A 227,695-nucleotide genomic window follows, 5' to 3' on the forward strand; every position below is an offset into this window, starting at 1 on the left:
CGTACCGTTCGTCAGACGCCTGCTGTCAATCGAAAGTTCGAAAGGGCCGAAGCTCAGAAATTTCCGATTCTCATCGCCCATGGGATATTTTCTGGCCGGTGCCGGTTCTCGAGGTTTAACCCATCTTATTGCATCTCTCGTTCGCGTCGCCAATTGGCCGGCTTTGACCGAAGGTTTGCCTGAACGACTAGCAAAGGCGCGTCGCAGCTGTGAATCCTTTTTCGCTTTAAGGCGCTTTCTCGGTGACGGCTTTTGGGCGGTAGCCTAAGTCATATCAGGCTATCCTGGCTTGTTGATCTTTGCCTTCCCGCGTCCTTTTGCAGATGACGGTGAAATTTTGCTGTCCACCCGTATTCTGTTTCGTATATTCTTGGCTTGGACGCGGCAGGGTTTCTTGTTGACCTTCAGGAACATCAATACGAAAGCCGCGCGGGATCGAATTTTGCGGGCGTGGCTTTAACATGCTTCGACGGAATGATCGCCCAGCACCCGAAGTTGTCCACGTTGGAGCATTCAAGCTCTTCCCGTCTCAACGCCTGCTGATGAGGGACACTGAGGTCGTCAAGCTGGGCGGCCGCTCGTTCGACATCTTGCTCGCTTTGGCGGACAGACCTGGCGAAGTCGTTACCCAGAAAGAGTTGATCGCGAAGGTTTGGCCAGACGTTTTTGTCGAAAACGTCAGTCTTCGCGTTCATGTTGCGGCGCTGCGTAAAGCGCTGGACTGTGATGGTACGCGTTGCCTCGCGACCGTGCCCGGCCGCGGTTATTGCCTTGTCGCCCCGATCGTGCGGGAAACGATCGAGGAATTGCCCGAGTCGGTTCCCGCTATTGAGCCCGCATATCCATTGCCCCCGCCACTCGCCCGAATGGTGGGCCGGGATGAGGACGTCCGCGCGATCTGCGAAGAACTGCTTGCACGCAGGTTCGTGACCGTCGTTGGAGCGGGAGGAGTAGGAAAGACCACAACTGTCCTATCCGCCGCGCATGAGCTCCTTGACGAATTTCTTGGCGCGGTGTGCCTTGTCGAACTCAGTCCTGTCAATTCCCCGCAGTTTCTGGCGTCAGCGATCACGTCCGCCTTTCGTCTTCCAGTTCGGGCGCAAGATCCGATACCGGAACTGGCCACGCATCTCCGCGGCAAGCGCGTCTTGCTCGTCCTCGATAGTTGCGAGCACCTCATCGCGGAAGCGGCCAGGGTCGCGGAGCGGCTCTTTCGAGAAGCCTCGGACCTTTACATCCTGGCGACGAGCCGCGAAGCGTTGCGGGTGGAGGGCGAGCACATTTACCCGTTGCCTCCACTGATCAGCCCGCCAGAGGATGAGAAACTCACCGCTGCCGAAGCTCTTGCGTATCCGGCCGTGCAATTGTTCGTCAATCGCATCGTAAGTGCCGGGTTCAGCAAGGGGCTTGTCGACGAGGACGCACGGATCGTGAGCGGGATGTGCCGCCAGCTCGGCGGCATCGCGCTCGCGATCGAGCTCGCCGCCGGACGTGTCGCAGCCTACGGCATTCGCGATACCGCATCGCTTCTCAACGGCCAGTTCGCGTTGCTCTGGCCCGGCCGGCGGACCGCGCCGCCTCGTCAGCAAACGCTGAACGCGACGCTTGACTGGAGCTACGATCTGCTTTCGGACGACGAAAGAAGGGTATTCCGGCAGTTATCCGTCTTTACAGGCGGGTTCACGCTCGACGCCGCCTGCGGCGTGGTGACCGGTGACGGGCCGGGAAGCTTGGAGTTTCACCGAATCGTCGCGAGTTTGGTCGCGAAGTCTCTCGCCTCCGCCGATCCCGGCGCGTCGAAGCGTTATCGTCTGCTGGACATGACCCGGACCTATGCCGGGTCAAAGCTGCAGCAGGCAGGCGAGAGCCTCGATTTGTGCCGGCGACACGCTACCTACTACCGCGATCTGCTGGCGCAAGCGGCGCGTGAAAACCAGGACCCTCGGGCGCTGGCGGCGGAAATCGAGAATATTCGCGCGGCGCTCAGTTGGTCGTTCAAGCCCTCGGGCGATTCCGAGTTGGGCGTGCAATTGGCTGCGTTATCCGCGACGACCTGGCTCGGTTTGGGCCTTCTCACCGAGTGCCATGATTGGATGAGGACAGCATACCAGCTCCTCGACGACACGCCCGCACCACTGCCGCAGCATCTGGGAATCTGCATGGCACTCGCGAGCACGCTGCTGTTCACCGCGAGCGATATCGGCGAATTCAAACCCGTCTGGAACAAGGCCTTCGGCCTTGCCGTGAGCCTCGGCGACGTCGAAAGCCAGATGAGTTGCCATCTTGCCTTGTGGGCCCTCCAGATTCGTGTACCGCATTACGCCGACTGTCTTGCGGTAGCCGAAGATTGTCTGCGCACGGCCGAGCGCGCCGACAATTCAGGCGCGATCGGTCAAGCAGAATGGATGCTGGGACAATCGAATCTGCACCTCGGACGGCCGGAAGAGGCAATGAGCCACTATCAGCGCTTCATTACGGTGGATACAGAAGCGTCGCGGTTGGCCATGATGAAGCAAACTGGCTATGACAGACGCTCGGACGCTCTCGGTAATCTTTCGTTTCTTTGGTGGCTGACCGGATCACCCGAACAGGCCCTGCGCATTGGTAGCGAAGCGGTATCCGTGGCCCGATCGCTGGAGTTCCCGCTGCCAATCGCGGTCGCCGGCATGTGGAACGGCCTCACTCATTATTTCATCGAGTCCGATATCGACAAGATCGAAGCCGACATGGTTGATCTGGTTGAGCATGCGCGGACGCACGGGATAGTTCAGTTCCAGGGGTTTGGGCTGTCGATACTGGGTCTTTGCCAGGCGCGACGCGGCCAACTCGATGAGGCACGCCGGCTCGTCGAAGAAGGCTTGCGATTGCAGGACGCATCGCACATCCGTGTATTCCATCCTGCCATAAGGAGCGAACTTGCAGAGGCGGCCGCAAATCTGGGCCGGCTGGAAGTCGCCGAATCGATTCTTCAGCAGAACGACAGAGACGACGTCAACGATCCCGAACATTGGTGGACGCCCGAAATCTTGCGGGTAAAGAGTGTGGTGGCCGAAGCGACCGGGCGGATGGATGATGGTGTTGATCTTTGTCGGCGGGCCGCTGCGCTCGCACGCCGTCGGGGAGCGCTTTCATTTGAGCTGCGCGCCGCAACAACGCTAGGCCGAATGAGCGCGCCTCACCCGCATGAGGCGCTGGAATTGCTTGACTCTGTCTATGGGAGGTTTGCGGAGGGATTCCATACTCCCGATCTCCTGAAGGCGAAGCGATTGATCGATGAGCTTAAAATGTCAGGCGATCGCCCAGGCTTGCAGTACTCGACTTGAGTCGTTTCAGCGCGGCTGGTTCTCGGGGCTTATCCCGTCTTATTGCATCTCTCGTTCGCGTCGCCAATTGGCCGGGCTTTGGCCAAAGGCTTGCCTGAACAACTTGCAAAGGTGCGCCTGATCCGAAAATCCCGCGCTCAGGGCTATTTCGCTCAGCGAAGCCGCACTGGTCACCATGAGGTTGCAAGCTTTCTCCAGGCGCCTCTTGACGACGTAGGCATGCGGTGGTTCGCCAAACGTCAGCTTGAACGACCGCGAGAAATGAGCCGGGCTTCGCCGCGCAACTGCGCTCAGATCCCGGGTATGAATCGTGCGATGCAAATTCTTGTCGATAAAGGCCCGCACCCGGGCGATCTGCCAGCCCGTCAGCCCCGCCGTTGCCGACGGTTTCGCGCCCGAATGGCGTTCGATTTCGGATTGCAAGATGGTCGAGGCTGCAGCAAGCGACGCCTTCGCAGCCTCGCGATCATGCTCCAGCTCACGCCTTACCACCTCAAGGAGCTGTGCCAGGCTGCTTGCCAGGTAGCCGAATGCCGAGTCGGTCGACGAAATATCGGGTGTCGCTTGAGATCCGTCCATGGCGCATCCTCCTGATCAAACGAAGGATGCCCCAGACCACCCGTTATGGCTTGTTAAGTTACGTTCTGAATTATTAATTGGGGTAAAAAGAACGGCCAAATAACAGCAATTTCAGATCTTTACGAGGGCGCCTCATGCAGCCGGGCCCGCATACGAAGTGACGCTCGCAGCGCGCGAGCGCCGTAGACGAAACAAGAATGCACAGGTGAATGGCCGTGCCGGCAGCAGCAGAAAGGCAAGACAGGGCGCCGGCCTTCACCCCGGAGGGACAAGGCGGCGCCCATATCACGCCTTCATTCCTTCCCGACAACGCTCAACGCGTGAGATTGACCTTTGCAAGGTCGATCAGTTGTGTCGCCCGGCCGTCGAGAACGGCCTTCATCATATACATTCCGAAATGATAGGCCTGATCCAGAGTCGTCTTCGGCGGCATGGCGAGTTCCTGGCGGGCGCTCACAACGTCGACCAATACTGGCCCCTTGTGCTCGAGCGCGGCCTGGATGGCTGCGTTCAACTCCTGTGGCTTCTCCACACGGATGCCACGAATACCGACCGCTTCGGCCATGCGCGCGAAGTTCGGATTCTTGAGGTCGCAGCCGGTGTCCAGGAAGCCGTTCGCCTTCATCTCCATTTCGACAAAACCGAGCGTGCCGTTGTTGAGGACGATGACCTTCACCGGAAGCCCCATCTGGGTCAGCGTGATGAAATCTCCCATCATCATGCTGAAGCCGCCGTCACCCGACATCGAAATGACCTGGCGACCTGGAAACGCCGTTTGGGCGCCGATGGCTTGCAGCATCGCGTTGGCCATCGATCCATGATTGAACGAGCCGACGATGCGCCTTCGGCCGTTGACCTTGAGATAGCGCGCGGTCCAGATGATCGGCGTCCCCACGTCGCACGTGAATATCGCATCATCAGCCGCCAGGTCGCTGACCAGGCGGGTGACATACTGGGGATGGATGATGTTGCTGTTCGGACCGCTCTCCGCGAGCGCATCGAGTTCGCTGCGTGCTTCCTTGTAGTGAGTCAGCGCACGTTTGAGATGACCTGAATCAGTCTTCTCCTTGATCACCGGCAACACGGCCTCCACGGTGTCCTTCACCGTGCCGAGCAGGCCGAGGTGCAGCGAGCAGCGATTGCCGAGCGCTTCGGGCCGCACGTCAATTTGGGCGATTTTTGCCTTTTCGGGATAAAACGCCCGATAGGGAAAATCCGTCCCCAACATCAGCAGGGCGTCACAATCCTTCATGGCCGCATAGCCGGACGCAAAGCCGACGAGACCGGTCGTTCCGACATCGTAAGGGTTGTCGTACTCGATAAACTCCTTGCCGCGGAAAGCGTGCACGATCGGCGCCTTCAGTTTTCGCGCCAACTCGACGACCTCGTCGTGCGCGCCCGCGCATCCGGCCCCGCAGAACAAGGTCACCCGCGAAGCTCCATTGAGAAAATTCGCCAGCCGATCGATGTCGATGGCGTCCGGTCGCAAGACAGGTGCGGCAGGCAAAAGCCATTCGGGGACCTCGGCGTCGATTTTCATGAGTGCGACGTCGCCCGGCAACGCGACGACGGCCACGCCGCGTTTGGCGACGGCGACGCGAATGGCGCGCTTGAGGATCTGTGGCAGTTGCCGGGACTGGAAACGAGTTCGACGTAGTGACTGCAATCCTTGAAGAGACTTTCCGGATGCGTTGCCTGGAAATAGTCGATGCCGATTTCGCTGCTGGGAATGTGAGCCGCGATCGCCAGCACAGGCACGCCGTTGCGCTGGCAATCGAACAGACCGTTGATCAGATGCAGGTTGCCAGGGCCGCAACTGCCGGCGCATACGGCAAGGCTACCGGTCAGATGGGCCTCCGCGCCGGCCGCGAAAGCCGCGGCTTCTTCGTGCCGCATGTGAATCCAGTCGATCGATTTCCTGCGCCGCATCGCGTCGGTAAACCCATTGAGGGAATCGCCAACGACACCATAGACGCGCTTGACTCCCGCTTTTTCGAGAGCCTCGACAAGATATTCTGAAGCGGCTTTGCTCACGACCGTTCTCCTTGAAATGTCTTTCAGAGGGCCTCCACGAACAGAGGGGCTGTCGGTTCGCGGAGGCCCTCCTCGGCGTAACGGGGAGGACACGCTACGCCGTTCGTCATTTGTGCACGTGATCTTCGAGTATTTTGAGATCCGTGACCGAATAAGCGAGCGAACAGCGGAAGCCGGATTCGATGCGTCTCGGTGCAAGCGCGTGCAGCTCCTCACCTTTCGCCTCGGGAAGATAGATCTCACCCTCCCCCACCCAGCCGTTGACGACAGTCAGACTGTCAGTGATCGACATCACCAACTCGTCGACTGCCGGCTTGTCCTGGAATCCGGTGGCGAGTCTCGGAAAGTATCGCAACATGACCGTCGGGCGGCTGAACAGCGACAATCCATTTTCGATCGGCTTGCGCAAGGTGATGCGAGCTTCGGCGAGCCGCTCGCCGTGTGCGGAAAGGCTCGCGCCAAATCTGCCGCCGGGCACGACCGGCGCTGCGGCTGCGCCCGCGGCGGCAAAGGTGCGCGTTTGGAAAATGCTGCCCATCTTCTTGGGGAAGCCTTGCGTCCACCCCCGCGCCAACGCGGCATCGTTATCGACATAGATGTAAGGGCACCACATGACGGGCTGGCCGCGGTAGATCGCATCGAGCAGCACGAACGCCTCGCGATATTGGTAACGGGCCGGGTCGAGAAACTCGTCATCCTGAGCGGTGAATTGCCAGTCCAGGAACATCATGACGGCATGACCGTTCGACTTTGGATCGGGCGAAAGGCCGTGCGGCAGTGTCGCCGCGGCCGCAGCAGGGTCCGCCCAGAACTCGACTCCTACGACGTCGCCCGAGTAGTGCCAGGGCGGCGACGCAGCCAGTGCTGCCTGGCCGAACGGCGACTTGGGAACGATGAAGCCCTTGAGCATTTCAATTCCTGCGCGTCTCGCTCATTTGCGGGAAAGTTTATCAAGGCCGGCCGCAATTGATTTCACCGGCTTGCGTCAGCTTGTCTATTCTTGCGGTGCCGGCCTCCAATGACGCGTTGCCGGTTTCAGTGGGTTATGAGGCCGGAGCTAGACAGCCAGATTCGCCAATATCTCGTTGCAGGAAACGGAAAAGGAGAATGCGAATCGATAGCCGCGTCCGACCTTGATCGGGCCCAGCATGTCGAGATCTTCGCCGTGCACTTCGGGAAAGATCAGTTCCGCCGAGCCGATCCATCCGTTGGTGATCATGACGTTGTCCATGATGCACAGGACCAGTTCGTCCACGACCGGTTTGTCGTGGGCGCCGGCGCAGAGCCGCGGAAAATATCGCCGGGTCACGACAGGTCGATCGAACAGACCATCGAGCCGATCCACCTCTTCGCGCAATGTTAACCGGGCGTCTGCAAGCCGCTGCCCATGGGCAGAGACGCAACCGGCAAGTCGACCATTGCGGCCGAGAGGTGGCGATGCTGCACTTTGGGCAGCAAAAGTCCGGGTCTGGTGAACGACGCCAAGCTTTCTTGGATACCCCTGGACCCAGCCCATCATGATCGCCGCGTCGTTGTCGGTGTAGGCGTATGGGCACCAGGCTATCTGCGAACCGCGCCACGTGGCGTCAAGCAGAACGAGGAACTCGCGGCTCTGGTAGCGCGCGGGATCAAGATATTCGTCACCGTTTGCCGTAAATTGGCAATCGGCGAAAATCGCGACAGAGCGTCCATTGCTCCGCGCATCCAGCTCAACCTCTTGGGGAAGCATGGTGGCGGACACTTCCGGATCGCTCCAGAACTCCACCGCCAGCACATCGGCTGCGTAGTGCCATGGCGGCGGGGGAGTTAAAGCCGCGGTCCCCCGCGGCGACCGCGGGACCGCAAAACCCTTGAGCATGAGACGATCCTATGCACCGGCGATCACTCGCTAAGCCGTCAAAATTGCGCTGAAAAATCTTAGGCTCGCCGGAATACCGATCTTGTCGTTCCATGCCGTAAATTGGCGAATACTGCCCGCACAAGTTGCGACAAAATCACACCGGCACGGCGCAGCCGGAAAGCAAAGGCCGCTCGCTTCGATGGGCAACGGGCAGTGATCATTCCAGGTGTTCGCGGCGCAGCCGGAGCGGAAAACGATTGAAGCAGTTTTGAACAAGCACTCGCACGACCGTTCCTCCTATACCCGTGCGAGTCCCGCACGCCAGTTTGGAGAAACGACGATGGTAAAATTCCTGATGACCGCCGCACTCGCGGGCAGTCTCGCTGGTCTGACCTCCATCGCCGAGGCACGCTCGGTCTATGACGGGTCTTGGGACCTTCTCTTCGTGACGCAACGTGGCACGTGCGACCCGAACTACAGTTTTACGGTCATCATCAACGACGGAATCGTCACGCATCCGAACCTTGTCAGGCTCAAAGGTTATGTCGCGTCCTCGGGCGCGGTACGTGCCTCCGTAACGGTCCAGGACAAGTACGCTTCCGGCTCCGGCAGGCTCTCTGACAAAACCGGGCGCGGCACCTGGCGGGGATACTCGGGCACCGCGCGCTGCTCAGGTTATTGGACCGCTCAGCGGAACTGATGATTTTGGGAGACCCGCAGCGGTGGAAATTGACGAATGGATGGCTCAATTATCTCTGCGCTCGCCGCCCTGACCGGAGCAGTCGTCGGCAGCTTGACGAGCGGCATCGCAAACTGGATCAACCATCGGAGCCAGCTCCGCGCCCAATGGCTTAATCATGAAAGGAATCGCCGGCAGATCCTCTACAAGGATTTCATTGAGGAGGCTTCCAAGTGCCACATCGATGCGCTACAGCACAATGAAGCGGACATTCCCGGTCTGGTCGGTCTCTATGCGAAGCTGAGCAGGATGAGGGTCTTGTCTTCCCCGCAAGTGATCGAAAATGCCGAGATAGTTACACGAAAAATTCTGGATACCTATCTGGAGCCCGAAAAGAGCTTTTTCGAACTGCGAGAAATGGCTATCGATGGCACCATTGATTTGTTGCGCGGCTTCAGCTCTGCCTGCCACGATGAATTTGAAGACATAAAGACGCGACAGCTTTAGCGTCGCGCCAGATCGGCCACCACATGCGGGACCAGCCGCCCCACCCGGTCATGACCGGAAGCTAGCGCACGTAGTTCTTCAGGATGCGGAGGTCCGTCACCGAATACGACATTCCAAGCCGGTAGCCACGTCCGACCCGTTTCGGAGCGAGCGAATGCAGGTCCTCACCCTGGACCTCGGGGATCCTGAGTTCGGCCGACCCTGCCCAAACGTCCACGACCGCAAGATCGTCGGTGAGCGACATCGTCAGCTCATCCACCGCAGGTTTTTCCTGCAGACCCGCCGAGAGCTGGGGGAAATAGCGGCGCATCACCGTCGGGCGATTGAATATAGCGGCCGGGTTTTCGGCCTTTTCCTCCAGCTGAATACGCGCCGTCACGAGCCGTTCGCCATGAGCGGCGAGGCTTCCGCCGAAGCGGCTGCCCTTCGCGAGCGGAGCGGCCGCGGCGCTCGGCGCGGAGAAGCTTCGCGTCTGGAAGACGCTGCCCAGCTTCTTCGGAAAGCCCTGGGCCCAGCCGCGCGCGATCGCGGCGTCATTGTCAACGAAGATGTAGGGACAATAGTTGATTGGCTTGCCGTCGAAGACAGCTTCCACCAAAACAAATGCTTCCCGGTATTGATACCGGGCGGGGTCCGTGTGCTCGTCGTTGGAGCCCGTGAATTGCCAATCGAGAAACCAGACAAATGAGCGCCCGTTCGACTTTGCGTCAGACGAAACACCTGGCGGGAGGAGAGCCGTCACGGCTTCAGAATCGGCCCAGTACTCGACGACAAGACAGTCGCTGGAATAGTGCCACGGGGGAAGACTTACGAGAGGCGACAATCCCTGTGGCGTAAGAGGAACGGAAAATCCCTTCAGCATTGGACACCTCGATATTGGACGCTGGCCGATCTCGTAGAGGTTTTTGCCGCAAACCATCGCTGCGTTGACGCGATACCGAGCTCTGGACATGGCTCAGTTCTCCAGGGAACCGTTGGAGATCGCGACGTCGCAGATTTGCCTGATCTCAATCGCTTCCATGAGAATAGCGCCGAGACCGCTGCGAGATTGGATTGCAGTGCTGTCGTTTGTAGATGCGAAGCACGGCCTTTCCGCGTCGCTTCCACAAGCGAAATTCGACAGTGCGCCCGCGAGCTACCGCCATCGCGGCGGCTCGATCACGGATGTCAACATCGGCACAAACCCAGCTTCCTCAAGCTCGAAAGATTCTTACAGCACCGCGTTGTCCGCAGCCGCCATGCTGTCGTGGCCATCGGTGCTCTTGGCAGCGCTTCAGATCGAAGATCTCCGCCTGTCCCTCTTCCGTCGTCTCTTCCCGCATCTGTTCCAGAAGGTCGCCGTCTCGGGTGTCTGCGTCGCCTAGGTCACCGGACACGAGTCTTCGCGTCACTGCGCCGGCTTTGCCAGTTCTTCGAGAATGTTGATCTTCGGCTCATCTCCGACGATGAGATCGCCGGGGCGCATGTCGGCCGGGCAGGCACCCAGCCATTTGCCCTCGCGGCCACCGCTATATTCGCCTTCGCCTTTGAGTGCCGGTTCAAGACGAGTCCTGACTTCGATGCGATAGGCGGCGTCACCTGCAAAGGTTATCTTGGCGCGCGATATGGTCTTGAAGTCGGCCACGGCGGCTTCGCAGACCAGCTCCCGCGTGAACTGTGGCGAGTAGAACGCGAAGAAAAGCGGAGGATCGCAGGCATCGTAGAGAGCGGCGAGCGTCTCGTCCGTGGTGGTATCGATGCACATCCTGGCGGGATTCTGCTTCAGCGGGGATTGCGACGCCTTCACGTCGTTAGAATACCAGCGCAACTCCCAGAGGCCTGGCTTTCGCCTCACCAGCTCGTCGGCTTGCGCAATTTCCGCCGAAAAGGCGAGCAGCATGACTGCGAGCCAACGCATTTTGTGTTTGCGAGCTTCGTGCGAGGTGCGGTGAGACGGCGCAAAAAAAGAAATGAATGGTGCCCAGGGGCGGCTTTTTATATATCCGACAAAATTGATTTTTATAGATTTTTAATGAGCGGCGACATAACGATACCAACGCCGGTACCAACTTTTTCGAACTGCGACCCTGTAGTGCGCAGCCGCAGTGACAAACTTCGTTGATCAGCCGCACAGCGCGATCGACGGCCCGCAACAGGGCGAAATCATCAACTTAGCCGACCGCCGCGCGATGAATTCGCGCGACGCCTAAGTCAAGTTGTTGATGGATTTAGGGCCCGACGCAATTTTGGAACACTTTGAGGCACTCAACAGAGCGCCCTCGCGGCAAAGCGAATTGCCTTATCTCGTCATGCCCGTGCATCATGACGTACGTCCCGTGGTCAAGCAGCTCGCGGATTGCCGCGATGAGAGCAGCCTAATTTTTTGGCCTCGAAAGCTGGGATTCCCAACTCGTGGTGGCGTCCTCGATTCGGCGTTTCTTGGACTCGCACAGGCCGATTCGCAAGGTAACTTGAACGTCAGCAAATTCGGGCCACGGTTGGCGAGCCGGCGATTGTATCAACATCGCCAGAACGCCAAGAAGATGGCGTTTGTCGGAACATTCACGTAGCGCCAACTCAGCGCCGCGATCGAGAGTGGGTTGGCGCCGTATATTTTCGACACCCCAGAGGAGGCATCCGCGCATTTCGCATCCGTACGGGAGTCGGCCGGGACATTGTCAGTTGGTCCAAAGCGCGTCTTCGTGCCTAAAATTCCGGGTATCGATTGATTCAGATCAAGCCCGCCGTTGGCGAATGCCGCGTCTATCGGCCGATGAGCTCAACCGTATCCTCACTGCGTGCCGCTCCGCCTGGGCGCCCCGAAGAAGGCTTACTGGTCGCCCTGAGTTTTGCCGCGGGCTATGTCGACTCCTACACCTGGATCATCCACGGTGTTTTGGCCAACGTGCAGACGGCCAACCTGGTGTTCTTGTGGGTGAATGCCACGGCGGGGCAATGGCAGCAAGCATTCCAATTCGTCCCACCGCTGTTCGCCTTCATGATCGGGGTCGTAATCGCCTCACGGCTTCAGCGAGCAGCCGGTGCTCGAGCCGGCCAGCTTAGCCTGCTTGTCGAGGTCGCGATGCTGATCCTAATCAGCGTCCTGCACAACCGTGTACCGGAGGTTGTGGGCACACTTGGCATCTCAATGGTCGCCGCCATGCAGGCATCGATTTTCACCAAGGTCGAAGGCTCGGTCTACAGTTCAGTTATGATCACAGGTAATTTGCGCCAGGCGATAGACGGAGCTTTCGCGCTTGTAGCCGGAGATCCGCAACACGGGCTGCTGCGAAAATCCTGCATCTACATGGGCGTTTGCACCATGTTCGGAACAGGGGCGGCTGCCGGCGCCTTCGTGACGGAACGGGTGCCAACGCTCACCCTCATCGTTCCGATTGCGGCGTTGCTGCTGGTCCTGTTGATCTGCGCAAGATGGCGCTCGGTTGAAAATAGCGTAGGGCTGATCAGGAGGCGACGGTGACACTGAACCCGCCTGGATTGTTTCCGCCCGCCCAGTGGCTCGCAGAATACCGCGCTTCCTGGCTGGGCCCGGACATTGTCGCAGGTGTAACCCTTGCTGCCTATGCGATCCCGGTCTCGCTCGCTTATGCGACGCTCGCGGGCTTGCCGCCGCAGATCGGGATCTATGGCTATATGCTCGGCGGCATTGGCTACGCGTTGCTCGGCTCATCCCGGCAACTCGCAGCGGGCCCGACCTCTGCGATCTCGCTGATGATCGCGGCAGCAGTCGGGCCGCTGGCCGCAGGAGATGCGGTCCGCTATGGGCAAATTGCCAGCCTCGCTGCCTTTGCGGTCGCGCTGCTCTGCCTGATCGCATGGCTGTTCAGGCTTAGCATGCTGGTCCGCCTCATCAGCGACAGTATCCTCGTAGGCTTTAAGGCCGGCGCAGGGCTCACCATCGTCATGACACAACTGCCAAGCCTGTTTGGGGTCGCGGGCGGCGGCCGCAATTTCTTCGATCGAGCGGTCAAGCTTGCCGGGCAGCTCGGCGATATGCACGTGATCGTAGTGGCGATTGGCCTTGCAGCTATCGCGCTGTTGCTGCTTGGCGCACGTTTCTTGCCGGGAAAACCGGCCGGGCTCGCTGTTGTCGTCTTGTCTATCCTTATTGCGACAGTCTTCGGGCTGCCAGGATTGGGCGTTGCCGTCACCGGAGAAATACCGAAAGGGCTGCCGAGCGTTGCGATGCCTACCTTTGGCTTGCTGGAATTCGACGAACTGTTTCCGCTGGCCGCTGGCGTCCTCTTGCTCGCCTATGTCGAAGGAGTTTCCGCGGCACGAAGCTTTGCTGCCAAGCATGGCTGTCCACTCGACGTGCGGCAGGAATTCTTGGGACTTGGTGCGGCCAATCTGGCGGTGTCGCTCGGTCATGGCTATCCGGTCGCGGGCGGGCTGTCGCAATCCGCCGTGAATGACCAAGCTGGCGCGAAAACGCCGCTCGCGCTCGTCATCTGCTCGATCACGCTCGCGGTCTGCCTGGTGTTCCTGACCGGTCTGTTGACGAATCTGCCCAAGGCGGTGCTGGGGGCCATCGTCTTCACGGCGGTCTACAAGCTTGTCGATGTTGCGGCGCTCGTCCGCATGTGGCGAATCAGCCGGATCGATTTCTATGCCGCCGCTATCGCGCTGCTCTCGGTACTGCTGCTCGGCATTTTGCAGGGCATTTTGCTGGCAGCTCTCGCCTCGATCTTCCTACTGCTGGCGCGCGCCTCGCAGCCGAATGTCGCGATCCTAGGCCGATTGCCGGGAACCGGCCGCTATGCCGACCGAGCCCGGAATCCGGATGTCGAGCCGCTCGTGGGCATTATCGCATTTCGTCCTGAAGCCTCGCTGCTTTATATCAATGCCGAAACCATCATGGAGACAGTTCTAGCAAGAGTTCGTGCGGTGCCGGACGTTAAACTCGTCGTCTGCGGCCTCTCCTCTTCGCCGTTCATCGATTTGGCGGGCGCTAAGATGTTGCACGACCTTCATTCGGAGCTCGCCTCGATTAACATCGCCTTCCAGATCGTCGGCGCGCGCGGGCAGGTCCGCGACGTCCTGCAAGCAGATGGTCTCGCGGAAAAGACCGACAGCGCCAACTGGACCAGGCGAATGGATAGTTTGCTTGGTGATCTGAAGCTCAGTTGATTTTGCTGGGAGGTATGCCGCGCGATCGATTGCCTGCGCTTACGCAGCGCTGCTCTCTGATCCAGGATGTACTTGCCAGCGGTTTCTCCGTCGCATGAATTTGGTGAAGATGGAAAATTCGACGAATCTGGTCTCAACGCCACCGCCCCGACCACAGGTAAACTTTGCGACCTTGCCAAACCTTCGACCGGACCGAGGTCGATTGGTCGCAGCGGCGCGAGCGTCGATGGCTTCAGGCCTCTGCCTGTTTGTAGGTTGGTGCTGGACAATCAGGGGGCCGGCTTAACGGCCAGTCTTGGCGCCTTTGCTGCGCTCTACGGCAGCGAACGCCCCTACCGCAACCGCGCGTTGCGACGGGCGTTAGTACAGCCACTTCGGACGTCAACCAGTTGCTTGTAGCACGTGCCTCGACACGATGATTGGCTGCGAAGTCGGACTGGCCGTCCTGCTCGCTCGAAACTCGATTGATCCAGATCAAGTTCTGAGACGATTGGCAAATAAGACTGACCGCGTTGTGGCCCATGATGAGAAGCCACCATGAACCCGATTGTAACTTCAAGGTCTCTGGCAAGAAGTATCGATGGCGTTTACCGCGACGGCAGTTCTAGCCTCGTTAGAGCGCAACTAACGAGAAGATTGTTGCATGTCGACGAGCTGAGCAGCTCTAGTGAAAACATGTATGCCTTCGAAAGCGGCGATATTTCTTCATATGAGCACGCCGCGCGTCTCTATTCCGAGACAGCCAGGAAGACTACCAACCAGAAAACGAATACGTTTGTTGTGATCGCTTCACTCTGCGTAACCTCAATACCCGCAATGATGCGGACGTTACTTTGAATTGCCCAGTCTTGCATCATTGCCTCGGTCAGATCAGTACGCCGCATCTCGCGTGAGCCTAGGACAAGCAATCTCGACGTTCCTCAAAGCTGGAGTGAACCAATGGCTGGGCTTCGCCGGTTCTGGCATCGGCGGACTGATGACTGCGGGCGCTGGTGTAGCAGCATGGATTGCCGCCCAAAGAAGAAGGCGCAGTCAGGACCGAGCCCCCCTTTCCGGCGATCTGCGTAAGCTGATAGCTGCGGTGGTTTCGAAAGTCGGGGTTGCCGGTTTGGTTGCAGTTCGGTTTGGCGCTGCGGGTTTCTTCAGTTGTGAAGTGATACGCCGCCGTGGGACTGCTAAGCACAATCCCTGTCAGAGACATTGTTCAACGACCAACATCGCCTCACGGGTCCGCCGAACGCTTCGACCCCGGCTCGCGCGCTTCAATTTACAGGCTGTGCAAATTCGATCCTGATGCCGGTCAGATTGGCTGCAACTTCCAGGCCCGCCCTGATGCCCCGCAGTGTGATAATCACACCCTTGCCATTCACCAACTTCACGCCGCCGCCTCCCGCGACCCAAGCCCCGCCAAGGCCAACCGCAGAATAGGTCCCGCCAAAGTCGGGCAATCGGTGCAGATTAGAGGCCTTCCCATAGAGCCGCGTGGAGGATACACCGGCCGTCAGACCTAAGCTCAGACCGGAGACCCTAAAACGATAGTCTCGCCCATGATAACTTAGCACCCCGCGACCGAATCCGGCTCCGACAATCAAGCCACCTTTCAGGAACTCGACCTGAACGTGACCTGTAGTGGCGTGAGATGGCCTCGTCAGGCCAACGGAGGCCAGCAGCATCACAAAAGCAATTTTTATGAAGTATTTGCCCATCGGAATCTCTCGCTGTTATTGCCGGCTCGTAACGTCGACCTTCTTCCAGGTCTGGTCCGGATCAAACGCCGTCATGCGTTTGGCGTAGTCATAAGTCCATCTTCCCAAGTCCTTTTCGTAGACAGTGCCGGTGTGATTGACCATGAAAGTCATGACGCCGGAATTGCCGTATTCCGCTGGATAGGCGATCAGCGCGAAGCCGCCGATCATCTTGCCGTTGACCACGTAGTTGAGAGCACCGCCAGGTGCGCCCGATCCTTGCGCCTTCAGGATTCGATAGTGATAGCCGTGATAGGGCGCGCCCTTCCCTTCGAGCTTGTATCCCTCGCTTGAGGCCTCTGCCGCAAGTTCGCCGAGCGGGCTGGCGTCAAGATCATCTTGCCAGAACAAGCCGTCTTTCTTGCCGGGACTGCTGACAATGCGTTGGGCGTAAACACCGGCGCCTTGACCGCGATCTTTCTCGGCGTATTCGTTCTGGGCGTCTACAAAAGCGAGGCAAGTCTGGATCGTATCCAGCTCGTTGCGGCCGATGCGGCGATAGAGAATCTCGAGACGGCCGACCTTGGTATCAAACTCCCAGCCGCTTTTTGTGTTGTACAGTGGAATCGGAAACGGGAAGTCGTCGTCCCCGACGATGAGGGTGGCTTTCTTGTTTCCTTCCGCCTTGATCGAATGCTTGGCGTCGTAGGCGCTCGTGAAGCGTTGCCGCATTTCGGCGTCAGCAACCTCGTCACCCGACGAGACGATGTCCTCGGCGTCATAGCCGAGCACCTTGAAGATCGCCCGGTTCGTGCCACTCTTGACCGCATCGGCGAGCGCAGCCGCAGCTTGTTGGGGCGAAGAAAACGACTCCTGCGCCTGGGAGGCTTGGGTCAGGATAGCCAGAGCCATGATCGCGGGAACGGCGGCTCGATAGGTGAGCGTGATCATGGGTGCACCTCCGCGGGAATCCTCGCGCCGCCGGCAAGCCAGTCGCTGTAGCTGCGGAAGGTAAGACCAAGCTTTTCGTAATGGACTCGGAGGAATCCATCGTTACCGCGGGCCACAGCCGCCGGCATCACATTCTCGACCTCTTGCGCTATCACGCCGACATAGGCCTTGTGACTACCGATATAGCTGAAGCGGTAATAGCCGAGGCCATTTTCGAGATGGCCGAGCAGGACCACATCGTGTTTCAAGGCGAGGTCAGAACGCCGCCCGCCTCCGCCGCGACCACCGCCGCCACCGCGGAATCCTCCACCACCGCCTCCACCACGAAAACCGCCTCCTCCCCCGCCTCCACGGAAACCGCCGCCGCCAGCGCTGGCGAAGCTTGCCCGGCCGCGCGCTGAGGCCGCAGTCGCCGCTCTGCCCGAGGATACATTGAGGCCACCTCCCCCGCCGCCTCGCGACCGGTTGGCCGCGGCGGCGCGGTTGCCGCTTCCACCTTGCTTGGCTCGGTTGCCCGCGCTGCCGCGATTTCCGCCACGATCCGCCGTGTTCGCTCGATTGCCGCCTCTATCACCACGATTGCCGGCACGGTCGCTGACATTGCCGCCGCGATCGCTGGCGCCCGGACGGTCCCTTCCAGGGTTGAGCACTTGCTGGCCGCCTTTACCGCGGAAATCCATCCGGTTACTGGCCCCGGCGCGAAGGTTGTTGTTGCCGAAGCGCTGCTGAACGTTGGCGTTGTTGTAGCGAACGCCTTGGCGGTGCGCCGTATTGTGCTGCCAAACGTTGGTGGTGCGATGGTTCACATAGACGTTGCGGTTGCCCCAGTTGCAGCCGCCGCCCCAGTAATTGCCCCAGCGGCCGATCGCCCAGGCCGTACCGAAGGCGATGCCCGCCGCGATCGCACCGGCACCGATATAGGCTGGATAGCCGAAATAATAGGGGGGATACGCCGCATAGGGCCACGCGCCATAAACCGTCGCGGGCTCGTAGTAGGGAACATACAACGCGTTCGGATCGGTCGGTTCGATGACGATGACTTGCTTATTCTCCTGTTGCGTGACGATGACCTTCTGCTGCTTGTTCGAGGATAGTTTGTTGTTGCCTCGCGCCTTTTCGCGCAGCCGCTGGATTGCGTCCATGAGGTCCGCCTGCTGCGCAAGCATGGCGTCGCCGAGACTCTTCGTCCAGTCGAGCTTGTCGCTCATCGTATCGAGCACGGAGGGCGTCGCAGTCAGCGCCTTAACGCTGTCGTCCCACGATTTCTTGTCGACTTCCCCCTTGAAAGCGTCTCCCTTGAGATCCTTTTTCTCCTTGATCCAGCGGTCCGCCTCCACGACTTCGAGCGGATAGGTCGCCGCCGCCAACATGTTGGCAAGGAGAGCGTCGGGATAGAGCGCAATCGGGGCGACCAGCGCCTCAAGCTGTTCGGGCTTCAGCAAGGCCTGGTCGGATGTCGGTGCTGCCGTAGGTGATGCCACCGAGGTGGGCTGCTGAGCAGCAGCACCGACAGCAGTTGCGACCACGATTGCCAATGCCAACAACACACTTCCGCGTTGCACCATAGTTCTTCTCCCTTAAGACACATGGCTGCAGCCAACACCGGCGACAGGGCAGAGCTTTGATCAAGATCAAGGGTCGGCCGTCATGCCCATTTCACGCTTTCTGGTTCACACTCTGGCTTCGACCTGATCTTTCGCGGCAGAACCAGCCGGACGGTCGTGCCGACGCCAGAGCCGCTCGTGAGCTCGAGCTGTCCTTCGAGGCGGTCGACCACCATGCTGTGCACGATGTGCAGACCGAGGCCGGTCGCGCCTTCGTGGCGGCGGGTGCTGAAGAACGGATCGAAAGCGTGGCGCCGGATTTGCGGACTCATGCCACATCCGTCGTCGGAAACCACGATCTCGATATCGCCTTCTCCGACCGGGCCTGCCCTGACGGTGATCGTCCCTTTCCCGCCATTCGGAAATGCGTGCATGATCGAATTAAGAACAAGGTTTCTCACCACCAATCCATAAGGGCCCGGCAGGCTGTCGATGACAAGATTCGGCTCGCAGCTGACGTCGAACATAAGTCCCTGCTTGCGCGCTTCTGGTAGCAATGCGACCAGGGCCTGTTCGGAGAGTTCACCGACGTCAAAGCATCGCCGTTCCAGATCGCTGCGGTCAGCGGCGACCTGCTTGAACGACTGTACCAGTTCGGACGCTCGAACAAGGTTTGCGACAAGCTGGAGCGCGGCGTCGCGTACCCCGCCGAGAAATTCGTTCAAGGCCGATCGCCTGATTTCGCCCCGTTCAACTTGGCTGGCAAAGACCTCGTATCGGCGCTGCAGTGAAGATGCGACTGTCAGGCTGATTCCGACGGGACCGTTGATCTCGTGTGCGACGCCCGCAACCAGCCGTCCGAGCCCGGCGAGTTTTTCCGCCTCGATCAGGGACGCCTGCGTTTCGCGCAGGTGCCGTAGCGTTGTTTCCGCGATCTCTCGCGCGCGGCACATCTCCTGTTCGCTCCGCCTACGCGCAGTAGTTTCCTCGGCAGCAACGTTGACGGCAACGATCTCGCCGCTTGGTGAGCGCAGCGGATGCCAATAGGTGGTCCAGAAACGCTCTTCAGATTGACCGGTTCGCTGCCCCGCCACCTCGATGCCGGTGACCGGCTCGCCTGTTTCCATAATCGAGCGGACGATTTGCTCGACGCTGTCGGCGAGCGCCGGAACGCAATCGCGTACCGACCTCCCAAGGTGATCCTCAACGGAGATCCCGCAGATTTCGGTCAACCGTTGGTTGATCTGGAGGTAACGGCAGTCCGGTGAAAGGCAGGCAAGACCGATCGGCGCTGTGTCATAAATGAGCTGCAACGCCGGCTGCGGAAAAAGGAGCACCTCAGATTTGAGAACAGCCGGCTGGCTGACCGTGGTCGTTGCCACTGAATGCCTCGCTCTCAATACCTAGCCGCCACCTCCAGAATCGTGATCATCGAAAAGTCACCCGCGCCTTGTGCGTCGCGGCTAACATCTCGTGACCACTTGTCCGTAGGCATTGGTCACCTGGACACAGCCGGGTCTGGTCGCATAGTAGGTCGCCCCGGCCGCAGCCGCGGCCGCCGCCGTGCCATAGACGGCGCGGCGTGTGGTCCTCCGGGCGACGCCGGCATAGCTCATCGGCGTGAGCGGGCGCCCGATCCGCGCTTCAGCGGCCGAAACAAGGCCGCGCTTCACATCCGCACTGCCATTCCAGAGAAGCGCTCCAGCGAACAAGGTCACGGCGGCGGCAATGAGGATCGTTCGATGCATCGAGAGGTTCATTTCTTTGCTCCTGCGGCTGTGCCCGGGGGGATTTCGTCAAATTCCGTCATGACGTCTTAATCGAGACCCACCTTTGTTGCGCCTTCCGGCGCATTAAAGGTGAAGGCATCGGCGTCCGCGATCGGATCGGTCTTCCAATCTTTGATCCGGAGCGTGTATTGCGGCGCGCCCGCGAGCGTCTTGCTGGTGATTACATATTTCCGCGGAATGGGCTGTGCCCCAACCTGAATCCAGATCTGCCAGTCCGTGTCGTACCCGCGAAACGCAAGGTGTTCGCATTCAACTCCGTCGACGACACCCTGGCCGATATGCTCGCTTTCCTCGACACCTGACGTCATTTCGTCAAAGGCGTTGGAGAGCAATAAGTCCATCCCTGGAAGTGCCCCGCCGGTCTTGTCCTGAATGGCCTCTATCAGGTGATCAACCGTGCCTGGAATATCCGCCTGCACATACGCCTTGGCATTGTTGCCGTAGAGCGACACGGTCTTGCCGTCAAAAACTAACTCGACATCGGCGTAGCCGCCGGTCCGTCTTACGCGAAACTTGTCGGGCCGCGTCATTTTCAACTGCCCGGAACTCGTGAACTGGATCTTCTGTAGTTCGGGCGTAAGAACTTCGATGTCGCTATCGAAGCTCGCTGTGATTGATTTCTGGGCGGCGGTATAATCCGCCATGGCCTTGAGCAGAGCTCCGGAATCATCAGCTCGCGCGTCGGAGCACGCCGCCGCTGCCAGTACGACGACTGAACCAGTCGTTGCGAGAGCGCCGATCACGGTACGAAAATTTTTTACGTTCATGTCGATCCTCCTTAGGTCGCGCTCGCAATCTGCGAGGTGCCACACCATCAAGGCTTGATATAAGTCAAAGGTTCATGCCACAGGACCTGCGAACCGCCGGCCTGCTCAGAGCCGGCAGCGGTGGTACTTCACAACCATGCCCTCGACGCCCGGGAATACACGGGCGATGTTGTCGTCATCGACAACTTGCAGTACGAACTGGACGTTGGACAACATGATGTCGGTCGCGCAACCGGCGATTAGATTGAGACTCTGCCCATCTTCCTTGCGAGACTTGATCGTGCATTTGACGAACTTGCCCCTGAGCCGATCCCGCTCGATGATGAATCCACCACCGTAAACACCCGGGAATTCAGTGAAATCGATCTGACTGGCGCGCCCTCTCCGCACGAACACCTTTTTGCAGTTTTCTGCATCAGATGCCCAGGCGCCGGTTAGCTCAACGGCGGCGGCGAGTTCGGGCAGGATGAGGCTTACGATCATCGCAACCCACGACGCCTTTCGAAAACCTGTCATGCGTCGTTCCTTCGAAACGAGATGAAGCGCATCAGTGTCCGCTCAGCACCAACGTCTTGATCGGCAGCAGCAGTGCCTGGATCCGCAGCAGTAAGGCATGCACGAGCCCTACGGCATCGACCGCGTGCAGGATGAAGCCTTTGAACGCGCCGGTTTCCTTCGACGCGATGATCTCGTGATTGCTGGTATAAGCGTTGACGATGCAGCTGCTGCCAGCCGTCACATCAGCCAGGCCACTCTTCTCGAGAGGCTCCAGGAAGACCAGAATCGTTCCGGGCTTCGCGGCGCTCGCATCGATGAGCTGCTCACCGCCACGGAACTGCCCGGCCGCGATGTAATCCTGCACGCTCGTGATGACCATCGGGATGATGGTCCAAGGCAACGAAGTGCACGCGGCTTCCGCGACCATTCCAGGCTTTAGCACCTGCGCCTCGATCTGTCCGAATCCAGCCTGCAGTCCTCGCTGGCCCGCTCCTTCCGGAATCAAGATGCCGGCCGGCCTCATCAACGGGTTTACGACGTCGCCGGGCCGGAGCAAGAATTGCTCGACCCGCCCGTCGACACCGGCACGTATGCTGGTCTTGTCCAGCTCGACCTGAGCCTGCGCGAGTTCGGCCTCCGCGCTGGACTTTGATGCCGGCAGCAGCGTCGATAACTGGATCTCTGCTGACTGCTTCGAGGCGGCGGCAGCGTCGACGGCGCTCTGCCGGCCATCAGCGAGGACCTGCAGTTTCTCGATATCGCGCTGCGGTACGATACCAGGGCTGCGCCGCTGCAATTCGCTCTTCACGTCCAGCTCGTCCTTGGCCTGCTTGTAATCGCTGTTGGCCTGCTGGAGCTGGGCTTCAGCCTTGACGATATCGACCTTCGCATTGACGAGTTGGGCGTCGACTTCGATCACCTTACGCTTTGCGGTCTCGACGGCAGCCCGCTGCTTCGAGCTGTCGAGCGTGAACAGCACGTCGCCCTTCTTGACGGGCCCGCTGAAGTCGACCTTTACTTCGGCGACACGGCCCGAGCCTTCGGGCACGATTGGAACCGTCCGAAAGAACAGCGCCGCCGATGTCGTCGACGGGTGGAAATAGAAGATCATGGTGATAAGCAAGACCGTCAGCATCACGCATCCGGTGATGCCCCACCGAAGCTCGTACCACATCGAGAAGAGTGTAATCTCGGTGCCGATCCGCTTTCCCTGTACATAGCGACGATAAAGATAGTCCGGCAGCAGGGTAAACATTGAACAGAGCATCAGCTCAAACATGACTACCGACCTCCTTCGCGTGGGCGCTCATCTGCTTGGGAGGGACATTCGCAGCTTGGTTGGATGCCAGAGCCGCTTGCGCGGCCGCAGCTTCATGCCCCGTCGCGCCGGCGCCTTCGGAATCCGCGATCTTCTCGACCGAGTCGGCGATGCTGGTCAGTGGCGTGCTGAAGTCAGGCAGGTCGATCAGAGCGAGTAGGAGTCCCGCGATCCAGAAGATGTGGATGTGGGTGAAGAGCGCGATCAGGCCAAGAACGGCGACGATCTCGAGTTGCAGTTTTTGTCCCTTGTGCGCCATCCGCTCCGGCAGCGAGTGCAAGCGCAGGTAGACGTTGCCAACACCGAGTATTGCCAAGATCAGAAAGATACCCATCACGATCATCAGGACATCCGTCTCGCCGGGCTTGACGACATAGAACGGCATATGGTGCGGCATCATCGGATGGAGCTGGTCGGTCACTGCATCTCTCCCGCCAACGGACTACCCCGTTGCGCGGGACGGTGCGACCTAGCGCCAGACGAGGCTTGATCTGGATCAAAGGTAGATGTCTTCGCGCGGCCGTAGCTTCAGAGGGCAGGAATGGTGAATTGCCCGAAGTTCAGGAGCTGCCATGCCCAACAAAATCGATGAACTGCTGCCGACCGCAAAGGAAATCCAGAAGCAGGCCGCCATCAAGGAGGCGGAAAAGGCCGACCAACAAGCCCGGCTTATAGCTGCGGCCGAGGCGGAAGAACGGGCATTGATCGAAAGCCTAAGCAAGCCCTCAGGCCTTTCGGAGGACGATAAAATCAGGCTGGCCGCCACCGTCATCCAGCGCGCGGTGCGAAATGGCCTCAGCGAGGTCCAAGTGTACCGCTTTCCTAACTCGCTATGCACGGACCGCGGCCGCGCCGTCAATCAGCAGGAGCCGGGCTGGGAGAAGACGCTTACGGGGATTCCGAGGGAGATCTTCCAGCTCTGGTCCGACTACCTGAAGCCCCGAGGCTATCGCATCAGATACCAGATCGTCGATTTCCCTGGGGGCATGCCCGGAGACATTAGTATCGTCATCGTCTGGGGCAACTGATGTCGGGCGAGGAAGAGGCCCCGTCGCGGATGAAATATAAGATTTACGAGAAAGAGCTACGCAAGCTCCAGGTCGAGCTCTGCCGCCTGCAGGAATGGGTGAAGGAGAAGAAGTTCCGAGTCATTATCCTGTTCGAAGGACGCGATGCCGCCGGCAAGGGCGGCACGATCAAGGCGCTCACCGAGAAGGTCAGCCCGCGCGTATTCAGAGTGGTGGCCCTGCCGACCCCTTCCGACCGCGAAAAGAGCCAGATGTTCGTGCAACGTTATATGCAGCATTTCCCGGCTGGCGGCGAAATCGTCCTTTTTGACCGCAGCTGGTACAATCGCGCCGGCGTCGAGTACGTCATGGGATTTTGTTCACCGGAGGAGCACCGGCGCTTCCTCGCGCTTTGCCCGCAGATCGAAAAATACATCGTCGATGCAGGCATTATCCTCATCAAGTTCTGGCTCGAAGTTGGCAAGGAAGAGCAGGAACGGCGATTCAAGGCGAGGATCGACGATCCATTGAGGCAATGGAAGCTTAGTCCGATGGATACCGAGTCCTATCGGCGCTGGTACGATTATTCACGTGCTCGCGATCTTATGTTCAAGGCCACGCACTCAAAGCACGCGCCGTGGACCATCGTCCGATCCGACGACAAACGCCGCGCGCGTCTGAACTGCATCGCGCACGTGTTAAAGACGATTCCTCACAAGAAGGTCTCGCGCGCCAAGGTGCGGTTACCCAAACGGTCCGGCAAAGGCCGCTATGATGACCAAGCAGGCCTGCGCCGGATGAACTTCGTGGTAGAGCGCTATTGATGCCCCCGAGCCCGATCTCCGTTTCGCTCACTGGAGCGCAATAGTGACTCCGCCTACGGCAGCCGACACTTCGACGCCGACCTTGCCGCCAGCCAGCTCCAGGACGACGCCCTTCTCATTCTGCAAAGCCACGCCGCCGGCACCTGCCGCCAGCGCCCCGCCGGCACCAATCACGCTGTAGTGCCCCTGAATGTCGCTCGGACTACGGAGATTCAGCGCCCTGCCGACGAAATTCGTCGTAGACGCACCGATCGAAAATCCGACGCTCATCCCCGAAACTTGAAATGGATAGCGATGGCCACGAAAATGCAATACGCCGTGACCACCGCCGACACCCACGATGAAGCCGCCTTTTGTAAAGACGACACGGACCTGGCCGGTTTCCGCCCTTGACGGCGACGCTGTGCCGGCCGCCAAAAGTACGAGTAAAGCTGCTCCGAGTCCGGTCAGATAACTTCTCATGGGTGTTCCTCCAGGTTTGACGTCAGTCCGGGGTCGAACGGGATTGATCCAGCGTGATCACCACTTTGGTGATATTGGCGGACACTTCGAGGCCGCCCTTGAAGCCCTGCAAACTGATGGTGACGCCCTTATCGTTCCTGAGCTGCACGCCGCCAAAGCCGCCGACGAGGGCTCCGCCCGCGCCGACCACACTATAGGTTCCGGAAAAATCGCTGAGTTCTTTCATGTAAGCGGCGCGTCCGACGAACTTGTTGATCGAAGCGCCCGCCGTGAGGCCGAGGCTCAGCCCCTGGACCGTGAACGGATAGTTGCGGTGACGGAAGGTCAGAACCCCCTTACCGCCGCCGGCGCCGACGACGAATCCTGCTTTGGCGACGGTGACGCGGACGGTCCCTGTGATGGCATGCGATGGCGCTGCCGCGCCGACAGCAACGGCGAGCATCACCCAGGCGATCCGTCTCGCAAGCCGTTTCCTCATGTGTGCCGATCTGCCGCTAACTCCAACTCCACAATGAAAAGGAGAGTCGGATTCGCCTCGAGATAGAGGAATGAGCCATGCATAGTTCATCTCTTCCCTCATTCCGCTGCTGGCCGAAATCTGGCCGCTGGCGGACGGCGATCACCGAATTTGGCTAATGCCTCAGGATGCACGAGCTTCAGACCCTGCACGGCGTTGTAGCCGTGGATCTCCTTCACATCGAGCTTACGCATGAAGTCGATGGTCTCCTGGGTAATGACCTGACCGGGTACCATGATCGGAAAACCGGGCGGATAGGGAATGACGAAGCTGGCGGAGACCAGATCGGGACCATTCTTCAGGCGCCGGTCGATCTCGGGATCGTTCAGGCGGATATACTCGCATCCCGCTGCATCGTAGGCCGCAAAGAAACCGCTGCGGATATCACCTTCATTGGTTTTCTCGCCGGCGTCGCCGCGGAAGCCGTCATGGAAATGAGAGAAGTTCGGCAGATCGGGCACGTCTGTCATCAGGCTCTTGACCCGCGCGTCGAAGGCCTTGATCGCATTCGCGCCGCCTTGGGCGAGATCGCACTCGACCTCGCTGCAAATCTCTGCCAACACCCGAATGAGGTGGGCTACGTCGCTCCGGGTATTGTTGATGTTGGACTGGATCAGCACGGAATTGCGCGAGGTCTTGTTGACCTGGATTCCGTACCGCGTGGCCAGAAGGCCCTTGAACTGCGTGCCATCGAACGCGGCAGTACCGCAAACCAGCGTCAGGCGCGTCGGGTCTAAACAGAATTCGTCTTCCTTCAGGCTGCGCAGGACCTGGCTCCAATTGGCGCCTTGCGCGAGGTAGTCGGTGAAGCCGCTCGAACGATATTCCGCTGGCACCATTTTGTCGGCGCCAAGCACGCTGAAATACTTGGAGATCAGCGAATTGGAAGCGACGGCCTTGCGGATCGCGAAGGCGATCTCGATGGCGTTGGCGACGAGGCCATAGCCTTCCAGTTCCATCTGCCGGCGCGCGACGTCAAGGCTCGCGATTAGCTGCTGGTTTGGGCTTGTCGAGGCATGAGTGAATACAGCCTCCTTGAATTGCGCCTCCACGGTGTGGAAATCCACGTCCTTGACGAACAGCATTGAGCCCTGACGGATCGCGGACATCGATTTATGCGTGGAATTGGTCTGATAGACGCGTAGCCGAATCTGGCGCGGGTCCGGCAACAGCCTCGTGTTCAGCAACGTTTCATTGGATGGATTGTCACCGAGCGAGGCACGATGCTTCTCGTAAGTCTCGATCGATTTGGGATCGTTCATCCATGCTTCGATGTCGTGCGCCGCACCCATGGCGGTACGCGGCCGTAGGAACGGCGAAAAGCGCGCGAAGCCGAACCACGCTTCGTCCCACAGGAAGATCAGGTCGGGCTTGATCGCGAGGCACTCCTCCATCACCCGGCGCGTATTGTAGATGTGGCCATCGAAGGTGCAGTTGGTCAGATCGACCATCTTGACCCGGTTCAATCGGTTTTCGGCTTTCAGATTCAGGAGAGCCTGCTTGATGGTCTTGAGCGGGACCGCGCCGTACATCGAATATTCCGTCATCGGGAATGCTTCTACGTAGAGCGGCTGCGCACCCGAGAGCACCATGCCGTAGTGGTGCGACTTGTGGCAGTTGCGATCGACGATCACGATGTCACCTGGTGACAGCAACGCTTGCACCGCCATCTTGTTGGACGTCGATGTTCCGTTGGTGACAAAGTAGACCTGGTCGGCGCCGAAGGCGCGAGCAGCCTTGTCCTGCGCCCTTTTTATGTTACCCGTGGGCTCGAGAAGGCTGTCGAGGCCGCCTGTGGTGGCACTGCTCTCGGCAAGGAACAGGTTCGGGCCGTAAAATTCGCCCATGTCGCGGATCCAGTCCGACCTGAATACGGACTTGCCGCGCGCGATGGGGAGCGCATGGAATGTCCCAATCGGGCGCTGGGCATATTTCTTGAGGTTGTCGAAGAATGGCGTCTCGTAGCGGTCCTGCACGCCTTCGAGGATCGCAAGATGCAGTTCGAGCAATTCCTCCACCGAATAGAAGATGCGGCGCGCGACATTGGCCTCCGGGTTACCTGCCAACTCCTCTACATTCCGGTTTGAAACCAGATAGATATCGAGCTCGGGTCGTATTCGCTTCAATGTCTTGGCCAGCGCCAGCGCAGAGTCGGACGTCTCCTTTTGATCCATCGAAGCCATGAGCGCGCGCAGCACCGGTGCATCGTGCCGGGAACGCAGCCCAAAACCCTCGTTGACGACGACGGCGCCGAGGTCCGGATTGAGCATGGCGGCGCAGAACGCGTCCTCGAAACTGCCGACGAAGACTGGCTCGTGGACGAAAGCATCAACCGAACGCCGCAACTTGCGCCACTCGGCAGCCAAATGTGACCAACTGGCCGCAGGCAAACCGGTGACGACCAGCGTCTCAAAATACGGACGGCGTGTCGTGGTTTCACCGAACCCTGGCGGCAGCAATTCCGGCATCTCGGCCTCGGCATCGGGATGCACGTCCCAATCGCCGGCATGCTGCCGGAACGACCGCGTGTTCAACGCTTGCGAGATCCGCGTTGTCAGCGCCAGTAAACCGACCGTGTCGCTCGCAGCCGCCCGCTCCCTCAACTCCGCCATCAGGCGCGAGCCCGGATAAGCGTGAAACTCCTCGATGACCGCGACCTGAGATAGCAACTCTTCGAAGCTAGCGCGATCCGTCGAACCTGCAGACCATGATTTGGCCGCCTCCACCAACGAGCGCCAATCGTCGGCCCTCGCGCCGGGGCCGGAAAAGAACTGGTCGATCCGCCGTTCCTGTGAAGCTTGCGCCATTGCCGTCTCCCAATCTGCGATTTCGGGCGACGGTAGTTGGCGCCATGCGATCCGAGTCTTGATCTAGATCAAGTCGAGCAAATCGGTGCCTATCGCTCCTCGCGGTATTTGAGTCGACATGCGGAGCCGGATGACGACTGACGAAGATTTAGTGTCGCACCGCTAACCGCCGGCTGGCAAGGTGATTTCAAAGGTCGAGCCGCGAGAATCCGAATTGGCAAGCCGCAACTTGCCGCTATGATTCTCGAGAACTGTGCGACAAATGGCGAGCCCGAGACCCATGCCCGCCGGTTTGGTCGTGAAGAATGGATCGAATATGCGATCGCGGTCTTCGAGAAATATCCCGGTGCCGGAATCTTGAACGGACAGCAAGACGGTTGAATTTGCAGCGCGGCGCGCCGCAAGCCGCAAAAACCTCTCTTCAGGAGCAATCTGATTCATGGCCTCAATAGCGTTCTTGACCAAGTTCAAGACCACCTGTTGCAATTGCGTAGGATCAGCAAGGACTGGCGGAAGATCATCCTCCAAATCGGTTGCCACGGAGATTTCATTGATCTGCAGATCATGCTGCACCAACCTGAGCACCTGTCGGGCCACATCCTCGACGCGCATCATCTTTCGTTGATCGACTAGCGTCTTTGTGGACAGCGCGCGAATAGCAGAGATGACTGCACCTACCCGATGGCTGGTAGTCTCAATATCATCGAGAATGTTCTCCAGATCGGCCAGGACAGGAGGCTCCGCACGAAGCTGACTGAGCGCGGCGCTGGCATTTAACGCGATCGCAGCAAGTGGAGTTCTAAGCTCATGAGCCATTGCGGCCGTGGCCGCCTCGACGCTCATGAGCCGGTTGCCCCGCTCGCGCCTCTGCAAGGTGAGCGCGTTGGCTAGACGGGAATAGAGAAACGTCATTTCGGTGAGCAATACGCCCAATAACATGCAGCTTGCAACGAGCGAGAAGCACCGCGCGGCGTACCAACCGATAGAGAAGCGAACCGCGCTGACGACCGCGGCCAACAGAAAATTGGGTATCCAGGCGAGCAACGTGACCATGAGCCAAAGATCGAGGATAGTGCGCTGGCGGAAAAGCAATGCCGCCAGTGCGGTCCCTGCCAGTGCACACAGCATCAAGTTGACCTGAATAGCCAATCGAGTCTGAAGCGTCACGCTTTCCCTGTAGAGTTCCGGCAGATATTCGGTAGCCTGCGTCACGCACCATGTCAGTCCCGCCATCAACACGAACGACAAGATTATTGTGAACGCAGCCTTGGTCTTGGCCGACCCGCGCGTCGGCGCAAATTTCCAATCCGCATCCTTCGATAACGCGTAAGCGAGCACCGCCGCCAGATACGTCGAATGCCAGAGCACGAAGAACCAGGCTGCGCTGTTGTGGCCGTCCCCAATCAGGCCGGCCGGGGCATATGCCCCCGGGAATGCCAATGTTTGTAGAAAAGCAAACGAGCCACTAAACAGGTAACCGCAAGAGAGCACCAGGAGAGAGGGATGCGGCTGTATCGCGTATTGGGTAAACAACAGGCTTGCCGTGATAAGATCCGCCACGCAGAGAACGCTCTGCAGGACCGGGACGAAGCTGTCGACGCGAGCCGCCTGAATGTGGGCAAACGGCGCAATGACCACGGCGACTACCGACAGGAAAATCACGACGCCTAGCGCCGTTTTCCGCTGTGCTGTGGTGGCGGGCATCGCGGCAATCACGATCGGAAATTCAGAATCCGATTCTCTGGCGATCCCCCCCGCTCCGTTCTCCGACATCAGGCCTGCCCTCTTAGGTCGACAGGATTAAGGTGCACCGAAGGTCCTCGGTTAAGCAAGGATTCGCAGAGCCTAATCTTAGTCGGTGGCCAGACCCCCGTGCTTGGCGTCGCCGTCCCCTATGCCGTCAGCAATGTGGTGCTGACGATGCTGGGTCGCCTGATCGTAACTCTGACGTTAGCGACTTGATCACACGCCGAGCACTTGATCTGGATCAAGCGAGGTGCCTCCGATCCGCTGAAGCCTTTCGCGATCATTGGCCCTTATTCGGCGATCGAAGTCCGGGTGGAAAAAATGATTCGATCCTTCTGCAGGTCCGCCGCCATCGTGGCGGCCGTGGCGCTCGCCCTACCCGGCGCTGGCCGAAGCGCCGACGATCCAACGCTGCGACCGATTCAGGAGGAAGTCTGGGCGCTACCCCTGATCCTTCCCACGATCGCCTATGTGGTTCGTCCGGTCGGGCCGGGGCCCTTTCCGCTGGCCGTGATGAATCACGGCGTGTCCCTCAACCCGCGTGATCGCAGCTTCTTCCCGTTGGTCGAGTTCCGCGATGCCGCGATGTGGTTTGCACGCCGAGGCTACATGGTCGTGGCGCCAAGCGGCTCTGGATACGGCGCAGGCGCCCTCGACATGCCAGAGCGCGGGCTGTTTTCCGTATTCTATTCGAAGATCGGAAGCTGCAATAACCCGAACTTCAGGGATGCGGGAATGGCCACCGCCTTGCTCGATCAGTGGATCATCGACTACATGACCGATCAGAAATTGGCCGCTCCCAATAGCTCTATTGTCATCGGCCAGTCGGCGGGAGGCTGGGGTACCATCGCCTTGTCGAGCCAAAACCTGCCTTCGGTGAAGGCGCTGATAGTATTTGCCGGCGGCCGCGGCGGCCGCGTCGGCGGCAAGCCCAACAACAATTGCGCACCGGATAAACTGGTCGACGCGACAGGCGGATTCGGCCGCACCGCACGGACACCGATGCTGTGGATCTATATCGAGAACGACACGTTCTTCGGACCTGACTTATCCAGGCGAATGTTCGACGCTTACACCGGCGCCGGTGGCAATGCCGAATACCACCTGATGCCGCCTTTCGGCAGCGAGGGGCATTTTTTCATCGATTCACCCGATGCGATTCCACAATGGTCGCCTTTAGTCAGTCAATTTCTCGACGCGCGTCGTGAGCGCGACGGAGGTGGCTGATGCGGGATTGTTGCCATCAGAAGTCCATTTCCTCGATAATCGTGGCGTTGCTGAGCCTGCCGATGTCAAACTTCGTCGCCCATGGGCAACAGGGCACGCCCGCAGAACCCGTCGGCGTGGAAACAAAGATGGAATTTTCCCTCCGCGGTCAACGCGATGCGCGCGCAATCAAATACGGCGACTGGCGAAAATTCTGCTTCCAGACACCCGGTGCCAAAACGGTGTGCCGCACCACCATCAGCGGCAAGTGGGAGACCGGCCAATCGGCGGTCCGGGTCGACTTTATCGAGCGTGAAGGCGAAGACGCAGCCCGTTTACAGCTCTTCCTGCCGGTGGGGCTTTATCTTCAGGCCGCCGCTAGGCTCACGGTCGACCAGGGCAAACCTTTTCGAATTCCCTTTGTGTGGTGCCTCACTAACACCTGCATCGCCGGGGATCGAGCCAATCCGGCGCTGATCCGGCAAATGGAAACGGGGCAGCAATTGAAGCTTGAAGTGGCGGACACAAACTTACTGAGCGTCAGCACGATGCTCCCGTTAAGCCAGTTTGCCTCGGTCCGCAAGGCAGCCGCAAGTCGCATCTTCAAGCAGGAAGTCGACGAATAATCCGCCCCTCGTTATGCAATGCCAACGGATGCCCGCTCGATGGGCTCGATCAGAGATTTGGCCGCGAACGGCTTGGTGAGATAGGCGAGGCAGCCGGACTCGATCGCAGCCATTCGCGTGACCGGATTGTCCTTGCCCGTGATGTAAATGACCGGCAGAGAAATTCCAGCCGCCTTTAAACGATGGCGGAGTTCGATCCCGGACGCACCATTGAGGTTGATGTCGAGGACGATGCAAGTCGCCTTTGCGAAATCGTCGTTCTTTTGAAACGCCTCGGCCGAAGAAAACGATATGCTGTCGTAGCCATGCTCTCTCAGGAGCCGTTGGACACCTCTGAGCATTCCCGGGTCGTCGTCGACCACAAAGACGAGCTTTCGCTTCGACAAGTGCGCTGGTCCTGTTCTGCCGACGTGCACCCGCCTGCACGGCCCCGGCTTCCACGCCAACCAAATCGTAGTCGATTCGTTCCGCCATCAAACAGGCGATCCTGGAATCATTCTTTTGGTTCATCTACATTACGCCAAACTGAATTCCAATTGTTCTCTGGGACAATAAGGAAGTGGCTCGTGGCGGCCACTATTCCCGCAACCGTGAAATGAGGATCAAGAAGGCCTCAACTATTGCGGCCTTCGACGTCAGCGCTCGCCAGAATGCCGAGCCGTTCGGCCAAGGACACGAGTTCGGCAACGGACTGCACCTTCATTTTCTCCATGACGCGGTGACGGTGAGCCTTGATGGTGCGCTCTGTTGCACCCAATAGTTGCCCGATCTGCTTATTAATCTTGCCCTGCACGACGCAATCCAGAACCTGGCGTTCGCGCGGCGTCAGTGTCGCGAGCAATTCATGAAGTGCGTCGAACTTGCGTTTCGCATCGCGCGAGGTCTCGTAGTGAGCCATTGCCTGCTCGATAGCGCGCAGCAACTGCCCTGACGATACCGGTTTGGTCAGAAAATCCTCCGCGCCCGCCTTGATGGCCCGCACGGTCGTCGGTACGTCGACATAGCCTGTGAGGAAAACGATCGGCAAGATCGAACCAACCAGTGCGAGGCGATCCTGAAGCTCGGACCCGTTCAGATCCGGCATCCGCACATCCAGCAGAATGCAGCCCGGTTTGTTTTCATCGGGCAGATTGTCGAGCAATTGCTGGGCTGATGGATAGGTTGCGACAGCATAACCAGCTTGCCTCAGGCGCCGCTCGACGGCAGTCCGAAACGACGAGTCATCATCGACGACATGAACCGTTTGCGCCAACTTCCCCTCCCAGTGCGTACCCAGCGGCACTAATCGCCGAAATACTAAATCGCCCTTCGGGATGGTTTCCTTCCCCGATCTCCTCGCCTTTGTAAGCGTGAATATTAGTTGATGCGATGAACAGCCCTATTCGTGTCGCCTACGGCTTGATGGTGAAGAAAGAATCAAGAATTTTGTCCCGTTTTTCAGCTTCCGACCCGAGTCCGAAACCAAAACATTTGTTGCGGAGTCACTGCTCAACTGAATTCATCCGATCATCTGAGGAACGATCTGATTTCGCGAAGACTAGCATGCGAGCGTATCGGTTAAAATGTGCACCCTATGGTATATGCGCCAGTCTAGCTGACCCTTCTGACGTCGCGCCCGTCTATCGCTTCTTTGAGCGCATCGCCCTTCGGACCATGTCCTTTGGGACAATGTCCTTTGGGACAATGTCCCTTGAGGCAATAGTTCAATTCAACCTCGTGGCGTAAGACAAACATCGGAGGAGTAAGCCGTCGCGTCAGGGTCCAACTGACTTATGTCAGACGCACTTACCCATGGAAAAATATTGTTGGCGAAACAGGGGGATGATCCATGTTTCTCAATCTCAACGCCACTCCCTCGAACAAGCCCAGATTTCTCGGCGAACTTAGCAATGTGTCGCCGGCCGAGATCGCGCTCAGCGAATTCAAGTACCGCGCAGGTGCGGAAGTATTCGGGGAGGCGGAGCCAGCCGAATACATCTATCAGGTAATCGACGGCGCAGTTCGTTCTTACAAGCTTCTCTCAGACGGCCGGCGACAAATTGGCGCATTCCACCTGGTCGACGACATATTCGGCCTCGAGAATGGCGGTGTACATCGGTTCACTGCCGAAGCGATTGTCGACACCAGCGTGCGACTGGTGAAGCGCGTAAGCCTTGCCCATGTCGCCGAAAGCGATGTGAGTGTCGCTCGAGATCTCCTCAATATGACGGCCACCAATCTGAAGCACGCTGAAGACCACATGCTGCTGCTTGGGCGAAAGACCTCTCTTGAACGCGTGGCAGCGTTCCTGTTGGAGATGGATCACCGCCTGACGGCAACAGGTGTCATGGCGCTGCCAATGTGCCGCCGCGACATCGCGGACTATCTCGGGCTTACGCTGGAAACGGTATCGCGCGCTCTTTCGATCCTTCAAAGCCAGGGCATTCTCGGCTTCCTGGGTCAGACCCAGCGTCAGATTGTCCTGCTGGACCGGCCGAAACTTGCCGAATTGGACCTCTAGCTGGTCACGATGACGCAAGGGACGCGGGCAGACCGACGGTCTTGCGCAGCACTTCGAAGATGACCGCGGTCGACCAGCCGAATAGCAGGACGCCATTCATCGCGGTCATCGGCCCCAACAGACGCCATCGGGCCACTGGCGTGATGTCGCCATAACCGAGCGTGGTATAATTCACGAAAGCGAAATAGGCGAGATCGGCGTCTCCAGGCGTGACATTGAGCACAGCATAGGAAGCCGACCAGACGAAAACTTCCAGAGTGTGCGCAAGCATCAGCAACAGCACTGTTGCAATCATCACACCGACCAGATGCAACGATGGAAAGATGCGGCGCTTTGCCGCCGAACTCCGTGCCACCCGGATGGTAGCGACGGTGAGCCAAGCGTGAATGACGATGTTGATTAAACCTATGAACAGACCCGTAACGACTTGAAGTACCATAGTTGCCACTCATTGCTGTCGCGCTGGAAACAGCCGGTAATATTGCCAATCGTCGAGATTCTGTGATCGGCGCGGCGCCAGGCAGCTACCGAACCCACAAACGGAAATATCCGGAGAACGCGGGATCCATCGCATGTCCGACGCCGGGACGGTAACCGGCCTTCAAGTTTCCCTTCCTGCTGTGCCTCCATCTATGCAGCTCGCGATGGCCCGAGCGGCAAGTCCGGATCGCCCGGGCATGACGCGGCGGGCCATAGCCGTGCCGCATACAACGTCCGCCCCGCGTCAGCCCAACCCTTGATGCAAATCAAGGTCCGGCGCTTCCACCACCTCACGGTGTTCGCGATAGGAGAATCACAGGCAGATACGGAGCCGTCCCGATGAAGGCCGTTTCAGCAAAAGAAGCCATTGCGATGATTCCGAACGGCGCGACTATCATGATCGGCGGCTTCATGGGCGTGGGCACGCCGGAACGGCTGCTTGACGAGTTAGTACGACAGCAGAAAAGGGAGCTCGTCCTCATCGCCAATGATGCCGCCATTCCCGGCCGCGGCATCGGAAAGCTGTTCGATGCATCCTTGGTCGCGACCATCACCGCAAGCCATATCGGCCTGAATCCGAAGGTGCAGGCGCAGATGATGGAGAAGAGGATTGCAGTCAATCTCGTGCCGCAAGGGACGCTGGTGGAGCGGATCCGGGCTGGTGGCAGTGGACTCGGCGGCGTGCTGACGCCGACCGGCACTGGGACGATTGTTGAAGAAGGCAAGCAGAAGATCGAGGTCGAAGGCAGGCAATTCCTGCTCGAGACGGCGCTGCGCTCGCAATTCGCTCTGGTGCATGCCTTTCTCGCCGACTACCTCGGCAACCTCTCCTACGCGCTCACCGCGCGCAACTTCAATCCGGTCATGGCGATGGCGGCCGATACCGTCATCGTCACCGCCGAACATATCGTTCCGGTCGGAGTGATCTCCCCAGATCACGTGATGACGCCCGCGCCGCTGGTCGATTACCTGATTACCAACGTATGAGTGAAGCCATGGACCCACAAGCAATTATCGCGAAACGCGTGGCGCTCGAGCTCCGCCCGGGAAACCTGATCAATCTCGGCATCGGCATTCCGACCCTGGTCGCGAACTATGTACCGCCGGGACTCAACGTATTCTTTCAGTCGGAGAACGGTTTGATCGGCACCGGGCCGATTCCCGAGCAAGGCATGGCGCATCCATTACTCACCGATGCCGGCGGCCGACCGATCAGTGCACTTCCAGGCGCATCGACCTTCGACAGCGTGATGTCATTCGCCCTGATCCGCGGCGGCCATGTCGATATTACGGTACTCGGCGGGCTGCAAGTCGACGCCAAGGGACATCTCGCCAACTGGATGATTCCCGGCAAGATGGTCCCAGGTATGGGCGGCGCGATGGACCTCGTGAGCGGCGCCAAGCGCGTCATCGTCGCCATGCAGCACGCAGCAAAGGGCAAGTCGAAAATCGTCGAAAAGTGCTGGCTGCCGTTAACGTCGATGCGGCCGGTCGATCTAGTCGTCACCGACATGGCGGTGATAGGCTTTCAGGGCGGTCGGATTACGCTGATCGAAACCGCGCCCGGCGTCAGCGTCGCGGAGGTAATCGCGGTGACGGAAGCCGACTTCGCTATCCCCGACAAGGTTCCGGAAATGAAAATCTGACGTCGGTACGAAGGGCACGAACATGCGCGTATTCAGCGGGTTTGACGAGATAAAATCGGCCGTCGGCACCGAAATCGGCGTCAGCGATTGGATCGAGATCACCCGCGACCGCATCAATAAGTTTGCGGAAGCCACCTGCGATGAGCAGTGGATCCATGTCGACCAGGAACGCGCGAAACAGGAACTGCCGGGCGGCAAGAACATTGCACACGGGCTTCTCTCGCTCAGCCTGGCGCCAATGTTCATTCGATCGGTCATGGGTCTCAAGAGATTGAAAGGCACGCTGAACTATGGTGCGGACCGCGTACGCTATCTCGCTCCCGTTCCCGCCGGCTCCCGGCTGCGGGGACGCATCACAATCGCCGAAGCAGAGGACGTGCCGCCCGACAGGTTGCGCGTCAGCTATCACCTCGAGATCGAGATCGAAGGCGGCAAGCGCCCCGCCTGTGTCGCCGACCTGATCGCGCTGCATCTGCGCTGAACGTCTTCAGTCGATGATGTGGTAACCGCCGTCGATATACATGACGCTGCCGGTGATGAGCTTGGCACCCTCCAGGGCCAGAAACGCTGTCGCAGCACCGACATCGTCGATGCTCACCAAGCTGCGCGTCGGCGCCTTCGACTGTGCTTTGTCCATCAGCTCGTCAAATTCGGGAATCCCGGACGCCGCACGCGTGGCGAGCGGCCCCGGCGAGATCGCGTGAACGCGGATGCCCTTCGGTCCGACTTCGGCAGCGATATAGCGGACGGCGGCTTCCAGCGCCGCCTTGGCGACACCCATGACATTATAATTCTGCACGACCATCTGGCTGCCATAGTAGGTCATGGTAAACATTGTGCCGCCGCGTTTCATCAACGGCTCGGCCAGATGCGCCATGCGCATGAACGACCAGCACGATACATCCATCGTTTTCTGGAACCCATCACGCGGGACGTCAATGACACGGCCGTGCAGCGCCTCCTTTGGCGAAAAGGCAATCGAATGCAGCAGGAAGTCGAGCTGACCCCACTCCTTCTTGATGTGTTCGAAAACCTGCTCCATTTGTCCGTCAACATTGACATCGAGCGGCAAGAAGATCGGCGCCTCAAGCGCTTTAGCAAGCGGTTCTACGTGTTTCTTCGCGCGCTCATTCAGGTATGTCACCGCGAGATCCGCCCCTAGCGCACGGAACGCCTTGGCGCAGCCCCATGCAATCGACTGGTCGTTGGCGATGCCTACGATCAGGCCCTTGCGTCCCTTGAGCGCAACTTTCGTCTCGGGGAATACCGGAATATTCATGACGCTCTACCTCTGGCCGGGTGGGATGGGCGCTGACTCCACAAAAGCGACAGGGTGTGCTGCGCAATCATCAACTCTTCGTCGGTCGGCACGACATAGACCGGCGTGGTGTCGGGACGCGATATCCGCAATGAATGGCGGTGATTTTCCGACGGATCGAGCGCAACGCCGAGCCACCCGAGCCGATCGGCAATACGCGCGCGGATGCCGTCCGAATTCTCACCAATGCCAGCCGTGAAGACGAAGGCGTCGACTCCCTGCAAGGCGGCGGCGAGCATTCCGGCGCTGAGCGCGACGCGATAAGCGAAATACTCAACGGCGAAGGCCGCCTCGGGCTCTTTGCTCGTCTGCAGCTCGCGCATGTCATTGCTGATGCCCGAAAGCCCCTTTAATCCGCAATCGCGATAAAGAAAATTCTGCAGTTCGGCCGGTGCCATGCCCTTGACCGAGATAAGATAGAGGAGCACGCCAGGATCGATCTGCCCGGGCCGCGTGCCCATCGGAAGTCCGTCGAGGGCCGTAAAGCCCATGGTGCTTTCAATGCTGCGCCCGCCGAGCAACGCGCACATCGATGCGCCGCTGCCGAGATGGGCGACGATGACCCGGCCGGTCGCGATGTCCGGCGCGACTTTGGGCAGCGTCGTGGCGATGTATTCGTACGATAGCCCATGAAAGCCATAGCGGCGCACGCCATCCTCATGTAGCTGGCACGGGATCGCGTAAAAATCGGCTATATCATCATGGTGGCGATGAAATGCGGTGTCGAAGCAGGCAACCTGAGGAAGGCTCGGAAACTTTTCAAGCAGCGCACGGATCGGCGCCAGATTGTGCGGCTGATGCAGCGGCGCCAGTGCCGCATAGCGCTCAAGCCGTCCAACGACGCTGTGATCGATCAGCACCGGCCGATCGTAATCAGGACCGCCATGCACGACCCGGTGTCCGACCGCCAGTGGCGTGATCCGTTGTTCGTCCCGCAACCAGTCGGCCGCCACCTGTAGCGCGGCCGGAACGTCCCCGACCGACTCGATCGGATAGACTCGTTCGGCCAGCTTCTCTCCAGAACTGCCGGTTGCGCGCAAGTGCGGCCGGCTGCCAATGCCGTCCACCTGTCCCTTGATCCGTCGCCGCAACCGGCCATCACCATCGACCGCAAAGACCTGGAACTTCACACTTGAAGAGCCCGCATTGACGATCAGGATGGTGTCCATGGTGGTCATGCAGATACCGCCGCTGCCCGGCGCCGCGCGTCGGCATAGAGGGCCGCGACCGCGCAGGAAGCAACACGGGCCCGGAGCGAGTCCGCGCGCGACGTCAGCACGATCGGCACACGCGCGCCCAGCACGATACCGGCGCCGTCCGCCTTGGCAAAATAAGCAAGATTTTTGGCAAGCATGTTGCCGCTCTCGAGGTCGGGCACAACGAGGATCTGTGCACGGCCCGCAACCTCCGACTTGATGCCTTTGATCCTGGCTGCTTCGACGTCCACGGCGTTGTCGAAGGCAAGCGGCCCATCCAGAAGTCCACCCGTGATCTGACCGCGATCCGCCATCTTGCAAAGCGCCGCAGCCTCGATCGTCGAAGGAATTTTTGCCGTGACCGTTTCTACGGCGGACAGGATCGCAACCTTGGGCAACGTGCCGAAGCCGGCTTGCGTGAACAGATCGACCGCGTTTTGGATGATGTCGCGCTTGCAATCAAGGTCGGGAAAAATGTTGATCGCGGCGTCGGTGACGAAGATTGTATCTGCGTAGGCCGGGACATCCATCACGAATACATGGCTGATGCGACGCTCCGTGCGCAATCCGGTCTTGGCGGTCACGCTGCGCATCAACTCGTCGGTGTGCAGGCTGCCCTTCATCAGCATTTCGCCCTTGGCTTCGTGAATCAGTTCGACGGCCCTGGCGGCGGCCGCCTCGCTATGAGGCGCATCGACTATTTCGTAGCTACCGATGTCGAAGCCATGTTTGGCCGCGACATCCCTGATTTTCGCGGCTGGTCCGACCAGTGTCGGTTTGATCAGACCTGCGCCCTCGGCTTCAACCACGCCACGCAATGAACTCTCGTCGCAGGGGTGCACGACGATGGTGGTTGCCGGCGGTATGGCCTTTGCCGCGGCGATCAGGCGGTCATACTTGCTGTGAAGTCTTCCCTCGGTCACGCTAGCTGCTTGCACACTCATCGTTTAACTCCTTGACCTCGAGAGAGGGTCATGACGCCTTGGCTCGCGGACTGAACGACATCCCGCCCGCCTGCGGGTCTCCTTCGCTCATTCCAAACAGCTGCGTAACGCGTTCGAGGCGGGTGGCGGTTTCACCGGAAATTTCGCCGACGACCGAGAGCACCTCACGGATCGCGGCAATGGCAGCGCGACGCAGTTCCATGTCATCCGGCAGCATTTTTGGAATCGCAGTCAGGCTTGCCTCCTGGTCGAGGATCAGCATGAAGAATTGTTCGCGCACCAGGGTCTTGAACTGCGAAAGTGTGAGGCGTGACGCTTCATCTTCCTTTCGCATCCGGCGTAACGCCTCGAGGCTTCGCTCGTCGAACATGCCACGCGTCATGCCGACATAGAGCAATGCGCGAATCCAGCATTCCCTGAGACCGCCACTTCCAATTCCTGCCTTCAGTTCGGCAATGCGCGCGTCGAGAAGCTTGCGATGCTCGGCGGACATTTCGGGTACTGGCGACGGGTCGGCATTCGGATCGATACCGACCGCAGCCTGCAGCGCGGGCGAGCCATATATCGAAAGGAAGAGCGACTCGCTCATGGCCTCCTGGGTATCCCGCCACTTGTCGAGGACATTAACGATGGTTTCGGAGACGATCTGCTGGGCCTTGAGGAACGGATTGTCCTTGGCGGCCGGCTTCCTGTGCTCACGGACGGCCTCAGCCTCCGTTGCCACCGCCTTCATCACGGGCGTGTCGCGGCCGAAGGCCTCATATCCCGCGCGCAACGGATGCAAATTGCGCATCCACTCTGCAGGATGCAATGCAGCGAGGGCGCGAACCCAGGGTTGGACAAAACTGCGGTAGTTGGAAAGATTGATTTCCGACACGCGCTTGGCGGTGGCGAACCGTCGCTCGTCGTCGAGCGAATTACCTCCCATTGCGCGGAGATCGTCGAGCGTACGCTGCTCGCAGCGCATGATCCAGTTGCCGCCGACCAGATCGGCATGAGCGTTGTCCGCTGACTTTGCTGTGAAGGTCGCCTCATAGAGGCCAGGCGGCAGTACATCGATCAGGTCGATATTGCTGGAAAACTCGGCGTGCTCCTTCTTCGCGACGCCTCCGGATACGAAGATGCCGAGATGTCCGACGGTTTCATGAACCGTATAGACGATCATCTGGCCATAATACCTGATCTCGTCGACGTTGCGATAGAGTTGGAGGATCCAGCCCAGAGCCTGCTGCGGGGGCGTGATGTTGTCGCCCTTGGAGCAGAACACCAAGATTGGCGAGCGGATCTTGCGGAGATCGACAACTTCTCCGTCGGAGGTCTTGATGCGGCCGGCGGCAAGATTATTGCCGACGAACAATTCGTCGACAATGAATTGAATCTCTTCGGCGTTCAGATTGACATGCCCGCCCCACCAGCGCTCGAATTCGAGATAGCGCTCGGCCTCGGTATCCACTTTGGAATATACATTGTATTGCTTGCTCCAGAGCGTATTCGACGGGTTCATGTTCTCGAAATTCTGCACAAGCCAGGCGCCGTCGAACTTGCCGCCGCCGAGATCACTGGTCAGCGCCGTCAGCCAGCTTCCGCCCAAGAGCCCGCCGGAATAACGCATCGGATTCTTGCCGCGAACGCCGGCCCAGTAGGACAACGGCGCGCCGGCAATGATCATCGGACCGAACAATTCAGGCCGCAGCGATGCCAGGATCATCACGGCCCAGCCCGCCTGGCAGTTCCCAATCACACAAGGTTTTCCGTCGGCGTCCGGATGCAATGCAATGACTTTTTCGATGAAGGTACCTTCAGCCCGCGCGACGTCCCCGATGGTCTGTCCAGGCACCGGTTCCGGCGTGAAGCCGATGAAGTAACAGGGATGGCCGGCTTTCATCGCGACGCCGATTTCGCTGTCCGCCTTGAAACCGCCGATTCCCGGACCATGTCCAGCGCGCGGATCTACGACAACGAAGGGACGACGAGTAAGATCAATCTCTACGCCGCTCGGCGGCTTGACGCGTACCAGTCCATAATTCACCGGCCGTTCGAGATTTCTGCCGTCGGCGATCAGTTCGATCTCATAGTCGAGAACATGCGGGACGGTTTCGGTCAGGTGGTCGCGGTACTGCTCGCCACGCCGGCGCATGACATCCATGAACAGGATGCTGCGTTGTCTGGTGTCCACCAGATATTCCAGGGCAGATGCAAACAAGCCGGGCATCGCGTTGTCAGGAATTGACGACTTTTCCATCATGACTTTTCATCCTCACGCCTGCTCACCCTCAAACCTGACCACTGGACGATGATCGCGCGCGGACGTGGACCCTTGATTTAGGTCAAGGCTTCACCTCGGCGTTCGCTTGACGCGGCATGACGACGTCGGCGGAATCGTCATGGCCCCAGGCCATCAGCAAGTCCCAGGCGACCGCCAGGATGATCGGACCGACAAACAAGCCGACGATTCCATGTGCGAGCGTCCCGCCCAAGACACCCACAAAGATCACGAGTACGGGCGTGGACAGGCCGCGTCCCATCAGAAGCGGCTTGAGGGCGTTGTCGGAGAAGCCAACCAGCACCAGATAGATCGTGATCAGGATTGCGGAACCCATATCCTTGGCCGTCCAGACCCAGATGATGACGGGCAGGAAAATGGGCGCTGATCCGATCTGCACGATACCGAGCACGAGCACCGCAAAAGCCAGCACACCGGCGTGGGGCACACCAGCGATTTTCAGCCCTATTCCGGCAAGCAGCGACTGGAGCACAGCAACCCCGATAACGCCCTGCGCCACCGTGCGGATCGTCGCACCGGCCAACGCCAAGAAATCAGCGCCCTGCCGCGGGACAATCCGGGTCAGCATGGTCCTGACTGAAGCTACGATCCGCGGTCCCGACGGGAGCAGGAAGCCTGCTATCACGACCGAAGCGAGGAATTTGAGCGTGCCAGTGCCAGCGCTGCCCGCGATCGCCAGGATCGTTCCCGCCATCGGTTTCAAATGCGGCGCCAGCTCGCGGATGGCGACCGCAAGATTCTCCGAGGCTTTTTTCCAGAGATCATGCAGTGGCACACCGACCAGCGGCCAATTACGGACGCCCTCGGGCGGTGAAGGAATCGCGATGTCTCCAGTCGTCAATTCATCTGAAATATTTCGCAACCCGTCGACCAGACCAATACCAAGCCAGGTCGCGGGCCCGAGAAACACCGTCAGCATCGCAATGGTCATGACGATGGCCGCTACCCTTGGCCGATGGCCGAGATGTGCAGACAGCCAATCAAATGCGGGATTCAGTGCCACAGCCAGCACCGCGGCCCATGCCAGAACCGGAATGAACGGACGCAAGAGGACGAATGACCAGTAGATGAGGAAGGCCAGCAGTCCGAGGCGAATAGCGGTCCGGATCACGTCGTCGCCGGATCCGTCCTGTTGCAACATTCTCGAATGTGTGTCGCCTGCGTCCATTGCTCTCGCTGGCCTCTCGGTCCGGGGCATCGAACCGTATTGGCAAGCCTGCTCTGCCGGGCTTGATCCAGATCAAGCAATGCAAAATGCCACGCGGCTCATCTCACCGACCGAAAGTCTTGCTTGGAGGTAGGCCCGATGACGCCCGCCAACTATACTGTTCGCGAGCAGCTGCGCGATGGCCGGCCGCTTCTGATCCGTGCGCTGGAGCCGAACGACGAAGGTGACATGCTCGCTGCAATCGACCGCACCAGCGCCGAGTCGCTGCAGCGCCGTTTCTTCGTCACCAAGCGCGGGTTTTCGGATAAAGAAAGAGCGTTCTTTATGAACACAGACTTCGTCAATCACGTCGCACTGGTTGCCGTGATCGACGAGGACAGCGGACCTGCGATCGTCGGCGGCGGTCGCTACGTCGTGACCGGACCTGGCGAGGCTGAGGTCGCCTTTGTCGTGGTCGACGCCTTTCAGGGGCAAGGCATCGGCGCGCTGCTCACCCGACATCTCACGGGACTGGCGCGGGCCGCAGGACTCAAGGAACTCGTTGCCGACGTGCTGCCGGAAAACATGGCTATGCGCAAAGTACTCGGCAAATTCGGCTTCCGGACCGCGCGTAGCCTGGACCCGCAGGTGGTCCATCTGACGCTGCCTCTCGTCTGAATGGAACTAGTGTCGTCCAAGCAATGAGCGGCGATAGAGGTCCCGCCGCGCTTCCTTAAGGCACACAAAACTGCCGTGATGGCCGCTTCCATAAAGCTTCTGGCCGCTCAAATAATATTTGCGCTTCTTGAAATCGAGCCAAACGACCGTATCCGCGAGACAATGCAGTCGCGCCTGATCTTCGTATCGAAACAGGGTCATCGCTCGTGCGTCGGTCGACGACAGCACGACCATGAAGGCGACCGCAACGCCTAGCGGCCGGATCGCTTCACGGCTTGAATATGCCGCCGGATGGTGCCGCCCCTCAGCCTGGCTGAGGCTGAAGGTCCCGATCTTCAAAATTCCCATACCGTAGCCTCGACGATCATAAGGAGCATCGCGAGCTCCGGATAGTGGACGAGAAACTGCTCCATCGAGGTCAACATTGAGGGAGCTGCAGTTATGTCATCAGCATGACCAGCACCATTCCCCATATGGTCAACAGCGTATTCCCAACCGCGTAAGTAACGGTATAGCCGAGCCCTGGGATCTGGCTCTTGGCACGGTCGTTGATCATGCCAAGGGAAGCGGTCGTGGTCCGCGCGCCGGAACAGCATCCGAGCACGATCGCGTCATGGAAGCGGAACACGTATTTTCCGACATACATAGCCAAGATCAGCGGTACCGTCGTCACTGCAACGCCCCAGAGGAACAGGCTGAATCCCAGTTTCTGGAGCCCTGCGACAAATCCCGGTCCGGAGGCAATGCCGACCACCGCGATGAACATGTTCAGACCGACCGAGTTCATAAACCACACGGTGGACGACGGAATTCGTCCAAAGGTCGGATGCACCGAACGCAGCCAACCGAAGAATAGCCCCGATATCAGCGCGCCGCCGGAAGTGGATAACGTGAGCGGCACGCTGCCGACCTTGTAGACCAGAGCGCCGACCAGGGCGCCGATGGCGATGGCTGCACCGATGAAGGCGACGTCGGCAACATCGGTCGCGCGGTCCGGGCGGCCCAGCATTTTCGTCGCGGCTGCTGTATCCGGCGTGCGTCCGACAAGGGTGACGATGTCACCACGGTTCAGTTTGGTCCCCGGCAGGATCGGAATGTCGGTGGCGATTGCTCCCCGAGTAATCTTACGCAGGAAGATACCGCGCGCCGACGGTGTTTTTGCCAATTCTTCCAGCGTCTTTCCGTCAACCTCCTTGCTGGTCACATAGACATCGACACCTTCGATCGGCACCGCCAACAGCTCACGATCGTCGACCTCTTCAGCCTGCTCGCCGATCAGTCTCACGAGCACGTCGCGCCGGCCCGCGACCGCCACGATATCGCCCGCATGGATCACTGTATCCGCCAGCGCCTCCTTGATCACGCCGTCCTGGCGAAGCCGCTGAATGAACACCCGCTGATCTGGAATCAGCGCCTCCGCCTCCTGTACCGTCTTGCCGACAGCCGGTCCTCTCTCACGGACACGGTAAGCCCGCAATTCGAACTGGTGCCAGGCTGTGCCGGGGCCACCCGTTTGCTTCTTGCCTCCGTGCTCCTCCTCGTAGCGCTTGCATGCGGCTTCCAGGTCGATCCCGAGCAACGCCGGGCCGAGTAACGCAAGGACGATAGCGGACCCGACCGTGCCAAAGATGTAGGTGACGGCATATGCGACCGGCATCGCGTCGAGCAGTTTCTTGCTTTCATCTGCCGGCAGACCGAGGCGATTGATGGCGTCTGTCGCAAGGCCCATCGATGCCGAGATCGTTTGCGATCCAGCATAGAGCCCGGTCGCCGAGCCGACGTCGTAACCGGCTATCTTCGCACCAAAGTAGGCGGCGCCGAGGCAGAACACGCAAACCACGGCCGCAAATATCGCCTGTGGAACACCATCCTGCGCGATACCGCGCACGAACTGCGGCCCCACTCCGTAGCCGATCGCGAACAGGAACATCAGGAAGAAGACCGGCTTGAGCGGACCAGAGATCGTGATCCCGATCTGGCCGATGATCACAGCGGCTATTAGCGTCGCGGTGACAGCACCAAGGCCAAGGCCTTTATAAGTGAACGAACCGAAATAATAGCCCAAGCCCAGGGAAAGGAAGATCGCGATTTCCGGATAGGTGCGAAGCGTCTGGAAGAACCAATCGATCATGATTTCACCCGTTCTTGCTCTGCTAAAGCATCGACACACAGCGGACCGAAAAACCAGCGACGAAACCTGAGGCTGGATCGGTCGATATCAGGCAACGCTTCACCGGCTGCCTCTTGATCTATGTCAAGCGCTTTCCGCGCCCCGCAGCTTCAAATTTCTGATCCGACGAAAAAGGAAATCGCCGCGTTGCGCCCTGGGACAACGAGTGGCGGGCGATCCGCGATGGCTCGGAGTGGAAGTTGGAGTGCTTGAGATAGATCAAAGGGGCCGGCTGGCCCCCGTGACGGGATCAGAAGGCGAAGGAGCCCGGTCGAGCTCCAATCCAACAGATTGCACAACTCGGGAGCGTTAGATGGCCGATATCCTCACTTTGAAGAAATTCGAGGCGCTGAGCCCGTTCGAGATCAAAGACGAATTGATCAACCTGGCGAAGGCTACGTCCAAGAGGACGCAGAGCGCTTTCTTGAACGCTGGCCGCGGCAATCCAAACTGGATAGCCACAACACCGCGGGAAGGCTTTTTCCTTCTGGGGCAGTTCGCCATCACCGAGAGCAAGCGTGTGATGAACCATTCGGCGGGCGTAGGCGGCATGCCACAAGCCAACGGCATCGCCGGACGATTTGAGGCGTGGCTCACAGAGCACGCGAACATGCCCGGGGCGAGTTTCCTCTCAGCGATGCTCCCGTTTGCCGTTAAGAAATTCAGCTTCGAGCCCGATGCGTTTGTACACGAACTCGTCGATTCTATCATCGGCGACAACTATCCGGTGCCCGATCGCATGCTGGTGCACAACGAACGCATCGTGCATGAATATCTGATGTGGGCTATGTGCGGCCAGCCGCGGCCCGCCGGCAAGTTCGATATCTACGCGGTTGAGGGCGGTACGGCCGCGATGTGCTATATCTTCAAGTCCCTGAAGGCCAACCGGTTGCTATTGCCGGGCGACACCATCGCGCTGGGTACACCGATCTTCACGCCGTACATCGAGATGACGCACCTCGAGGACTACGACCTCAAGGTCGTCCAGATCAGGGCGCCGCAGGAAAACCGCTTTCAATTCGCCGATGAGGAAATCAAGAAGCTGGAGGATCCGAAGATCAAGGCGTTCTTCGTTGTCAATCCCGCCAATCCCTCGGGCATGGGGCTGAGCCCCGAAACGATCATCAAGCTGACCAACCTGGTCAAGACCAAGCGTCCCGACTTGATGCTGCTGACTGACGATGTCTATGGAACATTCGTGCATGGCTTCAGGTCGCTGCTCGGCGAACTCCCGCACAATACGATCGGCGTCTATTCCTATTCGAAGTATTTCGGCTGCACTGGATGGCGGCTTGGCACTATCGCAATTCATGAGGACAACATCTTCGACAAGATGATAGCCAAGCTGCCCGACGCCGCCGTGAAGGCGCTCGACAAACGTTACGGCCCCCTGACCCTGGAGCCGCGCAAGCTCAAGATCATTGATCGCATCGTCGCCGACAGTCGGGATGTAGCGCTCAATCACACCGCGGGCCTGTCGCTACCGCAGCAGGTGATGATGACGCTGTTCTCGCTTGTGGAAATGATGGACGATCAGAAGGCTTATCAAGCCGCGTGCATGGAAATCGTACATAAGCGTTTGGGGGCGTTGCTCGACGGCCTCGGCCTGGCCGATAAACTAAACCCGAATCCTAACTACGACGCCTATTACGGGCTGATTGATTTCGAGTTCTGGGCGCGAAAGAACATCGGCGATGCTGCGGTCGACCACCTGAAGAAACATGTCCATCCGCTGGACTTGGCGTTTCGGCTAGCCGAAGCCCACGGGATCGTGCTGCTGAACGGCGGCGGATTCGACGCCCCGGAATGGTCGCTCCGTGTTTCGTTGGCAAACCTGCCGGACGACGTCTACGACGACATCGGACGCGGCGTTCGAGCAATTGCACGAGGCTACCGAGATACATACGAGGCCTCACACGGGAACGGCGGAGCCAGCCGCCGATAGACCGCAAGGCCGCGCCTGATCTTGTGCGCCAGATTTAGAGACGGCTCGTTTGTCCGGCAATGCGGGCCGTCTCGTTGCTCTTGGCACGTCGGGCACAGTACTGGGCGGGAGGACAAGCATGCCGATCATATCGAACACCGTACTAAGACTTTCATCCAGTACAGACACAGCGCCATTGCGGGCCAAATGGCATTGGATAGTAGCCCTTGGCCTCATCTATCTCATCGCAGGATCTGTTGCACTGGGCAGCGTCGTATTGGCGACGGTCGCTAGTGTTTTTCTTGTTGGCATCATGATGATTGTGGCCGGCATTGCCGAGATCATCAACGCTTTCCAGCTCAAAGGCTGGAGCAAGTTCCTGATCTGGATCCTGCTCGGCGCCCTCTACGTCTTTGCAGGTTTTGCGACTTTTGAAAATCCGCTGCTTGCGGCTGCCGTGCTCACGCTGGTCCTGGGCATGGCCATGATCGCTTCCGGCCTGGTGCGGATATTCCTCGCCCTCAGTATGAAGCGCGAAAGCCCTTGGGTATGGCTCCTGCTGTCGAGCCTTGTGACCATGCTGCTCGGATTTTTGATCATCGCACACTGGCCAGTTAGTGGCGTTTACGCGCTCGGCATATTTCTGGGCGTCGACCTGATGATAGCGGGCGCGACGTGGGTCAGTCTCGGTCTTGCTCTGCGTCGCGGCAACGCCCGTCTGCCAGCGCGCGCTCGAACGGCGGGATGATTTGGTTTTCGAGATCGTCCCGCCGCCCTGGCGGTTGCGATGCTTGGTCATTGGCTTGGTGAACAAGCGCCTGCTGATCTGCCGATGGCTGCCGCGATAGGCAACGCAAACCGGCGCGTATCAGGGATGAGCCGCTTCGCAGACAAGGCTGCCTCGATCCTCTCCGTGATTTTTTCTTGATAGGTGCGGCATCGGGGTCGGGCTTGATCCAGATCAATACTGCTGGGAACCAGCCATGGTGCGGCTAGCATGCGGCACGTGCGATCAGGCCAGCGCGGCAGCTCTTGCAAGACGGCCTGCACTCCGACGAGGCGGCCCCTTGCGGTTCAACCCTCCATAAAGCAGGGTCGCCTCGTTGGATGAGCGTCACTTCTCCTCGGTACCGGTCGTGCGAAAGAGAAGCGATCCCGGCACGGGTGGGAACCGGGGTCGCTGGCTACGTCGCTACGTTCAATGTCGGGGGTCGACAAGCAAACGCACGCGTTATTCAACACGAACCTTGCCGGCTGGCGCAATTGTCCCAAGGTGCAATATGTGTCTAGCGTAGTCAGCCGCTGGCATCTGCAACCTGGTCTAAGAGCGGCGCCTTCAGCGGACACCTTGACGCAAATCAATTCAAGCAGCCGTGGGTTCAGCATTGGAGTTGAACCAGGCCACGGAGAACGCTCATGACGAAACTTGGTCTAGTTACTATTGCGTTCATTCTTTCATGCCTGCTCCCGCGGGATGGCGCAAACGCCGCAGACGGATGCGGTGCCGGCCTGTATCGGGACCAGCACGGCCGGTGTCATTTCTACCAAGCCGCAAGTCGTGAGAGACACACCTGTGAGGTCGGCTTCATCTGGCGCAACGGGCGTTGTCGGCAGAACGTTGGAAACGATCCCTTTGTCTCGACGTGGCCCAATGCTCCGCGCTGATGTCAGCCTGGCGATGCGAGGACTGCTCGTCGGATAAGGCAATCACTGTGGTTATCCGCGCTTCTCCTGGCCTCTTAAGGCTTCCAGAAGTTGGTCGGCCAAGAAGGGCTTGATCAAGACTGAGATACCTTGCGCCGAAATCAAGTCCACAGTTAGCGATCTGGTGTCGCCGGTCATCACAGTGGCCGGCACGTTCCGGCCAAGGGCGGCTCGCAGCTGCTTAATGGTCTCCATACCATCCGGTGAGCCACGAAGGTTGTAATCACACAGCAGCACATCCGGGTGGAGGCCCTCCTCTTTGACCAGAGTCAAAGCTTGCGTCGCCGTTGCAACAATGGTGGCCTCAACCCCTCTCAACTTCAACAGTCTCCCGAGCGCCGAGCGGACGGACGCCTCGTCCTCGATTACGAGAACGCTGCCCAGCAAGGCACCGTTATAAGGGCGCACCGGCGACGCGGTTTCCGGCACCTTGACACCGGATCCACCGCGCGGAACCTCAATGAAAAACCGCGTACCCTTCCCAACGGTTGAGCGAACCTCGACCCTGTGATCGAGGACTTCTCCGAGCCGCTTCACGATCGCAAGGCCCAACCCAAAGCCGCCCCGATCGGCGCCGCCGCCCCCCTGATAGTACTCATCGAATATGTGTGGGAGCTGATCTTCGGTGATACCGACGCCACTGTCCCAGACTTCGATGCGAACATTGTCGCCGGCCCGCCGGCATCCAAGCAGAATTCGTCCTCCGTCAGCGTACCGGACCGCATTCGACAACAGGTTCCGGATCATCTCCGCAAGCATACGCCTATCGCTGCGGACGATGAGTTCGGAACGGACGACGCGCAGTCGGAGCCCTCCTGCCTGCGCAGTGACGCCGACGTCTCCAACGAGCGGCTCGAAGATTTCGTTCAGCGAAAACTCGCTCACGGATGGACGCAGGTTTCCGGTTTCCAGGCTGTTCACGTCGAGCAGGCTCGATAGGATGCTGGTCATGGTGTCCAGCGACTGACCGATGCCTGCGACGAGCTTGCGTGCCTCGCCGCTTCGGTGGTGGTGCTCAAGCGCTGCCTGCAGAATTTTCAGAGTCTGCAATGGCTGTCGCAAGTCATGACTTGCGGCGGCCAGAAAGCTCGATTTGGTTCGATCGGCCAGTTCTGCTGTTTTCCGCGCGAGCGAAAGCTCCTCGTCAAGACGTTTGCGCTCGGTGACATCCGTGGTGAGCCCATTGATGCGCGCGGGCTTTCCGGCAGAATCGAACTGGGTGATCGCAATCTGTTCCAGCCAGACTTCACCCCCATCCGGCCGACAGTAGCGGAATGCGATCGAATGCGAAGGCCGGTCCGGACGAGCACCGTCGAAGTGGGATGCCGCACGCGGTTGGTCTTCAGGATGTATATGTTTCAGCCATTCAGTCCCGCGGAGAACCTGTTGCGAGTTGAGACCGAGGATCCCAGTTGCATTTTGGCTGAACCGTACTTCATCGGTAGACAACTCCCAATCGAAGGCCATAACGCCGCCCGCCCGCAGCGCCTCCTGCAATCGGGCCTCCCTCTCCAGAATCGCACTTTCATGCAGCCGCCGCTCGCTAAACAAGGCCGCAAGAACCAGGGCGCCCAGCGAGGTCGCCAGGATGGTAACCTGGGCCCCGAGCACGCGCTCCGCTACTGAGAGGTGCAAGTCCCCGAAAACGCCGATTGCGAAGATGGTCGTCCAGACAATCGTGATCGCAATGAAGAACGTGGCAACCGCGGTGAACGCTGAACGAAGGCGAGCCGCGATCCAGAGCAGAAGTGGGCAGAGCGCGCCGATCGCCAGCTCCGCGGTCCAGGGCTCATTGGGTAAGAAAACCAGCAACGCACTCAGAAGGGCCACTACAGCAAGCGCCACGACGCCTTCTACGATCTCGCGCCGCGGCGGGACGTTGCGCACCAACGATGCCAGCCCAATCGCAAGCGGCGCCGTCGTGATGATTCCGATCGCGTCAGACGAAAACCAGTGAAACCAGATCACCGGCGGTGACGCCGTTGACCCGTGAAACAGCGCAAAACCTATCGTACCGGCAATTCCGGAGAGGCTCGTTGCCGCAACAGTCACGCCGAATAATGCCAGCACCTTTCGCAGTTCGTTCAACTCGAAGGGAGAGCCGAAAAAGCGATGGATCAGGCCTGCGATGATGACGGCGTCAGCCGCGTTCGCGGCAGCAAAGAACAGAGAGCTCCAGATGTTGCGATCGCCCAGCAAATTGGCCGCAATCGTTGCAGCCACTACCCCGACCACGACGGGCCAGCGAGCCGCCGAACCAAGAGCGATCAAAATCCCCGAAGACACTCCCGCAGCGGGCCAGAACACGGCGACACCATCGGCTGGCTCCAGCAAGAAGAGGCTCAAACGTGCGGCGACAAAATAGGCCAGCGCTACTCCGACGGTCGAAATAACGTTTGCCCCGCTTGCGAGCGGGTGGCGACCCAAAACGACCGTTTGCTTTGCGGCAGTGCCCAACGTCTTCTCCGCTCGTCTGGGCCAAAATCCCTGACGCACGAGCCTTTTGCCGCGGGATCGCTGATGCGGCGGTTCTAGCGACTATAAGCTCTCATTTCCGCTCAAACCATGATGTTGCGGTGCATTGATCTTCTTGTGGTACTTTTCAGACGTGGCGGAGCTGACGATGTCCACCTTCGGCGCTATGTGGAAGTCTGACTGACTTATGGACCGTCAGGTCTGACCATGACCCGAACTGGACATTGAGCGGGACCAGCTTTTGACACCGTTTGTGTCCATTTTTCATTCATTGCCCGGTCGCAAAGTGCTAGGCTTTAACCACGTGGTCTTTCGGGCGCACATACGGCGGAGTGTGTTCCCCATGTTTTTCGGTGCTGCAGCGGTTGTGTATCACCCCGTCGCGCGCGAACCGGATCATTCCGTCGTCATGCGATGGGCTTTGTATTGAGTTAATCCGATGCAAACGTGGGTTCGAACTCTCGTTGCGATTGTCTTGGCGCTCGCTTCATTGAGCGCAGTCTCTGAGCGAGTGCGCGAACAAGGCGTGACCGAAACTGAGATTCGCATCGGCAATCTCATGCCTTACAGCGGGAATTTGCAGGTCTTCGGATCGATCGGAAAAGCCGAAGCAGCATATTTCGAGATGATCAACGAGCGCGGCGGGATTAATGGCCGACAGGTGCGCTTTATCTCATATGATGACAAATCCAGTCCGGTGACAGCCCTAGAGCTTACACGCCGTCTTGTCGAGGAAGACAACGTCTCGTTGGTATTCGGATCCTTCGGAACCCCGGGCAACTTTGCCGTTCGTCGATACTTGAATGAGAGGCAGGTCCCTCAACTCTTCATCGCCTCGGGAGACGATCATCTGAGCGATCCATCATTGTTTCCGTGGACAATGGGCTGGCAGCCCTCGTTTCGAGAAGAGGGGCGCATCTACGCCAACTACATACAGGCGTCCTACCCTGGAAAGAGGATTGTAGCTCTTTGGCAGAACGATCAAGTCGGTCGAGAAACTATAAGGGGGTTGGAAGACGGTCTTGGTAACCTCGCCAATATGATCAGGGTCGATATCGCGTACGACGTCGCAGATGAGCATCTGGACACGCACGTATCGATCTTGAAGCAATCAGGAGCCGAGGTTTTTGTATTTGCAGGCGCGCCCGCAAACGCGGCCAAGGTCATTCGAATAGCGGCGGGTTTCAATTGGCACCCCGTGTTCATTCTAAGCCACGTGGCGTCATCGATAGCGATGGCGCTAGAGCCGGCGGGCTTGGACAATGCTTCCGGCGTGATTACAGCCGCCTTCCTGAAGGATGCAAATGATCCGGCCTGGAAAGGTCAACAAGCCTCAAGGGACTGGCAGTCATTTGTTGACAGATATAATCGGGCCGGAGGCAAGGACGACGGCGCCGCTGTCTTCGGCTATGCGGCCGCCGAGACATTGGAGCAAGTGCTCAAGCAGTGCGGCAATGACCTATCTCGCGAGAACATCATGAAACAGGCAGCGGCCCTCAAAGACTACCAAGGCTCCATTTTGCTGCCTGGGATCAAAATCAATACTGGCCCATGGAATTTTCGGCCGATCAAGCACCTGCGACTAGTTCAATTCGACGGCCGCATGTGGCAACCAATCGGTGATGTCCTCGAAACGGCTTTCTCCAACGTCGACAGGTAACCGAGTCCGGCAAAACAATTGGCCTCGCTCTGTTTGGGCGATACCCAGCTTAAACCGGACGCCATGGCGTAGGTTGTCACGCCGTGTGGTTCAACACGGACAAGCGGATTGCGCAGGAGCTGTGTATCAAGGCAAGCGTGATCGCTAATCAACGCAGCAAGCTATGCGATGCCTTCAATTCGCTTCGCAAGCTAAACTCGTGGCCATGACCGACCGGCTACCTTTTGCTCGATCAAGCATATGGGACGGCTGCGCGTCTTTCACGCTCGCCGCCCACACGCCGCTCAATACTGATATTGGTTCGGGCACACATATTGCCCGTACGTATCGTAATAGCATCCGTTATTGTAGTTGTTGTTGTAGTAGCCGTAGGCTCCTGCCGCAGCGGCGGCTCCCACAGCGGCAGCACCGTAGCCCAAACCCGGGCGGTAATAGCCACCCCCGTAACCTGGGTAACCCGCGACCGGGCGGCCGGGGCGACCTGCTATCGGACGGCCGGGGCGTCCGGCGATTGGACGGCCTGCTATCGGATGCGAGGGGCGTGCCGCATAGCGACCGCCGCCACCATGAATCCTTCCAGCGCCGCCGTGGATGCGTCCGGCATGCATACCGCCACCACGGAAGCCGCCGCCGTGAAATCCGCCGCCTCCACCACGGCCGCCTCCACCACGACGCGCATAGGCATCATCAGGGATCAAGCTTGTGGTAAGTAGAACGACTGCTGCTAGCGCAGCGAGAATATAGCGTAGCATGACAGTAACCTCCTTGCAGAGCGCCCCGCATGGGAAATTTAGGATCTGCCAGCGCGGAAGGTTGATCTAGATCAATGGAACCCATCAGTCGCGGAAACGGAATCGATTTTGGCTTTTCCGTCGATGCGCGCGGTTCGACCGACGCCACGGTGGCCACCAGCGCCCGGCGCATTTTTTGACCCGTCGAGCGGTCGGCATATTCACTGACAAACGAGCACGGGGGTTTTCGCGTGCGCCATCACCTTGTTTGTCACACTGCCGATTAGAAGCATGGAAAGCCCGCTGCGCCCATGCGACGACATAACAATGAGATCGCAGCCTTTGTCCTCGGCTGCCGCGATAATGGCTTGATGGGGTTGTCCGCTCTCCACTTGAATCGTCTTGCAGGAAACACCAACTTCCTTGGCCGCATTTGCAGCGCGATCCAAAGCGCTCGTGGCCTGTTCGTTGCGCAGCTCAGCATATTTTGCGACTGCCTCAACGAAGCGGCCTGTCATTTCTGAAAACGGTTCCACAGCGAAGATTACAGAGACCTTGGCTCCAAGAGATTTCGCCAGGGCCAACCCGTGCGTCACTCCGTGCTCCGCTAGCTCCGACCCATCTGTCGGAATAAGGATATGCCGGTACATGCTTCACCTCCCGATTGTCTGGACGTATCGCTACCTTCCGGATGCAACCTTGCCCGCGTTTTGAATAGAGTCTTGAGATAGATCAATCGATCGGCCCATTGTGCTGCGACCAACTGGTGGATTGGGCCCAGGCTCACGCGCGCGGCTCTTTCGATGCCAGCTTGGTTTCCCGACCGATTGGCGCCGACCGCCGCCCATCTATCAAGTCTGCCTCTTCACGATCTCAAACCCCTTAGCCTGCAATTCTAGCAGTATGCCCTGTGCCAAGTGCACGCACTCTTCGGGTTTGATCCAATGCGGACTTCTCCAATCGGAATCGTCTTCCTTTGGGTAACTGGTGAATGCTGAGCGAATGGCTGCTTCGATTACGTCTACGGGTTTGTCCGACATCCGCATCCCTCACGCGTTGAGCCAACTAGTCAAATCGCAGAAAGGGCACAAGAAACATGCCCCGACCAACATTCACCCGGCCGCTATCCCAAGAGAAAGATGGCACCGGCATCAATCGTTTGATCTGGGTCAAGGGTCGTCGCAGGAGTGCGCGACTCTTCAGAAAACGATGCCGACCTCATCGCTTGCACAAGTTATCGATCAAAAGATTCCAAGCGGGCACGAAAATAAATCCAAATGCCGGGATCGACACCGCCCCGATAAGCAATCCAACAACCCCCGATAGGAGGGCCATAACTGTCCATTTCACTGGACCGGCCGCGAATGGCAGCGCATGAGCAGCTGCATCGGCACCGGAGCTGATTGCTTGGCTGACCGAATGCACGCCGTATGCATCGAGACCATGTACCATGATGCCGCCCCCAACCCATATCATAGCAGCAGTCCCGGCCGCGCCGAGAAACGTCAGAAAGCCGGGCATACCGAGAACAAGGGCGCGTCCGAATGTATGGCTTACTCGACCAACAATAGAGCCGTTGCTGTTCTTCGTAAGAGCCACGCCAACATCGTCGGCCTTCACGATCAACGCGACCACGCCATAAACCGCAACGGTGATGCCAATTCCTACGAGCGCCAACACAATTGCCTGCATCAAGATGCTCTCATCGGAAACGGTCCCCAGCGTTATCGCCATGATCTCTGCTGAGAGGATGAAGTCGGTCCTGATTGCGCCCGCGACTTTCTCGACCTCAAGCGTATGCTGGCTCAGCACCACCGTTCCTAGCTGGGTTTCATGGGAGCTAGCCTGATGGGGGATAATGGCTTCGAAGATCTTTTCCGTCCCTTCGTAGCAGAGGTAAGCACCACCGAACATGAGAAGCGGCGTGATCATCCAAGGGAAAAAATAACTCAGAGTCAAAGTGGCAGGAAGCAGGAGAATAAGCTTGTTTCGAAGCGATCCTGCCGCAATCTTACCCACGATTGGCAATTCGCGCTTGGCATCGAATCCGAGGATATAGCGCGGCGTGATTGCCGTGTCGTCGACGACGACTCCCGCCGCCTTGATCCCCGCTTTGGCAGCTAGGGCCGCGGCATCGTCGAGTGAGGCAGCCGCCAGCTTTGCGATAGCCACCATATCATCGAAAAGAGCGATCAATCCAATGCTCAAAGCTTCGGCTCCCTTCAGAACACCAGCGAAGCGAAAATGAGAACTGCAAAACAGAGTTCTCATCGCAGCCTGGGTACCTTTCGTAATGCTGCGACACTCAAACCGGCGCGCCACACAATTGAAATCGAAAATACAAAACATAGCGGCTAATGAAATCGGGCGCTTGCTAATCTGGCGTCGCGACGATCAAACGCGACGCCGCGAGAGGCGATTGCAGGGCAATCGCAGTCAGCGCATTTGATCGCAGGCGTCTTTGAGAAAATGATCGAAAGCCTCGATACGAATGAGGCCGAGTCGTGGATATTCCATATCGGTCACGACGTAGAGTGCGACGGTCAGGGTTCCCGCAAATAGCACCATGTGTATCCAGCTAAGTCCTGAGCTCGCGGCCATACCGAATCCGGCGAGCAGTGAGCATCCAAGACCGAGGCCAAACAACATAAAGTAGATGATCTGTGGCGGATGCTTTTCGGCGGCACCGGCACGCTGACGTGCAACCTCGAAGAGGCTATTCAGCGCCGGAAGCGACAAAGCACATGCAGGACGGTAGTTCGGTTGCGGGCAAGCCGCTACCGCCGCGTCCCATAACTGGTTCTTGAGTTCGAGCACCTTGTTTTCCTGCTGGTCCGAAAAATCTTCCGCCTGCGGGAGCAGCTGGAAATCATGCGCCATTCGATACAGATCGACCCGAGCGCGGACATATTCTTTGAGGCTGCTCTGCAACCTGGATCCGTCGTCCCCGCCGAAAAGGGCTAACCGGTCATACGCCGTGGTGGCCGCGGTCGCTTCCTGAATGACCAACTGTCGGCGATCATCGAAGCGTTGCAGCGCGCCGGCGATGGTGAAAGCCAGCAGCAGACCCATCAAGCCAAATATCGCGCCCTCGGCAGTCGCCAATCCCCCTGCCCCCTCGGGGCCGTTCCGTTTGCGATACTGCAGTCCGACATGCCGGCCCAACCGCAGCAAGATGAGTGAACCGACAAAAAATACGGCAGCAATGGCAACGGCAAATAACATGAAGATCATGGTTCGCGATTCCGTGTAACTGGAATGATGGGCGCGCGGAAAAACCTCTCCGTTCGGGGTTTCCAGGGCGCGCTTTTGGAACCACGCTCGATGAAGCCGACGATCCAGACAGCAGGCGAGGTACTCGCGCCCGCGGAGCCCGAACGGTCGTCAGTCGACAACGTGATATCCGCCATCAACGTAAATCGTATCTCCGGTGATCAGCCGAGCCGCGTCATGAGCTAGGAATGCCGTTGCCGCACCGACATCCTCGATGGTTACGAGGCTGCGCGCGGGAGCTTTCGCCTTGGCCTTTTCCAGCAATTTATCAAACTCGGGTATGCCAGACGCAGCTCGTGTCGCAAGCGGTCCTGGCGAGATGGCATGTACGCGAATGCCTTTTGGACCGAGTTCGGCAGATACGTATTTGACCGCACTTTCTAAGGCAGCTTTCGCTACGCCCATAATGTTGTAATTCTTCACCACCGTCTGGCTTCCATAATAAGTCATGGTGAATAGGGTGCCACCCTTCTTCATCAAAGGCTCAGCAAGTTTGGCCATCCGAAGGAACGTCCAACAAGAGACCTGCATGGTGGTCGAAAAGCCTTCTAAAGACACGTCGATAACCCGACCATGCAGCGCATCCTGTGGAGCGAATGCAATCGAATGCACGACGAAGTCGAGCTTGCCCCGCTCCTTTGATATTTTATCGAATACGGCCTCCATTTGCCCGGGGACACGGACATCGAGCGGCATCACGATCGAGGACTCTAGCGCTTGAGCCAAAGGGGCTACGTGCTTCTTAGCTTTGTCGTTCAGATAGGTCACGGCCAGATCGGCGCCGAAGGCGCGGAAAGCGGCGGCACATCCCCAGGCGATCGACCGCTCGTTCGCGATCCCCACAACTAGTCCCTTTTTTCCATCCAGCAACTTCGCCTTGACCGCTGGTATGAGACGGGCCTTGCCGTTTGTCGAGCCGTCCATCGGCTCGCCGCGTGCGTAGCGTTCTGCGGCGTCTTTCAAGAGCGCGAACGCCTGACGACGGTCTTTAGCTTCCGCAGTCCTGGCGACCTCCCGATCATTGACCTTCAACTGGCCTTCGCCCCACGGAGCCACGCTGATCTCGAACCGATCTTTCCCAAGGGTTGTAAAGAACTGCTGGATGGTCGCGCCTTTCCCAACGGGCATGTCCTTGTTGGGCTCCCAATTGACTTTCGCAAGCGGCATGACGATTCCTGTGCGGGTTGTTGAATTTTGTAGGTACTACTTTTTGTCCGGGGGCGACGCGCCGAACGTTGCCCGATAAATTGCCCAGTAAAAGGCGCCGACAAAGCCGGCTCCCCCGACGATATTGCCCAGCGTTACCGGGACGAGATTGTGGATGATCCCGGACGCCGTGACAGGCGACGCGTCAAAATTCGCCGGAACGTGGCCTGTCTGGATGAGCAGCCATGCCAAAGGCAGGAAATACATGTTGGCAACGCAATGCTCGAATCCAGCGGCTATGAAGGCTGAGACCGGCAGCACAACAGCAACCATTTTGTCGGTGACCGAGCGGCCCGCATAGGCAAGCCAGACCGCCGCGCATACGAGCACGTTGCAGAGTACGCCCTTGAAAAAAAGCGTCGCCACATCGGGACGGATTTTCCCGACGGCCGTATTCAAAGTCGACAGCGCGATGCGACCATCGTTCATATCGAGATGATGCGAAAAGAAGACCAGAACAATGAGCCCAAGCGCCCCAAACAAGTTACCGAACCAGACGATAGTCCAGTTACGCAGCATCGTGCGCGTCGACACCTTTCCGCTTGCCCATGCCATCACGATCAGATTATTTCCTGTAAACAGTTCGGCGCCTCCGACAAGGACGAGTGTCAATCCGAGAGTGAAAACAAGTCCGCCGACGACGCGTGTCGTCGCGAAGCTAAGCGTCGCGTCGCTAGCAACGATAGTGTAGTAGAGCGCGCCGAAACCGACGCCGCCGCCTGCCACGATCGCCAGCATGAAGGAGGCCAGAAAGGGTAGATTGGCCTTCTTCACTCCAACCTTTTCGACGGCCTCCTTGATTTCGGCAGGACTGTAAGCCTGCAGATTGAAGATAGGCGGCTGTGGCGCGGTTGCCGGTTCGGCCATCTGTTGCCCTCGCTCACGGACCGTTCGACGCGCTACCCGCCTGCGCCGCCAGTGGCCAGAAGTCCGACGATCTGCGCGGCTATCACCTTCACCAGCGTCATCGAGGGGAAGATCATGGCGTAGCCGATATCGGGTCGTTCCGTCGGCGCCATCTTGGTTGAATAGACCAGGATGGCGGGATTTCCGGTGGCCCCAGACGCAACGCCGACCAGGTCGTCATAGGGAATCTTCATGACGTAGTAGCCGACCACCAGAACGACAAACACGGTCGTCAGCAGCACAGCCACGCCGATGAACAGCATCGTGAAACCCGATTCAGCCACAGTACGGACGAAGGGTTGCCCGGCGTTGACACCTACGGTGGCCAGGAACATCGCAAGACCGAAGTTTCGAAGAACGATGTTCGCCGGCAACGGCATCGTCCAAAGCAGAGGACCCGTACGGCGAAGCCTGCCGCAAATGAGTGCAACGATCAGCGGCCCTCCCCCGATGCCGAGGGTGACGATTCCAACGCCTGGGATTGGAATCGGGACAAGCCCGAGCAGGACGCCTAACACCATCCCCAATCCGAGCGATACATAGCTGAACTCGGCTGCTGCCTTCACCGTGTCGCCGAAGTGACGCCGGATCTCTTCCTTTCGGTCAGGTGGCATCAACACACCGACCCTGTCCCCGAACTCGAGCATCAGGTCGGGCGACGGCACCAGGTCGGCATCGTAGCGGCGAACGTGCAGCAGATATGTCGGATAACCCGATGGCATCGGAAGACTTGAAAGCGGTATGCCGACCACACTCGCCTTTCCGACAAAGACGCGGATGTAGTCGAGATCAGCGCGATCGCTCGCCAGCACGCCCGGCTGGAGGTTGCCGAGCTGTGCGGCTGCCTTCGCAATCGCCGCCTCATTGTCTGCCACGACCAGAATTGCATCGCCTGCGGACAACACGGTGTCGGGTGTTGGAACAAAATTCTGCCCTCCCTCGCGGACCATCGTGACCTGAACGTCGGCAAGGATGCTGCTCGTCAGCTCTTCCAGCCTCTTTCCGGCGAACGTCTGGCCGACCGAAATCTCGCCCATGTGGAAGCGCTGTGCCTTGGAGGGGAATTTCGGCTTCACGATCTGCGTCATGAGATAGATACACAGGATCGGGCCGAGGACCCCAAACGGGTAAGCGATTGAATAGCCGATCGACGGATCCTTGTTCTTCATCACGTCAAGCGCCGCTTGCAGCGACGCCGTGCTCGTCATCGATCCGGCATAGAGACCAAGCGTGTGGCCGATCTTGATTCCGAAGACGTGTCCCAGTCCGAGCGCGACCAACAGGCCTGCGAGACAGGCGACGAGTGCCAGCAGATTGTATTTCTGGCCGCTGCCATGGATGCCTTCGAAAAATTGGCGGCCATAAAGAATGCCGATGCCGTACAGGAACATGATCAGCCCGGTCAGACCGATAGGCCCGATGATCTGGGCCTTTGGCGCGAATGCGCCGATCGCAAGGGCGACGAACAGTACAGCGCCGACCCCGAGCGAAAACCCGGCTACGCTGATCTGGCCAACCAGGTAGCCTAGTCCGATCGCGAGAAACGCCGTCAGGATGGGCTGGCTGCCGATGATGTCGCGTGCAAGATCCAACATGTGTCTTAACTCCCTCGGATTGGCCCGATACCTGGCGGAATCAGCGGGCCTGGCACCCCGCGGCACGGAATTGTTCGATCACCCGATTCACCAGATCGCGGCTGGGCGGCTGGGTGTTTTCGAGCTTGTATTCAAGGCCCATCGCCTTCCACTTGAACGAGCCCATCTGATGGAATGGCTGCACCTCGACCCATTGGACGTTTTTCATGGGTGCGACAAATCGTGCAATGCCGTCGACATTTGCGGGGTCGTCGGTCTCGCCAGGCACCAGCGTGAAGCGAACCCAAACGGGCTTCGACGACGACGCCAGACGCTCGGCGAAGCGAAGCGTGGGCGCGAGATCACGTCCGGTCGTTCGCCAATATGTTTCCGGATCCGAGCTCTTGATGTCGAGGAGAACGAGATCGACCTCGGACAGGAAGCTTTCGTCGGCGCGGTCGCCCAGAAATCCGGACGTCTGTATCGCCGTGTGCAGACCCATGCGCCTAGCGCCGGCGAGGATCCGCCTGGTGAAAGCCAGCTGCACCATCGGCTCGCCGCCCGAGACCGTCAGCCCGCCACCGAGAGCCTGGATGGAAGGAGCGAAATCGGCAATGCGGCGGAGCACCTGGTCGACCGAGACATAGGTGCCGTCCTTGAGGTGCCAGGTGTCAGGGTTGTGACAATAGGTACAGCGCAGCAAGCAACCCGAGAGAAACAGCACCAGGCGCAGACCGGGACCGTCGTAGCGCGACGACGTTTCGTAGGAATGGCAATAACCGAACGAACCGAGTTCGTCCTTGATCTTGTCCTCGTCGGGCGCGTCGGGCGAAACCCCGACCCGGAGGTCGTAACGACTTCCGGGCTCCAGTGCCTGCACCGTCGACATGGCGCACCTCCGTCAAATCTGGCCGTGGAAGGTACGGCTGATCACGTCTCGCTGCTGCTCCGGCGTCAACCGGACGAAGTTCACCGCGTAACCCGAGACCCGGATCGTGAGCTGCGGGTATTTGTCCGGGTTCTTCATCGCGTCCTCGAGCGTCTCCTTGTCGATCACGTTCAGGTTCATGTGGAAGCCGCCGCGATCGAAATAGACGTCGAAGGCCTTAACCGCTTCGTCCAGCAATTGGCTCTCCGACAGGTGCGCTTTTTGCGGCGCGACGGAGACGGTGTAGCTGATGCCGTCCAGCGAATCCTTGTAGGGAAGCTTTGCGACCGAAAGGCAGGAGGCCAACCAGCCATGGCTGTCGCGCCCATGCATCGGGTTGGCGCCAGGCCCGAACGGCTCGCCCTTGCGCCGTCCGTCTGGAGTATTTCCGGTGGCCTTGCCGTAGACGACATTGGAGGTGATCGTCAGCACGCTCTGAGTGTGCGTCGCGTTCCGGTAGGTCGGATGCTTGCGGATCTTCTCCATGAAGCTGGTAACCATGCTGGAGGCGATCAGATCGACCCGATCGTCGTTGTTGCCGAACTGCGGCGTCGATTGGTTGCCTTCGTTCTGATAGTCGACAATCAGGCCCGTGGCGTCGCGCGTGACGCGCATCTTCCCGTACTTGATCGCGCTCAGACTGTCGGCAACCACTGAAAGCCCCGCGATCCCGAACGCCATCGTTCGCAGGATGTCGCGGTCATGCAGCGCCATTTCGAGACGTTCGTAGAAATACTTGTCGTGCATGTAGTGAATGCAGTTCATGGCGTGCACGTAGGTCTTGGCCAGCCATTCCATCGTGGTGTCGAACTTGGCCATGACGTCGTCGTAGTCGAGGAAGTCGCCGACAACAGGCATTGTTCGCGGGGCGACCTGATCTCCGGAGACCTCGTCGCGGCCGCCATTGATGGCATAAAGCAGTGCTTTGGCGAAATTGACGCGAGCTCCGAAGAACTGCATTTGCTTGCCCAGCCGCATCGCCGAGACGCAACAGGCGATACCGTAATCGTCACCCCAGAACGGCCTCATCAAATCGTCGTTCTCGTATTGCAGCGACGACGTGTCCTTGCTGACCTTGACGCAGTAGCGCTTGAACGGCGCCGGCATATGATTTGACCAGAGCACTGTAATATTTGGCTCCGGCGCAGGCCCGAGGTTGTAGAGCGTGTGCAGCATGCGGTAGCTGCTCTTGGTGACGAGCGTGCGCCCATCGAGATCCATGCCGCCGACACACTCGGTCGCCCAGTAGGGGTCGCCGCTGAACAGCGCGTCATAGTCGGGCGTGCGGAGGAAGCGCACGATGCGCAGCTTCTGCACCAGCTGGTCCCACAGCTCCTGGGCGCGCTTTTCGTCCAGAGCACCTGCTTTCAAGTCACGCTCGATGTAGATATCGAGAAAGCTCGAGATGCGGCCAATCGACATCGCTGCACCATTGGCTTCCTTGATGGCGCCGAGATAGGCGAAATAGGTCCACTGGAATGCCTCCTGGGCGTTTGTGGCTGGCTTGGAAATGTCGCAGTCATAAAGCTTCGCCATCGACGCGAGATCCTCGAGCGCACGGATTTGCTCGGACAGCTCCTCGCGCTGTCGGATGATCTCGTCGGTCGGCCACATGTCGTCGATCTGCGCTCGTTCGGCGTGCTTTACTTGGATGAGGCGATCGACTCCATAGAGTGCCACGCGGCGATAGTCGCCGATGATGCGGCCGCGGCCGTAGGCGTCAGGAAGTCCGGTAATGATGCCGGACCGGCGGCAATTCATGATCTCTGGCGTATAGGCGTCGAAGACGCCGTCGTTGTGCGATCTGCGGTACTTGGTGAAGGTCTCATGCACCGCTGGATCCGGTTCAAAGCCGGCGGCCTTGATGCCGGCCTCGACCATTCTCAAACCGCCGAACGGAAAGATGGCACGCTTGAACGGCTGGTCGGTCTGAAGTCCCACGACGACTTCATTGTCACGGTCGATGTAACCGGCCTTGTGGGCCAGCAAGGTGGAAGGCGTCTTGGTATCGACCGCCAGAACACCCTTTTTCCTTTCGTCCGCGAAGTATGGCTGTAGTTTCGCCCAAACGGCCTTTGTGCGCTGCGATACCCCGGCCAGGAAGTCCTCGTTGCCGGTGTAAGGCGTAGCATTCCGGACGATGAAATCGCGAACGTTGATCGACGTGCACCAATCGCCGGGCCGGAAACCTCTCCGGAAATCGCCGACATCCCCTTCCTTCCTAAGAGCCGCGCTCGCTTTCATGGACGCCTCCATCGATTATGCTTTGATTGGTTTAGCTTCATGGCCCGACGCCAGGAGCAGACTGCATTCAACGCATGCCGAATGAAGCATTAGGAAACGATGCCGCCGGCTTCTATTGATCTAAATCAAGCCGTCGCAACTCGAGCTGCCGGAGCGTGCATTGCTAACCGGGCAGCGCACGCGCGTCAGGCGGCCAGAGTCTATCAGTGTGCGGTCTTGGCTATCAGCAACGGCAGCAGCAACCGACACCTCATGTGCGCCTGGAGGTTTGGATGGACAATTCGTCATCGCCAAGTAGTTCTATCGATTTCCATCGTGGAGGTGACACAAGATGGATCATCCGCTCAGACGCCCAGAAGAAATTCTCGCCTATCGGCCGCTGAAGCAGATTCTAAAATCGGGAAATGTGTGGGCTGTCGCCTCGGCGGACACTGTGCAGACGGCCGTGCGGATCATGGAAGAGAAGAATATCGGGTTCCTCGTCGTTCTCGAGAAGGACGCGATCGTCGGTGTTGTGTCCGAACGCGATTGCCTCAGGCGCGTGGTGCTGGCTGGGAAGACGCCGCAGGCGACCGCGGTCAAGGACATCATGGTCGAAAACGTCGTCAAGGTCGGGATCGAGGATACCTTCGCCGAATGTCTGAGGCTGATGCACGCCCACGGGATTCGTCATCTGCCGGTTCTCGAGAAAGGCAGGTTGGTCGGCGTGGTCTCGATCCGTGACCTACTGCGCGAGGTGGTCGAACATCACGCCAGGATCATCGGCGAGCTCGAGCGCGAACGCATGACGATGCTCACATCAACAGTCTGAGGTTACCCCGATCCGGTACAATTGGGAGTGTCGCCATGAATCTTCTGATCGTGCTGGCCGCTCTGGTCTTCCTCATGCTTGTCGCCTATCGCGGCTACAGCGTCATCCTGTTCGCGCCGGTCGCCGCGATGGGGGCGGTGTTGCTGACCGATCCCTCGCTAGTACCGCCGCTGTTTTCTAGTGTCTTCATGGAGAAGATGGTCGGTTTCGTCAAAAACTATTTCCCGGTGTTCATGCTCGGGGCCGTCTTTGGCAAGGTCATTGAACTTTCGGGTTTCTCGAAATCGATCGTGTCGGCCGTGATCGGAGTGCTCGGGCGAGAGCGCGCAGTCCTGTCCATTGTCATCGTCTGCGCAATTCTGACCTATGGCGGCGTATCACTGTTCGTCGTCGTCTTTGCGGTTTATCCGTTTGCCGCTGAGATGTTTCGCCAGGGGGAGATTCCGAAACGGCTCATCCCAGCCACTATCGCGCTCGGCGCCTTCAGTTTTACGATGGATGCCCTGCCGGGAACGCCGCAAATCCAGAACATCATTCCGACCACTTTCTTCAACACGACCACATGGGCTGCGCCGATCCTCGGCGTGATCGGCAGCGTTTTCGTGTTCGTCACGGGCATTGCCTATATCGAGAACCGCCGCGGCGCCGCGCAAAGAAACGGAGAAGGTTATGGCGCCGAGCTTCTCAACGAGCCGGAGCCGTTCGAGGAGAAGGAATTGCCAAACCCCTGGATCGCGCTATCGCCGCTGGTCGTGGTCGGGGTTGCAAACTTCATATTGACGAAACTGGTGCCTCGTGCTTACGGCGCAACGCATGAGGTAACGCTGAGCGGCCACGCGATCGCGACGAAGATCGGTCCAGTGGCGGCGATCTGGGCGGTTGAAGGTGCCCTGCTGCTCGGCATCCTGGCGGTGTTCGTCTTTGCCTGGCGGCCCGTGCTGACGAAGTTCGCGGATGGCAGCAAGGCAGCCGTTGCGGGAGCGCTGTTGGCGTCGCTCAACACGGCCTCCGAGTACGGATTCGGCGGGGTGATTGCGCTGTTGCCGGGCTTCGAGATGGTCTCTGCCGCGCTCAAAGCGATTCCCAATCCGCTGGTCAACGAGGCCATCACAGTGACGGTGCTCGCCGGTATCACCGGCTCGGCTTCCGGGGGGATGAGCATCGCTTTGGCCGCGATGTCCGATACTTTCATCGCCGCCGCGCAGGCCGCAAGTATTCCGCTCGATGTCTTCCATCGTGTCGCAGCCATGGCGAGCGGCGGCATGGATACCTTGCCGCACAACGGAGCTGTCATCACGTTGCTTGCGGTCACGGGACTCACTCACCGGCAGGCCTATAAGGACGTGTTCGTGATTACGCTGACAAAGACTGCGGCGGTCTTCGTTGTCATTGCGTTTTTCTATTTGACTGGAATGTACTGAGAGAGCAGCAGCGAGCCGAACGTCCATGATCCGATGATGAAGGTAAACACAGCAAAAGCCCCTAGCCATAATGCTTTCAAAGATCATGAAGCAATCGCGGGACGTCAAGCTATGATGAGGAGTTGGCATGGCTGAAATCAATAAACTCTCCGTAAAGAAAGCGCTTGAAAAGCTGCGTGGGAGCGATCGGCCGAAATCAAAAAACGATCGGCTCGATGAAAAAGATGCGCAGCTTGATGAAAAGATAAAGCGCATGACGGAGCAGCGATTGCGCCTTGAACGTCACCGACGCAACCGGAAGTGAGCGACAGCGCTCGGCGGCGAAAGCACAGCTCTCATCGGAAACATGCTAGGCTGTGCCCCGCAAAATTGCTCCCTAATGAAGGCTCAGCCTTTTGATCGATTGAATGACGCAGCCATTTTGGACGTGAGTTGGGTTGCGTCGTCGGCGGCCGATCTCAACTGTGACTGAAAGTACTCGGCTTGAACGCGAAAGGCTTCCTGAAAGTCCTTGACGCGCAGGAGCTTGTCAACGAAGGCATGATTGGCGGCCACTTGTCTTTCTACGTACGCCTTGAACGCAGCGCCAACTTGATCTTCCTTCGCATTCGGAAAAACTCCGCACCGTCTTCTCAAATAGATCGAAGTAGCTCTGCGTTGCCGTCCGTGATTTTTCGACAGTATCGATCATCATCGAGCGGACCGCCTCCAAGGGGTTGTTTTCGGCTTCCATGGTGTTCTCTCCATTCCGGTTCCGGATATACAAGTGCTGGATGAATGCCACATCGAGGGTTGATCTAGATCAAGAGGATTGATCCAGATCAAAGCCCGGTTGATTTGGATCAAGCCCATTGCTGCGAAAATGGTTGCCATCATCCGTGTTGAGCCGGATGCCGGTCTCGGTCGGATTTTCCGCCATCTCACTCAGTACGGAGCCGGCGTCATGCAACCTTTGCTCAAGGAAATCCGGCAGACCCCTTTGCTCTGGATGCTGGTCTTCGTACCTACCGTGCTAGTAGCTGAAGCGGCGACGCCGCATTCTCATACCTTGTTGTTTGTGCTGGCCGTGCTCGCCATCGTGCCGCTGGCCGCCCTGCTGAGCCACGCGACCGAAGCGGTCGCCGCCAAGACCGGCGATGCCGTTGGCGGATTGCTCAATGCCACGCTTGGCAATCTTACGGAACTGATAATCGCCATCACGGCGCTGCGCGCCGGCCAGTACATGCTGGTGAAGGCGTCGATCGCGGGCGCAATTGTCACTAATGCGCTGTTCATGCTCGGCGCATGCCTGCTGATCGGCGGATTGCGTTACCACGTCCAGGAGTTTAACCGGTCCGGCGGGCGGCTCTATTCCGGGCTGTTGCTGATGGCGACCGTTGCGCTGCTCGCCCCGTCGGCGGTCGCCGATCTCGACCTCGCGGAGGGCGAGGCTATCATGCGGAAGCTCAGCATCGGCCTCGCCATCCTGCTCATCGTCGCCTATGGCCTCGGCCTGCTGTTTTCGCTAAAGACCCACAAGGAGCTGTTCGCAGGCGCCGAGCATGGTGCGGACGAGGCGCACTGGCCGATTGGCCTTGCGGTCTGGACGCTGCTCGTCGTCACCGTGTTGGTTGCGCTGGTCAGCGAGATCTTTGTGGAGTCCGTGCAGAAGGCCGCGGAGACATTTGGGATGAGCCCGGCCTTCGTCGGGTTTATTATCGTCTCGTTGGTCGGTGCTGCCGCCGAGTTTGCCGTTGCATTTTCCGCGGCGCGCAAGGACCGCCTCGACATGAGCGTCAGCATCGCGCTCGGCAGCGCTTCCCAGATCGCGCTGTTCGTGGCACCTGCGCTGGTGTTGCTCAGTTATGTCGTCGGACCGTCGCCGATGAGTCTGCAGTTCTGGCCGGGCGCGGTGACCATGGTGATGATCGCGACGGTGACTGCGAGCTTCATCACGAGTAGCGGGCGCTCGGCATGGTTCATCGGCGCGCTGCTCATCTTCATCTACGCGGTCTTCGCTTTGACGCTCTACGTGGTCCCGCCAGCCGGCCAAGGGATGGGTTGAAACCACCCCTCTTTCCTTGCCCGTCCGTTAGAGCGTTGCCAGCTTATACGGCTTTTCTCGCGATTTGCTGGTACGGCATACAGCGTCTGAAATGGGCATGGGTTCGATCCCCTCAGCTCAATCTACCAACAGCTGTTCTCTTCAATACCAACAGCCGTACCAACAAATGTTCTGGTTGTCAGCGGAACACCGCGGAAGGCAGTGGAAGAGAATTCCTCGCTTTATTGAGGGATTCTAACACGGTGGCGGAAGACTGCGGAGGGGGTCATGGTGCCCAGGGGCGGGATCGAACCACCGACACTGCGATTTTCAGTCGCATGCTCTACCAACTGAGCTACCTGGGCGTTCCCTGGCCTTAAGCGTAGTGGCTTGAGGGAGCGGCGGTTTATAGTCAGGACAATCCGTCCTGTCCACCTGCTTCGCCTTGCAGCTTCGCCAGGCGCAGCCAAGGGTCAAAAAAAGCGAAGCGTGTCCGGCACCGCCCGAAGGGCAGCGACGAACAATCCTGCAAGATCATGAAAACAAAAGAGTATTTCTAATATATCGCTTATTCGTTGTCGTCGTCCTCGCTGGGCCGCCCGGGGATCGCATAGGACCCCGACAGCCAGCGATTGAGGTCGACGTCACGGCAGCGTGCCGAACAGAACGGACGGTTTTCGCCTGCTGAGGGTTTGCCGCAGATCGGGCACGGTTTCGCCGCCCCGTCGGAAGCGGCCTTGCCGGATGGCCTAGCTGGCATTCAACCATCCGAAGCGGATCGGAAACCCTTCGCCGCCGAGCAGCGAAATCGATTCGTAGAGCGGCAGGCCGACGATGTTGCTGTAGGAGCCGACCATCTTGACCACGAACGATCCGGCGATGCCCTGCACGGCGTAGCCGCCAGCTTTGCCGCGCCATTCGCCGGAGCCGATATAGGCCTGGATGTCTTCCTCCGAGAGGCGCTTGAAGCGCACGCGGGTCTCGATCAGGCGCTGGCGAAACGCCTCTTTCGGCGTGACAAGGCAGATGGCGGTGTAGACGCGGTGATTGCGGCCCGACAGCAGCCGCAGGCACTGCGCGGCCTCATCGACCAGATTGGCCTTGGGCAGGATGCGGCGGCCGACCGCGACCACGGTATCGGCGGCGAGAATGAAGGCGCCGCGCAACTCGTCGTCGAGTTGCACCGATTTGAGCGCCGCATCCGCCTTGGCGCGGGCGAGGCGATTGGCGCAGGCGCGCGGCAGCTCACCGCGCTTGGGCGTCTCATCGACGTCGGCGGGCCGCAGTGCGTCCGGCTCGATGCCGGCCTGATTGAGCAGGCCGAGGCGTCGCGGCGAACCTGAAGCGAGAACCAGTTTGGGACGGCCAAGCATGCGGATAAATCGGTGGGAGAGATTCGTGACCCCTGAATGCGCGCGGAACCTATCGGAAGGCCATCGCCGAGACAACCGTGCATCATGACAAAGAACTGGCCCGGTAAATGGCCATCAGGGTTGAGAAAAAGGGCTCGCCGCCCTGCTGACATCGAGCCGTCACGAAGCGGCAACGGTGCGGCACCCGCCCGGCGTCCCCGATGGCAGGAACCCGCCCCGCTCAGCCAGAGGCCGCGCCGACCTTCGAAAACCGCTTGCGGATGCGCAACAGCAGGCCGTCGCAGACCTCGCGATAGGCCTCCAGCTTCTGCTCGCGGCTGCCATCGGTGCCGGTGGGGTCCGGCGTCGGCCAGTATTCCACGTCCGCCGCAAGCGTTCGCGTCAGGTCGAGCGCCCTGTGATGCGCCTCCGGCGACAGCGTGATGATGAGGTCGAAGTTGAGGCCTTCCCAGTCATCCAATTCCTCGAATGTCATCGGCCGGTGCTGCGCGATGTCCTGGCCGAGTTCGGCCATCACGGCGACCGCGAAGGGATCGAGTTCGCCTTTCTTGACGCCGGCTGAGCGCACGTAGAGCGCATGCGGGAACATCTGTTGCAGCAGGCTTTGCGCCATCGGCGAACGCACGCTGTTGAAGCCACAGGCAAACAGCACGGCTTGCGGAGCGCGCGTGGCCGGCGCCGCCATCAGGCTTCTTTCGGTTGGCGCATCGCCGCAAACATGCGCTACCCCTTCCAGTGCAGGACGCAGATCAGCGTGAACAGGCGGCGGGAGGTCTCGAAATCGATCCGTACCTTGCCCTTCAACCGCTCCTGCAATGTGCGCGAGCCTTCGTCGTGGATGCCGCGGCGGCCCATGTCGATCGCCTCGATCCGGTCCGGCGTCGCGGTGCGGATCGCCTGATAGTAGCTGTCGCAGATCATGAAGTAGTCTTTTACGATCCGCCGGAACGGCGTCAGCGACAACAGGTGCGCCACGACGGGCGTGCCATCCTCGCGACGTATATCGAAGGCCAGGCGGTTGCCGGTGATGCTGAGGTCCAGCGTATAGGGTCCGTTATCGACGCCTTCCGGCGCAAACAGGTTCTGCTCGATCAGGTCGTAGATCGCGATCGCACGCTCATGCTCGATGTCGGGACCGGAACGGCCGATCGATTCCTCATCGAGCGTGACTGCGACAATGCGGTTCTGCGAATCGTCCCCTGAAGGCGGCTTGGTCATGGCAGGTTGAGACGGATTCCGACGGAGCGTGAGTGCGCATCGAGGCCTTCGGCGTGGCCCAGCGCCATCGCGGCGGGACCGAGCTGGCGCAACTGGTCGGGCCCGCATTTGAGCATCGACGTCCGCTTCATGAAGTCGAGCACGCCAAGGCCCGACGAGAATCGCGCCGAGCGCGCAGTCGGCAATACGTGATTGGATCCGCCGACATAGTCGCCGATGGCTTCGGGCGTGTGTGCGCCCAAGAACACCGCGCCGGCATTGCGGATCTTTGCCGCCAGGCCTTCCGGATCGGCGGTCATGATTTCCAGATGCTCGGCGGCTAGCGCATCCGCCAGCGCGACCGATTCCTCGATCGCCTTGACCTTGATGATGCCGCCGAAATCCTGCCACGAGGCGCGCGCGATGTCGGCGCGAGGCAGGGTCGACAGCTGCGTTTCGACGGCGCGCGCGACATCGCCCGCCAAGGCGGGATCGTCGGTGATCAGGATCGATTGCGCATTGGCGTCGTGTTCGGCCTGCGCCAGGAGGTCGGCGGCGATCCAGGCGGGATTGGCGGAGCGGTCGGCAATAACCAGCACTTCCGACGGGCCCGCGATCATGTCGATGCCGACCTTGCCGAACACCAGCCGCTTGGCGGCCGCGACATAGGCATTGCCGGGCCCGACGATCTTGAAGACCGGCGCAATCGTCGCCGTGCCATAGGCCAGCGCCGCGATCGCCTGCGCACCACCGACCCGATAGATTTCCGAAACCCCCGCCAGATGCGCCGCCGCCAGCACCAGCGGGTTGAGCTTTCCGTCCGGCGACGGCACCACCATGACGACGCGGTCGACGCCAGCGACTCTTGCCGGCACCGCGTTCATCAACACCGAAGATGGATAGGCGGCGGTGCCACCGGGCACATAAAGGCCGACCGCCTGGATAGCGCTCCAGCGCCAGCCGAGTTCGACGCCGAGCGCGTCGGTGAACCGTTCGTCCTTTGGCAATTGCCGGCGGTGAAAACTCTCGATTCGTTCGCGCGCCAGCTCGAGCGCGGCCACCGTCTTGGGGTCGCATGCCTTCACGGCTTGCGCGATTTCGTCCTCGCTGACCCGAAGCTTTGAGGCGTCAAGCTCGAGCCGGTCGAACCGGCGCGTCGCCTCGATCAGGGCCGCATCCCCTCGTCCCGCCACATCGTCGACAATGCGCCGGCAAGCGGCTTCGACGTCGGCCGCCACCTCGCGCTTCATCGCCAGGAATGCGCCGAATGCGGCCGCAAAATCGGGGCTGGAGGTATCGAGCAGAACGGGCATGACGGCTTTCCGGACGGTATTGAAGACCAAAGGTAAAGGCTTCTGCTCCATGGCGCGAGGGCAAATCGCCGTCAACCCACTAGTGCGGGCCGGTCGCTTGGAATACGCCGGTTCCTTAGGTCGGAAGAGGTCGCGGGGTCTTAGTCGCTGATGCGCTCGATGCGGGCGCCACAGGCGGAGAGCTTTTCCTCCAGCCGCTCGAAACCGCGGTCGAGATGATAGACGCGGTTGACCATGGTCTCGCCCTCGGCGGCAAGGCCGGCAATGACGAGCGACACCGACGCCCGCAGGTCGGTCGCCATGACCGGCGCGCCGCGCAACTGGCCGATACCGTGCACGGTTGCGGTCTCGCCATCGAGCGCGATGCGGGCGCCGAACCGCGCCAGTTCCTGCACGTGCATGAAGCGGTTTTCGAAGATCGTCTCGGTGATGTGGGAAGCGCCCTTGGCGCAGGTCATCAGCGCCATCAACTGCGCCTGAAGGTCGGTCGGAAAGCCCGGAAATGGCGCGGTCGAAACCTTCACCGGATTGATGCCCGCACCGTTGCGGGCGACGCGAATGCCTTCGTTGGTGGAGGTCACGACGGCACCGGCCTCAGTGAGCACATCGAGCGCGGCTTGCAGGAGTTCTGGCCGCGCCCCGCTCAACTGAACGTCGCCGCCGGTCATCGCCACCGCCATGGCATACGTGCCGGTCTCGATCCGGTCGGGCAGCACGGTATGCCGCGCGCCATGCAGTTTGCTCACGCCTTGCACGGTGATTCGCGGCGTGCCGGCGCCGGTGACGCGTGCACCCATCTTGTTGAGGCAGTCGGCGACATCGCGGATTTCCGGCTCGCAAGCCGCGTTACTGATAACAGTGGTTCCTTCCGCGAGCGTCGCCGCCATCAGCGCGACATGCGTGCCGGAGACCGTCACCTTGGGAAAATCGATCTCGCCCCCCTTCAGGCCGGAAGGCGCGCGGGCGATCACATAACCGCCGTCGATGGTGATCTCGGCGCCGAGTCTTTCCAGCGCCATGATCAGGAGGTCGACCGGCCGCGTGCCGATGGCGCAGCCGCCGGGCAACGACACCTTGGCTTCGCGCATCCGCGCCACCAGCGGCGCGATCACCCAGAAACTGGCGCGCATCCGCGACACCAGTTCGTAGGGCGCGGTGGTATCGAAGATGTCAGCCGCAGAAATGTGCAGGGTCTGGCCCTGGTACTCGCGATCACCGGGCCGCTTTCCGGCCGACATGATGTCGACGCCATGGTTGCCGAGAATCCGCTGCAACTGCGCGACATCGGCAAGCCGCGGCACGTTATCCAGGATCAGCGTCTCGTCGGTCAAAAGACCTGCGATCATCAAAGGGAGCGCGGCATTCTTGGCGCCGGAAATCGGGATGGTGCCGTTGAGTGCGTTGCCGCCGATGATGCGAATGCGATCCATGCTGGTCCCCCCATCCGGACCAAGGGTATAGGGCGAACGGCGCCCAAAGCAAACCTCCCGGCCGATCTTCTAAGGACCAAACGGCTTCACCTTTACGGCGAATTGATGGGAAGGACGCAGGTACCGCACGCTCCGGGGGGCGGGTTCTGGCCCGGCCCCCGATAAAGCGAGGCCGGATCAGGCGGGACGGAAACGCCGCACCGAAGCGATGATCGCGATAACAAAGAGCACGAGGACAACGCCCTGGGTCACGGCGAACGGCGGCTCGCTTGGCGGCACGCTCGGCGCCAGCTCATGCAACGGGCCGATCTTGAGGAAGCTCTGGATCACCAGCACGAAGACGTTGAGATAGAGCGAGGTAACCGCCGTGATCACGTAGATCGGACGCCACGCCCCTGAAAGCATCTGACCGTAGAGCGCGAAGCAGGCGATCGCCAGCAGCACCAGCGACAGGATCGCGATGATGTGCGAGGGCAACAGCTTCTCGAACGGAAACATGAAGCCGGTGGCGTTGGTGAGAATGGTGGTGAGCAGAAAGATGGCGGTCATGCCAGGCATCGACTGCGACTTGAACAGCCCGTACAAGACGACGAGGCCGGTGACGATTCCGATCAGACTGATGACGACGTGCAACACCGTGACGGCATGCAAGCTTAGACCGAGCATCATGACGCGCTCCCCCTTTTTGGATCGCTCAATGCTACGGCCGATCGTTTGAAATTGCCACAGCCTTAGCTCACGACAGCAATGACCGTGTCACGGAATTTTTGCAGCGCTGTCATGCCGACACCAACTCGCGCGCAAGAAATCTTGTCCGTCGCCTTTAGAGCGACGGCCGTGCGGAATCATTGAGATAGCCGTGCAATGCGGCAACGACCTGCGCGCCCTCACCGATCGCCCCGCCGACGCGCTTGACCGAGCCCGAACGGACGTCACCCACTGCGAAGACGCCCGGCACCGAGGTCTCCAATGCCGATGCGGGAGAGCTTGCGCCGTTCGACACCCCGGTAATGACGAAGCCGGCCCGATCGACCTTCACGCCACAGCCTTCGAGCCAGTTCGTTGCCGGATCGGCGCCGACGAACAGAAAAAGATTGCGGGCATTAAACCGCATCTCTTCGGGCGACAGACGGCTGCGCCAGCGCACGCATTCGAGTGAAGCTTCCTTGGCGCCATCTAACCCAATGACTTCAGCGTTGAAGATCAGTTCGATGTTTGACGATGCTTCGATGCGCTCGATCAGATAGCGCGACATGCTGGCGCCAAGCCCGCCACCGCGGATCACCATCTGAACCTTGCTGGCATGGCCCGACAGGAAAACCGCGGCCTGCCCCGCGGAATTGCCGCCGCCGACCAGCACGACCTCCTGACGGGTGCACAGGCTCGCCTCGATCGGCGAAGCCCAGTACCACACGCCGCGGCCTTCATATTCGGCGAGGCGTTCGATCTGTGGCCGGCGGTAACGTGCGCCGCTGGCGATCACGATCGCGCGCGCCCGCACCACATCGCCATTCTCGAGTGTCAGGCCGAAGACGCCGTCAGCGCGCGAGCAATCGAGCGATCTCACCTCGACGGGAATCATGATGTCGGCGCCGAATTTTTGCGCCTGGTTGAAGGCGCGCGCCATCAGCGCATGGCCCGAGATGCCGGTGGGAAAGCCGAGATAGTTCTCGATGCGGGCGCTGGCGCCGGCCTGGCCGCCGAAAGCCCGCGTGTCGCAAACGGCCACGGACAAACCTTCGGAGGTGGCATAGACCGCGGTCGACAGCCCCGCGGGCCCGGAGCCGACGACGGCAACGTCATAGACCTTGTCCTTGGCGACGGCGCGCACCATGCCGATGGCACGCGCGAGTTCGGACTCGCGCGGGTTGCGCAGCACCGTCCCGTCGGGCACGACCACCAGCGGCAGTTCTTCCGGTAGCGGCGAATAGCGTGCGATCACGTCGGCAGCGTCCGCATCGACATGCGGGCAAAGCAGATGATGCGGATAGCCGTTACGGGACAGAAAGCCCTGAAGACGAATGACGCCTGCGGAAGTCCCGGGTCCAATCAGGACCGGGCCGCCTGCGCCGCCGCGGATCAGGTTGACGCGGCGAAGGATCAGCGCCCGCATGATGCGCTCACCGAGGTCGGCTTCCGCCACCATCAGCGCGCGCAACTTGGCCGGCGGCAGCAACAACGTGGTGACATCGCCCTCGGCATGGCCGTCGACCAAAGCAGGGCGTTCCGACAACTGGCCGATCTCGGCGAGGAACTGGCCCGGCCCCTGATCGATGATCGGGGTGACGCGGCCGAGGCCGTCGCGCTCGCTGATGGCGACATGGCCGGACAAAACGACGAACAGGCCGGGGCCGACCTTGCCGGTTTCAAACAAGGCTTCGCCGTGCTTGTAATTGCGCTCCTCGCCAAACCGGCGCATCCGCGCGATCTCCGGCGCGGTCAGTGTCGGAAAGGTCTGCTCATAGCGGGGAAATGCACTGGCGAGATTAGCGGCGCCGTTTGCTTCTTGTCCTATGATGGCTTGTTTTGACATCACCCACCTGATCCGAAAAATCCGCTTCTTCGAGGGATATCCTCCAACCGCCGCATCGCAGCCAGCCGGATATTTACCCGGGGTTCTCTTCGTCACCCTCGCCGACCACCTCATCAGAGACGGACGACGTTGGCATCAAATCGCCCTTGTAATCGCCCTTGCCTCTGGCTTGCGACTTTCTGCGCTTGAGATTTTCGCGCAGCGCGAGCTTCAACCGTTCCTGGCGCGCGTCCTTCGGCGCCTTTCCGGCCGGCCGCCCACCGCCCTGCCCGTCATCCTTCATCGCCGACCTGCTCGCCTACGCCGCCGCCATCCGCCTGGCCTGCATTGGCCGAAACCGGGCTAAAATCGAAAGAAGCCAGTTATAGCAGTAAATTACGGCGATTTCGGCTTCCGCCGGGCCTTTCCCGTGCTTGCGCGACCCCTGACCTTGTGGCAAGGATCGGCCGCCTTGTAGGGCCTTTTTGGCCGATTCTCGATGCGGGGCACGCTGCCGTAGCTCAGTGGTAGAGCACTCCATTGGTAATGGAGAGGTCGACAGTTCAATCCTGTCTGGCAGCACCATTCTTGCTAATAAAATCAAACACTTTGCGCCGTCAGGCTTTGTTGCGATCGGCGGCAATTGGCATCTGCACGCAGAACGAAGCATGAAATGGCGTGCAGTTACGTGCAAAATCCGTGCAGCAGGTTCGTGCGATGTTCCTATACAAAATTGGGTACTGGCCTGTTTCGACCCCAAGCGGCCTAGTTTGAAGTTAACAGTGGCCTGATTTGATTTTTCTAAATTTGAATCGGACAAAGGACCAATTCGTGAACCAATCGTTAATTTCTTTGCGGAGGTGAGCAAAACAGAACAGCGCTCCCGTATTGCAGCGCGCATCGTCGGTTCCATCACCGGCCTTGTAATGGCATCCATCCGGTGACTGAGAGTGTAGCGCTCCCGCCAGATGTGAGGGACCACATCATGGGCGAGTTTTACAGACCACCATGCCCGAAATGCAAAACCCAAACTATGCTGGCGCGGGTTACATCCGGCCGCCTGGGTTTCCATATCCGCACCTATGAGTGCCCGGTTTGCAAAGAAATCCGTCAGACTGTCGCCGATTTGGCCGACCCAATGAAATCCAGAAAAACCCAAGGTTGGCTTCGCAGCGACTTGCGAGCACCGACGTAAGGCCGCCTCAGCGGGCGGCCTCTTTCATTCCGGCTGCTAGAATCGAAAGGGGTCACCTCTCGGCGACCCCAATGGCCGGTAAAAATTTGTGCGTGATGAAAATCTCAGCCCCGGCAAGGGCCAACGTAGAGTTTTCCGCAGGACCGGATAGCCGGATCAATACCGTCTACAGCACTGTCCTAATTGGCACAGCACCCCCAGTGGGTTACTGGCTTGTTTCAACCCATAGTGGCCTAGTTTGAAAATAGCAGTGGCATAATTTGTTCTCTGTAAGGACCACGTCAGCCAAAGCCTCTACAAAGAGCCATCCTTTGCGTTGGACGGCTTCGATGGACGAATGGCTGATGGATAAGGCCACGCTTCTCGGCTTTCAGTTCCAAAACTGGATGGTCGTGACTTTTGCGCTGATCCTTGTCGCAAGCCTCATCAACATTTCCGAACGTCGCTAGACGATAAATAAGGGATGCTGCTTGAGTCGAATCGACATAGTTCTATTCTCCTTCTGGGAGACTATTCGTGCGCAGCGTTGTTATCTTTCTAGCTCTGCTGTTGTCGCTGCCTAGCATGGCAAGCGCAGCCATGCTTACACTCTACAGCCCGTTCGACATGATCCATAACGGGCACCATGGGAATCCAAAGCCAGCCGCACCGCACGTAGGCCAGCCGCCTTTGGTTACTGGCGATGCCCTCGGAGGCTGTGGGCGTGGCCGCAATCGCGATTCTGCAACTCATCGGTGCAGAGGCCCGGCTGACCTGCGTTAAAGGCCGCATCAGTTGGCCGCAACACGTCCTTTGCCGAGACATTCTTCGCACGCTTTATAAATTTTGACGCCGGGTTTCGTTGGATGCTTCACGACTGTGAAGCCGCTCCCCATGCACTCAGTGCATCTGGTCTCTGCTGGCATCATGACAGGCTTCTTCATCTTAGCCCACGATTCCCTTTAGCGCTCGAAACATTTCCTTAATATCACTGAGCCGAAGCGGCTCGTCACGCTGTCCGCGAAACTGATTCATAACACTGAGTTGATTGGCGGCTATAGCATCCTGTTTGTGCTTGTCTTGCTCAGCGAAAAAGTCCTCCATGGCCTTCACAAAGGCACGCGCGACGTTCGGCGGAAGATCGATCGGCTTGCGGGTTACCATCCCTTAGTGCCCATCCTTGCTGGCGCAAAGTTCGGCCGAATGTCCGCCCCGCGTGTTCCGCACGCCTTGCAGACGAAGCGCGGCTCAAGATCGGATAGTCGGAGATCGTCAGGCCATCCATCCGCGCTGATCTTCAGGTGATGGCTGCAACGGTAGTCGGAGCAATAAATCAGGAGGCCGTGCACGCCGGACTGCCGCATCTCTCCAAGGGTGATCTTTTGCTCACGCATCCCCTATTGATTCCGGGGATCGCGACGAGAGTCGAGCCGCTAGGGATTGGGGCAGAGCCGCGCCGCTAGTATGTGGCTTGTGCGGCATGTTGCAGATGAGCAACGGGTAGTACAGCCACCATGCTTTTCGTTCGGATTCGTGATAGAACCCCGACACGATTGATGAAGACAAGAGCCACCTAGCAAATTGTTTCTAAATGCTATACAAGGTTGGAACTGATTTCTAGACCAAAGCAATTTTGAATATCGCCGCGTCGGGACACGCGGCACCGGGGACACCAAAACAATCTAACAGTTCGGCGCAGCCGCATAGTGCGCGGAGCGATGACGGCCGCTTGGGCGGGAGTAACCGTCAGTTAACCCCCAGATTATCTTTCAGGTGCTAAACCCTACTCCACGGCGCGACCGAATACGCACCTAGCGATAAGAAACGCTTTTTACACAGAGAGGAACCCCTAAATTGAAACTCCTTCCGGTTGCCGACGCACCCAAGTTCGTTAAAGACATCGAGCCCGGTGTGATGTTCTGCCTAACGCATAAGACTGAAAAATGTTTTGGATGGAAATGCATAGAAGTCGGCACCAACTACGCCTACTTGGTCTTTTCGACACCTTTTAGAAACGTTCAAGCTTTCGAATTGGTGGATGCCGAACCGCTTGCGGATGAAATCGGAATTCCATTTACTGACGCAAAGTTACTGCCGAATTCCGCGACAATGGAATCTGCAAGGACGCCAGAAGCAAAAGCTGGAACGCTGCTCGTAAGCCCCAACGATGCCGGCTTGGTTGTGACGAAACAACATCAATCATTTATTTTAAGCTTGGACAGCGGTCAATTGAGTCCAGCAAATGCTGCGGCGTGGGTTTCCTATCCAGCCTGGGAAATCGTCAGCCCGGTCGATCCAAAAAATGTCGAGAAGGGAACCAGCATTCTTACATTTTCCGCCCACCCGGCATAGGAAGGCGCGCGTTGGCGCTACGTTTATTTTCATTCGTGCCCGCCAAGCGTTTCGTCGGATAATTAATTTCAACAACACCGCGATCAACACGGGACGCGACCCGACATGCCGAACGGCAGCGGGAATATTTTGGAAAAGCAAAGGCAAAACAACTATGGACGACGCACCTACTAACGTCACCGGCGACCCGATTACGTGCCCCGTTGTTCTCAATCTTCTGGCCAAGCCGCTCTTCGCAGAACGCCGTTCTGGAATCGCAACGAAAACTTTCCTGCCGGGTGAGAGCAAGCGAGACGGCGTACCGTTCAAAGCATCGCCAGCAATTCCATATCTCGGCCCGCCGAAACATCGCGAACCGAACGATAGGCAGAGGCGCGGCGCGTGGCAGTTGCAAGAAGAATATCTCAAGGACCGGCTTGGAAGGAATAAAGAAGAGAACAGCCGACTTTGGAATACTGCAATCTGGATCGACCGCCACTATCGAGTTTTAATGACGCCAGCAAAGGCGCTCCCACCTTTGAATATCTATGTCGGCGACAAAATATCGCAAAGCAGGGAGGGAACGGGAGCGCCAACCGGGCCGGATGATGAGGCACCTGATGAAGCTGCAAACGAAGGATTCGAATTCGAAAGTATTAACGTTGGTGATGAGGGTGGCAAAAGCGGTATGCGCGTAATGGACGAGCATGGAACAACCCGCCGTCTTGAAATCAAGGCCGATGACTACTCAGTGATACGCCTCCTTGATGCGCTCAATGAAATTGACGACAGGTCGAAGATAGATGTTAGCGGTCTAATTCGCGAAGCACCGCCTCTTCTGCCTCAAACAGATTTTCCAAGTTCCGACCAACGGGCCGAGTCGGGCCAGATTGTTCGCATGTTGAAGTTGGAGATGCGTTCGCTATGGCACCCCGTTATTCGCGCCATTGCGCATCACGCAACAATGAGCAGTCTTGGAAAAACGCAGGGAGTGGGAGACGGCGTTGCCGCAGCGGTCGGACGCCAACGCGTCATTGAAGGATTGCGGGTGGCGGAGTCGATCAGGAAGGGGCGGGGGCGACCTGAATTCGTTTCACGACGCACGTTGGAGCCGTCTTACAGCGTCACGACGTGCCTATACGGAATCCTTAGAGACATATTGACTCACCTTGCAGGGGAGACATTAGACAATCGCCGCGCTACTTGGCCGCCCTATCGGGATTGGCCCGCCTCATCTTGCTACATTAACGGGAAGAGCTTTTTGCGGTCTATGCCATTCGCAGCAAACGACAATCACGGTGCCATCGCAACAATTTGCGACGCTGCATAGGCCCCCTCGGGGGGGTCTATCCGAAACCGGTATAGTCTAAGTATGGAAGGAAGAAATTCCTCCCCGCTTTTCCAAAGCAGACTCCTAGCCCGGTCCACCCCGCAGTGGATCGGGTTTTCTTTTGCCCATCATATTTTCACGTCCAAAACATAGGAGATATCTATGACCGCGAAAGCGGACTTGCTCTTGAGTGCCAGCCAAGTTGCAGCGGTTACCGGCGCTTCTGCAAGATTGCAGGGACAGCGCTACGCGCATCACATTTACACACATTCAGCGGGCGACTCGATCCCGTGTGGCCACGGCGACGATCGCTATGTGACCATCGGAACAGCTTATCGGATTGCGATCATCGAAGCTTGCGCCAAGGCTGGCGTTCAAATCAGGACCGCAGCCAAGTCGGCCCTTCTCTTCGCGGAAGACCAACGCACACGGCACGCCAATACGCTTTTCGATTTTTGCCGGACCTTGATCGTAATCAAAGAAGGCAACGCCACGATCGTGGCCGCGCCGTTTGACGCGTTGCTTACCGACGTTTGTGGCAAGGACGGTGCGTTCGTCATCGATTTGGGGCCGATCATCGCTGACGTAAATCAGAAGCTTTCTCAACTCAAGTCAAGGAAACAATAATGCCTTTCTATCGCAGCCCGACAAACATTGACCCTCTCGCGCCTATTCACATCACGAGCGCGAACCTAACTCGCCTCGCGAACGCGCTGGATGCGCGTCGGCAAGATCGCCTTAACCTTGGCGCTGAATATCGCGTGCTCGCGAACCGTTTGCGGCCGGACATTGGTCCAAGCGTAGTGCGCTACGAGCGGCCGGTAGAAAAAGCGACCATAGACCTAACTGATCACCGTCCGGTGCCGGGTAAAATCGACACGGCTGGTGCCATCGACGAAGACACGCGTCGTGCTGACGACGTGGCCCGCATCGAGCGGGGCGAGTCTCTTGAAGACCTGCCAGATATCAGGACTCAAATGAATCACGTCGCACGTAAGGCTCAGGCTACCGAAGTGGTGATTGAGAAACTTGAGGCTGAGTTTCGCATAGAGCACGCCAAGCTTTCAGCGGCGTACTGTAAGCCTCTGAAGCCCAAGCACGACGCCGACATGAAAAGGTTTTTCAAAATGTTAGGCGAGGCTTACACAGTCTACTCAGAAATGCAGAAGACGAAGCGGGACTTGGTGGAAAGCCAGATCGGGTTCGGCGGCCTATTCGGTGTGAACCTTGATTTCCTTCGCAGCGAAGATGTTCGGACCGCCTTTAACGAAGCGAAGGCGGCGGGTTACGTCGCTTCGATTCCAGATTTGTTACGCGTGTGACGTACAGCGGACTTGTTCTGCATGGATATGGATTCCGGTTCGATACGCTTTATCGTCACAACGATCGATGGAATTACATCTCACCGGGCGCGTTCGATGAGTCGTTGAAATCGGCTCACGTCGTCCGAATGCTCCTAGAGCACAACGACGATCTTGAGTTTGGCAACTCACAATCAAATCTGATTTTGCACGCAGATGAGTATGGGGTGGCCTTTAGATGCCACCTTCGGAAAGATAAGATCAGTGAGCATGTCACCGCTCTTGCTCAGAGTAAGGCGTTCCTAGATTGCTCTATTGGCTTTACATACGCAGCGTCTAATACGACGACACATACTGTAAGTCAGAATCCGGTTCATTTCATTAGCAAAGGTGAGCTTCAGGAAATCTCTTTTCTGAGGGCCGGGGCTTGTCCTGAAACCAACGCGACGTTGGAAGATGCCGATAAGTGCGGGCCGCTCTTCTCGGACTGCAAAGCTTCGCGGCTCGTGAGCGACAACAAGTTCAATCACCTTATACGAACGTTACGGGATATCGAATAGTTTTAAGACTCCCGCTCTGTCGTCATCCCGAGCAGAGTGGTGATGCGAGCGCGGACAGCATCTATTGACGGCGGTGCTGTCCGCGTACCGCTAAGATTTACTTAGACAACCCGACGCACGCGGGCATTTCGTCCTTAACCCCTGCCGGAATTTCACCGGCTACTTTGAAAAAGATAAAATGTTTGAATTACGAAAAACTGACTGCGCCGAATCCGTTAGCTATGGATTGAACCTCACAAAGGATTGGCGAGATAAAATGACGGCCCGCTATTCAGATCCGCGCAATGCTCGCGGAGCTGAGTGTCTGGCGAAGTTGGCAGCCGAAGCGGCTGGACTAAGCGACGCGGATTACATGCAACTTCAACCCTACTTCGAATCTGGCGGTGCTCCTTGGCGAGCCGCCATTAGCAAAGCAGCTAGGGCTGTGGGATTTAAGCACCGGATCAAGGATTTCCCAACCTTCGTTGAACACCTCATGGAAGTTCTCAATGAACCGGTGGCAGCGTGATGGCTGCTCTGCCCGTGAAGGTTTCAAGTATCGCTTCGGCGGAAGTCAGACCGCGTCGAAATACAGATGCGGAAATCGCACTAAGAAAAGTTCTTTCTGACTGGAAAGGTGACTTCGTCAATGACGCCTGTCATGCCGCAACCCAAATAGGGAGTTTTCACTCCGGTGGCTGGCTCGGACACAAGGCCAAGGAGATTGTTCTTGAAGAATTTGATCTCAGGAAAGTGGACGATATCCACTGGTCAACGGTGCATGCAGCGTTCAAGAATGGCTGCGACGCCGTTATTACTCCCGCACAGCTAAGGGCCAGGTATCTTCCCGTTGCTGCCAACGATAACGAGTTTTTCGAGCCAACCGTTTTCGAATGGGAAGACCCTGCTTCAATTCCGGTGCGTGACTGGATTTACGGCAGACACCTGATACGCCGTCACGTCTCGGCGACCATTGCGTCCGGTGCAGTCGGAAAAACATCGCTCAAAATCGTTGAAGCATTAGCCCTTGCTACGGGCCGTCCCCTGCTCGGCCAAGATGTGCCCAAACCTTCGCGGGTTTGGTTGTTCAATCTAGAAGACGACAAGGTTGAACTTCGCCGCCGCGTCAGTGCGGCAATGATTCACTACAATATCAAGCCAGAGGATATTGGGGACAGGCTGCACATAGATGGCGAGAAGTCGTTGGTCATTACTAAGACGACGCGCACGGGAACAATCATAAATGTCCCGGTGGTTGACGCCGCAATTGAGGCCGTCGAAGCCTTGGAAATCGATGTTCTGTTCGTGGACCCCTTCATAAGCAGCCATGACGCCCCCGAAAGCGATAGCGGAGCGATGGACTTGGTTATGAAGTCCGGCTGGGTCCGCGTGGCTCGCGAGGGCAATTGCGCCGTGGAGCTATGCCATCACACGACGAAGGCAGACACTTCCAGTGGAATGGCAACCGCTATGTCCGGGCGAGGCAGCGGTGCGGTGGTCTTTGCTTGCCGCTCTGTGATGGTTCTCAACCCGATGACCCACGAAGAGGCCAAAGCTGCGGCGCTTCAAAGTCCATCGGGCTATTTCAGCGCGAAAGATGACAAGCAGAATCTGACACTCAAGACCGGCAGCCGCGATTGGTACAAGATGGAAAGCGTTTCGCTCGGCAATGGCGGTACAGGTAATCTTTCCGGTCTGCGGTCGGACAACATCGGCGTTGTCACCCGGTGGCAGTGGCCGACCCAAGCTTCATTTGTGGAAGGAGTTACGAGCCAGCAACTGCTATCTATCCAAGATCGACTCAAGGCCGGGGCATACCGCAAGGACCCACAGGCGAAGGCATGGGCTGGCTATGTGGTTGGCGAGGTACTTGGGCTCGGCTCTACGAAAGAAGTGATGACGGGCCACGACAAGCAGCGTGTCAGGCGGATGTTGGATACGTGGCTCAAAGACAAGCAACTCGAAGTCTACGAGCAAAAGGTCAATCGCGAATTTAAGGAATTCATCGCGTGATCCGCCAAACCTGCGGTACCCGTAGGTACTGCAAGTGTTGTGCAGGTGTAGCAACTACAGTGCCGCACCACCCCCACCCTTTCTTAGGGTGGGGGTGGTACGGCAGTGAAGGGAAGAAAAATAAGGGTTTGGCAAAGCCGCCCAATGACCGCTGCCGGGGGGAACCCAGAAGCGGCGGTATGGGGACAAAACCGACGCGATTGACCCATCACGCAAGTCGTGAGGCTTCTATAGAATCGAGCTTTCCTTCGGCTATCGAGCAGAAGCGACTATAGCGCGCTCGAACGCTTCGTCCCACACGGGAAGCGGGTACACCTGGTGAAAATAGTCAAAACAGCGGAACATTGCCGTTGGGCTTTCAGGATAACGCGTTGCCACGTCTAATATCAGGTGCTTGATAAAAACGGCGTGCTTAGCATCCTCTGTTGCATGCTCGATAATGAAGCGGAATCCGTCTGTTGGTAGATCCCGAGCTTTGATAAGAGGCAGCAAAGCTGCTGTAGCCAGCGCTGTGAGCTCCTCAAAAAGATATTCCGCACCTAAATACCCTAAGGGATCTTCCAACATCGCCATACGCCACCAAACCGCGGCAACCGCAAATGTGGCAGGTGAGGGCTTTGCTTGTACCTGCGGCTGGCCCCCCAGTTTCTGATGGTCCTCGGCCGCCCAGATGCCGTGCTCGGCCTCTTCCGCCTTATGACCACATAGAGCCTGGATCAGCCGGACATCGCCTTTCGGCAAGCGGCCGAACATATGGAATCCCGCTTCCGTGGTGTGAGCCTGATACATGACCACAGAGCGAAATATCTCTCTAATGAACCTGACAATGTCTTCACGCGGGGTATTAGGATCGTGAAGGAATTTCCATCCGCGCCACTCCTTGACCTGCGAGAATACCTTTTCGACTCGAGCATCGAGCTCGTTAAAGGTCGCGTGGGCTTCTTCCGAGTATTTTCCTGTCTCTTTTGCTACGTGATTCATGCGCGCACCTTACTGCTATTTCGAAATGCAAAAGCATCGAACACTCTTAGAAATATAGAGCGAACAGCGGAAAGCGCTTCTCTATTCCGCAGATTCAATATCATTACAACCAGATCGCCCGCGAATTCGTCGTGGTAACTGTCGCTGTGCTGAATCCAACCCATTTTTTTGAAAAGCCGGACATAGGCTGGTTTCGTAGACATAACGGCATAGTTAAACCCGCTAATCATTGCTACTCGAAAGGCCTCCTGGACCAGAGGAACTAATTGAAGACGCGCTCGGATGCCCTTCGCCAAAACAAGTTGCGAGCAGAGCACAATTTTACCGTAGTCCGATGGGGCGAAAGGAATGTGTGAACGCAGTCGCAACAAGGAGTCGCCTTGGAGTGGATCGTTGGCTTTCGACAGTCGAACGCCCCCTACGCACTTCGTGCGGACAGTCGCAACAATATTCACGCTATCCAGATCAATTGGCTCGAGGAAGCAGCGGCTAGATGGGTCGGCGTATGGAGACAACTTCGTGTCGGTTTTGAAATTCATCAAATATCGAAGCTCGCCTATCTTTCGCAGGTCCTGTGATGTCTTTACCAGCGAGACGCTATATTTGAACATCGAAGCATGAAACTTTCTGCCCTCATCTTTGAGAATTGGCCACCCGGCCGCCGCTCGATCGAATGAAAACGCCCCGACAATAGCATTCATTTTTGGCTCAGGCCCTTTGCGAAACGTAAGTGCATCATAAACTCGTAGGAATATGGAGCGAGTAGAGGAAAGAACTTCTCTGTTCCGCAGGTCCAGTATTAAGACGCTCAAATCGCCGGCAATTTTTTCTCGGTATCCTTCTCCAAACGGGATGAACCCCATTTTTTTGTAGAGCGGAACAAGGGCCGGACGTGCAGATAAGACGGCGTAGTCAATTCCATTTGTAAGCGAAATTCTGAAAGCCTCTTGAAGAATGCCAGATATTTGAAGTCGCGCGCGTACAGAGTTTGCTAAAACTAACCGCGAGCATACGACCACTTTATCGTAGTCGGCTGGACTGAAAGGAGTGTGCGAAAGTAATCGAAACAGATACTCATCGTCAAAAGCATCGCAGGCTTTGGTCAATCGAAGGCCCGCTATACATTCGCCGCGCACCGTTGCTGCCAAGTTCACACTTCGCAGGTCAATTGGTTCAAGAAAACAACGCTTAGAGGAGTCCGCGTGAGCGTAAGGTTTTTTGTCTTGTTCGATATACATCGAGTATCGGAGCGCGCCGATCTTTGTCAGCCCTTCCGATGTTTTTAAAATCGTTATTGCCCGTTTGATTGTCCAAATACGCCTCTTACGTTTGGCGTCATTTTTAAGAACTGGCCAAATGCGCGCGACTTGATCGAGCGAAAATGTTCCGGCCACATCATCCATTGACGATCTCGCCTACCAAACCGTCGAAAAATAACCGCATGAAAATAAATCGAGCAGCAAAAGTGCAGCGCTTTACCTAATGGTATCTTTTCGATATTGTCTCCGTCAAGCTTCGGCCATATTCTTGGAGCCCGGCTTGGGGCAGTCAAGCGCTGTGGCGAATGCTGGCGCAAAACCGGCATTGATCGGGAAAGCGCCCACGTCCGTTGTTGGGCACTTTTCGGACATGGCGCAAGGTGCGATTTGAGTCCGTTAAGCGCTCAAGGACGGACATCCACCAAGGCGTAATCACCTGCCAACCAGACGGATCGCCTTTAGCGCGGTTCGCGCCCAGACAGCGTGCCTGTTGGCAACAGTCCAACAACGATTGCAACCATGCCGGAAGGCTACGAAGGCACGGGGGCCAACCATCCCTGCTCGCTTTGGCCGCGTGACTGACCAGCCGTCAATGTTTTACGTCCACAAAACCCAGAACCTTCAGGATTCCATGGCTAGGCCAAGAAAACCGACCGCTATGCTCGAATTGCTCGGCGCATTCAAACGCAATCCAAACAGGAAGAGAGAACGACAAAATGAACCCATCGTAACGACGCCGCTCCCTGATCCACCACGACGGGTCCCGAAGCCGGTCAAGGAAACTTGGCAGGAAATGCGCGAACGCGGCTGGTGGCTGACAAGCGCCGATAGATTCCTCGTCGAAATCGCAGCTACGCTGATGGCACGATATCGGTTAGAGGAAATCAAATCCGGCGACGTATCGAATTTAATTGGCGTGCTAAGCAAGCTCGGATTCTCTCCGAGAGAACGCGGCGCGCTGAATCTGCCAACGCGGACGACTTAACGTGCCGCGACCCACTCAACGATGCGGACTTCCTCACCGATTTGCTCTAATTTTTTAGACCGCGCTCGACCAATAAAGAACGAAGCTCGTCGATCCTTTGTGCAAAATCCAAAGCGTTGACCTTCAATACATCTAGCGCGAGGCTTCGATGACCCTCGCTTTCTAATTCGGCGATGCGGTCGTTAAAGGCGTTCAGTTCCTCTTCCAATCTTTGGATTTCACTTTCGACAGGGAACCTTTGTGCCGGAACCTTCTTTGCGACTGGTCGATCCTTAGGACGACCTGTCAGCCTATTACCGCCTCTTGAATTGTGAGTGGCCATCCCTTCTCCGCTAACGCCCGGCGAATCTAACTCGCGAGATATCATCGCGGCACACTACTAAACACCACCATTGCTCTCAAATAGTTTTTAGGATTTAGACTCATGGACCACATCTATTGCCCGCTCGAAATCAAAGCAGGCTCGAATGACGACGATGGAACGTTTGTCGGATACGGGTCAACATTCGGTAACGTTGACGACTATGGCGATACGGTAGCTCCCGGCGCGTTCCGAAAAACGATTGCAGACGCGAAGAGCGGCGCGGCTCAATGGCCTGCACTACTCTCACAACATTCCGATGTCCCTATCGGCATCTGGACCGGCATGGAAGAGGACGAACGCGGCTTGAAGCTGAAAGGCAAGCTGGCGATCAACACACGGCGCGGTGCGGACGCGTATGCGCTCTTGAAGATGAAACCACGCCCCGCGTTCAACGGGTTGAGTATTGGCTACAGGGCGAAAGACTTTGATTTACATAAATCAGGTTCGGGTCCGAACGGCGCGAAGCGAACGCTGAAGGCGGTTGATCTAGTAGAATGCAGCCTTGTGACAGTTCCCGCTGACAGATTCGCTCGCGTTGGCGGTGTTAAGTCATGGCTTGAAGAAGAGTCCGAAGCGCCAGCCATGACGATTAAAGAACTGGCTTGGATGGATTTCGTGGCGTTGCGGCGGCTGACCGAGACTCGTCGGTGACAGATGACAGTCTTAGGGAGGGGAAGACGGCGCGAGTGTTTCAAATACCATGACTTTCCCGTCGGGGCCCTTCAAAGCGCAATACCAATGCCGCAAATTGTCCGGCGACCTGATGCGGTGTTGGTCTAGGAGGCCAAGCGTTTTCTTCGCGCATTCTGTCGCTTGGGTCAGGTTAACAGCACTATATGGCGGGCGAGACTGCAATCGTCTTAACTTCCCCCGATGTAAATAATTGCCAGTCCGGCCATACAGCCTAAGGAATTCATCTTTGGTCAAAGCGCTGCCTGCCGGAGCTTCGTCAATATGTACGGAACCCTTGGGGTTGCCGGGACCCGGCGGTAATACCTGAATCCTAACGGGTTCTGGGAAGGATGTTGCACTAAGGGGTGTGAGGCTTTTGATGATCTTGTCGGCGTCGTATTCGTCGCGAAGCTTTTTGAGATCATGTTGAGTGAAATCGCCATGTGCTATCAGACAGCCCAATCCTACGATCTCGCACAATAGGCGAATTTGCAGGTAAATAAGTTCCTCAAGTATCATGTCGGGGAGCGATATCCTGCCGCTTAGCGCTGCGTCCATAGCTTCTACTCTGTATCGTGCTTCCTCCATCAAGTTAGCGTACAGAGATTTTGGCAATAGCTTCGACATCGTTCGCAGCTTTCGCGTTGCGCCTATTGGTATTTTCGACGCTTAAACGCGGCAACGTCTGCGCGATCAAGCTTAAACCATTCACCATTAGCTCGCTTGTCTGCAAAACGACGATGCCAATAACCTTCGATACCGGCTGGATCGTCAGTCCTGATGGAGTGTTCGAGGGTAGCGCTGTCGGGCAGCGCCACACGTATTTCCTTAACACGCCGCTCCAATTCGTCGCTCCGGCCAATTTTGTAGTGTGAACCAGAACGGATCAGATAAACAAATCCTTCTTTTATATTGGACGGAATCACCGGAGTCGGTGCGAGGTTGGCACTCAATATTTTTTCAATGTCGGCGCGGTTGTTCGCCACCGCCCATTCTAAAAGCTGACGCGGTACGTTCTTCAATGAACCGAACTGCCTTGTGATGCTCTTGGTGCTAGGGAACGCTTCATCAATCTTACTGTACATCCGAAGCTCCATCGCGGTCGGAAACTTCCGCAGATGGATGCAGGCTTCAGCGAGCTTTTCTAGAAAAAACTTCTCTTCATGTTTCTCCTGTTTAACATTCGGTTCGAAACCGGCTTCGGTGACGGCATCACCCCAACGTGCCCACAAAACTCCTCGCCATGCACTTTGGCGGATACCAGTTTCATTCTCAAATGTACGCGAACCCGGAGGCTTCCCACCATCTGCTTCGGCGAGACGCTTTATTTCTCTTAGTATCGTTTCTCGCACAGTCACTTCCCGCGCTTGATCTTCAGCTTTACGCCGACATACTTGCTATCGTTTTCGAAGATGATGCCAGCGCCTTCTAGGGAGCTCATCATTGCCGTCAAGTTGTCGGATCGCGGCTCGCGCTTACCAATTTCGAATTCGGCTACAGTCGATAAGGCTACGCCAGAAGACTCGGCTAGTTGAGTCTGCGACCATTTCAGAAGTGCCCTTGCTGCACGGCATTGGCTGGAATTCATGTTGGAGTTGTAGCGCATTCCGTTTCACGGAGTCAGGCATTTTGTAACCAGTTTCGATGCGGCCGGATACCCGGAAGTGTATCGATTTTCGGTACAGCTAAGTCAGTATTTTTTATTGACTCCTCAATTTCTTGTACGCACACTTGGCGGGCCGCGAGATTCCTTGCGGCTGTATAGGGGGATACGTGCCAGCACCACACAAGAGGACTTTCAATCAATTCGGGACACAGAAATCGTTACCGCCTCACTTCGGGCAAATCGATCCACAAGCGCCGTTTGATCCCAAGCGGTTTTTTACTATGATGGATCGTCTCGGATTCAATCCGCACGTCGGATATCTGATCGACGAAGAAAAGATTCAGTTGATTTTAAAGTTGCCGCCTCCGTTGAAGACTGCGCTTCAGAAAAAACGCCTGAGGGACGTTTGTGCGTGGGAAGCAGCGCAAGACCCAACGCGAGAGAAGCAGTTCAACTATCTAAAAAACATTCTGACAAGTCTGAACTTCGGGTCGCGTGGTCCGTCTAGCGCTGGCAATCGATACTTCGAATGCGCGATATAGCCTAACGAGTTTTTTCAAACGCGGCCGTCCCGGTGGGGCGGCTTCTACATTTTAGGGGAAATGAAATTGCGAGCTGCGAACGATAATGAACCGATTGGGACTATCTACAAATTCGAGGAAGCCGCCGCTAAATTACGGGTTGGGAAACGCTCGCTTCAAGACATCATCAAGCGACATCCGCACTACGCAAAGAATGGCAGGACCTATCTGTTTTCTGAAAATGACATTCGATTAATTTGGGAGGGGATGCATTGTCACTCAAGCTCGTCAAGCGATCAGGTTCGGACCACTACTATCTCCGTGGCACCGTCCGCAAACAGTCTGTATTCGAAAGCACGGGCACTGACGACAAGAAGGCCGCAGAGGCAATCCGCATCAAACGTGAAGCTCGCCTCTTAGAGGATAGTGTTTACGGCAAGCAATCTACCGTTACGTTCTTCGAAGCCGCGGTTTCATACATGGCGGGCGGTGGCTCACCTAGATTTCTAGGAGAGGAAAAGAATGGGCGCTGGACTCGTTTGCTTGGCCATTTCGAGAAAACGAAATTGCATTCCATTGGCCAAGACGAATTAGATGCTGCGGCAAATATTTTGTACCCCAACACGTCTGCGGCGACTCGCAATAGGCAGTGCCACGCTCCTTTTATTACAGTTTGGAATCATGCCGTAAGGAACAAGTGGGCTGAACCACGGAAATGGGTTCGGCCTCGTAAGCCGAAGGGCACGACTGTAAAGCTGACCCCGAAGAAGTATCGGGCTGGGACAACGCCCGTGGCTTATGACTACGCCGCGAGGTTTGTGATGGCGATGTCGCCAGCCCCAGCGATGCTTTTGACGACGATGTTTTACACCGGAATGCGCCCCATCGAATTGTTCGTCATGGAGGACTATCAGCTTAACATCGAAGGTCGATGGGTCACGCTCGATGCAAGTAAGACCGGCGAACCTCGTGGCGTTCCCATGCACGAAGTATTGGTGCCGCTGTTCACCGGCCTTTGTAAGCGCGGCGGCTTCTTGTTCCGAACACCACGCGGCAAGCCATATGAGCCGAAGGAGGACGAAGGCGGCCAGATGAAAACTGCGATCAACGGTGCGCGGCGGCGGTCAGGAATTAGGGATATCTCGCCTTACACCGGGCGGCATTCGTGTTCGACGCAGTTGGTGGTCAACGGCATACACCCGCACATTAAGGATCAGATTATGGGCCATGCGGTTGGCGACGATATGAGCCGTCATTATACCAACGTGCCGCAGCCTAAGTTGATCGAGGCCATTAATACCCTGCCGGTAATCAATGAGTGGGCAAATGCGCCGTGGATGAAGGACCCACTGAAGTGGGCCAACAGGCTCGCCGCAGGCACGGGCAAGCGAAACGACCTAGTGGGTCGAAGGGACGAAGTCGCTTTGCGCTAGCGCTTGAGAGCGGCGATGGCACCCGGTACCATGAGCCGCATGGCTAGATGCACAGCACCAAGATTTGGCCACCGCACGGCGAGCGGTCGAGCGGCCTGCCCTGCATGCGGTGGGCGCGGCTACGGCGGTTATGGCGGCGGCTACAGCAGCTACAGTTCGTACTCGCCCCCATCCTACTCGCCCCCGTCTTACTCATCGTCGGGGAGTAGCGGGAGTGGCCGGAGTAGCGGCGGCGGGTCCGGCGGCCGCGTAAGGGCGCGATGGTCGCGAGCAGGCTCGTCCGTGACGTACACGCCGGCCGAGGTGCAAGCGCTCACGCCGGTCCGCGAGAGCGTCGAAAAACAAGCGTTCCTTGACCTTCGGGATATGTTTCTCTGCCATGCGTGGGACGACCGCGAGGGGGCCGCCAAGGAACTCCACGACCTGCTTGAGGCACGCGGTGTCAAAGTCTGGTTCAGTGAGAAGGACGTAGGCCTCGGCGTGCCCTTGATGCGCGCCATCGATAAAGGCTTGGCGGCCTCGCGGATCGGAATCGTCCTTGTCACCCCAGCGCTGCTGCGCCGCCTGCCAACGGAAAGCATCGCCGACAAAGAACTTTCGGTACTTCTAGCTGGTAACCGTCTCGTTCCCGTTGTTCACGGAACGACATACGAAGCCCTCCGTAACGTCAGCCCAATGCTCGCCTCTCGAACCGGCTTAGATACCGCAGAGAATACGATGGCAGAGGTCGCGACCAAGCTCGCCGATCTAGCCAATCCCAAACCTATCGCCGAGGAGGCGGCCCGCTCCTAGAACCGGCACACCCGTGCAAAATCCGTGCGGTGTTCAAAAATAGCGTCAGAAGTTCTTGAAAAACATCACTTTCTAACTTTTGGCCCAACCATTGGTAATGGAGAGGTCGACAGTTCAATCCTGTCTGGCAGCACCAGCCCATCCCGACGGCTAGCGGATTCGAAGCTCGAGCCGTCGTCGTTAAGTTCCGCGATCGGCGCGAAGCAATCTCAAACCATCTTCCAGCATCGCGGGCGAGGCGACGAACGTCGAACGCACGAACAGCGTCGGAAACGATTGTCGTGACGCTTCAGCGCAAACCGGCGTGAAGGAATTTCGAGGTGCGCTTGACCGGCGACAGTATCCCTAAGAAGCCTGGTTTGGGTTCGAAGTGCCCAGCCCGAGGCGGCCAATCTCCGATATTCGAAGCGTTCACGAATTCGTTTGGATTGCGCCTGTGGGACCGCGCGCGATCTCGGCAACCGGTTCCCGCCGTTACCGTATTGCGATGCGCAACTGCTTGAAATTAAGGCTTCTTTAAAGCTTCATTAAGCCGTCACTAAGCATAAATTTCTGTTGTTCCCCAATACGTTGGGTTCTCCCCAGGTGTGGCGGATCGGTGACAGCTTTTTACCCAAAAGCTGGCTAAGTGCGCGCCATGGACGGCGCAGAATGCGCACGGTCTGAAAAACGTACTACTCTCTGGAGAAACCTACCAATGAAGAAAGTTCTACTCGCAACTGTGGCTCTCGTCGCCCTCGGCGCGACCGTGCCAGCACTCGCAGCCGATCTTGCGGCACGCCCCCAGTACACCAAGGCGCCGGCCTATGCCGCTCCGCTCTATAACTGGACCGGCTTCTACATCGGCGGCCATCTCGGCGGCGTGTTCTCGGACAACAGCAACTTCGGCGGCCTCACCACCGGCAACAACGGCAATGGCCGTTTCCTCGGCGGCGTGCAGGCTGGCGCCGACTATCAGTTCAACCCGAACTGGGTGATCGGTGCGGAAGCCCAGTACTCCTGGATCGCCGGCAACAACGGCAGCGTCGTGTTCCCGGGCGGCTCCACCTACACCAACAACCAGCGCGGCCTCGGCTCGCTGACGGGCCGTATCGGCTACACCTGGGGTCCGGGCCTGCTCTACGTGAAGGGCGGCTATGCCTACTCCGACAACAACGAGTCGGTGGCGGTTGGCGGGACGCCGGTCGCGTTCGCGACCACTGGCGATCATCAGAACGGCTACACCATCGGCGCCGGTCTGGAATACATGTTCACGCAGAACTGGTCGGGCAAGCTGGAGTATCAGTACTACAACTTCGGCAACGCCAGCTTCACCACGCCGGCCACGCTGGCTCAGTTCGGCAGCTTCCGCACCGACGACCACGTCGTGAAGGCGGGCATCAACTACCGTTTCAACTGGGGAGGCCCGGTGGTCGCGAAGTACTGATCTTCGTCTGATCACTTGGTGAGAGAAAAGGCCGGCGTAGCGCCGGCCTTTTTAATTTTGCCGCCTGCTGAAGCCCATATCGCCAATCCCGAATTGGCGATTGTGTTCGGTGGCCGCCGCGTCGATAGTGGCCGGACACCGAACGCAAACCGGATCGGGGATGACGAATTCAAGGACAGACGTAACGACGTCCTCCGCGGAGGCGCTGCGCTACCCCTGGGAAAACCATCCCGGTCCCGACCAGGCCGTGGAGATCATGCCCGGCGTGCTGTGGGTTCGCCTGAAGCTGCCGTTTCGCCTGAACCATGTGAACATTTACCTGCTCTCCGACGGCGACGGCTGGGCGATGGTGGATTCCGGCTTCGGCAACGAGGAAACGATCGCGGCCTGGACGACCTTGTTCGATGGTCCGCTCAAGAACGTAAAAATCAGCCGGCTGATCGTCACCCATTCCCACCCCGATCATGTCGGTCTCGCCGGCTGGGTGGTCGAACGTTTCGGCTGTCCGCTGTTCATGTCGCAGGTCGAGTATCTGCAATCGGTCTATCACCAGAACCGCGGCACCGAAGAACGCAAGCAGGCGCAGCGCCTGTTCTTCCGCCGCCACGGCATGGACGAAAGCCTGACCGACAAGCTGCTCGGGCGCGGCCAGGACTATCTGAAGCGGGTCTCGACCTTGCCGGCTTCCTATCGGCGCATTTCGCATGGCGACGAGATTTCGATCGGCACGCGCCGCTTCAAGGTCATCACCGGCGGCGGCCATGCGCTCGATCAGGTCATGCTCTATTGCGCCGCCGACAAGCTGTTTCTGTCGGCCGACCAGGTGCTCAGCAAGATCTCACCCAATGTCAGCGTCTGGGCGGTCGAGCCCGAGCAGAATTCGCTCGGCGAATATCTCGCTTCGCTCGCCAGCCTCACGACCACGCTACCCTATGATCTTCTCGTATTACCCGGCCACGGCGTGCCGTTCTACGGCTTGAAGACGCGGATCAAGCAGCTCGCCGATCACCACGAAGAGCGCTGCCGGCTGATCGCGGATGCCTGTCGCGAGACCTCGAAGACTTCGGCAGAACTCGTGCCGGTCGTGTTTCACAAGCATGTGCTCGACGAGCACCAGATGGGCTTTGCCGCGGGCGAGCTGGTCGCGCATGTCAACTACATGCTGGTCGAAGGCCGCCTGACCGCAGAAGAAGTCGACGGCATGCTTCGCTACAGCACGACATGATCCTCACAAGAAGAAGCCTCTCTTGCGGCCTTCTGGGACTGGCCACACTCCTTGCGGCACCATCGGCCGCGCAAAATGCCCCCGTCGTCTTCATGACCGCCGGTGACGGCAGCGCCTTCCTGCCCTACGGCCAGGGCGTGGCGGCCTATCTCGCCAAGAAAGACATCCGTCTCGAGATCAAGAAAAGCGGCGGCTCGAACGACAACCTGATCGCGGTCGACGCTTCGCCGATGACGATCGGAACGGCCTTCATGGCGTCGGCATATGAGGCCGTCAACGGCACCGGCTTTGCCGCCGGCCACAAGCACGAGAACGTGCGTGCGCTGTTTCCGATGTATGAGACCTCGTTCCAGGTGGCCGCATTGCGTAAAAGCGGCATTCGCGCGCTCGTCGACCTCGACGGCAAGAAGGTCGGCGTCGGTCCCGCGAAAGGCCCGGCCGAAGGATTTTTCCGTGCCGCCGCCGAGGTCGCGCATATCAAGCCCGTCATCGTCAACGGCGATCCGGCCGCGCTCTCGCGCCAGGTTCTCGATGGCGAGATCGATGCGTTGTGGCAGGGCGCGGTGGTGCCGATCCCCTCGCTGATCGCCGTCGCCGATCAGGCCGATGCGATCGTGTTCGGGCTGTCGGATACCGAAGTCGCAGCCGTGCTCGCGAAGCTGCCGGCGCTGTCGCCGACGTCGATTCCGCCCGGCACCTACAAGGGACAGACTGCCGAGATAAAAAGCTTCTCCGCCTGGAATTTCGTGGTCGCCAACAAGGACCTGCCGGACGAGGTCGCCTACGCGATCACCAAGGCGGTTTTGTCGGCGGCGGATCCGAAATCCGAAATCTATCCGACCGCCACGGGTACGCGCGCGGCCAACGCCGCCAACAACCGCATTCTGCCGTTCCATCCCGGCGCGCTGCGGTTCTACCGCGAGGACAGTGCTTCGTTGTCGCAGGACACCTTGCAGCATCTAAAGGGGCAGCCGGCGCTCAAGCCTCGAAATTAAAGAGCTTCGCCGCGGTCCGGCCGAGGATATCGGCCTTCTCGTCGTCGCTGAGCGAGGTCGAGGCGAAGATGTGATCGACGGGCTGGGGCTCCCAGGGAAATGGGTAGTCGCTGCCGAGCATGATCTGATTCGCGCCGACCTGCGCCACCAGATGGCGGAGCGCCTCGGGCGTGAAGACAAGCGAGTCGAAATAAATTTGCTTCAGATATTCGGTCGGCTTTTTCTTTAGCTGGATGTCCGGGTTGCATCCCTTGGGCTGGACCATACAGCCATGGTCGATGCGATCGGCGTAAGCCGGCAGATACCCGCCGCCGTGGGCCGCAATCACTTTCAGGCCGGGAAAGCGGTCGAGCGTGCCCTCGAAGATCAGGTGCGACAGCGCCAGCGTCGTGTCGAATGGATAGCCAATGGTGTTGTCGAGCCAGCCATTGCCCGCGAGGCGCTTGTTGAGCTCGGGAATGCCGCGCGGATGGATGAACAAGGGTACGCCGAGTTCTTCGGCCTTGGCCCACACCGGATGGAATTTCGAGTCGGAGAAATCGACGCCGTTGACGGAGCTGCCGATCGCGGCGCCCTTTAATCCCTGCTTCTTGACGGCGATCTCGAGCTCCTGCACAGCCAGATCAGGCGCCTGCAAGGTGAGCGAGGCAAAGGCTGCGAAACGATCGGAATGCGCGGCGCAGAATTCGGCGAGCTTCTCGTTCTGGATTTTGACGATCTGCGCGGCGAGATCGCTGTCGCGATTGTACCAGAACGGATTGATCGACAATATCTCTACGTCAACGGCTTGAGCATCCATTGCGGCGAGCCGCTGACCGAGTTCGATAAACGTCTCTTGCGCCCCGACGTTCGTGCCGGCCTGAATCCTTGTCCCCTCCTCACCCAGGAGTGCGCCGGCTTCGCGGAAATTGCAGTGCGCGTGCACATCGATGGTTTTCACCCGCTTGCCGTTGGCCGAAACGGGCAGCTTCTGCCGCGTTGGCGCTTGTGCATGTGCGCGGTGCAAGAGGCCGCAGCCACAAAAGAAAATGCCGCTGGCGGCAGCGGCACCCGTTTTGAGAAAATCGCGGCGCGTGGTCATGACGTTTGCTCCCATCTTTTCTGTTTCCTCCGCGCGAACGGCGGCGGTTGATGGGAGATCGTAGAATAGGGGATGGGTCGCGGGCAAGCCGCGCCGGCTTCAGTGCTTGAGAATTCTGGCGAGGAAAGCCTTGGCGCGTTCCGATTCGGGCGCGTTGAAGAACCTTGCAGCGTCTGCCGTTTCGACGATTTCGCCACCGTCCATGAACAGCACCCGGCTGGCGACGTTGCGGGCAAAGCCCATCTCGTGGGTGACGCAGATCATCGTCATGCCCTGCTTCGCCAGCGACGTCATCACGTCCAACACCTCGTTGACCATTTCGGGATCGAGCGCCGAGGTCGGCTCGTCGAACAGCATCACTTCAGGATCGAGCGCCAGCGCCCGCGCGATCGCGACGCGCTGTTGCTGGCCGCCGGACAGTTGCGCCGGATATTTTGTGATGTGGGCCGAGAGTCCAACGCGCGTCAGCAATGAGCGCGCCTTCTCCTCGGCCACCGCTTTCGGCCGCCTCAACACCTTCGTCTGTGCGATCGTCACGTTGCTCAACACTGTGAGATGCGGAAACAGCTCAAAACTCTGGAACACCATGCCGACCGAGCGCCGCAGCGCGGCCATATGGGTGACGCCAGGCGCAAGCCGAAAGTCGCCGACCTTGATCTCACCAGAGTCGATGGTCTCGAGCCCGTTCACCGTCTTGATCAGCGTGCTCTTGCCCGAACCCGACGGCCCGCAAATCACCACCACTTCGCCGCGGGCGACTTCCGCGTTGCAGTCCTTCAGAACCTGAAACGTTCCGTAGGATTTCGAGACATGGCTGATCGAGATCATCCGCGAACTCCATAAGAGAGCCGGCCTTGCAGCCGTTTGACGAACTGCGAGGCGGCGTAACAGAACAGGAAATAAATGACGCCGACGGTCAGATACATCTCGACCAGACTGCCGTCTCGCTGTGCGATCTTGGTGGCCGCGCCCAGAAGATCCGTGGCCGAAATGACGTAAACCAGCGACGTGTCCTGGAATAGAATGATGGTCTGGGTCAGCAGGATCGGCAGCACGTTGCGGATCGCCTGCGGAAAAAGAATATAAACATAGGCGTGAAGCCTGGAGAGCCCGAGCGCGTCGCACGCCGCATATTGCCCGCTCGAAATCGAACGGAAACCGGCGCGCACGATCTCGGCATAGTAGGCCGCCTCGAACAGCACGAAGGTGACGTAAATCGTCAGCGACGCGCCGACCGCGACGGGGCGACCGCCATTGGTCAGCCATCCGATCGCCCACGGCACCAGAAAGAAGACCCAGAAAATCACCATGATCAGCGGGATCGAACGCATCAGGTTGATGTAGGCGGTCGCGAAAGCCGAGAGCAGGCGATTGCGCGAGAGCCGCGCCACGGCGAGCAGGCTGCCGAACACGATGCCACCGGCGACACCGACACAAGTGATCTGGAGCGTGAACAGAAGTCCCGACAGCAGGAACGGCGCAACGGAAGCGATGGCGGAAAGATCGAGCTTCATTTCCGTGCGCTCCCGCTGACGAGGCTCGGTAACTGCATCGCGCGTTCGATCCAGTACATCAGCGACCAGGCAAGCAGCGCGATCACGAGATAGACCAGCGTAACGACGCCATACGCCTCGAAGGTGCGAAACGTGTTTTCGTTGATTTCCCGCGCCGTCGCGGTCAGTTCGACGAGCCCGATGGTCAGGGCCACCGACGTGTTCTTGAAGATCGTCATGAACTCGTTGGTCAGCGTGGGCAGGATGATGCGGAACGCCTGCGGCAACAGGATCACCCGGTAGAGGCCCGCGCGGCCGAACCCGAGCGCGGAAGCGGCCGCGCTCTGGCCTGCGGGGAGCGCCTGCACGCCGGCGCGGACCTGTTCGGCGATCCGCGCCGCGGTGAAGAGGCCCAGGCAAATCAGCGCCGGGACAAAACTGCCCCACGGCGGGTCGATCTGCTTGATGGCGAGCCCGATCCGCTGCGGCAGAATTTCCGGCAGCGCGAAGTACCAGAAGAACATCTGCACCAGGAGCGGAATGTTGCGGAAGGTCTCAACATAAATCCGGCCGAGCCTCGGCCAGATTCCGCCTCTCAATGTGCGGGCCACGCCGACCAGCGTACCGACGACAAGCGCGATGGCCCAGGCGCCAAACGCCAGCGACAATGTCCAGACCAGACCGTTCAGGATCCAGTCGATGTACCGCCCTGCACCGTCGGGAGTGGTCTCGAACAGGAGGGACATTGGCGATTACCCCTTATGACGCGGCTGGATCGCCTCTCGTCACTGGCCGATCGCCTTGTCACTGGGGGTTTTGACCAATTCCTTGAGCTTGTCCGACTGCGGAAATTTGAGGTTGATGTTCTTCGGAGGAATCGGGCTCTCGAACCACTTGGTGTAGAGCTTGTCGTAGAGGCCGGACTTCATGGCCTCGACCAGCGCGTCATCGACCAGCTTTTTGAATTCGCCATCGCCCTTGGCCATCATCACGCCGTAGGGATCGCTCGGATAGGCGTCGTTCAGGAAAGCGAGATTATCTGGCGAGGCCGCATTGGCCTTGAGGCCCGCGAGCAAAATATCGTCTTCCATGAAAGCCGAGGCACGGCCGGTCTCGACCAGTAGGAAGGATTCGGCATGGTCCTTTCCTTGCAGGATCTTCATACCGAGATTTTTTTCGGCGTTGAGCTTGGCGACGAATTGCGCGGTGTTGGTACCCTGCGTGACCACCACGGCCTTGCCCTTGAGATCGTCCGTGGTCTTGAGATCGGAGGCTTTCAGTGCCAGCCATTTGAATTGCGGCGCATAGAAGATCACGGAGTAGGCGACCTCCTGCTGGCGCGCGATGGTGTTGGCGGTCGAGCCGCACTCGATATCGACGGTGCCGTTCTTGACCAACGGAATGCGATTCGACGAGTTGACCGCCTGATAGGCGATCTTGAGATCGGGCTTGTTCAGCTTCGCCTTGGTCTTCGCAACCACGAGGTCACACAGCTCCAGCGAAAACCCGATCGGCTTCTGGTTATTGTCGAGATAGGAGAACGGCACCGAGGAATCGCGATGGCCGATCGTGATCGTGCCGGCGTCCCTGATCTTTTGCAGCGTCGGGCTGAGGCTTTGAGCTGACGACGAAACCGGCGCAAACGCCAGCACGCACAGCGTGGCAAGGCCGGTGGCTATTCTCTTCATGATTTACTCCCCTCCTACAATGACTTCAGATTCGACGCGCCCTCATTTGACGGACGCGACCGCGGCGTCGACCGCATCGCCCAGACGCTCGACAATGGTGTCGATCTGTTCCCGGTTCACGATGAACGGCGGCGCGATCAGGACGTGGTCGCCGTTCACGCCATCGATCGTGCCGCCCATCGGATAGACCATCAGGCCGCGCGCCATGGCTTCGCGCTTCACGGCCGCGTTGATTTTCAATTCCGGCGCAAACGGCTTTTTCGAATCGACTTCGGAGACGAGCTCCATGCCGCGGAACAGGCCACGGCCGCGGATGTCACCGACGTGATGGTGGTTGGCAAAGCGCTCTTCGAGGCGCCGTTGCAGGTGGCCACCCATGGCAACCACATTGTCGAGCAGATGATCGCGGCGGAGCACGTCCTGCACCGCAAGCCCGGCTGCGGCCGCCATCGGGTGGCCCATATAGGTGTGGCCGTGCTGGAAGAAGCCGGAGCCTTTGGAGAACGCTTCGAAAATCTTGCCGCTCAGAAGGGTGGCGCCGACCGGCTGATAGCCGCCGCCGAGCCCCTTGGCGATCGCCATCAGGTCCGGCGCGATGTCGTCCTGTTCGCAGGCATGCAGCGTCCCGGTGCGGCCCATGCCGCACATGACTTCATCGAGAATGAGCAGCACGCCGTAGCGGTCGCAGATCGCGCGGATGCGCTTGAAGTAATCGGCGACCGGCGGCACCGCGCCCGAGGTCGCGCCAACCACCGTCTCCGCCACGAAGGCAATGACGGTATCGGGCCCGAGTTCCAGGATCTTGTCTTCGAGCTGTTGCGCGGCGCGCGCGGCGTATTCGGCATCGCTCTCGCCGGCCTTCTGCCAGCGATAGGCATAACAGGGGTCGATGTGATGGGTTTCGATCAGGAGCGGACGGAACTGCGCGCGGCGCCACTCGTTGCCGCCGGTCGCCAGCGCCCCCAGCGTATTGCCGTGATAGCTCTGGCGGCGCGCGATGATGTGGCGCCGCTGCGGCTCGCCCTTCTCGACGAAATATTGCCGCGCCATTTTCAGCGCCGCTTCGATCGCCTCCGATCCGCCGCTGACGAGATAGACGTGGTCGATGCCCTCGGGCGCGGTCTCGACCAGCCGGTCGGCGAGCTGTTCGGCGACTTCGGTGGTGAAAAAGCCGGTGTGGGCGTAGGCGAGCTTGTCGATCTGCCTGTGAAGCGCGGCGATCACATCGGGATGGCCATGGCCGAGGCAGGACACCGCCGCGCCGCCGGAGGCATCGATATAGGCCTTGCCGGTCTGATCGAACAATTCGATCCCCTTGCCGCCGACGGCGACGGGCATTTTGGCGTTGGCGGAACGGTGAAGAATGTGGGTCATGACGACTTCTTGCTTTGTTGTCTGGATTTGAGGTGGGTATTGAGCGCGGCGAGATGGCCGTCCGAATGCCGCAGCGAGGCGAGCGCCGCATCGCCACCGCGGCCGGCGATGATGGCGCCGAGAACTTCGGCAACGGCAAAGGCCGGCGACATCGCGTGAAAGAATGACGGACTTTCGGTCGAAACCAGCACGCTATGCTGGGCGATCTGCGCCAGCGGCGCGACTTCGCTGTCGGTGATCGCGACCACCGCGATACCCTGCGCGACCGCATATTCGGCGAGCTCGATGGTCATGCGCGTATAGGGCATGACGCTCGCGACAAGCAGCACGTCCTTGTCGGTCGCGCGCGCCAGCGCGTCAGGGCCCGTGGCGCCAATGCCGTCGATATGAACCGAGCGATCGCCAACCAGCGTGAGCACGTAATGAAGATGCCAGGCGATCGAATGGCTTGATCTCAAGCCCAGACAGTAGATCCGGCGCGCCGACGCCAGCGCCCTGGCGGCGCTGACCAGACGATCGAGGCCCGCGGGTGTTGCGAGCTTTTGAATTTGCTGGCCGATCGAGGTCAGCATGTCGGCAGCGAGCGCCTTGTCGCCCTTCAATTTCTGACTGATGACCTGCACGCCAGCCTTGCCGGCAAAACCGAGGTCGCCTTCGCGCACGGCAGCGGCATAGAGTTCGCGCACCTCCTCATAGCCGTCCATGCCGAGACGTTTCGCAAGCCGCGTCATCGTCGCCGGCTGCACGCCGGCCTGACGTGCCTGTTCGCGCATCGACAACAGCGCCACATCGCGGGGACGATCGAGCACGTAACGTGCGCCAGCCTGCAATTGCGCGGGCATGTTGTCGAAGCTGCGGATGATCTGCTCGGTCAGCGGGCCTCTGTCCATGGCTCGATCCTAGGCCGCCACCTCTCGATTTTGCAACAATTGTTTCAAAAACTTCCATTTCAATTCATATGGATCGTGCGTCGGCCGGCGGCGCTTGGGCCGCCGACGCCGGGGCACCAGACAGCACGATGGAGAAAATCGGAGCGTTTTTAGAAAAGCTTGAGGAAGCATCGTGGTTTACGGTTCTGCATGGCAGAGCCGAACGCGACGCGCACCCAAACTTGATCGAAATCAATGCCTTCGCCGTGCGGGCGGCGTTTGAATTCGGCTCGACATCGATTATGGAAACCCTCTAAAAAGGTGTCCTCACTCTTCGGCCCGCTCAAGTTCCAGGTTCCGCGATGGATTACAGCCAGTTTTTCCGTACCGCCCTCAATCGCCTTCATGACGAGCGGCGGTATCGGGTCTTTGCCGATCTGGAACGCGTTGCCGGCCGTTTCCCGCATGCGGTGTGGCATTCGCCGAAAGGCGCCCGCAACGTCGTGATCTGGTGCTCCAACGATTACCTCGGCATGGGCCAGCATCCGAAGGTGGTTGGCGCGATGGTCGAGACTGCGACCCGCGTCGGCACTGGCGCCGGTGGCACCCGCAACATCGCCGGCACCCATCATCCGCTGGTGCAACTCGAGCAGGAACTCGCCGATCTGCACGGCAAGGAAGCAGCCCTGCTCTTCACCTCGGGCTATGTGTCGAACCAGACCGGTATCGCGACCATCGCAAAACTCATTCCGAACTGCCTCATTCTCTCCGACGCGCTCAACCACAATTCGATGATCGAAGGCGTTCGCGGCGCCGGATGCGAGCGGCAGATCTTCCGCCACAGCGACATGGCGCATCTGGAAGAACTGCTGCGTGCCGCCGGCGACCGGCCGAAGCTGATCGCCTGCGAGAGCCTTTACTCGATGGACGGCGACATCGCGCCGCTGTCGAAGATTTGCGATCTCGCCGAGAAATACGGCGCGATGACCTATGTCGACGAGGTCCATGCGGTCGGCATGTACGGCCCGCGCGGCGGCGGCATTGCCGAACGCGACGGGGTCATGCACCGTATCGATATCCTGGAAGGCACGCTTGCCAAGGCCTTCGGCTGTCTCGGCGGCTACATCGCCGGCAGCGCCGAAATGGTGGACGCGGTGCGCTCCTACGCCCCCGGCTTTATCTTCACGACCGCGCTGCCGCCGGCGATCTGCTCGGCCGCAACCGCCGCGATCCGGCACCTGAAGACCTCGAACTGGGAGCGTGAACGCCACCAGGACCGCGCGGCCCGCACCAAGGCGATCCTGACCGCGGCGGGCCTGCCCGTGATGTCGAGCGACACCCATATCGTGCCGCTGTTCGTCGGCGATCCCGAGAAGTGCAAGCAGGCCTCCGACCTGTTGCTGGAAGAGCATGGCATCTACATCCAGCCGATCAACTATCCGACGGTGGCCAAAGGCACCGAACGGTTGAGGATCACGCCCTCGCCCTATCACGACGACGCGGTGATCGACCAGCTGGCGGACGCCCTGTTGCAGGTCTGGGAACAGCTCGGCCTGCCGCTGAAGCAGAAGTCGATGGCGGCGGAATAACCTTAATCCGCCTGATAGCAGCCGGTTTCGGCCCCAAAACCTCGCGCAACGTGCGTAGCCGGTCCAGTCCGGCTATAGTTCTTCCTTGAATAACGGTCCTGGTGCGGGCGCACCGCACGAGGGCGTCCGTATCTCAAGGGAGTGAGCAGCAATGCTGCACGACTGGGGCGTGATTGCAGTCGCCTTCGGCTACATCGGCTTCCTGTTTTTCGTGGCGAGTTACGGCGACCGTCTCTCGCCGGCGCAGCGCGGCCGCGCCAGCGGGCTGATCTATCCGCTGTCGCTTGCGATCTACTGCACTTCGTGGACCTTCTTCGGTTCAGTCGGCTTTGCCACCCGCACCAGCGTCGACTTCCTGGCGATCTATGTCGGCCCGATCCTGATGATCGGCCTCTGCACCCCGTTGCTGCGCCGGGTGATCAAGCTCGCCAAATCTCAGAACATCACCTCGATCGCCGACTTCATCGCCGCGCGTTACGGCAAGAGCCAGGCGGTGGCCGCGACGGTGGCGGTGATCGCCATTATCGGTTCGGTGCCCTACATCGCGCTTCAGCTCAAGGCTGTCGCCTCCTCGCTCGAAACCATCCTGGTCGACGAGCAGGCGTTCGTCGCCATCCCCGTCATTGGCGACATCGCGCTGATCGCCATGCTGGCGATGGCGGCTTTTGCCGTCTTGTTCGGAACCCGCCAGACCGATGCGACCGAACATCAACACGGATTGATGCTGGCGGTCGCCACCGAATCGATCGTCAAACTCGTGGCCTTCATCGCAGCCGGCGCCTTCGTCACCTTCTGGATGTTCTCGCCGCACGAACTGGTCGAGCGCGCGATGAAGACGCCGGAAGCCGTACGCGCCATCGAATACGTGCCGTCGATCGGCAATTTCCTGACCATGACGCTGCTGTCATTCTGCGCGATCATGCTGCTGCCGCGCCAGTTCCACGTCAGCGTGGTCGAGAATTCCACGCCCGCGGAAGTCAATCGCGCGCGCTGGTTGTTTCCGACCTATCTGGTAGCGATCAACCTGTTCGTGATTCCGATCGCGCTCGCGGGCCTCATCATGTTTCCGTTCGGTGCGGTGGATCCGGACATGTTCGTGCTGGCACTGCCGGTCGAGGGCGATGCATCGCTGCTTAGCGTCGCCGTGTTCGTCGGCGGATTGTCGGCTGCCACCGCCATGGTGATCGTCGAATGCGTCGCGCTTTCCGTGATGGTGTCAAACGACATCATCATGCCGCTGGTATTGCAGCGCCGGCGCGAAACCGGCAACGGCCAGCAGGATTTCGGCCGCTTCCTGCTGGGGACGCGCCGCTTCGCCATCTTCGCCATCATGGCTCTCGGCTATTTCTACTACCGCGCGCTCGGCGAGGCACAACTCGCCGCGATCGGGCTGTTGTCGTTTGCGGCGATCGCGCAGCTCGCGCCCGCTTTCTTCGGCGGACTGTTCTGGCAGCGCGCCACCGCACGCGGCGCCATGGCCGGCATGCTGGTCGGCTTTGCGATGTGGGGCTACACGCTTTTCCTGCCGAGCTTCCTCGACGGCACGCCGGTCGGGCTCGCGTTCCTGCAAAACGGCCCGTTCGGGATCGAGACGCTGAGGCCGCAGGCGTTGTTCGGCTCCAACCTCCCGCAACTTCTGCACGGCGTGCTGTGGTCGCTCTCGCTCAACATCCTGACTTATGTGCTGCTGTCGCTGTCGCGTCAGCCATCCTCGATCGAACGGATGCAGGCGGATCTGTTCGCGCCGAGCGTCCTGACGCCGATGACGCCAACGTTCCGCCGCTGGCGCACCACCGTGACCGTGCAGGACATCCAGAGCACGGTGGCGCAATATCTCGGACCCGACCGCGCACGGGAGTCCTTCGAGGCCTTTGCGGCCTCGCACAGCACTCACCTGTCACCGTCGGCGCCGGCCGATTTCGAACTGCTCCAGCACGCCGAGCATCTGATCGCATCATCGATCGGCGCCGCTTCATCGCGCCTCGTGATGTCGCTGCTGTTGCGCAAACGAACGGTCTCCGCCAAGGCGGCGCTCAAGCTGCTCGATGATTCCCACGCGGCGCTGCATTTCAACCGCGAGGTCCTGCAAACCGCACTCAATCACGTGCGGCAGGGCATCGCCGTGTTCGACGCCGACCTGCAACTGATCTGCTCCAACCGCCAGTTCGGCGACATCCTCGGCCTGGCGCCACATCTCGTGCAGATCGGGATTCCGTTGAAGGAAATCCTCGAATACATCACGGCGATCACGCCATCGGAGTTTGGCGACAACGACATGGTGGTGGAGCGGCGGCTGAAGGCTTACACCGCCGAAGGCAAGCCGTATCTCGAGCGCCTGCCGGACCGGCATATGGTGATCGAAGTGCGCTCCAACCGGATGCCGGGCGGCGGCCTCGTCATCACCTTCTCCGACGTCACGCCTTCCTTTGAAGCGGCCGAAGCGCTGGAGCGCGCCAACGCCACGCTGGAGAAGCGCGTCCGCGACCGCACCGAGGAGCTGACGCGGTTGAACTCGGAGCTGGCGCTGGCGAAAAGCACCGCCGAAGATGCCAATATCTCCAAGACGCGTTTTTTGGCGGCGGCAAGCCACGACATCCTTCAGCCGCTGAATGCAGCCCGCCTCTATGTGACGAGCCTCGTCGAACGCCAGAACGGCGGCGAGGATTCCAGGCTGGTCGAGAACATCGACGATTCACTTGAAGCGATCGAGGAAATCCTCGGCGCGCTGCTCGACATTTCGCGGCTCGACGCCGGCGCCATGACAACCTCGATCACGAATTTCAAGATCGGGGACCTGATGCGCTCGCTGGAAATCGAATTCGCACCGATCGCGCGCGCCAAGGGGCTGAAGCTCACCTTCGAGCCATGCTCGCTGCCGGTGCAATCCGATCGATTGTTGCTGCGGCGGCTGTTGCAGAACCTGATTTCCAACGCCATCAAATATACCCCGCGCGGTCGGGTGCTGGTCGGCTGCCGCCGTCGCGGCCAGTCCCTGCATATTGGTGTCTATGACACCGGCGTCGGCATTCCCGTGCAGAAGCGCGGCGAGATCTTCAAGGAGTTTCACCGGCTGGAGCAAGGCGCGCGGATCGCGCGTGGCCTCGGGCTCGGATTGTCGATCGTCGAACGGCTCGCCCGCGTGCTCGGTCACGGCATCGCGATCGATTCCATCGCCAGCGGCGGCTCGCTGTTCTCGGTGACGGTGCCGACGGCGAAGGCCATCAACCATACCGCCGCGGTCACCAGCGCCACGCCATTGGCGAAAACGCCGATGGCGGGCACTTTGATCGCCTGCATCGAAAACGATGCCGCGATCCTCGACGGCATGAAAACGCTATTGAAGGGCTGGGACGCCGAGGTCATTGCGGTCGCCGATCCCGAATCCGCCATCGAGGCGATCGAAGCGGCGAACAAGCGGGTCACCGGACTTCTGGTCGACTATCACCTCGACCGCGGCAACGGGCTCGCCGCGATCCGCGACATCCGCAAGAAATTTGGCGAGACGATCCCCGCCATCCTCATCACCGCCGACCGCAGCCCGCACGTACGCGCCGCCGCGCGCGAGGAAAACGTCGCGGTGCTGAACAAGCCGGTGAAGCCGGCCTCGCTGCGCGCGCTGGTCGGACAATGGCGCACCCAGCAGATGGTCGCTGCGGAGTAAGAGCTAGGGCTGCTGCGGCGCGCGCCACTGGCCGCCGGCGATTTTGGAGGCGGCAATCACCGCCTGCGTCCGGCTTTCGACGCCGAGTTTTTGCAGGATCGCAGAGACGTGCGCCTTGATGGTCGCTTCCGACACGCCAAGCTCATAGGCGATCTGCTTGTTGAGCAGACCTTCCGACAGCATCATCAGCACCCGCACCTGCTGCGGGGTGAGCGTTACCAGGCGGTCGCGCAGACGCGCCAGTTCCGGATCGGTCTGCGAGGACAGGTCGGTGTCCGCCGGCACCCAGACGTCGCCGTCGAGCACCTTCATGATGGCATCACGCAGTGTTTCAACGCCAAATCGCTTCGGGATGAAGCCGGACGCGCCGAAGTCCAGCGACTGGCGGATGGTTCCGCCATCGTCGCTCGCCGAAACGATCACGACCGGAATGGCCGGAAATTGCGCCCGCAGGTAAATCAGTCCGGAAAAGCCCGAGATTCCCGGCATCGTCAGATCGAGCAGCACCAGATCAACGTCGGAATCCTGATCGAGCAGCGCCGTCAGTTCCTCGAAGCTGCCGGCCTCATCGATTTTGGCCGATGTCACCACGCTCGCCACCGCCTGCCGCAAGGCGTCGCGGAACAGCGGGTGGTCATCGGCAATGACGAGATGGGTGGCAGTCATCTATTGCTTGCAATGGGTTACGGTGAAGGCAAATCCCGGTGTAGCCGTTTTGCTTTTCGATTGTCCTGCGGCCTGTGACCGCACGCAAGACTACGGATACCGCCATGCGAAATAGCGGTTAACTCCGCTGCTTGTGCGCTGCAATAGTCCTCGAGAACGACGGGCGCGGCAAGCCTTGCCATCTTCCTTCTGCCTATAGATGCGCCCTCCCCAGCGAGCCGAAAGTCTTACTGGGCGAGCTTTCACGGCGATGTTACCGTGCGACATAACCTCGCGGCCTGGTTCGTCCGGCGCGCAAGGACGAAGCAGCATCTGGATTTTCGGGGAGTGCGCACTATGGCAATGGCAGCAACAGCGGGTGGCGACACCCGCAGCGGCGGGATGACGAAAGACGAACGTTTCGTCATTCTTGCCTCGTCGCTCGGTACCGTTTTCGAATGGTACGATTTCTATCTTTATGGGTCGCTCGCCGGCATTATCGGTGCGCAGTTCTTCTCGGCCTATCCGCCTGCGACTCGCGATATTTTCGCACTGCTCGCCTTTGCAGCCGGCTTCCTGGTCCGTCCATTCGGCGCCATCGTTTTCGGACGCATTGGCGACATTGTCGGACGCAAATACACCTTCCTCGTCACCATCCTCATCATGGGTTTGTCGACCTTCATCGTCGGCCTGCTGCCGAACGCAGCAACCATCGGCTTTGCCGCGCCGGTCATTCTGATCGGCTTGCGTCTGGCCCAGGGTCTGGCGCTCGGTGGTGAGTACGGCGGTGCCGCTACCTATGTGGCCGAGCACGCGCCTGCCGGCAAACGCGGGTACTACACCTCGTTCATCCAGACGACGGCCACGCTTGGCCTGTTTCTGTCGCTGCTGGTGATCCTGTTCACCCGCTCCGCTATTGGCGAGGCCGACTTCGCCGCCTGGGGCTGGCGTATTCCATTCCTGGTCTCGGTGGTGCTGTTAGGCATATCCGTCTGGATCCGGCTGCGCTTGAATGAATCGCCGGTGTTCCAGAAGATGAAGGACGAGGGCAAGAGCTCGAAGGCTCCGCTCACCGAAGCCTTCGGCAACTGGAGCAATGCCAAGATCGTCTTGCTGGCGCTGCTTGGCGGCGTGATGGGTCAGGGCGTGGTCTGGTACACGGGCCAATTCTACGCGCTGTTCTTCTTGCAATCGATTTTGAAGGTCGACGGCTACACCGCGAATCTTTTGATCGCCTGGTCGCTGCTGCTCGGCACCGGCTTCTTCCTCGTGTTCGGCGCCTTGTCGGACAAGATTGGACGCAAGCCGATTATCCTGGCCGGCTGTCTGATCGCGGCACTGACCTTCTTTCCGATCTTCCGGATGATCACCACCAATGCCAATCCGGCGCTCGAAAAGGCGATCGAATCCGTAAAGGTCGAGGTGGTGGCCGATCCCGCAGGCTGCGGCGATCTGTTCAACCCGGTCGGTACCCGCGTGTTCACCTCACCTTGCGACACCGCCCGCGACTTCCTCGCCAAGTCATCGGTCAAGTATTCGACCACGTCAGGCCCGGCGGGTTCGGGCGTGAAGGTGATGATCAATGGCAAGGACGTGGCCTATGCCGATGCGAAAGCTGGAAACCCGGCCGTCGCCGCTGCGGTAGCTGCCGCCGGTTATCCCAAGGCGGGAGATGCGGGCATCGTGAAGATGAGCAACCCGTTTGACATCTTCCGTCCGCAGGTCGCAGCAATCATTGGATTGCTGTTCATCCTGGTGATCTTCGTGACCATGGTATACGGACCGATCGCTGCGATGCTGGTCGAACTGTTCCCGACCAGAATCCGTTACACCTCGATGTCGCTGCCCTATCACATCGGCAATGGCTGGTTTGGCGGGTTGTTGCCTGCGACGGCCTTCGCGATCGTCGCCTCGACCGGCGATATCTATGCAGGCCTTTGGTACCCGATCATCTTCGCATCTATCACCGCAGTGGTCGGCTTCTTCTTCCTGCCCGAAACCAAGGATGTCGATATCCGAACCAACTGATCTCGTCCCGGAGGGGGACCAAAGCCGGCCGCGGAGCGATCCGCGGCCGGTTTTGCTTTCTGCGCGCTGCTAATCGGTGCGGGTCTTGCCGACGAACTGGATGACGACCTCACGGGCGTGCGGACGCCGCCGGTGCTCGATCAGGTAGATCGCCTGCCACACGCCTAACATGAGCTTGCCCTTCATGACCGGCACTTGCAGCGAGGTTGCCGAGAGCATGGTTTTGACATGGGCGGGCATGTCGTCGGGACCCTCGGTATCGTGGCTCCAGCCAAAATCCTCCGGCGCGAGACGATCGAGCGCGGCAGTCAAATCTCTCAGCACGGTGGGATCGGCATTCTCCTGGATCGTCAGCGAAGCCGAGGTGTGACGGATGAACAGCGTCAACTGGCCCTCGACGGCATTCGCCTCCTGCACGAACTCCGCGACCTCGGCCGTCAGGTCGACGAAGCCGCGGCCCGGGGTCTGCACCGTCAACAAGGACGATACGACCGAACTCGCGGAAACCGCCGAGAGCGCATTGCGAGAGATGGATTTGGACGATGTCATGAACAATTACCCGTCGTCCCCGCGAACGCAGGGACCCATAACCACCGGCATTGGCTTTTAGAGAAGATATCGACATTGGCCGGCTAATCGAGAGATCGTCGTGTATGGGTCCCTGCTTTCGCAGGGACGACTTCCGAGACTTCCGACCGTCTCATCAAATCCTGCCGCTGACGTCTTTCTGCATCCGGTTGGCCATCTCGACCAGCCGCCGCCAGGCTTGCTCCAGGAACGACATCACCCGATCCATGTCGCGATCGCTTGGCAGCGGGATTTCGATCTTGCGCGGGCTTTCGGCAACTTTCGGTTCAGCTTTTTTCTGCAAGTCCGCTTTCGGCAGCGCTTCGTCGGTCTTGCCTTCGGCCACCGCCGGCCGCGACGCAAGCTCAGCCTTCAGCTTTTCGACTTCCGCTTTGGACTTTTCATTCTCCGCCTGCAACCGGCCGATTTCCTGATCGTAGGCGGCGCGCTCGTCGGGCACGACGTAACAGGCCCAACCGGTGCCGGCATTGTTGCAGGTCGAGACCGCGCCGGTCCGGGTGTCCAAACGGATCACACCGTCGGCAATCGGCGACAGCGTGTAGCGGCCGTTTTCACCGTCGGGCATCGATTGGGCGGGGACGGCGTCCGCGCCAGCCAGAATCGACACGAAGACAATGGCCGATGTCAGAAATGGCGCTCTGGTCATGGGATGCTCCGCCTCAAAGGCCGTCAGGGTCTTACCGCTATCTATCCCTACCTAACCCTCAAATTTGCGAACGATAGGGCGGACGGCCTGATTTCAATGCGTCCATCAGCAATTCGATCCGGTCCTGTCCCCAGAATACCTCACCGTCCAGCACATAGGCCGGCGATCCGAACACGTCGGCCGCCAGGGCTTCCTGCCGGTTCTGCTCGTATTTCTGGCTGATCTCCTCGCTCCCGGAGCGCTCGACCAGCGCCTTGCCGGGCAGGCCGCTGTCGTCAGCCAGCCGAACCAGCGTCTCGGCGTCAGCAAGATTGAGCTCTTGTTCCCACACCCCGGCAAAGGCCCGGCGCAGGAAGGGATCGGGATCGTGACCGGCCTCGAGCGCCGCGACCACCAGACCATCGGCCAGCCGTGCGTTGAGGGGCACGTATTTCGGCTGGAAACGGAAATTGAGCCCGCGCTTGTCGCGCCAGCGCTGCAGTTCGAGCATGCGATAGCGCTGCCGCACCGGATGACGCTTGATCAGCGGCAAGCCGCCGGTTTCCGAAAACAAATCGACCAGGACGACCGGCTTGTGATTGACCGTAAGGCCGTAGGTCGCGACGACATCGCGGAACAATTTGTGTCCGATATAGGCCCAGGGAGAGGAAATCGAAAAGTAATAGTCGATCTGGCGCGGCATGCAGTTTCTCTGGCAAGTTTTTTGGAATCGCGGATCATCCCAACAGACCCAAAAAGGCGATGCAAGCCGGTCCCGGTCACGGATTTATTGGTGATATCGCGGCCAGCTATTGCAGTGCGATGATCCGGCGATTCGGCCAGCTGAAAACCTGACAAATATCATAGCAATATCAATTGGCTAGATGGCTGTGACGCAATCTTGACTTGATTTGGCGTGGTCAGTATGGTCCGCGCGGCTTTTGAGGGGTGACGGGCGTCGTTTTCGTTCTCAGCAATCGTTTCGGGTCTTAGCAGGCATGGCGCAAGGCACGAACGACCGCGAAGAAGAAAACAAGTCGTCCTCCGAGGAGGCCGCACTTTCCGCAAGGCTCGGAAGTCTGGAGCACCGGTTGTCCGAACTTCGGGACAGCCGAAACATCAGAACTGATCAATCCGGAGCTGAAAGTGGAGACGGCAGCGCCCGCGCTTCGGCGATGGCGCTCGGTTTCCGCCTCTCATCGGAGTTGATCGCCGGCGTTCTCGTCGGAGGGCTGATGGGCTGGGGTTTCGACCGTCTGCTCTCGACGTCCCCTTTCGGGCTCATCGTGTTCGTGCTGCTCGGCTTCGTGGCGGGTGTCGTGAACGTGGTCAGGTCCGCAGGTGTTGCTCAGGGCAAGACCGGCCGCTAAGGAAGTGGCGAACGACGTGATTTGAAGCGCCGGTGTGACCGGCAAAGCCAGAGATTGCTACGCGGATGGTCGATCCGATCGAACAATTCCACATCGAAAAGCTCTTCACGATTGGCCATATCGGCAATCAGGAGATCGCCTTCACCAATTCCTCCGCCTACATGCTCGGAGCGGTGGCGCTGATTTCGTTGCTGATGCTCGGCTCGGGCCGGCGCCTGGTGCCGGGGCGCATCCAGTCGGTCGCCGAAATCGCTTACGAATTCGTCGCCAACACCATTCGATCGACGGCCGGCAAGGACGGAATGAAGTTCTTTCCGCTGATCTTTTCGCTGTTCATGCTGATCGCCGTCTCCAACATCGTCGGCGTCATTCCCTACAACTTCACGATCGCAAGCCACATCATCGTCACCGCGGCGCTGGCGTTCCTGGTGTTCTTCACCGTGCTGATCTACGGCTTCTACAAGAACGGCCTGAAATTCCTCAAGCTGTTCGTGCCCTCGGGCATTCCGATCTTCATCCTGCCGCTGGTCGTTTTCATCGAGATCTTCTCGTTCTTCCTGCGGCCGATCTCGCATTCGGTGCGTCTGTTTGCCAACATGCTGGCGGGCCACATTGCGCTCGCCGTGTTCGCGAGCTTCATTCCGCTGCTGGCTGGCCTCGGCATCCTTGGCTACTTCGGCGCCATTTTGCCGCTCGGCATGGTCATTGCGCTGACCGCGCTTGAGCTTCTGGTGGCCTTCCTCCAGGCCTACGTCTTCACCATCCTCACCTGCATCTACATCAACGATGCTATCCATCCGGGCCACTAGAAAAGGCCTGTCAACCAAACCTCAAGAAGGAGTTCGTTTCATGGATCCGATTGCCGCGAAGTACATTGGTGCCGGTATTGCCTGCATCGGCATGGGTGGCGCCGGCGCTGGCGTGGGCATCATCTTCGGCAACTATCTTGCCGCTGCGGTGCGCAATCCGTCGGCCGCTCAGGGCCAGTTCGGCAACCTGATTTTCGGCTTCGCCGTGACCGAAGCGCTCGGCATCTTCTCGCTGCTGATCGCGCTGCTCCTGCTTTTCGCGCTCTGATCCACCGCAGACCCTGCCTCGCTTGAGAGGCAGGCGTCGAATCCCGGTTAGCCGAACAGGAGAAGCCCATGGCTGAAAGTCATGGCCAGCCGAAGGGCGCCACCGCTCATACCGAGGCCGACGGCGGCCACAAGGCGCCGTTCCCGCCGTTCCAGAAAGACACCTTCGCCTCGCAGCTGGTGTCGCTGGCGATTGCGTTCGTCGCGCTTTATCTGATCGTCTCGAAGATTGCGTTGCCGCGCGTCGGCGCCGTGATCGACCAGCGTCAGGGCACGATCGATGGCGACCTCGCGGCAGCCCAAAAGCTGAAGGACGAGTCCGACAGTGCGCTCAAGGCCTATGAGAGCGAACTGGCCGCCGCGCGTTCCCGCGCGCAGGCGATCGGTGCGGAAACCCGCGAAAAGCTGAACGCCGCTTCCGAGGCTGAACGCAAGACTCTGGAAGAAAAGCTGTCGCAAAAGCTGGCTGAGGCGGAGAAGACCATTGCGTCCACCCGTGAAGCCGCCATGAGCAACGTGCGCGGCATTGCGACCGATGCGGCAGCGGCCATCGTCCAGCGCCTGGCCGGCGTTACGCCGGACAGCGCATCGGTCGGGCAGGCCGTCGATGCGTCCTTGAAGGGATAAACTTTCATGTTCGCCGAACCGGAATTCTGGGTCGCAGTTGGTTTCGTCATCCTGATGGGTGTGTTCGCCTATGTCGGCGTTCACCGCACGGTGCTGACGGCGCTCGATCATCGCAGCGAGCGGATCAAGGCCGAGCTCGACGATGCCCGCCGCCTCAAGCAGGAAGCAGCCAGCCTGCTCGAGGAATACAAGGCCCGGCGCGCCAGCGCCGAGCGTGAGGCCCAGGAAATCGTCGCCGCTGCGAAGGTCGACGCCGAACGCGTCGCCTCGGAGGCCAAAGCCAAGATGGAAGATTTCGTCGCCCGGCGCACCAAGACTGCCGAGAACAAGATCGCGCTCGCCGAGGCCCAGGCGCTGGCAGACGTGCGCGCCGCCGCGGCCAATGCCGCGGTGACGGCGGCCTCCACTGTCCTTTCGCAGACGGTGAAGGGGCCGGTCGCCGACGACCTGCTCGCCAAGGGCATCACTGAAGTTCGTGAAAAGCTGAACTGACGAACCCGATCAAGGAAAAAAGCCGGCGCGAGACTATCGCGCCGGCTTTTTCATTTCATCTGGACGAATGGTTTATCTGCGCCGCGACGGCGCCGCCGGCGTCACCGCCTGCGGATCGAAGCCGACATAGAAAACGTAGGAATCGCTGGTCAGGGTTTGGGGCATGTTGAACACCAGGTCTTCCCCCACGACGCTGAACGCTCCACCGCCCTCCGTCATCCCTACCGTGGTTCGGTATACCTTGGTCATGAGCACCCTCTCATTGACCCCGGCCTGCACGATCGCGACACGAAGCGGGACTTCGACCGAGGCCGGCGCGCCGGCCGGACCTGCGATGACCCTGCCCTGAACGCCGATGCGTGCGGTAATCTGGCCGCTGGTAGTGCGGCGGCAATCGCGCGCTGTCCGCGTGATCGTCGCCTGGTAGTTCAACTCGCTGGCGACAGGCTGCTTGCCGGGCGGCGCCACCCCATAGGTGGACGCGCCGGCGCGAATTCTCACGACCGGACAGTCGACTTCGGTGCCGTCGGTCGCCGTTTCGGAAACCTTGCCACGGCCGCCGAACAGCTGATCGAACCGGTCAGTGAGGGTCGGGAGGTCTTCCTGCGGCGGCGGCGCGGTGCTGAACGGATTATTGACGGTGGTGCCACCGCAGCCGGACAGCAAAGCGACGGCGGAAACCGCCAGCGCCAGCGCGGTGCGCTTGTGGCGCACCATTACGGCCACGCTCGCCTGCCCGATCCGACTATGCCGCATTAGCTAAAAGTCCCCAGTAAATCGCCACCGTCGAGATTGCCGCTTTCAACGGGGCATATGCGCGGTGCTTATAACAGGGCAATGGCGGCAAACCAAAGGCACCTGTCACAATTTGGAAACAAGGTTAGTCACACACAGAAACAAGGTCAGCCGCGAAAGTCCTCATGCAGCAGGCCGAATAGCAGGTGGTCCTGCCAGACGCCGTTGATGCAGAGGTAACGCCGCGCCAGGCCCTCGCGGGTGAAGCCGCACTTTTCCAGTACCCTGATCGACGGCACGTTGGTGGGGATACAAGCGGCTTCGATCCGGTGCAAATTGAGTTCGCCGAACAGCGTCGGCAACAGCACCCGGAGCGCCGTCGTCATGTACCCGCGATGCGCATGGGGCTGTCCGACCCAGTATCCGATCGTCCCGGCCTGAACAATGCCGCGGCGCACATTTGCAAGCGTGATCCCGCCGACCATCACGCCATCGGCCTCGCGGAAAACGATGAAGGGATATGACCGGTCGGCGGCAATATCTTCGGCATAACGGCGCAGCCGCCGCCGGAAGCCGGATCGCGTCAAATCGTCGGACGGCCAGATCGGCTCCCACGGCGTCAGATAGCCGCGGCTGATTTCGCGCAAATGCGCCCATTGCAGAAAATCCGACATCTGCGGAGCGCGCAGCAAGAGCCCATGACCGCGCGGAACAAGCGCGGCCGGTCCGCTCGAGGGCAACCGAAACAGGGCCATGTGCGAAACTCCCCCGCCGCCTCAAACAGGAATCATGATTGGATCAGGCTCATGTTCCCGCCGTGGCGCAACGGCCTTCAAGTGGTCCCATTCTAACATTCGCATCCCGTCTCAGCAGCACCTTTTGCGAATGCTAGAATGATGGGACCACTTGCAAATATTGTTTTCCAGTGGAGCTCTGGATTTGACATTCGCTTTGCGAGTTTGCGACCAGGCCGGTAACGAATGTCAAATCTGCCCCACTAGTGAAGGCTCTTCGCCTTCGATCGGGTCAATCCTTCCGCAAAAGCAACCGCCGTGTCTAGTCCCCTTCCGCTACCGAGAGCGACTACGGCAGGCCGGCTGCGGGACAACAGGGCGCGCGCCGCATTTCGCGTCGTTTCGACACTGACCGAGTCGATCCGCGCCACCAGTTCTTCCGTGGTCAACGGCCGTCCGTAAGCCAGGATATGGCGTGCCAACTGCTCGGCGCGCGAGCTACAGCTTTCCAAAGCCATCAGAAGTCCGGCCTTCATCTGCGCCCTGGCGCGGGCAACCTCGGCTTCGGTCAGGGTCTCGACGGCATCGTTGATGACGTCGACGATGACTTCCATCATCTCCGGCGCATCGGCTGGATCGGTGCCGGTATAGAGGCCGAAAAATCCGGTATCGATATAAGGTGCGTGGAACGCGTAGACCGAGTAGCAGAGGCCGCGCTTCTCGCGCACTTCCTGAAACAGCCGCGACGACATCCCGCCACCGAGAATATTGGTGAACACCTGAAGCGAGAACAGCGACAGGTCGGTTTGCGGAACACCCTCGAGCGCCAGAGTCAGATGCGCCTGCTCCAGCTCGCGATGCACGACGCGCGAACCTCCCTTGCCGAACATGGCGGGCTGCGGCTTCGGCGCCGGCGCGTCGTCGAAACCTGCAAAACGCTGCGCGACATCATCGACCACTCGCTTGTGGTCGACGGCGCCGGCCGCGGCAACCACCATGTCGGGCCCGCGATAGTGCGTCGAGAGATAACCGCGCAGCATGTCACGGTTAAAGGACTTCAGCGTCTTGGCTGTTCCGAGCAGCGATCGCCCCATTGGCTGATCCGGGAAGCACAGCTCGTTGAGGTGTTCGAACACGACGTCGTCGGGTGTGTCCTGGGCTGCGCCGATTTCCTGCACAATGACGCTCTTTTCGCGCTCGAGCTCGTCGGGCACGAAGGAAGGATTGGTGAGAATGTCGGACAGCACGTCGAGCGCCAGCGGCACGTCGGCCTTCATGACGCGCGCATAATAGGCCGTGGTTTCGGTCGATGTGCCGGCGTTGAGATCGCCGCCGACGGCCTCGATCTCCTCGACGATCTCGCGCGAGGTACGCCGCGTCGTTCCCTTGAACGCCATGTGTTCGAGCAAATGCGATATGCCGTGCTCGTTGGCCTTTTCGTCCCGGCCGCCGACGCCCGCCCATACGCCGAGCGCGGCGGTCTGAAGATGCGGCATGGTATCGGTGATGACAGTAAGGCCAGACGGCAGTTTCGTGACTTCAACGCTCATCCGGCAGTTCCTTCCTTGGCGGCGCGGCTGACCGAACGGACAAATCGCGCAACTTCAACTGTGTCGTTTTTCATCACTTGGACGCGTTCGGGCCTGGTCATCAAACCCTCCAGCCACGACGGCAATTCCGGCCGGACACCACAGGCCGCCTCTACCGCATCGGGAAACTTGGCGGCATGCGCAGTCGACAGCACGATGTTGGGGAGTTTCGAATCCGGCGTGTCGCGGTCGGCAACCGCCAGCGCCACCGCGGTATGCGGATCGACCAGATCGCCCGCTTCGCGCCAGGCGGTGCGGATGACGGCGCTGGTCTCGGTTTCATCGGCGCGGCCGGCCTCGAATTCGCTGCGCACCGCAGCCAGAACCGCCGCCGGAAGCACGAAACGTCCGGACTGCTTCAGCGAAGCCATCAGACGCCGCACCATTGCGGCATCGCGGCCGCTGGCTTCGAACAGCAGGCGCTCGAAATTCGAGGATACCTGAATATCCATCGACGGCGACGTCGAGGCGTGGACTTCGCGGGTTTCATAGATCCCAGTCTTGAGGGTACGCGGCAGAATGTCGTTGACGTTCGAGGCAATGCGCAGCCAGCGGATCGGCAACCCCATGCGCTTGGCGACGAAGCCCGCAAAAATGTCACCGAAGTTACCCGTCGGCACCGTGAAGTCGACGCTGCGCGCGGGCGCGCCAAGCGCAACGGCCGAGGTGAAGTAGTAGACCACCTGCGCGACGATGCGCGCCCAGTTGATCGAATTGACCCCCGACAGCGCGACCGCATCGCGAAAGGTGTGGTCGTTGAACAATTCCTTCACGATCGCCTGGCAGTCGTCGAAGGTGCCTTCGATCGCAATCGCGTGAACGTTGCTCGCGCCGGCCGTCGTCATCATCCGCCGCTGCACGTCCGAGATGCGGCCGTGTGGAAACAGAACGATGAGATCGACATTGTCGCGACCGGCAAAGGCATCGACCGCCGCGCCTCCGGTATCACCCGAGGTCGCCACGACAATCGTGGTGCGTTGCGCGCGCTTCGCCAAAACATGGTCCATCAGCCGCGACAGCAACTGCATCGCGACATCCTTGAACGCCAGCGTCGGGCCGTGAAACAGCTCGAGCAGGAACTGATTGGGACCGGTCTGATCGAGCGGCACCACCGCGGGGTGACGAAACGTTGCGTAGGCCTCGTTCGCCATGCGGCCAAGATCGGCATCTGAAATCTCGTCGCCGGCGAAGGGGCGGATGACATCGACCGCGACTTCCCAATAGGGCCGTCCGAAAAACCCGCCGATGATCTCGGGGGAGAGCTGCGGCCAGATTTCGGGCACGTAAAGTCCGCCGTCCCGGGCGAGCCCGGTCAGCATCACGTCACAAAAGCCCAGGGCGGGAGCCTCCCCCCGCGTCGAAATGTACTGCCTCAAGCCGCCCTCCAAAGGTCCGACCCTCTGTCAAACCTTTGATATTTATATGTAAAACTACCCTGACGGGAGTAAAGTGGCGTCACCATAAGCGTTTTGGCAGGAACTGAAAACCGCTTCTTGGAGAGGCTCCGCCATGCGAACCGGAAGCCTCCACAGGAGCGGCAGGAATACCCTCTTTCAACTCCCCGTTCCCTTCAGCCCGCGAGCGGCGACGGTCCAAATCAGCACCGCCAAATCTTTGCGCAGCCGGCTGAGAAGGAGCAGGTTACCGCGCAACGAGCGACAGACTATCTCAATTGACGCAAGCACGGTGAGGTTGCAATCTCTCAGGGGGATTTAAGGGGACACGATCGTGGACGCAGCCCGGCAATGGGGGAGGCGAGCACTCGACTTTGTGGATGCGGTCGAGCGACTCAACGTGCCCGGCGTCGTCAAGCTGTTCGAATCCGAAATCAAGGCATGCGGATTTCACGCCTATATCATGGCCGGCCTTCCCGCGCCCGGAACCGCGCTTCCGGAATTGACGGTGGCCAATGGCTGGCCAGCGGAATGGTTCGAGCTTTATACACGCGAGAACTTCAGCGCGCTGGATCCCGTGCCCCGTTTCGGCGCTTCGACCGTGCAGCCATTCGAGTGGTCTGACGCGCGTTACGACAAGGAAGACGATCCCGCCGCACATCTGGTGATGATGCGTGCCACCGAGTTTCGGCTGCGCGACGGCTACTGCATTCCGATGCATTACGACGGCGGCGGCGCGGTGATCAGCCTCGCCACCGAGCACCTGCACCTCGACCCGCTCGCCAAGAGCGCTCTACAACTGATCGGAGTCTATGCCCACAACCGCATTCGTTCGCTCTCCCGTGCGCCGGAAGAAAAGCGCGAGCTGCTGACCGTCCGCGAGCGCGAAGTTCTGCGCTGGGTAGCGGGCGGCAAGACCTCGTGGGAGATTTCGGTGATCCTGAAAATCTCCGAACGTACCGTGAAGTTCCATCTGGTTGAGGCTTCACGAAAGCTCAATGCCGTCAACCGAACCTCGGCCGTGGCCAAGGCGCTGGCCCGCGGGCTCATCAAGCTCTGACACCTGTCCTTTCGGACAGTAGCCGGTTGACCGGCGAAAAAACCACTCTCCCGACATGCGCAAATCGCGCGCGCCGCCCGGGAGAGTCCAATGGACGTCCATGTCATCCGCCGCGACAACAGACATCTATATTCGGATATTCTCGATGACTATTTTCGTCTCCGTCACCAGATTTATGTCGTCGAGCGCAAATGGAGCGTGCTCGATCGTCCTGACAAGCGCGATATAGACCAGTTCGACACGGACGAAACCGTCTACCTCCTCGGCCTGGAAGGCCACTCCATCATTGCCGGCATGCGGCTGGTGCCGACGACCGCGCCGACGCTGCTCAGCGAACTGTTTCCGAAGCTCTCGCTCGACGGACCCGTCCGTCGCCCCGACGTCTACGAATTGTCCCGCATTTTTGTCGTGAGAAACCGGCGCGGTGAACACGCCGGACCGCGCGCCGAGGCCGTGATTCAAGCCGCCGCCATGGAATATGGTCTTTCGGTCGGGCTCTCGGCCTTCACGATCGTGCTCGAGAGTTGGTGGCTGCCGCGCCTGCTCGATCAGGGCTGGGTTGCTCGCCCGCTCGGGTTGCCCATCGATATCGACCAGATGTCGACGGTCGCCGTGATGGTCGACGTCAACGAACGGGCCTGGACGGAAATCTGCCTGCGCCGGTCGGTGCCGGGGGCGATGCTGGTCTGGCAAGGGCTTCCAGCAATCGAACGGCCCGCGATCCGCGTGCTGGTTCCGGCTGCGTGACACGGCGTCCGTGTGATCATCTCGGAATTTTGGAAGACGATTTGAGGCGCCACAGGTGTGATGACAAGCAAAGGAGATTTCATGTTGCGGGACCCCAGAGCGAGAGTACTGATCGAACAGATTGACGACGCCATCGAACAGGCTGAAGACCTCGGACTGACGTTCGTAGCCGGCATCCTGATGATGGCGCGGCTCGAGACGGTTCAAACCGAACAGCTGGCGATCGTCGGCCGCGAGAACCGGCAACTGTCCTGACGGACCGGGGGATCGCGAACAGGTTAGTGGAGTGGATTTGACATTCGCTGCCAACCTGCCGCGAGTTCGTCAAGCGAATGTCAAATCCGAAACTCCACTAAAAACCTATATTTGCTAGTGGCCCTTTGATTCCGACATTCGCAAAAGTGCCGGCTGAGAAGGGATGCGAATGTTGGAATCGGTCCGCTAGCCTGCGCTCAGGCGGCGTCTTCCGCGCCACCAGACGATAAACGCGATCACCACGGCGCCAGCCAGCGCAAACCAGGTCACGGCGTATTGCAGGTGATCGTCTTTCAGATGCACCTGAAGTGGTCCCGGCTTCGGAATGCCATTCAGTGGCACCGGCTGTTCGAGGTCGATGTAGAACGGCGCGACGTCACCCCAGCCGAGCGCGCGCGACATATCCTGATGATCGCGGGTGAACCACAGCCGCTTTGCGGCATTTGCCGCCGGCGTCAGCCAGCCCGCACGTTCCGGAAAACGGACATAGCCCGTGAGATCGACCGGCGCACCGGTGACAAGGCGCGCCACCGCACGGTCCTGCTCGGACCGGTCCTGCATCGTGTTCTGCACGAAGCCGGCATTGACGGCGACGATCTCACCACCTGGAAGCCGGGCCGGCACGAAAGCCCAGGTGCCGGGCCCAGAGACATCCTCGCGCACGGCCGAGCCGGCGCTATAGACCATGGCATCCGGCCCCGCAAAGGCCGCCTTGAAACGGACGCGGCGGAATTCGTCTTTCTCCGCGGTGAGTGAGATCCACGCCGACGCTGGCGGCAGCGACACGGGTTCGGCCGCCAGCCGTTCGGTGAGCGCTGCGATCAGCGTATGCTTTTCGACGCGGCGCTCAAGCTGCCAGACGCCGAGGCCGATAAATCCCGCAATCATCGCCAACGTAAACAGGCCGAAGCCGAGGCGTCGCCGCTCAACCGTCGCAGTCATTTCGGTTCGCGATCGATTAAACGACCTGGAGCGGCCTTATGATGGAATTGCAGCGCGATCAGGAGCGCCTTCATCGATCGCAACGGTAGCAGCGTGGTCGCCAGAATCAGCGGCAGCCACAGCATGGCATGCAGCCAGAACGGCGGCTGATACTTCACCTCCACGATCAGCGCGCACCCCACCACAATCGCACCCGCCAGCATGATGATGAAAATGGCTGGACCATCACCGGTATCGATGAACGTGTAGTCGAGCCCGCACGCGTCGCATGCTGGCCGCAGCGTGAGGAAGCCAGAGAACAGTTTGCCTTTGCCGCAGCGCGGACACTTGCAGGCGAGCCCGCGCGCCACACTTTCGGGCAAGGATGGCGTGTCTGATCGGGCGCCGTCGGAAGGATTCATGCTGCGAAATCTACCATGAACAGACCACCTCAACAAAAAGGGCGGCCAAAGGGCCGCCCTTTCGCAAAGATGATAACGGCAAACCTACTCTGCGCCGATCAGGCGGCCGCCGCCGGTGCCCCAGACATAGATGCAGGCGAACAGGAACAGCCACACCACGTCGACGAAATGCCAGTACCAGGCCGCGAATTCGAAGCCGAGGTGCTGGGTCGGGGTGAAATGACCGGCATAGGCGCGGGCCAGGCAGACGATCAGGAAGATGGTGCCAACCAGCACGTGGAAACCATGGAAGCCCGTCGCCATGAAGAAGGTCGCGCCATAGACGTTGCCGGAGAAGCCGAACAGTGCGTGGCTGTACTCATAGGCCTGCACGCAGGTGAACAGGGCGCCGAGCGCAACCGTCAGCCACAGGCCGTACTTCAGGCCCTTGCGGTCGCCTTCCAGCAGCGCATGGTGAGCCCAGGTCACCGTGGTGCCCGAGGTCAACAGCAGCAGCGTGTTGAGCAGCGGCAGATGCCAGGGATCGAATGCCTCGATGCCTTTCGGCGGCCAGGTGCCAGGAACCGCGCAGGCGCCGATCTGGGTGCCGGCGCCGCATCCGAAAATCGCATCGCGCGCCGCGTGAACCGCATCGGCCGGGAACAGCGCCGAGTTGAAGAAAGCCCAGAACCAGGCGACGAAGAACATCACCTCGGAAGCGATGAACAAAATCATGCCATAGCGGTGGCTGATCTGCACGACGCGGGTGTGATCGCCCTTGTACTGCGCCTCGCGGATCACATCCATCCACCAGCTCGCCATGGTGTAGAGCACACCGATGAAGCCGACGAAGAAGATGATCGGCGCCGCACCCGTCATGTGGTGCATCCAGGTGATGGCGCCGACAGCCATGATGAAAGCCGAAATCGAGCCGACGACCGGCCACGGGCTCGGATCGACGAGGTGGTAGTCGTGATGCTTGACTTGCGCCGTAGCCATTTTCGATCTCTCCGTTAGCAGGGCCTGCCCGGCCCCTCCGTCTCAAACTTCCAATTCAAACCTCGCTTTGGCCGGTGTTTATCGGCCAACGCGCATTCGCCTCAAAGGTTGCCCTTCGCGCTTGTCGCGGGCTTTTCCGCCTCGCCTGCGGCTAGCGGCTTTACCGTGGGCTCGCGGACGGGGAAGAACGTGTAGGACAAGGTGATGGTATTCAGGCCGTCATTCTCGCTGTCCTTGACGATCGACGGATCGACATAGAACACCACCGGCATCTGGCGCGTTTCGCCCGGCGCCATGGTCTGCTCGGTGAAGCAGAAACAGTTGATCTTCTCGAAATAGGAACCGACCGTCAGCGGCGCGACGTTATAGGCCGCCTGCCCGCTCGTGGTCCGCGCGGACTGGTTGGTCACCTTGTAGAAGACGGTCGTGACTTCGCCGATCCTGACCTCGATCTCGGTCTGCTCCGGCTCGAATTTCCAGGGCAACCCGCCGGCCACGTTGGAATCGAAGCGAACCGCGACTTTGCGCTCCAGCGGCGCGCCCGAAGGCGCCGATGTTGCCACCTGTGTGGTGCCGTTGAATCCGGTGGCGCGGCAGAACCAGTTGTAGAACGGCACGGCCGCATAGGCCGCACCCACCATCAACACCACCACGAAGCCGCAGATTGCAGCGACAGTGGCGTCGCGGGTCAGGCCGCGGCGCGATGATGTCTTCTCGCGTCGGGAAGCCTGATCCTGGTTCTGATGGTTCGCCATGTGCTTACATCGGCCGCACTAGAACGGCCGGCCCCTTGACCATGGTGACTGCGAAAAACAACAGGACGAGAACGCCGAGCGCGAGCGCAATTGCGACCGAGCGCTGGCGGCGGCTTCTCTTTTGCGCCTCGGTGAGGACGATTCCATCTGGTTTTTCGTTATCAGCCATTGTGTCGCCATGCGCCCTTACCAGACCATCGGTGCAACGGCGCGCGCCACGACCTCGAGCAAGAGGGTCGCAAATAGCGCAAACAGATAAAGGATCGAGAACGCGAACAAACGCCGCGTGGCACTTGCAGCCTCGCGCCCCTCGCGAAAACGATAAACGTTGATCGAAAGCCCCAGCATACCGGCACCGAGGACGAGCGACACCACGCCGTAGACCGCATCGAAATAGCCGAGCGGCCAGGGCGCGAGCGCCACCGCGACCAGCACGATGGCGTAAAGCAGGATTTGCAGCCGTGTCGCATCCGGCCCGGCGGTGACCGGCAGCATCGGAACGCCGGCACGCGCATAGTCGTCGCTGCGGAACAAGGCCAGCGCCCAGAAGTGCGGCGGGGTCCAGAAGAAGATGATCAGGAACAAGAGCAGCGGCTCGACCGCGAGCGAGCCGGTCGCGGCCGCCCAGGCCACGACAGGCGGAAGCGCGCCCGCAGCGCCGCCGATCACGATGTTCTGTGCGGTCCAGCGTTTCAGCCAAATCGTGTAGATCACGACGTAGAAAAAGATCGTGAAAGCGAGCAGCCCGCCGGCGACCCAGTTCACGAGGATGCCGAGCGTCATCACCGAGAAGAAGGCGAGCGTCATGCCGAAGGCGGCCGCCTCCGGCGGGGTGATCCGGCCGCGCGGGATCGGCCGGTTGGCGGTGCGCGACATCAGTGCGTCGATATCGGCCTCGTACCACATGTTCAGCGCACCCGAGGCGCCGGCCCCGACCGCGATGCAAAGGATCGAGGTAAAGGCCAGAATCGGGTGCACATGCACCGGCGCGATCATGAGGCCCACGAGCGCCGTGAACACCACAAGCGACATCACCCGCGGCTTCAGCAGCGCGACGTAGTCGCGGACCTCGGCTTCCGAAATCCGAGGGCTGAGTTCGATGCTGGTGTGATCGACGACCGACAAGGCGGCTCTCGTTTCCTTAGATTTATCAGGACGCGGCGCTCATCGCGCCGCGCCGCCCACTACTGAACGCGTGGCAGAACTTCGAATTGATGGAACGGCGGCGGCGACGACAGCGTCCATTCCAGCGTCGTGGCACCCGCGCCCCACGGATTGTCGCCGGCCAGCTGCTTGCGCGCGAAGGCGTCGAACACTCCGTAGATGAAGATCAGCACGCCGAAGCCGGAGATGTAGGAGCCGATCGACGACACCAGGTTCCAGCCGGCGAAGGCATCGGGATAGTCGACATAGCGGCGCGGCATGCCCGACAGGCCGAGGAAGTGCTGCGGGAAGAACACCAGGTTGACGCCGACGAACGTGAACCAGAAATGTGCCTTGCCGATGGTCTCGTTATACATGTAGCCCGACATTTTCGGGAACCAGTAGTACCAGCCGGCAAAGATCGCGAACACCGCGCCCAGCGACAGCACGTAGTGGAAGTGCGCCACCACGTAATAGGTATCCTGCAGCACGCGATCGACGCCGGCATTCGCGAGCACGACGCCGGTGACGCCACCGAGCGTAAACAGGAAGATGAAGCCGATCGCCCACAGCATGGGGGTGCGGAATTCGATCGAGCCGCCCCACATCGTGGCGATCCAGGAGAAGATCTTCACGCCGGTCGGCACCGCGATCACCATGGTAGCGGCAACGAAGTAAGCCTGCGTCGCCGACGACATGCCGACCGTGTACATGTGGTGCGCCCACACCACGAAGCCGATGCCGCCGATCGCGACCATCGCATAGGCCATGCCGAGATAGCCGAACACGGGCTTGCGCGAGAAGGTCGAGACGATCTGGCTGATCATGCCGAAGCCCGGCAGGATCAGGATGTACACTTCCGGATGGCCGAAGAACCAGAACAGGTGCTGGAACAGCACCGGATCGCCGCCGCCGTCGGCCGAGAAGAACGTGGTGCCGAAGTTGCGGTCGGTCAGCAGCATGGTGATCGCGCCGGCGAGCACCGGCAGCGACAACAGCAGCAGGAACACCGTCACCAGGATCGACCACACGAACAGCGGCATCTTGTGCAGGGTCATGCCGGGCGCGCGCATGTTGAAGATCGTGGTGATGAAGTTGATGGCGCCGAGAATCGACGAAGCACCGGCAAGGTGCAGCGACAGGATCGCAAAATCGACCGCGGGGCCGGGATGGCCCGTCGTCGACAGCGGCGCGTAGATGGTCCAGCCGGCGCCGACGCCGTTGGCGCCCGGCTCGCCCTCGACGAAGGTCGAAAGCAACAGCAGCGCGAAGGAGGCCGGCAGCAGCCAGAACGAGATATTGTTCATGCGCGGGAAGGCCATGTCCGGCGCACCGATCATCAGCGGCACGAACCAGTTGCCGAAGCCGCCGATCATCGCCGGCATCACCATGAAGAAGATCATGATCAGGCCGTGCGAGGTGACGAAGACGTTGTAGGTGTGGGTTTCGTGGAACAGCTGCACGCCCGGATACATCAGCTCGATCCGGATCGCGATCGACATCGCCGCACCGATGATGCCGGCGATAATCGCAAAGATCAGGTACATCGTGCCGATGTCTTTGTGATTGGTCGAGAACAACCAGCGCCGCCACCCCGTCGGATGGTCGTGGGCGTGGTCGTCATGCGCGTGGTCGTGTGTCGCTGCGGTGGTTGCCATTTTCAAACCCTGCCTTGCAATCCTTAGGTCCAGACCCCTGCGGGTCCATCGCCCTGTCGCCCCGTATCACGCGCCTTGTGGCGTGACTCGGACCCGACGATCAATTCCAGGCCAGTCCCCTCAACGCTGAAGGGACCGGCGCTCAGCTCACTGCGCCGCTGCGCCAATCGAGGCGAACGAGTTCGCCGGATTGGACGCAAATTTCTTCTTGGCGTCCTCGACCCAGGCTGCGAATTCCTGGTCGGTGACGACCTTGACCGCGATCGGCATGAAGGCGTGGTCCTTGCCGCACAATTCCGAACACTGGCCGTAGAACATGCCGGTCTTGGTAGCCTTGAACCAGGTCTCGTTGAGACGGCCGGGGATGGCGTCGATCTTGATGCCGAAGGCCGGCACCGCGAAGGAGTGGATCACGTCCGCGCCCACGGTCAGCACCCGGACGATCTTGTTCACCGGCACGACCATTTCATTGTCGACGCCAAGCAGCCGCGGCTGCTTGTCCTGGGCCATCAGCGAATCGAATTCGAACTTGCCGTTATCCGGATAGGCGTACGACCAGTACCACTGCTTGCCGGTCGCCTTGATGGTCAGATCGGCTTTCGGAATATCGAGTTCCAGAAACAGCAGGCGGAACGACGGAACCGCGATGCCGACCAGGATCAGCACCGGGACCAGCGTCCAGGCCACCTCGATCAGCGTGTTATGGGTGGTACGGGACGGAACCGGGTTGGCCTTGGCGTTGAACTTGACAACCACCATGACGAGCAGCGCCAGCACGAACACCGTAATGACGGTGATCAGGACGGTCAGGAAGTTATGAAACCAGGTGATGTTCTCCATGACAGGAGAAGCCGCTTCCTGCAGCTTGTACTCCCACGGAGCCGGTTGGCCCAATTCAGCAAACGCCGACCCGCAAGCACCCCATGCGGTGCCGGCCACCGCCAAACCCAGCAACCGACGGCCAATCTGGCCCTTCGACATCTTCATGCCGCTCGCGCTCCCTTCGAAAAAATCCCCTCGCGTATTCCGCGACAGCGCGAATAACGCAACGATCCCGACCCCTGCAAAATGGCCTTCGAATGTACCCTGGAGGCACATGGGGCCAGCTTGTTGGAATGCGTCAAAATCTAGCCTCTCAAACCATAATTCCACGGGCATCGCAATGCAGTAGTACGTCGTGCAGGGGTGCATGCGCGGCTATTATGGGAATGTCGCATTTCCCCCGAGAAATCAGCCCAAACTCCCGTTTCACACCGGTGACGGCTTGACAGGCGGATTACTGGATGTAGGCACAGAAATATCGCGCATCATGGCTCTGATTCGTCGATCAGGGCGCCCGGTCAGCCATCAAGGCGCCGTCATTGCCGTATCAGTCGGGTGCGTTCTGTTTTTGCCAACGAAATTTGCCGAAGAAATCAAGGGATCGACCCCGATGGGGCCTTCGAAACACCCGACCACCAGTTCCGCTGCTCCCCGTGGGTCCGCCGGGGCGCGATGGATCGCGGCAATGGCGGCTGCGTCAGCCGTTTTGTGCTGGCTGGGCTTCGCCGCGCCGGCCAACGCCCAAGGCGCCGTGCGCTCGGTCCATGGCGACTGGCAAATCCGCTGCGATACACCTCCCGGCGCGCAAACCGAGCAATGTGCACTCATTCAGAGCGTGGTAGCCGAGGACCGCTCCAACGCTGGCCTGACCGTGATCGTGCTCAAGACCGCCGACCAGAAGAGCAAGCTGATGCGGGTGGTCGCACCGCTCGGCGTGCTCCTGCCCTCCGGGCTTGGCCTGAAGCTCGACAATGTCGACGTGGGACGGGCCGGCTTTGTCCGCTGCCTGCCTAATGGCTGCGTGGCCGAAGTCGTCATGGACGACAAGCTGTTAGGCCAGCTCAAGAGCGCCAAGACCGCGACTTTCATCATCTTCGAGACGCCTGAGGAGGGCATCGGCTTTCCGCTGAGCCTGAACGGGCTCGGCGAGGGTTACGACAAATTACCGTGAGGCAATCTGCCTCGCTTTTTGCCACGCCCCGCCCCCTCCCTTTCGCAGCTCTTCGCGCTTATTTTGGAGAAGTCGCGAGAAAGTCATGCGGACCGGGAAAGAGCTTTCGGGTTACGGTGATGTAAGGCGACCGCCTTGCCGGATTTGTCTAACCTGCGCGACGCCTGCATGTCGTCGCACACCGGCGATGGTAACGCGAAAGACTTGAAACCTGGAGTACGCATGACGCCCCCCACCTCGCTCCTCGACCGCGCCCACCTCGATCGTGATTCAGTCCGCCAGCAGATCGGCCGCGGACTTGCCGGCGCCGACGATGGCGAGTTGTTCCTCGAATACAGCCAGACCGAAGCCTTGATGTTCGACAACGGCCGGCTGAAGCAGGCGACCTATGACACCAGCCAGGGGTTCGGCCTGCGCGCGGTGAAGGATGACGCGGTCGGCTATGCGCACTCCTCCGACGTTTCGCTGCCGGCCTTGATCCGTGCGGCGGATGCGGTCTCCGCCGTCCGCGGCGGCTATAGCGGCGCGTTTGCGGCGGCGCCGGCACATACCAATGTGCGGCTTTACGGCGATGAGAATCCGCTGGATGCGCCGGGCTTCGAGACCAAGGTCAAGCTGCTCGCCGAAATCGACGCCTATGTGCGCGAAAAGGAGCCGCGAGTCCGCCAGGTCACGGTCAGTCTGGGCGCCACCTGGCAGGTGGTCGAGATCCTGCGGCCCGATGGCGAGAGCTATCGCGACATCCGCCCGCTGGTGCGGGTCAATATTTCGGTGGTCGCGGGCCAGGGCAGCCGTCAGGAAAGCGGCTCGCGCGGTTATGGCGGCCGCGAGGGCTATGCCCGCTTCATCGAGACCAAGGCGTGGCGTGAGGCCGCCGACGGCGCGATCCGCGAGGCGCTGGTCAATCTGGAATCGGTGCCGGCGCCCGCGGGCGAAATGGACGTGGTTCTGGGCGCCGGTTGGCCCGGCGTGATGCTGCACGAAGCCGTCGGCCACGGCCTCGAAGGCGATTTCAATCGTAAGAAGACTAGCGCCTTTGCCGGGTTGATGGGCCAGCAGGTGGCCGCCAAAGGCGTCACCGTGGTCGATGACGGCACCATGGCTTCAAGGCGAGGCTCGCTCTCGATCGACGACGAGGGCACGCCGACCAACCGCACCGTGTTGATCGAGGACGGCGTCCTCGTCGGCTACATGCAGGACCGGCAGAATGCGCGGCTGATGAACATGAAGCCGACCGGCAACGGCCGCCGCCAGGGTTATGCCCACGTGCCGATGCCGCGGATGACCAACACCTACATGCTGTCCGGCGACCGCGATCCGGCCGAGATTCTGGCGTCGGTCAAGAACGGCATCTTTGCCGCCAATTTCGGCGGTGGCCAGGTCGACATCACCTCCGGCAAATACGTCTTCCAGTGCACCGAGGCCTATCGGATCGAGAACGGCAAGGTGGGCGCGCCGTTGAAGGGCGCGATGCTGATCGGCAACGGACCGACCGACCTGCATCGCATCACCATGATCGGCAACGACCTCGCACTCGACACCGGGATCGGGACCTGTGGCAAGAACGGCCAGGGCGTTCCGGTCGGTGTCGGCCAGCCGACGCTGCGGATGGAACGTATTACGGTTGGAGGCACCGGCGCATGACCATGGAACGGCAAACAATCGCCACGCGCGCGCGCGGCTGGGGCGCCCAACTGCTTCAGTTTCTCGCGGCGCTCGGACTGGTGTTCCTGGCCAAGGGCGCGATCGCCGAGCCGTTCTATGTCCCTTCGGGGTCGATGGAGCCGACGCTTCTGATTGGCGACGCGCTGCTCGCCTCGAAATTCCCTTACGGCTACGGCACCGCCTCGCTGCCGATCCAGATCAACCTGCCGGAGACCGGGCGCATCTTCGGCAACGCGCCCAAGCGCGGCGATGTCGTGGTGTTCCGCTGGCCCGGCGACCGCTCGCAGGCCTGGGTCAAGCGCGTCGTCGGCCTTCCAGGCGACCGCATTCAAATGCGCCAGGGACAACTCTTCATCAATGATCGCGCGGCTTCGCTGAAGCCTGACGGCATCGGCGAAGTGGAAGACGAGCGCGGCGGATACGAACCGGCGCGCCGCTACATCGAAACGCTGCCGGGCGGCGTCAGCCACGCGATTTTCAAGATTCGCGACAACGGACGGCTCGACAACACCGCCGAAGTCACGGTGCCGGAAGGCTATCTGTTCGTCATGGGCGACAACCGCGACAACTCCGCCGACAGCCGCGTGCCGCTGCGCGATGGCGGCGTCGGAATGTTGCCGATCGATGATCTGGTCGGACGCGCCGATGCCGTGATCGGCTCGTGGGATCTGGGCATCCGCGAACAGCCGGTATGGACGTGGCTGTCCGGCTTCCGTCTCGCGAGGTTCTTCACGTCGGTGCGCTAGGCACGCCGATGACTTTCGACGAGGTCCAGAAATTTGCGTTGGCCTGGCCCGAAGTCGAGCAGGGCATGTCCTATGGAACGCCTGCGCTGAAGGTCCGCAAGAAATTGCTGGTGCGGCTCAAGGAAGACGGCGACAGTCTGGTGATCCCTGGTGTGCCGCACGAGGAACGCGAGATGCTGGTGGAAAGAGAACCGAAGGTTTTCTATTTCACCGATCACTACAGAGACTACCCGATCGTGCTGGCTCGGTTATCCAGGGCCAAACGCGCGAGCATTGAACCGCTGCTGCGCCGGCAATGGCAGGCACTGGCATCAAAGGCCGCGCTTGCCCGGCAAGGCCGACAGTAGACAACGAATGTCGTTACGCGACGGCGGCATTGGGCTGTCCTGATCGACGTTGCGGCTCAATCGCAGCACGACCCCTTGCCGTGCTGCTGCACCGGCGGACAAGGCACCGATCCGTAAGAGCAGAACACGCAGCAATCGCCCGGCTGCGGCTTGAGCTTCTCGCCGCAGCCCTTGCAGACATAGAAGAACTGACACGCATCGAGCGGCATCTGTTCGAGAGCCTGGAAGCCGCATTTCGGGCAAGTCAGGGTTGATTCGAGCTGCATAACGCTCCCCGGTCAGAACGACGTCGTCAAATCCGTCAGCCACTGCGGCGAGGCTTCAACCAGTGCGGCTTCGATCCGCCTGTCGGCGCCGCTGACGATCGTAACGCCGATGACGATGAAGGCCGCGCCCAACAGGCCTTTGCCGAGTTTACCTGCCGACATCAGGTTGGTGCGGACGCGCATCAAGGTGGCGCGCGACAACAGGCCGAGCAAAACCAGCGGCAGGCCGGCCCCGATACCGAACACCAGCATGGTCAGCGCCACTTTCGCGAGATCGTGACCTTGTGAGGCGAGAAGCGAGGCGGCTCCCAACGTCGGGCCGACGCAGGGCGACCAGACCGCGCCGAGCAAGAGGCCAATTCCGAATTGGCCGGCGAGGCTAGACGCCGCAAAGCCGCCGAACCGCCGATCGGCCCAGGCCGAGAATGGACCTCCGGCGCCTGCGAGGCGCGCCTGCCATGACGGCACCAGCAGGACTGCACCGAGCGCGATCATGATCGCGGCGGCGGCGAAACGAAACATGCCCGCATCGATGCCGAGCCCAAATCCCACCAAAGCGAGCAGGAGGCCGAGCCCGGTGAAGGACAGAGCGAGCCCGGAAGCCAGGGCGACGGCGCCAAGCGGATGGGCCGTGACGGCGGCGCCGAGCACAATCGGCACCAGCGGCAATACGCAAGGCGACAGGATCGACAATATCCCGGCGGCGAACGCCAGCGCGAGCGCGGTCACTTCGCAATCACTTGCAAGGTCACTTGGATGTCACTTGGAGATCAAAGGCTCTTGTTGAGCAAAGCCTCGATCGAAGCTTCCTTGGTATCGCCGACCGAACGCCCCTGCTCGGCCGTGCCCTTGAAGACGATCAGCGTCGATTGCATCTGCGCACCGAACTCCTTGACCGCGGGCTTCTGGGCATCGAAATCGACGCGGAAGATTTTCAGATCCTTGAATTTCGCGGCCGACGTCAGCTTGTCGAGAATGGGGTTCTGCGCCTTGCAGGTCGGACACCAGTCGGCGTGAATTTCGACCAGGATCGGGCTGCCGGAGGCCTGCGCGGCCTTGAATGCGTCCATCGAGAAAGGAGCAGCCGTGTTGGCCCAGGAGGGTGCAAACGATACGGCAACAGCCAGGGCGCCTGCGACCAGGGCTCCGTTCAAAAATCTGCGCGTCATGATCATCGGAAATCTCCGTGGTTGGTCTTTCGGCCCACGGTCCCGCCATCGATGGCGGCCGCGTTCGGACCCTGGGCGTTGTTGCCCTCGGCGTTGTTACGCCGCGGATGCAGGCAATGTTACCTGACCACGCCGGAGGTAAAGCCGGGCTTGCGCCGCGGCGGCTTGATTTCCTTCTTCAAAAAACAGTGAGGTTCCCGGCTAACATATCCCGGGCGCGCATAGGTCCAGGCCCGGCACTTGTTGTCGGCGCCGCAGGCGGCTTTGCAGGCCTCCTCGCGCTCGCCGCGCTTGAGTTCAAAACTACGATAATCGCCGCCCGCGCGATCGATCGAGGTTTCCTCCGTGCCATTGCGCGGCTCGACCACGCCGGCGCCACGCACGCCCGAAATGCAGCAGTCGTCGGCGACGCGCGCCGGCACGCTATTTTTCAGCCAGCAGACCGCCGGATGCGAAATATCGTTCGGATAGTTGAAGCTCCAGGCGCGGCAACGGCGGTCACGCTCGCAGACCAGCGCACAATCGGCCGGGTCACCCGAGGGGACAGGCGCGCTCTGGTAGTCGCCGCCGGGACGATCGAAATTGGCTTGCGCTTGCGCCGGTCGGCTGCCGGTCGTGACGGCCAAGAGAACGAGCGTGCCCAAACACGCCAGCAGCAGGCGGCCTCCCCACATTCGCGATGCTTTCAACCGTTTGGAGTTACGCGCAAATTGCGGCCCTCAGACCGCGCCCGCCATTTGATCGCCATGAACCTGTACGGCTGATGAACGCCGCCGCCAGGATTGCTTGGTCCAAAGCATGATCCGCCGAAACAGGGTTCGAAAAGATTATGCCCAATCAAGGCGCTAACGCGTATTGACGAGGAAATATCGTCTGGTCCTAGAAGGCGTATTCGCTGTAGGCCGGTTCGACCGAACGGCCCCAAGGGCCGTTGAACTTGGCGAGCATCTCTTCGGCCGGCGTGTGGCCGGCATCGATGATCCGGTCGAGCGGCTCCAGATAACGCGTCTCGTCGCGGCCAGAGTGGTCGGAGCGGCCGCGCCGGCGCAATCCCGAATGCGCCAGCACCAGGCATTCCTTGGCGACTTCGAAGATATAGCGGCCCTTGATCCTGGCCTTGAAGCCAAGACGCGGGACATCGTCCCGCAATGACTGCCGCTCGAGAGCCGTCCAGCCTTTGACGATGTCCCAGGCCGCGTTCAGGCTGGTGTCGTCATAGAGCAGCCCGACCCAGAAGGCCGGTAGCGCCGGCAGACGATCCCAGGGCACACCATCGGCGCCGCGCATTTCCAGGTAACGCTTCAACCGCACTTCCGGAAAAATCGTCGAAAGGTGGTTGGCCCAGTCCGACAGCATCGGGCGCTCGCCGGGGAGCGCCGGATTTTTTCCTGCGAAGAAGTCACGGAATGACGAGCCGGAAACGTCGATATAGTTCTCGCCGCGCTTGACAAAATACATCGGCACGTCGAGCGCATAGTCGACCCAGCGCTCGAACCCCATGCCGTCCTCGAATGCCCACGGCAGCATGCCGGCCCGCGCATTGTCGGTGTCGCGCCAGATTTCCGAACGAAACGACAAAAAGCCGTTCGGCTTGCCTTCGGTAAAGGGCGAATTGGCGAACAGTGCGGTCGCCACCGGCTGCAACGCCAGCGATACGCGGAGCTTCTTGACCATGTCGGCTTCGGAGGAGAAGTCGAGATTGGTCTGCACCGTGCAGGTGCGGAACATCATGTCGAGGCCGTAGCGGCCGACCTTCGGCATGTAGTTGCTCATGATCTTGTAGCGCCCCTTGGGCATCACGGGGACCTGCGCCCGCGACCAGGACGGCGTCATGCCGAGACCAAGAAAGCCGATTCCCAAAGGCGTTGCGATTTCGCGCACCTGCGCCAGGTGGGCCATCAGTTCGCTCTGGGTCTGATGCACGGTTTCCACCGGCGCGCCCGACAATTCGAACTGCCCGCCGGGCTCAAGCGAAATCGCCCCGCCGCCGGTGACGTCATACAGCCCGATGATGTTGCCGCACTCCATGATCGGTTCCCAGCCGAGCAGGAGCTGCATGCCCTCCAGCAGCGCACCGATGCCGCGCGCGCCTTCGTAAGGCACGGGCTGATGACCGACCAACGTAAACGGGGTCTTTTCGTGCTCGGTCCCGATTCGAAACTCGGAAGGCTGCTTTACGCCGTCCTCAAGCCAGGCAACGAGTTCGTCGCGCGACTGAAGGGGCGTCATATCGATCTGGTCACGCGCCATGCAAATTCCAAATGTGGGGCGCTGCGACCGAACGCGCGCGGAGGCGAAGGCTTCCGCGAACCCTGTGGTCCGCGGCGTTAAGAGCAGTGAATATTATCATCGGGTAGGCGCGCCGTCTTTTGCGGCGAGCGAGGGAATTTCCCCGCCCGCGCAGCAGCCGAGCCGGTCCAGGAGGCCGCACAGCTTGACGGCGTCGGCGTCCGACAGTTTCGAGCCGACATGCTTTTCGATCCCGGCGGAATAGGCGCCCCACATTTTCTTTTGCAGTTCGCGCCCGGCCTCGGTGATCTCGACGAACTGGCCGCGCTTGTCGATCTTGCATTCGCGGCGGACCGCCAACCCCTCATCGACCAGACGATCGATCAGCCGCGAGGTCGAGTATTGCGGCAGCAGCATCTGCTTTTCCAATTCCACCGGCCGAAGCTCGCCGGCCGGCGCGCGCGACAGTTCAAGCAGCGCGTCATACCAGGCCAATGGCGGAAAGCCCGCCTTTTTCAAATCCTGTTCGACGCAATTGAGCACCCGGCTCTGGACCCGCATCAGGCGAATCCAGGCGGCGGTCGCTTCCGTCGATGGTTTGCGTTTCATGGTCGAGGCCCACAATATCCGCGCCTAGTGTAGCGCACTTGATGCACATGCATCAATGTTGACTGCTTCATGCATATGCATGTAGCCATGCGCTGCCCATTTGCCATGATCCAAGGGAGAAAACCAATGAAACTCTACTATGCGCCGGGAGCCTGCTCGCTCTCCCCCCATATCGCGCTTCTGGAAGCTGGCCTTCCCTACGATCTGGTCAAGGTCGATCTGCGCGCCAAAAAGCTCGAAAACGGTGACGATTTCTTGAAGGTTAACGCAAAGGGTCAGGTGCCCGCGCTGGTGCTCGACAGCGGCGAACTCATCACCGAAGGCCCAGTGATCGTGCAACGAATAGCCGACCAGGCGCCGGCCAAGAACCTGGCGCCTTCCCGCGACAGCGCCGAGCGCTACAAGCTCCAGGAATGGCTGACCTACATCAACAGCGAGATTCACAAGAACATCGGCCCGTTGTTCAACCCCGCGCTTTCGGATGAAGCCAAAGGCGTCTTCAAGGACCGCGCGATGGGAAAATTCAAATATGTCGACAGCAAACTCGCCGGGCAGGACTATCTGATGGGCAAGCAGTTCAACGTGGCCGACGGCTACCTGTTCGTGATGCTGCGCTGGGCCGAGAGCATGAAGTTCGATCTCTCGGGCCTGAACAATCTGCTGGCCTACAAGGACCGCGTCGCGGCGCGGCCGAAGGTCAACGAAGCGCTCGTCAAGGAAGGCCTGAAGGCGGCGTAAGGTGCCCGCCCTTACCCTCTCCCTTTGCGGGAGAGGGTAAGAACTCAGCGGCGCTACTCCGCGGCCTGCGCGGCGATCTTCTTCGGCGGGAAACGGCCGTAGAACGTCTCGCCTTTTTGCGCCATCTCGATCAGAAGCTTCGGCGGCGTGAAGCGCGAACCGTATTTAGCCTCGAGCTTGTGGCAGAGTTCGACGAACTTCTTCGTTCCCATGAAGTCGATATAGGACAGCGTGCCGCCGGTGAACGGCGCGAAGCCGAAACCGAGGATTGAACCGATATCCGCCTCGCGCATATCGGTGATGACGTGGTCTTCCACCGTGCGCGCGGCCTCGACCGCCTGTACCACCAGGAAGCGCTGCTTCAATTCCTCGATATCGAGCGTATCGGGATCGAGGTGTTTGGGCTGGAGTCCACCGAGCGAGGGCCAAAGGCTTTTCTGGCCCTTGCCCTTTTCCGGATAGTCGTAAAAGCCCTTGGCGTTCTTGCGGCCGAAGCGGCCCTGCTTTTCGACCATCTCGGTCAGGAGCTTCTTCTGCGCCTGGTCGATCGCATTCGGACCGAGATCGGCCTCGGTCGCCTTCATGATCTTGAGCACGAGATCGAGCGCGACTTCGTCCGACAGCGACAGCGGTCCGACCGGCATGCCCGCCATCTTGGCGGTGTTCTCGATCATGGCCGGCGGCACGCCTTCCATCAGCATCTCTAACCCTTCGGCGGTGAACCGAAGCACGCAGCGGTTGGCGAAGAAGCCGCGGGAATCGTTGACCACGATCGGGGTCTTGCCGATCTGGCGCGTGTAATCGAGCGCGGCGGCGAGCGCGACATCGCCGGTGTTCTTGCCGAGGATGATCTCCACCAGCATCATCTTCTCGACCGGCGAGAAGAAGTGGATGCCGATGAACTTGCCCTGGTCCTTGAACTCCTCGGCCAGCGAATTGATCGGCAAGGTCGAGGTGTTGGACGCGAAGATCGCGTCGGACCGCAGCAGCGGCTGCGCCTTGTCGTAGGTCTCGGCCTTCACCTTGCGGTCCTCGAACACCGCTTCGATGACAAGGTCGCAATCCGAGATCGCGGCATAATCGGCGGTGGCGGTGATGCGCGACAGGATCGCATCGCGGTCGCTTTCCTTGGCGCGGCCCTTCTTGACCAGATCGTCGATGACCGATTGCGCATGCGCCTTGCCCTTGTCGGCGCTGGCCTGGTCGCGATCGATCAGGACGACGTCGATCCCGGCGCGCGCCGAGACATAGCCGACGCTTGCGCCCATGAAGCCGGCGCCGATCACGGCAAGCTTCTTGACCTTGGTCGGCGGCACGTTTTGCGGACGCCGCGCGCCCTTGTTCAATTCCTGCATCGACAGGAACAGCGAGCGGATCATCGCGGCCGCTTCGTTGCTCCGCAGAATCTGCGCGAAGTAACGCGACTCCACCCGGAGCGCCGCGTCGATCGGCAACTGCAGGCCTTCGTAGACGCATTTCATGACGGCGCGCGCCGCCGGGTAATTATCGAAGGTTTCGCGGCGATAGATCGCATTGCCCGCCGGAAACATCATCATGCCGGCTTTTGAATAGACCGGACCGCCCGGCAACTTGAAGCCTTTTTCGTCCCAGGGCGCGACCGCCTTGCCGCCGCCCTTGATCCAGTCCTTGGCCGCCTTGATCAGATCGGCGGCGGGCACGATCGCGTGGATCAAGTTGAGCGCCTTGGCCTTGTCGAGCGTGACAGCCTCGCCCTTCAGCAGCATCTGCATCGCATCCTGCGGCGAGACGATACGCGGCACGCGCTGGGTGCCGCCCGCACCGGGGAACAGTCCGACCTTGATCTCCGGCAGGCCGAGACGGGTCTTGGGATTTTCGCCCGCGACGCGGTAGTGGCAGGCGAGCGTCAGTTCGAACGCACCACCGAGCGCGAGGCCGTTGATCGCGGCAGCCCACGGTTTGCCCGAGGTTTCGATCGCGCGAAAGATCAGCGACATCCGACGGCTCTCGTCGAACAGCATCTGGTTGGCCGCGACTTCGCCCTTGTCCTTGAACAGCGCGGTGTAGCGGCCGTGCATGCCTTCGAGCATCGACAGGTCAGCACCTCCGGAAAATGCTTCCTTGCCAGAGGTGACGACGACGCCCTTCACGGCCGCATCGGCCGAAGTCTGCTTCACGATCTCCTCGAGTTCAGAGATCGTGGTCTCGTCGAGCACGTTCATCGAACGGCCGGGAATATCCCACGTGACCAGCACAATGCCGTCGGCGTCGGTCTCAACCTTGAAATTCTTGAAAGCCATTGACCGCTCCCCTTACACGCGTTCGATGATGGTGGCGGTACCCATGCCGCCGCCGATGCACAACGTGACGAGCGCCGTCGACTTGTTGCTGCGCTCGAGCTCGTCGAGCACGGTGCCGAGAATCATCGCCCCCGTCGCGCCAAGCGGATGACCGAGCGCGATCGCCCCGCCATTGACGTTGATCTTGGCGTTGTCGATGTCGAACGCCTGGATGTAACGCAACACCACCGAGGCAAAGGCTTCGTTCAGTTCGAACAGGTCGATGTCGGACTTCTTCATGCCGGAGCGCTCGAACAGCTTTTCGGTCACATCGACCGGGCCGGTCAACATCATCGCGGGCTCGGAGCCGATATTGGCGAAGGCGCGGATTTTCGCGCGCGCTTTCAGCCCGTACTTGCTGCCGGCCTCCTTGCTACCGAGCAGCACCGCGCCGGCGCCGTCGACGATGCCCGACGAATTGCCGGCGTGGTGCACGTAATTGACGCGCTCGATCTCCGGATGCGACTGCACCGCGACCCCGTCGAAGCCACCCATCGATGCGACATCGGCAAACGACGGCTTGAGCTGACCGAGCGACTGCATGGTCGTCGACGGCCGCATGTGCTCGTCCTTGGCCAGAATCGTGAGACCGTTGACGTCCTTCACCGGAACTACGGATTTATTGAAGCGGCCCTCGTCCCAGGCTTTCGCAGCGCGCTGCTGGCTCTGCACCGCATAGGCATCGACGTCGTCGCGCGAGAACCCGTATTTGGTCGCGATCAAATCGGCCGAGATGCCTTGGGGCATGAAATAGGCCGGCACCGCAATCGACGGATCCATCGGCCAGGCGCCGCCGGAGGCGCCGATGCCGACCCGGCTCATGGATTCCGCACCGCCGCCGATCGTGAGTTGGTTCTGGCCGCTCATGATCTGCGCAGCGGCGAAATTCACTGCATCGAGGCCCGAGGCGCAAAAGCGGCTGATCTGCATGCCCGGAACGGCTTCGCCAAGCCCCGCTTGCAGCGCCGCGAAGCGCGCAATGTCGGAACCGGCCTCCCCGACCGGATCGACCACGCCGAGGATGACGTCGTCGAGGACGTCTTCCGGCAGATTGTTGCGCTCCTTGAGCGCCTTCAACGGCACGGTGGCCAGCGCCAGTGCTGTCACTTCGTGCAGCGCGCCATCGGCCTTGCCGCGGCCGCGCGGCGTGCGAACGTGATCGTAGATATATGCCTCAGGCATGATGCCCTCCCGGTATGAGGATCGTCATATAATAGCAGATGAAGCGTCGCCGCGGAATATGATCTCAGAAAGCTTCCGCCGCCAATTCCATGATAGTTGCGCTGCCACTCTGGATGCGCGCCAGATGCGTCGTGGTCGCCGGCAAAACCCGCTCCATGAAGAAGCGGCCCGTCACTAGCTTGGTCGACAGATAGTCCGTCGGGCCAGTGGCCGCAATCTTGCCGTGAACGACTTTCGCCATCTTGGCCCACATATAGCCCAGCGTCACCAGGCCGAACAAATGCATGTAGTCGGTGGCGGCAGCGCCGGCGTTGTCGGGCTTGGCCATCGCGTTCTGCATCAGCCAGGTGGTGGCCTGCTGAAGATGGCCGAGCGCGGTCGACAGTGGCGCGACAAAGGGCTTCATCGCTTCATCGCCGGCGTTTTCCTTGGCAAAGGCGCCGACTTCGCCGAAGAAGGCCATCACGGCGCGGCCGCCGTCGCGCGGCAATTTTCGTCCGACCAGATCAAGCGCCTGAATGCCGTTGGCGCCCTCATAGATCATGGCAATGCGCGCATCGCGCACGAACTGTTCCATGCCCTGCTCGGCGATATAGCCATGGCCGCCATACATCTGCTGGGCCTGAACGGCATTGGCAAAGCCGGTTTCCGTGAGAAAACCTTTCAGCACGGGGGTCATCAGCCCCAGATGGTCGTCGGCGTCCTGGCGATCCTTCGGATCGCTGGAACGATGTGCCAGGTCGCTCTTGAGCGAGGTCCATACCACCATCGCGCGCGCCGCCTCGTTGAAAGCGCGGATCGAGAGCAGCGTGCGGCGTACGTCGGGATGCACGATGATCGGATCGGCCGGCTTGTCCGGCGCCTTGACGCCCGACAGCGCGCGTCCCTGCAACCGGTCGCGGGCATAGGCGGCTGCATTCTGATAAGCGACTTCCGACTGAGCCAGGCCCTGCACGGCCACGCCAAGCCGCGCCTCGTTCATCATCACGAACATGCCCTGCATGCCCTTGTTCTCTTCGCCGATCAGCCAGCCGGTGGCGCTGTCGTAGTTCATCACGCAGGTGGAATTGCCGTGAATGCCCATCTTGTGCTCGATCGAGCCGCAGGTGACGCCGTTGCGCGCTCCAGGCGAGCCGTCGGCGTTGACGAGAAATTTCGGCACCACGAACAGCGAGACGCCCTTGATGCCGGCGGGTGCCCCTTCAATGCGCGCCAGCACCAGATGGATGATGTTCGAGGCCAGATCGTGCTCGCCTGCGGAAATGAAAATCTTGGTGCCGGTGATCTTGTAGCTGCCGTCGGCTTGTTTGACGGCCTTGGTGCGCAGCAGGCCCAAATCAGTACCGCATTGCGGCTCGGTGAGGTTCATGGTGCCGGTCCATTCGCCGGCCACCATCTTCGGCACATACATCGCCTTCTGCTCGGCGTTGCCATGAACGAGCAGGGCGGCGGTCGCCCCCACGGTGAGGCCGCCATACATGGAGAACGCCATGTTTGCCGAGCACTGGAATTCGGTGACGGTCTGGCTCAGCGTGATCGGCAGGCCTTGACCACCATATTCGGTCGGCGCGGAAAGGCCCAGCCAGCCGCCTTCTACGACCTGCTTGAACGCCTCTTTGAATCCCTTCGGCGTCGTCACGCTGCCATCGTCATGCCGGACGCAACCTTCGAGGTCTCCGACGCGATTGAGCGGTTGCAAGACTTCTTCGCTGAGCTTTGCCGCCTCGCTAAGGATGGCTTCGCGGACGTCCGCCGAGGCATCGCTAAACCCGGGAAGATTGTCGTAGCGGTCGATTTGAAAGACATCGTTGAGCAGGAAATTGACGTCTTCAACAGGCGCTTTGTAGATCGGCATGACGTTCTCCCGGCGAGGTCGTTTGGCGCTTTTGGTAACGGCTTGAAGCGGAGTTTATCCACTTCCTTGAGTCGAAGGCAGCATCTATTGCAATCACACGGCAGTCTCGTACCGCGTTCACAGCTTCGCTAATTGCTCCCCCATCAAGCGATGCAGCAGATTGATGGCTTTCAGCGGGCGGACCATCACCTTGAAATGCGTGATGCGGTTGTCCGCATCGAAGGTGATGATGTCGACACCATTGATCGTGATCCCGTCGATATCGTTGGTGAATTCCAGCACCGCACCGTGATCGCTGGTCCACTCGCCGACGTAGCGGAAGCCAGGGCCGCCCAGCACCTTGGTCGCAGTCGTCAGATATTTGAAGGCGATGTCGCGGCCACGCTGCGGCGTGTGCACCACGGGGCTTTCGAAGACGACGTCGGGATGCAGCAGGTCCTGGAGCGCCGCAGGGTCTTGCGACCGGATGAAGCCGTGCCACTTTTCCAGACCGGTCGTGGGCAAGCGCGCCTCCTTGGGGACGGCAGGTAGGGGCGGGCTCGAGCCGGCCTCCATATGCATATTGACGCATATGCATCAATACGCATAAAGTCAAGCGTGTTAATTTCAGACCGCCTGATGTCCGGAGTTCGACCTTTGGCCCTTGCTGACGCCATTCTTGCCTGCCTGACCGAACGCCCGATGACAGGCTATGAGCTCGCCAAGACTTTCGATTCCTCGATTGGCTTTTTCTGGAAGGCCGACCATCAGCAGATTTATCGCGAGCTTTCCAAGCTGCGCGAACGCGGTCACATCCAGGGCCGCGAGGTGGTCCAGTCCGGCAAACCGAACAAGCTGGTCTATACTCTGACCTCCGAAGGCAAGGCCGCCTTCCGGCATTGGGCCGCGCGTCCCTCGACGCCGGCGTCGATCAAAGACGACCTTCTCATCCGCCTTTACGCACTCGATGCCGTCGATATCGAACCGTTGCGCGCCGACCTGATGGCGCGGCAGGAACACCATCGCGACCGCTACGAGCGATACGAGCGCATCCTGAAGAAGCGCTTTCCGGACGGCTCAGCCTCGGCTGCCGACATGGGCAAGCTGCTTGGCCTGCGCATCGGGCTCAAGCACGAGCAGATGGTCGCCGAATGGTGCGAGGAGGCGATCGCGACACTTTCGGCGATCTCGGGCGCTGCCGGCATTCTGCCGTTCGACGGAACACGGAAAGAGACCGGTTCCGGCGATTGAAGCAACTTGGAGGCAGCGGCCTGGGCCGGACCGCAAACTTTACGGCCGAGCGGCCGCATTCCTTAACCCGTTATTTACCGTAACGCGAAAAAGTCGAGCTGTAGAGGCAGACGACCCGCGTCGAATTCGATTGTCTCGTCTTTGGGACGCGCGGGGAGGCCGGAGGCGCCAGGTGGGGCGCCGAAGCGGAACCGGACGGAAGCATGAATTCGCGCGTATCGTGGAGTAATGAAGGCATCGATCCTGGCGTCCGGGAACGGGCCGAGGCCGCCGCGCGCCGCGCCGGCGTGTCCCTGAGCGACTGGCTCAACCAGACCCTGGGCGACACCACCCCTCCGAACTTCCGCAACCCTTCCGACCAGCGGCCGGCGATGCCGGCCCGCGAAAGCCGTGACGTCGCCGACATCCATCAGCGGCTCGATGCGATCACCCGCCAGATCGAACACATTTCGCAAGCCCGGCCCCGCAACGATGCACCGCGCGGTGAAGCGCCGGTGGCACAGCAACTGAACGACGCCATCGCGCGGCTCGACGCACGGCTGTCGCAGATTTCGAATCCGGCACCAGCGCGCGCGCGCCAGGCGCAGGAGAAGCAGCGCCAGGCCGATATGGTCGAACGCGCCGCGACGCAGGTCTATCGTCCTTCGCCTCCGCTCAATCCAGGCTCCTTCGATTCGGCGATTGCGGAAATTTCCGCGCGCCAGAACGAGCTCGACAGCTTCGCGCCGCAGCAGATCCGCAACGCGCCGCCGATCGCGCCGGCCTACGCGCCACCGCCCGCTTACGCCCCGCCACCCGCGCCAGGACCGGATTTTTCGTCGCTGGAGCGGCACCTCGTAAAGATCACGAGCCAGATCGAATCGCTGCGGCAGCCCGATCACGTCGAGCAGTCCATCGCGGCCTTCCGCAGCGAACTTGCCGAAATCCGCCAGGCCATCACCGAGGCGATGCCGCGCCGCGCGATCGAATCGATCGAAAACGAAATTCGTTCGCTCTCCCGTCGCATCGACGACACCCGCCAGAGCAGCAACGACAGCCAGGCGCTTGGCAACATCGAGCGCGCACTCGGCGAAATTCGCGAAGTGCTGCGCTCGCTGACTCCGGCCGAACAGCTTGCCGGCTACGACCAGGCGATCCGTAACCTAACCGCCAAGCTCGATCAGATCATTCGGGCCAACGATGATCCATCCACGATCCACCAGCTCGAAGGCGCGATCGCTGCGCTGCGCGCGATCGTCTCCAACGTCGCCTCCAACGACGCGCTCGCCCGCCTCAGCGACGACGTGCATGCTTTATCGGCCAAAGTCGATCAGCTCGCGCGGTCCGACGGTCATTCCGGCTCGCTCGCCGCACTGGAACAGCGCATCGCCGGCTTGATGTCCTCACTCGAGAGCCGCGACCAGCGGCCGCAAGCGTCGGAGAACTCCGAGCAGATCGAACGCGCTTTGCTTGCGCTGTCCGATCGCCTCGACCGCATGCCGGTCGGCAATGACAGCGCGTCGGCCTTTGCGCACCTGGAACAGCGCGTATCGTACTTGCTGGAGAGGATCGAAGCGTCCTCCGATCCCCGCTCCGGTAATCTTGGGCGGGTCGAAGAAGGCCTCCAGGACATCCTGCATCACCTCGAGCGGCAGCAGATGAGCTTCGCCGCTCTCACCGAGGGTAGCCGCAGCGAGCCGACGTCACAGGACAGCGGGCTTGCCGATCTCGTCAAGCGCGAATTGTCCGACATCCGTTTCAGCCAGGCCGAGACCGATCGTCATACCCAGGACTCGCTCGAAGCGGTCCACAACACGCTCGGCCACGTGGTCGATCGCCTCTCGACGATCGAGGGCGATCTGCGCGGAGTGCGCGCGCAGCCCACCGCGCCGCAAGCCGCAGCACCCGTTGCTCCGCCCGTCGTTGAACCTTCCTATTTCGCACCGGAAGTGGCCGAGCCTGAACCGCGCCCTGCCGCTGAGCCCGCGCCGCGCATGGCGTCCGAGCCCTCGCCCGCGCGAATCGCGATGGCGACACACGCGAGATCCGAGGCGCCACCTCCGATTCCGACACCAGAGGCTTTCGTCGCCGCACCGCGCGACTTCCATGCCGCCGCTGCGGACGAGCCGCCTGCCGCCGCGCCGCGGACCATCAGCGAAATTCTGGAACCGCACGCGGCACCCGCGCGCGCAGCGATCGCGCCGGATCTGCCGCCCGATCATCCGCTCGAGCCGGGCACGCGTCCGTCCGGACGTGCCGCTTCGCCGTCGGAGCGTATCGCCGCGTCCGAAAGCGCCATCAGCAATATTCCCGCAGCGGCCGGCCCGAAAGAGCCCGTCAGCACGTCGAGCTTCATCGCCGCCGCGCGCCGCGCCGCACAGGCCGCGGCTGCCGCGCCGCCGCCTGACAAGTCCGGCAAGCAGCCAAAGGCTGCAAAACCGGCCGGTCAGGCTACGACCGCATCGACCGTCACCTCGAAGATCCGTTCGCTGCTGGTTGGCGCCAGCGTCGTCGTGATCGTGCTGGGCACGTTCAAGATGGCGATGAGCCTGCTCGACACCAGCGCCCCGTCGGCGATGCCGGTTGTGGAGAGCCCCGCCGATGCACCGACAGCTGCTCCTGCCGGTGGCAACGCAAGCCCGGCGACGTCGGCGCCGATGATGCCATCGCTGACGTCACCGACGCCGATCGGACGGCAATCGTTCAACAATGCGACCGGCGACAGCATCGCTTCCGTCGCCATTCCACGGAATTCCGCTTCGCCCTTGATGTCGGCTCCCGGCGACGTGACCGGCGCCATCCCGGTTTCTCCGGCCTCTTCCAGCACCGGCAAGCTCGCGATGATCCAGGTCCCGCCGACTGAGAGGCTGCCCGACGCCATCGGCGGCCCGGTTCTGCGCTCCGCCGTGCTCAAGGGCGACCCGACCGCGGCCTATGAGGTCGGCGTGCGCTTTGCCGAAGGCAAGGGCCTTGCGCCCAATTACGACGAAGCGGCGAAATGGTTCGATCGCGCGGCGCAGGCTGGCGTCGTACCGGCGATCTTCCGCCTGGGCACTTTCTACGAGAAGGGCCTTAGTGTGAACAAGGACGTCGATATCGCCCGCCGCTATTACGTGCAGGCCGCCGAGCGCGGCAACGCCAAGGCGATGCATAATCTCGCCGTGCTCGATGCAGACGGCGGCGGCAAGGGCGCCAATTACAAGAGCGCGGCGCAATGGTTTCGTAAGGCCGCCGACCACGGCGTCGCCGACAGCCAGTACAACCTCGGCATTCTCTATGCCCGCGGCATCGGCGTGGAACAGAACCTCGCCGAATCGTTCAAGTGGTTCAGCCTGGCCGCCGCGCAAGGCGATGCCGATGCCGGCCGCAAGCGCGACGATATCGCCAAGCGGCTCGATGCCCAGTCGCTGGCCGCAGCCAAGCTCGCGATCCAGACGTTCACGCCTGAACCGCAGCCCGACGATGCCGTCAACGTCGCCTCACCCGCGGGCGGATGGGATTCGGCAGCGGCTCCGGCGGCAAACACCAAGCCGGCCGTCAAGCCCGTCGCAACCAAGCGCACGGCTTCAGTGCATTGAGGCCAATCCACTAGCGGTGCCCGTGTGGCACTGCCGACATATACCCAACCCACAAGTTCGACTAAAACAACACAATAAAACTACGCGCCGCACCGCTCGAGAACGCGCTGAGAGGTTTGTGTTGCCGGACAACGAAGATTGCCAGGGTCCATTCCAAAGCTCGCCGACCGGCCCGTGGGTCGCGCCGCCGCGCCCTCCCGCCCGCTCCTCGCCGGCACCGCAGCCCACGGTCGTTGTCAGGAGGCGACGGCGACCGGTCTGGTCGGTCGTGATCTTCACGCTTCTGGTGCTCGGCGTCGGCATCCGCGCCTATCGGGACCTGTCGCGGCCCGAAGCGTGGGTCTACTGGAAAGAATCCTATTTCTCGCCAACCATGACGTCATCGGTCGTGGCAAAGATCGATCTGGACAGCGGAACTCGCGCACGGGCGGCATTGGCGATCCATGGCACCATCGGCACGGCTAGCGCGAGCTGGTTGCGCGAGCGGCTCGACGAGGCCCATCTCACCGCGGGCGACGTTGTGCTGGTGTCTTCGCCCGGAGGCAATCTCGAGCAGGCCCTCATCATGGGCGAAATCATTCGCGCCCGCTCCCTCGCCACCGCGGTCGGCACGACCGACGCATCGGGCAAGGTGACACGATCCTACTGCGCCAGCGCCTGCGTGCTCGTCTATGCCGGCGGCTCGCCGCGCTATGGCGTCGAAGGCTCGGCGCTCGGAGTCCACCGGTTTGTGAACCGCGCTCCCGGCCGCGATCCCGTCGCCGATGCGCAGCGAACAACGGGGGCTATCCTGAACTATATGACCAAAATGGGCGTCTCTTCGTCCGTGATCGAAGCCATGTCTGCGACGCGGGATATTCGCTGGCTCGAACCCGCAGAAGCGTTGAACATGCATCTGATCACAGATCCGATTCGAGACGCGCAGGCCGCCCGTTAATCGTTATTTTTCACCACATTGTCAGGTAACGCGCGAGCTGCGTCAAAAAATCCGACTTCGGCAGATTCTTTAATCCCTCCGGCTAACAATTTCGGCTATGCAGGGACGCGGTCTGGCGATGCGAACCACTAGCCCGCACTCCCGATGAAACCAGGCCATGGGCGGTTTCGGCCGACCTCACGGTCTATTCCGAAACGACGCGCGTGCAGCTTTATCTTCCGATCGCCGATATCCCCGTGAATATCTTCCTGCTGCTCGCCATGGGCGCGGCGGTCGGTTTCGTCTCGGGCATGTTCGGAATCGGCGGCGGCTTCCTGATGACGCCGCTCTTGATCTTCATCGGCATCGCGCCCGCGGTTGCGGTTGCCTCCGTCGCCAGCCACATCGCGGCCTCGTCGTTTTCCGGCGCCATTTCGTACTGGCGGCGCCGCGCCATCGATCCGATGCTGGCGCTGGTGCTGTTATGCGGCGGCACGATCGGCACGGCACTGGGCGTATGGACCTTCACCCTGTTGCGCTCGCTCGGCCAACTCGACTTGATGATCGCGCTCTCATACGTCTTGCTGCTCACGACCGTGGGCGGGCTGATGTTCTGGGAAGGCTTGCGGTCGATGCTTCGCGTAAGGCGCGGCATCGCGGTATCGCTGCGCCGCTCCGGCAGCCACGGCTGGATTCACGGCCTGCCGATCAAGATGCGCTTCAAGCGTTCCAAGATCTACCTGTCGGTTATCCCGGTGATCGCTGTCGGGCTGATCATCGGATTTATCGGCGCCATCATGGGAATCGGCGGCGGCTTCATCCTGGTTCCGATCATGATCTATTTCCTGCGGGTGCCGACTTCGACCGTGATCGGCACTTCCATGGTGCTGACGCTCGTCACCATGACGTTTGCTACCTTGCTGCACGCCGCCACCAACCATCTGGTCGACGCGGTACTGGCGCTGATCCTGATGATCGGCGGGGTGACCGGCGCGCAGTTCGGCGCGCGCGCGGGACAAAAAATTCGCGGCGAGCATTTGCGGCTGCTGCTCGGACTTCTGATCCTAGCGGTCGGCATTCGCTTTGCGGTCGAACTCGTGATCCGTCCCGACGATCTCTTCACCATTCGCGAAGCCGGAGGCGCCGCATGAGCGCACGTTGGCTTGGCACTGCGATTGGAACGCTCGTGCTCAGCGCGATTGCAATCGCCTCGCCGGCGCGCGCGGAACGGTTGATCGTGTCCGTCTCCAACCACCGTGTGACGGTGACGCCAAATTATTCCGGCGAAGAACTGGTGCTGTTCGGCTCGGTCGAGAAAGACGCCACCTCGCCCGCAAGCCACAACAACTACGATCTCGTCGTCAGCGTGATGGGCCCGCGCGCCGACATGGTGACGCGCCGGAAGGAACGACGGTTCGGCATCTGGATCAACACCGACTATCGCGAATTCTTGCAGGTGCCATCCTATCTCGCGCTGTTTTCGAACCGGCCGTTCGATGCCATCGCCTCTCCCGAGGTGGAACGGCGGCAGCAGCTCGGCCTGAATAATGTGCTGCTGACGCAAAGAGTGGGAACCGACTACGCCGACGTCGTGCCCAATGATGCGTTCCGCAGCGCCTTTGTTCGCTTGCGCAGCGAACACGGGCTTTACCGCGAAGAAACGTCCGCGGTGACATTCCTGACGCCAACGCTGTTCCGCACCGGCATTCCGCTGCCGGCCGCGGTCCCGATCGGAACCTACACCGTCGAGATCAAGCTGTTTTCCGACGGCGCCCTGGTCGCGCGGACCGAAACCGCCTTCGATATCGTCAAGGTCGGCTTCGAGCAGTTCGTCGCCACGACCGCCCGTCAGGACGGGCTGCTCTATGGCGCGTTCACCGCGTTCATGGCGCTGATGACCGGCTGGATGGCCTCGATCGTATTCCGCAAGGATTAGATTCTTGTTTTGACGCGTTTTCTTCACGCGAACCGGTATCCACTTCGCTTGAAAACGCTATGGAATCGCCACTTCCGTCGCGATGCCGGGCTCGAGAAGCCTCAACCGCGGACCAAAGCCAAGCGCATCGAAGGAAACACGCAGGTCACTCGCATTCTGCTTGAAGTGCGCCCATCCGTCGGTGTGGAGCGGCACGATCAAAGCATCGGGGAACGCGCGCGCGGTCTCGATGGTGTCGTTGGTGTCCATCGTCAGATGGAACGGCCCGCGGGTTTGCGCCGCGCCCGCAAACGGCATCACGACGCCGGCCTTGAAGCGCCGCGCCACTTCCGCCACGCCGTCGTACCAGACCGTGTCGCCGCTGATATAGATCGGACGACCGTTCTTCGGAGCCACCACGAAGCCGATGACGTCGCCGGCCAGCGGCTCGATACCGTGCGGCCCGTGACGCGCGGGCGTCGCCGTGATCGTCAGCGAACGTCCGTTCTTCGACAACTCGGTGGATGCCCAGGGCGCAAGGCCTTCGACATGACCGCCCAGCCGCTTCGCGCCCACTTCGGTGGTCAGCACGCGCTTGACCCTGGACAGGAAGCGCTTGCCGGATTCGTCGAGGTTGTCGGAATGCTGGTCGTGACTGAGCAGCACCGCATCGACCTCGCCGATCGCGTCCGCCGCCAATGCAGGCCCCGAAAGTTTTTCGAGCTTCACCTGCGACAGTTGATAGATTCCGGGCAGATCGAACGTCGGATCGGTGAGCAGGCGGAAACCGTCGATTTCGATCAGAGCAGTCGGACCGCCAATCAGAGTGAGTGTGAGTGAGGACATCGATCTCTCCTATCGCGAAGCAGTAGCGGTAACAGCCGTGGCCGCCGCCGGCCGTGTCACGAGATAGATACCGAGCGCCACCGGAATGACGCCGAGAAGATCGCGGAACGCGACGTGCTCGCCGAGCACGATCCAGGCGAACATCATGGCGAGCGGCGGCATCAGGAAGTGATAGGCGCTGGCGGCCGTCGCGCCGCATACGCGCAACAGATGAAACCAGATCACATAGCCCAGCACCGAGCCGCCAAGCGTCAGGAACGCAAACGAGCTCAAGAGCTGCCAATTCGGTACGATGTCGTCGACGCTGGACAGCGTGAGGGCAAACGGGATCAGCACGATGCCGGCGGCGATGTTCTGCACGCCATTGCCGGTCCACAACGAGCCTTTCGGGGCCAGCAGCTTGAACAGGATCGTGCCCACCACGATCGAGGCCAGCGAGGCGAGGGTGAAGAGGATGCCGTGCAGGCTGTCGGTGCCGACCGCCATCCGGTGCCAGACGATCATGCCGACGCCGACGATGCCGAGCAGCAGACCGGCGATCTTGCGCCAGGTAAGTTGCTCGTTGAGCAGCAGCGCGGCAAACACGGCCGTGAAAACCGGATTGGCGCTGACGATCAGGCCGCCGAGGCCGGCCGACACGGTCTGGAGGCCGGTATAGCCAAGGCCGAGATAAAGCGCGTTGTTGGCAACGCCGATCACGGCAAACACCAGCGCGTCCCGCAACGACAATGACCAGCGCTCGCCGCGCAACGCGGTGATCCCGAGGATCAAAACTCCGGCCAGCGAAAATCGCGCGGCCAAAAGGATCAGCGGCGGACAATAGGTGACCGCCGTTTTGCCCGCGACGAAGGCAAAGCTCCAGAGCAGGCAGAACACGACGATATAGAGCGGCAGCGAATTGAAGGAAGGGCGGGACATTGTGACCGGGGGGGCCAGTGACATCGGAATTCTCCGTAGGTTGCGTCCGATGTAGGCCCTCCCTTGCTATTTGCAAATTAAATAATAGACTGTCACCCAGTGGAAAAACAAATGGATAATTTCCATGCTGGATCTGGAGCTGTTACGCAGTTTTGTATCCGTCGTCGATGCGGGCGGTTTCACCCGCGCCGGCGAGCGGGTTCATCGCACCCAATCCACCGTCAGCCAGCAGATCAAGCGGCTGGAAGACGATGTCGGCCAGCCGCTTCTGATCCGCAACGGCAAGGACATCACGCCGACCGAGGCCGGCGAACGGCTGTTGTCCTATGCGCGACGGCTTCTTGCGCTGGAGGAAGAGGCCCGTGACGTGCTGTCGCGTCCGGGCAATGAAGGCGCGGTGCGGCTCGGGGTGCCCGAAGATTTTGCCGCCTATCGGCTGGCAAAGCTGCTGGGATCTTTCTCGCGTTCGCATCCCGGTCTGCGGCTCGATGTCCGCGCCGATCAAAGCCTCGATCTGAAGCACGATCTCGAACGCGGCGACCTCGACCTTGCGCTGTTCAAGCGCCCGGTCGGCGAAAAGGGCGGCATCGCGGTATGGCCGGAGCGCGTGCACTGGGTCACCAGCAAGAACCATCCGATCGATGCGGCAACCGGATCGGTGCCCTTGATCGGATTTCCGCTCGGCTGTCTCTATCGCGCCAGCGCCATTCGTGCGCTGGAAAGCGAAGGCCGCCCCTGGCATATGGCCTATTCGAGCTCGAGCCTTGCGGGTATTCAGGCCGCCATTGCCGCCGGCATGGGCTTGGGGATCCTGTCGGAAATGTCGATCCAGGCCGATCATCGCGTGCTGACCGCCAAGGAGGGCTTTTCGCCGATCGACCGCACGGAAGTGGCGCTGGTGGCCTCGCCCGACGCCAGCCCGGCGACGCTGCGGCTCGCCGAGCGGCTCGCTGAGTTCTGCGACACGGTGCACGCGAAGGCGGCTTGATAGCGCCGGGCATGACGACCTCATCCTGAGGAGCGCGCGTTGCGCGCGTCTCGAAGGATGGATCGTGGCTTCATGGTTCGAGACGCCGCTTCGCGGCTCCTCACCATGAGGTCGTCGATCGTATTACGAGGCGGCAAAATGCGCTGCGCTCGGCGCTTTCTGATTCACATTTCAAACAGCAGATATGCGATCGCCTTCTCACGGCGCGATCCCGCCTGAGTCTTGCTCCAACATCGACCCTCGCAAGATCGAGGGCGCAGGGAAAGCCGGATGCTCAAGCGCACCCGCAGCCTCGCGTGCAAAAAAACAAAGCACACGAGTTAGTCACCACAGGTTCGCCGGAATACCCGGCCTTCCCTGCGCAATGGTTTACGGCTTACTTCGTGCTCTCCCCGGTGATCGGGCTTGTTGCCACCGTCGTCAGCAGATCACCTGCCAACTTGATGCCGGCGTCGAGGCATCAGGACCACACGACTTCGCCGTCCGCGGATCGATGTCATTCGTCGCTTGACGTGACCCGCGTCCACCGCATCCCGCACCCAACGTTCGTGACGATCGCGAAACGCCCCTCTGACGGGTACAGGACGATGATCCCTCTATTGCTGTTTCTACCAACTCGCGAAGCGAAATATTTTTTCGGGAGGGGCTGGACAGCAAATCGGCTGATTTGCCCGTCGGGCAAATCTCGCAGCAAGAGGCGCCGGGTGCGGAGATCCACGCTGCCTGCTCCTTTAGCGCAGGCTCACGAAAGGAGTGTGGCTCCGAAGCCAATCTCGACCTTCACGAGTTTGGAGACCGGGCAACCGGCCTTCGCTTTTGCAGCGATTGACTGGAACGTGGCCTGGTCGATGCCCGGTATCTTCGCGGTGACGGCGAGATGGACCGAGGTGATGGAAAAGCCATCGCCGTCCTTGTCGATGACTACTTCCGATTCGCTGTCGACTTGCTCCGGCACGAAGTTCGCCATGCCGAGTAGTCTGACAAACGACATGGTGAAGCAGGCGGCATGAGCCGCCCCGAGCAGCTCCTCCGGATTGGTGCCCGGCTTTTCACCGTAGCGGCTGAAGAACGTGTAGGGATGGTTTTCCAGCGCGTGGCTCTCGGTCGAGACCGACCCCTTGCCTTCGCGCAGGCTGCCATTCCAGGCAGCGGATCCGAAACGTTTCATCTTGTTTGCTCCTTTTGTGCAGTCCTGAAGTGAACGCGGCGGCAGTTCAAAATTGCCTCGCCGATGCCGCCGCGTGTTTTTTCCGGCGTTGATGATGTCGACCGCGCGGCCGTCATGCTCGTTGGCCGGCAGCCTCCAGGATGAGTTGCGTGATTGCGTCGGGATGGGAGATCAGCGAGAGATGGCTGGCCTTCACCTCGATGGTCTTGGCGCCCATGCGTTTGGCCATGAAGCGCTCGAGGTCCGGATTGATCGTGCGATCCTCGGTGGAAACGGCATAGTAACTCGGCTTCGATCGCCACGCTGCATTGGTGGTTTTTCCGGCGAGCAGCGCCTTGTGGAACGGCTCCTGCACGGCATAGAGCACCCTGGCTTTGGCGGCCGGCAGGTCGCCGGCAAAATCGCGCAGGAACGCTTCCTCGGAAAGGCGGCCTTCGTCGCCGTCGAAGACGATGCCCGCGGTCGCCGGCGGCGTCGGAAAGGTCTTGGCGAGTGCGGTGTAATCCTCGCCCGCGTCAGGCGCACGCGCCGCGACATAGACCAGCGCCGAGACGTTCGGATGAACGCCCGCCTCCGTGACGATCATCCCGGAGAAGGAATGACCGACCAGAACCGTCGGGCCATCCTGCCGCGCCAGCACGCGCTCGGCGGACGCAACCGCTTCGGGTAGCGTGGTCAGCGGGTTCTGCACAGCGGTGGCGTTGAGCCCCGCCGCTTGCAACCGCGCGATCACTTCCGACCAGCACGAGCCGTCGGCGAACAACCCGTGCACCAGCACAACGTTGCGGGCCTTTGCCGGAGTTGAATTTGCGGCCATGCCGCGTGTGGAGATCAGCGAAGCTGCAGCACCGGTCATGAGGGCCGCAGAAAATGCGCGTCTGTTCATCATCATGATATCTCTTCCTTCAAGGATGGTGGGTATCTTGTTGCATGGCGTGGGCGACACAGCGTGACGCCGGCCGACTGGGTTGATCTTTTGCCGTCATTCTCCTCTTGTCATCATTCACCGCCTTTCTGCGCTCCTGATGCGAGCGCTCGCTCGTTCAAGATTGAAGCAGCGCGTCGACCTCCGGCGAACGCACGACGATGCCGTCACGCACGAAGGCGTCGTGGTTGTGCTCGATGCTGTCGTGGTCGTAGAGATAGTTGACCATGATGCCGAAGGATTCCTGGATGCCGCGTGGCGTGTTATTGCCAAGCCAATTGATCCGTTCGAGCCGCGCGCCATTGCCGAGGTGAAAACGCGCGACCGGGTCGATCCGTATCGAGGGCTTCCGCGTCAGATAGCGGGCGCCAAGCCGCAACAACGGCGCACGCAGCTTCTCGCTCCGTGCCTGGTCATTCCACCAGCCGTCGCTCTCCAGTTGTGGCAACAACGCGGCATCGGGATCACTTCCATTCGCAAGCCGTTGACCGAGCCACCGCCGCAACCCCGGTACCGGCGAGAGGGTAGAAAAATGCTTGAGTTGCGGAAACTCCGCTTTGAGCTCCTCGACCACCTGCTTGATCAGGAAATTGCCGAACGAGATGCCGCGCAGGCCGTCCTGACAGTTGGAGATCGAATAGAAAATCGCGGTATCAGCTCGCCCGGCTTGTGCCCGTGTGGCCTCTTCATCCGTCGTCCGGGCGAGTAGCGGCGGCATGGCTGTGGCCAGTCCCTGCACCAACGCGACTTCGACGAAGATCAGCGGCTCGCCGGGAAGCGCGGGGTGGAAGAACGCGAAGCAGCGGCGATCGGACGCGAGCCGCCGTCGCAGATCGTCCCAGCCCTTGATCTCATGCACCGCCTCATAGGCGATCAGCTTTTCCAAAACCGCAGCCGGAGACTGCCAGTCGATCCGCCGCAGTTCGAGAAAGCCGCGGTTGAACCAGGAAGCGAAGAGATGCTTGAGGTCGGCGTCGAGCAGCTTCAATTCCGGCTCGTCACGCAGATGCGCGGTAATTTCACTGCGCATCGCGATCAGCGCGCCGGTGCCCCCTGGCGCCATGTTGAGTCGCCGCAGCAATTCCTGGCGCGGCGGATCGGCGACCCGTGCGAGAGCGGCGGCGGCTTCGGCCGTGCTGTCGGCGAGATAGCGCTCCGCCGCCGCGCGCAGCGCCGCTTGATCGGGCTGAAACTCCGTCGCAAGATAACGCTGGAAGCTGCGCCGGTCGTCCGCATCGAGGGTACGCAGCAGGTGGTGCAGTTCGCGCGCGACCTGCGCGCCGGACGCTTCACCGCGTTCTGATAGCAATGCCGCTGCGCACTGTTTCGCGCGATCCACCGGCGCGGGATTCGAGTTGGAGAGGCCACTTGGGATTTGCGTGTTCGCCGACATGGTTAGCTCCTGATTTCAACGGCGGGGACCGTGGCCGGGCGGAATTTCGCCGGCGGCACGTAAAGTCCGCCTGACGCGGTCACGAGGTCGTCGATGGTTTGGGCCGCGAGCCGATCGCGGGTTGCGGAGCTGACATCGATGCCGAGATCGGAGGGGAACATCACGATGCCGCGGCGGCGCAGGGCGTCGCTTGTTTCAGGCGACTGTCGCCTGCCGAACTCGGTATCGCCGGCGACGGCGCGCAATGCGGCTTCGCGTTCCTGCATCGACCGGCAACGCAGAAGGTTGGCCACGCCGCGTTCGGTGACGACATGGGTGACGTCGTCGCCATGGATCATCACCGGCGGCAGCGCAAAGCCGGCCGAGGCCGCGAGGTCGAACGCGTCCAGCCGTTCGACGAAGCTCGGTGCGCCATTCGGCTGATGGGTCTGCACCATCTGCACCACAAGCTTGCGTCCGCGCAGGCTTTCGCCCGCTTCCTGACCGGCGCGTAGCCAGGCGGGACTGTCGTGGCGGCGACCGCGTGGGTCGGCACCCATGTTCGGCGCGCCGCCGAATCCGGTGATGCGGCCCTTGGTAGCCGTCGAGCTATTGCCCTGCGCGTCGATCTGCAGCGTGGCGCCAACGAAGAGATCGCAGGCATATTGTCCGGCGACCTGGGCGAGCGCGCGGTTGGAGCGCAGGTTGCCGTCAGCGCCAACCGGAAATATGTCGGCGCGGTTCGAGACGTAGCGTTCCATGCCCAGTTCGGAGCCAAAGCAGTAAACGCTGTCGACGAAGCCGGCTTCGATCGCGGGGATCAGCGTCGGGTGCGGGTTCAGCACGAAATGCCTGGCGATTTTCCCCTTCAGCCCGCGCTGCGCGGCAAAGGTCGGCAGCATCAGTTCGATCGCCGCGGTGGCGTAGCCGATGCCGTGATTGAGCCGCTGCACCTGGTAGGGCTCGTAGACCGCGGTGATCGCCATCATCGCCATCAGAACGTTCTCGTTCCTGATCTTGGCGGGATCGCGCGTGAACAGCGGATCGATCAGATATGGCTTTGGACTCGGCACCACGACATCGACCCAGTCGCCAGGTATGTCTACCCGCGGCAGGCGGTCCACGACCTCGTTGACCTGTGCGACGACGACGCCGCCGCGGAACGCCGTTGCCTCGGTGATGGTCGGCGTATCCTCCGTGTTCGGGCCGGTGTAGAGATTGCCCTCGCGGTCGGCCTTGTCGGCGACGACAAGTGCGACCTGCGGCGTCAGGTCCACCAGCATTCGGGCGTAGAGTTCGAGATAGGTGTGGATCGCGCCGATCCTGACCGCGTTCGTCGCAACGAGCTCGGCAAGCTTGCGGCTTTGCGGCCCCGCAAAGGAGAAATCCAGCCGGTTCGCGATCCCGCGCTCGAACACCGCGAGATGGTCCGGTAGTGCCAACACGGACTGCACCATGTGCAGATCGTGCACCCGCGCAGGATCCACCTTCGCCAGGGCCGAGGCGAGAAAATCCGCCTGCTTCTGATTGTCGCCTTCGATCGTGACGCGGTCGCCGGACTCGATAATCGCCTCAAGCAGCCGCGTGGCGAGATCGGCGGGGCAGACTTTTCCGCTTATGCCGCTGAGCGCGGCAGCCCGCGCGAGACGAGAGGCGCGATCCGTTCCGCGTCGTACCGAGTCTGACATGATGAACCTCCTTCGCTGTCCTTGAAGCGAGAGGTAGGAGGCCGCCATTGATTATAGAAACGATATTTTATAATATGATTGATCTCAAATATGGATTAATCACATGCTGGATTTCGAGCTGTTGCGCACCTTCGTTGCCGTCGCCGATTGCGGCGGTTTCCACCGCGCCGCGGAGCGGCTCAACCTGACGCAGTCAACGGTAAGCCAGCAGATCAAGCGGCTTGAGCTCGAAACCAAACGGCCCTTGTTCCGGCGGACAACGCGCAGTGTCGCACTGACTGACGATGGCGAGATGCTGCTTGGCGACGCGCGTCGCCTGTTGCAATTCGAGGAAGCAGCCCGTCATCGCCTGGCGGCGCCGCGACTGTCGGGCACGGCGCGTCTCGGCGTGGTCGAGGAGGTCGCCAGCGGCGCGCTGCCTTCTGCGCTCGGCCGCTTCGCCAAGCTCCATCCGGGCGTGAAGCTCGAGGTACAGATCGGCGTCAGCGCGGAATTGATCGAGCAACTCAATGCGGGGCGGCTTGACGTTGTGTTCGCAAAGCGCCCGCTTGGAACTTCGAAAGGACGTCTGGTGTGGCGTGAGCCGTTGGTCTGGGCCGCGGCAGACACGTTCGATCTCATTCCGGGTGCAGCGTTGCCGCTGGCACTGTATCGCGAACGATCCGTTTCTCGCGAGGCTGCGCTCGCCGCGCTCAACGACAACGAACTGACCTGGGAGATCACCTACACCAGCCCCAGTCTGACAGGCGTGCGCGCGGCAGCGCTCGCGGGCCTCGCCATCACCCCGCTCCCTGTCAGCGCGCTGATCGCGGGTTTGCGCATTCTGGGTGTTGAGGACGGATTGCCACGGCTTCCTGACCTTGAGTTCGCGATCTACGAGAAGGCGCGGCCCGACAAGGCCGCCGCGGCGCTGGCTGCGGTTCTGCTGACCCTCGTACAGGGACCATCACGTCCGGCGATCTGAGTTGAAAAATCGTCGAGCGTCGGCTGTGTCGCTCCTAGAGCCAGGGACGTTCGACGCTCTGCTTCTTCTCGTAGGCGTCGATCCTGTCCTTCTTCAACAGCGAAAGCTCGATCTCGTCATAGCCGTTGAGCAGACTCTCGCGCGAGAATTCCGCGACGTCGAAGCGATCGACCTGCCCGTCCGGTCCGGTCACGGTTTGCGCGCGCAGATCGACGGTGATTTCGGCGCCGGGGAGTTCGGTCAGGAACTGGATCAGTTCGTGGACCCGCTTGGCGTTCAGCCGGACTGGCAACATGCCGTTCTTGAACATGTTGTTGTAGAAGATGTCGGCGAATGACGGCGCGATGACGCAACGGATGCCGAAATCGAGCAGTGCCCAGGGCGCGTGCTCGCGGCTCGATCCGCAACCAAAGTTCTCACCAGCCACCAGGATCTTCGCCTTGCGGAATGGTCCCTGATTCAGGACGAAGTCCGACCGCTCTTCGCCGTTTTCATTGTAGCGTCGTTCGGAGAACAGCGCCTTGCCAAGCCCGGCCCGCTTGATCGTCTTCAGGAACTGCTTGGGAATGATCGCGTCGGTATCTACGTTGGGAATTCCCATCGGGGCGGCCACGGCCGTCAGCTTCTCAAACTTCTCCATCCTCGCTCTCCTCTCGCATCTTCTCGCTCGACATCTTCTCGGCCGACACCGCTCGTCCCAGGCCGATCAGAACCAGCGGCGTGTCAGGCGCCACGCCCGAAAGTTCGCTATCCACGATCTTGACCGCATTGGAATAACGGCTTTCGTCGGTCACGTCGATCAGGTGGCTATCATACAGCAAAACCGCCCCGAAAAAGGCATCGGCCGGGTCTTTAGGTCCGAACAGGTTCATCGATCGCAACGAATCCTGCCATTTTTCGACGGTCGTCCGATGCACCACCGCATGGCTGCGCTGCAAACGCACGTTTCCGCGCCGGTCGACAATCCGGAGCGAATGCCTCGAGCCGGCTGTCGGAGCGTAGACAAATGCGCCGGGGGTTTCGGCCACCAGTTCGATCTCGTCCTCCGACTGCCGCAACGATCTGGCCGCGACACGACGGGCCTGCCGCTCCGAGACCGTTTCCGTTTCTCCGGAGCTGCGCAGCGCGGCGGCGCCGGTGGCGATCGCCCGGATCCTGCCGGTTTGGCGGTCGATCTCTATCGAGATGTCGACCGTCTTCGGGTCCGCCCCGAGTTTACCGATCGCCTCCAGGGTCTCGGCGCGAAGATGGACGATGTCGTCGGACGACGGATCGGGGTTCACCCGTTCGACGACCTCGCGAACCATCGCCAGCGCGGCGCCGATCGAGGAAATGATCTCCGCATCCTTCGCAATCTCGAACCGCAGACCCAACTGATCCGCAACCGTCGGCAACAGGGCGCCGATGCCCCCACCCGTCCCGATCAGCACCTGCTGGTCCTCGTCGAGCTGATAGTCCTTGATCAGGGACAGGATGGTCGGCGTCACCTTGCCCGCCGCCGAGGCGAGCACTTCCTTCGCCAGCGAGATGACATCCTTTCCGACCACTGCGGCAAGCGGAGCGAAGGCCGCGCGAGCGGCTTCCGCTGGCGCGTAGCAATGCATCTCCGGATCGGTCAGCCCGGCGGCATTGGCGGCGCAGGTGGTCGTCAACGCAAAGCGGCCGTGCCGTTCGGTTTCGATCGCGACGAAATCGTCACCGTCGCCCGGCTTCGGCTCGAAGAAGACGACGCGCGCGTTCTCGAAGATCTCGGCGGGCGCGAAGCAGGCGTATCGGAGCCCGGCGATATGAGCGCTTCGCGGCCCGACCTCGCGCACCGAACCGTCAGCGATCCTGATCAAGCTGCCGCCCGCGACACCCAGCACGCGCACGTCAAGGGAACTGACATAGGTATCGTGCCCACCGACATTTGCATAGGCCACGACCGGACGGCCGGCCTTGACGATACCGAGGTTCGTCGATGTGCCGCCGACTTCGAAATAGATTCCGTCGGACATGCCGACATGCATCAACGAGCCCGCTACGCTCGCCGCCGGTCCCGACAGCATCGTCATGGCCGGCCGATGCCGCATTTCGCCGATGCTCATCACGCCGCCGTCGCCGCGCATGATCATCAGCGGCGCATCGATGCCGGCCTTTTTGATGCTCGTTTCGGTCAGGTTGGCGGTTGCGATCATCCGCGGCAGGATCGATGCATTGATCACCGCGGTGCGCGTTCTGGTCGTCAGCCCGTACAGCCGCGTCACCTCATGCCCGCACGTCGTCGGAAGACCGAACCCGTCGCCGACCTCACGAACCAGTTCTTCGGTCGAGGTATTGTCGACGCCGAAGGCCGCCGACGCCACCAGCACCTGGGCGCCCGCCGCGCGGAGCGCAGCCACGGCGTTCTCGACGACCTTGCGGTCGAGCCCGTCGCTCTGCAGGAATTGGTTGCAGGTCTGAAGCACGCGGCCCGGCGCGAGTTCGATCGGATCGATCTGAACCTGCGCTTGCGCGAGTTTCGCCGCCCTGGCGCCCGCCAGGCCCAGGATTCCGACCCTGGCAACATCGCCCTCCAGCAAGGCATTCGTCGCCTGCGTCGTGCTGTGGGCAAGAAGGACGACGTCGCCGGCGTCGATGCCGGCATCGCCCAGGACCCGTTTGAACACCTGGATGACGCCCGCCGCGACGCCGTCCGGATGATCATGGGTGGTATGAACGGACGAACGCCCGACGACGCTGCCGTCGATACTGTCGATCAAGGCGGCTTTTGTGAAAGTTCCTCCTACGTCGATTCCGATGCGATAGGATTTTTTGCTCAAGACCTCGTCCATTCTCCATCCGGGCCTCCGGAAACAATCCACTAACTAGCTTAAAGTGAGGTCAACCCACAATCGCCGCACGGCGGGAGTGCATGCGCGATGCGCGCGTCTGGCTATTTCCGGCGCGTGGCGAAATCCTATATTGCCGCCGGTGGGCCGGATTCCCTCGCCCACCCAACCGCCGTTGACAGAGCCTGGAGCTCCGAATGACTGACGAAACAGCGTATACGCCGCCCAAGGTCTGGAAATGGATCGCCGAGAACGGCGGCAAGTTTGCCAGCACCAACCGGCCAATCGCGGGGTCAACTCACGAGCAGAAGTTGCCGGTCGGGCGCCATCCGTTCCAGCTTTATTCGCTGGCGACGCCGAACGGCCAGAAGATCACGATCATGTTCGAGGAGTTGCTGGCATCAGGTCATCGCGGGGCGGAATACGACGCCTGGCTGATCAGGATCGACGGCGCACAATTCGGCTCGGGCTTCGTCGAGGTGAATCCGAACTCGAAAATTCCGGCGCTGCTGGATCGCAGCGGCGAGAAGCCGTTTCGAGTTTTCGAATCCGGCGCCATCCTGCTGCACCTGGCGGAGAAATTCGGAGCGTTCCTGCCGAAGGATACGCCAACGCGCGCCGAATGCCTGTCCTGGCTGTTCTGGCAGATGGGCAGCGCGCCCTATCTCGGCGGCGGCTTCGGGCATTTCTATGCCTATGCGCCGTTCAAGATCCAATACGCCATCGACCGTTTCGCGATGGAGACCAAACGCCAGCTCGACGTGCTCGATCGGCGCCTCGCCGACAACGAGTATCTTGCGGGCGATCAATATACGATTGCCGATATAGCGGTGTTTCCCTGGTACGGCGGACTGGCGCAGGGACTGCTTTACAATGGCGGTGAATTCCTGTCGGTCCAGGACTACAAGAATGTGCAGCGCTGGACGGCAGCGATCGCGGGCCGGCCGGCCGTCAAGCGCGGCCGCATGGTCAATCGCGTATCGGGGGATCCCGCCAACCAACTGCGCGAGCGTCATGACGCGGCGGACTTCGAAACCCAGACGCAAGACAAGATCGGTGAAATGGTCAAAGCCTGACCGCCTCCGCCCGTCTCGCGCCTGACGACTGTCGCGGTTTTTTTTCGGGAACGTCGCCGAACAACACTCCTGTCGTTCGGCGACGCTGCATGCTGCTAGTTAGCTCGCGGTCCAAAAAACTTCCGGGCAATGAGCTTCCCGACCAGAACCGCCGATTATTGCGTCGGACAATGATTGGCGGAGGTCGCCGGGCTAATTCCAAGCGCTTTCTTCATGAAAGCCTCCCTGAAATCCAGCAGGCACTCAACCGTCAGCGAGATCGCATAGCGCTTGCCCCCGCCGACAATGGCGGGCTGAAGGTCGGAGGTTTTCTCCGACTGCTGTGTAAACGGCATCGCGGGGTGGGTCGAATCGCCCTTGCTCTTGTCCGGCCAGATCGCCTTTCCGCCCAAGCCGTGATCGTTGTTGCTGAATTGATGGCAACCGGCGCAGGTCTGCGTACGCAGCCTGCTCACCACATTCAAGGTGGTCAGTGGCGAGCGCAGCAGCGAGAGGGACGCGGCGATGTTGGCCTGAATGACAGGGTTTTCCTTGTTCCCGGGAGCGTAAGCTGCCAGCACGTCGCCAAGGTCGGCCTGCCCTTCATCGCTCTCGAAGGAATTGACGCCCTGGCCGCTCGTGCCGAAGCCGATGGAATTGACGTCGTCAACACCGCTCGCAGGACCCGCGCCCCCGAGCAGCTCTTTCATTTGAGCCCGTATATCCTGATTCAAGGCGCCGATGCGGATGTCGGTAGAGCCGGCGGCAAAGAGGCTGTTTCCGGGATTCGTCTTCACCGAGTCCGGGATGATGGTCAAAGTCCCGTTGTTCAGGAACGTCTTGAATTCACGCAACGTCCAGTCGAAAGGCGGCGCCGGCAGCCTCACATCCTTGTCGTTGAGCATGAACTGGTTTGATCGGATCTGGCCCGTGCCCAAGGCGTAATGGGTGACGTCGACAATGGGCCCAACGCTGCTCGCCGGCAGACCTTCCAGATAGAAATCGTGAAGCCGCTTGCCCCGCTCCACCGCGTTGATCGTCTCGTCCGAGAGGCCGTGCCAGAACTCCAGAATGGGACGACAGCCGTTCAGCCCCTCCGCCGGCTTCGGATTCGGCACTCTGGCTTCAAAGATGATCAGATTGCGGTTCAGTGGATCCGACTTGCCCGAATTCCTGGCAAAGACGATGCGGTATTCGCCGCAATCTCCCGGCGGGCTGACGAGATCGAAGCGATTGCTGAAGGCGATCGCGCTATAGGCAGCCGGGTTGGTGTCGGCTTCGTTGGTGAACGGATCACTGCTGGCCTCGTTCACTTCAAGCCGCGGACAACGATAGGGAAACGAGTTGAGCATCGACAAGGACGTGAATGTGGAGACGCCTGAGGCTGGAACGGGCGCAGCATCGTCGTCGCAATGCGGACCGAGCCCGAGGCCAGGGCGCTGACCTGCGCTGTCCCACCACTGATGAAACAGCAGTTGCTTGGTCAGCAGCGGATCGCCGCTTTGGCTGACGAGCTTGTCCATCACTTCGGAGAACTTGATCTGACTGACGGTATCGACGTCTGAAACGAAGATGGAGAGATGCCTGTTCAGCGGAAGAGATGGCCGACTTGTCCCCAAGCTTGGTACCTGGCTCAGTTTCACGCTGCCCCGTTCCGGATGGTGCTGCGGCGCACTGGAACGAAGCGACTCGACCTTGAAAGTGACAACGTTTGAACCGCCTGGTCCGACGCTCTGCGCCTGGGCAGTGGCCAACGCTCCGCCTGAAATCGCCAAAGTCAGACCGAAAGCGACTCGGGCTTTCAGCTGTGCGAATAGCCCTACGTTTTGGATGCCATGTTGCATTTCAGTCCTCCGTGCTTGTGGGAAAGACCGCGCTGGGCAAATAAGTAAGATGAGTACGACCAAGCGTACAACCGAAGGTCTAGTGAGACTGTGATCTGGCTGACAGGCGCCGAGGAATTTTTCGGCGTTCCTCATTCTCCGAGGCCGACCAGACATTCGCGCGCTTCACTTGGCGAGAAAAAACAGCGCACCGCTTCGAACGGAAAGCGGGTGGCCCCCGCGCCAGAAAAACGCGATCGGTATCCTCGGAGCGCAAGTTGGACGCGCGAGGAACGAAATGACGGCGAGATCGCAAGCTGCACGTTTTCAACCAGAGGCGTCGGTTGAGGCTGATCCGCGCTGGGCCCGCGTTCTGTCGCGTGACCGATCGGCTGACGGCCAATTCTGGTATTCGGTTGCGACCACAGGGGTCTATTGCCGGCCTTCGTGTCCTTCGCGAGCGGCAAACCCCCGAAACGTCGGCCTTCACGGTTCGCTGGCGGAGGCGAAAGCGACCGGCTTTCGGCCGTGCAAGCGCTGCAATCCGGACGGTCCGTCAGCCGACATCGAGAACGCCGCCATCGTCGCCCGGGCCTGCCGCATGATCGAGGAAAGTGAAGAAGTCCCGACCTTGGCCGATCTCGCGCAGGCGGCAGGCTTAAGCACCGGCTACTTCCACCGCCTGTTCAAAAGCGTGACAGGCCTGACGCCGAAGGATTATGCCGAGGCCCATCAGGCTTCCCGCGTCCGCGACGGGCTCGCGAAGGGACACAGCGTCACGGAGACCATGTACGGCGCGGGATTCAATTCCAGCGGAAGATTTTACGAAAAATCCAGGAACATGCTCGGCATGACGCCCACGCAATATCGCGCGGGAGGAGCAAACGAAGACATCCGTTTCGCCGTAGGGCAATCCTCGCTGGGCGCCATACTGGTGGCGTCCAGCGACAAGGGCGTGGTATCGATCCTGATCGGTGACGATCCGGATGAACTCGTGCGTGATCTGCGGAATCGCTTTCCGAAAGCGCGGCTGGTCGGCGGCGACAAGGAATATGAGTCATTGGTCGTTCGTGTCGTTGGGTTTGTCGAGACACCGCAAATCGGCCTGAACCTTCCTCTCGACGTGCGCGGCACCGCATTTCAGCGGCGCGTGTGGCGGGCCCTCCAGGATATCCCGGTTGGCCAAACCTCCTCCCATTCCGAAATCGCTTGCACAATCGGCGCGCCGAATGCCGTTCGCGCCGTGGCAGTGGTCCGATTCTAACATTCGCATCCCGCCCGATACGTTTCTCGATTGCAAAGCAAAAAGCGGAGTGTGACGCGGCCTGGATGCCAACACTCCGCTTTTTGCTTACGAATCGAAGGCACGGCACGCCGCCTGTTTGTGTCGCTCGGCGCGTGAAGATTTGCGGCGCGTGAAGATTTGGATACGCGGACAAGAAACGGAGCGTGGCTGGCAAGGTCGTTTGTCTAGTCTCTCGGGCGGAAGCTCGATGCTTCCTCTGACAAAATCGGAACAAACAGAGAGATCAAGACATGGCGAAGGAAGATGATAACAAGGCGGTTGTCGGCCGCTGGTTCACCGAATTCTGGGGCAAGACGTTCAATCCCGGTGTCATCGACGACCTCGCGGCCCCGGACATGCTGCAGAAGTATTCGCTGCACGAACCCCGCCGCGGTCGGGCCCAGATCAAGGCGGCCATCACCGACTTCCGCGCCGCATTCCCCGATCTCAACTTCTGGGGTACGGCGGACCTGATCGCCGAAGGCGATTATGTAGTCGGTCAGTGGGAAGGTGGCGGCACACACACCGGCGCGGCATTCTCCGATCTTCTGGCGGGGAGCCTGCCAGCCGCAACGGGCCGCAAGCTGCAATTCACCGGGACAACCGTCCTGAAGGTGATCAACGGCAAGATCGTCGAGGAAATCGGACTCGACGATGGCGTGGCGGCGCTGACGCAGCTCGGCCTCATCACGCATCCTGCGATGCCTTCCTGAGGGCGCGGCTGGTCATGCCGGATGGCTTGATCGGTCTCGACGGCGCCATCACAGTAGAATATGTGAGGCGGCTCTCCCCGGAGAGCCGCCTCATCATGCGTGACTGGAGCGATCGACCGCCACCCGATTCTGATCGAGTAGCGTCTCCCTGAACGGAATTGAAGGTTGTGCTAGAATTCCTGATTCTGATTGATCAATTGGGAAGCCGGACACTTTGAAAGCAAAAAAATCCGACACAGCATGGCGACACGCCAATATTGGCCGCCTTCTCAACAATGCGCTGCGCCGTTTTGAAGCCCGCGTTCTCGAACTCATGAACGAACGCGGGCATGCGGAGACGCGGATCGCCCTGCTCAGCCTGACGAGAAATCTTGACGTCGAGGGAACGCGCCTGACCGAACTCGCCAGGCGCGCTTCGATGAGCAAGCAGGCCATGGGCGAGCTGGTCGACCAATGCAGCGAGCTCGGACTGGTCGATCGCATGGCCGACCCGGCCGACGGTCGTGCCCGGATCGTCAAATTCACGCGTGCAGGTCTCGTCTGGTTGAACGCCTTTCGTGACGCGGTAGACGTTGCCGAGCGCGAGATGCGTGCCGAACTCGGCAAGGCAACCATGGACACAATCCTGAAAGGGCTCGTGGCTTACGGCGCGAAGTTCGATACCCTTAACGATGAGACATAGTCTGCGTCTGCCGGATTGGTCGGCTTGACGAATTAGTCAGGTTACCTCACCATCATGTGCACCAGCCTCGACCAAGAATCGGAGATGCCGCCATACGGCTCCCAAAACCGGTAGATCAGGGGAGGAACACGTGGCGAGCGATGGAACGATTGCCGAAGTGCGCCTTCCCTCGAACTCGCGTCGCCGTATCCTGGCGGCCGGCGCCATCGGAACCGCCATCGAGCAGTATGATTTCTTCATCTATGGCCTGATCGGGCCGCTGGTTTTCGAACAACTGTTCTTCCCGAAGTTCGATCAGCTGACGGCGACCCTTGCGGTATTCGCGACATTTGCCGTCGGCTTTCTGGCGCGCCCGCTCGGCGGTTTGGTCTTCGGCCATTTCGGCGACCGCTCCGGCCGCAAATCCGTCCTGCTGTGCACGCTGATCCTGATGGGATTGGCGACCACGTTGATCGGGATCTTGCCGAGTTACGCCAGCGCGGGCTGGATCGCTACGGTCGCGCTTGTCGTTCTGCGTTTCATTCAGGGTTTTGCCGTCGGCGGCGAGTGGACTGCGGCCAGTCTGATGGTGCTTGAAACCTCGCCGGATGACCAACGCGGATTTTCAGCCGCGGTGATTCAGGCCGCCGGGCCGGTCGGCGTGGTACTCGCGTCGCTTTCGGCAGTGTTAGTTTCGCGCCTTCCGGAAGCCGACCTGCTGTCGTGGGGCTGGCGCGTGCCGTTCCTCGTCAGCGCAATCCTCGTGATTGTCGGCATCTATATGCGATTGCGCATCGAGGAGAGCTCGGCGTTCCTTCAGGTGTCAGAAGTCGCAAAGGTGCCTGCTTTCGAGGCGCTCCAGTCGCATTGGCGCCCGATCATCGTCGTGCTCTTCGCCGAAATTGCGCAGACGGCGTACTTTTATCTGACGGCAATCTTCACCATCTCATTCGCGACGCGCCAGCTCGGCGTTGCGAAGGACGTGATTACCCAGGCCGTGCTGCTCGCAAATCTCGTCGCTCTCGTCACGATGCCGGTCATCGGCGCCTGGTCGGACAGGGTGGGACGGAAATGGCTTTTCGTGACCGGCGTCGTGCTCGCGGCGATATCGATGTTCGCCTTCTACCACATGGTGGCGACCCGCGAGACGCTGCTTGTAACCACGGCTGTGGTGCTCGCGGCCGGGATCATTCACCCGCTGATGTTCGCAACCGAGGGAAGTTATTTCCCCGAGTTGTTTCCCACGCGGGTCCGCTTTACCGCGGTTTCGATTGGCAAGCAGCTCGGAGTGGTGCTTGGCGGTGGAATTGCGCCACTGGTGGCCACCAGTCTCTTTGCAGGGACCGGCACCACGGCTGCGATCACCGCATACTATGTTGCCCTCGCGTTCGCCGCGCTGATCGCACTCAGCTTCGTCAGGGACACCAGCAAATCACGCCTGCTGTGATAGGGCGTGTCAGGTGGCGGGTTTGTGACGCACCTCATAGAAGCTGGTCGCCCGATGTCTGGTTGCAAAGCGGACGTCCAGCCCGATGCTCATCAACTTCCGCCAATGCCCGACGCGGAAGTTTGCGGTGCCCAGACTGTGATGATCTTTCCGTTACCGTGGGCCGCGATTTGCGCGCCAGATTACGATCTTGATTGGGATGAAGAGAAGCTTTACACAGCACCGATCCCATGCCGGTCTGGATTGGTTTACAACTGATATAGCTGCTTCACCTGAAGCATGTTCTGGTCGGCGCGTTTGGCGACCTGCTCCAATCGCTCGCCCGGCTGGCTCGTCGCAAGCCCGACCGAGATGCTCAGTTCGACATCCGGGTAGTATTGATTGTTGAGCTCGATCAGCTCGGCAAGCGTGTGCAGAACGGCTTCCCCGCCCGCAGCGTCGGTGCCCGGCAACAACACTGCGAACTCATCGCCACCGATGCGTGCGATTGAAGCGGGCTTCTCGACCAGAGATTCAAATACCTCGCCCGCCCGGCGCAGCAGCGCGTCGCCTGCGACTTGGCCGAGTTTGTCATTGATGGCCCGCAGGTCATTGATGTCGGCGACGATGATGCTGACCGGCTGCAGGCCCTTGCGCTCCAGCCGATTGAGCTCGTCGACATAGAACGAGCGATTGAACGCGCGCGTCTGCACGTCATGGGTGCCGAGATATTCGAGATAGGCTTCGGCCTTCTTGCGAGCGGTGATGTCGGTAAGCGCGACCTGCACCAGCGACCAGTCCCGCTCACGGCCGGGCAGCACCGAGAATTGCAGCAGCAGATGGAGTTTGGTGCCGTCCAGTGTGTAGTTCACCACCTCGCGCTGCTGGAACAGCTTGCCATCCCAGAGATCGACGAGTTGCTCACGAAAATGCGGCTTCATCTCGTCGCGAAACACGGAGGACAGATTGCGCAGTAGGGTATCCTTGTCCGGCGCGCCGAAGAGTTCGAGCGTGCGGCTGTTAACATCGAGCACGCGGATTTCTCCCATGCAGCGCGGGACGAATTCCTCGTGTACATCGGTGAACACGCGGAAATCCTCAACTCCACGGCGCCGCACGTCGTCGATAAGACGTTTCACTCCGCTGAAATCTTCCACCCAAAGCGAAACCGGCGAATGGGCAAACAGGCCGAATGCGTAGCTTTCGCTGTCAATCAGGCGGCGGCGAGTATGCTCCCGCTCGGTCACGTCCTCGATCGCGATCATGACGCGGTCCCAGTTTTGCTCGTGGCCCGGAAGGATGGTGCCATGGAGCTGGATGTCGAGACGCTCGCCGGTCAGCGTATAATTTACGGTGTGGCTGGAGAAGCTGGTTTGCCCGTCCCAGAGTTGGGCGAGTTCCTCGATATGGCTGCTAAACGTGTCGTCGCGTAGCACCTGATCGAGATTGGCCATGAGATGTTCAAGATCGCGGGCGCCGAATAATGTCAGGGTCTTGCGGTTGACCTTGAGGACGCGGATGCGTTGCGAGCATTGGCGCACACGGTCCGGATTGGTGGCCAGGAACGATTTGACATCCGTCACGCCGACCCTGCGCCACTGCTCGAACAACGCCCGAACGGAGCTGTAGTCCTCGATCCAAAGTGAGACCGGCGCGAGATCGAACATTTTGGCTTCGTCATCTGGATTCGTCGTCGGAGCCAACATGGGGACCTTGCTAAAATACCGTTCCTGTAAGCTTACCCTATCAGACACGATTCGTTAAGGCGCCCTCATTTTGCACCGGTTCCCGCCTGTAGCACCTATGTCATTGATCAGCTCTGGTTGAAGTGCCGCGCGTCCTTGAGAAAGTTCGCGACAAGGTTCGCGGCCACATCATCCGCTGTGCCGATGCTGAGCACGTTTGAGACGTGGTTATGGCCCGCGAGCCAGCAAAGCTGCGGCGAACGGCTGTTTGCGTCCGTCAGCCTCGCCGCCAGTTCGAACGTCGGTGAAGCCAGGTGTGGCGGGTCGAATTCGCAGACCATCAGGAGAAGCGGTACGTTGGTCGGATGGACGTGGGTGATCGGTGAACGCGCTTCATACAAAGAGCTATCCGACCCGAAATACGCCATGACATTCGGCGGTATCTTGTCTGCCGCGACACGATAGGTACCACTCGCGAGGATGACCGCCGAAACCGGCTTCGCACCGTCGAGCGATGGATCGAACAACCATGTCGCGATATGGGTCGCGCCCGCCGACTGGCCAAAAATGGCAATACGGTCCGGATCGCCGCCATACGCGGCTGCGTGTTGTCTCGCCCAGGCCACGGCGTGGCCAACGTCCTCGCCTCCGGCTGGCCAGGGATGAAGCGGCGCCAGCCGATAGTTCATGATCAGCACCAGGAATCCGCGGCTCGCGAAGTCGTGCCCGATATTGGCGTAGAAGGCATCCTCTGCCCGTTTGTCACCGCCGACGAAGCCGCCGCCCGGCACAAAGAGAAGGACCGGCGACCCGGCCGCCGCCTTCGGTGCGTAGACATCGAGACGCTGGCGATCGTCGCGTCCATAGGGAACGTTCAATTGTACCCTTGCGTTTTCGGGAACTCGCGACAGCAACGGCCGATACAGCGCAAACGTCTCTTCCAGGATGGCCGGGCCAAAATGCGGTCCCAACTCGGCTATGCGGCGCTTGAGTGCTTTAAGCATTGGGGATGCAGCTCGGATCGGGATCAGGACGCTGAGTAGAGAGAGGTGGCCCGACGATCGTGTCAAGTCGTCAATCTGCGCCGGCGCGCTTGCGGGAAACTTGACAAAATAGTCAGGTAACCTTCCTATTTTGATCAACCAAAAAGAACCAGCAAGAAGTCGCTTCAGCCAGGGGAAACGCATGATCAAGCCTTGGATATTCGAATTCCTGTACGCGCTGGCCGATCAAGGCGCGGAGGCCACGCCACCAACCGCCGTGTTCGACAAGGGCATCGCCCTCTGGAAGCGGCTGGATGAACTGGGGTTTGAGGGCATCTTCTTCAGCGAGCACCATTTCGGTCTTTCCTACAGCCCATCGCCCAACCTCCTGATCGCTGCCATCGCGCGTTCCACGACGCGGCTGCGCCTCGGCACCATGGGCGTGGTGCTTCCGCTCTATCAGCCATGGCGCGTTCTGGAAGAGATCGGGATGCTGGATCACCTGACCGGCGGCCGGCTCGAGATCGGCTGCGCCAGCGGCGTGCCGCAGGAATTGATCCAGACCGGTATCAGCCCCGAAGAAAATCGCGGACGTTTCGACGAGACCTTGCAGATCCTGGACGCCTGGCTCGCGGAGCCCATCATCTCGCATCACGGGCAATACTACAACTTCGACAATCTTCGCGTCGTGCCGCGTCCCTTGCAGCCTTCGCCGCCCAAATGGACGACGGTCGTCAGCCCGGCATCAGCGACGAAGTCCGCCGGGCGGCGATCGAAGATATGCACGGCGTTCGAATCCGTTGCGCGCATCAAGGAGATCTTCGATGCCTATCGTAACGAGGCCGATCGGGTCGGCTTCGCTTGCGGGGCGGACCACCTTGCCATCCGCCGCAACGTCTCTATCGCGGCAAGCGAATCCGAGGCGCAGGAGCGATCCCAGATCGCGCGCGAGGTGGCGGCGAAGGTGCTCGCCGGTGACCCGCGCGTGCAACATTCCTCGCCACTGCTCGACGCCCCTAAGCCTGGCGGCGGCTTTTCGGTGCACGCAGATGAATTCATCGCCGGCACGCCGGCCCAGGTGGCCGAGCAGATCATCGCGCAATGCCGAAGCACCGGTGCTGGCCACATCCTGGCGATTCTTGGCCGCGCCGTGGACGAGCACCGGATTCGGGCGGTGGAGTTGTTCGCCGAGCAGGTCATTCCCGTCCTGCGCCGGGCCGAGATCGCTCGTCAATAACACCGCGAAGCGGCGATGGTGTGCAAGCGGAAATCGCCGAGCACATGCGCCACAAAGGCGGTGCTGGAAAAGATTTTCGCAAACGCATCGTCGCGAATGCTCAAGCCCCCGGCATAGGCGCCGAAGGCGGGCATCACCGCACGCTCGCCATCGCTTGCAAAGCAGCGCCGCTCCACCCAGTGCGCCCGCGTCGCCACGCGCGCCTTGGGATGAAGATGTCCGGCGATTTCACCGATGGCGCCCGTCGGCTCATGACGGAACACGATCGGACCGATCGCGACCTCGCTCGCAACGATGCCGCCGAGATCGGACGGCAAGGCCGGGTCGTGGTTGCCGGAAATCCAGATCCAGTCGCGCCGGACCTGCAAGGCGGAAAGCGCCTCGCGGTCGACTGCGGACAATCGCTGATGAGCGCTACGGTCATGAAAGCTGTCGCCGAGCGCAATCACGGTCTTCGGATCGTGTCGCGCGATGGCAGCCGCGAGCTGGCTGAGCGTTGCGATCGTGTCGTAAGGCGGCAGCAGAACGCCGCGCGCGGCAAAGCTCGATCCTTTTTCAAGATGGAGATCGGACACGACCAACAGGCCCTGCTCTTTCCAGAACAAGGCGCCCGAGAGATCGGCCAACATCTTGACGCCGGCAATCTCAATGCTGGCCGTCGGCGCAGCCACGCCGTCGTCTTCGAGAAATTCTCCGCCCGCGTTCACTGCTCGTCCCGCCACTCTATCCTGTCGCCTCTTTGACCAGCTCCTCGGCGGCTTCCGCCAGGAGCTCATCGGACGCCTCGCCATAGACTGCTTCGCGACCGATTTCCAGCATCACCGGCACCGCCAGCGGCGAAACGCGATCGAGTTCCCTGTGGATGATTCGTCCCTTGATTCGTATGAGCATATCACTCAATCGGCGGAGATCGAGCAGTCCGGTTGCCGCATCGGCCCGCGCGGCACGCAACAGCACGTGGTCGGCCTGATGTTTTCGCAGCACGTCGTAGATCAGGTCGGTCGAGAACAGCACCTGGCGGCGGGTTTTTTCCTCGTCGGTGAAGCGCCGTGCAATCAGGCCCGAGATCAGTGCGCAGGTACGGAAGGTGCGCTTCATCAACGCGGATTCGGCCAACCACGCCTCGAGATCATCGCCCAGCATGTCCGGATCGAACAGCGCGTTCAAATCGAGCCCACCTTGCCGAATCATGGCCGAGGCATCGCCGAGCCCCCAGATCGCGAGCGCATATTCGTTGGCGACAAAACCGAGCGGCCGGCCCCGCATGCGCTCGAGCCGCCGTGTCAGCAGCATGCCAAGCGTTTGGTGCGCCAGACGCCCCTCGAAGGGATAGCAGACCAGATAGTGCTTGTTGCCGCGCGGGAACGTCTCGACCACCAGTTCACGCGTGTCGGGCACGCGTGAAAAATGCGTCTGCAGCGACAGCCAGTCACGCACCTGTTCCGGCAAGCCTTTCCACGCCCGCCGGTCGGCCAGGAGTTTTCGCACGCGTTCGGCAAGATAGGTCGAAAGCGGGAACTTGCCGCCCATGTAAGACGGCACTTTCGGATCGCTGTCATTGGCGCGCGAGACATAGACATGGTCTTCGGCCAGCGCCTCGTAGCGCACGACCTCGCCTGCGAATACGAAGGTGTCGCCGACCGAAAGCCCCTCGATGAAATATTCCTCGATTTCGCCGAGCATGCGGCCGCCGCGGGCAATCGCGCCGGTCGACCCAGTGCCGCCGCCGCGCGAACGCACCAGCCGCACCTTGAGCATCGCCTCCTCGACGATGGTGCCGACGTTGAGACGATAGCTCTGACGGACTTTCGGATTGGCGACGCGCCAGCGGCCATCCTTGTCCTGCTTGATGCGCGCAAAGCGCTCGTAGGTTTTCAGCGCGTAGCCGCCGGTCGCGACGAAGTCGACCACGTCGTCGAAGTCAGTTCTACTCAGCTCCGCATAGGGCGCGGCGGTGCAGACTTCGTCATAGAGATGGTCGGACAAAAAAGGCTGGCCACACGCGCAGCCCAGCACGTGCTGCGCCAGCACATCGAGCGCGCCGGTGCGAAGCGGCGGCGTATCCTGGGCATTCTCGGCGACCGCATCGATCGCGACCCGGCACTCCAGCACTTCGAACCGGTTCGCCGGCACCAGCACCGCGCGCGAGGCCACGTCGAGGCGATGGTTGGCGCGGCCGATCCGCTGCATCAGCCGCGAGGCGCCCTTGGGCGCACCGACATTGATGACGAGATCGACGTCGCCCCAGTCGACGCCAAGATCGAGCGAGGACGTACAGACCACGCCGCGCAATTTTCCGGCCGACATCGCGTCCTCGACCTTGCGGCGCTGCGCGACATCGAGCGAGCCGTGATGCAGCGCGATCGCGAGCCCATCGTCGTTCATCCGCCACAGGTCCTGAAACAGCATCTCCGCCTGGCTTCGGGTGTTGACGAAGACGAGCGTGGTCTTGTTGCGCTTGATCAGGTCGTAGATTTCGCCGAGCGCGTGGCGCGCGGTATGCCCGGCCCATGGCAGCCGCTCGCGCGTATCCAGCATTTCGACTTCGGGGGCGGCGGCCCCACCGGCAACGACAATGTCAGCCGATTGAGGCTTGCCGTGAAGCTGCGGGACCAGGAATCGCGACAATTGCTCCGGCTCGGCGACCGTCGCCGACAGCCCGATCGCGCGAATTTGCGGCGCGAGCTGCCATAGCCGCGCCAGACCCAGCGACAGCAGATCGCCGCGCTTGGAGGTCACGAGCGCATGCAACTCGTCGAGCACGATGCGCCGAAGCGAGGAAAACAGAAACGGCGCATCGTCGGACGACAACAGCAGTGCGAGCTGTTCGGGCGTCGTCAGCAGGATGTCCGGCGGATACCGCCGCTGCCGCTGCCGGCGCGACACCGGCGTGTCGCCGGTACGGGTCTCCACCTTGATCGGGAGCGACATCTCGGCGATCGGCGTCTCCAGATTGCGCGCGATATCGACCGCGAGCGCTTTCAGCGGCGAGATATAAAGCGTGTGCAGGCCGCGGCTGCGCTTCACGCTGCGCCCGGTCGAAGCGAAGGTACCGCCGGCAGAGAGCTCAACCAGCGTCGGCAAAAAACCTGCCAGCGTCTTGCCGGCCCCGGTCGGTGCGATCAGCAAGGCCGAGCGATCCTCGCGTGCCTTTTCCAGCAAGGCCAATTGATGCTCGCGTGGCAACCAGCCGCGCGAGGTAAACCAGCGCGCAAAATGCTCCGGCAATAGCGCGTGCGTAAAGAGATCTGGTTGAGCTGACGTCACGATTTTATGTCACGATCTGGCCGCGACGACGACGAGACCGGGCACAGGAACATTGCTCTCGTTGCGGAACGATTGCGCCTCGATCTGCGACAACTCGAGGTGTGCAATCATGAGCGAATTGCGGACATAATGGACGCTGTGCGCGTAGCGCAGGCCCTCGCCAATCATGACGCCGTCGCCTGGATTGCGCTCCAGCGTGAACGCCAAGAGACCGCCGGGGGCGAGCACGCGGTGAATTTCCATCAGCACCGGAACGAGATCGGCCACGTAGACCATGGCGTCCGCGGCGAGGACGAGGTCGGCGCAAGCGTCCCCCCTCGTTCGCAGACCTTCCAGCATGTCGTTGACCTCGAGCTCGGCATAGAGCCCGGTCGCCTTGGCCTTCTCGATCATGCCCGGCGACAGATCGATGCCGGAGAAATGATCGACTTCCTTGGCGAAGGCGGATGCGGCGAGCCCGGTGCCGCAGCCGAGATCGATCGCGCGCTTGAAGAACGCGGGCTTCTTCACGGCGTGCCGCGCCGCCAGCACCGCCTTGAACAGCACGGACGGCCCGCGATAGCCGAGGTCGTCGATCAGCGCGCGATCGAAGCGCGGCGCATATTGATCGAACAGCGTGCGCACATAGGCCGGCGGCATCGCCGCAAGTTCTTCGGCGCCGAGCCGCATTAATTTCAAACTGGCCCCGTGCGGATCGTTGCAATCTGCGTCGCGGGCCTTCCTGAAGGCTGCAATCGCAGCATCCTGCTCGCCGAGGGTTTGCCGGATTTCGCCGAGCGTGAACCAGGCGGAGACAAAGCCGGGGGCGAGTTCGATCGCCTGCTCCAGCAGGTCCGCCGCCGCGGGCAGATCGCCCTTGAGCTGCAAATCGCGCGCAAATTCGTAGCGGCGGTCGGCAATCAGATCGCCGGAGGTGAGAAACAGGCGCGCAGGCATTTCGGGCCGATATCCGTTGAACAGGCGGGGACTCGAATGAATTCCGCACTAGTGGTCCGATTCTAACATTTGCACCCCGGTGTAGCAGGCACTTTTGCAAATGTTAGAATCAAAGGACCACTAGCAAATATAGGTTTCTAGTGGAGTTTTGGATTTGACATTCGCTTTGCGCATTCCGGGCTACGGGGTAGCGAATGTCAAATCCACTCCACTAGCCTATATAAAGATGATGCGCCCGCAAGACATCCTGACGCCGCAACCAGCCGGCCTCGCCTGCAAACCCGGCGGCTTCCATATCGATCCGGTACGGCCGGTCGAGCGCGCCGTGATCACCCATGGCCATTCCGATCACGCCCGGGCCGGCCACGGCGCGGTGCTCGCCACGCAAGAGACGCTCGACATGATGCGGCTGCGCTACGGCGAGAATTTTGCTCGCTCCACGCAAGCCATCAAATACGGCGAAGAGTTGAGGCTCGGCGACGTCACCATCAAGCTCCACCCCGCTGGCCACGTTCTGGGTTCGGCGCAGGTATCAGTCACGTGCAACAGCACCCGTATCGTCGCCTCCGGCGATTACAAGGATGCGCCCGATCCGACCTGTGCGCCGTTCGAGGTCGTGCCCTGCGATGTCTTCATCACCGAGGCGACATTCGGCCTGCCTGTTTTTCGCCACGGCGACGCGGCGGATGAAGTAAAAAAGCTGCTGGCGTCAGTCGATCTGTTTCCGGAGCGCGCGCATCTGGTCGGCGCCTATTCGCTCGGCAAGGCCCAGCGCGTGATCGCGCTGCTGCGCGCGGCCTGCTACGACGCGCCGATCTATCTGCATGGTGCAATGGAGAAGATCACACACTATTATCAAAGCCGCGGCATCGCGCTTGGCGAGTTGCGGCCGGTCAAAGGGATGAAGAAAGCCGATCTTGCCGGCACCATCACGCTGGCGCCGCCATCGGCGACGTCAGACGTCTGGACGCGGCGATTTCCTGATCCCGTCACCGCCTTTGCCTCCGGCTGGATGCGGGTGCGCGCCCGCGCGCGCCAGGGCGGCGTCGAACTGCCGCTGGTGATTTCCGACCACGCCGACTGGGATGGCCTCACGGCGACGATCAAGGCCACCAACGCCGGCGAAATCTGGGTCACGCATGGCCAAGAAGACGCGCTGGTGCATTGGTGCAAGACTCAAGGCCTTTCCGCGCGTCCCCTCGATCTCGTCGGTTATGGCGACGAAGACAGCGGCGAAGGTGACGTGCAGGCGTCAGACGAAAGCGGCGAGGCATGAACCGCTTTGCCGAACTGCTCGATCGCCTCGCCTATGAGCCCGGCCGCAACAACAAGCTGCGGCTGATCATCAATTATTTTCGCACCGTCGAAGACCCCGATCGCGGCTATGCGCTCGCCGCCCTGACCGGTGCGCTGTCGTTCAAGCACGCCAAGCCGGGCCTGATCCGCGACCTGATCGCTGAACGCACCGATCCCACTTTGTTTGCGCTGTCTTATGATTATGTCGGCGATCTCTCTGAGACGGTGGCGCTGATGTGGCCGAAAAGATCCTTAGAACGCCTGCACAACAATCCGCCGCCGCCCACGCTGACCGAAGTCGTCACCACGCTGCGCTCGCTCGGCAAAACGGAAATTCCAAAGCAGCTTTCGCGATGGCTCGACGACCTCGACGAAACCGGCCGCTGGGCGCTGCTGAAGCTCGTGACGGGGGCACTACGCATCGGCATTTCCGCGCGGCTCGCCAAGACCGCGGCGGCCGCGCTCGGCGACAAGGACGCCCACGACGTCGAACTGATCTGGCCCGGCCTGACCCCGCCCTATCTCGACCTGTTCGCCTGGCTGGAAGGACGCGGTGAGAAGCCGGTCAACCGCGATCCGGCGCCGTTTCGTCCCGTCATGCTGGCGCACGCTATTGAAGACGCGGATTTTGCGAACCTCGATCCAGCCGACTACATCGCCGAATGGAAGTGGGACGGCATTCGCGTGCAAGCCGTCAGCGGCCGCGATGAGCAAGGCCAACTCGTCACCCGGCTTTATTCGCGTAGCGGCGAGGACATCACCAAGAGTTTTCCGGATCTGCTGCCGTCGCTGCATTTGCCGGGGGCGATCGATGGCGAACTGCTGGTGGTGCGCGAGGGACGCGTGCAGAGCTTCAACGTGCTGCAACAGCGCCTCAACCGCAAACTGGTCTCGCCGAAGCTGATGAAGGAATATCCAATCCATTTGCGTGCCTACGACCTGCTCGGCGACGGCGAGATGGACTTGCGCGAACTGACTTTCGCCGAACGCCGCGAGCGGCTGCAAGCGTTCGTCAGGAAGCTCGATGACAAGAGGATCGATCTTTCGCCCACGATCGCCTTCGACAGCTGGGAGCGGCTCGCCGCGGCGCGCCGCGATCCGGCTTCCGCGGGCGCGGGCGAAGATTCTGAAGCCGTGGAAGGCGTGATGCTGAAGCGTCGCGATGCGCTTTATCTTCCCGGGCGCCCCAAGGGCCAATGGTGGAAGTGGAAACGCGATCCGCACGTGATCGATGCCGTTCTGATGTATGCGCAACGCGGTCACGGCAAGCGCTCGTCCTATTATTCCGATTATACCTTCGGGGTCTGGACCGGCGGGCAGGACGACGCGCAGCTTGTCCCGGTCGGCAAGGCCTATTTCGGCTTCACCGACGAGGAGCTGATGCAAATCGACCGTTTTGTCCGCCGCAACACCACCGAAAAGTTCGGCCCGGTGCGGGAGGTGGTGCACGAGCCGGATCAGGGACTGGTGATGGAAGTCGCCTTCGAAGGACTACAGCGTTCGACGCGGCACAAATCCGGCGTCGCGATGCGATTTCCGCGCATCAGCCGGCTGCGCTGGGACAAACCGCCGCGCGATGCCGACCGCTTGGAGACGCTGGAGCGGCTGCTAAAAAGCTCAGCACCATCAGAGCCAGCGGAAACAGGCTCGGATTAACAAACTGACCGCGGAAAACGGTTCCCACTCATGCCGGTCATGCTTTAGAATAGCCGCACTATTTGCGGAGACCAACGATGCCGATGCCGAACAACGATACGAGAGAATTGCCGGCGAATAACGACGCCATGACCCGCTTTCTGGGCGGCTCGCCGTTGGCCGTGGCATTTCGGTTGATTCTGCTCTCGGTCCTGGTCGGCGTCGTGCTTGCCGCGGTCGGCTTCGATCCCTGGAATATTTTGCGAAGCATCGAGCTGTTGTTCCGGCGCATCTGGGATCTTGGCTTCGACGCGGTCAACTGGCTGTGGCGCTACTTCCTGCTCGGCGCCGTGATCGTGATTCCGGTCTGGTTCCTGATGCGGCTGTTCGGTACCCCGCGCGGGCGATAACTCGACGGACGACTTTTCCTTGAACTCAAAAATAACGAGCGCGCGGGTTTTCGCCATCGCGGGTCCCGCGATGGTTGCCAACCTGACGACGCCATTGATCGGCGTCGTCTCGACCATTGCGATCGGGCAGCTTGGCGATGCGACGCTGCTCGGCGGCGTCGCGATCACGTCGGTCGTGTTCGATTGCCTGTTCTGGCTGTTTTCCTTTCTGCGCACCAGCACGGTCGCGTTCACGGCCCAGGCGCTCGGCGCCGGCGAGACACAGGAAATCCGCGCGCTCTTGGTGCGCGGGCTCGCCATCGCAGGCGTGATCGGATTTGGCCTGATCGTGCTTCAGCTGCCGCTCGGCATGCTGCTGCTCGACGCTATGGGCGGCAGCGAAGGCGTCACCCGCACCGCCCGGGCGTATTTTTCGATCCGTATCTGGTCCGCGCCCATCGTGCTGGCGAATTTCGTCGTGCTCGGCTGGCTGATCGGGCAAGCACGCGCCGGGCTTGCGCTCGCAATCCAGATCGTCGTCAACGTCATCAACATGGCCGGCACGGTTGCGCTCGTCACCGGAATGAACGCCGGCATCGAGGGTGCTGCGATCGCGGCGGTGGTGGCGGAAGCCGTCGGGCTCGTGCTCGGCGTCGTGGTCGCGCGAACCATCACATACCGGCCGCTCAATGTGCCGCGCGCGGTGCTGCTCGACCGCGCCAAGCTGTGGCGGATGCTGTCGGTCAATCGCGACATCATGATCCGCACCGCCGCGCTGATCACGACGTTTCTGTTCTTTACCGCGCAAGGCGCGCGCGCCGGCGACGTGACGCTGGCGGCCAATGCCGTGCTGAACAATTTCCTGCTGATCAGCGCATTCTTTCTCGACGGCCTCGCCAACGCGGCCCAGCAACTCTGCGGCCAGGCCTATGGCGCCCGCAACCGCACCGACTTTTCCGACGCGGTGCGGCTGGTGCTGTCGTGGGGATTTGGTTTTGCCGTTGCGGTTGCGATCGTCTTTGCGCTGTTCGGGCCCTGGCTGATCCATACCATGACGGCGAACGCCGACGTGCAGCGGACCGCACAAGACTATTTGTGGTTCGTGGTGGCCTCGCCGCTGCTTGCGGTCTTTGCGTTCGGGTATGACGGCATCTTCATCGGCGCGACCTGGGCGCGGGAGATGCGCAACCTGATGATCCTGTCGTTGCTTTGCTTCCTCGCCACATGGTTTGCGTTGCGCGGCATGGGCAATACCGGGCTGTGGATCGCCCTCCTCGTGCACTACGCGGCGCGCGGCGGGTTGCAGGCACTGCGCTATCCCGCCAATCTGCGCACATCGTTCGCGCCGCTCGCAGTGCCCGCCCCCGCCTGAAGGAGCCACCGATGCAATTGCGTTTCGTGGGCTGCGGCGACGCGTTCGGATCGGGCGGAAGATGCAACACCTGCTTTCACGTCACGGGCGATGGCGTCAATTTTTTGATCGACTGCGGCGCCTCATCCCTGCCCGCGCTCAAACGCCAGGACATCGCGCGGGACGATATCGATCTCATCCTGATCACGCATTTCCACGGCGATCATTTCGGCGGATTGCCGTTTCTGCTGCTCGATGCGCAGTTTTCACGCCGCACGCGGCCACTTGTGATCGCCGGACCCGAAGGGATCGAGGCGCGACTCGCCCAGGTGATGGAAGCGTCGTTCGAAAACTCCTCGAAGACCAAGCAGCGTTTTGATCTCGACATCGTCACGCTGCTGCCTGTAACGACGGCGCGCTTCGGCGAAGTCAGCGTCACGCCGTTTCCCGTGGTCCACGGCGAGTCCGGTGGACCGTTTCTCGCTTATCGGATCGAGGCGGAGGGCCGCATCATCGCCTACACCGCCGACACCGAATGGACCGAGACGCTCGTGCCGCTGGGCCATAACGCCGATCTCCTGATCGCCGAGGCGTATACGTTCGACAGGCCCGTCAAAAATCACCTCAGCCTGAAGGCGCTTGAAGCAAGGCTTGCCGACATCAAGCCGAAACGGCTGATCCTGACCCATATGAGCGAGGACATGCTGGGGCGCGCCGTGCCTTTTGAGACGGCCAGCGACGGACTGACAATCGAGATTTAGATAACCGGCCAGTCCTCGGCCGTGATCGTGGCCGCATCCGCGCCGACGATCTCCGAAAGCTGATCGCGTCCGGTGCGCAGCAAGGTCGACGACAGGTCTTTCTTGATTTCCTCGACGAGGCCAAGTCCCTTGTAGACCAGCGCCGAATAGAGCTGGATCAGGCTCGCGCCCGCGCGGATCTTGGTCAACGCCCCGCCGCCGGAATCGATGCCGCCGGCGCCGACCAGCGGAAATGCGCCTTCCGCCCGCACATAGGTCTCCGCGACCATCCGCGTCGACAGCCGATACAGCGGACGGCCGGACAATCCGCCGCCTTCCTTGGCGCGGTTCCGTTCGCGCAGGGTCGAGGGCCGCCCGATCGTCGTGTTGGTCACGATCATGCCGTCGGCACGGCGCGAGCGCGCGATGTGGACCACGTCGTCGAGTTCGGCAAGACTGAGGTCGGGCGCGATTTTCAAAAGAATCGGCGAATCGCCCGCGTTCTTGCGCACCCGCTCCCGCGCATCGATCACCCGCGCCAGCAGTTCGTCGAGCGCGCTCGCCTGTTGCAGGTTGCGCAGACCCGGCGTATTCGGCGACGACACATTGACGGTGAAGTAGCCCGCGACCGGCGCGAAGGTTTCGATCAGCTTCACATAGTCGGCGTTGCGATCGACCGAATCCTTGTTGGCGCCGATGTTGACGCCAACGATGCCGCCGAGATGGGCGCGCGCCGCCAGCCGTCGCAAAACGACCTCCGCGCCTTCGCTGTTGAATCCAAAACGGTTGATGATGGCTTCATCGCGCTCCAGGCGGAACAGACGCGGCCGCGGGTTGCCTGCTTGCGGCTTCGGCGTCACCGTTCCGATCTCGACGAAACCGAAGCCGAGGCGAAGCACCGCGTCCGCCACCTCGCCATGCTTGTCGAAGCCCGCGGCCATGCCGATCGGGTTCGGAAAGTTCAGGCCAAACGCCCGTACCGCGAGCTTTGGATCATCGTCACGTGGCCGCGCCGGCGGCAACAATTTTAGACCCTGCACGGCGAGCCGGTGCGCATCCTCCGGATCGAGCCAGCGCAACAGCGGCAGCGATACGGCATCAAAGGCGCGGATCACGGCTCGAGCTCCGGAATGTCGTGAAATCCGTCGGACCGCGCGAGCATGGAATGCACGGCGGTGACCGCACCAAGATCGAGTTCGCCATAGAGATGCGGAAACAGGTCGTCGTTGCGCGAGCGTTCCCAGCGCAGCGCATCGCCCAGCGCATCGGCATCGACCGCAATCAGGAACAGCCCGGTCTGGCCGGCGAAATGCTTGCGCGCGGTCTCCCCGACCTGCGACGCCGTCGAGAAATGGATGTAGCCGTCGCTGAGATCGACAGGGCTGCCGCGGAACACGCCCTGCCGTTCCGCTTCGCGCCAGGCCGATGCCGGGCAGATCTTGTAGATCTTGCGCACGAAAGTCTGATCCCCTGACCGCGCCGGATGGGCGCGGCTCACTCGTGGGCCCCGATTTCGCAGGGACAGCAGCAATTGGCAAGACGGTTGTCGTTAGAGTTTGACTCCGAACACCGCCAATGAAATCGGACACCCTCGATCAGTTCGTCATGCCCGGCCTTGTGCCGGGCATCCACGTCTTTGTACCAATCGGAGCAAGAAAGACGTGGATGGCCGGGTCAAGCCCGGCCATGACGGAAATAACTCAGGTCGCGTAGTCGGGCTCCTTGCGGTCAAGGATGCGTTTGAGTGCCGCGAAGTGCCGCTCGGACGGGTTCAGCCCGCGGTAGTAGGTATTGCCGCGCATTTCGTCCTTGGTCTTCGTGACCACCGGCTCCGGCAACTTCTTCAGCGGCTGCCCGGTCCACATCGCATAGATCTGCACCTGGGCGGCGCGCTCGATGTAGTAAAGCTTGTCATAGGCATCGGCGATGGTCGCCCCGACCGTCGAGATGCCGTGATTGGCCATGAACAGGATGGTCTTGTCGCCGATCACCTTCGCGAGCCTCTCGCCCTCGGCCGGATCGAAGGCAGGACCGGTATATTCGTCGTCATAGGCGATCTTGCCGGACATGCCGACTTCGGTCTGCCCGATCTCCTTGATGCGCGGATCTTCCAGCCGCGTCAGCGCGCTCGCAAAGGGCATGTGGGTGTGGAACACGGCTTTGGCCTGCGGCAACGCCTTGTGGATCGGCGCATGGATGCAATAGCAGGAGCGCTCGACGTCGCCCTCGCCGCGCTTGACCTCTCCGTCGTCGATTCCGACTTCCATGAAGCAGGAGGCCGTCACCACCGACCAATGCGTCCCGAACGGGATCTGGTAGTAGCGGTCGCTTTGGCCTGGAACCACGTAGGTCAAGTGATTGAAAATGCCCTCGTTGAAGCCGTGCATGAAGGCGAGCCGATGCGCGGCAGCCAGATCGACGCGCGCCTGCCACTGCTCGGCATTCGCATCCGAAACCGTCTCCGGCGAAACCCTGAACTGCATGAGCGTCTCTCCTGATTTGTCGTTGTCCGAAACCTAGCGCGAATCGGTCGGCGCGTCCTGGCGAAGCCGGGGGCGATCCTCCGCCGGTGGAGAAAGCCTGTCCTGCAAATTTGGATGGAGACGCAACCTCACCCCACTTGCTCCGCCCCGGCTGTCGGTCGGTCGGCCCCGGAACGCCAGGGAAAGAGGTTGGCGGTGCTTGACAGGTCGTTTTCAGTGAAATATCACAATAATATCTGTATTACTTCAGGGCCGAGCTGTGATGGGCGTCCGTACCGCATCCGGAGCTTCCGCCGCACACAAGCTGCCGGTGCGCGGATGATAGCGAAAAGCACGACGCGCAAGCGGTTGGCCCCCGAACAACCGGGCAGTTCCTCGCTGCTGGAGACGGCCTACGAGAAAATCAAGCAGCAGATCACGGCCTGCGAGTTTCGTCCCGGCGATTACCTCAACGAAGCCGAGCTCTCCGAGCGGCTCGGGATCGGGCGGACGCCGGTGCATCAGGCGATCGACCGTCTGATGATGGAGGGGTTGGTGCAGGTGATGCCGCGCAAGGGCATCATCGTCACGCCGGTCAGTCTCGACGACGTGCTGCAGACCATCGACGTGCGGCTGCTCAACGAGTGCCACTGCGCCCGGCTCGCGGCGGAACGCGCCGGCGAAGAGGATATCCGCATCCTGGACGACATCCTCGCCCGCGCGGAGGCGGAACTGCCGCGCCGCAATGCCGAGCGGCTGATGCGGCTCGATCGCGAATTCCATGGCGCAATCGCGCAGTCTTCACGCAACGCCGTGCTTGCCGACGTCCTCGGACGGCTGCACGACAAATCCCTGCGGTTCTGGATTCTGTCATTGAATACGCAAGGCCATCACACGCGTGTCCACACCCAGCATCGCGCGATTCTCGATGCCATCCATGCGCACGATCCGCTTGCCGCCGAACGGGCGATGCGCGACCACATCGAAGATTTCCGACGCAATCTTCTCAGCAGCCTTTAAGCCGCAGGACAGTCCCATGAAGCTCGCCGTTCCAGACCTGATCTCGAATTCGTATTTTCCGGCCGCCGCCGCCGTCGAACTCGGAATGTTCAAACGGTTCGGTCTCGACGTCTCGCTCGAACTGATCTTCCCGGTCGACAAGTCCTATCGCGCGCTGCGCGACGGCGAAGTCGACTTCGTCGGCGGCTCGGCGCATTCGGCCTTAGCGGCATTTCCGGAGTGGGATGGCTGCAAGCTGCTTTGCGCGCAGGCCCAGGGCATGTACTGGTTTCTGGTGATGCGCGCCGATCTCGAACCGAGGCGCGGCGATCTCAGCATCGTCAAGGGCCGCCGCATCGGCGCCGCGCCATGGGTCGAGATGGGCTTGCGACGCCTGCTTGGCGAAGCCGGTATCGACATCGCGAAAGAAGGCGTGACCATTGCGCCCGTCCCCGGCGCGACCGGCTCGAGCGTGAACTTCGGCCTCACCGCCGCCAAGGCGCTTGAAGAGGGCAAGATCGATGGTTTCTGGGCCAACGGCATGGGCACCGAAGTCGCGGTGCGCCGCGGCGTCGGCAAGGTTGTGCTCGATGTGCGGCGCGGCGACGGCCCGAAGGCGTGCTTCAACTATACGATGGCATCGGTGGCGGCGAGCGACCGTCTCATCAAGGACCATCCCGACGTGGCGGCGAATGCGGTGCGCGCCATCGTCGCCACGCAGGCGGCGCTGCGGGCCCAACCCGAACTCGCGGCCAAGGTCGGCGAAAAGCTCTTTCCGCCGGAAGAAGCCGCATTGATCGCCAATCTGATCCGCCGCGACCTGCCTTACTACGACGCCAGCATCTCGCCGGCCTTCGTCGAAGGGATGAACGGCTTTGCGCGCGACGTCGGCATCCTCACAGGGCGCCCGGCCTACGAGCAGGTCGTCGCCACGCAATTTGCCGATCTCTGGAAACAATAAACACGCGAAATCAACAAGGAGAGCCTCAATGGCCATCAACAAGCTGCACGACGAATTCCATACCCTCGACATGAGCGCCGGCTGGGAAGTGCCGGCCGGTTATCCCAGTGGCATCCAGCAGAAGATTCTCTCGGGCGCGCTCGACGAGAAGAACAAGCGCGGCAGCCGGACACGACTGCTGCGTTTCGATCCCGGCACCTACACCACAACGCCGTTCGTCCACGAGTATTGGGAGGAGGTCTTCCTGGTTCAGGGCGATCTGACCGTCGGCAACGACGCGAACGGGAAAGGCGGCGAGGGATTCAAGCCGTTCACCTACGCCTGCCGTCCGCCGGGCGCCTATCACGGCCCCTTCCTTTCAAACGGCGGATGTCTTCTTATGGAGATCCACTACTTCGATCCCGCCTAATCTGGCCCCTCGCAGGAGAGCCGCCATGAGCTTTACAGATCGGGAGTTCCGCGACGCGCTCGGCCAGTTTGCGACCGGCGTCTGCGTGATCACGGCCGAGGTCGACGGTATCCTGCTCGGTTCGACGGTGAGCTCGTTCAATTCAGTCTCGCTCGCACCGCCACTCGTCCTGTTCAGCCTGGCGCGGACGGCACAGACCCTGCCGCTGTGGCTCAAGGCAACGCATTTCGGCGTCACGGTACTGGCTGAAAGCCAGAGAGATCTCTCCAACCGCTTCGCCCGCGGCGGCGCCGACAAGTGGGCCGGGCTTGCGCCGCTGCGCGGCAAGAGCGGCGTTCCGCTGCTGCGCGGGGGCCTTGTGACGTTCGAATGCGAGACCTACGCCACCTATGAAGGCGGCGACCACGAGATCATCCTGGGCAAGGTCCTCGAGTTCAGCCGGTCGACGACGACGCCTTTGCTTTTCCACGGCGGCCGGTATCAGCGCCTTCACTCCGATGAGGCGATCGAGACCCCGCCGGATATGGACGTTTGGCTCCACGGCTGGTGACAGCGGCAGCCGGCTGCTCCTTGCGCTGGAGATGATGCTTCCGGATCTCGGCGAGCGCGCTCTCTGAATTCAGGATGAGCTGGCGAGCGACAGCTTGCGCGGTCTTCAGCGCGTCCGGATCGATATCCTGGAACAGCACGTCGTTGATGAGACGGATGAACGGCGCGACCCGCGCGACCTCCTGCTCGCCTTGCGGCTGAAGAAAAACCCGCACGCTGCGTTTGTCGACCGGGCTCGGCCGCTTGATCAGCAGACCGGCCTCCTCCAGCCGCCGGACCTCGGTCGTCACATGGGTCGAGGCCAGCGCGACGTGGTCGGCCAGCTCGCGGATCGTGACCCCGCCAGACCCTTGCGCGTGCGCCACCCCCATCAGCACGACGAACTGGCTGGGCGTCAGGTTGAGTTCCTTGCCGAAGGCGTCCCGGCAGGCGAGCAGGCGCCCGACGCTCTGCACCATCGCGTAGATGCTGCGACGAAATTCAGCGTCGGACCCCTGAATCAGGAATTCTTTCCGGGAGATGGTCACGGGGGGCCTGTAGGCGTCGGATTTGGGCATATGGCGTCCTGAGAAGTGCCGGCGATTTGCGCAGGTCCTGCTGAAATATCACGCGCGCATCACTGTTGACAACGTTCGGCATATAGCTACAGTTCGTAGCTGTCTAATGTAGCATTTTCGACGGCCGGACGATAGGCCCTTTGGCCTCAAGCGGCTGTCGCACCAGAGGGAGGGAGACCGAAATGACCGTGACGGCATCCAAGGAAGTGGAAGTCAACGCTGCGACGCCGCTGCGCACCGGCGCATCGTTTCTCGACGACCTGCGCACCGGCGAGCGAACCGTATTCGTCGATGGCGAAAAGGTGAAGGACCCGACCAAGCATCGCGCGTTTGCCAGCGGCGCGCGGACCTTTGCCAGACTGTTCGACTATGCGGCCGCGCCCGAGAACCGGGAGCGGATGACCTACACGTCGCCGGACACCGGCGGTCCGGTGTGGCGTTGCTTCCAGATTCCGCGCAGCCATGCCGACCTGCGCGCCAAGCGTCTCGCTGCCGAGGGATGGGCCGAGCAGACCTTCGGGCTGATGGGCCGAACGCCGGACCATGTGGCGAACTTCTTCGCCGGCTATGCGGCCAAGCCCGAGTTCTTCGCGCGCGGCGGCGCCGGTTATGCCGACAACGTCGTCAATTTCTACAAGTACATTCGCGACAACCACAAATACGTCGTCTACGCGATCGTTCCGCCGCAGATCGACCGCAGCAAGCCCGGCCATCAGCAGAGCGATCCGACGCTTTACGCCGGCGTCGTCAAGGAAACCGACGCCGGAATCATCGTCAGCGGCGGCCAGCAGCTCGCGACCGGCGCGGTCTATGCCGACTATGTCCAGGTCAGTTGCATTCACCCCTTAAGGCCGGGCGACGAGAATTATGCGATCAGCGTCGCCATTCCGCTGAATGCGCCGGGCGTCAAGCTGTACTCGCGGCGTGCGTTTGCCATGCAGGCAACGAGCGCGGAGGATTATCCGCTGACCAGCCGCTTCGACGAGACCGACTGCTTCGTGGTGCTCGACAACGTGCTGGTGCCCTGGGAGCGCGTCTTCATCTACCGCAACACCGAACTGTGCTTCCAGCAGTGGTGGCAGACGCCGTCCCACTCCTACGGCAACCACCAGGCGCAGGCCCGCTACGCCACCAAGCTTCGCTTCCTGCTCGGTCTTGCCAAGCGCATGAACGAGGCGACCGGCAACGATGCCGCGCCGCCGGTGCAGGTCGAGATGGGCGAGTTGGCTGCCTATGCCTCGATCGTCGAGAACATGCTGCTCTCGCACGAGACGGTTGCGCCGATCGATGCCGACGGCATCCTGTGGCCGTCAAAGCCGGCGCTCTATGCCGTCATGGCGCTGCAGTCCCAGATCAACCCGCACATGATCGACATCGTGCGTGAGCTGACCGGAGCCGGCATGATCACGCTGCCGTCCTCGGTACGCGACTTCGAGAATCCGGAGTCGGCCAAAGACATCGAGCGCTACTTCGTCTCCGGCAAGATGGGCGCACGCGAGCGCGTCCGTTTGATGCGGCTCGCCTGGGATTTCATCGGCACCGAATTCGGCAACCGCCATCAGCAATACGAGAAGTTCTATGGCGGTGCATCCTACCTCGTGAAGACCAACATGTACCGCGCCTACGACTTCGCGCGAGCCGGCGGCCTTGTCGACGCCGCGCTCAACCTGCCGCCGGTTGCCTCCTGATGCTCAAAACGAGGCGGCGCCCGAGAATTGTGCGCCGCCTCGTCATCGTGCGAACATGGGCCGGGAGTGATGCGGCCGTCACAACGAAAAGGGGGATCACATGACTACGGACCTAGGGATTAGCGGCGCCGCCGCTGCGGCAGCCGGCGCTTCCGCAAAGGCCGAGGCAACGGTGTCACCGCTGCGCTGGATCATCGCACTCATTCTGTTTCTCGCGGTGCTGTCGGCGTTCTTCGATCGCATCAGCGTCGCGGTGCTGTTCACCAACAAGGAATTCCAGGACGCGCTCGGCACCGGATTCAACCCGACCCTGCTCGGCCTCCTGATGACCGCCTTCGTGTTCGCCTATGGCTGTTCGGGCGTGCTGTTGTCATTCGTCGGCGACCTGTTCGGGCTCCGTCGTTCGCTCGCGATCGGCACGGCGTTCTGGGGTATCTTCATGACGGCGATGGCGGGCGCCGGATCGTTCACCCAGATGCTGTCGATGCGTATCCTGCTTGGGGTTGCCGAGGGACCGCAGTTTTCGATCACCAATTCGCTGATCAAGCGCTGGTTTCCGCCGCGCGAGCAGGCGCGCGCCAACTCGATCTGGATGATCGGAAGTCCGCTCGGCTCGGCGCTGGGCTTCCCGTTGATGATCTTTCTCGAGACCCACTACGGCTGGCGCGCGGCCTTTCTGTTCCTCGCGCTGCTCAACATCGTGATCATCCTGCCGCTGGTTCTGTTCTTCCTGCGCGACAACCCGCCGGGGGCCGTTGCGCAACCGGCGCCGGTGGCGCAACCGTCGTATCTCTCCCAGGTCGGTCTTTATTGCCGCGACTGGCGCTTCTGGATGCTGGTCATCTTCAACTCGGCGGCACTGGTCTACTTGTGGGGCCTCAACAGCTGGCTGCCGACTTACCTGATCAAGGTGCGCGGCTTCGATCCGCGGCAGACGAGCCTGTTCTCCTTCCTGCCGTTCTTCTTGATGTTCCTCGGTGAGGTGATCGCCGCGGCGCTGTCGGACAGGATCGGCCGGCGCGCCATCGTTTGCTTGATCGGCCTGTTCGGGGCCGGCGCCACGATGTACCTGGTCTCGATCGTGCCGGATGCGCAGACGGCTGCAATCCTCATTGCGGTGAGCGCCTTCTTCTGGGGTTCGGCGCTGCCGCCATTGTTCGCGCTGTCGCTGCAGATCCTGCCTCCGCGCGCCGTCGCCTCGGGCGTCGGCATGTTCAACGGCATCGGCAACATCATCGGAGCGTTGTCGCCGGTGGTGATGGGCGGCCTGATCGCAGAGACCGGCTCGTTCAATGCCGGCCTGATGGTGCTGGTTGGCGCAGCGACCCTGGGGTCTCTGGCGATGGTTCCGCTGGTGCGGCGCTTCTGAGATCGGACAATCGGCGGCCGGTATTACGCGGCGGTCGATTCGATCAACCGAGATGTGGTTCAGGCCGACCGCGCCAGTGCGCCGTCGATCATCGCGACCGCATTGGCGACGCCATAGACCGCGACGAACGAGCCGAAGCGCGGACCTTTTTCCTGACCGAGCAGCACCTGATAGAGCATGTTGAACCAGTCGAGCGAAACGCCGGGCCGGCCGTCCTTGCCCTTCTTCACCGGATCGAGGAACGGCTCGCGGCGGCCGATCTCGTAGACGACGTTCTGGATATCTTCCGCTGTCGACTCCGCGGATAGGTTCGCCAGCGCATCGCGCAGGTCCTGCAACGCCGCGCGTTCGCCGTCCGTCGGCTCGCGGAATTGTTTGGTCGGCGCCACGAAGTCGCGATAGTAGTTGATGGCGTAACCGACCATTGCGTCGAGTTTCGGATGGGTTTCCGGCGTGACGCCCGGCCGATAGCGGCCGATGAAACCCCACAGCGTCGCGGCATTCTCCGCATTCGATGACGACACCAGCGTCAGCAAGAGCTGGAACGTCACGGGCATATCGGCCTTCGGCGGGTGCCCGGAATGAATATGCCAGACCGGATTGCCGAGCTGCTGCCGTCCATCCTGCCGCGGAAAACCCTCGAGGAACTGCTGATAGTCGTCGACGTTGCGCGGGATGACGTCGAAGTACAGCCGCTTCGCCGCTTTCGGCTCGCGATACATGAACAGTGACAGCGATTCCGGCGAGGCATAACGCAGCCATTCGTCGATGGTGAGCCCGTTGCCCTTCGACTTCGAAATCTTCTGACCCTTCTCGTCCAGGAAGAGCTCGTAGTTGAAGCCTTCCGGCGGTGTGCCGTCGAGCGCCGCGCAAATCTTGCCGGACAACTTGACCGAATCGATCAGGTCCTTGCCGGCCATTTCATAGTCGACGCCAAGCGCGGCCCAGCGCATCGCCCAGTCCGGCTTCCACTGCAATTTGCAATGGCCGCCGGTGACCGGCAGCGTGACGCGCTCCTTCGTCTCGGGATCCTCATAGGAAATCGTGCCGGCCTTGGTGTCATGGTTGGCGATCGGGACGTAAAGCACCATGCCGGTGCGCGGGCAGATCGGCAAAAACGGCGAATAGCTCGCCGCGCGCTCCTCGCGCAAAGACGGCAGCATGATCGCCATCACCTTCTCGATCCGCTCCAGCATCTTCAGCAGCGTCGCGTCGAACTTTCCCGACGTGTAGTAGTCGGTCGAGCTGGCAAATTCGTAGTCGAAGCCGAAGGTGTCGAGGAACGCGCGCAGCCGCGCATTGTTGTGCGCGCCGAAACTCGGATGCGTTCCGAACGGGTCCGGCACCTTGGTCAGCGGCTTGCCGAGATACTGTTCGAGCAACTCCTTGTTCGGCACGTTGTCCGGCACCTTGCGCAGGCCGTCCATGTCGTCGGAGAAGGCGAGCAGCCGTGTCTTGATCTTGTCTTCGGTCAGCACGCGAAAGGCATGGCGCACCATGGTGGTGCGCGCGACCTCGCCGAAGGTGCCGATATGCGGAAGGCCCGAGGGACCGTAGCCGGTTTCGAACAGAACTTCGTCTTTCGGCTTTTTCTTCAGCCGCGCCACGATCGCTTTCGCCTGCTCGAACGGCCAGGCGTTGGATTGTTCGGCGAGCGCACGCAAATCGCTCGGGTTGGCGGCGAGGTCGATGACGGACATTTAGGCTCAATTTCCTTTCATACGGTCAAACTAACACGGCCGTCATTGCGAGCGAAAGCGAAGCAATCCAGAAAGCCAAGGCGAAAAGCTGGATTGCTTCGTCGCTTAAGGCTCCTCGCAATGACGAAGGACGATGCTGCGCTACCTAGAATGGACTGACGGAAAAATAGCGCAGCCACAGGTCGGTATAGCGGCCCTTTTCCCAAAGCCGGAACAGCGCCCAGTTCAGCGCCTGACGCAGCAGGTCGTTGCCCTTGCGCACCGCGATGCCGATGCCTTCGCCGAAATAGCGGCTTTCGACGAAAGGTCCGCCCGAGAACGCGCAGCAGTCACCCGAATCCGTGCCGTTGATCCAGAACGCGAGCGAGATCGCATCGCCGAAGACGAAATCGACCTCGCCGCGCCGCAACGCGATGCGCAACGCTTCATCATTCGGATAAGCGTGCAGCTCGGCGTCGGTGAACATCGCCTTCAGATAGGCCTCGTGCGAGGTGCCCGCGATCACGCCGACCTTCCTACCTTCCAGAAATTCAGGCTTGATCTCCCGCATCACCGAATCCTTGCGCGACACGAAGCGCGCGGGCACGCGATAGTAAGGATCGCTGAAATCGAGCCGCGCGCGCAATTGCGGCGTCACCGCCAGCGAAGCGATGATCGCGTCGCCCCGGTTTGAGGAGATCGCATCGAGCAGCGTCTCGAAGCGACGCATCTGGACGGTACAGGTCACCTTGATTTCGTCACAGATCATCCGCGCCAGATCGACGTTGAAGCCTGCGGGGTTGCCGTCGGGCCCGGTAAAATTGAACGGCGGGTAGTCGGTCTCGGTCAAAAACCGGATCACGGTCAGGCGCGACAAGTCCGGCCGGTCCGGCCGCCGCCGCGGGTCCCAGAAGCCGGGCACGGCTTGCGGGCCGGGCTCGGCAACCGGCCTCGCCGAAGAGGGATTCGAGGTGGCCGGATTTGGCGCGGTTTGGCCGGGCGGCGATGCCGGCTGCTTGGTGTTTTGGGCCTGCGCGGCACCGCCCGAAAGCGCGAGCGCCATGGCGAAGACCAGCCGGCAGGCCGAGGCGGCCCGCCTGACGCCATATGGCGTTCGTCCAACAAGACTGGTCTGGTTCAGAGGCATTAATCGCCGATTTTCGATGGAAATCGGAGGCCTTATAGACCCATCCCGCTCACAATGCGAACAGCGTTTGGGCGCGCCTGCGGCGATATCCGGTCAGAGATAGCGCTTCAGGTCTGAAGCTGCGTCCTCGGGCTTTCGGTTGATATTGAACGGCGAGACGAACTTGCCGTCGCGGTCCATCAAGTAGACCAGCGCCGTGTGGTCCATGGTGTAGTCGCCGTCCTTGAGCGGGACCTTCTTGGCATAGACGCGGTATTCCGAAAGCACCTTCGCGATCTCTGCCGCGTTGCCGGTGAGGCCTTGCAGGCGCGGATCGAAGCTCGAGAGATATTCCTTCATCGCGGCCTGGGTGTCCCGTTCGGGGTCGACCGAGATGTAATAGGCATTGACGCGATCGGCGTCCTTGCCCATCGCCTTCAGCACTTCGGAAATCTCGAACAGTGTCGTGGGGCAGACGTCCGGGCAGTGCGTGAAGCCGAAGAAAATCAGCGAGGGGCGACCCTGCATGGATTTCTCGGTCACGGTCTGGCCGGCCTGGTCGGTGAGCTGGAACGGGCCGCCGATGGCAGCCGGGGCCGTGGCGTGGCGCAGGCCGCCCATCACCCACAACATCAGCACGAGGCCTACGACGAGGCTTGCCGAAAACGCTCCAATGACGACCAGCGGGCGGGCGGTCCGGTCCATGATCAGGATTCCTGGCTAGAAACAAGCGGCGAAGCCGGAAGCGATCATCTCGAAGAAGACCGTACTTCCGTAGTGCAGCCACAGGACGGCCGCGGCGAGCACAAGCAGGACGCCGAGCGCCACGCCGCCTAACACCACTACGCGCGCCAGCCGGGCGGACCCGGAGGTCCGCTGCAAAGCCTGCGGCGTGGAAAGAAGCTGCGCCATAGGCGTTCAGATAAAGCCTGGCAGCGGCCCCGGCAAGCGCCGGAGCCGGGCCTAAAATCACGTCATGCTGATCTTAGACGGGGAATAAACGACGATTAATGCGCCGCCTGGGCCCGGGCATCCAGGAAGCACGAGTGGTACATGCTCGTCAGCTCCTTGCCGCGCAGATAGATCATCCGCGAGGTCAGGCCGCCGCGCTGGTTGATCCACTTTTTCACCGGCGAAGGGTACATCGCGTAGAGCATGTGGGTGGCTTCGGGATTGGTGATGGCATGCCCATCGTCGTCCATGTCCCATGCGGCGTGGAAGCCCAGCGCTGCGTGCGAAGTGACGCAGATCTTGTCGTGGGGAATGGCGCCGAGAACGATGGTGCAGGCCGAGGCGCAGAGGCCGTCGATGATCACCATCTCGCCGGAGGTGCGCACCTCCTGGTACTTGTCGACGTAGGTGCCGATCCGCCCGCCGCGGTCTTCGCCGATACGCACCACCGCATGACCAGTCCCCATGCTCGCCAGCAAGACAACCGCAGCGAGCAACCCCAGCATGAATTTCATCGTCCGGCCCCAGGTTCGTACCTGCCCGGACTTGAGGCCCGGTGGTGTGTGATGCGTGTCGTGAGCGTGTTGCCAGTTGGCTATTTTGTCCAGATGCCTGACCTAGTTCAAATTAAATTCACATCGAGTGTTGCAGGAGCGCTGCACCCTCCCCGGCCATATCCCGAACTGGAACAAGACCTTCGGCGGGCGCCGCTCGGCCAACGGCCGATTCCCGTTGACCGTGCGGTTTTGCGCGGGCTTCATTGATTCCAAAGCGGGACTTCGATGATCCCGCGGATTGGGGAAACGCGATGGCAGAAAATGTTGACGTCATCGTGGTCGGCGCCGGCCTTGCCGGCCTTGTCGCCGCGACCGAGCTGGCGGCGGCCGGCCGGCGCGTCACGGTGCTCGACCAGGAAGGCGAACAAAGCCTTGGCGGCCAGGCGTTCTGGTCGTTTGGCGGGCTGTTCCTGATCGATTCGCCCGAGCAGCGCCGGCTTGGAATCAAGGACAATTATGATCTCGCCCACCAGGACTGGATAGGCACCGCGGGCTTCGACCGCGACGAGGATCTGTGGCCGCGGCGCTGGGCGGAAAGCTATCTCGCCTTCGCCGCCGGCGAGAAGCGGAGCTGGCTGCGGGCGATGGGTCACCGTATTTTTCCGGTGGTCGGCTGGGCCGAGCGCGGCGGCTACGACGCCATGGGCCACGGCAATTCGGTACCTCGATTCCACGTCACCTGGGGCACCGGCCCCGGCATCGTCGAACCGTTCGAGCGGCGCGCCCACGAGGCAGAAAAATCGGGGCTGCTCACGTTCAAATTCCGCCACCGGGTCGACGCCCTTACCATGACCGGCGGCACCGTCGACGGCGTCAGTGGCGCAGTTCTCGAGGCCGATCCGGTGGCGCGGGGGCGGAGCAGTTCGCGCAAGGCGGTCGGCGAATTTGCACTGCGCGCGCAGGCAGTCATCGTCGCTTCCGGCGGCATCGGCGGCAACCACGAGCTGGTGCGGCAGAACTGGCCGGCACGCTTGGGGAAGGCGCCCGCCCACATGATCTCCGGCGTGCCCGAACATGTCGACGGCCGCATGATCGGGATTACGGAGGCGGCCGGCGCGCGGCTGATCAACCGCGATCGCATGTGGCACTATGTCGAAGGCATCCGGAACTGGTCGCCGATCTGGCCGCGCCACGGCATCCGCATCTTGCCCGGACCGTCGCCGATGTGGTTCGACGCGACCGGCAAGCGGCTGCCCTCGCCACTGTTTCCCGGCTCCGACACGCTCGGCCAGTTGGAATACATCCTGTCGACTGGCCACGACTATTCATGGTTCATCCTGACCCAGAGCATCATCAAGAAGGAATTCGCGCTCTCCGGCTCCGAGCAGAATCCCGATCTCACGGGAAAAAGCTGGCTGATGACCGCCCGCCGCGCCACCAACAAAGGCGCGCCCGCTCCGGTCGAAGCGTTCAAGAAACACGGCGCGGACTTCATCGTGCGCAACGACCTCGCCGATCTCGTCAGCGCGATGAATGCACTCGCCGGCAACGAGCTTCTGGAGTTCGATGCCATCAAGGCGCAGATCGAGGCGCGCGATCGCGAGATCGGCAACGCCTATGCCAAGGACACCCAGATTATCAACATCCACAATGCGCGCCGTTATATCGGCGACCGCTTGATCCGTACCGCGAGCCCGCATCGGATTCTCGATCCCGCGCACGGCCCCCTGATCGCGGTCAAGCTCAACATCCTGACCCGCAAGACGCTCGGCGGCTTCGAGACCGACCTCGATTCCCGCGTCTTCGGCCAGGACGGCAAGATCATGCTCGGGCTTTATGCCGCGGGCGAAGCGGCCGGCTTCGGCGGCGGCGGCATGCACGGCTACCGCGCGCTGGAAGGGACTTTTCTCGGCGGCTGCCTGTTCTCGGGCCGCAACGCCGGGCGCGCCGCGGCGAAAGCTGTCTTGTAGCGACCGGTGGTCCGATTTCTTGCAGGCATCCCTTCTCAGCGAGCCCCTTTGCGAATGTTAGGGCCGCTGGCAGGCGAGTTATTTCCGGCGACCACCATCGCCCGAACAACAAGTGCGATGCGTTCGCCGCGCGCGCCGGGTCTAATTCGGCCTGCACGGTCGAGTTCAGCGAGCCCATGAAGGGCTGCCCAAAAAGTCTCGGTCGCGGCGGCTACATCGACGCAAAACGGCGTTACGACGGCCGCGAGTGCTTCGAAAGCGGCATGTAGTTCCGGTCTGGTTCCAGCTTCGGCGAACCGCAAATCCGTCGGAAGGACAAACATGGCCGCGTAGAGGGCAGGATGACGCCGTGCAAAGGCGAGATAGGCCATCGCAACATTCTTCAAAGCATTTCGTCCTGTCGATCCGGTTGCCGCTTCCCGAAAAGCCAGTGCGATCTCCTGAAAACCCTCGACTGCGACGGCGGCAACGATCGCATCCCTGTTCCTGAAATGCGAATAGAGGACTGGCTGACTATGTTCAATCTCGTCGGCCAGGCGACGGATTGTAACGGCATCCCATCCTTCGCGCTCCGCGATCCCGCGCGCTGCGGCGATGATACGGCGCTCGCGCTCAGCCCGTTCCCTGCCTTTCCGCTCGGCGATACCCAATTGTCGGCCTCCCGGACCCAAAAAGGCCTGCATATTCAGGCCCACATGTTTGTGATTATAGCAATGCTTGATGATCTAGCAATGCTATAATATTTATTCCTAGCAATGCTAGATTATCTTTATATAGCTAGAATTGGAGAGTGTGATGCATTGGCTTCCGCTTGGGATGGCGCTGTTCGTGGCTCTCGCGATTATCGCGATCGGCACCCAATATCTCGCGAGCCCAAGGAGCGCGACACGTAGTTTCGGCCTGCCGCTTCCTGAAGACGGCCCCAAAATCGCCTGGTGGCTTCGCCTCAAGGGTGTTCGTGACATCGTGTCGGGATTGGCCGTCCTGGCGTTCATGGCGTGGGGTGTTCCGCGCGAAGTCGGCCTCCTCCTGCTGGTTGAAGCGATCATCCCCGTCGGCGACATGCTGGTCATTCTTGCCGCGAAAGGCTCCGCAAGAGCCGCTTTCGGCATGCACGGCCTCACGGCGGTGTTCATGGTCCTGGCAGCCATCCCCTTGATGCTTGGAGCGTCCTGAGATGGTCCATGCTCTCGCACTCTGGCTGCTCGTCACGGGCTTCTTTGGCGCCGGTTTCTATAACGCAATCGGCACTGCCGCGACGCAAAGCGATTTCGCGCGGTGGGGCTACCCGCGCTGGTGGGGCTTTTTGACTGGCGGACTGGAGATGGTGAGCGCCGCTCTTATTGCGCTTCCTGCCAGTCGCGTCGTTGGCCTCGTGCTTGGGGCGGTCATCATTGCGGCTGCGGTTATGACCGTTCTGCGCCACCGCGATCTTTCGCACCTTGCGCCACTTGGTGTCTTTGTCGCCTTGATTGCTCTCGCAGCGACCTTGTCGTGAGGGCCAATGCGGGGCTGGCTGGTAACGAATGTCACATCCACGCCACCAGGACGCAGGGCTTTGCTGCAAGAAAGGCAGTAGCGGAAATTAGGTCCGCAGGCTAAGTGGCTGCACCATCCACGGGAGAGAAAAATGACCATTCAACGCATCGAATCCGGACCGCGCATGAGCCAGGTCGTCGTCCACGGCGACACCGTCTATCTCGCCGGCATAGTCGCCAACACCACGGCAGGCGAAAGCGTCACCAAGCAGACGCAGGAAATCCTCTCGATCATCGACGGCCACCTGAAGAAGGCCGGCACCGACAAGTCGAAGCTCCTGACGACGACGATCTACATCACCGACATGAAGACGTTCCCCGAGATGAACGCGGTGTGGGACGCCTGGGTCTCGCCGGGCAACACCCCGGCCCGCGCGACCGTCGAGGTCAAGCTCGCGGCGGCGAAATACAATGTCGAGATCATGGTGACGGCGGCGAAGTAATCTCTGCGGCGCGAAGTTCGCTTCAAGTCGAGGGCGACACGATCGGCGGCCGGTATTCCGGCCGCCATGTCCGGGCGCGCCGCGGCGACAGCGGCTGGATAAGGCGGCTTAATTCGACTCTGAATTAAATCGGACGCCAAACGACATCGCATTGTCGTGCCCCCAATCGTAAAGCGCCTGAAGCATGGGCTTTAGCATTTCACCGCGCTTGGTGAGACAATATCGTGACGCGCCGCCGGAACGCTCCTGCTTCACAAAGCCGGCCTCGCAAAGATCGCGCAGCCGCTCGGTCAGCACCTTGTCGCTCAGTGCCGGAAGGTCCCGACGCAGTTCACCGTAGCGCATCGGCCGAAGTTTCAACCTGCTCAAAATCACCGTCTTCCATTTCCCGCTGAGAAGCTCGATCGAGAATTCGACGGGACAGCCAAAATCCCTTTTGGTCTTGCGCATGGTTGGCGCTCCAATTCTACTTTCCATCTGGTGCGTTGAGGACTGCCCGCGATGCATTTAAGCACGTTCGAGGGGGTTCGGATAACAACGCGGAACTTCACAAAACATGACCCAAGACAGCTTGATTCACGCACCGCGCGCGGCCGTACAATCAGCACGCATCGTCGTTGTCCGCGACGGCCCCTACGTGGTCGATGGTTCCATTGCCGTGGTCGACCATCTCGGGGTCCCCGTCACGGCACCGGCACCGGTCCGGCTGTGCCGTTGCGGACAATCGCAAACGAAGCCGTTCTGCGACGAGAGCCACGTGGAACGCGGATTCACCGACAAAAAGGACCCAAGGCGCGTGCCTGACAAGCTCGACACCTATGAGGGCCAACAGGCTTATGTCTACGATAACCGCGGAACCTGCGCGCATTCCGGGTTCTGTACCGACCGGCTCAACTCGGTATTTCACGTGGGCCAGGAGCCTTTCGTTTCACCGAGCGGCGCGCGACTGGACGATTTGGTGAACGCGGTCCGCAGATGTCCATCGGGCGCGCTCGGCATCGGCATCGGGAGAGCGCGTGACGCTGGCCTGTCGGACACCAATCGCGCACCACAGATCGAGGTTTCCAGGGATGGGCCCTATCGCGTAACGGGCCATGTCGAACTGGTGGATGAATTCGGCGCGAACATTCCGCAAAACGCGGGCGCATCTCCGGAACATTTCAGCCTGTGCCGATGCGGCTCATCTCTCAACAAGCCGTTTTGCAGCGGGATGCACTGGAGCGTCGCCTTCCATGATCCGGTCGGCGATCCCATGCACGAGCCGACGCTGTTTGAGTGGGCGGGCGGTTATCCCGCGCTGCTGGATATGACTCGGATTTTCTACAGTCGTCACGTTCCCGGAGATAGCTTAATCGGGCCCTTGTTTGCCGACATGGCTCCGGATCATCCGGAGCGCGTTGCCGCCTGGCTCAGCGAAGTTTTCGGAGGGCCACGGTTTTATTCGGAAAGATATGGCGGCTACCAACGCATGGTGTCGCAGCATCTCGGCAAGCAAATCACCCCCGAACAGCGCGCGCGGTGGGCCACCCTTATGCTGCAAAGCGCAGGTGATGCCGGACTCCCGTCCGACCCGGAATTCCGTGCCGCTTTTGTGGCCTATATCGAGTGGGGGTCACGGATCGCGCAGGAAAATTCCGGGGGTAACGCCAAGCCTCCACCCAACATGCCGGTGCCAAGATGGTGGTGGGTATGCAATGCAACACCGGGTTCGCGTCCCTCGGCGACGGCCGCAGACGAGACGGTTGAAGTCGAAGCCAGTCTGACATTGCCGAACGCGGATGAAGCCGTTCGCTTCCACGATCATATTCGCCCGCTATTTCGGCCGATGGACCGTAACTCGATGCTGTTTGCGTTCGACCTCTGGAAGGAGACGGACGTTGCCATGCACAGGCAACAAATACTGCTTCGGTTGCGCGCCGGCACGATGCCCTGCGACGGCGCATGGCCTGACGCGCGGGTCGCACTCTTCGAACGCTGGGCTGCCGACCAGCCGTGACGACGCAACTTCCGACGCCGCCACGCTTCGTCGCATAGCCGAAGCTTCACTTCGGCGTCGCTTGTTTAGAACGGCCGCCGAAGGCGGCCTATGCTCTCCCCGCAGGCGGGGAGAGGTGGAGAGCATTGTCAGGTCGAACCACCGGCCGCCAGACGGGCGGCGCCGATGATGCGCCCATCGGACGCCTCCAGCACGACCGCAACATCCTGCCCTTGGGGAAAGCGCTCGTTGAGCCGCAGCGCCGCGCCCGACCATTGGCCGATCGAACGGAACGAACGGACCACGTTGGCTTCCGTCAGCGTGCGGCCGCTATTCTCGCCGCGGCCGATTGCGGTCGTGTGTTCATGGTCGAAGCCGATCAGCAAAACCCTCGCGCTGCCGGAACCTGCGCCAACCTCGATCGACACCTGCTCGCCGGCTCTGGTCACGCTGACCGCTGCCGCGGTTTGACCTTTTTGCTTGGCATTCTCGATAGCGGAGCCGACGTGGCCGCGGTCGGACCCGACTGCGCTCGATGCGCCATCGACGACGATCTCCGGCGTGTAGGAACCGTCGCCAAAGCGACGGCCGTAGACCGCCTGCCGGTCGGTGGCGGCTTCCATCGAGAATGGATCCTTCCAGCCGAGGCGATCCCAATAGGTCACGTGGAATGCAAGCGCCAATACATCCCGCCTCTGCTTGGCCATTTCATTCAAATAGGCGTTCGCCGGCGGGCAGGACGAGCAGCCCTGTGAGGTAAAGAGTTCGACCACGACGGGCCGTTCAGCGGCATTGGCAACGACAGGCGACAGACCGGCGATCAATCCGAGCGACAGGACAAGGCGCGACAACATGATGATCCTCCTATGGCGGGTAACGTCCGTTTCGCTGGGAGACCTGCTTTGTTACGCGCGACCACGTTCACAAATCGGTGGGCGAATACCCGCCGCTCGTCGGTCGCGCCCGCCCCGAGCCTTCACGCGCCCCTCCAAAATGGAAACGAAGCGTTTCGCCAGCCGGCCTAGGCGTGAGGCGACCCAGTAACTATCTGCGTGGAATAACGATTTTCCCCGTCGAGATTGGACTGATGACCAAAGCCTTTGAATTTGGACTGGATACGTTTGGCGATGTGACGCGCGGCGCCGATGGCGCATTGTTGCCGCACGCACAGGTGATCCGTAACGTCATCGAGGAAGCCGTTCTCGCCGACAAGCTCGGCATCCATTTCATCGGGCTTGGCGAGCATCACCGGGCTGATTTCGCGATCTCCGCGCCCGAAGTCGTGCTGGCGGCGATTGCGGCGCGAACGGAACGTATCCGGCTCGGCTCGGCCGTCACCGTGCTGAGCTCGGACGATCCGATCCGCGTCTTCCAGCGGTTTTCATCGGTAGACGCCGCCTCGAACGGGCGCGCCGAGGTGATCCTCGGCCGCGGCTCGTTCACCGAGTCCTTTCCGCTGTTCGGTTTCGACCTGAAACAATACGAGGTGCTGTTCGAGGAGAAGCTCGACCTGTTCGCGGCTCTACTCAAGCAGGAGCCGGTGACCTGGCAAGGCAACCTGCGTCCGCCGCTGAAGGATCAACTGGTCTATCCCCCGATCGAGCATGGCCCGCTGAAAACCTGGATCGGCGTCGGCGGCAGCCCGGAATCGGTGGTGCGCGCGGCGCACTACGATCTGCCGCTGATGCTCGCCATCATCGGCGGCGATCCAACGCGTTTTCGACCCTATGTCGATCTGTATCACCGTGCGCTCGGCCAGTTCGGCCGCACGACCAGACCGATCGGCGTGCATTCGCCGGGCTATGTCGCTGCAACCGACGAGCAGGCGCGCGAGGAGCTGTGGCCCGACTACAAGGCCATGCGCGACCGTATCGGCAAGGAACGCGGCTGGCCGCCGATGGGCCGCGACGAATTCGTGCGCGAGGCCGAGCACGGCTCGCTCTATGTCGGCTCGCCGGAGACGGTCGCGCGCAAGCTCACCGCGACGATCAAGGCGTTAGGCGTCCAGCGCTTCCATCTCAAATATTCGGCCGGTCCATTACCGCACGAGAAGCTGATGAAGAGCATCGAACTCTACGGCACCAAGGTCGTGCCGCTCGTCAACGACATGCTGGCTTGATCGGATGAAGACTTGATCGAAGCCATCAGAAGATTATCGCCGGAAGACCTCGGTCGGTGATCAACTGATGTGAACGACCAGCCGTTCTTCGGTCAGGAACTGGAGCGTGCCATATCCTTCCATGTCGACGGCGTATCTGAAATTGCCGTCATCTGTCAGGAACACGGCAACAACGACACCGCCTTCGCGGCCACCGGTTGCTTTATCGACCTTGTCGCCAATCGCAAACTTCGACATCGATAACTCCTTCAGCAAATCGTACGGCGCAAGTTCCAGGATTTCTATTACAGTGGGAACATGCCCCAGTGCGAATAGCTGACCCATTCATCGTTATCGTTCATGTCATTGGCTCCTTGTGGTTCGCCTTGATGGCTTTCAGAACGCGCCACCATCACTTCGGCGCTACACCCAGAGCTAGGTGCAGGTCGGTTGAACGCCATCGACCGGAAGTTTGGTTCACCTAAAACGTAGGTTTACGTTGAATGATCGAGTTCGCGGCGAGCTATGTCGCCGCGACCGACGAGCGGGCGCGCGAGAAGCTGATGAAGAGAATCGAGCTCTACGGCACCAGGGTCGTGCCGCTCGTCAACGACATGCTGGCTTGACCGGATGAAGGCTTGATCCGGCTCTCCGAAAACGAAGGCCGGATCCGGACTGGAGCGGTTGGCCAACTCACTGCGCCGTCTGCTTGCGCAGTTCCGCCACGTCCTTCCCGGTGAGCTTCGATCCCTTACTGCCGAAACGCGCCGTGACGTAGTTGGCCACTGCGGCGATTTCGTCGTCGGAATAGGCGTTGCCGAATGCCGGCATCGACAGCGCGCCGTCCGGTATTTCCCGTTTGGTCCCTGAAATCACGATCTGCGCGACATTGGTCGCGCCGGGATCGTTCACGGCCCATGCGCCCGTCAGCGTCGCCATCGTGGAGACGGGGCTCTCGCCCGTCCAGCCGTGGCAACTGACGCAGGCGCCCTCGAACACCATTTTGCCGCGCGCATCGGGCGTGCCGCCATCCTTGTGCGACGCGGGCGCCGGCGGCGCCAAACTCGCGGGCAGATCGGCCGATGTCGTCGGAGGGACGCTACGCAGATAGGCCACGATGGCGCGGATGTCCTCAGGCGCGAACCGGCTGAAACTGTGATCGACGGCCTCGCCCATCGGGCCCGACGCCGAGCCGTGGCCTGTTGCGTGGCCGACCGAGAGATAGGAGACGAGATCCTCGTCACGCCAGCCGCCGACGCCGGTCGACTTGTCCGAACTGATGTTGAACGCGCGCCAGCCGGCCGTGATGGCGCCGCCGAATTTTCTGCGATTGTCCAGTGCAAACGCCAGATTTCGCGGCGTATGGCATTCGCCGCAATGGGCAAGCGCTTCAGCCAGATAGGCTCCGCGGTTCCATTCCGGGCTTTTCGACGTGTCCGGCGCAAACCGCGTGTCAGGGTTGAACAACGCCGACCAGAACATCATTGCCCAGCGCTGATTGAATGGAAATGACAGCGTGTTCGCAGGTGGCGTCGCGCGCACCGCCGGCAAGCTGAACAAATAGGCCTTGATCGCCAGTGCATCGGCGTCGCTGATATAAGTGTAGGACGTATACGGCATCGCCGGATACAGCCTCGCGCCGTCGCGGCGGACGCCGCGGTGGACGGCGTTGAGGAAATCCTGATCGCTGTAATTGCCGATGCCGGTTTCCTTGTCCGGCGTAATATTGGTCGAATACAGCGTGCCGAACGGCAGTTTGAAGCCGAGACCGCCGGCATATGGCTTGCCGTCTTGCGTGGTGTGGCAGACCAAACAGTCCGCCGCGTTTGCCAAGTACTCGCCCCGCTTCATGACATCGGCGTTTGCCAGCGACGCCGGAACACCGGCGGGACTGCCGCTGCGATAATCCGCGAGCGTTACTTTCGGGCCGTCCGCGAAGGCCAGTGGACCAGGACCACGGACAATCCAGAGCCCGACCGCCAGCGCAACCACCACAATCGCGGCCACGCTGGCTAGAATTCGCGCCCGGGCACTCATGCCTTCTTGCCCGCAATCAACGCACGGTCAATCGGCAGTCTGCGCAGCGCGATGCCGGTTGCAGCATAGATCGCGTTGCGCAACGCAGGCGGTCCCGCCGTCACGCCGGTTTCGCCGATGCCGCCGGGCGCCTCGCCGCTCTTGATGACGTGGACATCGATCTTCGGCGTCTGGTTGATGCGCAGCATCCGGTAGTCGTTGAAATTGGATTGCTGAACCCGTCCCTTGTCGATCGTGATCTCGCCGTAAAGTGCAGCGGTCAGGCCGAAGATCAGCCCGCCCTGGAGTTGCGCGACGATGGTGTCGGGATTGACGGCAATCCCGGTATCGACCGCAGAGGTGACGCGGCGCAGATGTACTTCGCCAAGGTCGTCGACTTCCGCCTCCACCACGGTTGCGATGAAGCTGCCGAAGGATGGCTGAACGCAGACGCCACGGCCCACCCGTGCCGGCAGCGCCTCGCCCCAGCCGGATTTTTCAGCCACGAGGTTGAGCGCCGCGAGCATCCGCGGATTCTTGGCCAACATCGGCCGGCGAAATTCGACCGGATCCTTCCCCGCCTTGCGGGCGAGTTCGTCCATGAAGCTTTCAATGGCGAACACATTGTTGTTCGGGCCGACGCCGCGCCAGAATCCTGTCGGCACCGCTGGTGGTTCGGCCCGCACATATTCGACATGGAAGTTCGGGATGTCGTAAGGCATGTCGACGGCGCTATCGATCGCATCGATGTCGATTCCTTTCTGGAACGCGGGCGGTAGCCAGCGCGCGATAACGGCCGAGCCGGAGACCTTGTACTTCCAGCCGACGATCCTGCCGTCAGACAAGGTCGCGGCAATGGTGTCGCGATAGACCGGCCGGTAGACATCGTGCTGGATGTCCTCTTCACGGGTCCAGATCACCTTGACCGGCCCGTCGACCTGCTTGGCCACTTTGACCGCGGCAATGACCATGTCCGGCTCGAGCTTGCGGCCGAAGCCGCCACCGAGCAGGTGATTGTAGACGGCAACTTTCTCGACCGGCAGTCCGGCCGCCTTGGCGGCCTCCGACTGCACGCGGGTCATGATCTGCGTGCCGGTCCACACTTCGCAGGAGTCGCCCTTGAAGTGAACCGTTGCATTGACCGGCTCCATCGGCGCATGCGCGAGGAACGGCAGCTCATAGGAGGCGTCAAGGCGTTCGCCGGTCGCAAGCGCCTTGGCGATATCGCCGGTCGATTTGGCGACGGCGCCGTCTTTTTCGCTGGCGGCGCGCAAATCCTGCCAGATGTCCTTCGAGCTGATCTTCGCGTTCGGACCTTCGTCCCAATCGATCTTCAGTGCAGCGAGGCCCTTCTTCGCGGCCCACATGTGATCGCCGACCACGGCGACGAAGTCGTCCAGCACGACGATCTTCTGCACGCCAGGAACCTTCTTCGCCGCGCTGTCGTCGACCTTGCCGACCTTGCCGCCAAACACCGGGCAAAACGCGATCGTCGCGACCTTCATGTTGGGAAGGATCGCATCGATGCCATAGACGGCCTTGCCGTTGACCTTGTCTGGCGTGTCGAACCGTTTCAGCGACTGGCCGACATAGACGAAGTCCTCAGGCTTCTTGAGCGTGAGATTCTTCGGTGGAGTCTCGCTGCTCGCCGCCCCGGCAAGTGCACCGTAAGCGAGCGTGCGTCCACTCTCCTTGTGCATCACGACGCTCTTCGACGTCGTGCAGCTTGCCGCCTCGACCTGCCATTGCTTCGCCGCGGCCTGTACCAGCATGGACCGTGCGCCGGCGCCCGCGTTGCGCAACGCGGTCCACCACGCGCGGATCGAATTGGAATTGCCGGTGACTTGAAGCCCGAACACGGGATTGCCGTAGAGCTTGTCATTGGGCGGCGCGTGTTCGAGCGATACCTGCGACAGATCGGCGTCGAGCTCTTCCGCGAGAATCATCGCAACAGCCGTATAGACACCCTGCCCCATCTCGACCTGAGGCATCATCAGCGTCGTATGGCCGGCCTCATCGATGCGGATGAACGCGTTGGGCGCAAACTTGCCCTCTGTCACATCGGGCGGCTGCACCGGCTCGTTGACTGCTGCGCGAAGCGGGAGATGGAACGCAAACAGGAAACCCGTCGTCAAGCCGCCGGTCACCAGCGTACGGCGCGATAGGGGCATCGTCGATGTCATGGTCATGGCTGCCTCCGCTTTTACGACTGGCGTCCGGTCGCCGCCTGCTTGATGGCGGCGCGAATCCGCACATAGGTGCCGCAGCGACAGATGTTCCCGGCCATCGCGGCATCGATATCGGAGTCGTCGGGGTTAGGCGTGGCTGCCAGCAGCGCCGCCGCCGACATGATCTGGCCGGACTGGCAATAGCCGCACTGAATCACCTCAAGGTCGAGCCAGGCTTTTTGTACCTTGGCGCCAGCAGGCGAGGCGCCCACACCTTCGATCGTGGTGATCGCGCGATCGCGCACCGCGCTAATCGGCAGCACGCAGGAGCGGACGGGTTTGCCGTCGATATGCACCGTGCAGGCACCGCATTGCGCGATGCCGCAGCCGAACTTCGAGCCGGTCATGCCCAGAATGTCGCGCAGGACCCAGAGCAGCGGCATATCCGCGGGGGCTTCGAAGGATTTCTGTTCGCCATTGACTTGGATCGTCAGCATATCTGAACCTCCGGTCACTCAGCCACTACAAGACGCTCAATATCTCCCCCGTCCGCCTCCTCCCCAACAATACACCTCCGACGTCATCGTTGCCATGGCCGCTGACGCCAAAGACGCCCGGGCGAATAGCCGGTTCCTTTGGCTGCGCGGCCCGAGCCGGCGAACGCTGCGCTCTCCCGCCTCAACGGTCGAGTGCTCGGTTTCCTGGGAGAAGACGTCGCAGGCCATCGTCCTGAGTTTTCGCGAATGCGGCCAAGCTTCGTTCGATAAGGCAAAGACCGAGGCAGCGATGTCCGATCGGGACTCGCACCCGAAAGACTAGCGGGCGAACTGCTGCGACCACCGTGCCCGCGAATTTCGCGCCAGGCGCTGGAGCGGGCGAAGGGAATCGAACCCTCGTATGCAGCTTGGGAAGCTGGACGTTTCCCAAGAAGCACAAAGAGTTAACAACAAAACTACCCCTAACGGCGCTCAATGCGATCAACAGCTTACATCGAAGAAGCAAAACGCAACACTTCCGACGGCAACACCTTTTCCTAAAACACGCAAGTTCGGAAAATGGGGGGACGCCTTTTCGATCATGCGCGACGTCACGTACGGGAAGCTCCGCTATATGGACCTGTACGAGCAGACCACTCTAGCCTTCATCTGGGGCCGGACCCAATATTACGGGAAAGCGTGGGAATTCATTCCGTTAAGGCATTTCATGTCGGGGGTGTGGGGGCGCGACGGGCTCTGTGTCGCGCCACGAATCCGCATTTCTGAAACGAAGCTTTTACAATCGATAAAAAGCCTCGAAGCTAAGAATTTTATCGAAGTGAACCGTACATTTCGAAAGAACCGGTATCGCATACGCACAGAAATCGAAATTGACACTCCAGATAACACCCGAAAGATCTGGGAATATATCATCTGGAATCAGCCCGGGCTTCTGGCGATGATGGTGGGGGAGATGGAAGATCGCAAATCTCTGCTCGATGAAACCGAGTTGCAGCATTTAGTCGGCTTGCGCGAGGTAATACGGGTTCACCAAAAAGGAGTTGTTGTGGATGGCACCCTCATGGATGAGGTAAACGCTGCCTCACTTGTAGGGCAGGGTTCTCTTGCCACTACCTCACCGGTGAAGGATCATAAGTTACCTGTTATAAATAAGAATAAGAAACCTAACATAGCACCCGCGCCGCCAAAAACGCGGCGCTTGGCTATCAGGCCTCTAAGTTCAATGCGCAGCCGCAGCTAATTCTCGTCTTACATCTCCCATCGATACATCGAACCTCGGCGCTCTAGGAGCCGCCTGGTATGAACTCCGACTCTTCTTCGATGTGTGAGAGGCCGAAGACTTCCGTAAGCCGTCTACCGGTGGAAAGGCCTCTACGAGGCGTTAGCGCACTCGGCCATGCGACAAAAACAAACGGGCGGGGCATAGCTGCGCCGCCCCTAAACGGGGACGTAGCTGTTCTAAACCGGCTTCACTTTTTTCTTATCGGGAACTCGGCACGCCGACCACCATGGTCTAAGCGGGGACGGAAGCGTACGTGCGCAAGGCGACGATCGGTATCGACGACGTCTGCGGGCGACGATTAAGCACAAGCCGACCATCCCGGCAGCGCTAATGTTTAAGGTGGGTACCCTGGGCACTCGACTGTTGAGAGAAAGAAGGTTAGCAAGATGCAACCAAAAAGCGATCGGTCCAAAAGTCTAGGGTGCCGTGATGATGGATTTCTCAAAGATCGAGCCCGAATTCCGTAAGGAAATTGTTCGGGGCGGTGAAGCTTATTTAGATGGTCTGGTGAAACTGGCGACGGCGGCGGATGCCCGAGCCTCAAGCCTAGCGGGCATGTATACAGCCGCCGCGACTGGTCTAATAGCTGGTGTAGTTATTGCTCTTTTTAACTTGGCGGGCACCAACTTGTCAGCTCGCTTGCCGCTAATTTTAGGTGGCGTGGGCGCCGCCGTTTGCTTTCTCCTCGGTGCAATGCTCTGCATAAGCGCGATTCAACCCGCAGACTTTTACCTTCCGGGTTGTGAGCCTGATAATTGGAAGGAAGATATCGATACTGGCAAGAAGCTGGATGACTGTCTGGGCGAACGCGCAGGGCACATCCAAAGCGATATCGACTCAAACACCGAGGTGATTAGAAAGAATGCTCGCTTGTTCAAATGGGGCTCACGATTTGGAATCGCAGCCCCATTTGTTGGCGTTTTGATCTGGGCGATTACCCAATGCCCTGCCGGATAATTATTTCTTCTTCGCCACCTTACGGGACTTCTTGGCTGTCTTCTTGACTGCGGATTTCTTAGGTCTCGGCTTACTTCGTTTAACCACGTTGCTACCCCCAATTGGATGAGGGCTCTAGCTTATCACGGGCAGCGCTTTCGCCAAGCTCAGAAGCATTTAACCGCTTGCTTGTGGTTTTTGAGTTCAACGAGGCACTCGATCCATTCACCCGTCGAGAAAATCTAGAATTGCAGTAAGGGTCCACGTCTGTAACGTTATTTGCAACCGACGTTGCAAACAATGTTACGGGGCATTCGATGACTTCAAAGCGGTATATCGCCTACTATCGGGTAAGCACCCAGCGACAGGGCAAATCCGGCCTCGGCCTAGATGCCCAACGGAAGGCGGTAAATGATCGCCTACGCGGCCTAGCTAACCCCATTGCCGAATACACCGAGGTGGAAAGCGGCAAGCGAAACGATCGCCCAAGGCTCGCGGAAGCCCTTTCGGCATGCCGTCTACATCGGGCTACCCTTATCATTGCCAAGCTTGACCGGCTCGCCCGAAACGTCGCCTTCGTCTCCAATCTCATGGAGGCGGGTGTCGAATTTGAAGCGGTCGATTTTCCTCAAGCCAATCGGCTTACCATTCATATCCTAGCGGCCGTCGCAGAGCATGAAGCCCGGATGATCTCGGATCGCACACGGGCGGCCTTGGCTGCGGCCAAAGTTCGGGGCGTCCGCCTCGGGGGCTTCCGCAACCGTGCAGGAACCTGCAACGACCTTGCGCGGGCGCGGGCCACAAGAACCGACAAAGCCGTTCGGCGGGCGTTCGATTTACGGACTACAATCCAAGAAATCCAGAACAACGGCGCTCACTCGCTTTGCGCTGTGGCATCCGGCCTCAATCAAAGAGGGATCACCGCACCACGTGGCGGGGTCTGGCGTGCTGCCCAGGTGAAGCGCGTACTGTCGCGGCTCGCGAAAACAGGTCCGATCTTACCCTCATAGCGGACATAGGCCGGAAGGCTCACCACTTCGCCTTTTGACCCAGAACGGACTTCATAACTCCGAACAATTTGAAGCGATGTATTCTCAGTTTTAGAACTTGCCTCGTTCTAAGCTAACTTCGCCGGAGGCTGGCGATGGTCAATGTACTGAACATTCTACAACTGCTGCTCATCGTCATAGCATTCGCGTGGATTAGCGCTGGGATAGTTTCTGTCATCTGGTTTCTTATTCGCGCGGCGTGCCGAAAAGCAGGTTTGGCTGGCCGTTACCTGATTTTCGTACCAGCCGCCGTCTTCGCCGTTCCGGCATCACTATTTTTCATCGCAAAACTAGATCGACTTGACGCACTGGAAAGAACTTGCCGCGCCGCCTCTTTGGCGAACGCCGGTAGATTGCAAGGCGCGGCAAATGTGCATGTTCATGAGCACTATGATTTTTGGAACAAAACTTATTCGGGGAGCGCGGTTTATCCCTGGATATCCCGTATGAAACGCCAAAAGTGTCCTTATTGCTAACTTTCGAGATAGAACAGAGGGCCTATTCAGAATGGGTCCATTGCCTTTTCTTGAAAATCCCGAATACCGGCGAGCCGCCACAGTTGGACCTTCAAAACGTTCATGTCGCCGAAGGGGGCGGGCCATTGGCACAATAAAATCGAACCCGGAGTCCGTTTCTGGCACAAAGATGGGGTTATCGGCCGGCCCAGCTTGTGGATAGCTGAAGATTTTGGGTGCTGCGCTTCAGGCTGATGGTGAAACGAGGTCCGTGGTAACGGCCTCAAGCATCAGAAGGAGAAGCGCAGCATGGACCATTTTGCTGGATTGGACGTATCGGTCAAGGAGACAAGTGTCTGCATTGTGGATGACACGGGCAGGATCGCGAAGGAATTAAGGGTAGCAAGCGAGCCAGACGCTCTGCTGCGGGTTCTGGGGAACCCGGCCTACCGTTTCAAGCGGATCGGATTGGAGGCTGGGCCGCTGTCGCAATGGCTTTTCGGTGCGCTTGCCGAAGCAGGCTTGCCTGTGATCTGTGTCGAGACGCGGCACATGCGGGCGGTTCTGAAGGCGCAGATCAACAAGACGGATCGCAACGATGCGCGCGGTATGGCCCAGATGATGCGGGCGGGGCTTTATCGCCCGGTGCATGTGAAGACGCTACGCAGTCAGAAACTGCGAGTGCTGTTGACCCATCGCAAACTGCTGCAGTCCAAGGCCATCGCCGTCGATAACGACCTGCGAGGGACTTTGCGCAACTTCGGCCTCAAGGTGGGCGTGGTAGGAACGGTGAAGTTCGAGGCGCGCATCAAGGAGCTTGTCGAAAGCTTCCCGGATCTTGCTGAGTTAGTCGAACCGCTGCTGATTGTCCGGCGGACGCTTCGTGAGCAGATCGGCATTCTTCATCGTCGCTTGCTGGCTATCGTTCGGAATGATGATGTGTGCCGGCGCCTGATGACCATCCTGGGTGTTGGTCCCGTTGTGGCGCTGACCTATCGCGCGACTGTCGACGTGCCCGCCCGCTTCCGAAACTCCAAGGCGGTGGGGGCGGTGTTTGGGCTCACGCCTTCCAGGTATCAATCAGGCGAGATTGACCGACCCGGCGCCATATCAAGGTGCGGCGACGAGATGATGCGGGCAATGCTGTACGAAGCGGCTCATATCATGCTGGTGCGTTTGGCAAAGTGGTCCTGGCTCAAGGCCTGGGCCATGAAGATCGCCAGGCACCGCGGGATGAAGAAGGCGATCGTGGCGCTGGCGCGCCGGTTGGCGGTGATCATGCACCGCATCTGGGTTGACGGTACCGAGTTCCGATGGAGCCAGGAAGTTACAGCGGCGTGAGGACTAGCAGGATTAAACGCGATAGGAGGACACTCGAGCTCCACCGAGCGGTGGAATGATGTCCCTCGCGGGACGATGGATGAGGTGAGTTCGTATGTCCGCTTGGACCCACTGTCTGTAAGACGGCAAGGCCGCCCCAAAGATTGTTCCACCTCGTCTTCGAATCCCATACTGGAAGGGCCTTGGTGCCGATTCCGAAGAGAAGCACGAGCCCGTGGGCGACACCAACACCGCAAACATGGATAGTCTGAAAGTGCTTGACCCCTAACGGCCGATTAGAGAAGCGGACATGGCACGACCATCTGACGACTTCCGTTCTTCTGCCGATAGCGGACATCAATCAGAAGCAAAACCGAGGAGATGTAAACGACCCATCCCGTCTTATTTTTTCCGTGTTGCCCGGATCATGAAATCCGTGTCTGTTCGGGATGAGGTCCAGTCGTAGCGCCCGAGCGGAATAAACTCAGGGTTCGCTTTCGCTGCGTTGACCAGTAGTAGTTTGATGAAGTCCAACCGACTATCTCTCGGCAATTCTGGGGAGAGGATCATGATCCCCGCACCGATCAGCAAGAAGGTATAGGTAGCGTCACCGCCCTGGCGTGGAAAGTTTATCTCCCACTCCACCATGTCGCGGGCTCGATTGACGTAAGTGATGGTCTTCCACGTCGTATTGGGGCTGTCCTTCTGCCGGTAGATTTGCTCGCAACGTTTGATACCAGCCTTCGATGGCTTGTCGCATTTTTCGACGGACGCAGCCTCGACGGTGGTCACCAAGAAAATGCATAAAAGCAGCAAAGCACCGAGTTTTGCTCGAAACACCTTCTCCCCGACGCGCACAATCTTGAAAACGTCATTCATGACTCGGACCATGCCACGTATCGCCGGCAACTCCTAATCGTGGTCACTTCGCCGGAAGCAAAACCGAGGAGATGTAGACTGCTCCTCCCTATCTGTAATAGTGCGAAAATTCCTGCGAAATTTTTCTAAAATCGATCAGCCGAGATAAGAACGACGGGTATAAGGTACACCCGCTTTCCAAACCGCCGTCTAGTGCAACATCGTCTTACGTGTAATACAGAGTCCGCCCAGAGAATTGCGCCGGACGAACACGGCAACAAATCCCAACTCTGCTAATCGCGGGTAACGCACACCGCTATTGCTCTCAAATTACAAGATGTGCGCCATCTAACGTAAGACCAAACCATTACGCCGTCTGTAAGACGTTCGAGGTTTGCAGGAACATGCAACCAAATCTTAGGCGGGCCGCAAAAATACCCAAGAAGCCAATCAACCTTCCAACAAATGTCATAGCGGGGGCACGACGTCCAAAGCCGCTAATCGTCCTTAGATAAGAGATTGCTGCAGTAGCCACACAATGAGCTAGAGTCATGGGAAACATTGTTCGGGGTAAGAGAAGCGTAACACCTTGCGCATTCTTCGAGCGACATGAAGCAATTGGTGCACTGATTCTCTTCATTGAACATCACGTAAGTCTTCGTTGTACATTCCGGACATATGCCTAAGGGATCTTCGCCACCGTCTTTCACCGCCGCATAACGCTCGTATTCGAAATGCGCCTCTAGCGCGGCTTCCATCAGCGTGATTGCGTCGATCCTCTCCCCGCACTGGCGACACTGCGCATCCGCAAAGCCGGATTCGTTTCTGGTCCTATCAATACGATACACCAGATGTGAACCGCACTGCGGACACGGACGGCTTGCCTCAGATAATGCTTGCGACCGCCAATCAACACCGTCGAATGTCTCGGTGCATTGCTTAAGCTCTCGCTCGTATAGAGCCTTCGCATTGAGCATTACGGCCCAACTGCTGCCTAGCCGTTCGTGGGGCTCCTCATTCATCTGTCGGAACAGATCGACGACCACGGGAAAAGCTTTCGCAATCGCCTCCCTCACAGATTCGCGGTTAGCCTGAGTGTAGAGGTGCTCCATATCGTTGCGAATACGACTCAGATCCTTTAGCGAGGCCTGGTCAATCTTGAGACCGAACGCCTTAAAGCGCTCACCGATTTCATTAAAATCAATGGTTCTGGTTCCGGACACGAATTTGATATTACCGCTTCCATCAAGAAGCGGTTTGTAGTTCGCTCCCACAACATCCCTCGGATTTGCTTGCGGAGCGGCGCGGACCAACACTTCCTTCGCAAGAAGCAGGACACCGGCATAGAAATTTCTGGCCGCTGATAATGGGCGCCTCGCATCGTTAGATTCGTAATCTTCAATGCCAAGCTGTATCGACTGGATGGCGTTGTCGAACAGAGTGTTCATGCACCCCCCGATTCAGGCGGCTATGCGCCATCTAATGTAAGTCCAAACCATTACACCGCTCTGTAAGACACCATGAGGCAAGCCCCTGTTGCAGGATAGTTTGCAGGTTAAGGCGGCGCTTTTCGATTCTGTTGCAGGCGACCTGCAACAAATAAATTTCAGACTTTAAGCAAATGCCTGAAAGTGCTCGCGAATAACCAACAAAGATTTTTTCTCTCACGCTTGCCTCAAAGTTCGAGCGCTGTGCAGATTGATGCTGCGCTTACGCAATCAACTTCTTAGCTTGCGAGTCGGAGATTTGATAATCTTTCCTCATCGTCTGCCAATGACCCGCTACCGCCGGATCGGGTGAAGATGGCACGTCGACCTTGCACATTTAGACTGCGAGACGTGACCAGAGTCTTACGCGCAACTATCGCGGCCGGCATTGATGTGCATAGCATTGAGTTAGATAAAGACGGCAAGATTACTGTTGTAACAAAGAGTGAGACCGTTCCGGCACCAGCTGATAGCCTCGATCGGGAGCTGGCAGATTTTGAGGCGCGTCATGGTCAGGGTTGAGTTGAAAGGTATTACTAAGGTCAAAGCCAAGGGTCGCACCTATTGGTATGCATGGCGCGGCGGCCCGCGGCTGAACGGCGAGCCCGGCTCACCCGAATTTATCGTCTCCTTCAACGAAGCGATTGAGCAGCAGCGCACTCCCGACAAGAGCCGTTTCCGATTCGTTGTTGCCGACTACAAGGGAAGTGCCGAATATAAGAAGCTCGCGGAATCTACACGCGCGCAATGGGGCAAGTGGCTCGACCGTATTGCCGATTACTTCGGCGAATTGCGTACCGCGCAGTTTGATCGGCCAGAGAAAATACGGCCCGTAATTCGGCGTTGGCGAAATGGATGGGCCGATACTCCCCGCACCGCTGACTACGCCCTCCAGGTTCTGTCGCGCGTCGTTGCCCACGGCGTGGAGCTCGGTAAAATCGCGGGAAATCCCTGTGAGGGCATCAAACACCTCTACAACAACGACCGCTCCGAAATCATCTGGACCGATTCGGATGTCGCGCGCATCAAAACAACCTGCTCGGCCGAAATTGCGCATGCCGTCGATCTCGCTGGCCACACCGGATTGCGGTTGAGCGATCTGATGAGGTTAGCGTGGTCACACGTCGGCGACGACGCAATCGTCCTCAGCACCGGTAAGAGTAGGCACCGTCGCGAGGCGCTCATCCCTCTGTACGGCGCCCTCCGCAAGGTCCTCCTACGAATTCCGAAGCGCGCAACCACAATCCTAACCAGCAGCAGGCGGCGACCGTGGACGGCCGATGGCTTTGGCAGTTCGTTCAATAAGGCCAAGATCGACGCTGGCATGTCGGGGCAGGATCTACACTTTAACGACCTCCGAGGCACAGCGGCGACGAAGTTCTACATTGCCGGATTCAGCATGCGCGAGATCGCCGAAACGCTCGCGTGGGAGGAGGAGTCGGTCGAGAAGATCATTCGCCGCTACGTGGGTCGGGCGGCCGCCACCAGGGCGAAGATCAAGAAGCTGGAGGGCAAAGAATGAACAAATCCGACAAAACCGCTAACAAAACTTTCTCTCCGGTCTCAGCTAAGCCTTGGAGCGGGCGAAGGGAATCGAACCCTCGTATGCAGCTTGGGAAGCTGCCGTTCTACCATTGAACTACGCCCGCGGTGCCGGGCCACCATAGCGAATGACGCGGCAGGATCAAGGCGCACCGTCGCACTACTCCGGCAGGCCGGCGGCGCGCAGCGCTTCGCCGAGAGATTGCGCAAGCGCAGGCTTGCAGTCGACGGCCTCGAACTGCCGGCTGTAGCGAAACGCCGGGTGCAATTCGAGCACCCGCGCAGCGGCGACCTTCGCCTCCTCCAATCGTCCGAGTTTGACGAGCGCGGCGGCCAGCTTCACATAAGTGATGCTGTGCGCCGGATTGGCCTGAACCGATCGGTAAGCGGCCTGGCAGGCCTGGTCGTAACGGCCGCGCATAAAATAGCCCGTCGTCTGCGCGTCAAATGCAGCGAAAGCCCAGGAGTCGAGCGGGCTGAGCCGCATGCCCCGCTCGCTCCACTCGATTGCCCGTTCCGCTTCTCCGCCCCAGGCGAGGATGACGCTGCCGAGAATGTAGGTCAGCGCCGATGACGGGCTGACGGCGAGCGCGGCGTCCAGCGCGGTGAACGCAGCAGCGCGGTCATGCCCGTCCATTCCAATGGAAAAACCCGCAAGCGTCAGCGCAGCCGCGTCGTCCGGGCCATGAAGGAGAGCAGAGCGGGCATGATGAATCGAAGCCGCGCGGCTGGCTTCCTGCAATCCGGCGCGGAGAAAAAGGCAATGGTGGCACATCGCGGCGTTGCCGTGCGCCAGCGCATAGGCGGGATCGAGTTCGACGGCGCGTTCGAGCAGCACAAGCGCGCGCTTCACCCGCTCGGGCATGCCGGAATCGACATCGAGCTGGGCCCGCAGCACAAGGTCGTAGGCATCGAGGCTGCCGGGGCGCTTGCGCTTCACCCGCTCGATTTCGGCGCGTCGTATGCTTGGCGCGACTGCACCCACCGCCGACAGCGCAATCTCGTCCTGTAGCGCGAAAATATCATCGGAGCTGCGATCGTAGCGCTCGGCCCATACGTGCGCCCCGGTCGATGCATCGATCATCTGGCCAGTTACACGCAGGCTATCGCCGGCTTTGCGGACGCTGCCTTCGAGCACATAGCGCAGGCCGAGCTCGCGGCCGACCTGCCTCACATCGACGGCGCGGCCTTTATACGCGAAGGTCGAATTTCGTGCGATGACGAATAGCCCCTTGATGCGGGCGAGGCCCGTGATGATGTCGTCGACCATCCCGTCGGCAAAGTAGTCCTGCGCCGGATCGCCGCTGAGGTTTGCGAACGGCAGAACCGCAACGGACGGCTTCTCCGGCAAAGCGAGCCCGGCGGAAGCCGCAACGACAACCGACGCACCGCCGTCATCGAACGTGACGGCCGGCCCGACATAACGATAGCCGCGCCGCGGCAGTGTTTCGATCCAGCCTGCGCCGCCTGCGATGTCCTCCAGGACCCGCCGGATGGCAGCCATCTGAACCGTCAGGTTGCTGTCCTCGATCGCCTGTGCGGGCCACGCCGCCTCGAACAGGTCCTCTTTTGCGATCGGCGTACCCGCGCGCTGCACGAGCAGCGCAAGCAGGGCAACGGCACGCTGGCCGAGCGGCGTCGGCTCGGCGCCGTGAAACAGGATTCCGGCCTCGGCGTCGAGGCGGAAAGGACCGAATGTCAACGGCGCCGCCATTCACGGATAGGATATCGTTTGGTCTTTTTTCGCAACAATTTCGGAACGGCTTCATGACTTGCCGGCGCGAGCAGCGGCATCTTGCCTCAGTTTTTGCGGCAATCAGCATCGAGCCATGGAGGATCACATGAACACCGCTCCGGTCATTCGCATGCCCGACCAAAACAAGGGTGTCAGCCTACGCGGCCATCCAATGGTATTCCTCGTCACCGGCGAGGATACCAGGCACACCAGCATGTTCGACTGGACGATCCCTGCGGGGTTCGCCACCGGTCTCCACGTTCACCGCGTGCAGGAGGAAACCTTCTACATGCTGGAGGGAGAATGCGAGTGGCATGTCGGCGAGAAGCTGATCCGCGCGACGCCGGGGACCTACCTCTTCATCCCGCCGGGCGTGGCGCACAACATCACCAATGTCAGCGAACGACCGGCGCGGGTCCTGATGACGGTCTCGCCGCCCGGGCACGAACACTATTTCGAAGAGCTTGCGAAACTTGCCGCGAACGGCTCCCCCGACCCCGACGCGCTTTCCGGTCTGCGGGACCGTTACGACACTGATCAGCTTTCGACGCTGACAACAAAAGCTTGAATTTGGTGGGCCCGAGCCGCTCCCGCCCCACAAACAGCAAGGCCGCCAAGCACTACGCTCAACGGCCTTACCAGGTTGTCCCGGACGGGGGAGTCCGGTGCGGGACCTTTAGCAAAGCGCTGGTAACGCCAGAACTGAATAATAGTTGATGGGCGCGTGTACGCCGGTCACGCGCGAGCGACATCGATGCGCCCGTCACACGCGGCGGCTCCGTCGCCTCGAAGCGCGCATTTTTCCCTCTCTCCACTGCGCGATCGTGCCGCGGCCAGCCTTCTTAACCGAACCTTCACTTTTCAGATGCGGCCGATTGTGACGGTGCTATGATGCTGTGGGGGAAATGAGCATGCTGGGGCGGGCATACACCATTTTCGACACGGCCATTGGCCGATGTGCGGTCGTGTGGGGCGAAGCGGGCATTGTCGGTGTCCAGCTTCCTGAAGCGCGCGAAATCGATACCAGACGGCGGCTGTTTCAGCTTTATCCCGAAGCGCGGGAAAGCAAACCTCCGCCGAATTCGGAAGTCGCCATCGAGGGCATGGTCTCCCTGCTGCACGGGGATGCGGCCGATTTCTCCGACGTCACGCTAGACATGCGCGGCATTCATGGCTTCGACCAGCGCGTCTACCAGATCACACAACGGATCCTGCGCGGCGAAACCCTGACCTATGCCGATGTCGCCGCGCGGCTCGGTTCGCCCAGCGCCGTGCGCTCGGTGGCGCTGGCGCTCGCCCGTAATCCTTTTGTCGTCATCGTTCCCTGTCACCGCGTGCTGGAAGCGGGCGGCTATGCCGACCGGATGTCGCCCCATGGCGGACTGATCTCCAAACGGCGGCTGCTCTCGATCGAGGGGGCGGTCAGTTCCAACAGCAAGACGCTGCTCGACGTCCTGCTCCCCGTTGCCCCGCCCAGGCTGCCTAACTAAATAGGCTAAATGATCAGGACGCCGCTGCTGAAGCACCGCTCGATCGCGGTGTCGGACTTCCGCTGCACCGCCGGACCGGGCGAGAAGCCCTTCGCGGAGCAGTTTGTCTGCCATTCGGTTTCCTATGTGCGCAAGGGCAGCTTCGGCTGCCGGTCCCGCGGGCGGACGTTTGAACTGGTGACCGGATCAGTGCTGGTCGGCTTTCCCGGCGACGAATATGTCTGCACCCACGAGCACATCTGCGGCGACGAATGCCTGTCGTTTTTTCTGGAGCCGGAGCTGGTCGAAACGATCGGCGACCGGCGCGACACCTGGCGGGTCGGCGCCGCGCCGCCTTTGCCCGAACTGATGGTGCTCGGCGAACTGGCGCAGGCCGCAGCCAGTGGCCGCAGCGATATCGGCCTGGATGAAATCGGATATCTCTTCGCCAGCCGCTTTGTCGATGCGATCTCGGACCGCGCGCATAAGCCGGCCGAGGTCAAGGCCCGCGACCGCCGCCGCGCGGTGGAAGCCGCGAGCTGGATCGAGGAGAATTCGCACCGGTCAATCGACCTCGATGCCGCCGCCGACCGGGCCGGCATCAGCCCGTTCCACTTCCTGCGCCTGTTTTCGAAAGTGCTCGGCGTCACCCCGCACCAATATCTGGTGCGCTCGCGGCTGCGCCAGGCGGCACGTCTACTGACCGAGCAAGACATCGCTATCACCAACATCGCCTACGATGTCGGCTTCGGCGATCTCTCCAATTTCGTGCGCACCTTCCACCGCGCCGCGGGCCTCTCCCCGACCGCCTTTCGCGACGCTTCCAGAGGAAAGCGCAAGATTTTCCAAGCGGGTGGGGCGCTGCACTGACTAGCATCGTCTTCATCATCAATGGAGACGGCCATGTACGACCACGTCGGAATCAGAGTGAACAACCTTGACGCCAGCATCCGCTTCTACACGGCGGCGCTGGCCCCGCTCGGCTATATCCTCTGTTCGAAGGATGCGAGCGGCGCGGGCTTCGGGCCCAAGGGTGAGCCGGCTTTGTGGCTTCACCTCCACAAGGGCGATGCCGCGACCGGCGCCCACATCGCGTTCCGCGCGCCCAACCACGATGCGATCGGAAAATTCCATAGCGAAGGCGTCAAGGCCGGCGGCCGCGACAATGGCGCGCCGGGTCCGCGAAAGGATTACAGCCCGACTTATTTCGCAGCCTTCCTGATCGATCCCGACGGCAACAACGTCGAAGCGGTCTGCACATAGGGAACCGCCCCCTCTCATCCTGAGGAGCTTGCGCCAGCAAGCGTCTCGAGGATGAGGCGATAGCGCAGGCCTCATGGTTCTCCCGGCGATGCAAAGCATCGTCCGGCGATGCGCACCGGACGGCGCAAACGCCGCCGGGGGCTCCTCACCATGAGGAGAGAACTCTCGCAACGCGTTACCAAGAAAGTGAGCAATATGGCCTCTATCTGCAAGGACATTCCCATCCATGCGCACCCCGATGCTGTCTGGGAGGCGGTGCGCGATTTCGGTGCGGTGCATCAACGGCTCAATCCAGGATTTGTCGTCGACTGCCGTCTCGACGGCAACGCCCGCATCGTGACCTTCCATAACGGCAATGTGGTGCGCGAGGAGTTTGTGGATTGCGACGACACGCGGCGGCGCCTGGCCTATGCCATTACCGGACGCGAGCGCGTCAATCACTATAACGGCTCGGTGCAGGTGCTCGGCGACGGCGACAACCGCAGCCGGATCATCTGGATCGTCGACGTGCTGCCGAACGAGATCGCCCCCTACATCTCCGAGCAGATGGACCTCGCGGCCGTTGCGATGCAGAAGACGCTGGGAAGCGCGTAACGCGACCAGCGCCAATCCCGGTCGTGCCGCATTTCATGGTATAGCTTGCCGGCGTCGGATTTCCATGGCGCGCCGCAGGCGAGGACCGGATGAAGAAATCTCCATGCCGAAATCACTGGCTCATCGCCGCCGCCGTAAGCCTCGCGGTGTCGTTGACAGGCTGCAACGAGCAGGAAACGGCGACGGTCGGACAGACCTATGGTCCGAAGCCTGTGCTGGTCGAGCCGGAAAAATCGGTGGTGCCGACCGTCAACGTCGCCAAGGCGGTGGGCTGGCCGGCCGGCGGCAAGCCGATGGCTGCGGACGGAATGGCGGTCAATGCGTTTGCGACCGGGCTCGATCATCCGCGCACGATGCACGTCCTGCCGAACGGTGACGTGCTGGTGGCCGAGACCAATGCGCCGGAGCGTCCGGAAGAGAACAGAGGCATCAAAGGCTGGATCACCAGGATCGTGCTCGGCCGCGCCGGCGCCGACACGCGCAGCGCCAACCGCATTACGCTGTTGCGCGATGCCGACGGCGATGGCGTTGCGGAAACAAAGTCGGTTTTTCTCGAAGGCCTGAATTCGCCGTTCGGCATGGCACTAGTCGGCAATGATTTCTATGTCGCCAATTCGGATGCGATCGTGAAATTCACCTACCACGCCGGCGACACCAAGATTGCCGCGGCCGGGGTAAAACTCGCGGACCTACCGGGCGGCCCGCTCAATCATCACTGGACCAAGGACCTGGTCGCCTCGCCCGACGGCGCCAAACTCTATGCAACGGTCGGCTCCAACAGCAATATCGGCGAAAACGGCATGGACGCTGAAACCAACCGTGCCGCCGTGCTCGAGGTCGATCGCGCGACCGGAAAATCGCGTGTGTTCGCCTCCGGCATTCGCAATCCGAACGGACCTGCGTGGCAGCCGCAGAGCGGCGCGCTGTGGGTCGTCGTCAACGAACGCGACGAACTCGGCAACGATCTCGTGCCGGATTACATGACCTCGGTGAAGGACGGCGGATTTTACGGCTGGCCGTACAGCTATTATGGCCAGCATGTCGATGCCCGCGTTCAGCCGCAGCGCGCCGATCTGGTCGCGAACGCGATCGCGCCGGATTATGCGCTCGGCGCGCATACCGCCTCGCTGGGTTTGGCCTTCAACACCGGCAATCTGTTTGCGCCTGACATGGCGAACGGAGCCTTCGTCGGCCAGCACGGTTCGTGGAATCGCAAGCCGCGCGCCGGTTACAAGGTGATCTTCGTGCCGTTCGCCAATGGAATGCCGTCGGGACAGCCGCGCGACATCCTGACCGGCTTCCTCAATGCGGATGGCGAAGCGCAGGGCCGCCCCGTGGGCGTCGCGATCGACAAACGCGGCGCGCTGCTCGTGGCCGATGATGTCGGCAACACGATCTGGCGCGTGACGCCCGCTGGAAAGTCGGCGGCGCGATAGTGCCCACTTTCCGAAGTTCGCGTTACACCTCAGCACGCACCTTCCACGAACTTCGGAAAGTTATCGGCACTAGCAAATCTATGATTCTAGTGCCGCTTCTCTATTTGAAGTTCCTGAACAAAATTCGCCGCTTGTAGTGCGGGAACTTCAAATAGGCGGCACTAGACAAACGCATCATGGTGAGGAGCGCGGACTCCGAGCGGCAGCGAGGCCGTCGCGAACGGCGCAAACAAAGAAGCGCGTCTAACCATAACGGCATGCGCCTGGATCGGCGCGGCTCACTCCCGCGTCAGTCATCATACTCCTTTGAAATATCCTTGCCGGTGTAATCAGGCATAAGCGACGCCGCGATGAGGCTTACGACCGAGCAGGCAGCGATGTAGATCGAAACCGCATAGCCGGAGTGATAGGAGGCGAACAGCGCCGTCGCGATCAAGGGCGCTGGACCGCCCGCGATCACGGAGGCGAGTTGGTAGCCGAGCGAAGCACCACTGTAGCGCAATCGCGGCGTAAAGGCCTCGGCGATCAAGGCTGCCTGCGGCCCATATTGCATATCGTGCGGGATCAGCGACAACACGATCGCGATAAAGACCAGGGACGGCACAGCGGTGTCCACCATCCCGAAATACAGGAAGCCGAATATCCCCGTCGTCGCGGCGCCGATCAGATACATCTTCCTGCGCCCGATCAGGTCGGAGATGTGGCCTGACAGAGGAATGGTGATGAACGAAACGCAAGCCGCAACCAGCACCGCCATCAGGATCAGATCGCGCGACATCTTCAGGGTGCCGACTGCGTAGGCGAAGATGAATGCGGTAAAGATATAGAACGGCGCTTGCTCGGACATCCGCAGCAAGGCCGACAGCAATATCTCCTTCGGATGCTTTTTGAAGACCTCGATGATGGGAGCCTTCTCGATCTTGCGGTTGTCCAGAAGCTGCTGGAACACCGGCGTCTCAAGAATACCAAGGCGAATCCACAACCCGACGCCAACGAGAACGATCGAGAGCGCGAAAGGCAGTCGCCAGCCCCAGGTGATAAACTGGTCGCCCGTTAGTTGGCTGAACGCGAGCACGGCAAGATTGGCCAGGAACAGGCCGCACGGCACGCCGAATTGCGGCCAGGCTGAGACCAGCCCGCGTTGGCCATGGGTACGCGACCATTCCATCGCCAACAGCACCGATCCGCCCCACTCGCCACCCACGCCGATGCCCTGCAGCATCCGCAACACCGTCAGGATGACGGCGCCCCAGATGCCGATCGAGGAGTAGGTGGGCACGAATGCGATCAGGAAGGTGGCGATACCCATGCAGAGCAGAGTAGCGATCAATGTCGCCTTGCGGCCGATCCGATCACCGTAGTGACCGAATATCGCGGCACCGATCGGGCGCCCGACGAAGCCGATGAAATAGGTTCCGAAGGCCGCCAGCGTCGCCGTCAGCGCATCCTCGTTGGGAAAGAAGAGCTTGCCAAAGATCAGCCCGGCGGCGGTGCCATAGAGGAAAAAGTCATACCACTCGATGGCGGTGCCGATGGTCGACGCGATGACCGCCTTGCGCAATTGCGCGCTATGATCTGAGTCGGACAACGTTCCGTGTGTGATCGCGATCGTCATCGAAGTCTCCCCTGATTGGTCGTTTCCCTGCCCGGTTCTCCGCGGTTCTTTGGGGAGATGATACAATCAGCGCGCGTCGACCGAAAGACGCATCGCTCCGCCGACCGCGATATTGCTGCGCCGCACGAGAAGTGGGTGAAGGGCCTAGTGGAGTGGATTTGACATTCGCTACCCGCCTAGCCGCGGGTTCGTCGAGCGAATGTCAAATCCAAAACTCCACTAGAAACCTATATTTGCTAGCGGTCCTATGATTCCGACATTCGCAAAAGTGGCCGCCGCGAAAGGATGCGAATGTTAGAATCGGACCACTGGTACCGTCCCCTGCAAGTGGCGAGTTCGATCAGACGCGAAAAT

General features: G+C 60.5%; 220 protein-coding genes, 3 tRNA genes and 2 pseudogenes (2 of these 225 only partly in view). 98 read left to right on the plus strand and 127 right to left on the minus strand.

Translation table 11 applies throughout. The features are described 5' to 3' along the window. A protein-coding gene (locus BUA38_RS09615; RefSeq protein WP_072817716.1) for an ATP-binding protein crosses the window boundary here: on the minus strand, window positions 1-81 show its 5' portion. 2,769 nt of this gene lie to the left of the window's left edge; the window shows 81 of its 2,850 coding nt (coding positions 1-81); the start codon lies at window positions 79-81; its stop codon lies beyond the left edge, outside the window. 461 nt (window positions 82-542) lie between these two features. On the opposite strand from BUA38_RS09615, the gene BUA38_RS09620 reads away from it, so the two are divergent. Continuing rightward, complete coding sequence (locus tag BUA38_RS09620) at window positions 543-3,323, plus strand: ATP-binding protein (RefSeq protein ID WP_072817717.1); 2,781 nt, start codon at window positions 543-545, stop codon at window positions 3,321-3,323. A gap of 39 nt (window positions 3,324-3,362) precedes the next feature. Here BUA38_RS09620 and BUA38_RS09625 read toward each other — a convergent pair whose 3' ends face one another. From BUA38_RS09625 to BUA38_RS09640, 4 genes and pseudogenes are all read right to left on the minus strand, one after another. After that, window positions 3,363-3,902, minus strand: coding sequence for a helix-turn-helix domain-containing protein (locus BUA38_RS09625; RefSeq protein WP_072817718.1), 540 nt, complete (start codon window positions 3,900-3,902; stop codon window positions 3,363-3,365). Between the two features lie 313 nt (window positions 3,903-4,215). Beyond that, window positions 4,216-5,936, minus strand: a pseudogene (poxB, locus tag BUA38_RS09630) (ubiquinone-dependent pyruvate dehydrogenase). Between the two features lie 106 nt (window positions 5,937-6,042). Beyond that, window positions 6,043-6,846 (minus strand): acetoacetate decarboxylase family protein, encoded by an 804-nt coding sequence (locus BUA38_RS09635; protein WP_072817719.1) that lies wholly within the window; start codon window positions 6,844-6,846, stop codon window positions 6,043-6,045. A 147-nt stretch (window positions 6,847-6,993) separates the two neighbouring features. Further along, window positions 6,994-7,794 carry an acetoacetate decarboxylase family protein gene (locus tag BUA38_RS09640; RefSeq protein WP_072817720.1) on the minus strand — a complete coding sequence of 267 codons (801 nt, stop codon included), beginning with the start codon at window positions 7,792-7,794 and terminating at the stop codon, window positions 6,994-6,996. Window positions 7,795-8,116: 322 nt separating this feature from the next. On the opposite strand from BUA38_RS09640, the gene BUA38_RS09645 reads away from it, so the two are divergent. Beyond that, complete coding sequence (locus BUA38_RS09645) at window positions 8,117-8,476, plus strand: hypothetical protein (protein ID WP_244553225.1); 360 nt, start codon at window positions 8,117-8,119, stop codon at window positions 8,474-8,476. Window positions 8,477-8,512: 36 nt separating this feature from the next. After that, window positions 8,513-8,962 carry a hypothetical protein gene (locus tag BUA38_RS09650; protein WP_072817721.1) on the plus strand — a complete coding sequence of 150 codons (450 nt, stop codon included), beginning with the start codon at window positions 8,513-8,515 and terminating at the stop codon, window positions 8,960-8,962. A 61-nt stretch (window positions 8,963-9,023) separates the two neighbouring features. Here the strand turns inward: BUA38_RS09650 and BUA38_RS09655 are convergent, their stop codons facing one another. Next, complete coding sequence (locus BUA38_RS09655) at window positions 9,024-9,824, minus strand: acetoacetate decarboxylase family protein (protein WP_072817722.1); 801 nt, start codon at window positions 9,822-9,824, stop codon at window positions 9,024-9,026. Window positions 9,825-9,912: 88 nt separating this feature from the next. Here BUA38_RS09655 and BUA38_RS09660 point away from each other — a divergent pair, with 88 nt between their 5' ends. Next, window positions 9,913-10,326 carry a hypothetical protein gene (locus tag BUA38_RS09660; RefSeq protein WP_072817723.1) on the plus strand — a complete coding sequence of 138 codons (414 nt, stop codon included), beginning with the start codon at window positions 9,913-9,915 and terminating at the stop codon, window positions 10,324-10,326. Between the two features lie 23 nt (window positions 10,327-10,349). On the opposite strand, the gene BUA38_RS09665 is transcribed toward BUA38_RS09660, so the two are convergent. Beyond that, window positions 10,350-10,859 (minus strand): hypothetical protein, encoded by a 510-nt coding sequence (locus tag BUA38_RS09665; protein WP_156898470.1) that lies wholly within the window; start codon window positions 10,857-10,859, stop codon window positions 10,350-10,352. 184 nt (window positions 10,860-11,043) lie between these two features. On the opposite strand from BUA38_RS09665, the pseudogene BUA38_RS38750 reads away from it, so the two are divergent. The 3 genes and pseudogenes from BUA38_RS38750 to BUA38_RS09680 all read left to right on the plus strand — a co-directional run. Then, a pseudogene (locus tag BUA38_RS38750) lies at window positions 11,044-11,277 on the plus strand (DUF763 domain-containing protein); the annotation flags it as partial. A gap of 389 nt (window positions 11,278-11,666) precedes the next feature. Next, on the plus strand, window positions 11,667-12,422 hold the full coding sequence (locus BUA38_RS09675; protein WP_244553226.1) for a YoaK family protein: 756 nt from the start codon (window positions 11,667-11,669) through the stop codon (window positions 12,420-12,422). Further along, window positions 12,419-14,092, plus strand: coding sequence for a SulP family inorganic anion transporter (locus tag BUA38_RS09680; protein ID WP_072817726.1), 1,674 nt, complete (start codon window positions 12,419-12,421; stop codon window positions 14,090-14,092). Before BUA38_RS09675 ends, BUA38_RS09680 begins: the two co-directional genes overlap by 4 nt. A gap of 1,262 nt (window positions 14,093-15,354) precedes the next feature. Here the strand turns inward: BUA38_RS09680 and BUA38_RS09685 are convergent. The 9 genes from BUA38_RS09685 to BUA38_RS09725 form a co-directional block, all read right to left on the minus strand. Then, complete coding sequence (locus tag BUA38_RS09685; RefSeq protein ID WP_072817727.1) at window positions 15,355-15,798, minus strand: hypothetical protein; 444 nt, start codon at window positions 15,796-15,798, stop codon at window positions 15,355-15,357. Window positions 15,799-15,813: 15 nt separating this feature from the next. Further along, window positions 15,814-16,728 carry a DUF2950 domain-containing protein gene (locus BUA38_RS09690; RefSeq protein WP_072817728.1) on the minus strand — a complete coding sequence of 305 codons (915 nt, stop codon included), beginning with the start codon at window positions 16,726-16,728 and terminating at the stop codon, window positions 15,814-15,816. Further along, window positions 16,725-18,293: a DUF3300 domain-containing protein gene (locus tag BUA38_RS09695; protein WP_072817729.1), complete on the minus strand. Its 1,569-nt coding sequence runs from the start codon at window positions 18,291-18,293 to the stop codon at window positions 16,725-16,727. The genes BUA38_RS09690 and BUA38_RS09695 overlap by 4 nt, the downstream gene beginning before the upstream one ends. A gap of 80 nt (window positions 18,294-18,373) precedes the next feature. Beyond that, window positions 18,374-19,654 (minus strand): PAS domain-containing sensor histidine kinase, encoded by a 1,281-nt coding sequence (locus BUA38_RS09700; protein ID WP_244553227.1) that lies wholly within the window; start codon window positions 19,652-19,654, stop codon window positions 18,374-18,376. Window positions 19,655-19,735: 81 nt separating this feature from the next. Next, window positions 19,736-20,032: a hypothetical protein gene (locus BUA38_RS09705; RefSeq protein ID WP_072817730.1), complete on the minus strand. Its 297-nt coding sequence runs from the start codon at window positions 20,030-20,032 to the stop codon at window positions 19,736-19,738. A gap of 56 nt (window positions 20,033-20,088) precedes the next feature. Further along, complete coding sequence (locus BUA38_RS09710; RefSeq protein ID WP_072817731.1) at window positions 20,089-20,829, minus strand: DUF2092 domain-containing protein; 741 nt, start codon at window positions 20,827-20,829, stop codon at window positions 20,089-20,091. Window positions 20,830-20,934: 105 nt separating this feature from the next. Then, on the minus strand, window positions 20,935-21,312 hold the full coding sequence (locus BUA38_RS09715; protein ID WP_083587528.1) for a hypothetical protein: 378 nt from the start codon (window positions 21,310-21,312) through the stop codon (window positions 20,935-20,937). A gap of 64 nt (window positions 21,313-21,376) precedes the next feature. Continuing rightward, window positions 21,377-22,606, minus strand: a complete 1,230-nt coding sequence (locus tag BUA38_RS09720) for an HlyD family secretion protein (protein ID WP_072817733.1) — start codon at window positions 22,604-22,606, stop codon at window positions 21,377-21,379. Further along, window positions 22,599-23,066, minus strand: coding sequence for a hypothetical protein (locus tag BUA38_RS09725; RefSeq protein ID WP_072817734.1), 468 nt, complete (start codon window positions 23,064-23,066; stop codon window positions 22,599-22,601). Before BUA38_RS09725 ends, BUA38_RS09720 begins: the two co-directional genes overlap by 8 nt. A 151-nt stretch (window positions 23,067-23,217) precedes the next feature. Between BUA38_RS09725 and BUA38_RS09730 the strand changes: the two genes are divergently transcribed. Together BUA38_RS09730 and ppk2 are read left to right on the plus strand one after the other, a co-directional pair. Next, a complete protein-coding gene (locus BUA38_RS09730; RefSeq protein ID WP_072817735.1) occupies window positions 23,218-23,673 on the plus strand; it encodes a hypothetical protein in 456 nt (151 codons plus the stop codon). Beyond that, window positions 23,673-24,476: a polyphosphate kinase 2 gene (gene ppk2 / locus BUA38_RS09735; protein ID WP_072817736.1), complete on the plus strand. Its 804-nt coding sequence runs from the start codon at window positions 23,673-23,675 to the stop codon at window positions 24,474-24,476. The genes BUA38_RS09730 and ppk2 overlap by 1 nt, the downstream gene beginning before the upstream one ends. Window positions 24,477-24,503: 27 nt before the next feature. Here ppk2 and BUA38_RS09740 read toward each other — a convergent pair whose 3' ends face one another. The 4 genes from BUA38_RS09740 to BUA38_RS09755 form a co-directional block, all read right to left on the minus strand. Continuing rightward, window positions 24,504-24,938, minus strand: a complete 435-nt coding sequence (locus tag BUA38_RS09740; RefSeq protein WP_072817737.1) for a hypothetical protein — start codon at window positions 24,936-24,938, stop codon at window positions 24,504-24,506. 22 nt (window positions 24,939-24,960) lie between these two features. After that, window positions 24,961-25,416 carry a hypothetical protein gene (locus tag BUA38_RS09745; protein WP_072817738.1) on the minus strand — a complete coding sequence of 152 codons (456 nt, stop codon included), beginning with the start codon at window positions 25,414-25,416 and terminating at the stop codon, window positions 24,961-24,963. A 98-nt stretch (window positions 25,417-25,514) separates the two neighbouring features. Continuing rightward, on the minus strand, window positions 25,515-28,262 hold the full coding sequence (locus BUA38_RS09750; protein WP_072817739.1) for a beta-eliminating lyase-related protein: 2,748 nt from the start codon (window positions 28,260-28,262) through the stop codon (window positions 25,515-25,517). A gap of 162 nt (window positions 28,263-28,424) precedes the next feature. After that, window positions 28,425-30,035, minus strand: a complete 1,611-nt coding sequence (locus BUA38_RS09755; RefSeq protein WP_072817740.1) for an MASE4 domain-containing protein — start codon at window positions 30,033-30,035, stop codon at window positions 28,425-28,427. A 294-nt stretch (window positions 30,036-30,329) separates the two neighbouring features. Between BUA38_RS09755 and BUA38_RS09760 the strand changes: the two genes are divergently transcribed. Then, window positions 30,330-31,235: an alpha/beta hydrolase family protein gene (locus tag BUA38_RS09760; RefSeq protein ID WP_156898471.1), complete on the plus strand. Its 906-nt coding sequence runs from the start codon at window positions 30,330-30,332 to the stop codon at window positions 31,233-31,235. Next, window positions 31,235-31,840: an invasion associated locus B family protein gene (locus BUA38_RS09765; RefSeq protein ID WP_072817741.1), complete on the plus strand. Its 606-nt coding sequence runs from the start codon at window positions 31,235-31,237 to the stop codon at window positions 31,838-31,840. The genes BUA38_RS09760 and BUA38_RS09765 overlap by 1 nt, the downstream gene beginning before the upstream one ends. A gap of 11 nt (window positions 31,841-31,851) precedes the next feature. Here the strand turns inward: BUA38_RS09765 and BUA38_RS09770 are convergent, their stop codons facing one another. Then, the gene (locus tag BUA38_RS09770) at window positions 31,852-32,226 is read right to left on the minus strand and encodes a response regulator transcription factor (protein WP_072825991.1); all 375 of its coding nucleotides are present in this window, start codon (window positions 32,224-32,226) and stop codon (window positions 31,852-31,854) included. 227 nt (window positions 32,227-32,453) lie between these two features. Further along, window positions 32,454-33,092 (minus strand): response regulator transcription factor, encoded by a 639-nt coding sequence (locus BUA38_RS09775; protein WP_072817742.1) that lies wholly within the window; start codon window positions 33,090-33,092, stop codon window positions 32,454-32,456. Between the two features lie 576 nt (window positions 33,093-33,668). Between BUA38_RS09775 and BUA38_RS09780 the strand changes: the two genes are divergently transcribed. Then, window positions 33,669-34,340 carry a helix-turn-helix domain-containing protein gene (locus BUA38_RS09780; protein WP_072817743.1) on the plus strand — a complete coding sequence of 224 codons (672 nt, stop codon included), beginning with the start codon at window positions 33,669-33,671 and terminating at the stop codon, window positions 34,338-34,340. Between the two features lie 4 nt (window positions 34,341-34,344). On the opposite strand, the gene BUA38_RS09785 is transcribed toward BUA38_RS09780, so the two are convergent. Continuing rightward, complete coding sequence (locus tag BUA38_RS09785; RefSeq protein ID WP_072817744.1) at window positions 34,345-34,779, minus strand: potassium channel family protein; 435 nt, start codon at window positions 34,777-34,779, stop codon at window positions 34,345-34,347. A gap of 380 nt (window positions 34,780-35,159) precedes the next feature. Here BUA38_RS09785 and BUA38_RS09790 point away from each other — a divergent pair, with 380 nt between their 5' ends. Genes BUA38_RS09790 through BUA38_RS09800 form a run of 3 tightly spaced genes read left to right on the plus strand, consistent with a single transcriptional unit; the run spans window position 35,160 to window position 36,947 of the window. Continuing rightward, window positions 35,160-35,807, plus strand: a complete 648-nt coding sequence (locus BUA38_RS09790; RefSeq protein ID WP_072817745.1) for a CoA transferase subunit A — start codon at window positions 35,160-35,162, stop codon at window positions 35,805-35,807. Between the two features lie 8 nt (window positions 35,808-35,815). After that, on the plus strand, window positions 35,816-36,466 hold the full coding sequence (locus BUA38_RS09795) for a 3-oxoacid CoA-transferase subunit B (protein ID WP_072817746.1): 651 nt from the start codon (window positions 35,816-35,818) through the stop codon (window positions 36,464-36,466). 22 nt (window positions 36,467-36,488) lie between these two features. Next, window positions 36,489-36,947 (plus strand): MaoC family dehydratase, encoded by a 459-nt coding sequence (locus tag BUA38_RS09800; protein ID WP_072817747.1) that lies wholly within the window; start codon window positions 36,489-36,491, stop codon window positions 36,945-36,947. Window positions 36,948-36,953: 6 nt separating this feature from the next. Here BUA38_RS09800 and fabI (BUA38_RS09805) read toward each other — a convergent pair whose 3' ends face one another. The 5 genes from fabI (BUA38_RS09805) to BUA38_RS09825 form a co-directional block, all read right to left on the minus strand. Next, window positions 36,954-37,745: an enoyl-ACP reductase FabI gene (gene fabI / locus BUA38_RS09805; RefSeq protein ID WP_072817748.1), complete on the minus strand. Its 792-nt coding sequence runs from the start codon at window positions 37,743-37,745 to the stop codon at window positions 36,954-36,956. Next, window positions 37,742-38,953, minus strand: a complete 1,212-nt coding sequence (locus BUA38_RS09810) for an acetate/propionate family kinase (RefSeq protein WP_072825992.1) — start codon at window positions 38,951-38,953, stop codon at window positions 37,742-37,744. Before BUA38_RS09810 ends, fabI (BUA38_RS09805) begins: the two co-directional genes overlap by 4 nt. 5 nt (window positions 38,954-38,958) lie before the next feature. After that, window positions 38,959-39,924: a phosphate acetyltransferase gene (locus tag BUA38_RS09815; RefSeq protein ID WP_072817749.1), complete on the minus strand. Its 966-nt coding sequence runs from the start codon at window positions 39,922-39,924 to the stop codon at window positions 38,959-38,961. Window positions 39,925-39,952: 28 nt separating this feature from the next. After that, entirely contained in the window at window positions 39,953-42,166 is a 2,214-nt protein-coding gene (locus BUA38_RS09820) for a DUF3141 domain-containing protein (protein ID WP_072817750.1), read from the minus strand. Between the two features lie 85 nt (window positions 42,167-42,251). After that, window positions 42,252-43,349 (minus strand): AI-2E family transporter, encoded by a 1,098-nt coding sequence (locus BUA38_RS09825; protein WP_338076351.1) that lies wholly within the window; start codon window positions 43,347-43,349, stop codon window positions 42,252-42,254. Between the two features lie 165 nt (window positions 43,350-43,514). Between BUA38_RS09825 and BUA38_RS09830 the strand changes: the two genes are divergently transcribed. Beyond that, window positions 43,515-44,033 carry a GNAT family N-acetyltransferase gene (locus BUA38_RS09830; RefSeq protein WP_072817752.1) on the plus strand — a complete coding sequence of 173 codons (519 nt, stop codon included), beginning with the start codon at window positions 43,515-43,517 and terminating at the stop codon, window positions 44,031-44,033. 6 nt (window positions 44,034-44,039) lie between these two features. On the opposite strand, the gene BUA38_RS09835 is transcribed toward BUA38_RS09830, so the two are convergent. Both BUA38_RS09835 and aspT read right to left on the minus strand, forming a co-directional pair. After that, a complete protein-coding gene (locus BUA38_RS09835; RefSeq protein ID WP_244553228.1) occupies window positions 44,040-44,381 on the minus strand; it encodes a hypothetical protein in 342 nt (113 codons plus the stop codon). A 91-nt stretch (window positions 44,382-44,472) separates the two neighbouring features. Next, window positions 44,473-46,164: an aspartate-alanine antiporter gene (gene aspT, locus BUA38_RS09840; protein ID WP_072817753.1), complete on the minus strand. Its 1,692-nt coding sequence runs from the start codon at window positions 46,162-46,164 to the stop codon at window positions 44,473-44,475. Between the two features lie 352 nt (window positions 46,165-46,516). Between aspT and aspD the strand changes: the two genes are divergently transcribed. Then, window positions 46,517-48,148 carry an aspartate 4-decarboxylase gene (gene aspD / locus BUA38_RS09845; protein WP_072817754.1) on the plus strand — a complete coding sequence of 544 codons (1,632 nt, stop codon included), beginning with the start codon at window positions 46,517-46,519 and terminating at the stop codon, window positions 48,146-48,148. A gap of 118 nt (window positions 48,149-48,266) precedes the next feature. After that, window positions 48,267-48,875 carry an HdeD family acid-resistance protein gene (locus BUA38_RS09850; protein WP_072825994.1) on the plus strand — a complete coding sequence of 203 codons (609 nt, stop codon included), beginning with the start codon at window positions 48,267-48,269 and terminating at the stop codon, window positions 48,873-48,875. Between the two features lie 968 nt (window positions 48,876-49,843). Here BUA38_RS09850 and BUA38_RS09855 read toward each other — a convergent pair. Beyond that, the gene (locus BUA38_RS09855; protein ID WP_072817755.1) at window positions 49,844-52,288 is read right to left on the minus strand and encodes an ATP-binding protein; all 2,445 of its coding nucleotides are present in this window, start codon (window positions 52,286-52,288) and stop codon (window positions 49,844-49,846) included. Window positions 52,289-52,832: 544 nt separating this feature from the next. Between BUA38_RS09855 and BUA38_RS09860 the strand changes: the two genes are divergently transcribed. Beyond that, on the plus strand, window positions 52,833-53,966 hold the full coding sequence (locus BUA38_RS09860) for an ABC transporter substrate-binding protein (protein ID WP_338076352.1): 1,134 nt from the start codon (window positions 52,833-52,835) through the stop codon (window positions 53,964-53,966). A gap of 284 nt (window positions 53,967-54,250) precedes the next feature. Here BUA38_RS09860 and BUA38_RS09865 read toward each other — a convergent pair whose 3' ends face one another. From BUA38_RS09865 to pflB, 9 genes are all read right to left on the minus strand, one after another. Next, window positions 54,251-54,718, minus strand: coding sequence for a hypothetical protein (locus BUA38_RS09865; protein ID WP_072817757.1), 468 nt, complete (start codon window positions 54,716-54,718; stop codon window positions 54,251-54,253). Window positions 54,719-54,918: 200 nt separating this feature from the next. Then, entirely contained in the window at window positions 54,919-55,347 is a 429-nt protein-coding gene (locus BUA38_RS09870; RefSeq protein ID WP_072817758.1) for a universal stress protein, read from the minus strand. Window positions 55,348-55,915: 568 nt separating this feature from the next. Next, complete coding sequence (locus tag BUA38_RS09880) at window positions 55,916-56,905, minus strand: DUF808 domain-containing protein (RefSeq protein WP_072825995.1); 990 nt, start codon at window positions 56,903-56,905, stop codon at window positions 55,916-55,918. Window positions 56,906-57,133: 228 nt separating this feature from the next. After that, window positions 57,134-57,931: a hypothetical protein gene (locus BUA38_RS09885; protein WP_072817760.1), complete on the minus strand. Its 798-nt coding sequence runs from the start codon at window positions 57,929-57,931 to the stop codon at window positions 57,134-57,136. A gap of 150 nt (window positions 57,932-58,081) precedes the next feature. After that, window positions 58,082-58,894, minus strand: coding sequence for an enoyl-ACP reductase FabI (gene fabI, locus BUA38_RS09890; protein ID WP_072825996.1), 813 nt, complete (start codon window positions 58,892-58,894; stop codon window positions 58,082-58,084). A 279-nt stretch (window positions 58,895-59,173) separates the two neighbouring features. Continuing rightward, window positions 59,174-60,043, minus strand: a complete 870-nt coding sequence (locus tag BUA38_RS09895; protein WP_072817761.1) for a formate/nitrite transporter family protein — start codon at window positions 60,041-60,043, stop codon at window positions 59,174-59,176. A gap of 32 nt (window positions 60,044-60,075) precedes the next feature. After that, complete coding sequence (locus tag BUA38_RS09900; RefSeq protein WP_072817762.1) at window positions 60,076-61,677, minus strand: aspartate:alanine exchanger family transporter; 1,602 nt, start codon at window positions 61,675-61,677, stop codon at window positions 60,076-60,078. 40 nt (window positions 61,678-61,717) lie between these two features. Beyond that, window positions 61,718-62,545, minus strand: coding sequence for a pyruvate formate-lyase-activating protein (pflA, locus tag BUA38_RS09905; protein WP_072817763.1), 828 nt, complete (start codon window positions 62,543-62,545; stop codon window positions 61,718-61,720). A 12-nt stretch (window positions 62,546-62,557) separates the two neighbouring features. Further along, window positions 62,558-64,828 (minus strand): formate C-acetyltransferase, encoded by a 2,271-nt coding sequence (pflB, locus tag BUA38_RS09910; protein ID WP_072825997.1) that lies wholly within the window; start codon window positions 64,826-64,828, stop codon window positions 62,558-62,560. Window positions 64,829-65,159: 331 nt separating this feature from the next. Here pflB and BUA38_RS09915 point away from each other — a divergent pair, with 331 nt between their 5' ends. The 3 genes from BUA38_RS09915 (at window position 65,160) to BUA38_RS37510 (ending at window position 67,364) form a co-directional block, all read left to right on the plus strand. Further along, a complete protein-coding gene (locus BUA38_RS09915; protein ID WP_083587530.1) occupies window positions 65,160-65,639 on the plus strand; it encodes a CBS domain-containing protein in 480 nt (159 codons plus the stop codon). A gap of 35 nt (window positions 65,640-65,674) precedes the next feature. Continuing rightward, complete coding sequence (locus tag BUA38_RS09920) at window positions 65,675-67,060, plus strand: GntP family permease (protein WP_072817764.1); 1,386 nt, start codon at window positions 65,675-65,677, stop codon at window positions 67,058-67,060. Window positions 67,061-67,187: 127 nt separating this feature from the next. Continuing rightward, window positions 67,188-67,364, plus strand: a complete 177-nt coding sequence (locus BUA38_RS37510; RefSeq protein WP_172806011.1) for a hypothetical protein — start codon at window positions 67,188-67,190, stop codon at window positions 67,362-67,364. An 83-nt stretch (window positions 67,365-67,447) separates the two neighbouring features. Here the strand turns inward: BUA38_RS37510 and BUA38_RS38755 are convergent, their stop codons facing one another. Beyond that, window positions 67,448-67,696 carry a phasin family protein gene (locus BUA38_RS38755; protein ID WP_072817765.1) on the minus strand — a complete coding sequence of 83 codons (249 nt, stop codon included), beginning with the start codon at window positions 67,694-67,696 and terminating at the stop codon, window positions 67,448-67,450. A gap of 166 nt (window positions 67,697-67,862) precedes the next feature. Then, a complete protein-coding gene (locus BUA38_RS37520) occupies window positions 67,863-68,009 on the minus strand; it encodes a hypothetical protein (RefSeq protein ID WP_172806013.1) in 147 nt (48 codons plus the stop codon). On the opposite strand from BUA38_RS37520, the gene cax reads away from it, so the two are divergent. After that, complete coding sequence (gene cax, locus BUA38_RS09930) at window positions 68,004-69,104, plus strand: calcium/proton exchanger (protein WP_072825999.1); 1,101 nt, start codon at window positions 68,004-68,006, stop codon at window positions 69,102-69,104. The two genes, BUA38_RS37520 and cax, sit on opposite strands and share 6 nt — an antisense overlap. Window positions 69,105-69,372: 268 nt before the next feature. Here the strand turns inward: cax and BUA38_RS09935 are convergent. The 10 genes from BUA38_RS09935 to BUA38_RS09980 form a co-directional block, all read right to left on the minus strand. Beyond that, window positions 69,373-69,448 (minus strand) — tRNA-Phe (locus BUA38_RS09935). A gap of 203 nt (window positions 69,449-69,651) precedes the next feature. Then, entirely contained in the window at window positions 69,652-69,843 is a 192-nt protein-coding gene (gene yacG / locus BUA38_RS09940; RefSeq protein ID WP_072817766.1) for a DNA gyrase inhibitor YacG, read from the minus strand. Continuing rightward, on the minus strand, window positions 69,833-70,456 hold the full coding sequence (locus BUA38_RS09945; RefSeq protein WP_072817767.1) for a Maf-like protein: 624 nt from the start codon (window positions 70,454-70,456) through the stop codon (window positions 69,833-69,835). The genes yacG and BUA38_RS09945 overlap by 11 nt, the downstream gene beginning before the upstream one ends. A gap of 220 nt (window positions 70,457-70,676) precedes the next feature. Further along, on the minus strand, window positions 70,677-71,141 hold the full coding sequence (locus tag BUA38_RS09950) for a low molecular weight phosphatase family protein (protein ID WP_072817768.1): 465 nt from the start codon (window positions 71,139-71,141) through the stop codon (window positions 70,677-70,679). Window positions 71,142-71,179: 38 nt separating this feature from the next. Further along, entirely contained in the window at window positions 71,180-71,674 is a 495-nt protein-coding gene (locus tag BUA38_RS09955; protein ID WP_072817769.1) for a UPF0262 family protein, read from the minus strand. Beyond that, window positions 71,671-72,966 (minus strand): histidinol dehydrogenase, encoded by a 1,296-nt coding sequence (hisD, locus tag BUA38_RS09960; RefSeq protein WP_072826000.1) that lies wholly within the window; start codon window positions 72,964-72,966, stop codon window positions 71,671-71,673. The genes BUA38_RS09955 and hisD overlap by 4 nt, the downstream gene beginning before the upstream one ends. A 140-nt stretch (window positions 72,967-73,106) precedes the next feature. Next, the gene (gene murA / locus BUA38_RS09965; protein ID WP_072817770.1) at window positions 73,107-74,396 is read right to left on the minus strand and encodes a UDP-N-acetylglucosamine 1-carboxyvinyltransferase; all 1,290 of its coding nucleotides are present in this window, start codon (window positions 74,394-74,396) and stop codon (window positions 73,107-73,109) included. Window positions 74,397-74,573: 177 nt separating this feature from the next. Next, the gene (locus tag BUA38_RS09970; protein ID WP_072817771.1) at window positions 74,574-75,065 is read right to left on the minus strand and encodes a hypothetical protein; all 492 of its coding nucleotides are present in this window, start codon (window positions 75,063-75,065) and stop codon (window positions 74,574-74,576) included. A 154-nt stretch (window positions 75,066-75,219) separates the two neighbouring features. Next, entirely contained in the window at window positions 75,220-76,929 is a 1,710-nt protein-coding gene (locus BUA38_RS09975) for an FAD-dependent oxidoreductase (protein ID WP_072817772.1), read from the minus strand. A 73-nt stretch (window positions 76,930-77,002) separates the two neighbouring features. After that, window positions 77,003-77,212: a hypothetical protein gene (locus BUA38_RS09980; RefSeq protein WP_072817773.1), complete on the minus strand. Its 210-nt coding sequence runs from the start codon at window positions 77,210-77,212 to the stop codon at window positions 77,003-77,005. Window positions 77,213-77,418: 206 nt separating this feature from the next. Here BUA38_RS09980 and BUA38_RS09985 point away from each other — a divergent pair. Continuing rightward, window positions 77,419-77,493 (plus strand) — tRNA-Thr (locus BUA38_RS09985). A gap of 1,534 nt (window positions 77,494-79,027) precedes the next feature. On the opposite strand, the gene BUA38_RS10000 is transcribed toward BUA38_RS09985, so the two are convergent. Further along, on the minus strand, window positions 79,028-79,246 hold the full coding sequence (locus BUA38_RS10000; RefSeq protein ID WP_072817775.1) for a hypothetical protein: 219 nt from the start codon (window positions 79,244-79,246) through the stop codon (window positions 79,028-79,030). 690 nt (window positions 79,247-79,936) lie between these two features. Between BUA38_RS10000 and BUA38_RS36630 the strand changes: the two genes are divergently transcribed. The 7 genes from BUA38_RS36630 (at window position 79,937) to BUA38_RS10035 (ending at window position 85,596) form a co-directional block, all read left to right on the plus strand. After that, window positions 79,937-80,434, plus strand: coding sequence for a hypothetical protein (locus tag BUA38_RS36630; protein ID WP_156898472.1), 498 nt, complete (start codon window positions 79,937-79,939; stop codon window positions 80,432-80,434). A gap of 154 nt (window positions 80,435-80,588) precedes the next feature. Continuing rightward, entirely contained in the window at window positions 80,589-81,743 is a 1,155-nt protein-coding gene (locus BUA38_RS10010; protein ID WP_072817777.1) for a hypothetical protein, read from the plus strand. Window positions 81,744-81,905: 162 nt separating this feature from the next. Then, the gene (locus BUA38_RS10015; protein WP_072817778.1) at window positions 81,906-82,370 is read left to right on the plus strand and encodes a hypothetical protein; all 465 of its coding nucleotides are present in this window, start codon (window positions 81,906-81,908) and stop codon (window positions 82,368-82,370) included. Then, window positions 82,370-83,065 carry a hypothetical protein gene (locus BUA38_RS10020; RefSeq protein WP_072817779.1) on the plus strand — a complete coding sequence of 232 codons (696 nt, stop codon included), beginning with the start codon at window positions 82,370-82,372 and terminating at the stop codon, window positions 83,063-83,065. The genes BUA38_RS10015 and BUA38_RS10020 overlap by 1 nt, the downstream gene beginning before the upstream one ends. Continuing rightward, window positions 83,062-83,604, plus strand: a complete 543-nt coding sequence (locus tag BUA38_RS38760) for an HK97 family phage prohead protease (protein ID WP_072817780.1) — start codon at window positions 83,062-83,064, stop codon at window positions 83,602-83,604. Before BUA38_RS10020 ends, BUA38_RS38760 begins: the two co-directional genes overlap by 4 nt. Before the next feature lie 178 nt (window positions 83,605-83,782). Continuing rightward, the gene (locus tag BUA38_RS10030) at window positions 83,783-84,112 is read left to right on the plus strand and encodes a hypothetical protein (protein WP_072817781.1); all 330 of its coding nucleotides are present in this window, start codon (window positions 83,783-83,785) and stop codon (window positions 84,110-84,112) included. After that, window positions 84,112-85,596: an AAA family ATPase gene (locus tag BUA38_RS10035; RefSeq protein ID WP_072817782.1), complete on the plus strand. Its 1,485-nt coding sequence runs from the start codon at window positions 84,112-84,114 to the stop codon at window positions 85,594-85,596. Before BUA38_RS10030 ends, BUA38_RS10035 begins: the two co-directional genes overlap by 1 nt. 252 nt (window positions 85,597-85,848) lie before the next feature. On the opposite strand, the gene BUA38_RS10040 is transcribed toward BUA38_RS10035, so the two are convergent. Next, window positions 85,849-86,577: an iron-containing redox enzyme family protein gene (locus tag BUA38_RS10040; protein WP_072817783.1), complete on the minus strand. Its 729-nt coding sequence runs from the start codon at window positions 86,575-86,577 to the stop codon at window positions 85,849-85,851. Continuing rightward, window positions 86,574-87,980 (minus strand): hypothetical protein, encoded by a 1,407-nt coding sequence (locus tag BUA38_RS10045; protein WP_072817784.1) that lies wholly within the window; start codon window positions 87,978-87,980, stop codon window positions 86,574-86,576. The genes BUA38_RS10040 and BUA38_RS10045 overlap by 4 nt, the downstream gene beginning before the upstream one ends. A gap of 514 nt (window positions 87,981-88,494) precedes the next feature. Here BUA38_RS10045 and BUA38_RS10050 point away from each other — a divergent pair. Beyond that, window positions 88,495-88,821 carry a hypothetical protein gene (locus tag BUA38_RS10050; RefSeq protein WP_072817785.1) on the plus strand — a complete coding sequence of 109 codons (327 nt, stop codon included), beginning with the start codon at window positions 88,495-88,497 and terminating at the stop codon, window positions 88,819-88,821. Between the two features lie 46 nt (window positions 88,822-88,867). Here the strand turns inward: BUA38_RS10050 and BUA38_RS36635 are convergent, their stop codons facing one another. Further along, on the minus strand, window positions 88,868-89,143 hold the full coding sequence (locus BUA38_RS36635) for a hypothetical protein (protein ID WP_156898473.1): 276 nt from the start codon (window positions 89,141-89,143) through the stop codon (window positions 88,868-88,870). A gap of 102 nt (window positions 89,144-89,245) precedes the next feature. Here BUA38_RS36635 and BUA38_RS10055 point away from each other — a divergent pair, with 102 nt between their 5' ends. Then, window positions 89,246-89,836, plus strand: coding sequence for an HK97 family phage prohead protease (locus tag BUA38_RS10055; RefSeq protein WP_072817786.1), 591 nt, complete (start codon window positions 89,246-89,248; stop codon window positions 89,834-89,836). A 671-nt stretch (window positions 89,837-90,507) separates the two neighbouring features. On the opposite strand, the gene BUA38_RS10065 is transcribed toward BUA38_RS10055, so the two are convergent. Then, entirely contained in the window at window positions 90,508-91,209 is a 702-nt protein-coding gene (locus BUA38_RS10065; protein WP_072817788.1) for a GIY-YIG nuclease family protein, read from the minus strand. A 2-nt stretch (window positions 91,210-91,211) separates the two neighbouring features. Next, complete coding sequence (locus tag BUA38_RS10070) at window positions 91,212-91,463, minus strand: helix-turn-helix domain-containing protein (protein ID WP_072817789.1); 252 nt, start codon at window positions 91,461-91,463, stop codon at window positions 91,212-91,214. Window positions 91,464-92,256: 793 nt separating this feature from the next. Here BUA38_RS10070 and BUA38_RS10080 point away from each other — a divergent pair. The 5 genes from BUA38_RS10080 to BUA38_RS10100 all read left to right on the plus strand — a co-directional run bounded on the left by BUA38_RS10080 (window position 92,257) and on the right by BUA38_RS10100 (window position 97,855). Next, window positions 92,257-93,417 (plus strand): tyrosine-type recombinase/integrase, encoded by a 1,161-nt coding sequence (locus BUA38_RS10080; RefSeq protein ID WP_072817791.1) that lies wholly within the window; start codon window positions 92,257-92,259, stop codon window positions 93,415-93,417. A 282-nt stretch (window positions 93,418-93,699) separates the two neighbouring features. Continuing rightward, a complete protein-coding gene (locus tag BUA38_RS10085; RefSeq protein WP_338076353.1) occupies window positions 93,700-94,209 on the plus strand; it encodes a toll/interleukin-1 receptor domain-containing protein in 510 nt (169 codons plus the stop codon). A 697-nt stretch (window positions 94,210-94,906) separates the two neighbouring features. Then, entirely contained in the window at window positions 94,907-95,635 is a 729-nt protein-coding gene (locus BUA38_RS10090; protein ID WP_072817792.1) for an outer membrane beta-barrel protein, read from the plus strand. Window positions 95,636-95,795: 160 nt separating this feature from the next. Further along, on the plus strand, window positions 95,796-96,860 hold the full coding sequence (locus BUA38_RS10095) for an MBL fold metallo-hydrolase (RefSeq protein ID WP_072817793.1): 1,065 nt from the start codon (window positions 95,796-95,798) through the stop codon (window positions 96,858-96,860). Further along, the gene (locus BUA38_RS10100) at window positions 96,857-97,855 is read left to right on the plus strand and encodes a TAXI family TRAP transporter solute-binding subunit (RefSeq protein ID WP_072817794.1); all 999 of its coding nucleotides are present in this window, start codon (window positions 96,857-96,859) and stop codon (window positions 97,853-97,855) included. Before BUA38_RS10095 ends, BUA38_RS10100 begins: the two co-directional genes overlap by 4 nt. Here the strand turns inward: BUA38_RS10100 and BUA38_RS10105 are convergent. The 7 genes from BUA38_RS10105 to BUA38_RS10135 form a co-directional block, all read right to left on the minus strand. Further along, on the minus strand, window positions 97,839-98,936 hold the full coding sequence (locus tag BUA38_RS10105) for an amidohydrolase family protein (protein ID WP_072826003.1): 1,098 nt from the start codon (window positions 98,934-98,936) through the stop codon (window positions 97,839-97,841). The two genes, BUA38_RS10100 and BUA38_RS10105, sit on opposite strands and share 17 nt — an antisense overlap. A gap of 99 nt (window positions 98,937-99,035) precedes the next feature. Continuing rightward, entirely contained in the window at window positions 99,036-99,764 is a 729-nt protein-coding gene (locus tag BUA38_RS10110) for an amino acid ABC transporter ATP-binding protein (protein ID WP_072817795.1), read from the minus strand. Beyond that, window positions 99,761-100,450, minus strand: coding sequence for an amino acid ABC transporter permease (locus BUA38_RS10115; RefSeq protein WP_072817796.1), 690 nt, complete (start codon window positions 100,448-100,450; stop codon window positions 99,761-99,763). Before BUA38_RS10115 ends, BUA38_RS10110 begins: the two co-directional genes overlap by 4 nt. Beyond that, window positions 100,447-101,175, minus strand: coding sequence for an amino acid ABC transporter permease (locus BUA38_RS10120; RefSeq protein ID WP_072817797.1), 729 nt, complete (start codon window positions 101,173-101,175; stop codon window positions 100,447-100,449). The genes BUA38_RS10115 and BUA38_RS10120 overlap by 4 nt, the downstream gene beginning before the upstream one ends. A 39-nt stretch (window positions 101,176-101,214) precedes the next feature. After that, the gene (locus BUA38_RS10125) at window positions 101,215-102,117 is read right to left on the minus strand and encodes a transporter substrate-binding domain-containing protein (RefSeq protein WP_072817798.1); all 903 of its coding nucleotides are present in this window, start codon (window positions 102,115-102,117) and stop codon (window positions 101,215-101,217) included. Window positions 102,118-102,159: 42 nt separating this feature from the next. Next, window positions 102,160-103,491: an aspartate aminotransferase family protein gene (locus BUA38_RS10130; RefSeq protein ID WP_072817799.1), complete on the minus strand. Its 1,332-nt coding sequence runs from the start codon at window positions 103,489-103,491 to the stop codon at window positions 102,160-102,162. Further along, window positions 103,488-104,381: a MurR/RpiR family transcriptional regulator gene (locus BUA38_RS10135; protein ID WP_072817800.1), complete on the minus strand. Its 894-nt coding sequence runs from the start codon at window positions 104,379-104,381 to the stop codon at window positions 103,488-103,490. Before BUA38_RS10135 ends, BUA38_RS10130 begins: the two co-directional genes overlap by 4 nt. Before the next feature lie 68 nt (window positions 104,382-104,449). Between BUA38_RS10135 and BUA38_RS10140 the strand changes: the two genes are divergently transcribed. The 3 genes from BUA38_RS10140 to BUA38_RS10150 all read left to right on the plus strand — a co-directional run bounded on the left by BUA38_RS10140 (window position 104,450) and on the right by BUA38_RS10150 (window position 109,610). Next, entirely contained in the window at window positions 104,450-104,677 is a 228-nt protein-coding gene (locus BUA38_RS10140; protein ID WP_072817801.1) for a hypothetical protein, read from the plus strand. A gap of 45 nt (window positions 104,678-104,722) precedes the next feature. Then, the gene (gene hemA, locus BUA38_RS10145; RefSeq protein ID WP_072817802.1) at window positions 104,723-105,949 is read left to right on the plus strand and encodes a 5-aminolevulinate synthase; all 1,227 of its coding nucleotides are present in this window, start codon (window positions 104,723-104,725) and stop codon (window positions 105,947-105,949) included. Between the two features lie 151 nt (window positions 105,950-106,100). Next, window positions 106,101-109,610 carry a PAS domain-containing hybrid sensor histidine kinase/response regulator gene (locus BUA38_RS10150; protein ID WP_072817803.1) on the plus strand — a complete coding sequence of 1,170 codons (3,510 nt, stop codon included), beginning with the start codon at window positions 106,101-106,103 and terminating at the stop codon, window positions 109,608-109,610. A 3-nt stretch (window positions 109,611-109,613) separates the two neighbouring features. On the opposite strand, the gene BUA38_RS10155 is transcribed toward BUA38_RS10150, so the two are convergent. Continuing rightward, on the minus strand, window positions 109,614-110,276 hold the full coding sequence (locus BUA38_RS10155) for a response regulator (RefSeq protein WP_072817804.1): 663 nt from the start codon (window positions 110,274-110,276) through the stop codon (window positions 109,614-109,616). A gap of 381 nt (window positions 110,277-110,657) precedes the next feature. Here BUA38_RS10155 and BUA38_RS10160 point away from each other — a divergent pair, with 381 nt between their 5' ends. Then, the gene (locus BUA38_RS10160) at window positions 110,658-112,283 is read left to right on the plus strand and encodes an MFS transporter (protein WP_156898939.1); all 1,626 of its coding nucleotides are present in this window, start codon (window positions 110,658-110,660) and stop codon (window positions 112,281-112,283) included. A 69-nt stretch (window positions 112,284-112,352) separates the two neighbouring features. On the opposite strand, the gene BUA38_RS10165 is transcribed toward BUA38_RS10160, so the two are convergent. The 3 genes from BUA38_RS10165 to BUA38_RS10175 form a co-directional block, all read right to left on the minus strand. Next, window positions 112,353-112,832, minus strand: a complete 480-nt coding sequence (locus BUA38_RS10165; RefSeq protein WP_072817806.1) for a secondary thiamine-phosphate synthase enzyme YjbQ — start codon at window positions 112,830-112,832, stop codon at window positions 112,353-112,355. Window positions 112,833-112,986: 154 nt separating this feature from the next. Further along, window positions 112,987-113,517, minus strand: coding sequence for a hypothetical protein (locus BUA38_RS10170; RefSeq protein ID WP_072817807.1), 531 nt, complete (start codon window positions 113,515-113,517; stop codon window positions 112,987-112,989). Between the two features lie 58 nt (window positions 113,518-113,575). Continuing rightward, window positions 113,576-114,199 carry a 2-hydroxychromene-2-carboxylate isomerase gene (locus BUA38_RS10175; protein WP_072817808.1) on the minus strand — a complete coding sequence of 208 codons (624 nt, stop codon included), beginning with the start codon at window positions 114,197-114,199 and terminating at the stop codon, window positions 113,576-113,578. A gap of 295 nt (window positions 114,200-114,494) precedes the next feature. On the opposite strand from BUA38_RS10175, the gene BUA38_RS10180 reads away from it, so the two are divergent. The 5 genes from BUA38_RS10180 to BUA38_RS10200 all read left to right on the plus strand — a co-directional run bounded on the left by BUA38_RS10180 (window position 114,495) and on the right by BUA38_RS10200 (window position 117,061). After that, window positions 114,495-114,866 carry an AtpZ/AtpI family protein gene (locus BUA38_RS10180; RefSeq protein ID WP_072817809.1) on the plus strand — a complete coding sequence of 124 codons (372 nt, stop codon included), beginning with the start codon at window positions 114,495-114,497 and terminating at the stop codon, window positions 114,864-114,866. A 65-nt stretch (window positions 114,867-114,931) separates the two neighbouring features. Further along, entirely contained in the window at window positions 114,932-115,675 is a 744-nt protein-coding gene (locus tag BUA38_RS10185; protein WP_072817810.1) for a F0F1 ATP synthase subunit A, read from the plus strand. A 40-nt stretch (window positions 115,676-115,715) separates the two neighbouring features. Continuing rightward, entirely contained in the window at window positions 115,716-115,943 is a 228-nt protein-coding gene (locus tag BUA38_RS10190) for a F0F1 ATP synthase subunit C (RefSeq protein WP_009796340.1), read from the plus strand. 68 nt (window positions 115,944-116,011) lie between these two features. Then, on the plus strand, window positions 116,012-116,569 hold the full coding sequence (locus tag BUA38_RS10195) for a F0F1 ATP synthase subunit B' (protein ID WP_072817811.1): 558 nt from the start codon (window positions 116,012-116,014) through the stop codon (window positions 116,567-116,569). A 6-nt stretch (window positions 116,570-116,575) separates the two neighbouring features. Next, window positions 116,576-117,061 (plus strand): ATP F0F1 synthase subunit B, encoded by a 486-nt coding sequence (locus BUA38_RS10200; protein WP_072817812.1) that lies wholly within the window; start codon window positions 116,576-116,578, stop codon window positions 117,059-117,061. A 72-nt stretch (window positions 117,062-117,133) separates the two neighbouring features. Here BUA38_RS10200 and BUA38_RS10205 read toward each other — a convergent pair whose 3' ends face one another. The 4 genes from BUA38_RS10205 to thrC all read right to left on the minus strand — a co-directional run bounded on the left by BUA38_RS10205 (window position 117,134) and on the right by thrC (window position 121,495). After that, window positions 117,134-117,817, minus strand: a complete 684-nt coding sequence (locus tag BUA38_RS10205; RefSeq protein ID WP_244553230.1) for a hypothetical protein — start codon at window positions 117,815-117,817, stop codon at window positions 117,134-117,136. Window positions 117,818-117,963: 146 nt separating this feature from the next. Further along, window positions 117,964-118,551 (minus strand): GNAT family N-acetyltransferase, encoded by a 588-nt coding sequence (locus tag BUA38_RS10210; RefSeq protein ID WP_072817813.1) that lies wholly within the window; start codon window positions 118,549-118,551, stop codon window positions 117,964-117,966. Window positions 118,552-118,793: 242 nt separating this feature from the next. Further along, a complete protein-coding gene (locus tag BUA38_RS10215) occupies window positions 118,794-120,080 on the minus strand; it encodes a M16 family metallopeptidase (protein WP_072817814.1) in 1,287 nt (428 codons plus the stop codon). After that, a complete protein-coding gene (thrC, locus tag BUA38_RS10220; RefSeq protein WP_072826005.1) occupies window positions 120,077-121,495 on the minus strand; it encodes a threonine synthase in 1,419 nt (472 codons plus the stop codon). The genes BUA38_RS10215 and thrC overlap by 4 nt, the downstream gene beginning before the upstream one ends. A 349-nt stretch (window positions 121,496-121,844) precedes the next feature. On the opposite strand from thrC, the gene BUA38_RS10225 reads away from it, so the two are divergent. From BUA38_RS10225 to BUA38_RS10235, 3 genes are all read left to right on the plus strand, one after another. Then, entirely contained in the window at window positions 121,845-122,573 is a 729-nt protein-coding gene (locus BUA38_RS10225; RefSeq protein WP_072817815.1) for a LuxR family transcriptional regulator, read from the plus strand. Window positions 122,574-122,663: 90 nt separating this feature from the next. Next, window positions 122,664-123,320 carry an acyl-homoserine-lactone synthase gene (locus BUA38_RS10230; protein WP_072817816.1) on the plus strand — a complete coding sequence of 219 codons (657 nt, stop codon included), beginning with the start codon at window positions 122,664-122,666 and terminating at the stop codon, window positions 123,318-123,320. An 81-nt stretch (window positions 123,321-123,401) separates the two neighbouring features. Then, window positions 123,402-123,575 (plus strand): hypothetical protein, encoded by a 174-nt coding sequence (locus BUA38_RS10235; RefSeq protein WP_156898476.1) that lies wholly within the window; start codon window positions 123,402-123,404, stop codon window positions 123,573-123,575. Between the two features lie 186 nt (window positions 123,576-123,761). Here the strand turns inward: BUA38_RS10235 and BUA38_RS10240 are convergent, their stop codons facing one another. From BUA38_RS10240 to coxB, 8 genes are all read right to left on the minus strand, one after another. Then, complete coding sequence (locus tag BUA38_RS10240) at window positions 123,762-124,517, minus strand: SURF1 family protein (RefSeq protein ID WP_072817818.1); 756 nt, start codon at window positions 124,515-124,517, stop codon at window positions 123,762-123,764. Beyond that, a complete protein-coding gene (locus BUA38_RS10245; protein ID WP_072817819.1) occupies window positions 124,514-124,918 on the minus strand; it encodes a DUF983 domain-containing protein in 405 nt (134 codons plus the stop codon). Before BUA38_RS10245 ends, BUA38_RS10240 begins: the two co-directional genes overlap by 4 nt. An 84-nt stretch (window positions 124,919-125,002) precedes the next feature. Then, window positions 125,003-125,896 (minus strand): cytochrome c oxidase subunit 3, encoded by an 894-nt coding sequence (locus tag BUA38_RS10250; protein WP_072817820.1) that lies wholly within the window; start codon window positions 125,894-125,896, stop codon window positions 125,003-125,005. Window positions 125,897-125,997: 101 nt separating this feature from the next. Then, the gene (locus tag BUA38_RS10255; protein WP_072817821.1) at window positions 125,998-126,651 is read right to left on the minus strand and encodes a cytochrome c oxidase assembly protein; all 654 of its coding nucleotides are present in this window, start codon (window positions 126,649-126,651) and stop codon (window positions 125,998-126,000) included. A gap of 4 nt (window positions 126,652-126,655) precedes the next feature. Next, window positions 126,656-126,820: a CoxF protein gene (locus BUA38_RS10260; RefSeq protein ID WP_072817822.1), complete on the minus strand. Its 165-nt coding sequence runs from the start codon at window positions 126,818-126,820 to the stop codon at window positions 126,656-126,658. Between the two features lie 17 nt (window positions 126,821-126,837). Next, window positions 126,838-127,776: a heme o synthase gene (locus BUA38_RS10265; protein ID WP_072817823.1), complete on the minus strand. Its 939-nt coding sequence runs from the start codon at window positions 127,774-127,776 to the stop codon at window positions 126,838-126,840. Window positions 127,777-127,835: 59 nt separating this feature from the next. After that, a complete protein-coding gene (gene ctaD / locus BUA38_RS10270; RefSeq protein ID WP_072817824.1) occupies window positions 127,836-129,452 on the minus strand; it encodes a cytochrome c oxidase subunit I in 1,617 nt (538 codons plus the stop codon). Window positions 129,453-129,599: 147 nt separating this feature from the next. Then, complete coding sequence (gene coxB / locus BUA38_RS10275; RefSeq protein WP_072826006.1) at window positions 129,600-130,439, minus strand: cytochrome c oxidase subunit II; 840 nt, start codon at window positions 130,437-130,439, stop codon at window positions 129,600-129,602. 445 nt (window positions 130,440-130,884) lie between these two features. On the opposite strand from coxB, the gene BUA38_RS10280 reads away from it, so the two are divergent. The 4 genes from BUA38_RS10280 to BUA38_RS10295 all read left to right on the plus strand — a co-directional run bounded on the left by BUA38_RS10280 (window position 130,885) and on the right by BUA38_RS10295 (window position 134,203). Further along, a complete protein-coding gene (locus BUA38_RS10280; RefSeq protein WP_072826007.1) occupies window positions 130,885-131,445 on the plus strand; it encodes an invasion associated locus B family protein in 561 nt (186 codons plus the stop codon). Between the two features lie 222 nt (window positions 131,446-131,667). Continuing rightward, entirely contained in the window at window positions 131,668-133,089 is a 1,422-nt protein-coding gene (gene tldD, locus BUA38_RS10285; RefSeq protein ID WP_072817825.1) for a metalloprotease TldD, read from the plus strand. Next, window positions 133,086-133,856 (plus strand): signal peptidase I, encoded by a 771-nt coding sequence (gene lepB / locus BUA38_RS10290; protein ID WP_072817826.1) that lies wholly within the window; start codon window positions 133,086-133,088, stop codon window positions 133,854-133,856. Before tldD ends, lepB begins: the two co-directional genes overlap by 4 nt. Window positions 133,857-133,864: 8 nt before the next feature. Then, complete coding sequence (locus BUA38_RS10295) at window positions 133,865-134,203, plus strand: MmcQ/YjbR family DNA-binding protein (RefSeq protein ID WP_072817827.1); 339 nt, start codon at window positions 133,865-133,867, stop codon at window positions 134,201-134,203. Between the two features lie 56 nt (window positions 134,204-134,259). Here the strand turns inward: BUA38_RS10295 and BUA38_RS10300 are convergent, their stop codons facing one another. The 6 genes from BUA38_RS10300 to BUA38_RS10325 form a co-directional block, all read right to left on the minus strand. Next, window positions 134,260-134,469: a GDCCVxC domain-containing (seleno)protein gene (locus BUA38_RS10300; RefSeq protein ID WP_072817828.1), complete on the minus strand. Its 210-nt coding sequence runs from the start codon at window positions 134,467-134,469 to the stop codon at window positions 134,260-134,262. A 12-nt stretch (window positions 134,470-134,481) separates the two neighbouring features. Then, window positions 134,482-135,198: a cytochrome c biogenesis CcdA family protein gene (locus BUA38_RS10305; RefSeq protein WP_072817829.1), complete on the minus strand. Its 717-nt coding sequence runs from the start codon at window positions 135,196-135,198 to the stop codon at window positions 134,482-134,484. A 41-nt stretch (window positions 135,199-135,239) separates the two neighbouring features. Then, window positions 135,240-135,644 (minus strand): thioredoxin family protein, encoded by a 405-nt coding sequence (locus tag BUA38_RS10310; RefSeq protein WP_072817830.1) that lies wholly within the window; start codon window positions 135,642-135,644, stop codon window positions 135,240-135,242. 113 nt (window positions 135,645-135,757) lie between these two features. After that, the gene (locus tag BUA38_RS10315) at window positions 135,758-136,312 is read right to left on the minus strand and encodes a PAN domain-containing protein (protein WP_072817831.1); all 555 of its coding nucleotides are present in this window, start codon (window positions 136,310-136,312) and stop codon (window positions 135,758-135,760) included. Window positions 136,313-136,517: 205 nt separating this feature from the next. Further along, window positions 136,518-137,888, minus strand: a complete 1,371-nt coding sequence (locus BUA38_RS10320) for a glutamate--cysteine ligase (protein WP_072817832.1) — start codon at window positions 137,886-137,888, stop codon at window positions 136,518-136,520. A gap of 96 nt (window positions 137,889-137,984) precedes the next feature. After that, window positions 137,985-138,476 (minus strand): MarR family winged helix-turn-helix transcriptional regulator, encoded by a 492-nt coding sequence (locus BUA38_RS10325; RefSeq protein ID WP_072817833.1) that lies wholly within the window; start codon window positions 138,474-138,476, stop codon window positions 137,985-137,987. Window positions 138,477-138,602: 126 nt separating this feature from the next. Between BUA38_RS10325 and gstA the strand changes: the two genes are divergently transcribed. Further along, window positions 138,603-139,214: a glutathione transferase GstA gene (gstA, locus tag BUA38_RS10330; RefSeq protein WP_072817834.1), complete on the plus strand. Its 612-nt coding sequence runs from the start codon at window positions 138,603-138,605 to the stop codon at window positions 139,212-139,214. 53 nt (window positions 139,215-139,267) lie between these two features. On the opposite strand, the gene BUA38_RS10335 is transcribed toward gstA, so the two are convergent. The 4 genes from BUA38_RS10335 to BUA38_RS10350 form a co-directional block, all read right to left on the minus strand. Further along, entirely contained in the window at window positions 139,268-141,493 is a 2,226-nt protein-coding gene (locus tag BUA38_RS10335; RefSeq protein ID WP_072817835.1) for a 3-hydroxyacyl-CoA dehydrogenase NAD-binding domain-containing protein, read from the minus strand. Window positions 141,494-141,505: 12 nt separating this feature from the next. Further along, complete coding sequence (locus BUA38_RS10340; RefSeq protein ID WP_072817836.1) at window positions 141,506-142,714, minus strand: acetyl-CoA C-acetyltransferase; 1,209 nt, start codon at window positions 142,712-142,714, stop codon at window positions 141,506-141,508. A 64-nt stretch (window positions 142,715-142,778) separates the two neighbouring features. Further along, window positions 142,779-144,569: an acyl-CoA dehydrogenase C-terminal domain-containing protein gene (locus tag BUA38_RS10345; RefSeq protein ID WP_072817837.1), complete on the minus strand. Its 1,791-nt coding sequence runs from the start codon at window positions 144,567-144,569 to the stop codon at window positions 142,779-142,781. A 117-nt stretch (window positions 144,570-144,686) separates the two neighbouring features. After that, window positions 144,687-145,073 carry a nuclear transport factor 2 family protein gene (locus tag BUA38_RS10350; RefSeq protein ID WP_244553232.1) on the minus strand — a complete coding sequence of 129 codons (387 nt, stop codon included), beginning with the start codon at window positions 145,071-145,073 and terminating at the stop codon, window positions 144,687-144,689. Window positions 145,074-145,205: 132 nt separating this feature from the next. Here BUA38_RS10350 and BUA38_RS10355 point away from each other — a divergent pair, with 132 nt between their 5' ends. The 5 genes from BUA38_RS10355 to BUA38_RS10375 all read left to right on the plus strand — a co-directional run bounded on the left by BUA38_RS10355 (window position 145,206) and on the right by BUA38_RS10375 (window position 152,208). Next, complete coding sequence (locus BUA38_RS10355; protein WP_072817839.1) at window positions 145,206-145,799, plus strand: PadR family transcriptional regulator; 594 nt, start codon at window positions 145,206-145,208, stop codon at window positions 145,797-145,799. Between the two features lie 203 nt (window positions 145,800-146,002). Continuing rightward, the gene (locus tag BUA38_RS10360) at window positions 146,003-149,356 is read left to right on the plus strand and encodes an SEL1-like repeat protein (RefSeq protein WP_072817840.1); all 3,354 of its coding nucleotides are present in this window, start codon (window positions 146,003-146,005) and stop codon (window positions 149,354-149,356) included. 118 nt (window positions 149,357-149,474) lie between these two features. Further along, entirely contained in the window at window positions 149,475-150,293 is an 819-nt protein-coding gene (locus BUA38_RS10365) for a hypothetical protein (protein WP_072817841.1), read from the plus strand. 203 nt (window positions 150,294-150,496) lie between these two features. Beyond that, window positions 150,497-151,423 (plus strand): sulfite exporter TauE/SafE family protein, encoded by a 927-nt coding sequence (locus tag BUA38_RS10370; protein WP_072817842.1) that lies wholly within the window; start codon window positions 150,497-150,499, stop codon window positions 151,421-151,423. Continuing rightward, on the plus strand, window positions 151,420-152,208 hold the full coding sequence (locus tag BUA38_RS10375) for a TIGR02186 family protein (protein ID WP_072817843.1): 789 nt from the start codon (window positions 151,420-151,422) through the stop codon (window positions 152,206-152,208). The genes BUA38_RS10370 and BUA38_RS10375 overlap by 4 nt, the downstream gene beginning before the upstream one ends. A 57-nt stretch (window positions 152,209-152,265) precedes the next feature. Here BUA38_RS10375 and BUA38_RS10380 read toward each other — a convergent pair whose 3' ends face one another. Together BUA38_RS10380 and BUA38_RS10385 are read right to left on the minus strand one after the other, a co-directional pair. Continuing rightward, on the minus strand, window positions 152,266-153,033 hold the full coding sequence (locus BUA38_RS10380) for an MBL fold metallo-hydrolase (protein WP_072817844.1): 768 nt from the start codon (window positions 153,031-153,033) through the stop codon (window positions 152,266-152,268). A 9-nt stretch (window positions 153,034-153,042) separates the two neighbouring features. Then, complete coding sequence (locus BUA38_RS10385; RefSeq protein WP_072817845.1) at window positions 153,043-153,975, minus strand: DMT family transporter; 933 nt, start codon at window positions 153,973-153,975, stop codon at window positions 153,043-153,045. 100 nt (window positions 153,976-154,075) lie between these two features. Here BUA38_RS10385 and BUA38_RS10390 point away from each other — a divergent pair, with 100 nt between their 5' ends. Continuing rightward, the gene (locus BUA38_RS10390) at window positions 154,076-154,939 is read left to right on the plus strand and encodes a LysR family transcriptional regulator (protein WP_072817846.1); all 864 of its coding nucleotides are present in this window, start codon (window positions 154,076-154,078) and stop codon (window positions 154,937-154,939) included. A gap of 742 nt (window positions 154,940-155,681) precedes the next feature. Here BUA38_RS10390 and BUA38_RS10395 read toward each other — a convergent pair. From BUA38_RS10395 to mdcA, 4 genes are all read right to left on the minus strand, one after another. Continuing rightward, entirely contained in the window at window positions 155,682-156,107 is a 426-nt protein-coding gene (locus BUA38_RS10395) for an OsmC family protein (RefSeq protein WP_072817847.1), read from the minus strand. A 112-nt stretch (window positions 156,108-156,219) separates the two neighbouring features. Continuing rightward, the gene (locus tag BUA38_RS10400) at window positions 156,220-156,999 is read right to left on the minus strand and encodes an alpha/beta fold hydrolase (RefSeq protein ID WP_072817848.1); all 780 of its coding nucleotides are present in this window, start codon (window positions 156,997-156,999) and stop codon (window positions 156,220-156,222) included. A 151-nt stretch (window positions 157,000-157,150) separates the two neighbouring features. Next, window positions 157,151-158,425 (minus strand): malonyl-CoA decarboxylase, encoded by a 1,275-nt coding sequence (locus BUA38_RS10405; RefSeq protein ID WP_083587533.1) that lies wholly within the window; start codon window positions 158,423-158,425, stop codon window positions 157,151-157,153. Between the two features lie 2 nt (window positions 158,426-158,427). Then, entirely contained in the window at window positions 158,428-160,092 is a 1,665-nt protein-coding gene (mdcA, locus tag BUA38_RS10410; RefSeq protein WP_072826009.1) for a malonate decarboxylase subunit alpha, read from the minus strand. A 103-nt stretch (window positions 160,093-160,195) separates the two neighbouring features. On the opposite strand from mdcA, the gene BUA38_RS10415 reads away from it, so the two are divergent. Further along, window positions 160,196-161,056: a LysR substrate-binding domain-containing protein gene (locus tag BUA38_RS10415; protein WP_072817849.1), complete on the plus strand. Its 861-nt coding sequence runs from the start codon at window positions 160,196-160,198 to the stop codon at window positions 161,054-161,056. A gap of 34 nt (window positions 161,057-161,090) precedes the next feature. On the opposite strand, the gene leuD is transcribed toward BUA38_RS10415, so the two are convergent. Beyond that, window positions 161,091-161,696 carry a 3-isopropylmalate dehydratase small subunit gene (leuD, locus tag BUA38_RS10420; RefSeq protein WP_072817850.1) on the minus strand — a complete coding sequence of 202 codons (606 nt, stop codon included), beginning with the start codon at window positions 161,694-161,696 and terminating at the stop codon, window positions 161,091-161,093. Further along, on the minus strand, window positions 161,683-163,857 hold the full coding sequence (locus tag BUA38_RS10425) for a hydantoinase/oxoprolinase family protein (protein ID WP_172806014.1): 2,175 nt from the start codon (window positions 163,855-163,857) through the stop codon (window positions 161,683-161,685). The genes leuD and BUA38_RS10425 overlap by 14 nt, the downstream gene beginning before the upstream one ends. A 206-nt stretch (window positions 163,858-164,063) precedes the next feature. Here BUA38_RS10425 and yghU point away from each other — a divergent pair, with 206 nt between their 5' ends. Beyond that, on the plus strand, window positions 164,064-164,942 hold the full coding sequence (gene yghU / locus BUA38_RS10430) for a glutathione-dependent disulfide-bond oxidoreductase (protein WP_072817852.1): 879 nt from the start codon (window positions 164,064-164,066) through the stop codon (window positions 164,940-164,942). Window positions 164,943-165,097: 155 nt separating this feature from the next. On the opposite strand, the gene BUA38_RS10435 is transcribed toward yghU, so the two are convergent. Next, a complete protein-coding gene (locus BUA38_RS10435; RefSeq protein ID WP_156898479.1) occupies window positions 165,098-166,900 on the minus strand; it encodes a hypothetical protein in 1,803 nt (600 codons plus the stop codon). Window positions 166,901-167,042: 142 nt separating this feature from the next. Between BUA38_RS10435 and BUA38_RS10440 the strand changes: the two genes are divergently transcribed. From BUA38_RS10440 to BUA38_RS10455, 4 genes are all read left to right on the plus strand, one after another. Next, window positions 167,043-168,008, plus strand: a complete 966-nt coding sequence (locus BUA38_RS10440) for a bifunctional transcriptional activator/DNA repair enzyme AdaA (RefSeq protein WP_083587534.1) — start codon at window positions 167,043-167,045, stop codon at window positions 168,006-168,008. Window positions 168,009-168,280: 272 nt separating this feature from the next. Beyond that, window positions 168,281-168,742, plus strand: a complete 462-nt coding sequence (locus BUA38_RS10445) for an ester cyclase (RefSeq protein ID WP_072817854.1) — start codon at window positions 168,281-168,283, stop codon at window positions 168,740-168,742. Between the two features lie 214 nt (window positions 168,743-168,956). Further along, window positions 168,957-169,424 carry a MarR family winged helix-turn-helix transcriptional regulator gene (locus BUA38_RS10450; RefSeq protein WP_072817855.1) on the plus strand — a complete coding sequence of 156 codons (468 nt, stop codon included), beginning with the start codon at window positions 168,957-168,959 and terminating at the stop codon, window positions 169,422-169,424. A gap of 130 nt (window positions 169,425-169,554) precedes the next feature. Next, entirely contained in the window at window positions 169,555-170,850 is a 1,296-nt protein-coding gene (locus BUA38_RS10455) for an MFS transporter (RefSeq protein WP_072817856.1), read from the plus strand. 248 nt (window positions 170,851-171,098) lie between these two features. On the opposite strand, the gene BUA38_RS10460 is transcribed toward BUA38_RS10455, so the two are convergent. Both BUA38_RS10460 and BUA38_RS10465 read right to left on the minus strand, forming a co-directional pair. Further along, on the minus strand, window positions 171,099-172,496 hold the full coding sequence (locus BUA38_RS10460; protein ID WP_244553233.1) for a sensor domain-containing diguanylate cyclase: 1,398 nt from the start codon (window positions 172,494-172,496) through the stop codon (window positions 171,099-171,101). Between the two features lie 146 nt (window positions 172,497-172,642). Beyond that, window positions 172,643-173,518, minus strand: coding sequence for an alpha/beta hydrolase (locus BUA38_RS10465; RefSeq protein WP_072817858.1), 876 nt, complete (start codon window positions 173,516-173,518; stop codon window positions 172,643-172,645). A 181-nt stretch (window positions 173,519-173,699) separates the two neighbouring features. Between BUA38_RS10465 and BUA38_RS10470 the strand changes: the two genes are divergently transcribed. Continuing rightward, window positions 173,700-174,734 carry an LLM class flavin-dependent oxidoreductase gene (locus tag BUA38_RS10470; protein WP_072817859.1) on the plus strand — a complete coding sequence of 345 codons (1,035 nt, stop codon included), beginning with the start codon at window positions 173,700-173,702 and terminating at the stop codon, window positions 174,732-174,734. Here the strand turns inward: BUA38_RS10470 and pdeM are convergent. From pdeM to BUA38_RS10485, 3 genes are read right to left on the minus strand one after another with little or no spacing between them, the layout of a single operon-like run. After that, on the minus strand, window positions 174,728-175,405 hold the full coding sequence (gene pdeM, locus BUA38_RS10475; protein ID WP_072826010.1) for a ligase-associated DNA damage response endonuclease PdeM: 678 nt from the start codon (window positions 175,403-175,405) through the stop codon (window positions 174,728-174,730). The two genes, BUA38_RS10470 and pdeM, sit on opposite strands and share 7 nt — an antisense overlap. A gap of 52 nt (window positions 175,406-175,457) precedes the next feature. Next, the gene (locus BUA38_RS10480; protein ID WP_244553234.1) at window positions 175,458-178,001 is read right to left on the minus strand and encodes a ligase-associated DNA damage response DEXH box helicase; all 2,544 of its coding nucleotides are present in this window, start codon (window positions 177,999-178,001) and stop codon (window positions 175,458-175,460) included. A gap of 9 nt (window positions 178,002-178,010) precedes the next feature. Further along, window positions 178,011-178,937 carry a class I SAM-dependent DNA methyltransferase gene (locus tag BUA38_RS10485; protein ID WP_072817861.1) on the minus strand — a complete coding sequence of 309 codons (927 nt, stop codon included), beginning with the start codon at window positions 178,935-178,937 and terminating at the stop codon, window positions 178,011-178,013. A gap of 229 nt (window positions 178,938-179,166) precedes the next feature. Here BUA38_RS10485 and BUA38_RS10490 point away from each other — a divergent pair, with 229 nt between their 5' ends. The 5 genes from BUA38_RS10490 to BUA38_RS10510 all read left to right on the plus strand — a co-directional run bounded on the left by BUA38_RS10490 (window position 179,167) and on the right by BUA38_RS10510 (window position 184,369). Further along, window positions 179,167-180,213, plus strand: coding sequence for a ligase-associated DNA damage response exonuclease (locus BUA38_RS10490; protein ID WP_072826011.1), 1,047 nt, complete (start codon window positions 179,167-179,169; stop codon window positions 180,211-180,213). Then, window positions 180,210-181,889, plus strand: coding sequence for a cisplatin damage response ATP-dependent DNA ligase (locus tag BUA38_RS10495; protein WP_072817862.1), 1,680 nt, complete (start codon window positions 180,210-180,212; stop codon window positions 181,887-181,889). The genes BUA38_RS10490 and BUA38_RS10495 overlap by 4 nt, the downstream gene beginning before the upstream one ends. A gap of 83 nt (window positions 181,890-181,972) precedes the next feature. Continuing rightward, on the plus strand, window positions 181,973-182,278 hold the full coding sequence (locus BUA38_RS10500; RefSeq protein ID WP_072826012.1) for a DUF6460 domain-containing protein: 306 nt from the start codon (window positions 181,973-181,975) through the stop codon (window positions 182,276-182,278). A gap of 70 nt (window positions 182,279-182,348) precedes the next feature. Beyond that, window positions 182,349-183,629: an MATE family efflux transporter gene (locus BUA38_RS10505; RefSeq protein ID WP_072817863.1), complete on the plus strand. Its 1,281-nt coding sequence runs from the start codon at window positions 182,349-182,351 to the stop codon at window positions 183,627-183,629. A gap of 11 nt (window positions 183,630-183,640) precedes the next feature. Continuing rightward, a complete protein-coding gene (locus BUA38_RS10510; protein WP_072817864.1) occupies window positions 183,641-184,369 on the plus strand; it encodes an MBL fold metallo-hydrolase in 729 nt (242 codons plus the stop codon). Here BUA38_RS10510 and BUA38_RS10515 read toward each other — a convergent pair. The 3 genes from BUA38_RS10515 to BUA38_RS10525 form a co-directional block, all read right to left on the minus strand. After that, window positions 184,366-185,463 carry a quinone-dependent dihydroorotate dehydrogenase gene (locus BUA38_RS10515; RefSeq protein ID WP_072817865.1) on the minus strand — a complete coding sequence of 366 codons (1,098 nt, stop codon included), beginning with the start codon at window positions 185,461-185,463 and terminating at the stop codon, window positions 184,366-184,368. The two genes, BUA38_RS10510 and BUA38_RS10515, sit on opposite strands and share 4 nt — an antisense overlap. Next, window positions 185,460-185,804, minus strand: coding sequence for a DUF952 domain-containing protein (locus tag BUA38_RS10520; RefSeq protein ID WP_072826013.1), 345 nt, complete (start codon window positions 185,802-185,804; stop codon window positions 185,460-185,462). Before BUA38_RS10520 ends, BUA38_RS10515 begins: the two co-directional genes overlap by 4 nt. A gap of 244 nt (window positions 185,805-186,048) precedes the next feature. Further along, window positions 186,049-186,831 carry a class II aldolase/adducin family protein gene (locus tag BUA38_RS10525; RefSeq protein ID WP_072817866.1) on the minus strand — a complete coding sequence of 261 codons (783 nt, stop codon included), beginning with the start codon at window positions 186,829-186,831 and terminating at the stop codon, window positions 186,049-186,051. A 318-nt stretch (window positions 186,832-187,149) separates the two neighbouring features. Here BUA38_RS10525 and BUA38_RS10530 point away from each other — a divergent pair, with 318 nt between their 5' ends. Genes BUA38_RS10530 through BUA38_RS10545 form a run of 4 tightly spaced genes read left to right on the plus strand, consistent with a single transcriptional unit; the run spans window position 187,150 to window position 189,729 of the window. Next, window positions 187,150-187,830: a GntR family transcriptional regulator gene (locus tag BUA38_RS10530; RefSeq protein WP_072817867.1), complete on the plus strand. Its 681-nt coding sequence runs from the start codon at window positions 187,150-187,152 to the stop codon at window positions 187,828-187,830. Window positions 187,831-187,846: 16 nt separating this feature from the next. Then, window positions 187,847-188,770: an ABC transporter substrate-binding protein gene (locus BUA38_RS10535; protein ID WP_072817868.1), complete on the plus strand. Its 924-nt coding sequence runs from the start codon at window positions 187,847-187,849 to the stop codon at window positions 188,768-188,770. A gap of 28 nt (window positions 188,771-188,798) precedes the next feature. After that, window positions 188,799-189,179, plus strand: a complete 381-nt coding sequence (locus tag BUA38_RS10540; protein ID WP_072817869.1) for a cupin domain-containing protein — start codon at window positions 188,799-188,801, stop codon at window positions 189,177-189,179. A gap of 25 nt (window positions 189,180-189,204) precedes the next feature. After that, on the plus strand, window positions 189,205-189,729 hold the full coding sequence (locus BUA38_RS10545) for a flavin reductase family protein (RefSeq protein WP_072817870.1): 525 nt from the start codon (window positions 189,205-189,207) through the stop codon (window positions 189,727-189,729). On the opposite strand, the gene BUA38_RS10550 is transcribed toward BUA38_RS10545, so the two are convergent. Then, window positions 189,614-190,285 carry a MarR family winged helix-turn-helix transcriptional regulator gene (locus tag BUA38_RS10550; protein WP_072817871.1) on the minus strand — a complete coding sequence of 224 codons (672 nt, stop codon included), beginning with the start codon at window positions 190,283-190,285 and terminating at the stop codon, window positions 189,614-189,616. The two genes, BUA38_RS10545 and BUA38_RS10550, sit on opposite strands and share 116 nt — an antisense overlap. 182 nt (window positions 190,286-190,467) lie before the next feature. On the opposite strand from BUA38_RS10550, the gene BUA38_RS10555 reads away from it, so the two are divergent. Further along, window positions 190,468-191,973: a 4-hydroxyphenylacetate 3-hydroxylase family protein gene (locus BUA38_RS10555; protein ID WP_083587538.1), complete on the plus strand. Its 1,506-nt coding sequence runs from the start codon at window positions 190,468-190,470 to the stop codon at window positions 191,971-191,973. Between the two features lie 100 nt (window positions 191,974-192,073). Further along, window positions 192,074-193,342 (plus strand): MFS transporter, encoded by a 1,269-nt coding sequence (locus tag BUA38_RS10560; RefSeq protein ID WP_072817872.1) that lies wholly within the window; start codon window positions 192,074-192,076, stop codon window positions 193,340-193,342. A 59-nt stretch (window positions 193,343-193,401) separates the two neighbouring features. Here BUA38_RS10560 and BUA38_RS10565 read toward each other — a convergent pair whose 3' ends face one another. From BUA38_RS10565 to BUA38_RS10585, 5 genes are all read right to left on the minus strand, one after another. Beyond that, window positions 193,402-195,042: a lysine--tRNA ligase gene (locus tag BUA38_RS10565; RefSeq protein WP_072817873.1), complete on the minus strand. Its 1,641-nt coding sequence runs from the start codon at window positions 195,040-195,042 to the stop codon at window positions 193,402-193,404. A 145-nt stretch (window positions 195,043-195,187) separates the two neighbouring features. Then, window positions 195,188-196,168, minus strand: coding sequence for a transporter substrate-binding domain-containing protein (locus BUA38_RS10570; RefSeq protein ID WP_072817874.1), 981 nt, complete (start codon window positions 196,166-196,168; stop codon window positions 195,188-195,190). Window positions 196,169-196,261: 93 nt separating this feature from the next. Then, window positions 196,262-196,852, minus strand: a complete 591-nt coding sequence (locus tag BUA38_RS10575; protein ID WP_072817875.1) for an SCO family protein — start codon at window positions 196,850-196,852, stop codon at window positions 196,262-196,264. Between the two features lie 15 nt (window positions 196,853-196,867). Continuing rightward, complete coding sequence (locus BUA38_RS10580; RefSeq protein ID WP_072817876.1) at window positions 196,868-197,059, minus strand: hypothetical protein; 192 nt, start codon at window positions 197,057-197,059, stop codon at window positions 196,868-196,870. A gap of 95 nt (window positions 197,060-197,154) precedes the next feature. Then, window positions 197,155-197,613, minus strand: a complete 459-nt coding sequence (locus BUA38_RS10585) for a hypothetical protein (RefSeq protein WP_072817877.1) — start codon at window positions 197,611-197,613, stop codon at window positions 197,155-197,157. 293 nt (window positions 197,614-197,906) lie between these two features. On the opposite strand from BUA38_RS10585, the gene BUA38_RS10590 reads away from it, so the two are divergent. Continuing rightward, the gene (locus BUA38_RS10590; RefSeq protein WP_072817878.1) at window positions 197,907-199,565 is read left to right on the plus strand and encodes an FAD-binding dehydrogenase; all 1,659 of its coding nucleotides are present in this window, start codon (window positions 197,907-197,909) and stop codon (window positions 199,563-199,565) included. A 35-nt stretch (window positions 199,566-199,600) separates the two neighbouring features. Here BUA38_RS10590 and BUA38_RS10595 read toward each other — a convergent pair whose 3' ends face one another. Continuing rightward, window positions 199,601-200,215, minus strand: a complete 615-nt coding sequence (locus tag BUA38_RS10595) for a TetR/AcrR family transcriptional regulator (RefSeq protein ID WP_072826015.1) — start codon at window positions 200,213-200,215, stop codon at window positions 199,601-199,603. Window positions 200,216-200,360: 145 nt separating this feature from the next. Between BUA38_RS10595 and BUA38_RS10600 the strand changes: the two genes are divergently transcribed. From BUA38_RS10600 to BUA38_RS10610, 3 genes are all read left to right on the plus strand, one after another. Beyond that, entirely contained in the window at window positions 200,361-200,741 is a 381-nt protein-coding gene (locus BUA38_RS10600; RefSeq protein WP_072817879.1) for a DUF4267 domain-containing protein, read from the plus strand. Between the two features lies 1 nt (window position 200,742). Beyond that, complete coding sequence (locus BUA38_RS10605; protein WP_072817880.1) at window positions 200,743-201,063, plus strand: DoxX family protein; 321 nt, start codon at window positions 200,743-200,745, stop codon at window positions 201,061-201,063. Window positions 201,064-201,195: 132 nt separating this feature from the next. After that, the gene (locus BUA38_RS10610) at window positions 201,196-201,546 is read left to right on the plus strand and encodes a RidA family protein (RefSeq protein WP_072817881.1); all 351 of its coding nucleotides are present in this window, start codon (window positions 201,196-201,198) and stop codon (window positions 201,544-201,546) included. A gap of 108 nt (window positions 201,547-201,654) precedes the next feature. Here the strand turns inward: BUA38_RS10610 and BUA38_RS10615 are convergent, their stop codons facing one another. Further along, on the minus strand, window positions 201,655-201,996 hold the full coding sequence (locus BUA38_RS10615) for a winged helix-turn-helix transcriptional regulator (protein WP_072817882.1): 342 nt from the start codon (window positions 201,994-201,996) through the stop codon (window positions 201,655-201,657). A gap of 106 nt (window positions 201,997-202,102) precedes the next feature. On the opposite strand from BUA38_RS10615, the gene BUA38_RS10620 reads away from it, so the two are divergent. After that, window positions 202,103-203,542, plus strand: coding sequence for a CDGSH iron-sulfur domain-containing protein (locus BUA38_RS10620; RefSeq protein ID WP_072817883.1), 1,440 nt, complete (start codon window positions 202,103-202,105; stop codon window positions 203,540-203,542). Window positions 203,543-203,670: 128 nt separating this feature from the next. Here BUA38_RS10620 and BUA38_RS10625 read toward each other — a convergent pair whose 3' ends face one another. Then, entirely contained in the window at window positions 203,671-204,375 is a 705-nt protein-coding gene (locus BUA38_RS10625; protein WP_072817884.1) for a DUF1223 domain-containing protein, read from the minus strand. 233 nt (window positions 204,376-204,608) lie between these two features. Between BUA38_RS10625 and BUA38_RS10630 the strand changes: the two genes are divergently transcribed. Beyond that, entirely contained in the window at window positions 204,609-205,640 is a 1,032-nt protein-coding gene (locus BUA38_RS10630) for an LLM class flavin-dependent oxidoreductase (protein WP_072817885.1), read from the plus strand. Window positions 205,641-205,700: 60 nt separating this feature from the next. Here BUA38_RS10630 and BUA38_RS10635 read toward each other — a convergent pair whose 3' ends face one another. After that, window positions 205,701-205,877: a hypothetical protein gene (locus BUA38_RS10635; protein WP_156898482.1), complete on the minus strand. Its 177-nt coding sequence runs from the start codon at window positions 205,875-205,877 to the stop codon at window positions 205,701-205,703. Window positions 205,878-206,122: 245 nt separating this feature from the next. Between BUA38_RS10635 and BUA38_RS38450 the strand changes: the two genes are divergently transcribed. Next, entirely contained in the window at window positions 206,123-206,245 is a 123-nt protein-coding gene (locus tag BUA38_RS38450; protein WP_276328161.1) for a hypothetical protein, read from the plus strand. Window positions 206,246-206,312: 67 nt separating this feature from the next. On the opposite strand, the gene BUA38_RS10640 is transcribed toward BUA38_RS38450, so the two are convergent. From BUA38_RS10640 to BUA38_RS10650, 3 genes are read right to left on the minus strand one after another with little or no spacing between them, the layout of a single operon-like run. After that, window positions 206,313-207,656, minus strand: a complete 1,344-nt coding sequence (locus BUA38_RS10640) for a c-type cytochrome (RefSeq protein ID WP_072817887.1) — start codon at window positions 207,654-207,656, stop codon at window positions 206,313-206,315. Next, window positions 207,653-209,818, minus strand: coding sequence for a xanthine dehydrogenase family protein molybdopterin-binding subunit (locus BUA38_RS10645; RefSeq protein ID WP_072817888.1), 2,166 nt, complete (start codon window positions 209,816-209,818; stop codon window positions 207,653-207,655). Before BUA38_RS10645 ends, BUA38_RS10640 begins: the two co-directional genes overlap by 4 nt. Before the next feature lie 20 nt (window positions 209,819-209,838). Further along, the gene (locus tag BUA38_RS10650) at window positions 209,839-210,300 is read right to left on the minus strand and encodes a (2Fe-2S)-binding protein (RefSeq protein ID WP_072817889.1); all 462 of its coding nucleotides are present in this window, start codon (window positions 210,298-210,300) and stop codon (window positions 209,839-209,841) included. Between the two features lie 400 nt (window positions 210,301-210,700). On the opposite strand from BUA38_RS10650, the gene BUA38_RS10660 reads away from it, so the two are divergent. The 5 genes from BUA38_RS10660 (at window position 210,701) to BUA38_RS10675 (ending at window position 215,363) form a co-directional block, all read left to right on the plus strand. Then, window positions 210,701-211,540 (plus strand): hypothetical protein, encoded by an 840-nt coding sequence (locus BUA38_RS10660; protein WP_072817891.1) that lies wholly within the window; start codon window positions 210,701-210,703, stop codon window positions 211,538-211,540. Window positions 211,541-212,011: 471 nt separating this feature from the next. After that, complete coding sequence (locus BUA38_RS10665) at window positions 212,012-212,539, plus strand: hypothetical protein (protein ID WP_072817892.1); 528 nt, start codon at window positions 212,012-212,014, stop codon at window positions 212,537-212,539. A 296-nt stretch (window positions 212,540-212,835) separates the two neighbouring features. Continuing rightward, entirely contained in the window at window positions 212,836-213,528 is a 693-nt protein-coding gene (locus tag BUA38_RS10670; RefSeq protein WP_072817893.1) for a recombinase family protein, read from the plus strand. Window positions 213,529-213,662: 134 nt separating this feature from the next. Then, window positions 213,663-214,043: a hypothetical protein gene (locus BUA38_RS36640; protein ID WP_156898484.1), complete on the plus strand. Its 381-nt coding sequence runs from the start codon at window positions 213,663-213,665 to the stop codon at window positions 214,041-214,043. A 288-nt stretch (window positions 214,044-214,331) separates the two neighbouring features. Continuing rightward, window positions 214,332-215,363, plus strand: a complete 1,032-nt coding sequence (locus BUA38_RS10675; protein ID WP_072817894.1) for an IS110 family transposase — start codon at window positions 214,332-214,334, stop codon at window positions 215,361-215,363. A gap of 381 nt (window positions 215,364-215,744) precedes the next feature. Here the strand turns inward: BUA38_RS10675 and BUA38_RS10680 are convergent, their stop codons facing one another. Beyond that, complete coding sequence (locus BUA38_RS10680; RefSeq protein ID WP_156898485.1) at window positions 215,745-216,221, minus strand: hypothetical protein; 477 nt, start codon at window positions 216,219-216,221, stop codon at window positions 215,745-215,747. Between the two features lie 476 nt (window positions 216,222-216,697). Next, complete coding sequence (locus tag BUA38_RS10685; RefSeq protein ID WP_072817896.1) at window positions 216,698-217,648, minus strand: hypothetical protein; 951 nt, start codon at window positions 217,646-217,648, stop codon at window positions 216,698-216,700. Window positions 217,649-218,195: 547 nt separating this feature from the next. On the opposite strand from BUA38_RS10685, the gene BUA38_RS10690 reads away from it, so the two are divergent. Then, window positions 218,196-219,209: a tyrosine-type recombinase/integrase gene (locus tag BUA38_RS10690; RefSeq protein ID WP_072817897.1), complete on the plus strand. Its 1,014-nt coding sequence runs from the start codon at window positions 218,196-218,198 to the stop codon at window positions 219,207-219,209. Window positions 219,210-219,262: 53 nt separating this feature from the next. On the opposite strand, the gene BUA38_RS10695 is transcribed toward BUA38_RS10690, so the two are convergent. Together BUA38_RS10695 and BUA38_RS10700 are read right to left on the minus strand one after the other, a co-directional pair. Continuing rightward, window positions 219,263-219,336 (minus strand) — tRNA-Gly (locus BUA38_RS10695). 53 nt (window positions 219,337-219,389) lie between these two features. Next, the gene (locus BUA38_RS10700) at window positions 219,390-220,943 is read right to left on the minus strand and encodes a winged helix-turn-helix domain-containing tetratricopeptide repeat protein (protein ID WP_072817898.1); all 1,554 of its coding nucleotides are present in this window, start codon (window positions 220,941-220,943) and stop codon (window positions 219,390-219,392) included. A gap of 127 nt (window positions 220,944-221,070) precedes the next feature. Between BUA38_RS10700 and BUA38_RS10705 the strand changes: the two genes are divergently transcribed. The 6 genes from BUA38_RS10705 (at window position 221,071) to BUA38_RS10730 (ending at window position 225,726) form a co-directional block, all read left to right on the plus strand. Further along, entirely contained in the window at window positions 221,071-221,532 is a 462-nt protein-coding gene (locus tag BUA38_RS10705) for a cupin domain-containing protein (RefSeq protein ID WP_072826016.1), read from the plus strand. Between the two features lie 343 nt (window positions 221,533-221,875). Next, the gene (locus BUA38_RS10710; protein ID WP_072826017.1) at window positions 221,876-222,454 is read left to right on the plus strand and encodes a methylated-DNA--[protein]-cysteine S-methyltransferase; all 579 of its coding nucleotides are present in this window, start codon (window positions 221,876-221,878) and stop codon (window positions 222,452-222,454) included. A gap of 9 nt (window positions 222,455-222,463) precedes the next feature. Beyond that, entirely contained in the window at window positions 222,464-223,303 is an 840-nt protein-coding gene (locus tag BUA38_RS10715) for a helix-turn-helix domain-containing protein (RefSeq protein ID WP_072817899.1), read from the plus strand. Between the two features lie 33 nt (window positions 223,304-223,336). Beyond that, window positions 223,337-223,696: a VOC family protein gene (locus BUA38_RS10720; protein WP_072826018.1), complete on the plus strand. Its 360-nt coding sequence runs from the start codon at window positions 223,337-223,339 to the stop codon at window positions 223,694-223,696. A gap of 195 nt (window positions 223,697-223,891) precedes the next feature. Continuing rightward, the gene (locus tag BUA38_RS10725; protein WP_072826019.1) at window positions 223,892-224,290 is read left to right on the plus strand and encodes an SRPBCC family protein; all 399 of its coding nucleotides are present in this window, start codon (window positions 223,892-223,894) and stop codon (window positions 224,288-224,290) included. A gap of 89 nt (window positions 224,291-224,379) precedes the next feature. Beyond that, window positions 224,380-225,726 carry a PQQ-dependent sugar dehydrogenase gene (locus BUA38_RS10730; protein ID WP_072817900.1) on the plus strand — a complete coding sequence of 449 codons (1,347 nt, stop codon included), beginning with the start codon at window positions 224,380-224,382 and terminating at the stop codon, window positions 225,724-225,726. Window positions 225,727-226,015: 289 nt separating this feature from the next. On the opposite strand, the gene BUA38_RS10735 is transcribed toward BUA38_RS10730, so the two are convergent. After that, window positions 226,016-227,341: an MFS transporter gene (locus BUA38_RS10735; protein ID WP_072817901.1), complete on the minus strand. Its 1,326-nt coding sequence runs from the start codon at window positions 227,339-227,341 to the stop codon at window positions 226,016-226,018. Between the two features lie 340 nt (window positions 227,342-227,681). Then, window positions 227,682-227,695, minus strand: the 3' end of a protein-coding gene (locus BUA38_RS10740; protein WP_072817902.1) for a 2'-deoxycytidine 5'-triphosphate deaminase. The gene runs 1,093 nt beyond the window's last position; only the last 14 of its 1,107 coding nucleotides appear in the window; its start codon lies beyond the right edge, outside the window — the gene reads right to left on this strand; its stop codon occupies window positions 227,682-227,684.

Origin of the sequence: Bradyrhizobium erythrophlei (assembly GCF_900142985.1) — a bacterium.
Lineage (GTDB): Bacteria > Pseudomonadota > Alphaproteobacteria > Rhizobiales > Xanthobacteraceae > Bradyrhizobium > Bradyrhizobium erythrophlei_B.

Bases quoted from the DNA above. Each gene is read 5' to 3' on its own strand.
- BUA38_RS09620 (WP_072817717.1), top strand. From the start codon at position 543: ATGAGGGACACTGAGGTCGTCAAGCTGGGCGGCCGCTCGTTCGACATC.
- BUA38_RS09625 (WP_072817718.1), bottom strand. From the start codon at position 3,902: ATGGACGGATCTCAAGCGACACCCGATATTTCGTCGACCGACTCGGCA.
- BUA38_RS09635 (WP_072817719.1), bottom strand. From the start codon at position 6,846: ATGCTCAAGGGCTTCATCGTTCCCAAGTCGCCGTTCGGCCAGGCAGCA.
- BUA38_RS09640 (WP_072817720.1), bottom strand. From the start codon at position 7,794: ATGCTCAAGGGTTTTGCGGTCCCGCGGTCGCCGCGGGGGACCGCGGCT.
- BUA38_RS09645 (WP_244553225.1), top strand. From the start codon at position 8,117: ATGGTAAAATTCCTGATGACCGCCGCACTCGCGGGCAGTCTCGCTGGT.
- BUA38_RS09650 (WP_072817721.1), top strand. From the start codon at position 8,513: ATGGATGGCTCAATTATCTCTGCGCTCGCCGCCCTGACCGGAGCAGTC.
- BUA38_RS09655 (WP_072817722.1), bottom strand. From the start codon at position 9,824: ATGCTGAAGGGATTTTCCGTTCCTCTTACGCCACAGGGATTGTCGCCT.
- BUA38_RS09660 (WP_072817723.1), top strand. From the start codon at position 9,913: ATGGCTCAGTTCTCCAGGGAACCGTTGGAGATCGCGACGTCGCAGATT.
- BUA38_RS09665 (WP_156898470.1), bottom strand. From the start codon at position 10,859: ATGCGTTGGCTCGCAGTCATGCTGCTCGCCTTTTCGGCGGAAATTGCG.
- BUA38_RS09685 (WP_072817727.1), bottom strand. From the start codon at position 15,798: ATGGGCAAATACTTCATAAAAATTGCTTTTGTGATGCTGCTGGCCTCC.
- BUA38_RS09690 (WP_072817728.1), bottom strand. From the start codon at position 16,728: ATGATCACGCTCACCTATCGAGCCGCCGTTCCCGCGATCATGGCTCTG.
- BUA38_RS09695 (WP_072817729.1), bottom strand. From the start codon at position 18,293: ATGGTGCAACGCGGAAGTGTGTTGTTGGCATTGGCAATCGTGGTCGCA.
- BUA38_RS09705 (WP_072817730.1), bottom strand. From the start codon at position 20,032: ATGAACCTCTCGATGCATCGAACGATCCTCATTGCCGCCGCCGTGACC.
- BUA38_RS09710 (WP_072817731.1), bottom strand. From the start codon at position 20,829: ATGAACGTAAAAAATTTTCGTACCGTGATCGGCGCTCTCGCAACGACT.
- BUA38_RS09715 (WP_083587528.1), bottom strand. From the start codon at position 21,312: ATGATCGTAAGCCTCATCCTGCCCGAACTCGCCGCCGCCGTTGAGCTA.
- BUA38_RS09720 (WP_072817733.1), bottom strand. From the start codon at position 22,606: ATGTTTGAGCTGATGCTCTGTTCAATGTTTACCCTGCTGCCGGACTAT.
- BUA38_RS09730 (WP_072817735.1), top strand. From the start codon at position 23,218: ATGCCCAACAAAATCGATGAACTGCTGCCGACCGCAAAGGAAATCCAG.
- ppk2 (WP_072817736.1), top strand. From the start codon at position 23,673: ATGTCGGGCGAGGAAGAGGCCCCGTCGCGGATGAAATATAAGATTTAC.
- BUA38_RS09740 (WP_072817737.1), bottom strand. From the start codon at position 24,938: ATGAGAAGTTATCTGACCGGACTCGGAGCAGCTTTACTCGTACTTTTG.
- BUA38_RS09745 (WP_072817738.1), bottom strand. From the start codon at position 25,416: ATGAGGAAACGGCTTGCGAGACGGATCGCCTGGGTGATGCTCGCCGTT.
- BUA38_RS09750 (WP_072817739.1), bottom strand. From the start codon at position 28,262: ATGGCGCAAGCTTCACAGGAACGGCGGATCGACCAGTTCTTTTCCGGC.
- BUA38_RS09755 (WP_072817740.1), bottom strand. From the start codon at position 30,035: ATGTCGGAGAACGGAGCGGGGGGGATCGCCAGAGAATCGGATTCTGAA.
- BUA38_RS09760 (WP_156898471.1), top strand. From the start codon at position 30,330: ATGATTCGATCCTTCTGCAGGTCCGCCGCCATCGTGGCGGCCGTGGCG.
- BUA38_RS09765 (WP_072817741.1), top strand. From the start codon at position 31,235: ATGCGGGATTGTTGCCATCAGAAGTCCATTTCCTCGATAATCGTGGCG.
- BUA38_RS09780 (WP_072817743.1), top strand. From the start codon at position 33,669: ATGTTTCTCAATCTCAACGCCACTCCCTCGAACAAGCCCAGATTTCTC.
- BUA38_RS09785 (WP_072817744.1), bottom strand. From the start codon at position 34,779: ATGGTACTTCAAGTCGTTACGGGTCTGTTCATAGGTTTAATCAACATC.
- BUA38_RS09790 (WP_072817745.1), top strand. From the start codon at position 35,160: ATGAAGGCCGTTTCAGCAAAAGAAGCCATTGCGATGATTCCGAACGGC.
- BUA38_RS09795 (WP_072817746.1), top strand. From the start codon at position 35,816: ATGGACCCACAAGCAATTATCGCGAAACGCGTGGCGCTCGAGCTCCGC.
- BUA38_RS09800 (WP_072817747.1), top strand. From the start codon at position 36,489: ATGCGCGTATTCAGCGGGTTTGACGAGATAAAATCGGCCGTCGGCACC.
- fabI (WP_072817748.1), bottom strand. From the start codon at position 37,745: ATGAATATTCCGGTATTCCCCGAGACGAAAGTTGCGCTCAAGGGACGC.
- BUA38_RS09810 (WP_072825992.1), bottom strand. From the start codon at position 38,953: ATGGACACCATCCTGATCGTCAATGCGGGCTCTTCAAGTGTGAAGTTC.
- BUA38_RS09815 (WP_072817749.1), bottom strand. From the start codon at position 39,924: ATGAGTGTGCAAGCAGCTAGCGTGACCGAGGGAAGACTTCACAGCAAG.
- BUA38_RS09820 (WP_072817750.1), bottom strand. From the start codon at position 42,166: ATGGAAAAGTCGTCAATTCCTGACAACGCGATGCCCGGCTTGTTTGCA.
- BUA38_RS09825 (WP_338076351.1), bottom strand. From the start codon at position 43,349: ATGTTGCAACAGGACGGATCCGGCGACGACGTGATCCGGACCGCTATT.
- BUA38_RS09830 (WP_072817752.1), top strand. From the start codon at position 43,515: ATGACGCCCGCCAACTATACTGTTCGCGAGCAGCTGCGCGATGGCCGG.
- BUA38_RS09835 (WP_244553228.1), bottom strand. From the start codon at position 44,381: ATGGGAATTTTGAAGATCGGGACCTTCAGCCTCAGCCAGGCTGAGGGG.
- aspT (WP_072817753.1), bottom strand. From the start codon at position 46,164: ATGATCGATTGGTTCTTCCAGACGCTTCGCACCTATCCGGAAATCGCG.
- aspD (WP_072817754.1), top strand. From the start codon at position 46,517: ATGGCCGATATCCTCACTTTGAAGAAATTCGAGGCGCTGAGCCCGTTC.
- BUA38_RS09850 (WP_072825994.1), top strand. From the start codon at position 48,267: ATGCCGATCATATCGAACACCGTACTAAGACTTTCATCCAGTACAGAC.
- BUA38_RS09865 (WP_072817757.1), bottom strand. From the start codon at position 54,718: ATGCTACGCTATATTCTCGCTGCGCTAGCAGCAGTCGTTCTACTTACC.
- BUA38_RS09870 (WP_072817758.1), bottom strand. From the start codon at position 55,347: ATGTACCGGCATATCCTTATTCCGACAGATGGGTCGGAGCTAGCGGAG.
- BUA38_RS09885 (WP_072817760.1), bottom strand. From the start codon at position 57,931: ATGATCTTCATGTTATTTGCCGTTGCCATTGCTGCCGTATTTTTTGTC.
- fabI (WP_072825996.1), bottom strand. From the start codon at position 58,894: ATGGACGGCTCGACAAACGGCAAGGCCCGTCTCATACCAGCGGTCAAG.
- BUA38_RS09895 (WP_072817761.1), bottom strand. From the start codon at position 60,043: ATGGCCGAACCGGCAACCGCGCCACAGCCGCCTATCTTCAATCTGCAG.
- BUA38_RS09900 (WP_072817762.1), bottom strand. From the start codon at position 61,677: ATGTTGGATCTTGCACGCGACATCATCGGCAGCCAGCCCATCCTGACG.
- pflA (WP_072817763.1), bottom strand. From the start codon at position 62,545: ATGTCGACGGTGCAGGCACTGGAGCCCGGAAGTCGTTACGACCTCCGG.
- pflB (WP_072825997.1), bottom strand. From the start codon at position 64,828: ATGAAAGCGAGCGCGGCTCTTAGGAAGGAAGGGGATGTCGGCGATTTC.
- BUA38_RS09915 (WP_083587530.1), top strand. From the start codon at position 65,160: ATGGATCATCCGCTCAGACGCCCAGAAGAAATTCTCGCCTATCGGCCG.
- BUA38_RS09920 (WP_072817764.1), top strand. From the start codon at position 65,675: ATGAATCTTCTGATCGTGCTGGCCGCTCTGGTCTTCCTCATGCTTGTC.
- BUA38_RS37510 (WP_172806011.1), top strand. From the start codon at position 67,188: ATGGCTGAAATCAATAAACTCTCCGTAAAGAAAGCGCTTGAAAAGCTG.
- cax (WP_072825999.1), top strand. From the start codon at position 68,004: ATGCAACCTTTGCTCAAGGAAATCCGGCAGACCCCTTTGCTCTGGATG.
- yacG (WP_072817766.1), bottom strand. From the start codon at position 69,843: ATGCCAGCTAGGCCATCCGGCAAGGCCGCTTCCGACGGGGCGGCGAAA.
- BUA38_RS09945 (WP_072817767.1), bottom strand. From the start codon at position 70,456: ATGCTTGGCCGTCCCAAACTGGTTCTCGCTTCAGGTTCGCCGCGACGC.
- BUA38_RS09950 (WP_072817768.1), bottom strand. From the start codon at position 71,141: ATGGCGGCGCCGGCCACGCGCGCTCCGCAAGCCGTGCTGTTTGCCTGT.
- BUA38_RS09955 (WP_072817769.1), bottom strand. From the start codon at position 71,674: ATGACCAAGCCGCCTTCAGGGGACGATTCGCAGAACCGCATTGTCGCA.
- hisD (WP_072826000.1), bottom strand. From the start codon at position 72,966: ATGCCCGTTCTGCTCGATACCTCCAGCCCCGATTTTGCGGCCGCATTC.
- murA (WP_072817770.1), bottom strand. From the start codon at position 74,396: ATGGATCGCATTCGCATCATCGGCGGCAACGCACTCAACGGCACCATC.
- BUA38_RS09970 (WP_072817771.1), bottom strand. From the start codon at position 75,065: ATGATGCTCGGTCTAAGCTTGCATGCCGTCACGGTGTTGCACGTCGTC.
- BUA38_RS09975 (WP_072817772.1), bottom strand. From the start codon at position 76,929: ATGTCAAAACAAGCCATCATAGGACAAGAAGCAAACGGCGCCGCTAAT.
- BUA38_RS09980 (WP_072817773.1), bottom strand. From the start codon at position 77,212: ATGAAGGATGACGGGCAGGGCGGTGGGCGGCCGGCCGGAAAGGCGCCG.
- BUA38_RS10000 (WP_072817775.1), bottom strand. From the start codon at position 79,246: ATGGTAACCCGCAAGCCGATCGATCTTCCGCCGAACGTCGCGCGTGCC.
- BUA38_RS10010 (WP_072817777.1), top strand. From the start codon at position 80,589: ATGGACGACGCACCTACTAACGTCACCGGCGACCCGATTACGTGCCCC.
- BUA38_RS10015 (WP_072817778.1), top strand. From the start codon at position 81,906: ATGACCGCGAAAGCGGACTTGCTCTTGAGTGCCAGCCAAGTTGCAGCG.
- BUA38_RS10020 (WP_072817779.1), top strand. From the start codon at position 82,370: ATGCCTTTCTATCGCAGCCCGACAAACATTGACCCTCTCGCGCCTATT.
- BUA38_RS10030 (WP_072817781.1), top strand. From the start codon at position 83,783: ATGTTTGAATTACGAAAAACTGACTGCGCCGAATCCGTTAGCTATGGA.
- BUA38_RS10035 (WP_072817782.1), top strand. From the start codon at position 84,112: ATGGCTGCTCTGCCCGTGAAGGTTTCAAGTATCGCTTCGGCGGAAGTC.
- BUA38_RS10040 (WP_072817783.1), bottom strand. From the start codon at position 86,577: ATGAATCACGTAGCAAAAGAGACAGGAAAATACTCGGAAGAAGCCCAC.
- BUA38_RS10045 (WP_072817784.1), bottom strand. From the start codon at position 87,980: ATGGATGATGTGGCCGGAACATTTTCGCTCGATCAAGTCGCGCGCATT.
- BUA38_RS10050 (WP_072817785.1), top strand. From the start codon at position 88,495: ATGCTCGAATTGCTCGGCGCATTCAAACGCAATCCAAACAGGAAGAGA.
- BUA38_RS36635 (WP_156898473.1), bottom strand. From the start codon at position 89,143: ATGGCCACTCACAATTCAAGAGGCGGTAATAGGCTGACAGGTCGTCCT.
- BUA38_RS10055 (WP_072817786.1), top strand. From the start codon at position 89,246: ATGGACCACATCTATTGCCCGCTCGAAATCAAAGCAGGCTCGAATGAC.
- BUA38_RS10070 (WP_072817789.1), bottom strand. From the start codon at position 91,463: ATGCGCTACAACTCCAACATGAATTCCAGCCAATGCCGTGCAGCAAGG.
- BUA38_RS10090 (WP_072817792.1), top strand. From the start codon at position 94,907: ATGAAGAAAGTTCTACTCGCAACTGTGGCTCTCGTCGCCCTCGGCGCG.
- BUA38_RS10095 (WP_072817793.1), top strand. From the start codon at position 95,796: ATGACGAATTCAAGGACAGACGTAACGACGTCCTCCGCGGAGGCGCTG.
- BUA38_RS10100 (WP_072817794.1), top strand. From the start codon at position 96,857: ATGATCCTCACAAGAAGAAGCCTCTCTTGCGGCCTTCTGGGACTGGCC.
- BUA38_RS10105 (WP_072826003.1), bottom strand. From the start codon at position 98,936: ATGACCACGCGCCGCGATTTTCTCAAAACGGGTGCCGCTGCCGCCAGC.
- BUA38_RS10110 (WP_072817795.1), bottom strand. From the start codon at position 99,764: ATGATCTCGATCAGCCATGTCTCGAAATCCTACGGAACGTTTCAGGTT.
- BUA38_RS10115 (WP_072817796.1), bottom strand. From the start codon at position 100,450: ATGAAGCTCGATCTTTCCGCCATCGCTTCCGTTGCGCCGTTCCTGCTG.
- BUA38_RS10120 (WP_072817797.1), bottom strand. From the start codon at position 101,175: ATGTCCCTCCTGTTCGAGACCACTCCCGACGGTGCAGGGCGGTACATC.
- BUA38_RS10125 (WP_072817798.1), bottom strand. From the start codon at position 102,117: ATGAAGAGAATAGCCACCGGCCTTGCCACGCTGTGCGTGCTGGCGTTT.
- BUA38_RS10130 (WP_072817799.1), bottom strand. From the start codon at position 103,491: ATGACCCACATTCTTCACCGTTCCGCCAACGCCAAAATGCCCGTCGCC.
- BUA38_RS10135 (WP_072817800.1), bottom strand. From the start codon at position 104,381: ATGGACAGAGGCCCGCTGACCGAGCAGATCATCCGCAGCTTCGACAAC.
- BUA38_RS10140 (WP_072817801.1), top strand. From the start codon at position 104,450: ATGGATCGTGCGTCGGCCGGCGGCGCTTGGGCCGCCGACGCCGGGGCA.
- hemA (WP_072817802.1), top strand. From the start codon at position 104,723: ATGGATTACAGCCAGTTTTTCCGTACCGCCCTCAATCGCCTTCATGAC.
- BUA38_RS10150 (WP_072817803.1), top strand. From the start codon at position 106,101: ATGCTGCACGACTGGGGCGTGATTGCAGTCGCCTTCGGCTACATCGGC.
- BUA38_RS10155 (WP_072817804.1), bottom strand. From the start codon at position 110,276: ATGACTGCCACCCATCTCGTCATTGCCGATGACCACCCGCTGTTCCGC.
- BUA38_RS10160 (WP_156898939.1), top strand. From the start codon at position 110,658: ATGACGAAAGACGAACGTTTCGTCATTCTTGCCTCGTCGCTCGGTACC.
- BUA38_RS10165 (WP_072817806.1), bottom strand. From the start codon at position 112,832: ATGACATCGTCCAAATCCATCTCTCGCAATGCGCTCTCGGCGGTTTCC.
- BUA38_RS10170 (WP_072817807.1), bottom strand. From the start codon at position 113,517: ATGACCAGAGCGCCATTTCTGACATCGGCCATTGTCTTCGTGTCGATT.
- BUA38_RS10175 (WP_072817808.1), bottom strand. From the start codon at position 114,199: ATGCCGCGCCAGATCGACTATTACTTTTCGATTTCCTCTCCCTGGGCC.
- BUA38_RS10180 (WP_072817809.1), top strand. From the start codon at position 114,495: ATGGCGCAAGGCACGAACGACCGCGAAGAAGAAAACAAGTCGTCCTCC.
- BUA38_RS10185 (WP_072817810.1), top strand. From the start codon at position 114,932: ATGGTCGATCCGATCGAACAATTCCACATCGAAAAGCTCTTCACGATT.
- BUA38_RS10190 (WP_009796340.1), top strand. From the start codon at position 115,716: ATGGATCCGATTGCCGCGAAGTACATTGGTGCCGGTATTGCCTGCATC.
- BUA38_RS10195 (WP_072817811.1), top strand. From the start codon at position 116,012: ATGGCTGAAAGTCATGGCCAGCCGAAGGGCGCCACCGCTCATACCGAG.
- BUA38_RS10200 (WP_072817812.1), top strand. From the start codon at position 116,576: ATGTTCGCCGAACCGGAATTCTGGGTCGCAGTTGGTTTCGTCATCCTG.
- BUA38_RS10205 (WP_244553230.1), bottom strand. From the start codon at position 117,817: ATGCGGCATAGTCGGATCGGGCAGGCGAGCGTGGCCGTAATGGTGCGC.
- BUA38_RS10210 (WP_072817813.1), bottom strand. From the start codon at position 118,551: ATGGCCCTGTTTCGGTTGCCCTCGAGCGGACCGGCCGCGCTTGTTCCG.
- BUA38_RS10215 (WP_072817814.1), bottom strand. From the start codon at position 120,080: ATGAGCGTTGAAGTCACGAAACTGCCGTCTGGCCTTACTGTCATCACC.
- BUA38_RS10230 (WP_072817816.1), top strand. From the start codon at position 122,664: ATGGACGTCCATGTCATCCGCCGCGACAACAGACATCTATATTCGGAT.
- BUA38_RS10235 (WP_156898476.1), top strand. From the start codon at position 123,402: ATGTTGCGGGACCCCAGAGCGAGAGTACTGATCGAACAGATTGACGAC.
- BUA38_RS10240 (WP_072817818.1), bottom strand. From the start codon at position 124,517: ATGACTGCGACGGTTGAGCGGCGACGCCTCGGCTTCGGCCTGTTTACG.
- BUA38_RS10245 (WP_072817819.1), bottom strand. From the start codon at position 124,918: ATGAATCCTTCCGACGGCGCCCGATCAGACACGCCATCCTTGCCCGAA.
- BUA38_RS10250 (WP_072817820.1), bottom strand. From the start codon at position 125,896: ATGGCTACGGCGCAAGTCAAGCATCACGACTACCACCTCGTCGATCCG.
- BUA38_RS10255 (WP_072817821.1), bottom strand. From the start codon at position 126,651: ATGGCGAACCATCAGAACCAGGATCAGGCTTCCCGACGCGAGAAGACA.
- BUA38_RS10260 (WP_072817822.1), bottom strand. From the start codon at position 126,820: ATGGCTGATAACGAAAAACCAGATGGAATCGTCCTCACCGAGGCGCAA.
- ctaD (WP_072817824.1), bottom strand. From the start codon at position 129,452: ATGGCAACCACCGCAGCGACACACGACCACGCGCATGACGACCACGCC.
- coxB (WP_072826006.1), bottom strand. From the start codon at position 130,439: ATGAAGATGTCGAAGGGCCAGATTGGCCGTCGGTTGCTGGGTTTGGCG.
- BUA38_RS10280 (WP_072826007.1), top strand. From the start codon at position 130,885: ATGGGGCCTTCGAAACACCCGACCACCAGTTCCGCTGCTCCCCGTGGG.
- tldD (WP_072817825.1), top strand. From the start codon at position 131,668: ATGACGCCCCCCACCTCGCTCCTCGACCGCGCCCACCTCGATCGTGAT.
- lepB (WP_072817826.1), top strand. From the start codon at position 133,086: ATGACCATGGAACGGCAAACAATCGCCACGCGCGCGCGCGGCTGGGGC.
- BUA38_RS10295 (WP_072817827.1), top strand. From the start codon at position 133,865: ATGACTTTCGACGAGGTCCAGAAATTTGCGTTGGCCTGGCCCGAAGTC.
- BUA38_RS10300 (WP_072817828.1), bottom strand. From the start codon at position 134,469: ATGCAGCTCGAATCAACCCTGACTTGCCCGAAATGCGGCTTCCAGGCT.
- BUA38_RS10310 (WP_072817830.1), bottom strand. From the start codon at position 135,644: ATGATCATGACGCGCAGATTTTTGAACGGAGCCCTGGTCGCAGGCGCC.
- BUA38_RS10315 (WP_072817831.1), bottom strand. From the start codon at position 136,312: ATGTGGGGAGGCCGCCTGCTGCTGGCGTGTTTGGGCACGCTCGTTCTC.
- BUA38_RS10320 (WP_072817832.1), bottom strand. From the start codon at position 137,888: ATGGCGCGTGACCAGATCGATATGACGCCCCTTCAGTCGCGCGACGAA.
- BUA38_RS10325 (WP_072817833.1), bottom strand. From the start codon at position 138,476: ATGAAACGCAAACCATCGACGGAAGCGACCGCCGCCTGGATTCGCCTG.
- gstA (WP_072817834.1), top strand. From the start codon at position 138,603: ATGAAACTCTACTATGCGCCGGGAGCCTGCTCGCTCTCCCCCCATATC.
- BUA38_RS10335 (WP_072817835.1), bottom strand. From the start codon at position 141,493: ATGGCTTTCAAGAATTTCAAGGTTGAGACCGACGCCGACGGCATTGTG.
- BUA38_RS10340 (WP_072817836.1), bottom strand. From the start codon at position 142,714: ATGCCTGAGGCATATATCTACGATCACGTTCGCACGCCGCGCGGCCGC.
- BUA38_RS10345 (WP_072817837.1), bottom strand. From the start codon at position 144,569: ATGCCGATCTACAAAGCGCCTGTTGAAGACGTCAATTTCCTGCTCAAC.
- BUA38_RS10360 (WP_072817840.1), top strand. From the start codon at position 146,003: ATGAATTCGCGCGTATCGTGGAGTAATGAAGGCATCGATCCTGGCGTC.
- BUA38_RS10375 (WP_072817843.1), top strand. From the start codon at position 151,420: ATGAGCGCACGTTGGCTTGGCACTGCGATTGGAACGCTCGTGCTCAGC.
- BUA38_RS10380 (WP_072817844.1), bottom strand. From the start codon at position 153,033: ATGTCCTCACTCACACTCACTCTGATTGGCGGTCCGACTGCTCTGATC.
- BUA38_RS10385 (WP_072817845.1), bottom strand. From the start codon at position 153,975: ATGTCACTGGCCCCCCCGGTCACAATGTCCCGCCCTTCCTTCAATTCG.
- BUA38_RS10390 (WP_072817846.1), top strand. From the start codon at position 154,076: ATGCTGGATCTGGAGCTGTTACGCAGTTTTGTATCCGTCGTCGATGCG.
- BUA38_RS10395 (WP_072817847.1), bottom strand. From the start codon at position 156,107: ATGAAACGTTTCGGATCCGCTGCCTGGAATGGCAGCCTGCGCGAAGGC.
- BUA38_RS10400 (WP_072817848.1), bottom strand. From the start codon at position 156,999: ATGATGATGAACAGACGCGCATTTTCTGCGGCCCTCATGACCGGTGCT.
- BUA38_RS10405 (WP_083587533.1), bottom strand. From the start codon at position 158,425: ATGTCGGCGAACACGCAAATCCCAAGTGGCCTCTCCAACTCGAATCCC.
- mdcA (WP_072826009.1), bottom strand. From the start codon at position 160,092: ATGTCAGACTCGGTACGACGCGGAACGGATCGCGCCTCTCGTCTCGCG.
- BUA38_RS10415 (WP_072817849.1), top strand. From the start codon at position 160,196: ATGCTGGATTTCGAGCTGTTGCGCACCTTCGTTGCCGTCGCCGATTGC.
- leuD (WP_072817850.1), bottom strand. From the start codon at position 161,696: ATGGAGAAGTTTGAGAAGCTGACGGCCGTGGCCGCCCCGATGGGAATT.
- yghU (WP_072817852.1), top strand. From the start codon at position 164,064: ATGACTGACGAAACAGCGTATACGCCGCCCAAGGTCTGGAAATGGATC.
- BUA38_RS10435 (WP_156898479.1), bottom strand. From the start codon at position 166,900: ATGAGGAACGCCGAAAAATTCCTCGGCGCCTGTCAGCCAGATCACAGT.
- BUA38_RS10440 (WP_083587534.1), top strand. From the start codon at position 167,043: ATGACGGCGAGATCGCAAGCTGCACGTTTTCAACCAGAGGCGTCGGTT.
- BUA38_RS10445 (WP_072817854.1), top strand. From the start codon at position 168,281: ATGGCGAAGGAAGATGATAACAAGGCGGTTGTCGGCCGCTGGTTCACC.
- BUA38_RS10460 (WP_244553233.1), bottom strand. From the start codon at position 172,496: ATGTTCGATCTCGCGCCGGTCTCACTTTGGATCGAGGACTACAGCTCC.
- BUA38_RS10465 (WP_072817858.1), bottom strand. From the start codon at position 173,518: ATGCTTAAAGCACTCAAGCGCCGCATAGCCGAGTTGGGACCGCATTTT.
- BUA38_RS10470 (WP_072817859.1), top strand. From the start codon at position 173,700: ATGATCAAGCCTTGGATATTCGAATTCCTGTACGCGCTGGCCGATCAA.
- BUA38_RS10485 (WP_072817861.1), bottom strand. From the start codon at position 178,937: ATGCCTGCGCGCCTGTTTCTCACCTCCGGCGATCTGATTGCCGACCGC.
- BUA38_RS10490 (WP_072826011.1), top strand. From the start codon at position 179,167: ATGCGCCCGCAAGACATCCTGACGCCGCAACCAGCCGGCCTCGCCTGC.
- BUA38_RS10495 (WP_072817862.1), top strand. From the start codon at position 180,210: ATGAACCGCTTTGCCGAACTGCTCGATCGCCTCGCCTATGAGCCCGGC.
- BUA38_RS10500 (WP_072826012.1), top strand. From the start codon at position 181,973: ATGCCGAACAACGATACGAGAGAATTGCCGGCGAATAACGACGCCATG.
- BUA38_RS10505 (WP_072817863.1), top strand. From the start codon at position 182,349: ATGGTTGCCAACCTGACGACGCCATTGATCGGCGTCGTCTCGACCATT.
- BUA38_RS10510 (WP_072817864.1), top strand. From the start codon at position 183,641: ATGCAATTGCGTTTCGTGGGCTGCGGCGACGCGTTCGGATCGGGCGGA.
- BUA38_RS10525 (WP_072817866.1), bottom strand. From the start codon at position 186,831: ATGCAGTTCAGGGTTTCGCCGGAGACGGTTTCGGATGCGAATGCCGAG.
- BUA38_RS10530 (WP_072817867.1), top strand. From the start codon at position 187,150: ATGATAGCGAAAAGCACGACGCGCAAGCGGTTGGCCCCCGAACAACCG.
- BUA38_RS10535 (WP_072817868.1), top strand. From the start codon at position 187,847: ATGAAGCTCGCCGTTCCAGACCTGATCTCGAATTCGTATTTTCCGGCC.
- BUA38_RS10540 (WP_072817869.1), top strand. From the start codon at position 188,799: ATGGCCATCAACAAGCTGCACGACGAATTCCATACCCTCGACATGAGC.
- BUA38_RS10545 (WP_072817870.1), top strand. From the start codon at position 189,205: ATGAGCTTTACAGATCGGGAGTTCCGCGACGCGCTCGGCCAGTTTGCG.
- BUA38_RS10550 (WP_072817871.1), bottom strand. From the start codon at position 190,285: ATGCCCAAATCCGACGCCTACAGGCCCCCCGTGACCATCTCCCGGAAA.
- BUA38_RS10555 (WP_083587538.1), top strand. From the start codon at position 190,468: ATGACCGTGACGGCATCCAAGGAAGTGGAAGTCAACGCTGCGACGCCG.
- BUA38_RS10560 (WP_072817872.1), top strand. From the start codon at position 192,074: ATGACTACGGACCTAGGGATTAGCGGCGCCGCCGCTGCGGCAGCCGGC.
- BUA38_RS10565 (WP_072817873.1), bottom strand. From the start codon at position 195,042: ATGTCCGTCATCGACCTCGCCGCCAACCCGAGCGATTTGCGTGCGCTC.
- BUA38_RS10570 (WP_072817874.1), bottom strand. From the start codon at position 196,168: ATGCCTCTGAACCAGACCAGTCTTGTTGGACGAACGCCATATGGCGTC.
- BUA38_RS10575 (WP_072817875.1), bottom strand. From the start codon at position 196,852: ATGGACCGGACCGCCCGCCCGCTGGTCGTCATTGGAGCGTTTTCGGCA.
- BUA38_RS10580 (WP_072817876.1), bottom strand. From the start codon at position 197,059: ATGGCGCAGCTTCTTTCCACGCCGCAGGCTTTGCAGCGGACCTCCGGG.
- BUA38_RS10585 (WP_072817877.1), bottom strand. From the start codon at position 197,613: ATGAAATTCATGCTGGGGTTGCTCGCTGCGGTTGTCTTGCTGGCGAGC.
- BUA38_RS10590 (WP_072817878.1), top strand. From the start codon at position 197,907: ATGGCAGAAAATGTTGACGTCATCGTGGTCGGCGCCGGCCTTGCCGGC.
- BUA38_RS10600 (WP_072817879.1), top strand. From the start codon at position 200,361: ATGCATTGGCTTCCGCTTGGGATGGCGCTGTTCGTGGCTCTCGCGATT.
- BUA38_RS10605 (WP_072817880.1), top strand. From the start codon at position 200,743: ATGGTCCATGCTCTCGCACTCTGGCTGCTCGTCACGGGCTTCTTTGGC.
- BUA38_RS10610 (WP_072817881.1), top strand. From the start codon at position 201,196: ATGACCATTCAACGCATCGAATCCGGACCGCGCATGAGCCAGGTCGTC.
- BUA38_RS10615 (WP_072817882.1), bottom strand. From the start codon at position 201,996: ATGCGCAAGACCAAAAGGGATTTTGGCTGTCCCGTCGAATTCTCGATC.
- BUA38_RS10620 (WP_072817883.1), top strand. From the start codon at position 202,103: ATGACCCAAGACAGCTTGATTCACGCACCGCGCGCGGCCGTACAATCA.
- BUA38_RS10625 (WP_072817884.1), bottom strand. From the start codon at position 204,375: ATGTTGTCGCGCCTTGTCCTGTCGCTCGGATTGATCGCCGGTCTGTCG.
- BUA38_RS10630 (WP_072817885.1), top strand. From the start codon at position 204,609: ATGACCAAAGCCTTTGAATTTGGACTGGATACGTTTGGCGATGTGACG.
- BUA38_RS10635 (WP_156898482.1), bottom strand. From the start codon at position 205,877: ATGTCGAAGTTTGCGATTGGCGACAAGGTCGATAAAGCAACCGGTGGC.
- BUA38_RS38450 (WP_276328161.1), top strand. From the start codon at position 206,123: ATGATCGAGTTCGCGGCGAGCTATGTCGCCGCGACCGACGAGCGGGCG.
- BUA38_RS10640 (WP_072817887.1), bottom strand. From the start codon at position 207,656: ATGAGTGCCCGGGCGCGAATTCTAGCCAGCGTGGCCGCGATTGTGGTG.
- BUA38_RS10645 (WP_072817888.1), bottom strand. From the start codon at position 209,818: ATGACATCGACGATGCCCCTATCGCGCCGTACGCTGGTGACCGGCGGC.
- BUA38_RS10650 (WP_072817889.1), bottom strand. From the start codon at position 210,300: ATGCTGACGATCCAAGTCAATGGCGAACAGAAATCCTTCGAAGCCCCC.
- BUA38_RS10660 (WP_072817891.1), top strand. From the start codon at position 210,701: ATGCAGCTTGGGAAGCTGGACGTTTCCCAAGAAGCACAAAGAGTTAAC.
- BUA38_RS10665 (WP_072817892.1), top strand. From the start codon at position 212,012: ATGATGGATTTCTCAAAGATCGAGCCCGAATTCCGTAAGGAAATTGTT.
- BUA38_RS10670 (WP_072817893.1), top strand. From the start codon at position 212,836: ATGACTTCAAAGCGGTATATCGCCTACTATCGGGTAAGCACCCAGCGA.
- BUA38_RS36640 (WP_156898484.1), top strand. From the start codon at position 213,663: ATGGTCAATGTACTGAACATTCTACAACTGCTGCTCATCGTCATAGCA.
- BUA38_RS10675 (WP_072817894.1), top strand. From the start codon at position 214,332: ATGGACCATTTTGCTGGATTGGACGTATCGGTCAAGGAGACAAGTGTC.
- BUA38_RS10680 (WP_156898485.1), bottom strand. From the start codon at position 216,221: ATGAATGACGTTTTCAAGATTGTGCGCGTCGGGGAGAAGGTGTTTCGA.
- BUA38_RS10685 (WP_072817896.1), bottom strand. From the start codon at position 217,648: ATGAACACTCTGTTCGACAACGCCATCCAGTCGATACAGCTTGGCATT.
- BUA38_RS10690 (WP_072817897.1), top strand. From the start codon at position 218,196: ATGGTCAGGGTTGAGTTGAAAGGTATTACTAAGGTCAAAGCCAAGGGT.
- BUA38_RS10700 (WP_072817898.1), bottom strand. From the start codon at position 220,943: ATGGCGGCGCCGTTGACATTCGGTCCTTTCCGCCTCGACGCCGAGGCC.
- BUA38_RS10705 (WP_072826016.1), top strand. From the start codon at position 221,071: ATGAACACCGCTCCGGTCATTCGCATGCCCGACCAAAACAAGGGTGTC.
- BUA38_RS10710 (WP_072826017.1), top strand. From the start codon at position 221,876: ATGCTGGGGCGGGCATACACCATTTTCGACACGGCCATTGGCCGATGT.
- BUA38_RS10715 (WP_072817899.1), top strand. From the start codon at position 222,464: ATGATCAGGACGCCGCTGCTGAAGCACCGCTCGATCGCGGTGTCGGAC.
- BUA38_RS10720 (WP_072826018.1), top strand. From the start codon at position 223,337: ATGTACGACCACGTCGGAATCAGAGTGAACAACCTTGACGCCAGCATC.
- BUA38_RS10725 (WP_072826019.1), top strand. From the start codon at position 223,892: ATGGCCTCTATCTGCAAGGACATTCCCATCCATGCGCACCCCGATGCT.
- BUA38_RS10730 (WP_072817900.1), top strand. From the start codon at position 224,380: ATGAAGAAATCTCCATGCCGAAATCACTGGCTCATCGCCGCCGCCGTA.
- BUA38_RS10735 (WP_072817901.1), bottom strand. From the start codon at position 227,341: ATGACGATCGCGATCACACACGGAACGTTGTCCGACTCAGATCATAGC.